Annotated in this window: 211 protein-coding genes, 1 tRNA gene and 1 other RNA gene (2 of these 213 cut by a window edge); 107 read left to right on the top strand and 106 right to left on the bottom strand. The window is 64.3% G+C overall.

What is annotated here, in order from left to right; translation table 11 throughout:
* Together XH85_RS41715 and XH85_RS41720 are read left to right on the top strand one after the other, a co-directional pair.
* On the top strand, positions 1-481 hold the 3' portion of the coding sequence (locus XH85_RS41715; protein ID WP_128936558.1) for a LysR substrate-binding domain-containing protein. 446 nt of this gene lie to the left of the window's left edge; only the last 481 of its 927 coding nucleotides appear in the window; its start codon lies off the left edge, out of view; its stop codon occupies positions 479-481.
* Positions 482-534: 53 nt separating this feature from the next.
* Positions 535-1,239 (top strand): type 1 glutamine amidotransferase, encoded by a 705-nt coding sequence (locus XH85_RS41720; RefSeq protein ID WP_128936559.1) that lies wholly within the window; start codon positions 535-537, stop codon positions 1,237-1,239.
* Positions 1,240-1,411: 172 nt separating this feature from the next.
* On the opposite strand, the gene XH85_RS41725 is transcribed toward XH85_RS41720, so the two are convergent.
* From XH85_RS41725 to XH85_RS41760, 8 genes are all read right to left on the bottom strand, one after another.
* The gene (locus XH85_RS41725; RefSeq protein ID WP_128936560.1) at positions 1,412-1,879 is read right to left on the bottom strand and encodes a nuclear transport factor 2 family protein; all 468 of its coding nucleotides are present in this window, start codon (positions 1,877-1,879) and stop codon (positions 1,412-1,414) included.
* A 78-nt stretch (positions 1,880-1,957) separates the two neighbouring features.
* On the bottom strand, positions 1,958-2,407 hold the full coding sequence (gene ybgC / locus XH85_RS41730; RefSeq protein WP_164934731.1) for a tol-pal system-associated acyl-CoA thioesterase: 450 nt from the start codon (positions 2,405-2,407) through the stop codon (positions 1,958-1,960).
* A 69-nt stretch (positions 2,408-2,476) separates the two neighbouring features.
* Positions 2,477-3,397, bottom strand: a complete 921-nt coding sequence (locus XH85_RS41735; RefSeq protein WP_128936561.1) for a metallophosphoesterase — start codon at positions 3,395-3,397, stop codon at positions 2,477-2,479.
* A 105-nt stretch (positions 3,398-3,502) separates the two neighbouring features.
* Positions 3,503-3,781: a DUF6869 domain-containing protein gene (locus XH85_RS41740; RefSeq protein ID WP_245473867.1), complete on the bottom strand. Its 279-nt coding sequence runs from the start codon at positions 3,779-3,781 to the stop codon at positions 3,503-3,505.
* 100 nt (positions 3,782-3,881) lie between these two features.
* Positions 3,882-4,916, bottom strand: a complete 1,035-nt coding sequence (gene ruvB, locus XH85_RS41745; RefSeq protein WP_206732769.1) for a Holliday junction branch migration DNA helicase RuvB — start codon at positions 4,914-4,916, stop codon at positions 3,882-3,884.
* Positions 4,917-4,936: 20 nt separating this feature from the next.
* On the bottom strand, positions 4,937-5,554 hold the full coding sequence (ruvA, locus tag XH85_RS41750; protein WP_128936563.1) for a Holliday junction branch migration protein RuvA: 618 nt from the start codon (positions 5,552-5,554) through the stop codon (positions 4,937-4,939).
* Positions 5,551-6,078, bottom strand: coding sequence for a crossover junction endodeoxyribonuclease RuvC (gene ruvC, locus XH85_RS41755; RefSeq protein WP_128936564.1), 528 nt, complete (start codon positions 6,076-6,078; stop codon positions 5,551-5,553). The genes ruvA and ruvC overlap by 4 nt, the downstream gene beginning before the upstream one ends.
* Positions 6,079-6,290: 212 nt before the next feature.
* Positions 6,291-7,037, bottom strand: a complete 747-nt coding sequence (locus XH85_RS41760; protein ID WP_126261898.1) for a YebC/PmpR family DNA-binding transcriptional regulator — start codon at positions 7,035-7,037, stop codon at positions 6,291-6,293.
* 223 nt (positions 7,038-7,260) lie between these two features.
* Between XH85_RS41760 and XH85_RS41765 the strand changes: the two genes are divergently transcribed.
* Together XH85_RS41765 and XH85_RS41770 are read left to right on the top strand one after the other, a co-directional pair.
* A complete protein-coding gene (locus XH85_RS41765) occupies positions 7,261-9,000 on the top strand; it encodes a methyl-accepting chemotaxis protein (protein ID WP_164939406.1) in 1,740 nt (579 codons plus the stop codon).
* 186 nt (positions 9,001-9,186) lie between these two features.
* A complete protein-coding gene (locus XH85_RS41770; RefSeq protein ID WP_128936566.1) occupies positions 9,187-10,611 on the top strand; it encodes a methyl-accepting chemotaxis protein in 1,425 nt (474 codons plus the stop codon).
* Between the two features lie 349 nt (positions 10,612-10,960).
* On the opposite strand, the gene XH85_RS41775 is transcribed toward XH85_RS41770, so the two are convergent.
* The 7 genes from XH85_RS41775 to XH85_RS41805 all read right to left on the bottom strand — a co-directional run bounded on the left by XH85_RS41775 (position 10,961) and on the right by XH85_RS41805 (position 16,225).
* Positions 10,961-11,524 (bottom strand): hypothetical protein, encoded by a 564-nt coding sequence (locus XH85_RS41775; protein ID WP_128936567.1) that lies wholly within the window; start codon positions 11,522-11,524, stop codon positions 10,961-10,963.
* Between the two features lie 41 nt (positions 11,525-11,565).
* Complete coding sequence (locus XH85_RS41780) at positions 11,566-13,167, bottom strand: tetratricopeptide repeat protein (protein ID WP_128936568.1); 1,602 nt, start codon at positions 13,165-13,167, stop codon at positions 11,566-11,568.
* A 356-nt stretch (positions 13,168-13,523) separates the two neighbouring features.
* Complete coding sequence (locus XH85_RS41785) at positions 13,524-14,348, bottom strand: TIGR00282 family metallophosphoesterase (protein ID WP_164939407.1); 825 nt, start codon at positions 14,346-14,348, stop codon at positions 13,524-13,526.
* Positions 14,326-14,922 carry a 5-formyltetrahydrofolate cyclo-ligase gene (locus XH85_RS41790; RefSeq protein WP_128936569.1) on the bottom strand — a complete coding sequence of 199 codons (597 nt, stop codon included), beginning with the start codon at positions 14,920-14,922 and terminating at the stop codon, positions 14,326-14,328. Before XH85_RS41790 ends, XH85_RS41785 begins: the two co-directional genes overlap by 23 nt.
* 171 nt (positions 14,923-15,093) lie before the next feature.
* A non-coding RNA gene (gene ssrS, locus XH85_RS41795) (6S RNA) lies at positions 15,094-15,254 on the bottom strand.
* Between the two features lie 270 nt (positions 15,255-15,524).
* Positions 15,525-15,908 carry a cell division protein ZapA gene (locus tag XH85_RS41800; RefSeq protein WP_091881461.1) on the bottom strand — a complete coding sequence of 128 codons (384 nt, stop codon included), beginning with the start codon at positions 15,906-15,908 and terminating at the stop codon, positions 15,525-15,527.
* Positions 15,905-16,225: a DUF4164 domain-containing protein gene (locus tag XH85_RS41805; protein ID WP_014439722.1), complete on the bottom strand. Its 321-nt coding sequence runs from the start codon at positions 16,223-16,225 to the stop codon at positions 15,905-15,907. The genes XH85_RS41800 and XH85_RS41805 overlap by 4 nt, the downstream gene beginning before the upstream one ends.
* Before the next feature lie 299 nt (positions 16,226-16,524).
* Between XH85_RS41805 and tkt the strand changes: the two genes are divergently transcribed.
* The 8 genes from tkt (at position 16,525) to XH85_RS41845 (ending at position 26,161) form a co-directional block, all read left to right on the top strand.
* The gene (gene tkt, locus XH85_RS41810; protein ID WP_128936570.1) at positions 16,525-18,540 is read left to right on the top strand and encodes a transketolase; all 2,016 of its coding nucleotides are present in this window, start codon (positions 16,525-16,527) and stop codon (positions 18,538-18,540) included.
* Positions 18,541-18,688: 148 nt separating this feature from the next.
* On the top strand, positions 18,689-19,696 hold the full coding sequence (gap, locus tag XH85_RS41815) for a type I glyceraldehyde-3-phosphate dehydrogenase (protein ID WP_128936571.1): 1,008 nt from the start codon (positions 18,689-18,691) through the stop codon (positions 19,694-19,696).
* Positions 19,697-19,863: 167 nt separating this feature from the next.
* Entirely contained in the window at positions 19,864-21,057 is a 1,194-nt protein-coding gene (locus tag XH85_RS41820) for a phosphoglycerate kinase (RefSeq protein WP_128936572.1), read from the top strand.
* A gap of 56 nt (positions 21,058-21,113) precedes the next feature.
* Complete coding sequence (fba, locus tag XH85_RS41825) at positions 21,114-22,181, top strand: class II fructose-bisphosphate aldolase (protein WP_128936573.1); 1,068 nt, start codon at positions 21,114-21,116, stop codon at positions 22,179-22,181.
* Between the two features lie 308 nt (positions 22,182-22,489).
* Entirely contained in the window at positions 22,490-23,515 is a 1,026-nt protein-coding gene (locus XH85_RS41830) for a class I fructose-bisphosphate aldolase (RefSeq protein WP_128936574.1), read from the top strand.
* 3 nt (positions 23,516-23,518) lie between these two features.
* Complete coding sequence (locus XH85_RS41835; protein WP_128936575.1) at positions 23,519-24,193, top strand: thiamine phosphate synthase; 675 nt, start codon at positions 23,519-23,521, stop codon at positions 24,191-24,193.
* Between the two features lie 8 nt (positions 24,194-24,201).
* Positions 24,202-25,284, top strand: coding sequence for a tetratricopeptide repeat protein (locus XH85_RS41840; RefSeq protein ID WP_128936576.1), 1,083 nt, complete (start codon positions 24,202-24,204; stop codon positions 25,282-25,284).
* 85 nt (positions 25,285-25,369) lie between these two features.
* The gene (locus tag XH85_RS41845) at positions 25,370-26,161 is read left to right on the top strand and encodes an inositol monophosphatase family protein (protein ID WP_128936577.1); all 792 of its coding nucleotides are present in this window, start codon (positions 25,370-25,372) and stop codon (positions 26,159-26,161) included.
* Positions 26,162-26,313: 152 nt separating this feature from the next.
* On the opposite strand, the gene XH85_RS41850 is transcribed toward XH85_RS41845, so the two are convergent.
* From XH85_RS41850 to XH85_RS41860, 3 genes are all read right to left on the bottom strand, one after another.
* The gene (locus XH85_RS41850; protein ID WP_128936578.1) at positions 26,314-29,466 is read right to left on the bottom strand and encodes a multidrug efflux RND transporter permease subunit; all 3,153 of its coding nucleotides are present in this window, start codon (positions 29,464-29,466) and stop codon (positions 26,314-26,316) included.
* Between the two features lie 6 nt (positions 29,467-29,472).
* Positions 29,473-30,666, bottom strand: coding sequence for an efflux RND transporter periplasmic adaptor subunit (locus XH85_RS41855; RefSeq protein ID WP_128936579.1), 1,194 nt, complete (start codon positions 30,664-30,666; stop codon positions 29,473-29,475).
* Between the two features lie 242 nt (positions 30,667-30,908).
* Positions 30,909-31,820 carry a LysR family transcriptional regulator gene (locus XH85_RS41860; RefSeq protein WP_128936580.1) on the bottom strand — a complete coding sequence of 304 codons (912 nt, stop codon included), beginning with the start codon at positions 31,818-31,820 and terminating at the stop codon, positions 30,909-30,911.
* A 240-nt stretch (positions 31,821-32,060) separates the two neighbouring features.
* On the opposite strand from XH85_RS41860, the gene XH85_RS41865 reads away from it, so the two are divergent.
* A complete protein-coding gene (locus XH85_RS41865; protein WP_164934727.1) occupies positions 32,061-32,564 on the top strand; it encodes an SRPBCC family protein in 504 nt (167 codons plus the stop codon).
* Between the two features lie 27 nt (positions 32,565-32,591).
* On the opposite strand, the gene XH85_RS41870 is transcribed toward XH85_RS41865, so the two are convergent.
* Entirely contained in the window at positions 32,592-33,620 is a 1,029-nt protein-coding gene (locus tag XH85_RS41870) for an SAM-dependent methyltransferase (RefSeq protein WP_128936582.1), read from the bottom strand.
* Positions 33,621-33,785: 165 nt separating this feature from the next.
* Between XH85_RS41870 and XH85_RS41875 the strand changes: the two genes are divergently transcribed.
* From XH85_RS41875 to XH85_RS41890, 4 genes are all read left to right on the top strand, one after another.
* On the top strand, positions 33,786-34,802 hold the full coding sequence (locus tag XH85_RS41875; RefSeq protein ID WP_128936583.1) for a flagellar motor protein MotA: 1,017 nt from the start codon (positions 33,786-33,788) through the stop codon (positions 34,800-34,802).
* A 157-nt stretch (positions 34,803-34,959) separates the two neighbouring features.
* A complete protein-coding gene (locus tag XH85_RS41880; RefSeq protein ID WP_128936584.1) occupies positions 34,960-35,988 on the top strand; it encodes a peptidoglycan -binding protein in 1,029 nt (342 codons plus the stop codon).
* Positions 35,988-36,434, top strand: a complete 447-nt coding sequence (locus XH85_RS41885; protein ID WP_128936585.1) for a GNAT family N-acetyltransferase — start codon at positions 35,988-35,990, stop codon at positions 36,432-36,434. Before XH85_RS41880 ends, XH85_RS41885 begins: the two co-directional genes overlap by 1 nt.
* 79 nt (positions 36,435-36,513) lie before the next feature.
* Positions 36,514-36,720: a hypothetical protein gene (locus XH85_RS41890; protein WP_128936586.1), complete on the top strand. Its 207-nt coding sequence runs from the start codon at positions 36,514-36,516 to the stop codon at positions 36,718-36,720.
* A gap of 186 nt (positions 36,721-36,906) precedes the next feature.
* Here the strand turns inward: XH85_RS41890 and XH85_RS41895 are convergent, their stop codons facing one another.
* Positions 36,907-38,760, bottom strand: a complete 1,854-nt coding sequence (locus XH85_RS41895) for an ABC transporter ATP-binding protein/permease (protein WP_128936587.1) — start codon at positions 38,758-38,760, stop codon at positions 36,907-36,909.
* 196 nt (positions 38,761-38,956) lie between these two features.
* Between XH85_RS41895 and rpmE the strand changes: the two genes are divergently transcribed.
* The gene (gene rpmE, locus XH85_RS41900; protein ID WP_027573780.1) at positions 38,957-39,184 is read left to right on the top strand and encodes a 50S ribosomal protein L31; all 228 of its coding nucleotides are present in this window, start codon (positions 38,957-38,959) and stop codon (positions 39,182-39,184) included.
* Between the two features lie 248 nt (positions 39,185-39,432).
* Here rpmE and rcdA read toward each other — a convergent pair whose 3' ends face one another.
* Positions 39,433-39,942 (bottom strand): protease adaptor protein RcdA, encoded by a 510-nt coding sequence (rcdA, locus tag XH85_RS41905; protein ID WP_128936588.1) that lies wholly within the window; start codon positions 39,940-39,942, stop codon positions 39,433-39,435.
* A gap of 515 nt (positions 39,943-40,457) precedes the next feature.
* Complete coding sequence (locus XH85_RS41920) at positions 40,458-40,649, bottom strand: DUF1192 domain-containing protein (protein ID WP_128936589.1); 192 nt, start codon at positions 40,647-40,649, stop codon at positions 40,458-40,460.
* A 110-nt stretch (positions 40,650-40,759) separates the two neighbouring features.
* Here XH85_RS41920 and XH85_RS41925 point away from each other — a divergent pair, with 110 nt between their 5' ends.
* Entirely contained in the window at positions 40,760-41,758 is a 999-nt protein-coding gene (locus XH85_RS41925; RefSeq protein WP_128936590.1) for an NAD(P)H-quinone oxidoreductase, read from the top strand.
* A gap of 139 nt (positions 41,759-41,897) precedes the next feature.
* The gene (locus XH85_RS41930) at positions 41,898-44,774 is read left to right on the top strand and encodes an EAL domain-containing protein (RefSeq protein WP_164934725.1); all 2,877 of its coding nucleotides are present in this window, start codon (positions 41,898-41,900) and stop codon (positions 44,772-44,774) included.
* A 200-nt stretch (positions 44,775-44,974) separates the two neighbouring features.
* Here XH85_RS41930 and XH85_RS41935 read toward each other — a convergent pair whose 3' ends face one another.
* On the bottom strand, positions 44,975-45,238 hold the full coding sequence (locus XH85_RS41935) for a DUF7662 domain-containing protein (protein WP_164934724.1): 264 nt from the start codon (positions 45,236-45,238) through the stop codon (positions 44,975-44,977).
* A 142-nt stretch (positions 45,239-45,380) separates the two neighbouring features.
* Here XH85_RS41935 and XH85_RS41940 point away from each other — a divergent pair, with 142 nt between their 5' ends.
* A complete protein-coding gene (locus tag XH85_RS41940) occupies positions 45,381-46,877 on the top strand; it encodes a sensor domain-containing diguanylate cyclase (RefSeq protein ID WP_128936591.1) in 1,497 nt (498 codons plus the stop codon).
* 182 nt (positions 46,878-47,059) lie between these two features.
* Here the strand turns inward: XH85_RS41940 and XH85_RS41945 are convergent, their stop codons facing one another.
* The gene (locus XH85_RS41945; protein WP_128936592.1) at positions 47,060-47,935 is read right to left on the bottom strand and encodes a UTP--glucose-1-phosphate uridylyltransferase; all 876 of its coding nucleotides are present in this window, start codon (positions 47,933-47,935) and stop codon (positions 47,060-47,062) included.
* Between the two features lie 200 nt (positions 47,936-48,135).
* Here XH85_RS41945 and XH85_RS41950 point away from each other — a divergent pair, with 200 nt between their 5' ends.
* Together XH85_RS41950 and XH85_RS41955 are read left to right on the top strand one after the other, a co-directional pair.
* Positions 48,136-49,521 carry a lytic murein transglycosylase gene (locus XH85_RS41950; protein WP_206734798.1) on the top strand — a complete coding sequence of 462 codons (1,386 nt, stop codon included), beginning with the start codon at positions 48,136-48,138 and terminating at the stop codon, positions 49,519-49,521.
* A gap of 169 nt (positions 49,522-49,690) precedes the next feature.
* A complete protein-coding gene (locus XH85_RS41955; RefSeq protein WP_128936594.1) occupies positions 49,691-51,388 on the top strand; it encodes an SGNH/GDSL hydrolase family protein in 1,698 nt (565 codons plus the stop codon).
* A gap of 156 nt (positions 51,389-51,544) precedes the next feature.
* On the opposite strand, the gene XH85_RS41960 is transcribed toward XH85_RS41955, so the two are convergent.
* Positions 51,545-51,919 (bottom strand): CsbD family protein, encoded by a 375-nt coding sequence (locus XH85_RS41960; protein ID WP_091881369.1) that lies wholly within the window; start codon positions 51,917-51,919, stop codon positions 51,545-51,547.
* 151 nt (positions 51,920-52,070) lie between these two features.
* The gene (locus tag XH85_RS41965; protein WP_128936595.1) at positions 52,071-52,805 is read right to left on the bottom strand and encodes an SDR family NAD(P)-dependent oxidoreductase; all 735 of its coding nucleotides are present in this window, start codon (positions 52,803-52,805) and stop codon (positions 52,071-52,073) included.
* Between the two features lie 95 nt (positions 52,806-52,900).
* On the opposite strand from XH85_RS41965, the gene XH85_RS41970 reads away from it, so the two are divergent.
* Both XH85_RS41970 and XH85_RS41975 read left to right on the top strand, forming a co-directional pair.
* Positions 52,901-53,680, top strand: coding sequence for an SDR family NAD(P)-dependent oxidoreductase (locus XH85_RS41970; RefSeq protein ID WP_128936596.1), 780 nt, complete (start codon positions 52,901-52,903; stop codon positions 53,678-53,680).
* Positions 53,681-53,777: 97 nt separating this feature from the next.
* Positions 53,778-54,665 carry a TauD/TfdA dioxygenase family protein gene (locus XH85_RS41975; RefSeq protein WP_128936597.1) on the top strand — a complete coding sequence of 296 codons (888 nt, stop codon included), beginning with the start codon at positions 53,778-53,780 and terminating at the stop codon, positions 54,663-54,665.
* 298 nt (positions 54,666-54,963) lie between these two features.
* On the opposite strand, the gene XH85_RS41980 is transcribed toward XH85_RS41975, so the two are convergent.
* Positions 54,964-55,608 carry a YqgE/AlgH family protein gene (locus XH85_RS41980; RefSeq protein ID WP_128936598.1) on the bottom strand — a complete coding sequence of 215 codons (645 nt, stop codon included), beginning with the start codon at positions 55,606-55,608 and terminating at the stop codon, positions 54,964-54,966.
* Positions 55,609-55,749: 141 nt separating this feature from the next.
* Here XH85_RS41980 and XH85_RS41985 point away from each other — a divergent pair, with 141 nt between their 5' ends.
* From XH85_RS41985 to XH85_RS41995, 3 genes are all read left to right on the top strand, one after another.
* Positions 55,750-56,589, top strand: coding sequence for a protein-disulfide reductase DsbD domain-containing protein (locus XH85_RS41985; RefSeq protein WP_128936599.1), 840 nt, complete (start codon positions 55,750-55,752; stop codon positions 56,587-56,589).
* Positions 56,590-56,875: 286 nt separating this feature from the next.
* Positions 56,876-58,243 carry a flippase gene (locus XH85_RS41990; protein WP_164939410.1) on the top strand — a complete coding sequence of 456 codons (1,368 nt, stop codon included), beginning with the start codon at positions 56,876-56,878 and terminating at the stop codon, positions 58,241-58,243.
* A 187-nt stretch (positions 58,244-58,430) separates the two neighbouring features.
* On the top strand, positions 58,431-59,255 hold the full coding sequence (locus tag XH85_RS41995; RefSeq protein WP_128936601.1) for a sulfite exporter TauE/SafE family protein: 825 nt from the start codon (positions 58,431-58,433) through the stop codon (positions 59,253-59,255).
* Between the two features lie 133 nt (positions 59,256-59,388).
* Here the strand turns inward: XH85_RS41995 and XH85_RS42000 are convergent, their stop codons facing one another.
* The 12 genes from XH85_RS42000 to cysG all read right to left on the bottom strand — a co-directional run bounded on the left by XH85_RS42000 (position 59,389) and on the right by cysG (position 70,628).
* The gene (locus tag XH85_RS42000) at positions 59,389-60,177 is read right to left on the bottom strand and encodes a 3-hydroxybutyrate dehydrogenase (RefSeq protein WP_091881341.1); all 789 of its coding nucleotides are present in this window, start codon (positions 60,175-60,177) and stop codon (positions 59,389-59,391) included.
* Between the two features lies 1 nt (position 60,178).
* Entirely contained in the window at positions 60,179-61,354 is a 1,176-nt protein-coding gene (locus XH85_RS42005) for a DUF3734 domain-containing protein (RefSeq protein ID WP_128936602.1), read from the bottom strand.
* Positions 61,355-61,432: 78 nt separating this feature from the next.
* Positions 61,433-61,936 (bottom strand): CAP domain-containing protein, encoded by a 504-nt coding sequence (locus XH85_RS42010; protein ID WP_128936603.1) that lies wholly within the window; start codon positions 61,934-61,936, stop codon positions 61,433-61,435.
* 126 nt (positions 61,937-62,062) lie between these two features.
* A complete protein-coding gene (locus XH85_RS42015; protein ID WP_128936604.1) occupies positions 62,063-63,097 on the bottom strand; it encodes a sulfate/molybdate ABC transporter ATP-binding protein in 1,035 nt (344 codons plus the stop codon).
* Positions 63,087-63,998, bottom strand: coding sequence for a sulfate ABC transporter permease subunit CysW (gene cysW / locus XH85_RS42020; RefSeq protein WP_128936605.1), 912 nt, complete (start codon positions 63,996-63,998; stop codon positions 63,087-63,089). Before cysW ends, XH85_RS42015 begins: the two co-directional genes overlap by 11 nt.
* A gap of 10 nt (positions 63,999-64,008) precedes the next feature.
* The gene (gene cysT / locus XH85_RS42025; RefSeq protein WP_164934721.1) at positions 64,009-64,845 is read right to left on the bottom strand and encodes a sulfate ABC transporter permease subunit CysT; all 837 of its coding nucleotides are present in this window, start codon (positions 64,843-64,845) and stop codon (positions 64,009-64,011) included.
* Positions 64,846-64,884: 39 nt separating this feature from the next.
* Positions 64,885-65,874, bottom strand: a complete 990-nt coding sequence (locus XH85_RS42030; protein ID WP_164939411.1) for a sulfate ABC transporter substrate-binding protein — start codon at positions 65,872-65,874, stop codon at positions 64,885-64,887.
* Between the two features lie 124 nt (positions 65,875-65,998).
* A complete protein-coding gene (locus XH85_RS42035; RefSeq protein ID WP_128936608.1) occupies positions 65,999-66,724 on the bottom strand; it encodes a phosphoadenylyl-sulfate reductase in 726 nt (241 codons plus the stop codon).
* Positions 66,721-67,236: a DUF934 domain-containing protein gene (locus tag XH85_RS42040; protein WP_128936609.1), complete on the bottom strand. Its 516-nt coding sequence runs from the start codon at positions 67,234-67,236 to the stop codon at positions 66,721-66,723. Before XH85_RS42040 ends, XH85_RS42035 begins: the two co-directional genes overlap by 4 nt.
* The gene (locus tag XH85_RS42045) at positions 67,223-68,878 is read right to left on the bottom strand and encodes a nitrite/sulfite reductase (protein ID WP_128936610.1); all 1,656 of its coding nucleotides are present in this window, start codon (positions 68,876-68,878) and stop codon (positions 67,223-67,225) included. Before XH85_RS42045 ends, XH85_RS42040 begins: the two co-directional genes overlap by 14 nt.
* Positions 68,879-68,889: 11 nt before the next feature.
* On the bottom strand, positions 68,890-69,207 hold the full coding sequence (locus XH85_RS42050; RefSeq protein WP_091881306.1) for a DUF2849 domain-containing protein: 318 nt from the start codon (positions 69,205-69,207) through the stop codon (positions 68,890-68,892).
* Positions 69,204-70,628, bottom strand: coding sequence for a siroheme synthase CysG (cysG, locus tag XH85_RS42055; protein ID WP_128936611.1), 1,425 nt, complete (start codon positions 70,626-70,628; stop codon positions 69,204-69,206). The genes XH85_RS42050 and cysG overlap by 4 nt, the downstream gene beginning before the upstream one ends.
* A 244-nt stretch (positions 70,629-70,872) precedes the next feature.
* On the opposite strand from cysG, the gene cysD reads away from it, so the two are divergent.
* From cysD to XH85_RS42080, 4 genes are all read left to right on the top strand, one after another.
* On the top strand, positions 70,873-71,667 hold the full coding sequence (gene cysD / locus XH85_RS42060; protein WP_091882044.1) for a sulfate adenylyltransferase subunit CysD: 795 nt from the start codon (positions 70,873-70,875) through the stop codon (positions 71,665-71,667).
* Between the two features lie 22 nt (positions 71,668-71,689).
* Positions 71,690-73,606: an adenylyl-sulfate kinase gene (cysC, locus tag XH85_RS42065; protein ID WP_128936612.1), complete on the top strand. Its 1,917-nt coding sequence runs from the start codon at positions 71,690-71,692 to the stop codon at positions 73,604-73,606.
* A gap of 403 nt (positions 73,607-74,009) precedes the next feature.
* Positions 74,010-76,175 (top strand): malate synthase G, encoded by a 2,166-nt coding sequence (locus XH85_RS42075; RefSeq protein WP_128936613.1) that lies wholly within the window; start codon positions 74,010-74,012, stop codon positions 76,173-76,175.
* Positions 76,176-76,268: 93 nt separating this feature from the next.
* Complete coding sequence (locus XH85_RS42080) at positions 76,269-76,469, top strand: CsbD family protein (protein WP_164934719.1); 201 nt, start codon at positions 76,269-76,271, stop codon at positions 76,467-76,469.
* A gap of 54 nt (positions 76,470-76,523) precedes the next feature.
* Here XH85_RS42080 and XH85_RS42085 read toward each other — a convergent pair whose 3' ends face one another.
* Positions 76,524-76,679, bottom strand: coding sequence for a Thivi_2564 family membrane protein (locus XH85_RS42085; RefSeq protein WP_008546817.1), 156 nt, complete (start codon positions 76,677-76,679; stop codon positions 76,524-76,526).
* A gap of 289 nt (positions 76,680-76,968) precedes the next feature.
* Between XH85_RS42085 and XH85_RS42090 the strand changes: the two genes are divergently transcribed.
* Positions 76,969-79,062 carry a methyl-accepting chemotaxis protein gene (locus XH85_RS42090; protein WP_128936614.1) on the top strand — a complete coding sequence of 698 codons (2,094 nt, stop codon included), beginning with the start codon at positions 76,969-76,971 and terminating at the stop codon, positions 79,060-79,062.
* A 151-nt stretch (positions 79,063-79,213) separates the two neighbouring features.
* Here the strand turns inward: XH85_RS42090 and XH85_RS42095 are convergent, their stop codons facing one another.
* Together XH85_RS42095 and XH85_RS42100 are read right to left on the bottom strand one after the other, a co-directional pair.
* A complete protein-coding gene (locus XH85_RS42095) occupies positions 79,214-79,855 on the bottom strand; it encodes a DUF2865 domain-containing protein (RefSeq protein ID WP_128936615.1) in 642 nt (213 codons plus the stop codon).
* A 17-nt stretch (positions 79,856-79,872) separates the two neighbouring features.
* The gene (locus XH85_RS42100; RefSeq protein WP_128936616.1) at positions 79,873-80,655 is read right to left on the bottom strand and encodes a L,D-transpeptidase; all 783 of its coding nucleotides are present in this window, start codon (positions 80,653-80,655) and stop codon (positions 79,873-79,875) included.
* A gap of 211 nt (positions 80,656-80,866) precedes the next feature.
* Here XH85_RS42100 and XH85_RS42105 point away from each other — a divergent pair, with 211 nt between their 5' ends.
* The 5 genes from XH85_RS42105 (at position 80,867) to XH85_RS42125 (ending at position 85,101) form a co-directional block, all read left to right on the top strand.
* Positions 80,867-81,979, top strand: a complete 1,113-nt coding sequence (locus tag XH85_RS42105; RefSeq protein WP_164939412.1) for an AI-2E family transporter — start codon at positions 80,867-80,869, stop codon at positions 81,977-81,979.
* A gap of 78 nt (positions 81,980-82,057) precedes the next feature.
* On the top strand, positions 82,058-82,429 hold the full coding sequence (locus tag XH85_RS42110) for an ElaB/YgaM/YqjD family protein (protein WP_091882036.1): 372 nt from the start codon (positions 82,058-82,060) through the stop codon (positions 82,427-82,429).
* Positions 82,430-82,520: 91 nt separating this feature from the next.
* Positions 82,521-82,976, top strand: coding sequence for a hypothetical protein (locus tag XH85_RS42115; RefSeq protein WP_128940045.1), 456 nt, complete (start codon positions 82,521-82,523; stop codon positions 82,974-82,976).
* Positions 82,977-83,163: 187 nt separating this feature from the next.
* Complete coding sequence (locus XH85_RS42120) at positions 83,164-84,306, top strand: OpgC domain-containing protein (RefSeq protein WP_128937619.1); 1,143 nt, start codon at positions 83,164-83,166, stop codon at positions 84,304-84,306.
* 180 nt (positions 84,307-84,486) lie between these two features.
* Positions 84,487-85,101, top strand: a complete 615-nt coding sequence (locus tag XH85_RS42125; RefSeq protein ID WP_128936619.1) for a TetR/AcrR family transcriptional regulator — start codon at positions 84,487-84,489, stop codon at positions 85,099-85,101.
* A 7-nt stretch (positions 85,102-85,108) separates the two neighbouring features.
* Here XH85_RS42125 and XH85_RS42130 read toward each other — a convergent pair whose 3' ends face one another.
* The 15 genes from XH85_RS42130 to urtA form a co-directional block, all read right to left on the bottom strand.
* Positions 85,109-86,767 (bottom strand): CHASE domain-containing protein, encoded by a 1,659-nt coding sequence (locus tag XH85_RS42130; RefSeq protein WP_128936620.1) that lies wholly within the window; start codon positions 86,765-86,767, stop codon positions 85,109-85,111.
* 316 nt (positions 86,768-87,083) lie between these two features.
* The gene (gene ureG / locus XH85_RS42135) at positions 87,084-87,707 is read right to left on the bottom strand and encodes an urease accessory protein UreG (protein ID WP_128936621.1); all 624 of its coding nucleotides are present in this window, start codon (positions 87,705-87,707) and stop codon (positions 87,084-87,086) included.
* A gap of 164 nt (positions 87,708-87,871) precedes the next feature.
* Positions 87,872-88,600 (bottom strand): urease accessory UreF family protein, encoded by a 729-nt coding sequence (locus XH85_RS42140; protein WP_128936622.1) that lies wholly within the window; start codon positions 88,598-88,600, stop codon positions 87,872-87,874.
* The gene (gene ureE / locus XH85_RS42145; protein WP_128936623.1) at positions 88,581-89,225 is read right to left on the bottom strand and encodes an urease accessory protein UreE; all 645 of its coding nucleotides are present in this window, start codon (positions 89,223-89,225) and stop codon (positions 88,581-88,583) included. Before ureE ends, XH85_RS42140 begins: the two co-directional genes overlap by 20 nt.
* Before the next feature lie 12 nt (positions 89,226-89,237).
* Positions 89,238-89,537: a putative quinol monooxygenase gene (locus tag XH85_RS42150; RefSeq protein WP_128936624.1), complete on the bottom strand. Its 300-nt coding sequence runs from the start codon at positions 89,535-89,537 to the stop codon at positions 89,238-89,240.
* 128 nt (positions 89,538-89,665) lie between these two features.
* Positions 89,666-91,381, bottom strand: coding sequence for an urease subunit alpha (ureC, locus tag XH85_RS42155; RefSeq protein ID WP_128936625.1), 1,716 nt, complete (start codon positions 91,379-91,381; stop codon positions 89,666-89,668).
* A 34-nt stretch (positions 91,382-91,415) separates the two neighbouring features.
* On the bottom strand, positions 91,416-91,955 hold the full coding sequence (locus XH85_RS42160) for an HD domain-containing protein (protein WP_128936626.1): 540 nt from the start codon (positions 91,953-91,955) through the stop codon (positions 91,416-91,418).
* Positions 91,956-92,010: 55 nt separating this feature from the next.
* Positions 92,011-92,316 carry an urease subunit beta gene (locus XH85_RS42165; protein ID WP_035708642.1) on the bottom strand — a complete coding sequence of 102 codons (306 nt, stop codon included), beginning with the start codon at positions 92,314-92,316 and terminating at the stop codon, positions 92,011-92,013.
* 11 nt (positions 92,317-92,327) lie between these two features.
* Entirely contained in the window at positions 92,328-92,630 is a 303-nt protein-coding gene (locus tag XH85_RS42170) for an urease subunit gamma (protein WP_027553946.1), read from the bottom strand.
* Positions 92,631-92,667: 37 nt separating this feature from the next.
* On the bottom strand, positions 92,668-93,498 hold the full coding sequence (locus XH85_RS42175) for an urease accessory protein UreD (RefSeq protein ID WP_128936627.1): 831 nt from the start codon (positions 93,496-93,498) through the stop codon (positions 92,668-92,670).
* A gap of 31 nt (positions 93,499-93,529) precedes the next feature.
* On the bottom strand, positions 93,530-94,225 hold the full coding sequence (urtE, locus tag XH85_RS42180) for an urea ABC transporter ATP-binding subunit UrtE (RefSeq protein WP_128936628.1): 696 nt from the start codon (positions 94,223-94,225) through the stop codon (positions 93,530-93,532).
* A gap of 3 nt (positions 94,226-94,228) precedes the next feature.
* A complete protein-coding gene (gene urtD, locus XH85_RS42185) occupies positions 94,229-94,990 on the bottom strand; it encodes an urea ABC transporter ATP-binding protein UrtD (RefSeq protein WP_128936629.1) in 762 nt (253 codons plus the stop codon).
* 4 nt (positions 94,991-94,994) lie between these two features.
* On the bottom strand, positions 94,995-96,164 hold the full coding sequence (gene urtC / locus XH85_RS42190) for an urea ABC transporter permease subunit UrtC (protein WP_128936630.1): 1,170 nt from the start codon (positions 96,162-96,164) through the stop codon (positions 94,995-94,997).
* Positions 96,161-97,768, bottom strand: coding sequence for an urea ABC transporter permease subunit UrtB (gene urtB, locus XH85_RS42195; protein ID WP_128936631.1), 1,608 nt, complete (start codon positions 97,766-97,768; stop codon positions 96,161-96,163). Before urtB ends, urtC begins: the two co-directional genes overlap by 4 nt.
* Before the next feature lie 84 nt (positions 97,769-97,852).
* Positions 97,853-99,181, bottom strand: coding sequence for an urea ABC transporter substrate-binding protein (urtA, locus tag XH85_RS42200; RefSeq protein WP_164934717.1), 1,329 nt, complete (start codon positions 99,179-99,181; stop codon positions 97,853-97,855).
* A gap of 479 nt (positions 99,182-99,660) precedes the next feature.
* Here urtA and XH85_RS42205 point away from each other — a divergent pair, with 479 nt between their 5' ends.
* The 3 genes from XH85_RS42205 (at position 99,661) to XH85_RS42215 (ending at position 101,981) form a co-directional block, all read left to right on the top strand.
* The gene (locus XH85_RS42205) at positions 99,661-101,184 is read left to right on the top strand and encodes a DEAD/DEAH box helicase (RefSeq protein ID WP_128936633.1); all 1,524 of its coding nucleotides are present in this window, start codon (positions 99,661-99,663) and stop codon (positions 101,182-101,184) included.
* A gap of 25 nt (positions 101,185-101,209) precedes the next feature.
* Positions 101,210-101,500, top strand: coding sequence for a translation initiation factor IF-1 (infA, locus tag XH85_RS42210; RefSeq protein WP_128936634.1), 291 nt, complete (start codon positions 101,210-101,212; stop codon positions 101,498-101,500).
* A gap of 268 nt (positions 101,501-101,768) precedes the next feature.
* The gene (locus tag XH85_RS42215) at positions 101,769-101,981 is read left to right on the top strand and encodes a cold-shock protein (protein WP_091881246.1); all 213 of its coding nucleotides are present in this window, start codon (positions 101,769-101,771) and stop codon (positions 101,979-101,981) included.
* Positions 101,982-102,132: 151 nt separating this feature from the next.
* Here XH85_RS42215 and XH85_RS42220 read toward each other — a convergent pair whose 3' ends face one another.
* On the bottom strand, positions 102,133-102,630 hold the full coding sequence (locus XH85_RS42220) for a pilus assembly protein N-terminal domain-containing protein (RefSeq protein WP_128936635.1): 498 nt from the start codon (positions 102,628-102,630) through the stop codon (positions 102,133-102,135).
* Positions 102,631-102,795: 165 nt separating this feature from the next.
* Positions 102,796-103,623 (bottom strand): sterol desaturase family protein, encoded by an 828-nt coding sequence (locus XH85_RS42225; protein WP_128936636.1) that lies wholly within the window; start codon positions 103,621-103,623, stop codon positions 102,796-102,798.
* Between the two features lie 267 nt (positions 103,624-103,890).
* On the opposite strand from XH85_RS42225, the gene XH85_RS42230 reads away from it, so the two are divergent.
* From XH85_RS42230 to XH85_RS42270, 10 genes are all read left to right on the top strand, one after another.
* A complete protein-coding gene (locus tag XH85_RS42230) occupies positions 103,891-104,055 on the top strand; it encodes a Flp family type IVb pilin (RefSeq protein WP_014498224.1) in 165 nt (54 codons plus the stop codon).
* A gap of 77 nt (positions 104,056-104,132) precedes the next feature.
* Positions 104,133-104,273, top strand: a complete 141-nt coding sequence (locus XH85_RS45700) for a hypothetical protein (protein ID WP_164939400.1) — start codon at positions 104,133-104,135, stop codon at positions 104,271-104,273.
* A gap of 119 nt (positions 104,274-104,392) precedes the next feature.
* Entirely contained in the window at positions 104,393-104,917 is a 525-nt protein-coding gene (locus XH85_RS42235) for an A24 family peptidase (RefSeq protein WP_128936637.1), read from the top strand.
* Positions 104,918-105,045: 128 nt separating this feature from the next.
* Positions 105,046-105,843: a Flp pilus assembly protein CpaB gene (gene cpaB / locus XH85_RS42240; RefSeq protein WP_164934716.1), complete on the top strand. Its 798-nt coding sequence runs from the start codon at positions 105,046-105,048 to the stop codon at positions 105,841-105,843.
* Between the two features lie 11 nt (positions 105,844-105,854).
* On the top strand, positions 105,855-107,330 hold the full coding sequence (locus XH85_RS42245; RefSeq protein WP_164939414.1) for a type II and III secretion system protein family protein: 1,476 nt from the start codon (positions 105,855-105,857) through the stop codon (positions 107,328-107,330).
* Positions 107,331-107,350: 20 nt separating this feature from the next.
* Entirely contained in the window at positions 107,351-108,085 is a 735-nt protein-coding gene (locus XH85_RS42250; RefSeq protein ID WP_128936640.1) for a CpaD family pilus assembly protein, read from the top strand.
* Positions 108,082-109,350, top strand: coding sequence for a CpaE/TadZ family protein (locus XH85_RS42255; protein WP_128936641.1), 1,269 nt, complete (start codon positions 108,082-108,084; stop codon positions 109,348-109,350). Before XH85_RS42250 ends, XH85_RS42255 begins: the two co-directional genes overlap by 4 nt.
* 21 nt (positions 109,351-109,371) lie before the next feature.
* Entirely contained in the window at positions 109,372-110,841 is a 1,470-nt protein-coding gene (locus XH85_RS42260) for a TadA family conjugal transfer-associated ATPase (RefSeq protein WP_091881232.1), read from the top strand.
* A 13-nt stretch (positions 110,842-110,854) separates the two neighbouring features.
* Positions 110,855-111,832 carry a type II secretion system F family protein gene (locus XH85_RS42265; protein WP_128936642.1) on the top strand — a complete coding sequence of 326 codons (978 nt, stop codon included), beginning with the start codon at positions 110,855-110,857 and terminating at the stop codon, positions 111,830-111,832.
* A 9-nt stretch (positions 111,833-111,841) separates the two neighbouring features.
* The gene (locus XH85_RS42270; protein WP_128936643.1) at positions 111,842-112,816 is read left to right on the top strand and encodes a type II secretion system F family protein; all 975 of its coding nucleotides are present in this window, start codon (positions 111,842-111,844) and stop codon (positions 112,814-112,816) included.
* A gap of 54 nt (positions 112,817-112,870) precedes the next feature.
* On the opposite strand, the gene XH85_RS42275 is transcribed toward XH85_RS42270, so the two are convergent.
* Positions 112,871-113,683 (bottom strand): tetratricopeptide repeat protein, encoded by an 813-nt coding sequence (locus tag XH85_RS42275; protein ID WP_128936644.1) that lies wholly within the window; start codon positions 113,681-113,683, stop codon positions 112,871-112,873.
* Positions 113,684-113,926: 243 nt separating this feature from the next.
* Complete coding sequence (locus tag XH85_RS42285) at positions 113,927-114,130, bottom strand: hypothetical protein (protein ID WP_128936646.1); 204 nt, start codon at positions 114,128-114,130, stop codon at positions 113,927-113,929.
* A gap of 195 nt (positions 114,131-114,325) precedes the next feature.
* On the opposite strand from XH85_RS42285, the gene XH85_RS42290 reads away from it, so the two are divergent.
* On the top strand, positions 114,326-115,699 hold the full coding sequence (locus XH85_RS42290; protein WP_128936647.1) for a leucyl aminopeptidase family protein: 1,374 nt from the start codon (positions 114,326-114,328) through the stop codon (positions 115,697-115,699).
* Entirely contained in the window at positions 115,692-116,534 is an 843-nt protein-coding gene (locus tag XH85_RS42295) for a C40 family peptidase (protein WP_128936648.1), read from the top strand. The genes XH85_RS42290 and XH85_RS42295 overlap by 8 nt, the downstream gene beginning before the upstream one ends.
* A gap of 6 nt (positions 116,535-116,540) precedes the next feature.
* Here the strand turns inward: XH85_RS42295 and XH85_RS42300 are convergent, their stop codons facing one another.
* The 6 genes from XH85_RS42300 to XH85_RS42325 form a co-directional block, all read right to left on the bottom strand.
* Positions 116,541-118,178 (bottom strand): ABC transporter ATP-binding protein, encoded by a 1,638-nt coding sequence (locus XH85_RS42300; protein WP_128936649.1) that lies wholly within the window; start codon positions 118,176-118,178, stop codon positions 116,541-116,543.
* 4 nt (positions 118,179-118,182) lie between these two features.
* On the bottom strand, positions 118,183-119,361 hold the full coding sequence (locus XH85_RS42305; RefSeq protein ID WP_128936650.1) for an ABC transporter permease: 1,179 nt from the start codon (positions 119,359-119,361) through the stop codon (positions 118,183-118,185).
* Complete coding sequence (locus tag XH85_RS42310) at positions 119,361-120,470, bottom strand: microcin C ABC transporter permease YejB (protein WP_128936651.1); 1,110 nt, start codon at positions 120,468-120,470, stop codon at positions 119,361-119,363. Before XH85_RS42310 ends, XH85_RS42305 begins: the two co-directional genes overlap by 1 nt.
* Before the next feature lie 2 nt (positions 120,471-120,472).
* Positions 120,473-122,347 carry an extracellular solute-binding protein gene (locus tag XH85_RS42315; protein WP_128936652.1) on the bottom strand — a complete coding sequence of 625 codons (1,875 nt, stop codon included), beginning with the start codon at positions 122,345-122,347 and terminating at the stop codon, positions 120,473-120,475.
* A 14-nt stretch (positions 122,348-122,361) separates the two neighbouring features.
* Complete coding sequence (locus XH85_RS42320; protein WP_128936653.1) at positions 122,362-124,269, bottom strand: extracellular solute-binding protein; 1,908 nt, start codon at positions 124,267-124,269, stop codon at positions 122,362-122,364.
* 211 nt (positions 124,270-124,480) lie between these two features.
* Positions 124,481-125,035, bottom strand: a complete 555-nt coding sequence (locus XH85_RS42325) for a c-type cytochrome (RefSeq protein ID WP_128936654.1) — start codon at positions 125,033-125,035, stop codon at positions 124,481-124,483.
* Positions 125,036-125,254: 219 nt separating this feature from the next.
* Here XH85_RS42325 and XH85_RS42330 point away from each other — a divergent pair, with 219 nt between their 5' ends.
* Positions 125,255-125,995 carry a 3-deoxy-manno-octulosonate cytidylyltransferase gene (locus tag XH85_RS42330; RefSeq protein ID WP_128936655.1) on the top strand — a complete coding sequence of 247 codons (741 nt, stop codon included), beginning with the start codon at positions 125,255-125,257 and terminating at the stop codon, positions 125,993-125,995.
* A 21-nt stretch (positions 125,996-126,016) separates the two neighbouring features.
* Positions 126,017-126,874, top strand: coding sequence for a prephenate dehydratase (locus tag XH85_RS42335; protein ID WP_128936656.1), 858 nt, complete (start codon positions 126,017-126,019; stop codon positions 126,872-126,874).
* Positions 126,875-126,992: 118 nt separating this feature from the next.
* Here the strand turns inward: XH85_RS42335 and XH85_RS42340 are convergent, their stop codons facing one another.
* Positions 126,993-128,009 carry an LLM class flavin-dependent oxidoreductase gene (locus tag XH85_RS42340; protein WP_128936657.1) on the bottom strand — a complete coding sequence of 339 codons (1,017 nt, stop codon included), beginning with the start codon at positions 128,007-128,009 and terminating at the stop codon, positions 126,993-126,995.
* 370 nt (positions 128,010-128,379) lie between these two features.
* On the opposite strand from XH85_RS42340, the gene metF reads away from it, so the two are divergent.
* Entirely contained in the window at positions 128,380-129,300 is a 921-nt protein-coding gene (gene metF / locus XH85_RS42345; RefSeq protein WP_164934715.1) for a methylenetetrahydrofolate reductase [NAD(P)H], read from the top strand.
* Between the two features lie 6 nt (positions 129,301-129,306).
* Positions 129,307-133,158 carry a methionine synthase gene (metH, locus tag XH85_RS42350; RefSeq protein ID WP_128936659.1) on the top strand — a complete coding sequence of 1,284 codons (3,852 nt, stop codon included), beginning with the start codon at positions 129,307-129,309 and terminating at the stop codon, positions 133,156-133,158.
* A 365-nt stretch (positions 133,159-133,523) separates the two neighbouring features.
* On the opposite strand, the gene XH85_RS42355 is transcribed toward metH, so the two are convergent.
* Both XH85_RS42355 and XH85_RS42360 read right to left on the bottom strand, forming a co-directional pair.
* Positions 133,524-134,153 (bottom strand): glutathione S-transferase family protein, encoded by a 630-nt coding sequence (locus XH85_RS42355; RefSeq protein WP_128936660.1) that lies wholly within the window; start codon positions 134,151-134,153, stop codon positions 133,524-133,526.
* A 153-nt stretch (positions 134,154-134,306) separates the two neighbouring features.
* Positions 134,307-134,609 carry an ArsR/SmtB family transcription factor gene (locus tag XH85_RS42360; protein WP_128936661.1) on the bottom strand — a complete coding sequence of 101 codons (303 nt, stop codon included), beginning with the start codon at positions 134,607-134,609 and terminating at the stop codon, positions 134,307-134,309.
* A gap of 27 nt (positions 134,610-134,636) precedes the next feature.
* On the opposite strand from XH85_RS42360, the gene XH85_RS42365 reads away from it, so the two are divergent.
* Positions 134,637-135,620 carry a threonine/serine dehydratase gene (locus XH85_RS42365; RefSeq protein ID WP_128936662.1) on the top strand — a complete coding sequence of 328 codons (984 nt, stop codon included), beginning with the start codon at positions 134,637-134,639 and terminating at the stop codon, positions 135,618-135,620.
* Positions 135,621-135,829: 209 nt separating this feature from the next.
* Here the strand turns inward: XH85_RS42365 and glpK are convergent, their stop codons facing one another.
* The 9 genes from glpK to XH85_RS42415 all read right to left on the bottom strand — a co-directional run bounded on the left by glpK (position 135,830) and on the right by XH85_RS42415 (position 148,060).
* Entirely contained in the window at positions 135,830-137,335 is a 1,506-nt protein-coding gene (gene glpK / locus XH85_RS42370) for a glycerol kinase GlpK (protein ID WP_128936663.1), read from the bottom strand.
* A 387-nt stretch (positions 137,336-137,722) separates the two neighbouring features.
* Positions 137,723-138,031, bottom strand: coding sequence for an endonuclease domain-containing protein (locus XH85_RS42375; RefSeq protein WP_245473868.1), 309 nt, complete (start codon positions 138,029-138,031; stop codon positions 137,723-137,725).
* A gap of 107 nt (positions 138,032-138,138) precedes the next feature.
* Complete coding sequence (locus XH85_RS42380; RefSeq protein WP_128936664.1) at positions 138,139-138,912, bottom strand: SDR family NAD(P)-dependent oxidoreductase; 774 nt, start codon at positions 138,910-138,912, stop codon at positions 138,139-138,141.
* A gap of 51 nt (positions 138,913-138,963) precedes the next feature.
* Positions 138,964-140,133 (bottom strand): IS481 family transposase, encoded by a 1,170-nt coding sequence (locus XH85_RS42385; protein WP_128936665.1) that lies wholly within the window; start codon positions 140,131-140,133, stop codon positions 138,964-138,966.
* A gap of 206 nt (positions 140,134-140,339) precedes the next feature.
* Complete coding sequence (pimD, locus tag XH85_RS42390) at positions 140,340-141,482, bottom strand: pimeloyl-CoA dehydrogenase small subunit (protein ID WP_128936666.1); 1,143 nt, start codon at positions 141,480-141,482, stop codon at positions 140,340-140,342.
* Positions 141,483-141,696: 214 nt separating this feature from the next.
* Positions 141,697-142,887, bottom strand: a complete 1,191-nt coding sequence (gene pimC / locus XH85_RS42400) for a pimeloyl-CoA dehydrogenase large subunit (RefSeq protein ID WP_128936667.1) — start codon at positions 142,885-142,887, stop codon at positions 141,697-141,699.
* Positions 142,888-142,928: 41 nt separating this feature from the next.
* Positions 142,929-144,116 carry an acetyl-CoA C-acyltransferase gene (locus tag XH85_RS42405; RefSeq protein WP_128936668.1) on the bottom strand — a complete coding sequence of 396 codons (1,188 nt, stop codon included), beginning with the start codon at positions 144,114-144,116 and terminating at the stop codon, positions 142,929-142,931.
* Entirely contained in the window at positions 144,113-145,795 is a 1,683-nt protein-coding gene (pimA, locus tag XH85_RS42410) for a dicarboxylate--CoA ligase PimA (RefSeq protein WP_128936669.1), read from the bottom strand. The genes XH85_RS42405 and pimA overlap by 4 nt, the downstream gene beginning before the upstream one ends.
* Positions 145,796-145,963: 168 nt before the next feature.
* The gene (locus tag XH85_RS42415) at positions 145,964-148,060 is read right to left on the bottom strand and encodes a 3-hydroxyacyl-CoA dehydrogenase NAD-binding domain-containing protein (protein ID WP_128936670.1); all 2,097 of its coding nucleotides are present in this window, start codon (positions 148,058-148,060) and stop codon (positions 145,964-145,966) included.
* A 130-nt stretch (positions 148,061-148,190) separates the two neighbouring features.
* On the opposite strand from XH85_RS42415, the gene XH85_RS42420 reads away from it, so the two are divergent.
* The 10 genes from XH85_RS42420 to XH85_RS42465 all read left to right on the top strand — a co-directional run bounded on the left by XH85_RS42420 (position 148,191) and on the right by XH85_RS42465 (position 159,739).
* Complete coding sequence (locus tag XH85_RS42420) at positions 148,191-149,057, top strand: IclR family transcriptional regulator (RefSeq protein WP_164934744.1); 867 nt, start codon at positions 148,191-148,193, stop codon at positions 149,055-149,057.
* A gap of 66 nt (positions 149,058-149,123) precedes the next feature.
* Positions 149,124-149,921: an ABC transporter ATP-binding protein gene (locus tag XH85_RS42425; protein ID WP_091890387.1), complete on the top strand. Its 798-nt coding sequence runs from the start codon at positions 149,124-149,126 to the stop codon at positions 149,919-149,921.
* The gene (locus XH85_RS42430) at positions 149,918-150,631 is read left to right on the top strand and encodes an ABC transporter ATP-binding protein (protein ID WP_091890390.1); all 714 of its coding nucleotides are present in this window, start codon (positions 149,918-149,920) and stop codon (positions 150,629-150,631) included. The genes XH85_RS42425 and XH85_RS42430 overlap by 4 nt, the downstream gene beginning before the upstream one ends.
* Positions 150,632-150,852: 221 nt before the next feature.
* Entirely contained in the window at positions 150,853-151,731 is an 879-nt protein-coding gene (locus tag XH85_RS42435; RefSeq protein WP_091890393.1) for a branched-chain amino acid ABC transporter permease, read from the top strand.
* A 2-nt stretch (positions 151,732-151,733) separates the two neighbouring features.
* On the top strand, positions 151,734-152,753 hold the full coding sequence (locus XH85_RS42440) for a branched-chain amino acid ABC transporter permease (RefSeq protein ID WP_128936671.1): 1,020 nt from the start codon (positions 151,734-151,736) through the stop codon (positions 152,751-152,753).
* A gap of 41 nt (positions 152,754-152,794) precedes the next feature.
* On the top strand, positions 152,795-154,030 hold the full coding sequence (locus tag XH85_RS42445) for an ABC transporter substrate-binding protein (RefSeq protein ID WP_128936672.1): 1,236 nt from the start codon (positions 152,795-152,797) through the stop codon (positions 154,028-154,030).
* Between the two features lie 119 nt (positions 154,031-154,149).
* Entirely contained in the window at positions 154,150-155,376 is a 1,227-nt protein-coding gene (locus XH85_RS42450; protein ID WP_128936673.1) for an ABC transporter substrate-binding protein, read from the top strand.
* Between the two features lie 256 nt (positions 155,377-155,632).
* The gene (locus XH85_RS42455) at positions 155,633-156,859 is read left to right on the top strand and encodes an ABC transporter substrate-binding protein (protein WP_128936674.1); all 1,227 of its coding nucleotides are present in this window, start codon (positions 155,633-155,635) and stop codon (positions 156,857-156,859) included.
* Between the two features lie 177 nt (positions 156,860-157,036).
* Positions 157,037-158,266, top strand: coding sequence for an ABC transporter substrate-binding protein (locus tag XH85_RS42460; RefSeq protein WP_128936675.1), 1,230 nt, complete (start codon positions 157,037-157,039; stop codon positions 158,264-158,266).
* Positions 158,267-158,455: 189 nt separating this feature from the next.
* Positions 158,456-159,739, top strand: a complete 1,284-nt coding sequence (locus tag XH85_RS42465) for a glycerate kinase type-2 family protein (protein WP_128936676.1) — start codon at positions 158,456-158,458, stop codon at positions 159,737-159,739.
* A 71-nt stretch (positions 159,740-159,810) separates the two neighbouring features.
* On the opposite strand, the gene XH85_RS42470 is transcribed toward XH85_RS42465, so the two are convergent.
* The 8 genes from XH85_RS42470 to XH85_RS42505 all read right to left on the bottom strand — a co-directional run bounded on the left by XH85_RS42470 (position 159,811) and on the right by XH85_RS42505 (position 168,008).
* Entirely contained in the window at positions 159,811-160,335 is a 525-nt protein-coding gene (locus XH85_RS42470) for an NADH-quinone oxidoreductase subunit B family protein (protein ID WP_128936677.1), read from the bottom strand.
* Between the two features lie 3 nt (positions 160,336-160,338).
* Positions 160,339-161,853 carry a hydrogenase large subunit gene (locus tag XH85_RS42475; RefSeq protein ID WP_128936678.1) on the bottom strand — a complete coding sequence of 505 codons (1,515 nt, stop codon included), beginning with the start codon at positions 161,851-161,853 and terminating at the stop codon, positions 160,339-160,341.
* A 3-nt stretch (positions 161,854-161,856) separates the two neighbouring features.
* Positions 161,857-163,296 (bottom strand): hydrogenase 4 subunit F, encoded by a 1,440-nt coding sequence (locus XH85_RS42480; RefSeq protein WP_128936679.1) that lies wholly within the window; start codon positions 163,294-163,296, stop codon positions 161,857-161,859.
* The gene (locus XH85_RS42485; RefSeq protein ID WP_091890424.1) at positions 163,293-163,955 is read right to left on the bottom strand and encodes a hydrogenase-4 component E; all 663 of its coding nucleotides are present in this window, start codon (positions 163,953-163,955) and stop codon (positions 163,293-163,295) included. The genes XH85_RS42480 and XH85_RS42485 overlap by 4 nt, the downstream gene beginning before the upstream one ends.
* A gap of 3 nt (positions 163,956-163,958) precedes the next feature.
* On the bottom strand, positions 163,959-164,915 hold the full coding sequence (locus XH85_RS42490; RefSeq protein ID WP_128936680.1) for a respiratory chain complex I subunit 1 family protein: 957 nt from the start codon (positions 164,913-164,915) through the stop codon (positions 163,959-163,961).
* Entirely contained in the window at positions 164,912-166,912 is a 2,001-nt protein-coding gene (gene hyfB / locus XH85_RS42495; RefSeq protein WP_128936681.1) for a hydrogenase 4 subunit B, read from the bottom strand. The genes XH85_RS42490 and hyfB overlap by 4 nt, the downstream gene beginning before the upstream one ends.
* Before the next feature lie 40 nt (positions 166,913-166,952).
* Positions 166,953-167,222 (bottom strand): helix-turn-helix domain-containing protein, encoded by a 270-nt coding sequence (locus tag XH85_RS42500; RefSeq protein ID WP_091890433.1) that lies wholly within the window; start codon positions 167,220-167,222, stop codon positions 166,953-166,955.
* Positions 167,223-167,486: 264 nt separating this feature from the next.
* Positions 167,487-168,008, bottom strand: a complete 522-nt coding sequence (locus tag XH85_RS42505) for a MarR family winged helix-turn-helix transcriptional regulator (RefSeq protein ID WP_091890436.1) — start codon at positions 168,006-168,008, stop codon at positions 167,487-167,489.
* Between the two features lie 176 nt (positions 168,009-168,184).
* Here XH85_RS42505 and XH85_RS42510 point away from each other — a divergent pair, with 176 nt between their 5' ends.
* The 3 genes from XH85_RS42510 to XH85_RS42520 are packed head-to-tail and all read left to right on the top strand — an operon-like array spanning position 168,185 to position 171,729.
* Positions 168,185-169,225: a branched-chain amino acid ABC transporter permease gene (locus tag XH85_RS42510; RefSeq protein WP_164934714.1), complete on the top strand. Its 1,041-nt coding sequence runs from the start codon at positions 168,185-168,187 to the stop codon at positions 169,223-169,225.
* Between the two features lie 6 nt (positions 169,226-169,231).
* Positions 169,232-171,001: a branched-chain amino acid ABC transporter ATP-binding protein/permease gene (locus XH85_RS42515; RefSeq protein WP_128936682.1), complete on the top strand. Its 1,770-nt coding sequence runs from the start codon at positions 169,232-169,234 to the stop codon at positions 170,999-171,001.
* A complete protein-coding gene (locus tag XH85_RS42520; RefSeq protein WP_128936683.1) occupies positions 170,998-171,729 on the top strand; it encodes an ABC transporter ATP-binding protein in 732 nt (243 codons plus the stop codon). The genes XH85_RS42515 and XH85_RS42520 overlap by 4 nt, the downstream gene beginning before the upstream one ends.
* 181 nt (positions 171,730-171,910) lie before the next feature.
* Here XH85_RS42520 and XH85_RS42525 read toward each other — a convergent pair whose 3' ends face one another.
* Complete coding sequence (locus tag XH85_RS42525) at positions 171,911-172,543, bottom strand: pyridoxamine 5'-phosphate oxidase family protein (protein ID WP_128936684.1); 633 nt, start codon at positions 172,541-172,543, stop codon at positions 171,911-171,913.
* Positions 172,544-172,663: 120 nt separating this feature from the next.
* Between XH85_RS42525 and XH85_RS42530 the strand changes: the two genes are divergently transcribed.
* Positions 172,664-173,548: a LysR family transcriptional regulator gene (locus XH85_RS42530; RefSeq protein WP_128936685.1), complete on the top strand. Its 885-nt coding sequence runs from the start codon at positions 172,664-172,666 to the stop codon at positions 173,546-173,548.
* A gap of 119 nt (positions 173,549-173,667) precedes the next feature.
* Here XH85_RS42530 and XH85_RS42535 read toward each other — a convergent pair whose 3' ends face one another.
* Positions 173,668-174,084: a PaaI family thioesterase gene (locus XH85_RS42535; RefSeq protein WP_128936686.1), complete on the bottom strand. Its 417-nt coding sequence runs from the start codon at positions 174,082-174,084 to the stop codon at positions 173,668-173,670.
* A gap of 337 nt (positions 174,085-174,421) precedes the next feature.
* Entirely contained in the window at positions 174,422-175,591 is a 1,170-nt protein-coding gene (gene pobA, locus XH85_RS42540; protein ID WP_128936687.1) for a 4-hydroxybenzoate 3-monooxygenase, read from the bottom strand.
* Positions 175,592-175,855: 264 nt separating this feature from the next.
* Here pobA and XH85_RS42545 point away from each other — a divergent pair, with 264 nt between their 5' ends.
* From XH85_RS42545 to XH85_RS42585, 9 genes are all read left to right on the top strand, one after another.
* A complete protein-coding gene (locus tag XH85_RS42545; RefSeq protein ID WP_128936688.1) occupies positions 175,856-176,872 on the top strand; it encodes a TRAP transporter substrate-binding protein in 1,017 nt (338 codons plus the stop codon).
* A gap of 248 nt (positions 176,873-177,120) precedes the next feature.
* Positions 177,121-177,630, top strand: a complete 510-nt coding sequence (locus tag XH85_RS42550) for a TRAP transporter small permease (protein WP_128936689.1) — start codon at positions 177,121-177,123, stop codon at positions 177,628-177,630.
* Between the two features lie 2 nt (positions 177,631-177,632).
* Positions 177,633-178,952: a TRAP transporter large permease gene (locus XH85_RS42555; RefSeq protein WP_128936690.1), complete on the top strand. Its 1,320-nt coding sequence runs from the start codon at positions 177,633-177,635 to the stop codon at positions 178,950-178,952.
* 212 nt (positions 178,953-179,164) lie between these two features.
* A complete protein-coding gene (locus XH85_RS42560; protein ID WP_128936691.1) occupies positions 179,165-179,626 on the top strand; it encodes a DUF3237 domain-containing protein in 462 nt (153 codons plus the stop codon).
* Positions 179,627-179,870: 244 nt separating this feature from the next.
* Positions 179,871-180,680 carry a crotonase/enoyl-CoA hydratase family protein gene (locus XH85_RS42565; protein WP_128936692.1) on the top strand — a complete coding sequence of 270 codons (810 nt, stop codon included), beginning with the start codon at positions 179,871-179,873 and terminating at the stop codon, positions 180,678-180,680.
* A complete protein-coding gene (locus XH85_RS42570) occupies positions 180,677-182,560 on the top strand; it encodes a feruloyl-CoA synthase (RefSeq protein WP_128936693.1) in 1,884 nt (627 codons plus the stop codon). Before XH85_RS42565 ends, XH85_RS42570 begins: the two co-directional genes overlap by 4 nt.
* A 221-nt stretch (positions 182,561-182,781) precedes the next feature.
* On the top strand, positions 182,782-183,543 hold the full coding sequence (locus XH85_RS42575; protein ID WP_128936694.1) for an SDR family NAD(P)-dependent oxidoreductase: 762 nt from the start codon (positions 182,782-182,784) through the stop codon (positions 183,541-183,543).
* 12 nt (positions 183,544-183,555) lie between these two features.
* Positions 183,556-183,975 carry an acyl-CoA thioesterase gene (locus XH85_RS42580; protein WP_128936695.1) on the top strand — a complete coding sequence of 140 codons (420 nt, stop codon included), beginning with the start codon at positions 183,556-183,558 and terminating at the stop codon, positions 183,973-183,975.
* A gap of 91 nt (positions 183,976-184,066) precedes the next feature.
* Complete coding sequence (locus tag XH85_RS42585; RefSeq protein WP_128936696.1) at positions 184,067-185,218, top strand: ABC transporter substrate-binding protein; 1,152 nt, start codon at positions 184,067-184,069, stop codon at positions 185,216-185,218.
* 267 nt (positions 185,219-185,485) lie between these two features.
* Here the strand turns inward: XH85_RS42585 and XH85_RS42590 are convergent, their stop codons facing one another.
* Together XH85_RS42590 and XH85_RS42595 are read right to left on the bottom strand one after the other, a co-directional pair.
* Positions 185,486-186,214, bottom strand: a complete 729-nt coding sequence (locus XH85_RS42590) for a glutathione S-transferase family protein (RefSeq protein ID WP_128936697.1) — start codon at positions 186,212-186,214, stop codon at positions 185,486-185,488.
* Positions 186,215-186,250: 36 nt separating this feature from the next.
* Positions 186,251-186,511, bottom strand: a complete 261-nt coding sequence (locus tag XH85_RS42595) for a hypothetical protein (RefSeq protein ID WP_128936698.1) — start codon at positions 186,509-186,511, stop codon at positions 186,251-186,253.
* A gap of 113 nt (positions 186,512-186,624) precedes the next feature.
* On the opposite strand from XH85_RS42595, the gene XH85_RS42600 reads away from it, so the two are divergent.
* Entirely contained in the window at positions 186,625-187,323 is a 699-nt protein-coding gene (locus XH85_RS42600) for a helix-turn-helix transcriptional regulator (RefSeq protein ID WP_128936699.1), read from the top strand.
* Between the two features lie 5 nt (positions 187,324-187,328).
* Positions 187,329-187,652, top strand: a complete 324-nt coding sequence (locus XH85_RS42605; RefSeq protein WP_164939757.1) for a YkgJ family cysteine cluster protein — start codon at positions 187,329-187,331, stop codon at positions 187,650-187,652.
* Here XH85_RS42605 and XH85_RS45705 read toward each other — a convergent pair.
* Both XH85_RS45705 and XH85_RS42615 read right to left on the bottom strand, forming a co-directional pair.
* Positions 187,649-188,047 carry a hypothetical protein gene (locus XH85_RS45705; RefSeq protein ID WP_164939756.1) on the bottom strand — a complete coding sequence of 133 codons (399 nt, stop codon included), beginning with the start codon at positions 188,045-188,047 and terminating at the stop codon, positions 187,649-187,651. The two genes, XH85_RS42605 and XH85_RS45705, sit on opposite strands and share 4 nt — an antisense overlap.
* A 281-nt stretch (positions 188,048-188,328) precedes the next feature.
* Positions 188,329-188,676 (bottom strand): DUF3307 domain-containing protein, encoded by a 348-nt coding sequence (locus XH85_RS42615; protein WP_176945729.1) that lies wholly within the window; start codon positions 188,674-188,676, stop codon positions 188,329-188,331.
* Between the two features lie 404 nt (positions 188,677-189,080).
* Here XH85_RS42615 and XH85_RS42620 point away from each other — a divergent pair, with 404 nt between their 5' ends.
* The 4 genes from XH85_RS42620 (at position 189,081) to XH85_RS42635 (ending at position 192,928) form a co-directional block, all read left to right on the top strand.
* Complete coding sequence (locus tag XH85_RS42620) at positions 189,081-190,526, top strand: TAXI family TRAP transporter solute-binding subunit (protein ID WP_128936702.1); 1,446 nt, start codon at positions 189,081-189,083, stop codon at positions 190,524-190,526.
* Positions 190,527-190,650: 124 nt separating this feature from the next.
* Positions 190,651-190,869 (top strand): hypothetical protein, encoded by a 219-nt coding sequence (locus XH85_RS42625; RefSeq protein ID WP_128936703.1) that lies wholly within the window; start codon positions 190,651-190,653, stop codon positions 190,867-190,869.
* A 157-nt stretch (positions 190,870-191,026) separates the two neighbouring features.
* A complete protein-coding gene (locus tag XH85_RS42630) occupies positions 191,027-192,133 on the top strand; it encodes a cyclic nucleotide-gated ion channel (protein ID WP_128936704.1) in 1,107 nt (368 codons plus the stop codon).
* A 12-nt stretch (positions 192,134-192,145) separates the two neighbouring features.
* Entirely contained in the window at positions 192,146-192,928 is a 783-nt protein-coding gene (locus tag XH85_RS42635) for an enoyl-CoA hydratase/isomerase family protein (RefSeq protein WP_128936705.1), read from the top strand.
* Between the two features lie 213 nt (positions 192,929-193,141).
* On the opposite strand, the gene XH85_RS42640 is transcribed toward XH85_RS42635, so the two are convergent.
* On the bottom strand, positions 193,142-193,786 hold the full coding sequence (locus XH85_RS42640; protein ID WP_128936706.1) for a glutathione S-transferase family protein: 645 nt from the start codon (positions 193,784-193,786) through the stop codon (positions 193,142-193,144).
* Positions 193,787-193,873: 87 nt separating this feature from the next.
* On the opposite strand from XH85_RS42640, the gene XH85_RS42645 reads away from it, so the two are divergent.
* On the top strand, positions 193,874-194,854 hold the full coding sequence (locus XH85_RS42645) for a helix-turn-helix transcriptional regulator (RefSeq protein WP_128936707.1): 981 nt from the start codon (positions 193,874-193,876) through the stop codon (positions 194,852-194,854).
* A gap of 136 nt (positions 194,855-194,990) precedes the next feature.
* The gene (locus tag XH85_RS42650) at positions 194,991-195,239 is read left to right on the top strand and encodes a hypothetical protein (RefSeq protein ID WP_128936708.1); all 249 of its coding nucleotides are present in this window, start codon (positions 194,991-194,993) and stop codon (positions 195,237-195,239) included.
* Positions 195,240-195,295: 56 nt separating this feature from the next.
* Here the strand turns inward: XH85_RS42650 and XH85_RS42655 are convergent, their stop codons facing one another.
* From XH85_RS42655 to XH85_RS42665, 3 genes are all read right to left on the bottom strand, one after another.
* Positions 195,296-196,243, bottom strand: a complete 948-nt coding sequence (locus XH85_RS42655) for a fatty acid desaturase (protein ID WP_128936709.1) — start codon at positions 196,241-196,243, stop codon at positions 195,296-195,298.
* 14 nt (positions 196,244-196,257) lie between these two features.
* Complete coding sequence (locus XH85_RS42660; RefSeq protein ID WP_128936710.1) at positions 196,258-197,274, bottom strand: alpha/beta fold hydrolase; 1,017 nt, start codon at positions 197,272-197,274, stop codon at positions 196,258-196,260.
* Between the two features lie 136 nt (positions 197,275-197,410).
* Positions 197,411-198,214, bottom strand: a complete 804-nt coding sequence (locus XH85_RS42665) for an MBL fold metallo-hydrolase (RefSeq protein ID WP_128936711.1) — start codon at positions 198,212-198,214, stop codon at positions 197,411-197,413.
* A 186-nt stretch (positions 198,215-198,400) separates the two neighbouring features.
* Here XH85_RS42665 and XH85_RS42670 point away from each other — a divergent pair, with 186 nt between their 5' ends.
* Positions 198,401-199,597: an MFS transporter gene (locus XH85_RS42670; protein WP_128936712.1), complete on the top strand. Its 1,197-nt coding sequence runs from the start codon at positions 198,401-198,403 to the stop codon at positions 199,595-199,597.
* Positions 199,598-199,888: 291 nt separating this feature from the next.
* On the opposite strand, the gene XH85_RS42680 is transcribed toward XH85_RS42670, so the two are convergent.
* Positions 199,889-201,502 (bottom strand): acyl-CoA synthetase, encoded by a 1,614-nt coding sequence (locus XH85_RS42680; RefSeq protein WP_128936714.1) that lies wholly within the window; start codon positions 201,500-201,502, stop codon positions 199,889-199,891.
* A 54-nt stretch (positions 201,503-201,556) separates the two neighbouring features.
* On the bottom strand, positions 201,557-202,324 hold the full coding sequence (locus tag XH85_RS42685; RefSeq protein ID WP_128936715.1) for a FadR/GntR family transcriptional regulator: 768 nt from the start codon (positions 202,322-202,324) through the stop codon (positions 201,557-201,559).
* A 167-nt stretch (positions 202,325-202,491) separates the two neighbouring features.
* Here XH85_RS42685 and XH85_RS42690 point away from each other — a divergent pair, with 167 nt between their 5' ends.
* The 4 genes from XH85_RS42690 to XH85_RS42705 all read left to right on the top strand — a co-directional run bounded on the left by XH85_RS42690 (position 202,492) and on the right by XH85_RS42705 (position 208,901).
* The gene (locus XH85_RS42690) at positions 202,492-203,697 is read left to right on the top strand and encodes an ABC transporter substrate-binding protein (RefSeq protein WP_128936716.1); all 1,206 of its coding nucleotides are present in this window, start codon (positions 202,492-202,494) and stop codon (positions 203,695-203,697) included.
* A gap of 250 nt (positions 203,698-203,947) precedes the next feature.
* Positions 203,948-205,015: an HlyD family secretion protein gene (locus XH85_RS42695; RefSeq protein ID WP_164939754.1), complete on the top strand. Its 1,068-nt coding sequence runs from the start codon at positions 203,948-203,950 to the stop codon at positions 205,013-205,015.
* Positions 205,012-207,786 (top strand): ribosome-associated ATPase/putative transporter RbbA, encoded by a 2,775-nt coding sequence (gene rbbA / locus XH85_RS42700; RefSeq protein ID WP_164940899.1) that lies wholly within the window; start codon positions 205,012-205,014, stop codon positions 207,784-207,786. Before XH85_RS42695 ends, rbbA begins: the two co-directional genes overlap by 4 nt.
* A gap of 2 nt (positions 207,787-207,788) precedes the next feature.
* Entirely contained in the window at positions 207,789-208,901 is a 1,113-nt protein-coding gene (locus tag XH85_RS42705; protein ID WP_128936719.1) for an ABC transporter permease, read from the top strand.
* Between the two features lie 16 nt (positions 208,902-208,917).
* Here XH85_RS42705 and XH85_RS42710 read toward each other — a convergent pair whose 3' ends face one another.
* The 3 genes from XH85_RS42710 to XH85_RS42720 form a co-directional block, all read right to left on the bottom strand.
* Positions 208,918-209,406 carry a DUF2059 domain-containing protein gene (locus tag XH85_RS42710; RefSeq protein ID WP_128936720.1) on the bottom strand — a complete coding sequence of 163 codons (489 nt, stop codon included), beginning with the start codon at positions 209,404-209,406 and terminating at the stop codon, positions 208,918-208,920.
* A 35-nt stretch (positions 209,407-209,441) separates the two neighbouring features.
* Complete coding sequence (locus XH85_RS42715; RefSeq protein WP_128936721.1) at positions 209,442-210,659, bottom strand: OpgC domain-containing protein; 1,218 nt, start codon at positions 210,657-210,659, stop codon at positions 209,442-209,444.
* Between the two features lie 334 nt (positions 210,660-210,993).
* Complete coding sequence (locus XH85_RS42720; RefSeq protein ID WP_128936722.1) at positions 210,994-214,050, bottom strand: ATP-binding protein; 3,057 nt, start codon at positions 214,048-214,050, stop codon at positions 210,994-210,996.
* 262 nt (positions 214,051-214,312) lie between these two features.
* On the opposite strand from XH85_RS42720, the gene XH85_RS42725 reads away from it, so the two are divergent.
* The 9 genes from XH85_RS42725 (at position 214,313) to copC (ending at position 221,138) form a co-directional block, all read left to right on the top strand.
* On the top strand, positions 214,313-214,807 hold the full coding sequence (locus XH85_RS42725) for a hypothetical protein (RefSeq protein ID WP_128936723.1): 495 nt from the start codon (positions 214,313-214,315) through the stop codon (positions 214,805-214,807).
* Positions 214,808-215,122: 315 nt separating this feature from the next.
* Positions 215,123-216,160, top strand: a complete 1,038-nt coding sequence (locus XH85_RS42730; RefSeq protein WP_128936724.1) for a thermonuclease family protein — start codon at positions 215,123-215,125, stop codon at positions 216,158-216,160.
* A 13-nt stretch (positions 216,161-216,173) separates the two neighbouring features.
* Complete coding sequence (locus tag XH85_RS42735) at positions 216,174-216,929, top strand: pentapeptide repeat-containing protein (protein WP_128936725.1); 756 nt, start codon at positions 216,174-216,176, stop codon at positions 216,927-216,929.
* A 553-nt stretch (positions 216,930-217,482) separates the two neighbouring features.
* Positions 217,483-218,346: a DUF6662 family protein gene (locus tag XH85_RS42740; RefSeq protein WP_128936726.1), complete on the top strand. Its 864-nt coding sequence runs from the start codon at positions 217,483-217,485 to the stop codon at positions 218,344-218,346.
* A 19-nt stretch (positions 218,347-218,365) separates the two neighbouring features.
* Complete coding sequence (locus tag XH85_RS42745) at positions 218,366-218,821, top strand: FMN-binding protein (RefSeq protein WP_128936727.1); 456 nt, start codon at positions 218,366-218,368, stop codon at positions 218,819-218,821.
* A gap of 2 nt (positions 218,822-218,823) precedes the next feature.
* The gene (locus XH85_RS42750) at positions 218,824-219,639 is read left to right on the top strand and encodes an FAD:protein FMN transferase (RefSeq protein WP_128936728.1); all 816 of its coding nucleotides are present in this window, start codon (positions 218,824-218,826) and stop codon (positions 219,637-219,639) included.
* Between the two features lie 51 nt (positions 219,640-219,690).
* Positions 219,691-220,146, top strand: a complete 456-nt coding sequence (locus XH85_RS42755) for a cytochrome b/b6 domain-containing protein (protein WP_164940900.1) — start codon at positions 219,691-219,693, stop codon at positions 220,144-220,146.
* Between the two features lie 299 nt (positions 220,147-220,445).
* Entirely contained in the window at positions 220,446-220,739 is a 294-nt protein-coding gene (locus XH85_RS42760; RefSeq protein ID WP_128936730.1) for a hypothetical protein, read from the top strand.
* Positions 220,740-220,763: 24 nt separating this feature from the next.
* Positions 220,764-221,138, top strand: a complete 375-nt coding sequence (copC, locus tag XH85_RS42765) for a copper homeostasis periplasmic binding protein CopC (protein WP_128936731.1) — start codon at positions 220,764-220,766, stop codon at positions 221,136-221,138.
* Between the two features lie 474 nt (positions 221,139-221,612).
* Here the strand turns inward: copC and XH85_RS42770 are convergent.
* A tRNA-Met gene (locus tag XH85_RS42770) sits at positions 221,613-221,689 on the bottom strand.
* Between the two features lie 310 nt (positions 221,690-221,999).
* Between XH85_RS42770 and XH85_RS42775 the strand changes: the two genes are divergently transcribed.
* Positions 222,000-223,457 (top strand): coniferyl aldehyde dehydrogenase, encoded by a 1,458-nt coding sequence (locus XH85_RS42775; RefSeq protein ID WP_128936732.1) that lies wholly within the window; start codon positions 222,000-222,002, stop codon positions 223,455-223,457.
* Between the two features lie 248 nt (positions 223,458-223,705).
* Here the strand turns inward: XH85_RS42775 and XH85_RS42780 are convergent, their stop codons facing one another.
* A complete protein-coding gene (locus tag XH85_RS42780) occupies positions 223,706-224,467 on the bottom strand; it encodes an SDR family oxidoreductase (RefSeq protein ID WP_128936733.1) in 762 nt (253 codons plus the stop codon).
* 136 nt (positions 224,468-224,603) lie between these two features.
* Between XH85_RS42780 and XH85_RS42785 the strand changes: the two genes are divergently transcribed.
* The gene (locus XH85_RS42785; protein ID WP_128936734.1) at positions 224,604-225,116 is read left to right on the top strand and encodes a CvpA family protein; all 513 of its coding nucleotides are present in this window, start codon (positions 224,604-224,606) and stop codon (positions 225,114-225,116) included.
* Between the two features lie 124 nt (positions 225,117-225,240).
* The gene (locus XH85_RS42790; protein WP_128936735.1) at positions 225,241-226,023 is read left to right on the top strand and encodes an SDR family oxidoreductase; all 783 of its coding nucleotides are present in this window, start codon (positions 225,241-225,243) and stop codon (positions 226,021-226,023) included.
* Between the two features lie 196 nt (positions 226,024-226,219).
* Here XH85_RS42790 and XH85_RS42800 read toward each other — a convergent pair whose 3' ends face one another.
* On the bottom strand, positions 226,220-226,696 hold the full coding sequence (locus XH85_RS42800; RefSeq protein WP_128936737.1) for a DUF3775 domain-containing protein: 477 nt from the start codon (positions 226,694-226,696) through the stop codon (positions 226,220-226,222).
* Positions 226,697-226,822: 126 nt separating this feature from the next.
* On the opposite strand from XH85_RS42800, the gene XH85_RS42805 reads away from it, so the two are divergent.
* On the top strand, positions 226,823-226,886 hold the start of the coding sequence (locus XH85_RS42805) for an MBL fold metallo-hydrolase (RefSeq protein WP_164939758.1). The gene runs 788 nt beyond the window's last position; only the first 64 of its 852 coding nucleotides appear in the window; the start codon lies at positions 226,823-226,825; its stop codon lies off the right edge, out of view.

Here is a 226,886-nt window from a genome sequence, read left to right on the forward strand (position 1 = left end):
CGAGGTGCCGATCGCGCATTCCGGCCTGCCAAGCCTGCGACTGCCCGCGCTGGCGCGTGTCGCGGTGCTGCCGACCGGGCACCATTTGGCGGAGAAAGAAGTGCTGCAGCCGCGCGATTTCGAGGGCGAGACGTTCATCTCGCTGTCGGCGGGATCGTCGAGCCGGCACCTCGTCGACCAGGCCTTCCACCGCCACGATGTCCGCCGCGTGCTCCGCGTCGAGACCACGCTGTCGGAGATCATGTGCGGCATGGTGTCATCGGGACTTGGGGTGTCGATCTGCGATCCCTTCACCGCGCAGGAATTTGCCACGCGCGGCGTCGTCGTACGCCGCTTCCTGCCGCGCATCGACTTTGAGTTCTCGGCCGTCTTCCCGGCGCAGCGCAGCCCCTCGCCGGTGGCATTGGATCTGGTCGAGACCATGCGCAAGGCGCTCACCGAGCTCGAAGACCAGTCCGCAAACGGTTTTGCGCCCGGCTGACTTGGACGTCGTGCAGGTCCTGCTGTATCTTCCCTGTCTCCGCAGGGCAGCACATGGCACGCATCACCATCATCGAGACCGGGCTCGTTCCTCAAAAGCATCGCGAGCGCCACGGCTCGTTTCCGGACATGTTCGAGCGCATGATCCGCGCCGAGGACCCGACGGCGACAGTCGACATCGTCAGCATTCCGAATGGTGATGCGCTGCCCGATCCGCGCGGCTTGGAGGCCGTGCTGATCACCGGCGCGGCGGTCGGGGTCTATGACGGGCTCGACTGGATCGCACCGCTGGAAGATTTCGTGCGCACGGCTTATGCCAACAAGACGCCGATGGTCGGCGTCTGCTTCGGCCATCAGCTGATCGCGCAGGCGCTCGGCGGCACCGTGCGCAAGTCGGAGAAGGGCTGGGGCATCGGCCGTCACGTCTATCAGGTGCTGCCGGAGAACGGCGTGGTCGACGGCGAGGCGGTCGCGATCGCCGCCTCGCACCAGGACCAGGTGATCGAACCGCCGAACGATGCGCTGACGATCCTCTCGTCGGAATTCACCCCGCATGCCGGCTTGCTCTACGCCAACGGCACCACGCTGACCGTACAACCGCATCCGGAATTCGACGTGGAATTCGCGCAAGTCTGCTGCGATCTACGCGACGGCAAGGCACCGGATGATGTCGTCGCCACGGCGAGGGAGTCGCTGGCGCAGCCGATGGACAACGCGACGCTCGGCGGCGCGATTACGAGGTTCTTGGCGCGGCGGTGATTCACCTCGCCCCGCTTGCGGGGAGAGGTGGATTTCTTTGGCGCGCAATTGCGCGCCTGAGCAATCCGGGTGAGGGGGATTCTCCGCGAGTCCGTCTGCCATCGAATTTGCTGAAGCAGCCCCTCACCCCAACCCTCTCCCCGTAAGAACGGGGAGAGGGAGAGAAAGCACCTCAGAACGGATCGCTTCCAAGCCCCGGCACATCGGCCGGCCGCGGCCCCGGCGCGGCCCAGTGAAAGCGGCGGTCCTTCTCCGCGATCGCGATGTCGTTGATCGACGCCTCGCGGCGTTTCATCAGGCCGTGCTCGTCGAACTCCCACTGCTCGTTGCCGTAGGAGCGATACCACTGGCCGTTTGCATCGTGCCATTCGTACTGGAAGCGCACCGCGATGCGATTGCCGTCGAAGGCCCAGAGGTCCTTGATCAGGCGGTAGTCCTGCTCCTTCTCCCATTTGCGGGTGAGGAAGGCGACGATGGCCTCGCGGCCCTGAAAAACCTCCGAGCGATTGCGCCAGTGGCTGTCCTCGGTGTAGGCGAGCGCGACGCGCGCCGGATCGCGCGAATTCCAGGCGTCCTCGGCCATGCGAGCTTTTTGCGCGGCAGTTTCTCTCGTGAAAGGCGGAAGCGGCGGGCGCGACATGATGGCCTCATCGGTTGGTTGGGGCCGCAATCTATCGCTGCGATTGGCAAAGTCGATAGGCCATTACAAATCAGGCGATCACGAAATCAGATCGGCCTTCATCAAGGTCCGGATCGATTTCGGAATCGGTTGCGCGCGGCCGCCGCTGATGAAGGCGACGCGCACCTCCGCTTTCACCAGCACGTCCTCACCACGCCTCACCTCCTGCCCCAGCATGATCGAGGCGCCCTTGACCGCGATCGGCCAGGTTACGACGTCGAGCACGTCGTCCATCCGCGCGGGCTTCAAAAAGTCCAGATGCATCGAGCGCACCACGAAGGCGAAGCCGGCGCCTTCCGTCTCCACCTGCTCGAACAGCGCCTGCTGCTCGGCGCCCATCAGCCGCAGGTGATTGGTGCGGCCGCGCTCCATGTAGCGCAGATAATTGGCGTGATAGACGATGCCCGAGAAATCCGTGTCCTCGTAATAGACACGGACCTGCATGTGGTGGCGGCCGTCGCGGATCTCGCCGTCGAGATGAGCTGTCACGTCGCGAGCCTCTTCGCTTCTCTGTAACCCGCCCGTTTTGCGCAAAAACAGGCGGTCGCGCAAGCGTGGCTAGGACACAACCGGTGCGGTTCGCCCCAGCGTCACCTCGACGATCTCAGGCGGCACGCCGACGCGGAGCGGCATGATGCTGCAACCGAGGCCGCCGGAGATGATGACGTCACATTTCAGCCGGACATGGCCATAGGCGAGCCGGATGCCATGCTGCGGCGGAACCGCCGGCGACCAACCGAGCAGGCGGACCTGGCCGCCATGGGTGTGGCCGGACAGTTGCAGCGCGACGCGCGCGGGCACACGCGGCGCGATGTTGGGTTCATGCGCGAGCAGGATGATGGGCGCATCGTCCGTGACCTTGGCGAGCGTCGCGTTGAGATCGTCGGCACCGAAGTGCACCATGCTGCGGAAGCGTCGCGCCGGCAGGAAGGCGAGCTGATCGCCGAGACCGGCGAGCCAGAACGGTCGGCCGTCCTTGGTGAGGCGCACGACATCGTTCTCGTAGACGGGGATGCCGGCGGCTTCCAGTGCGCGATGCGCGATGGTCGGGCCAAGTCCGGCCCGCTGCACGGTCTTGTCGTCCCAATAATCGTGGTTGCCCATGACGGCGTGGACGCCGAGCGGCGCCTTGAGGCCGGCCAGCACTCTGGCCCATTCGCTCGACGGGATGATACGCGTGACCTGGTGCAGGCCGGCGACATAGTCGCCGAGCAGCACGATGATATCAGCCTTCAGCGCATTGGTGCGGTCGACGACGGCCTCGATCCGGTCCAGCGGCATCCAGGGATCGCAGGCATGGATGTCGGCGATGACAGCGATCTTCAGCGGAAGATCCGCCGGCCACTGCCGCGGCATCGGATGATAGCGGGTAACGCGAAGCCGCAGCATCGGCTCGACGCCGACACCATAGGCCGCAGTCGAGGCGCCGAAGGCGGACAGGGCGCCAATGGAACGGATCAGATGACGGCGAGTGATCATGGACGCTCGATGGTGATGCTGCTTCTCGATGCAACCCGATTGAAGCGGAATTGGGGTGCGTTCGTGCAGACCGTCTGCATCCTGGTGCAGACGCCTGCACAGAAATTACCAGCGGCTCTCGCCAATCAGCGCATCCAGCCGCGTCCTCACATCGTCGGGCGCGCGGTAGTACCAGACGCCGCCGAGCAGATCGCGAAAACGTTCATTGACACGCGCCTCACGCTCGATGCGGTCGATCGTCCCGGCGCTGATCACGTCTTCGAGGGGACCCGCGGCCAGCAGGGATAGCAGCACCGGATTGGCTTCGATCTTCAGGATCTCCAGGATGCGGTCGACCCGATCGCGGCGCGGCTCGAGCAATCCGGTGTCGTTCGTCGGCCCCATTGCTTCCCACTCCAATCCGTGTGCGTGAGCGGCGATGCCGTTCGCCGCGCGTTCGGATTAGTGATGGGATTGAACCGGTGGGGTTCACCGTCTCAGGCAGTCAGTCGTCCTCGGCCTGGTCGGTGCCGAACAAGCCGAACTGGGCCGCATCGCGCGAGGGCTCGGCGAGACCGAGATGGCGGAAGGCGTGCGAGGTGAGCAGTCGGCCGCGCGGGGTGCGCTGGAGATAGCCGCATTGGATCAGATAGGGCTCGATGATGTCCTCGATCGCATCGCGCGGCTCGGACAGTGCGGCGGCCATGGTCTCGACGCCGACCGGTCCGCCGCCATAGTTGAGCGCGATGGTCGTAAGATAGCGGCGGTCCATGGCATCGAGGCCCGCGGCGTCGACTTCGAGCGCGCTGAGTGCGTGGTCGGCGATCTTGCGGTCGATCTTGTCGGCATCGGCGGCCGAAGCGAAATCGCGCACCCGGCGGAGCAGACGGCCCGCGATGCGCGGTGTGCCGCGGGCGCGGCGCGCGATCTCGTTGGCGCCGTCTGCGCTCATGCCGACATTGAGCACACGCGCGCCGCGGCTGACGATGCTCTCGAGTTCTTCAATGGTGTAGAAATTGAGCCGGACCGGAATGCCGAAGCGGTCGCGCAGCGGATTCGTGAGCAGGCCCGCGCGCGTGGTAGCGCCAACCAGGGTGAATTTCGACAGCTCGATCTTCACCGAGCGCGCGGCCGGCCCTTCGCCGATGATGAGGTCGAGCTGAAAGTCCTCCATCGCGGGATAGAGCACTTCCTCCACCGCAGGGCTCAGACGATGAATCTCGTCGATGAAGAGCACGTCGCGCTCTTCGAGATTGGTCAGCAGCGCGGCGAGATCGCCGGCCTTGGCGATGACAGGGCCCGATGTGGCGCGAAAGCCGACGCCGAGCTCCTTGGCCACGATCTGCGCCAGCGTGGTCTTGCCGAGGCCGGGCGGCCCGACGAACAGCACGTGATCCAGCGCCTCGCCGCGCTTGCGCGCCGCTTCGATGAAGATCGAGAGATTCTTGCGCGCCTGCTGCTGGCCGACGAAGTCGGACAGCGACTGCGGCCGCAGCGCGGTGTCGCCGACATCGTCGCTGCGGCGCTCGGGCGAGACCATGCGGTTGGCCTTGGGGTCGCTCACTTCGCGAGTTCCTTCAGGCCGAGGCGAATGAGCTGCGCCGTCTCAGCGCCTTCACCGGCACTGCGCGACGCGGACGCAATGGCCGCAGCCGCCTGCGGCTGACCGTAGCCGAGATTGACCAGCGCCGAGATCGCATCCGCCACGGGCCGCGGCGCGCGCTGGTCGTCGACGGCGCCGGCGAGATGCACCACGGCAGGATCGACATTGGCGAAAGCCGGCGCCTTGTCCTTCAACTCGGTGACGATGCGCTCGGCGACCTTGGGGCCAACGCCCGGCGTGCGGGATACGGCGGCCTTGTCGCGCAGCGCAATGGCATTGGCGAGGTCGGCTGGCACCAGCGTGCCGAGCACGGCCAGCGCGACCTTGGCGCCGACGCCCTGCACGGTCTGAAGCAGGCGAAACCATTCGCGCTCCTGGTCGGTGCGGAAGCCGAACAGTTTGATCTGGTCCTCGCGGACATAGGTCTCGATCGACAGCACGGCCGCTTCGCCCGGCGACGGCAGATGCTGCAGCGTGCGCGACGAGCAGTGCACCTGATAGCCCACGCCGCCGACGTCGAGGATGACGAAATCCTCGCCGTAGGAATCGATCAGGCCCTTGAGCTTGCCGATCATATCCCCACCACCTTCAGCCTGAGCGCCGTGCTCTGGCGGTGATGGGCGTGGGTGATGGCGATGGCGAGCGCGTCGGCGGCGTCCGCGGACGGCGGTTCGGCTTTCGGCAGCAATATCTTCAGCATCATCGCGATCTGTTGCTTGTCGGCGTGACCGGCGCCGACCACCGTCTTCTTGACCTGGTTCGGCGCATATTCGGCGACACTGATGCCGAACATCGCCGGCGCCAACATGGCAACGCCGCGGGCCTGGCCGAGCTTTAGCGTCGCGACGCCGTCCTTATTCACAAAAGTCTGCTCGACCGCGGCCTCCATCGGCTTGTGATCGGACAGAACGGAAGCGAGCCCCTCATGAATCGCGAGCAGCCGGCTCGACAGCGGCAAATCGTCCGGCGGTTCCACCGAACCGCAGGCGACGTAGATCAGACGATTGCCTTCAGCCTCGATCACGCCCCAGCCGGTGCGGCGCAGGCCGGGGTCGATGCCGATGATGCGAACGGGGCTACGAATCGGGAGCGCAGTCATGCGCCAGTGATAGCGGCTGGCCGCTGGAAGCGAAACAGAAACAGAACGGAAGTAACAGGGGAAAGCCGGTCTGGTGCCCCGGGCGCGACGCAGCGCAAAGCGATGCGGCGCTGAACCGGGGCCCATTTAGCCATCGATGCCTAGAGAATGATGGGTCCCGGCTCTGCGCAGCAGCGTTTCACGCTGCAGCGCGTCCGGGACACGAGAGTGCCCTACCCACCCATCTTCGCCATCAGCGCGTCCGACACCTCGAAATTGGCGTAGACGTTCTGGACGTCGTCGTGCTCGTTCAGCAGGTCCATCAACTTGAGCAGCTTCTCGCCGGTCTCGTCGTCGACCGCAACCGTGTTCTGCGGCTTCCAGATCAGCGCGGCCTTGCGCGGCTCGCCGAACTTGGCTTCCAGCGCCTTGGCGACGTCGCGATAGCCTTCGGTCGAGGCATAGATCTCGTGGCCGCCCTCGCCGGAAACGACGTCGTCGGCGCCGGCCTCGATCGCGGCGTCCAGCACGGCGTCGTCGGAGGCGACGCTGCGGTCGTACTCGATGATTCCGGTGCGGTCGAACATGAACGAGACCGAGCCGGTTTCGCCGAGATTGCCGCCGGACTTGGTGAAGAAGGAGCGGATGTCGGAAGCGGCGCGGTTGCGGTTGTCGGTCAGCGCCTCGACGATGACGGCGACGCCACCGGGGCCGTAGCCCTCGTAGCGGATTTCGTCATAGTTCTCGCCGTCGCTGCCGAGCGCCTTCTTGATGGCGCGCTCGATATTGTCCTTCGGCATGTTCTCCTGGCGCGCGGCGATCACGGCGGCGCGCAGGCGCGGGTTCATGGCGGGGTCAGGGGTGCCGAGCTTGGCCGCGACGGTGATTTCCCGCGCCAGCTTGCCGAACAGCTTCGACTTCTGGGCATCCTGCCGCCCCTTGCGGTGCATGATGTTCTTGAATTGGGAATGTCCGGCCATGCGTGGTCTCTTGAATGGTCTTTGGAATCGTTCGCCGATGGGGTGGGAAGCGCGGCCTTATAGGCCGCCAACCCACCGGAATCAAAGGGCTCTGGTACTTTAAGGTAGCACTGTAGAGGTAGCCACCGTAATGGTCCGTGCCTAGAGGTCGGGCATTGTTAACCCTGATTTCATTTCGGCCTGCGAAAATAGCGTCCGCCCGTTCCCCGACAAGAGAGACGTGATGGCGTTCGGACTATTTCGGAAGCGTCTGCCGGAGATGGCTGCGCCCGCGGCAGCTCCGCAGCCGGTGGCCAATTTCGAGCCCGTCCCCGCCACGGACGGCGATTCCGCCAGGGAGATCCTGGAATTGCTGGAACTCGAGCTGGGCGCCATGATCCGCCAGCTCGAGCGCGCCGCCAATTCGGTGGCCGGGGGCGCCGAGGCGACCGCCGCAACCCTTGCCGCCATTCGCGACCGCACCGACGCCCTGACCGGCCGCACCAACGCGGCGCAATCGACCGCCTCCACCTTCGCCCATGCCGCCGACAAGTTCACGCAGTCCGCGCTGGGAATCGGGGCGCAGGTCCGCGAGGCCGGCAAGCTCGCCGACGAGGCCAGCGCCGCGGCGCAGGAAGCCCGCGCCAACGTCGACCGCTTGCGCGAATCCTCCGCCGCCATCGGCAATGTCGTCAATCTGATCGCGCAGATCGCGCGGCAGACGACGCTGCTCGCGCTCAACTCGACCATCGAGGCCGCTCGTGCCGGCGCTGCGGGAAAAGGCTTCGCGGTCGTCGCCACCGAGGTCAAGGCCCTCGCGGTGCAGACCCAGAGCGCGACCGAAGAGATCACCCGGAAGATCGACGCGCTCCAGCGCGACGCCGCCGGCTCCGCGGATGCGGTGCATCGCATCTCGCAGGCGATCGAGGCGATCCGCCCGGTGTTCGCGACCGTCAATGGCGCGGTCGCCGAGCAGAACGCCACCACCAGCGAAGTCTCCGGCAATGCGACAAGCGCGTCGGAATTCATCGTCTCGGTCGGCGAGAGCGCGGCCGAGATCGATGCCGCGACCAAGGCGGCCGAGACCCATGGCGAGAATGTCGCCAGCGCCGGCCGCGCCGTCACCACCTTCGCGCAGAAACTGAAATCGCGATGCGCCGTGCTGCTCCGCCAGAGCGAGCACGACGACCGCCGCAAGACCGAGCGCTTGCCCTGCCATCTCAAGTTCGAGACCGCGCGCGGCGTGATGCCGGTCTATGAAATCGCGATGGACGGCGTGCTGATCGGCGGCGCAGACGCAGGCCGGCTTGCGCCGCAAGCGCTGATCGAAGGCATCCTCGAACACGTCGGAGCCTGCCGCCTGCGCGTGGTCGAGCAATCCAAGGCCGGCGCCCGCGCGCAATTCGTCAATCCCAATGCCGAGCTCCGCGAGGAGATCGAAGACAGGCTGTGGTCGATCCATGAGGAGAACACGGAGTTCGTCACCCGCGCCATGGAAGCCGGCAACACGCTGACCAGGATATTCGAGCAGGCGGTCGCGCGCGGCGAGGTCAGGATCGACGACCTCTTCGACACCGATTATGTGGAAATTGCCGGCACCAATCCGCAGCAATATCGCACGAAGTATCTCGACTGGGCCGACCGGGCGCTGCCTCCGTTCCAGGAAGCCTTTCTGGCGAAGGAGCCGCGCATGGCGTTCTGCGCCATGGTCGACCGCAACGGCTTCCTGCCGGTACACAACAAGATCTATTCGCATCCGCAGCGGCCGGGCGATGTCGCCTGGAACATGGCCAACAGCCGCAACCGGCGGATATTCAACGATCCGGCCGGATTGGCCGCGGCACGCAACCTGCGCTCGTACCTGGTCCAAAGCTATGCGCGCGACATGGGCAACGGGAACACGGTCATGATGCGGGAGATCGACGTCCCGATCCGCGTGCAGGGCCGGCACTGGGGCGGATTCCGCACCGCTTACAAGCTCTAGAGCATAATCGGAAAAGTTGTGCAGCGGTCTTTCTACAAGACCATGCTCCAACCAAAGAATTAAGGCGAATTGCCCCTCGTGCACGCTCAGGCAAGACGGCGGCGGCGAATCATCCCTTAAGTCATCATTGGAATGGGAATGCCGCCGCGAGCCGGCGAACGGCTCTGACTGGAGGATTCATCGAACATGTCCGTCGCACAAGTTGCAGTCATGGACACCGGCTCCAACCGGACGCTGGCCGAACGGCTGATCGACCAGCTCGCCGATCGCATCGGCGGCCTCGGCGTGGAGCTCGCCGACATCGCCGGCAACGTCCAGGAAGTCGCAAACCGCGTCGCGAACCAGTCGGAACGGTTCCACCACCTCCAGAAGACGGCCGAGACGATGGTCTCGGCCAATCACGACATCGCCAATGCATCGCAGGCGGTGCAGACGACGACGTCCGCGGCGGTCGGCGAGATCGCGCAGTCGCGCAGCGCAGTCGACACCGCGGTCAGCCACATTTCCGAGCTCGTCGCCGCGGTGGAGCGCATCGAAGCGCGCTTGAGCGCCGTCGGCTCGGCGCTGGCGCAGGTGGCAAAGGTATCAGGCTCGATCGAGGCGATCGCGAAACAGACCAATCTGCTCGCGCTGAATGCCACGATCGAAGCGGCGCGCGCCGGCAATGCCGGCCGCGGCTTCGCCGTGGTCGCGAGCGAAGTGAAGAACCTCGCGGAAGCCACCCGCCAGGCCACGCATCAGATCTCCGACACTGTGCGCGATCTCGACGGCCAGATCGAAGGCCTGATCGGCGAGAGCAGCGACGCCTCGCAGCGCGCCAAGACCGCAGGCGAAGGTGCCCAACAGATCTCCGGCATCATCTCACGCGTCCAGCAGGGCTTTGCCTCCGTGGAAGCGGAGATCGACAGCGTCACACGCGCGGCGACCTCCAACCTCGGACATTGCGACACCGTCATCAGCGAGCTCAACGAACTCGCCAAGGGCGTCGATCTGTCCTCGCGCGATCTCAAGAACGCCGACGAGCGGGTCGCAAAGCTGCTCGACACCTCCGAGGGCCTGATCGCGCTGATCGCCGACAGCGGCGTGGAGACGTCGGACGCGCCGCTGATCCGCGTCGTCGTCGAGACTGCCAAGCGAATCTCCGCCGAGTTCGAAGCGGCGATCGATCGCGGCGATATCACGCTCGACCAGCTCATGGATGAGACGTACCGCGAAATTCCCGGCACCGATCCGAAACAATACCTCACCAAATACGTCGAGTTCACCGATCGCGTGCTGCCCGCGATCCAGGACCCGATTCAGAAATCCGATCCCCGCATCGTGTTCTGCGTCGCCTGGGCCAAGGGCGGCTATCTGCCGACCCATAATCCGAACTACCGTCTGCCGCAGGGCAAGGACCCGGTCTGGAATAACGCCAATTGCCGCAATCGCCGCCTGTTCACGGATCGCGCGGTGAAGAAGGTCGCGGCCAACACCAAGCCGTTCCTGCTCCAGACCTACCGCCGCGACATGGGCGGCGGGCAGTTCGTGCTGATGAAGGATCTGTCCTCGCCGATCATGGTCCGCGGCAAGCACTGGGGCGCCTTCCGGATGGGATTTCGCCAGAGCTGACGGCCCGCGAGGCGCCTTGCGCGACGGCGCTCCGGCGCCCTCAAATCAAAAACTGAAAAACAACCCTATGCACAGTAGCCGGGGCGTGCGAAATCAAAGGCTTACGCGAGCAGGCCGGAAGAAGCGGCGACGCGGTTGACGCGTCGGGCAAAACAGGGGCATAATGCGATTATTCCGAAATCGCGCATCTGCGCCTTTTGCTGCCTCGTGGGAGTAGGCCGCGTAGCCGGCTGCGACCCCATTCATCTCGCGGAGAGCCCTCACACGCTCGCACATGACCTTAATGCTAACGTTGTGCAGGCCAAGCGGAGAAGATCCTGCAGTCAGACGGAAGCCGAATTGCTCTGAGTTACAAGCCAAGCGCGATCTCGGCCCATTTCAACATGCGGTCGCTATTGAGGAACGCCAGCACCGCCGGTTCCAGTGACGCGGGCGCGCGCGGTCCAACCAAAGCCGTGGCGGCCACCATGTCGCAGCGTTGATTGAAGGCGAGCGAGAGCGCGTTGCGATTTCCCTCGACGCGATAGGGCCGGCTGCGGCCGCGCATCGGACCGACGATGATCTCTCGACCGGCACCGATCGGCGTTGCCTTGCCAATCAGCGCCAGGTCGCCCATTTTATCGAGGTCGTCATCGTCGGCGACGCCGGTCGCGCAATTGCAAAACCCGAGCTTGGCGCGAACGTAGAGCTGGACCTCGCCGCCGCAATCCTCGGCTTTGCAGCGGAATGCCTTTCCTTTCCCCCAGGGATCTGAGCCGAAAGGCCAGTCGGTTTCCGACCACACCGGGCGGACCTCGCCGAGTGCCGCTGTAGCGCGTGCCGGTTCGCCGGATCGCAATGTCCAGACCGCAGCGACTGCGCAGAGCAGTGCGGCGGCTGCGCCGATCGCAACGATTTTGCCTGTCAGGCCCATGGAAGCTGCCACAGCACTTTTGTTAATTCTCAGCCATTTCGCTAATTCTGAGCCATGAACTTTCGTGCGGCCGCGAGGTCCTCCCGCGAGGAGTCGCCATTGCGCGCCATGTCGACGATTTTCGCGTAGTACTGACGTGCCTTCACGGCATCACCCGCTTTCTCGGCGGCGTGAGCGGCGCCGATCGTCGCGCCAAAGCGGTTCGGCTCCTTGCGCATGGTGCTTTCAAAGGCGGCCAATGCCTCCGTCGCCATGCCGCGCTCGAGCAGCATGGTCCCGTAAAGCTCGCGTGCCGGAGCAAGCGGTCCCGGCGTCACGATGGATTTTTCGGTCTTGTCTTCGGCATCGGCGGCAAGGCGCATCGCTTCCAACGCGTCCGCCTGTTTTCCCTGGGCATTGAGCTGCCAGGCTGTGGCGACCTGCCGCTGAATGTCGACGATCTCGGCCCAATACGCGTCCTTGTCCTGCTGCAGCTTGTCCCGCAGCTCCGCCAGCTTGGCGATGTCCGCCGTTGCTGCGTCTGCATTGCCGGAGCGCGCAGCGCCAAGGGCGCGGGCGAAATAGGTGATCGCATCGACATAGGCAAACCGGCTCGGCTCAACCTTCAGCGCGGCGGCGCCCTGCCAATCGCCGCGCTCGACCATATAGCGCGCCTGGCTGGCCGCTATCGCGTAGGGACCGGCGCGGACGGCCGGCGCATAACCCGTGGTCGCAACCATGTCCGCGATGACGTCGCGAGCTCGGCTGTCCTGCGCAAGCTGGAGCAGGGCGTAGACCATATAGTCGTCGGCATGCAGCTGCTCGCTGGGGTCCTTGCCCTCCTTGGCAGCCTTGGCGGAACGGCTATTGGCCTCGATGGATTCGTTCCAGTAGCCGACGCGCGTGAAGATGTGCGACGGCATATGCAAAGCATGCGGCGCCGCCGGCGCGATCTCGGAATAGCGCTTGGCAGCGTCGAGACCTTGCTCGGCGATCGCCGGATAATCGTAGAGGTGGATCAGGTAATGCGCGACGCCGGGGTGGCGCGGCTGCCGCTTGAAGATCGGCTCCAGGATTGCAGCGCCCTTGAGCTGGTTAGCATAGGTCTTGTCGTTTGGTGAGGCCGTGACATTCAGCGTAATGGCGTAGGCGATCTGCGCCTCGTCATCATCGGGATAGCGCGCGGCGACGGCTTCGGTTGCCTTGAGATAGGCCTGCGCGCGCTGGCCAAACGTCGTCTTTTCGTCGCCCGAATAGAAGGCCAGCAGCGCACCGATATAGTCGCGTTCACGTTCGCTCTTGGCGCCGAGTGCCTTGGCCTTCTGCAGCGCGGCAAGGCCCTCGGTGAGGTTTTCCTTCGGCGCGGGAAAATGCGGATTATACAGCAGGCTCAGGGCAATGCCCCAATAGGCGATCGCGCATTCCGGATCGGCCTGCAACGTCTCCTCGAAAATCTCTTTCGCGGGCCGGTACCAGAACGAGTGCTGATAGCGCATCCCGCGGTCAAAGCGGCGCTGCGCCAATTCGTTGCAGGAGGTCTGGAAGTGAACCTTGCCAAACTGCTCGTCGGTCCCGTCCTCCGCGCGTGCGGCAGGCGTGGCAGAGATCGAGCCCAGGATAGCGAGGGTAAGAAGAGAGACGGTTCTCAAGGCGAGCGCGCGCATCGGCCCCTCCGTTTCTATTCAGAAAATTGAGTCGGATGGCGCCGATAAAGTCCGGGGCGCCGAAGTTCGTAATGCTGAAATTGGCGATGGCAATTGCGTTGTTGGAAGGATTTGCCCATTCGCGATGCGAGTCAACAGGAGCGGACAAATTGCATTAGGGAAGCACGCCTGTCAGGCTCCATCCGCGCGTGAGCGAAATCGTAAGGCGGATAGCGAAGCGCAGCCGCCATTTCACCGACGCCGATCTGCCGCCGGAATATTGGCAGACGCTCCTCGACGATCCACGCGCTGAGCCTGGTCACTGCGGAGGCACGCAGACCTCATACGAAGTGTAGCGCAAGTTTATGAGTACGCGCCTAACTCAACCAGAACTTCGGTGTGGTCGGCTCGAGCCGGCCGCCGACGCGCACCGGCGCGATCCGCAATGCGAGGCCCGTCGTGTCATCCGTCTCCACGGCGACGGCGCTCAGCGTCGCCGTCCCCGCGGCCGGCTCGAAGCGCCCTGAAGGAATCCCCGAGGTGAATCTGCGCAGCGGCTCTTCCTTCTGCATGCCGATGATGGAATCGTAATCGCCGGTCATGCCGGCATCGGTCATGTAGGCGGTGCCGCCTGACAGGATCTGGTGGTCGGCGGTGGGCACGTGGGTGTGTGTGCCGACGACGAGGCTGGCGCGGCCGTCGCAGAAGAAGCCGATGCCCTGCTTCTCGCTGGACGCCTCGCAATGGAAGTCGACGACGATGGCATCGGCCGCAACACCGAGCGGACAGGCGCCGAGTTCGCGCTCGAGCGCCGCGAAGGGATCGTCGAACGGGGTCATGAAGACGCGCCCCAAAGCGTTGACGACGAGCGCATGCTTGCCGTTCTTGGTCTCGATCAGCGCGGCGCCGCGGCCCGGTGTGCCGCGCGGATAGTTCGCCGGCCGCACCAGGCGCTCGGCGCGCTCGATGAAAACCAAGGCTTCACGTTGGTCCCAGGAGTGATTGCCGAGCGTCACCGCATCGGCGCCGGCGTCAAGAAACTCCTGATAGATCGCTTCCGTGATGCCGAAGCCGCCGGCGGCATTCTCGCCGTTGACGACGACCAAATCGAGCGACCAGTCCTTGACCATGCCAGGCAGATGGTCCGCAATCGCCGTGCGTCCGGCGCGGCCGACGACGTCACCCACGAAGAGAATGCGCAACTTCAGAACTCCGGAATTCGAACACGTCCGATTCCGTTAGCACATAATCCAGCGCGACGTCGTGCGATAGTGCCGGAACCGCCTCGATCTCCTGCGCTGCGAAGGCAAGCCCGATCCCGACGATATGCTTGGTTTTGCGCAAATGCGCGAAGGTGAAATCGTAATGCCCAGCACCATAGCCGATGCGGTGGCCGAGACGGTCGAAGGCGGCGAGCGGCGTCAGCATGATGTCGGGGATGACTTCGCTTGCTGCCGGCGACGGCTCGGGAATACCGAGCGGGCCGAGCATCAGGCGATCGTTCGGATGAAACAGACGGAAGATCAGCGACTGGCCGCGCGCGGTGACGCAAGGCAGCGCCAGCTTTGCGCCTTCCTCGGCGAGCTTTCTCATCAGCGGTAGCGGATCGATCTCGCTGCGGATCGGCGAATAGCCGGAGACGACGCTGCCGGGCAGGAGCTTGAACGGCAGCCCGCGCTTGGCGAGCTTTGCAGCGGCGGTGGTGCGCTTCTTCTCGCTCAGCGCGTCGCGCGCCGCCAGCGCTTTGGCACGGAGTTCGGCTTTGGAGTTGGACATGCGCTTTGGTCCCCCACGTCATCACCCGCGAATGCGGGTGATCCAGTATTCCAGAGGCGGTGATGCTCACACTCGAACGCCGCGGCGTACTGGATGCCCCGCCTTCGCGGGGCATGACACCTACTGAACTGGCCGCAGTAGTTTCGACAGACACGAACCAGAAGCAAATAGTGCGAAGCCGCGTACGCCGTTGAAGCACTCGATCCCGGAGTTCCCTACGAAAGTAGGTGGGCACCATATGTCCGGGCCCACGGGCCCGGCCAGGGACAGTTCCCTAAAGGATCGATAAGGCCCCGGGGATATATGGCTCCTGACGCACGTCGCAGCCTCGCTCGCGCAATCTAACAGCGATACTGACGAATCGCCAGCCCGGCGAGAATGCCGAGCTTCGGCGTAATGAGGCGCCCCGCGAGTCACGGCGGAGGTGCGCTCCCTCCCCCGCCTGCGGGGGAGGGCTGGGGAGAGGGTGTTTCCGCAACGGGACAATCCCCTAGAGGAGAGAGCCCTCACCCGGCGCTTTCGCACCGACCTCTCCCGCAAGCGGGAGAGGTCGAGTCCGCGGCACCATCGTGCACATCAATCGATCAAGTCTTTGGCAGCCCCTACCCGATCGCGATGCCGTTGCCGACGGTCCGGTTCAGGATCTGGGTCGACTTCTCGATGCGTTCGGCGGCGGCGTTCAGCGCGTTTACCACGGCGGTCTGCGTCATCCGGGCGCGCTCGACGGCGGCGTTGCGGAAATCCCTGAGCTCGGTCAACTCCTGCTCCAGGGTACGGACGCGGTTGCCGATGTCGACCAGCTCGTCGCACACGGTCAGCGCCGCCATCACGGTGAGGCGTGCATCGCCGATCTCGCCGAATTTTCCGCGCAGCGACTGGATGCGCGTCTCCAGGCTTTCAGCGAGCTTGAGCAGCCGCACCTCCTGGCCCTCTTCGCAGGCCATGCGGTATTGCCGGCCGTTGATGGTGACGTTGATGTGGCTCATCCGTCCTCTCCGGTATCGAGCACCGAACGTATCGTGACGATTGCGGAATCCAGCCGGTCGGAGATCTCGCGATTGGTGCGCTCGAGCTTACGCGCCTTCACCAGTGCACCGTCGAGTTCGTCGGCAAGGCGCGAGCGGTCGGCGCCGAGCGCCTGAATCCGCGCCGCGAGCTCGTTCTCGTCGCGATCGGCATCGCGCCGCCGCTCCACCGCGCTTTCGAGCGCGTCGAGCGCAGCCGTGAGCCTGCGGGTCGCGATCTCGATCTCGACGGCGGATGACTCCGTCATGGCAGAGCTGTTGGACACGCGATCGTTCATGCAGTCAGCGGCGGAACCTATGGCCTTTCCCCAGTGGCCTTATTCCTGGGGCTCGCCGTCCGGCAAAAGACTCGGTTCGGCAAGCGGTTAGAAGCAGAAATTTACGTGGCAAGCTAGCCCAGCGCAACGTCGCCGCGAAACTATGCACCGATAAGCAGTTTTTGCGGCCAAACCGGCGTTTGATTACCTTGGACTCCCGAAACCGAGATGCTATCCAGCCCCAGCTCCCGTGGCCGCTAGGCTCGACCCCGCGCGGCGTGCACGGCCATCAAGCACCTCATTTCAGACGGATTTTCATCATGATGCAGTTCGATGCCACCCGTATGGCGAATACGCAGGTCGATCACACCCGTATGGCCAACGCGATCCGCGGGCTCTCGATGGACGCCGTCGAGAAGGCTAAATCGGGCCATCCGGGCCTGCCGATGGGTGCGGCCGACATCGCCACGGTGCTGTTCACGCAGTTCCTGAAATTCGACGCTGCCGCGCCCGCCTGGCCCGATCGCGACCGCTTCGTGCTCTCGGCCGGCCACGGCTCGATGCTGCTCTATTCGCTGCTGTACCTGACCGGCAATTCCGAGATGACGCTGGACCAGATCAAGCAGTTCCGCCAGGTCGACTCACTCACGCCTGGCCACCCCGAGAATTTCCGCACCAAGGGCATCGAGACCACCACCGGGCCGCTCGGCCAGGGCATCTCGACCGCAGTCGGCATGGCACTGGCCGAGAAGATGCTCGCCGCCGAGTTCGGCAAGAAGATCGTCGACCACCACACCTATGTGCTCGCCTCCGACGGCGACCTGATGGAAGGCGTGTCGCAGGAAGCGATCGCGATGGCCGGGCACTGGAAGCTCAACAAGCTGATCGTGCTCTACGACGACAACGGCATCTCGATCGACGGCCCGACCTCGATCGCGGATTCCGTCGACCAGGTGAAGCGCTTCAAAGCGGCGGGCTGGGCCGCCGAGAAGATCGACGGCCAGAACCAGGCCGCGATCGCCGACGCCATCACGCGCGCCAAGAAATCGAACAAGCCGACGCTGATCGCCTGCCGCACCACCATCGGTTTCGGCGCGCCGCACAAGGCCGGCACGTCGAAGGTGCATGGCGAGGCGCTAGGGGCCGACGAGCTCAAGGCCGCCAAGGAAAATCTCGGCATCTCGCTCGAGCCGTTCTCCGTGCCTGATGACGTGCTGAAGGCGTGGCGCGCGGCCGGCAGCCGCGGCGCTGTGGCGCGGCTGGAATGGGAAGGACGGCTTGGTGAGCTCGGCAGCCGCAAGCGTGCCGAGTTCGAGCGCCGCCTGCGCCATGAGCGTCCGGCTTCGCTGGCGAAGGCGCTGCGCGCGCACAAGAAGGAACTGCTGGAGAAGCCGCTGACGGCGGCGACGCGCAAATCGTCGGAAGCGGCGATCGAGGCGATTGCAGCCGCGATGCCGATGGAATTCCTGGCCGGCTCCGCCGACCTCACCGGCTCCAACAACAACAAGGCGAAATCGGCGACCGCCTTCTCGGCCAAGACGCCGAAGGGCCGCTTCATCCATTACGGCATCCGCGAGCACGGCATGGCCGCTGCGATGAACGGCATCTTCCTGCACGGCGGCTTCGCGCCGAACGGCGCGACCTTCCTGGTGTTCACCGACTACGCCCGGCCCGCGATGCGCCTTGCCGCGCTGATGGGCTCCGGCGTCGTCTATGTGATGACGCACGATTCCATCGGTCTCGGCGAAGACGGGCCGACCCATCAGCCGGTCGAGCATCTCGCCGCACTTCGCGCCATTCCCAACATGCGCGTGTTCCGTCCCTGCGATGCCATCGAGGTCGCCGAGTGCTGGGAGCTCGCGCTCAACCGCATCGACGGCCCGACCGTGCTGGCGCTGACGCGCCAGAACCTGCCGCAGCTCCGTACCACCGCACCGAACGACAATCCCTGCGCAGCTGGTGCCTATGAGCTGGTCGCAGCCCAAGGCGAAGCCAAGGTGACGCTGTTCGCCTCGGGCTCCGAGGTCGAGATCGCGGTCGCCGCCCAGAAGCAGCTCGCCGAGCGCGGCATCGCGTCACGGGTGGTTTCTGTTCCTTCGCTCGAGCTGTTGTTAGCGCAACCAGAGGCGAAACGCGCCGCAATCATCGGTAACGCACCGGTGAAGATTGCGATCGAGGCCGCCGTGCGTTGGGGCTGGGATGCCGTGATCGGCCAGGATGGCGAATTCATCGGCATGCATTCCTTCGGCGAAAGCGGTCCTGCCAAGGAGCTTTACAAGCATTTCGGCATTACTACCGAGGCCACGGTTAACGCTGTGCTGAAGCGCGTTTCCTGAGAGTTGAGCTTGCCGCAAAAAAGGACTACGTAATCTCTCATATGATCACGCACCGCCCGGCCGAACCGGGCGCCCGCCCCTAAAAAACCCTCGCAGGCGCGCAAAGCGCGTTGTGCGGGATGACAACGGTCATTGAAGGAGACGAAACATGGCAGTCCGCGTCGCAATTAACGGTTTTGGTCGCATCGGCCGCAATGTGCTGCGGGCTATCGCCGAGTCAGGCCGCAAGGACATCGTGGTCGTCGGCATCAACGATCTCGGCCCGGTCGAGACCAACGCCCATCTGCTCCGTTTCGATAGCGTCCATGGCCGTTTCCCCGGCACCGTCACCGTCGATGGTGACTCGATCAGCCTCGGCAACGGCAAGATCAAGGTGACCGCCGAGCGCGATCCCTCGAAGCTGCCGTGGAAGGATCTCGGCGTCGATGTCGCGCTGGAATGCACCGGCATCTTCACATCGAAGGACAAGGCCTCCGCGCATCTGACCGCCGGCGCCAAGCGCGTGCTGGTTTCCGCGCCCGCCGACGGCGCCGATGCAACCATCGTCTACGGCGTCAACCACGACACGCTGACCAAGGATCATCTGGTCGTCTCCAACGGCTCCTGCACCACCAACTGCCTCGCGCCGGTCGCCAAGGTGCTGAACGATCTCGTCGGCATCGAGACCGGCTTCATGACCACGATCCATGCCTATACCGGCGACCAGCCGACGCTGGACACGCTGCACAAGGATCTCTACCGCGGCCGTGCGGCTGCGATGTCGATGATCCCGACCTCGACCGGCGCCGCCAAGGCGATCGGCCTCGTGCTGCCCGAGCTGAAGGGCAAGCTCGACGGCGTCGCGATCCGCGTGCCGACGCCGAACGTCTCGGTCGTCGACCTCAAGATCGTCGCCAAGCGCGCCACCGACGCCAAGGAGGTCAACGCGGCGATGAAGCGCGCCTCCGAGCAGCAGCTCAAGGGCATCCTCGGCTACACCAGCGCGCCGAACGTCTCGATCGACTTCAACCACGATCCGCACTCCTCGACCTTCCACGAGGACCAGACCAAGGTGCAGAACGGCACGCTGGTGCGCGTGATGTCCTGGTACGACAACGAGTGGGGCTTCTCGAACCGCATGGCGGACACCGCCGTCGCGATCGCGAAGGTGATCTAAGGGGAGCGCAATTCTTCCTGCCTGGATTGGCATCCCTGGCGCCATATTGCTGATCACGTTGATCGCGTACGGTGTGCGTCAGGGAAGCAAGATAACGACCAGGCAGGAAGGCGATCCACCCGAGCGCGATGCGCCGTAGCGTCGCCAGCTAACGAGTGATTCAGGACATGGCCAAATTCCGCACCCTCGACGACGTCGATGTGAAGGGCAAACGCGTATTGCTGCGCGTCGACCTCAACGTACCCATGGAGAATGGGCGCGTCAGCGACGCAACGCGGCTCGAGCGCGTCGCACCGACCATCAGCGAGATCTCCGACAAGGGCGGCAAGGTCATCCTGCTCGCACATTTCGGCCGGCCGAAGGGCCGCGATGCCAAGGACTCGCTCAAGCCCGTCGCGGAAGCGCTGTCCAAGGTCGTGAAAAAGCCCGTCGCGTTCGCGGACGATTGCATCGGCGAGCCTGCGGCCACAGCCGTCGCCGGCTTGAAGGACGGCGACATCCTCTGCCTGGAAAACACCCGCTTCCACAAGGAAGAGGAAAAGAACGATCCCGCCTTCGTCGCGGAGCTGGCAAAGCTCGGCGACATCTGGGTCAATGACGCCTTCTCGGCCGCGCATCGTGCCCACGCTTCGACCGAGGGCCTCGGCCACAAGCTGCCGGCCTATGCCGGCCGCACCATGCAGGCCGAGCTCGACGCGCTGGAGAAGGCGCTGGGCTCGCCGACCAAACCGGTCATCGCGATCATCGGCGGCGCAAAAGTCTCGACCAAGATCGATCTGCTCGAAAACCTCGTGAACAAGGTCGACGCGCTCGTGATCGGCGGCGGCATGGCCAACACCTTCCTGCACGCCCAGGGCGTCGCGGTCGGCAAGTCGCTGGCCGAGAAGGATCTCGCCGCCACCGCGCTGCGCATCATGGAGAAGGCAAGCGCCGCCAACTGCGCGATCATCCTCCCCGTGGACGCCACCGTCGCCTATCATTTCGCCGCCAACGCGCCCTCGCACGCCTATGGGCTCGACGCGATCCCCGCCGACGGCATGATCCTCGACGTCGGCCCGCAATCGGTGGCGCGCGTCCACGCCGCGATCGACGATGCCGCAACGCTGGTCTGGAACGGACCGCTCGGGGCCTTCGAGATGCAGCCATTCGACCGCGGCACGGTCGCGGCCGCCAGGCACGCCGCCGAGCGCACCAAGGACAAGAAGCTGATCTCGATCGCCGGCGGCGGCGACACCGTCGCCGCGCTCAACCAGGCCGGCGTCGCCGGCAGTTTCACCTATGTCTCGACCGCCGGTGGCGCGTTCCTTGAATGGATGGAAGGCAAGCCCTTGCCCGGCGTCGAGGTGCTGCGCGTCAGTTAAGCTTAAGTCGGCAAACATTGAGCGGCCTTGCAGGCCCAAACGGGAGAAAAAGACAGATGGCTCGGATCACGTTACGTCAATTGCTCGACCACGCGGCGGAGAACGATTACGGCGTACCGGCCTTCAATATCAACAACATGGAGCAGGCGCTGGCGATCATGGACGCGGCCAACCAGGTCGACGCGCCCGTCATCATCCAGGCCTCGCGCGGTGCGCGCTCCTACGCCAACGACGTCATGCTCAAGCATATGATGGATGCGGTGACCGAGATCTATCCGCATATTCCGGTCTGCGTGCATCTCGACCACGGCAACGAGCCGGCGACCTGCATGACCGCGATCCAGTCCGGCTTCACCTCGGTGATGATGGACGGCTCGCTCAAGGCCGACGGCAAGACCCCCGGCGACTGGGGCTACAATGTCGGCGTCACCAAGACCGTGACCGACATGGCCCATCTCGGCGGCATCTCGGTGGAAGGCGAACTCGGCGTGCTCGGCTCGCTCGAGACCGGCATGGGCGACAAGGAAGACGGCCACGGTGCCGAAGGCAAGCTCAGCCACGACCAGCTGCTGACCAATCCGGACGAGGCCGTGAAGTTCGTGCAGGAGACCAAGGTCGACGCGCTCGCGATCGCGATGGGGACTTCTCACGGTGCTTACAAATTTACCCGCAAGCCCGACGGCGACATCCTCGCCATGAACGTGATCGAGGAGATCCACCGCAAGCTGCCGAACACGCATCTCGTGATGCATGGTTCGTCCTCGGTGCCGCAGGACCTCCAGGACATCATCAACGCCTATGGCGGCAAGATGAAGCCGACCTGGGGCGTCCCGGTCGCCGAGATCCAGCGCGGCATCAAGAACGGCGTGCGCAAGATCAACATCGACACCGACAACCGCATGGCGATGACCGGCCAGATCCGGAAAGTGCTCAAGGACAATCCGGAAGAGTTCGATCCGCGCAAGTATCTGAAGCCCGCAATGGAAGCGATGACCAAGCTGTGCAAGCAGCGGCTCCAGGAGTTCAATACCGCCGGCCAGGCCTCGAAGATCAAGAAGGTCCTGACCACCGCCGAAATGGCCAAGCGCTACGCCAAGGGCGAGCTCGACCCCCGCGTCGCATAGCGATCGCGGTGGCGTGATCTATCCCTCCCCCTCCCCGTTCTTACGGGGAGAGGGTCGGGGTGAGGGGCTCTCTCCGCGAGTCGTACCCTATCGACAGACCTGTACCCCCTCACCCGGATTTTACGCGTAGCGTAAAATCCGACCTCTCCCCGCAAGCGGGGCGAGGTTAAGGGTCGCCCGACCCCGGCCACCATTTTACCCGACGACCTCCCGCCCCCTTTACCCTGCGACGAACGTTAACTCGGCAATTGCCCGAGAACGGTCTATTTTCACGGGCAAGGGCAGAATCGTTTTGGGAGGACCTCTCGATGAATCTGACTGAGCTCAACAGGATCGCGACCGCCATGGTCGCGCCCGGCAAGGGCATCCTTGCCGCCGACGAATCCTCCGGCACCATCAAGAAGCGTTTTGACGCGATCGGCGTCGAATCGACCGAAGCGAACCGCCGCGACTATCGCGAGATGCTGTTCCGCTCCAAGGAGGCCATGAGCCAGTACATCTCCGGGGTGATCCTCTATGACGAGACGATCTGGCAGGATGCCAAGGACGGCACGCCGCTGATCAGGCTGATCGAGGAGAGCGGCGCCCTCCCCGGCATCAAGGTCGACGAAGGCACGCAAGCCCTGCCGATGTGCCCGGGCGAGCTTGTGACCATCGGCCTCGACAAGCTCGCCGAGCGGCTGAAGAAATATTACGAGCGCGGCGCCCGCTTCGCCAAATGGCGTGCGGTGATCGACATCGGCAGCGGCATTCCCTCGATGACGGCGATCAACGTCAACGCCCACGCGCTGGCGCGCTACGCCGCGCTGTGCCAAGCCGCGCAGATCGTGCCGATCGTCGAGCCCGAGGTGCTGATGGATGGTGATCACGACATCGAGCGCTGCTATGAGGTGACGCAACGCGTCCTCAACAAGACGTTCCAGGAATTGCGCGAGCAGCGCGTCGCGCTCGAAGGCATGGTGCTGAAGCCGAACATGGCAATCTCAGGCAAGAAGTGTGCGAAGCAGGCTTCCGTCGAGGAAGTCGCGGAGAAGACAATCCGGCTGCTGAAGGCCTGCGTGCCGGCGGCGGTGCCGGGCATCGCCTTCCTTTCCGGCGGCCAGTCCGACGAGGAGGCGACCGCGCATCTCAACGCCATGCACAAGCTCGGCCCGCTGCCCTGGGGCCTGACCTTCTCCTATGGCCGCGCGCTGCAAGCCGCGCCGCAAAAGGCCTGGTCCGGCAAGGCCGAGAACGTCGCGGCCGGACAGCGTGCCTTCAGCCACCGCGCGCGGATGAACGGCCTCGCGTCCAAGGGCGAATGGCAAGCCAGCCTGGAAAAGAAAGCAGCCTAGATCTTGTCGAACAAACCGCCACCGCCGCGCCCGGCGCCGCGTCTCTATCTCGCGACGCCTGTTGTCGATGACCCCGCTTCTCTTGTGGCCGAGCTGCCTGCGCTGCTCGCCTCTGCCGATGTCGCGGCCGTGCTGCTGCGGCTGAAGGAGACCGACCAGCGCACGATGATCTCGCGCATCAAGGCCTTCGCGCCGCCGGTGCAGAAGGCGGGCGCCGCGCTGCTGATCGACGGCCATGCCGAACTGGTGGCGCGCGGCGGCGCCGATGGTGCGCATCTCACGGGCCTTGCCGCGCTGGAAGAGGCGGCGCCCTCGCTCAAGCCGGATCGCATTGCCGGCGTCGGCGGGCTCGCCACGCGCCACGATTCCATGAGCGCGGGCGAGATGGGCGCCGACTACGTGCTGTTCGGCGAGCCCGACGCCAACGGCCAGCGGCCGTCGTCCCAGGCGATCGCCGAGCGGCTGGACTGGTGGGCCGAGCTGTTCGAGCCGCCCTGCGTCGGCTTTGCCACCTCGCTCGAGGAGGCCTACGATTTCGCCGCCAGCGGTGCCGATTTCGTGCTGGCCGGCGAGTTCATCTGGGCCGATCCGCGCGGGCCCAAGGCCGCGCTGGCCGAGGCCGATGCTGCAATCAAGAAGGCCCATGCGACGGCGCCGGCTGGCCAGGAGCACGGCTAGCGCCCGACATGAAGCTCCCGCGCATCACCATTTTGGCCACGCTGCTGCTCACAGTGCCTGCGGCCGCGCAGCTCCAGATCACCCCGCCGGCCACAACGCCGAGCCCCCCCGCCGAAAAACAGAAGCCCAAGCCGCACGCGCTCACCAACAAGAAGGAGGCCGCACCGGCGCCGAAGCCTTCGGCTTCGCCCAAGCCGGCCCCCTCCTCCAAGCCGGCCCCGGCCGCGACCGTGATCCCCGCGCCGCCGACCGACAATTCCAACGTCGATCTGGTGTTCGGCGCCTATCAGCGCGGCCAGTACAAGACGGCGTTCGAGCTCGCCACCGCCCGCGCGCAAGGAGGCGATCCCAAGGCGATGACCATGCTCGGCGAGCTCTATTCCAACGCCATGGGCATCCGCCGCGACTACGCCAAGGCGCAGGAATGGTACAAGCGCGCTGCGGATGCCGGCGACCGCGAGGCGATGTTCGCGCTCGCCATGCTGCGCATGTCCGGCCGCGGCGGCCCGGTCGACAAGGGCGAAGCGGTGAAGCTGATGGCCTCTGCCGCCAAGCTGGGCGAGCCCAAGGCGGCCTATAACCTCGCCCTGCTTTACCTGGACGGCCAGACCCTGCCGCAGGACGTCAAGCGATCCGCCGAGCTGCTGCGCCAGGCCGCCGATGGCGGCCTGCCCGAGGCGCAATACGCGCTCGCGACCTTCTACAAGGAAGGCACCGGTGTGCCGAAGGACCCGGAACGCGCGGTGCGGCTGCTCCAGACCGCGACGCTGGCCGACAATGTCGATGCCGAGGTCGAATACGCCATCGCGCTGTTCAACGGCACCGGCACGCCGAAGAACCAGCCGGCCGCTGTGGCGTTGCTCCGCAAGGCATCGCGCCAGGGCAGCGCGATCGCGCAGAACCGGCTGGCCTGGGTGCTGATCAACGGCATGGGCACGGCCGTGGACAAGGTCGAGGGCTTCAAATGGCACCTGGTGGCCAAGACCGCCGGCAAGGGCGACCCGGAGCTCGACAAGCAATTGTCCGATCTGCCGGCCGAGGACCGGGCCAAGGCGGAAGCCGCCGCAAAAAAATGGCTCGGGACCAAATGACTTGACCTTGGCGCCCTCGCAGGGCACCCCATCCCTCAAACGGGCGCGATTTCGCGCCAATTTCCCCCGATCAAGACCAGAGCTCATGCTGTACTCCGCAACTATCAATGTCATGGTCAAGGCCGCGCGCCGCGCCGGCCGGAGCCTCAAGCGCGATCTCGGCGAGATCGAGCATCTCCAGGTCTCGCTGAAGGGCCCGGCGAATTTCGTCTCGCTCGCCGACAAGCGCGCCGAAGAGATCCTCTACCAGGACCTCGCCAAGGCCCGGCCTGGCTACGGCTTCATCGGCGAAGAGGGCGGCACCCGCGAAGGTAGCGACAAGAGCCACACCTGGATCGTCGATCCCCTGGACGGCACCACCAACTTCCTGCACGGCATCCCACAATTCGCGATCTCGATCGGCCTCGCACGCGAGGGCACCGTGATCGCGGGCGTGATCTACAATCCCGCCAATGACGAGCTCTACATCGCCGAGCGCGGCAAGGGCGCCTTCCTCAACGACCAGCGGCTGCGCGTGGCCGGCCGTCGCCAGCTCAACGAATGCGTGGTGGGCTGCGGCCTGCCCCATATCGGCCGCGGCGACCACGAGGAATTCCGCCGCGAGATGACCGCGATCCAGGACCGCGTCGCGGGCCTGCGCCGCTTCGGCGCCGCCTCGCTCGACCTCGCCTTCGTCGCCGCCGGCCGTCTCGACGGCTATTGGGAACGGAATCTCTCGCCCTGGGACATCGCGGCCGGCCAGATCATGGTGAAGGAAGCCGGCGGCACCGTGAGCGACATCGACACGCCCGGCGATGCGCTGACGAAGGGGCACGTGGTGTGCGGCAACGAGTTCGTGCACGGAGAGCTGGTGAAGATTTTGCGGAAGGCGGCGTAAGGCGGAAGCTCGCGCTCCGCATTCCGCTGTCATCACCCGCCTTGTGCGCAATTGCGCACTAGCGGGTGATCCAGTATTCCAGAGACATCAGTTGGATACGGAGATGCCGCGGCGTACTGGATGCCCCGCCTGCGCGGGGCATGACAGTGCGCCTACGGCTTCACCGGCGCCGGCGGCCCGTAGGCCTCGTCTTCCTTCGCCATCTTCGGCTCCCGATCCCCGCCCAGCACGCGCTGCACTGAGACGAAGAACACCGGCACCATCAAGAGCGCCAGGATCACCACCGCGATCATGCCGCCCATCACGACGGAGCCGAGCGCTTGCTGGCTGGCGCCGCCGGCGCCGTGGGCGATCGCCATCGGCAGCACGCCGCAGATGAAGGCAAGGCCGGTCATCAGGATCGGGCGGAAGCGCAGGCGGCAGGCCTCGATGGTGGCTTCCACCAGCGGCTTGCCCTCCTTGCGCAGATCTTTCGCGAACTCGATGATCAGGATCGCGTCTTTTGCCGCGAGGCCGATGATGGTGATCAGGCCGACGGTGAAATAGACGTCGTTAGGCAGGCCCCGCAGCATCGCCGCGCTCACTGCTCCGACGATGCCGAGCGGCACGGTCAGCAGCACCGCGAGCGGAATGGTCCAGCTTTCATAGAGTGCGGCAAGGCACAGGAACACCACGAACACCGACAGCGCCAGCAGGAACGGCGCCTGCGAGCCCGAGAGCTTCTCCTGGAGCGACTGTCCCGTCCATTCATAGCCGAAGCCGCGCGGCAACCGGCCGGCGAGCCGCTCCATCTCGGCGATCGCGTCGCCCGAGGTGAAGCCTGGTTTCGCTTCGCCGGAGATGCGCACCGCCGGATAGTAGTTGAAGCCGGCGATCTGGGTCGGCCCGCGCGCCCATTCCACAGTTGCAAAGGACGAGAACGGCACCAGCTGGCCGCGGCTGTTCTTGACGTTGTAGTTGAGGATGTCCTCGGTCCGCATGCGGTCGCGGCTATCTGCCTGCACCACGACGCGCTGCATGCGGCCGCGGTTCGGGAAGTCGTTGATGTAGTTCGAGCCGAGATTGGTCGAGATCGTGTTGTTGATGTCCTCGAAGGTGACGCCGAAGGCGCCGGCCTTCTCGCGGTCGATCACGAGATTGACCACGCCGGCCTCGGGCAGGCCTTCGACATAGACTTTCTGCAGCACCGGGCTCGCATTGGCCTCCGCGATCAGCTGGTCAGCGGCGCGCATGAGCGCCGTATAGCCTTTCTGGCCACGGTCCTGGAGGCGGAATGAGAAGCCCGAGGAATTGCCGAGATTGTCGATCGGCGGCGGCTGGAGGGCTGAGATCTTGGCATCGCGGATCGAGGACAGATCGCGGTTGATGTCGTTGACGATCGCCGCGGCGGAATCCTTCGGGCCACGCTCCGACCAGTCCTTCAAGGTGATGAAGGCCTGCGCGGTGTTCATGCCCTGGCCGGAGAAGCTGAAGCCGGTGAGGAAAGTGACGTTGTCGACACCGGGCCGCTGCGCCAGATATTTTTCCACCTTCTCGATCACGGCCTCGGTGCGGGCATAGGACGAATCCGACGGCGTCTGCACGTCGGTGGTGACGAAGCCCTGGTCGTCGACGGGCAGGAAGCCGCCAGGCAGGTTGACGAAGGCCCAGGACAGACCGGCCAGCAGCGCGACATAGACCAGCATCAGGCGGCCGGTGCGCTTCAGCGAGAAGCCGACGGTGCGGGAATAGCCCTCCTTGCCGCCTTCGAGCACGCGGTTGAACCAGCCGAACACGCCCTTCCTGGCATGGCCGTGACCGGCGGCGACGGGCTTGAGCAGGGTCGCGCACAGCGCCGGCGTCAGCGACAGCGCCAGGAAGGCGGAGAAGCCGATCGCTGCGACCATGGTCACGGAGAACTGGCGATAGATGATGCCAACCGAGCCCGGGAAGAATGCCATCGGCACGAACACCGCCATCAGCACCAAGGTGATGCCGATGATGGCGCCGGTGATCTGCGACATCGCCTTGCGCGTCGCTTCCTTCGGCGGCAGGCCTTCCTCGGCCATGATGCGCTCGACGTTCTCGACCACGACGATGGCGTCGTCGACGAGGATACCGACCGCAAGCACCATGCCGAACATCGAGAGCATGTTGATGGAGTAGCCGGCGAGCAGCAGCGTGGAACAGGCCCCTAACAGCGCCACCGGCACCACGATGGTCGGAATGATGGTGTAGCGGATGTTCTGGAGGAACAAGAACATCACCACGAACACCAGCACCACGGCCTCGACCAGCGTCGACAGCACCTTCTTGATCGAAGCCTCGACCACGGGCGTGATGTTGTAGGGGATCTCGTAAGTGATATTGGCCGGGAAGAAGCGCGACAGCTCCTTCATCTTCTCTTCGACGGCACTCGCGGTCGCCAGCGCATTGCCGGTCGGCGACATCAGCACGGAAAGACCGGCGGTCGGCTTGCCGTCGAGGCGCGTGTTGAACTGGTAGCTGAGGCCGCCGACCTCGATGCGCGCGACGTCGCGCAGGCGCACGGTCGAACCGTCGGCGTTGGCGCGCAAGATGATGGCGCCGAATTCGTCCGGGGACGAGAGCTGGCCCTTGACCAGCACCAGCGAGGAGGTGCGCTGGCTCGGCGTCGACGGCTCGGCGCCGATGCTGCCCGAGGCGACCTGCGCGTTCTGCGCGGCGATGGCCTTGTTGACGTCGTCGGCGGTCAGCCCATAGCCGACCAGTTTGGCCGGATCGACCCAGACGCGCAAGCTGCGCTCGGTCGAGTAGAGCGTGGCGCGGCCGACGCCGGGAATGCGGCGGATCTCGCCGAGCACGTTGCGGATCATGAAATCGCCGAGGCCGACCTCATCGAGGCTGCCGTCGGTCGAGTTCAGCGTGATGATCTGAAGCACCGCGCTGGAGGCTTCCTCGATCAGGATGCCCTGCTGCATCACCGCGCGCGGCAAGCGCGCCTCGACGCGCTTGATGCGGTTCTGCACCTCGACCGAGGCGGCGCTGGTATCGGTGCCCGGCTGGAAGTTGGCGATGATCTCGACCTGGCCGAGCGAATCGCTGGTCGATTCGAAATTGAGGATGCCGGAGGCGCCGTTGAGCTCCTCCTCGATCAGCCGGGTGACGCTGTTGTAGAGGTTCTCCGGCGAGGCGCCGGGATAGCTGGTCGAGACCGAGATCGAGGGTGGCGCGATGATCGGATATTGCGCGATCGGCAGCAGCGGAACCGCAATCGCACCGATCAAGCAGATGAATAGCGCGACCACCCAGGCAAAGATCGGCCTGTCGATGAAGAAACTCGGCATGGCGCGTTACCGCGTGAGCTTCTGGGCATGCCGGTTGTCCGCGGTCGCGTCCGCCTCCGACCATGATTGCGGTTTGACCTTGTCGCCGGCCGCAAATTTCTGGAAGCCTTCGACCACGACCTTGTCACCGGCCTTCAGGCCTTCGGTGATGAACCAGAATCCGTCCTGCACCGAACCGGTGCGCACCGCCTGCACCGCGATGTGGTTGTCGTCCTTGACGACGAAGACCTCGCTGCCGCCGCCGCCATTGCGCTGAATCGCCTGCTGCGGCACCGCGATCGCGTCGGCGTCCAGACCCTGGTCGATGCGGACGCGGACATACATGCCCGGCAGGAGCTCGCGCTTGGGATTGCGGAATTCGCCGCGCAGTGTCACCTGGCCGGTGTGGGCATCGACCTTGGCGTCGGAGAACAGCAGCTTGCCGTCGAGCGAATAGGTGGTGTTGTCATCGAGTACGAGTCGCACCTTGGCGGCGTCGGGCGCGATACGCTCGAGATCGCCGGTTTCGAAGGCGCGGCGGAGCTGGTTGAGCTCGGTCACCGATTGGGTGAAGTCCGCATAGATCGGATCGAGCTGCTGGATGCTGGCGAGATTCGTCTCGTTCTGCACGACGAGCGCGCCTTCGCTGACCAGCGCCGCACCGACGACTCCGTCGATCGGCGCGCGCACGGTAGCGTAATCGAGATTGAGTTTTGCGCGCGCGAGGTCCGCCTTGCGTCCCTCGACCTCGGCCTGGGCCTGCCGCTCGGCGGCGATTGCCTTTTCGTTCTCGGCCTCTGGCGCGGCGCGATCCTTGGTGAGCGTAGCGATGCGGCGTGCCTGCTGGTGCGCCTGCATCGCAGCAGCTTCGGCCTTGGCGACCGCGGCCTCGTTGGCCAACACCTCGACCTCGAACGGACGTGGATCGATGCGGTAGAGCGGATCGCCCGCCTTCACCTCGCTGCCCTGGCGGAACAGGCGCTCGACCACGATGCCGGAGACGCGCGGCCGCACGTCGGAGACACGCGTCGGCGCGATGCGGCCCGGCAGCTCCCGCACCACGGCGCGCGGCTGCGGCTTGATGACGACGATGCTGACGTCAGGGTCGGACGGCGGAGCGGCGGATACGGCCGAGCTGGACTCGTCACAGCCCACCAGCAGCGGCGCTAAGGCCGCGAGCATCATTGCAACGCATGCCGATCGCGCACGAAGTCCTGACATGAAGTGAGTCGCCCCGATTTCGTTGAAACTGATCACGCTCCGCGCGGGCCCGTTCTGGGCTCTTTGCACGCGGCCGATGCCGCCAAAATAGAATGCGCCTGCTGCGATGCAACGCATGGCGCGGGCGGCTCATTGTCACACGATCTATCGTGCTGACTTTTTGAAGCTTTTCGGGACTCACCGAATTGTGAGTCGGGTTCCATCAGCGCGTGCTGCGACAGAAGATCGCAATCCGGCAACCTTCAGGCATTCTCCCTTGCGATCACACTGAGGCAGAAGTCGATGAAGCTTCGCACTTTCGCGGGCTGGTGCTGGCGCGACGGAAACAGGGCATAGAGCGGGAACATCTCACCTGACCATTCCGGAAACAGATTGACCAATGCTCCGCTTTGCACGAGGTGACTGCTGCCCAGTTGGAGAATCTGCGCAATGCCTGCGCCGGCTACGCAAGCCGAGAGCATGGCGCCGACATCCGAAACCAGAACGCGGGCGGACACCTTCACGGGGAGCACCTCTTTCCCCTTACGAAACTCCCAATCGAAAGGCCGCTGGTTCGCCGCGTCATAGAAGCCGATGCAATCGTGGTCCGGGACTTCGGACGGATGTCGTGGCCGGCCGTGCTCGGCGATATAGGCGGGCGAGGCAACAGTGAGAACGCGGGTCTCGACGAGCTTGCGCGCCACCAACGAACCCTGCGGCGGCTCACCGAACCGCAACGCGAGATCGAAGCCGCCGGCGCCGAGATCTCCGATCGCGTCACGCATGAGAAGCTCCAGCGAGACTTGCGGATGCTGCACCAGGAACGTCCTGATGTGAGATGACAGGACGATGCGAGAGAAGAACGGATCGACGTTCACCCTGAGCCGTCCGCGTACGATGCCGGCGGAGCCCGAAGCCTCGGTTGCAGCTTCTTCGATGCCGGCAAGGTGCGGTCCGACGCGCTCGTAGAAGCGTCGCCCCTCATCGGTCAAGGAGAGCGAGCGCGTCGTGCGTTCAAGCAATCTGACCCCGACGCGCGCTTCCAGACGCGATATGGCGCGGCTGACGGCCGAGGCCGTCAGGCCCAGCGCATCGGCCGCGCGTGCGATGGTGCCGGCCTCGATGACGGCCGAGAGGACAGTCACACCCGATAGCAACCGTCCATCGAAGGGCATCGCAATTCCTGATTTATATGAATGTCTATTTTGACATAACGGAAATTGGATCCGCAATCACCATCTGACATCTGTGTCGCCACCGAAGACGCGGAGGCGAACATGACAAAACGGTCTTATTTTCAGAGCATCAGGTATTGCACGCGCTGGACGCTGCTAGGCGCGTCGCTGCTTTCGATCGCAGCCTCTGCCGGCGCGCAAACTAACGCACCTTCCCCAGGCACCAGAAAGGAAGCGATCATGACGATGAAGCAAGACCTCGCGATGCGCTCGAACGAGATTCACTGGCCAGAGCGCTTCAATCCTGCGACTGCGGATCTGTTTGCGCACAACGAGCTTCTCATCAACGCGTCATGCGAGAAGGTCTGGAGCCACATCGTGGACGCCAGCAAGTGGCCGCAATGGTATCCGAACGCCAGGGACGTCGAACTTCCCGAGGGCACCAAGGTCCTGGGCAACGACACGACGTGGCGATGGACCACGTTCGGCCTGTCGATCGAGAGCAAGGTGAACGAATACGTGCCACATGCACGCCTCGGCTGGTACGGTTACGCGCCGGGGACGCAACCGAGCTTCTATCATACCTGGTATTTGGTCCCTCGCGGCGCGAGCTGCCTGGTCGTCACCGATGAAGTCGGTGTCGGCAAGGATGCCGCGCACCTGCGAGAGGCCGATGAGAGCCTGCTGCACCGGGGCCACGATCTGTGGCTGGCGACATTGAAGTGGGTGTCCGAGGGCAATTGACAGGGGAAATGGGGCGCGGCATGCACGCTAATCGGCGGCCTTCATGCGGTAGTGGCTGACGCCCCATTCGGTTCCGTCGGCATAACCGAACAGGCCTGCGGTCGCGAGCAGGAACCAGCGCCAGCGACGCATCCAGAGAGCGGCCTCCTCGCCATAGACCCCGCGCAAGGAGGCCTCGATGGCGTCGCGATGCGCATCGAAATTGGCGAGCCAGTCGTTGGCGGTGCGCTGGTAATGCGTCCCGCTCCAGCACCATTCCTTCTCGATCGCAAAGATATCGTCGAATTGCCTGACGAGGTGATGGCTCGGCATCAGACCGCTCGTGTAGACGTGCTGCGCGATCCAGTCGTCGGGATCGGCGGGGTCAAGCAGATGCGAACCGGAACGGTGGGTGACGACGTGCATGAAGAACCGCCCCTCCGGCGTGAGCCATGACCGCGCACGCGTCATCAGCTTGCGCCAGTTGCTCATCTGCTCGAACATCTCGACCGAGACGATGCGGTCGAACTGGCCCTCGGGCGCGAACACGTTCATGTCGGCCGTGACCACGCGCAGATTGAGCAATCCGCGCAGCCGCGCCTCCTCCTCGACATAGGCGCGCTGCGCCTGCGAGGTCGCGATCGCCGTCACCCGGGCGTGCGGAAACTGCCGCGCCATCCACAGGGACAGCGAGCCCCAGCCGCAGCCGAGCTCCAGGATGGCCTGGCCGTCGGCCAGACCGGCATGCTCGACGGTCTGGCGCAGCGCCTCCTCCTCCGCCTCCTGCAAGGAGGTCGCATCGGTCTTGTAGAAACAGCACGAATATTTCCGGTTGGGGCCGAGCACCTGCGCGAAGAAGGAAGCGGGCACCTCGTCATGCCGGCCGCGGGCAGCATCCGCGTCCTCGGCGATCGGCCGCAGCATCATCCGCCCGGCGAAGGCAGCATCGTCGGCCGCCCCCAGCTTGGACAGGCGTGTCGCCGTGCGCGAGCACAGGCGCTGGATCGCGGCACGCATCACCACGTCCGGCAACGGCACACGTTCGGCAGTCCCGATGATCGCGGAAACGACGCTCATGCGGCCCCCGAATGGCGAGCTCTTGCAGACACCGGCCTATCAAAGCGCGGCTTTCGGTCCGAGTTCCCCAAGCTGTCCCCGAAATCGGCGCATCCGGCGCTTTTTTTGGGCCGGCGCTGTGCCATAGTGCGCCCGCAAGCAAGCTTCGTAATGGATGATACCGGCATGCGGTCTGGCACTTCCCGCTCCACCATGGATATTGAGTACACCAAACTGTCCTCGCCCAGCGTCTTCCTGGTGCGGATGCTGGTCTTCCTGGTGCTGTGTGCGCTGGTGGGCGTGGTGCTCTACAAGCAGATCATCCAGGCCTTCTTCGCCAATCCCGGCCTCAACGCCCTGATCGGGGCGGTGCTGTTCATCGGCATCGTGCTGACCTTCCGCCAGGTCATCCGGCTCTACCCTGAGGTGTCCTGGGTCAACAATTTCCGCATCGCCGATCCCGGCCTGGCGCCGGCCCGGCACCCGAAGCTGCTGGCGCCGATGGCGGCGATCCTCGGCGGCGAGCGCTCGGGACGGATGTCGATCACCCAGACCACCATGCGGCATCTGCTCGATTCGATTGCGACGCGCCTGGACGAGGCCCGCGACATCTCCCGCTACATGACCGGCCTGCTCGTCTTCCTCGGCCTGCTCGGCACCTTCTGGGGCCTGATCGAGACGGTCGGCTCGGTCGGCAAGGTGATCGACGGGCTCAAGGTCGGCAGTGATTCCGGCGCCCTGTTCGACACGCTGAAAGAGGGGCTGGCCGCCCCGCTCGGCGGCATGGGCATCTCGTTCTCGAGCTCGCTGTTCGGCCTCGCCGGCTCGCTGATCCTCGGCTTCCTCGATTTGCAATCGAGCCAGGCGCAGAACCGCTTCTACACCGACCTCGAAGACTGGCTCGCCACCACCGTGCGCGAATATGGCAGCGGCGAAGTGGCGGTCGCTTCCAGCGGCGGTGGCGTGGCCAGCGGCGAGCTCCAGGCCGCGGTCGAACGGCTGCGCTCCGTGCTCGAGGAAGGCAGCGCCAACCGCGGCACCACCGCGGCGATGGCGAGCCTCGCCGAAGCCATCCAGGCGCTGGTTTCGCACATGCGCACCGAGCAGCAGATGATCCGCGAATGGGCCGACGGCCAGGGCGAACAGAACCGCGAGATCCGGCGCCTGTTGGAGCGCATTGCGCGCCAGCCCGAGAAGAGTTGAGAACAGGACGAAAGATCTCGTGCCCCGGACGCGATGCAGCACGAAGTGATGCGTCGCTGATCCGGCGCCCATTCGACGAGTGATTCTGGGTCCCGGCTCTGCGCAGCAGTGTTACACGCTGCAGCGCGTCCGGCACACGAATGAAACGGAGACGATCATGGCTCTTGCCCGCGGCCGCCGCAGTGAAGGCGCCTTCAACTACTGGCCCGGCTTCGTCGACGCGCTGTCGACGCTGGTGCTGTCGATCGTGTTCCTGCTGTCGGTGTTTTTGGTCGTGCAGTTCTTCCTGTCGCAGGAGGTCACCGGCAAGGACAAGGCGCTGGAGCAGCTCAACGCCAAGATCGCGCAGCTCAATGAGCTCTTATCGCTGGAGAAGCTCGGCAAGCTCTCGCTCGACGACCAGGTGTCGCAACTGAGGGCCGGCCTTGCCTCGGCCGAATCCGAACGCGACCGCATGAAGGGCCTCTATGAAGGTCTCGCCAATGCCGGCAGCGACGCGCAAGGCAAGACCGCCGAGCTCGGCAAGGCACTGGACTCCGAGAAAGCGGTCTCGGCGCGGGCGCTGGCGCAGATCGAGGTGCTGAACCAGCAGATCAGCGCGCTGCGCCGGCAATTGGCGGCGCTGGAAGAGGCGCTGGATGCCTCCGAGAAGCGCGACAAGGAATCGCAGAACCGGATCGCCGATCTCGGCGCCCGCCTGAACGTGGCGCTGGCGCAGCGCGTGCAGGAATTGTCGCGCTACCGCTCGGAGTTCTTCGGCCGCCTGCGCGCCATCCTCGGCAACCGCCCCGACATCCGCATCGTCGGCGACCGTTTCGTGTTCCAGTCCGAAGTGTTCTTCGACACCGGACAGGCGACCTTGCTGCCCGAGGGCCGCGCCGAGCTCGACACCTTGGCGACCGCGCTGATCGACCTCGACAAGAAGATCCCGAGCGAGATTCCCTGGGTGCTGCGCGTCGATGGTCACACCGACGTGCGTCCGGTCAACGGCCCGAACTTCAAGTCGAACTGGGACTTGTCCGCCGCCCGCTCCATCTCGGTGGTGCAATACCTGATCTCGCTCGGCGTGCCCGCCCAGCGCCTCGTCGCCGCCGGTTTTGGTGAATTCCAGCCGCTCGATACCGGCAACACGGAAGAGGCCTACAAGCGCAACCGCCGCATCGAGCTGAAGCTGACGGAGCGGTAGTGAGCGCCCTCCATCTCCGCCCCTACCGGCCCGAGGACGAAGCGGCCGCGATCGACCTCTGGCATCGCACCTGGCAGCAGGCCTATCCGCAGATCGACTTCGCCGCCCGCCTCGATTGGTGGCGCGAGCGATGGCGCAAGGACCTGGTGCCGAAGGCCTCGATCGTCGTCGCCGAACAGGATGGCGCCCTCACCGGCTTCGTTACCATCGATGGCGACGGCTATCTCGACCAGCTCGTGGTCGATCCCGCCCATTGGGGCTCGGATGCAGCAAGGCTGCTGGTGGATGAGGCCAAGCGCCTGTCCCCGACTGGCGTCACGCTGCTCGTCAACAAGGACAACGCGCGCGCCATCCGCTTCTATGAGCGCAACGGCTTTGCCCATGCCGGCGACGATGTGAACCCGACCTCGGGCCGTCCGGTGCTGAAGATGGCATGGCGGGCGTGAGGCGTGTCACGCCTGGATCCTGCGACGTCTGTTAATCGTTGTAGCCGGAGCAGCGATGACAAGCGGGTGGAGACGATCGATGAAGCTGCGCGACCTGGCCAAGGGTTCCTCGGTCTTTCTGGGCGTCATCGTCGCCGGATATCTGTCGACGACCTATGTCGACCAGCGCTTTGCGATGCAACTCGATACGAGCGGCCCTGCAGCATCGGCCTGCGTCGGCGAGGACGGCAGCTGGAAGAACTGGCCGTGGCCGAATGTGCCGACGCTCTCGCCGAAGTGCCGGTAATGTCCGCTGGGACCCTGTGGTGCGCAGCTCCCTCCCCACGTCATTGCGAGGAGCTCTTGCAATGAAGCAATCCAGAGTCTCTCCGCGGAGACATTCTGGATTGCTTCGCTTCGCTCGCAATGACGAGATTGTAGAGCGTTATCGCAACACTCTCACTGTCGCGATTTTGGCAACGTTCCGAACGCCTCACGCCCCCTCGAACTGCAACCGCGCCAGCCGCGCATAGAGGCCGTTCGCGGCGACCAGCTCGGCATGCGTGCCCTGCTCGACGATCCTGCCCTGGTCCATCACCAGGATGCGGTCGCAGGAGAGCACGGTGGCGAGGCGATGCGCGATCACCAGCGTGGTGCGGTGGCGCATCAGCTCTTCCAGCGCGGTCTGTACCAGCGTCTCGCTTTCGGCATCGAGCGCGGAGGTGGCTTCATCGAGCAGCAGCAGCGGCGCATTGCGCAGTATGGCGCGGGCGATGGCGATGCGCTGGCGCTGGCCACCGGAGAGCGTCACGCCGCGCTCGCCGAGCGCCGTCTCGAAGCCTTCGGGCAGGCGGCGGATGAACTCGGCGGCATGCGCGAGCTCGGCGGCGCGCTCGACCTCGGTATCGGTGGCATCGGGACGACCGAAGCGGATGTTCTCGCGGGCGCTTGCCGCGAACACTACGGATTCCTGCGGCACCAGCGCGATGCGAGCGCGGACATCGTGCGGATCGGCGGACCTGACCGGCACGCCGTCGAGCGCGATCGCGCCGCTGCGCGGATCGTAGAAGCGCAGCAGCAGATGAAAGATCGTGCTCTTGCCGGCGCCGGAGGGGCCGACGATCGCAACCTTCTCGCCGGGGCGCACGGTGAACGACACGGTGTCGAGCACCTTGACATCGGGCCGCGCCGGATAGGCGAAGCTGACCCGATCGAAGCCGACCTCGCCGCGTGCCGGCACCGGCAGCGCGCGCGGCGACGCAGGCGCGGTGATCTCAGGACTTACATGCAAGATCTCGAACAGGCGCTCGGCCGCGCCCGAGGCCGCCGACACCTCACCCCAGACCTCGCTGAGCTGGCCGAGGCCCGCCGCGGCGAACACCGCATAGAGCACGAACTGACCGAGCCGGCCCGGCGTGATCGCACCGGTGAGCACGTCATGCGAGCCGATCCAGAGGATCGCGACCACGCTTGCGAATACGATGAAGATGATGATGGCAGTGAGCACGGCGCGGGCCTGGGTCGAGGTCCGCGCCGCCTCATAGGCCTGCTCGACATTGCCGCCGAAGCGCTTTTCGGCGAACTGCTCGCTGGTATAGGCCTGCACGGTGCGGATCGCGCCGACCAGTTCGCCCGCATAGGCGGAGGCGTCGGCGAGCGTGTCCTGCGCATTGCGCGACAGCCGCCGCACCCAGCGTCCGAACGCCACCAGCGGCAGCACGATCAAGGGTATCGCCAGCAGCACGAAGCCCGACAATTTCGGGCTGGTGATCACCATCATCGCGGCGGCGCCGAGGAACATCATGAGATTGCGCAGCGCGATCGACACCGAGGCGCCGACGGCGGATTTGATCTGGGTGGTGTCGGCGGTGAGGCGCGAGATCAGCTCGCCGCTGCGCGCGGAGTCGAAGAAGGTCGGCGAGAGCGACAACAGGTGGCCGAAGACGTCGCGCCTGAGGTCGGCGACGATGCGCTCGCCGATCGTCATCACGAGGTAGTAGCGCGCGGCGCTCGCCATCGCGAGCACGGCGACCACCGCGAGCATTACCGAGAAATAGCTGTTGATCAGCTCGATGCCCTCGGGCGTCAGGCCGAAATCGATCATCCGGCGCACCGCGACCGGTACCAGCAGCGTGGTCAGTGCCGCGACCGTCAGCGCGACGAAGGCCAATGCGGCGCGGCCGCGATAGCGGCTCACATAAGGCGCGAGCGCGAGCAGCGGCCGGAGCTTGGCGCGGCCCTTGGCGGGCTGCTCGATCAGATCGGCCTCGATCGACGGAGTGTCGGCGGATTGGGAATTCATTTCGGGCTGAACATACTGTTCATCAAGCCGTTCCACTGCGCTCATGAGATCCGACCCATTGCATTCGTTTGCTCCCAATAGGCTGGTGCAAGGGGAGTGGCAAATCCGGGATGTCCCTTAGGGGCAAGCCCGGTCACCAGCCGGCATATGGCTTGTTTTGGGGGGGGTCGTGAGGTATAGAGCCGGCCAAATCCGTCATTCGCTAGCCACCCAAGAGGCGCCCGGGCGCCGAGGAATTGCCATGAAAGCCGAAATTCACCCGAACTATCATACGATTAAGGTCGTCATGACCGACGGAACCGAGTACCTGACCCGCTCGACCTGGGGCAAGGAAGGCGACACGCTGAACCTCGACATCGACCCGAAGTCGCACCCGGCCTGGACCGGCGGCAGCGCCCAGATCATGGACCGCGGCGGCCGCGTTTCGCGCTTCCAGAAGAAGTTTTCGGGCTTTCTCAAAAAGGATTGATCCGGCCGCAAGGCTGCGACGAAAAACGCCCCTGGGAGCCCAGGGGCGTTTTTGTTTTGGGGCCCGCACGTTGCTATCAGACCCGTCATCCTGAGGGGCGAGTGGCGCGATGCGAAGCATCACACCGGGAGCCTCGAAGGATGAACGGCCGAGGTGCAGCAGCCGGGCCGTCGCCCTTCGAGGCTCGCCGAAGAGGCGAGCACCTCAGGGTGACGGTTCAACATAGAGTGCGGGGATTAGATTAGACCCTACCGCTCGAACGCGGCCTTGAGCGCGTTGAGGTGCGGCACCAGCGGGTTGCCGATCGGGACGTGCTCGGCCGGCGGGGTGTGGATGGTGGTGTCGAGACGGCGGACGCGGGTCTGGAGGCTCATCGAGCGGTGGATCAGATCCTGGAGCTGCGAGGGCAGCTTCTCGATGGTGTCGGCGGGGCCGGGATCGGCGGCGGTGAGCTTGACCTTGGTCTTCTCGCGGTTGGCCTGGCTCAGCGTCATTTCGCCTTCCTTCACCGCGCGGTGCAGCAGCAGCCACGAGGCGAGCTGCATCAGGCGGGTGGTGAGACGCATGCTCTCGGTCGCATAAGTCAGGCTGACGGCACGGTCGAGCGCCTTGGCCTCCGTGCGGCCGGCGCCGTCGAGATAGGCGGCGGTCTCTTCGACGAGGTCCATGCCCTCGCGGAACAGGACGCTGAACGCCGCAGAATTGGTGAACCGCTCGCTGAGTTGAACGAGAGCGCCGTCGGCCTGCAAACGTTCCATGGTTAACGCCCCTTACGCAACTGTCTGACTCTCCGGCTTGGCGCCGGCTTATGATGAACAAATCATTGCGCGCCGGGAGCGCGGAGTCCAGCGACAAGCGCTGATATGGTTTCCGCGGGTCATTCGCAGAAATTCAACCGGAAGGAGACGCAAAAAGCGGGAGTGGACGCAAAAAAAGAGCCGCCGGAGACCGGCGGCTTTGAAAGTTGATAACAGGGAGGCGTCAAACAGAGTGGACAGGAGCCACTCGGTGTCCAAACGAGGACGGTTCCAGTCATAAACCCGAAAGCTTAATCGACCGTAAACGAGCTAAATTTTTGAGAGTTCGTTAGCCATCTCGGCCAGTGGCCGAGTGGGGTACGGAACAAATTCTCCACGTCATCCCGGCGAAGGCCGGGACCCATAACCACAGGGAGTGGTTTGACGAAGACCGGTCGTTCGGTGCTTCGGTCGATCCCTACAGATAGATCACGCGGTATCGGTCCCGGCCTTCGCCGGGACGACGGCTGTAGCGGCTACGACTTGAAAAAACTATTCGCCGCATCGCGCGAGGCGCGCTTCTTGGTGGCGGCTTCTTCCAGTCTTGCGATCTCGGTTTTCAGAAGCGCTATGCGCTCGGTCAGCTCCTCCACCGACAACAGTGAGAGATCCTGTCCGATTTCATGGCTGATCTTCTTGCGCGGGCGGTCGTCGTCTTCCGTCGGCATCGTCGTTCCTCCTGCGTTCGCGCGATCTACCAGGCCGAGGTTGCCAGCGTGGAGCGCGCTGGCTAAGCAATGGCCTCATTCCATTCCACACCTTTGCTCAAGGACACATCATGGACAAGCTGCCCGCGCAAATGACCGTGGTCGCCATCTCCCGGCACGGCGGACCGGAGGTGCTGGTGCCGGAACAACGGGTCGTGCCGCAGCCCGGGCCCGACGAGATCCTGGTCAAGGTCGAGGCCGCCGGCGTCAACCGGCCCGACGTCGCGCAGCGCTCCGGCGCCTATCCGCCGCCGCCCGGCGCCAGCGACCTGCCGGGCCTGGAGATTGCCGGCGAAGTGGTGGCGGTCGGCAGCAATGCCAAGCGGCACAAGATCGGCGACAAGGTGATGTCGCTCGTCGCCGGCGGCGGCTATGCGCAGTACTGCATCGCCCAGGACGCCCAGGCCATGAGCGTGCCGCCGGCGCTGTCGATCAGGGAAGCCGGCGCGCTGCCGGAAACGCTGATGACGGTCTGGCACAACGTGTTCGAGCGCGGCGGCCTCAAGGCCGGCGAGACGCTGCTGATCCATGGCGGCTCCTCCGGCATCGGCACCATGGCGATCCAGCTTGCCAAAGCGTTCGGCGCCAAGGTGTTCGTCACGGTGGGATCGCAGGACAAGATCGATGCCTGCCTCAAGCTGGGTGCAGACCGGGCCATCAATTACAAGACGGAAGACTTCGTCGCGGTGGTCAAGGAAGAGACCAACATGGTCGGCGTCAACCTGATCCTCGATATGGTCGCCGGCGACTATGTCGATCGCAACTATGATGCCGCCGCAGTCGATGGCCGCGTCGTCCAGATCGCGACGCTCAACGGCCCCAAGGTCAACGTCAACATTGCCAAGGTGATGGTGAAGCGCCTGACCCATACCGGCTCGACGCTGCGCCCCCGTAGTAATGCGGACAAGGCGGCGATGGTGGCCGCGATTGAGGCGAAAGTGATGCCGCTTTTGCGCGAAGGCCGCATCAAGCCGCTGATGGACAGCGCTTTCCCGCTGGAAAAGGCGGCCGACGCGCACCGGCGCATGGAGACGAGCGCACATATTGGCAAAATTGTGTTGGAGGTGTAGGCCGCCGGCCCACAGGGCAAGGCGGAAACCCTTTGATTTTCCTCGCTTTCGTGGCATCTATCGCGACGCACCGAACCAATTCTGTCCGGTCTGAAATCGCCTTGCACTCGAAGTTTGCGTCGAACGCGGAGAACTGACCTTGCGTCTGCTCAGGTGCCTCGCGCCCATCGCGCTGGGCCTCATGATGCTCGTTGCCGCGTCCCCTGCACGCGCGCTCGATGCTGTCAGCGTTCGCAGTGACGCGCCCGCGATCGACCTCACCGGTGTACTGGAGCATCAGCGCAGCGATGCCGACCGCATCCAGGTCTCGACCGCGCCCGGCACCGACGGCATCGTCCGCCGCATCGAGGTGCGCGCCCGCGAAGGTGGCCAGAACTGGGTGGTGTTCGCGCTCGCCAACAACACCGACGACCAGCTCGACCGCCTGATCGTCGCCCCGCATTACCGCATCGTCTCCTCAGGGCTGCTGTGGCCCGACCTCGGCCTGTCGCGTATCGCCACCATCACGCCTTCGATCGGCGACCGGCCCGAACGTCAGGAAAGCGCAACCGCGGACGTGTTCCGCATCACGCTCGATCCGGGAGCCGTTGTCACCTTCGTCGCCGAGCTGCGCACCGACAAGCTGCCGCAGCTCTATCTGTGGGAGCCGGAAGCCTACAAGGACAAGGTCAACTCCTTCACGCTCTATCAGGGTATCGTGATCGGCATCTCCGGCTTGCTTGCACTGGTGCTGACCATCCTGTTCGTGGTGAAGGGCAGCATCATGTTCCCGGCCGCCGCGGCGCTGGCCTGGGCGGTGCTGGTCTATATCGGCGTCGATTTCGGCTTCTGGGGCAAGGTGCTCGACATGTCGAACAACGCCGAGCGCATCTGGCGTGCGGCGGGCGAAGCGATCCTGGCGGCGACACTATTGGTGTTCCTGTTCGCCTATCTCAATTTGAGCCGCTGGCATGTGCGCTATTCGCACATCACGGTCGGCTGGCTGGCCTTCCTTGGCTCGCTCGTCGCGCTGGCGCTGTTCGATCCCGCGGTGGCCTCCGGCATCGCGCGCGTCTCGCTGGTGCTGATCGCCTTCGCCGGCTTTGCGCTGATCGTCTATCTCTCCACCCACGGCTTCGACCGCGCGGTGCTGCTCATCCCGACCTGGTTCCTGCTGGTGGTCTGGGTGGTGGCGGCCGGCATGACGGTCGCCGGCTCCGTCACCAACGACATCGTCGGCCCGGCCCTGCTCGGCGGCCTCGTGCTGATCGTGATGCTGATCGGCTTCACGGTGATGCAGCACGCCTTCGCCGGCGGCGGCGCCTCGACCGGCGTCGTCTCCGACATCGAGCGCCGCGCACTGGCGCTGGCCGGCTCCGGCGATCTGATCTGGGACTGGGACGTGTCCGCCGACAAGGTCTTCACCAGCCCCGAGACCGAAGCCCTGCTCGGCCTCAAGCGCGGCACGCTGGAGGGGCCGGCCGCGTCCTGGCTCGAGGTGCTGCATCCGCTCGACCAGGACCGTTTCCGCGCCGCGCTCGACAGCGTGCTCGATCAGCGCCGCGGCCGCCTGGTGCAGGATTTCCGCCTGCGCACCCCGGACGGCCACTTCATGTGGTTCGCGCTGAAGGCGCGCCCGGTGGTCGGCTCCGACGGCGAGGTCTCGCGCGTGGTCGGCACCCTCACCGACGTCACCGAGCTGCGCAACGCGGAAGAACGTCTGCTGCACGATTCCGTGCATGACAACCTCACCGGCCTGCCCAACCGAAAACTGTTCATGGACCGGCTGGGTGCGGTGGCGCACTTCGCCAAGAGCATGCCGACGCTGCGGCCGACGCTGATGGTGATCGACCTCGACCGCTTCAAGCAGGTCAACGATTCCGTCGGCATCGCGGTCGGCGATTCCATCCTGCTAACGCTGGCGCGCCGCCTTACCCGCATCCTGAAGCCGCAGGACACGTTGGCGCGGATGGCCGGCGACCAGTTCGGCCTGATCCTGCTCTCGGAGCAGGATCCCGCCCGGATCACCGCCTTCGCCGAGACCATCCGCAAGACCATCCGCGCGCCGATCGCGTTCAACGACCGCGAGATATTCCTCACGGCTTCCATCGGCCTCGCTTTGTCTGATCCGCAGACCCAATTGACGGATGAGATCATCAAGGACGCCGAGCTTGCGATGTATCACTCCAAGCGCATCGGCGGCGACCGCATCGACGTCTACAAGCCGGCGATGCGTGCGCGGAAGACCGACCGGCTGACGCTGGAGAGCGAATTGCGCCGCGCCATCGAGCGGAAGGAGATCACGATCCTGTACCAGCCGATCGTGCGGCTGGAGGATCGTTCGATCGCGGGCTTCGAGGCCTTGGCGCGCTGGGACCATCCGAAGCTCGGGCGCATGGCGCCGTCGGAATTTATCACGATCGCGGAAGAGACCGGGCTGATTGTCGATCTCGGCATGTTCGTGCTCGACCAGACCGCAAAACAGCTTGCGGTGTGGCAGCGCGCGATGCGCTCGCGCGAGCCGATCTTCGCCTCCGTCAACGTGTCGTCGCGACAATTGCTGCGCCACGATCTGATCCACGACATCCGCACCGTGCTGTCACGCTCCTCGGTGGCGCGCGGCACGCTCAAGCTGGAACTGACGGAATCGCTGGTGATGGAGAATCCGGAGCACGCAGCGCAGATGCTGACGCGGATCCGCGAGCTCGGCACCGGGCTCTCGCTCGACGATTTCGGCACCGGCCATTCCTCGCTGGCCTATCTGCAGCGCTTCCCGTTCGACACCATCAAGATCGACCAGTCCTTCGTGCGCACCACCAGCCGCGGCACCCGCCCGGTGATTCTGAAGTCGATCATCGCGCTCGCGCACGATCTCGGCATGGACGTGGTGGCCGAGGGCGCCGAGACCGATTCCGATGCGGTCGAGCTCTACCAGATGGGTTGCGAATACGCCCAAGGCTTCGCCTTCGGCGAGCCGATGGACGCCGACGCGGCGATGCGGCTGCTGACGGAAGTGCGGCTGGAAGCGGCGAGCTGATCGCTCTCTTCTTCCTTCTCCCCTTGTGGGAGAAGGTGGCGGTGGGAGAAGGTGGCGCGAAGCGCCGGATGAGGGGTTGTCTCCGCGGGTTCAACTGCAAGAGATTGGCGCGCGGAGAGAGACCCCTCACCTGTCTCGCCGCTACGCGGCGAGCCACCCTCTCCCACAAGGGGAGAGGGGAAGAGTGCTCGTCAGCGATACTATCGCCGCCGGTCGCTCTTCTGCTTCCTGAACCGCACGCTCTGGCCATCCGGCATGCGCGTCGCCACGAAGCCGGCGGCGAGGCAGGCTTCGCGTTGCGGCATCTGGATGTCGGGGCTGCGCAGGCTGTCCCACCAGGAGGCACGATGCGCCGCGCGCGGCAGGGCCGCGCCGATGATCTCCTCGATCTGCTCGAAGCTCAACACCAACTCGTCCTGCTTCTGCCGCATCAGATAGTCGCGCAACGCGTGGTAGTCGTTCACAATCGTCCTCTCGTCCCGGTCACATGAGGCTGCCAAAAACCGTGCGCCGCATAAACCGATTCTTAACTCATTGCGGCAGCGCCGTCCCGCCTTAAACACTACTCAAGCTTTCGGGCGCATCCACTAGGATCGGGAGCGAGCGATGCTGTCTGGATGGCGCGAAGTCACGGCCCGCCGGCCGTGGCGGATTTCGGCGAAGCTGCTGATCATCTCGTCCGTGGTGACAGTGATCGGCTTCTCCGCCATTTGCGTCAACGTGATGCTGGACATGCGCCGCGGCGAGGAGGCGCTCGCCCGCCAGACGCTGGAGAATTTGGCGACGACCATCGAGTCCGACGTCAACCGCAACATCGAGATCTACGACCTGTCACTGAAGGCGGTCGCCAGCAGCATGTTGCTGCCGGAGCTCGCAACGGTCTCGAAGCCGATCCGTCAACTGATCCTGTTCGACCATGCGATAACCGCCAAGCATTTCGGCGCCATCCAGGTGTTCGATACCGAGGGCCGGCTGACCATCGACGCCTCCACGCTCGATCCGCTGCCGGAGGTCAGGAGCGAGGAGGACTATTTCAGGGTTCATCGCGACAATCCCGACATCGGGCTCTTCATCAGCCGTCCGATGCTGTTTCGCGGCGCCTATTCCATCGTGCTGAGCCGGCGCATCAGCGATACGGACGGCGGCTTCATGGGCGTCGTCGCCGGCTCGATCCGGTTCAGCTATTTCCACGAATTGTTCGAGCGGCTGAACCTCGACCGCGACGACACCATCACCGTGCTGAAGCGCGACCGCACCATCATGATGCGGCGGCCGTTCGATCTCGAAATCATCGGCAGGAATTTGAACGAGCGCCAGAACTGGAGGGCCGACAATCTCAAGGCCGGCGGATCCTACGCCGGCCAGGGTCCGGTGGACCCGACCCCGCGTCTCTACGTGCGCAGCACCAGCACAGGTCCGATGTTCGTGGTGGCAGGCAAGCCGCTGACCGCCGTGTTCGAGCTCTGGCAGAGGGAAGCCTATCGCATCGGCGCCGTGGTGCTGGCGCTGATCCTGTTCATGCTGGCCTCGACGCTGGTGCTCGCGCGCGAGATCGGCCGGCGCGCCGAGGCCGAGGGCAAGCTCGAGGAGATGGCGACGACGGACGCGCTCACCGGCCTGAAGAACCGCCGCAAGTTCGATTCCGTCATCGAGGTCGAATGGCGCCGCGCCATGCGCCAGAAGACGCCGGTCGCGCTGTTGATGATCGATGCCGATCACTTCAAGGCCTACAACGACACGTTCGGCCATCAGGCCGGCGACCAGGTGCTGGTCGGCATCGCTATCTGCATCTCCGACGCGGTGAGCCGCGCCGGCGACTGCGCCGCGCGCTATGGCGGCGAGGAATTCGCCGTGCTGCTGCCGAACATTTCGGTCACCGACGCCTTCAAGGTCGCCGAGACGATCCGCCTCAAGGTGCAGGGCTGGTCCGACGATCAGGCGAGCACGACGGTCTCCTGCGGCATTGCCAGCCTGGTCCCCACCGCCGGCATGGACCCGTCCATCCTGGTCGCCGCCGCCGACAAGGCGCTCTATGCCGCGAAAGCCGGCGGGCGCAACCAGTCGGTGGTCGCGAGCCTGCCGCAGCTGTCGCTGGTGGCGTGAGGCGACTGTCGTCGGCGGCGAGTAGCGTGCCTAATTCTCGTGTCGTCCTGGCGAAGGCCAGGACCCATTACCCCAAGAAGGAGTCGTGGCGCGAGCTGATCACCACGCGTCTTCGCCAAACGCCGTCTTGGGGTAATGGGTCCTGGATCGGCGCTGCGCTTGTCCAGGACGACGCGGAGCAGCTACTGCCCCAGATACTTCTTCATCTCCGCGATCAGCCCGTCGCGCAGCTCCGGGCGCTTCATGCCGTAGGCGATGTTGGCGCGGAGGAAGCCGGGCTTGGAGCCGCAATCGTGGCGTTCGCCCTCGAACTCGACGCCGTAGAATTTTTGCGACCTGGCGAGGCCGATCATGGCGTCGGTGAGCTGGATCTCGCCGCCGGCGCCGCGCTCCTGGGTTTCCAGGATCTTGAAGATCTCCGGCTGGAGGATGTAGCGGCCGGTGATCGAGAGGTTGGAGGGCGCGGTGCCCTTGGCCGGCTTCTCGACCATGCCGTCGACCTCGAACATCTTGCCGGTGCGTTTACCGACGCCGCAGATGCCGTATTGATGGGTGAGATGGTCGGGCACCGCCTCGACCGCGACCAAATTGGATTTCTCGCCGAGCGAAGCCGCCATCTCGATCATCTGCTTCAGGCAGCCGGGCGTGTTGAGCACGAGCTCGTCGGGCAGCACGACCGCGAACGGCTCGTTGCCGACGATGTCGCGCGCGCACCAGACCGCATGGCCGAGGCCGAGCGGCGCTTGCTGGCGGGTGAAGCTGACGGCGCCGGCATCGGGCTGGTTCTGCGCCAGGATCTCCTGCTCGCCCTTCTTGCCGCGCGCAGCCAGCGTCGCGTCGAGCTCGAACATCCGGTCGAAATGATCCTCGATGACATTCTTGTTGCGGCCGGTGACGAAGATGAAGTGCTCGATGCCGGCCTCCCTCGCCTCGTCATAGACGTACTGGATCAGCGGCTTGTCGACGATGGTCAGCATTTCCTTCGGCATCGCCTTGGTGGCGGGCAGGACGCGGGTGCCGAGGCCGGCGACGGGGAATACGGCTTTGCGAATTTTCATGGGATCGATCGAATACCTGAGGACGTGAACGGAGCAATGGCATCTTGCTAGCCTGTTTGCAGCCGCCAACAAAGGCGGATGTGGGGCCTCGCCCCGTCAGAGTTAAGAAAAACGCCGTCACCAAAATTTCACCTTTGTTAAGCTATTGGCAACGCCTACCAGGCCTCCTGATGGCGGAATTTCAGGCCGACGGGTGGGAGATGATGCAATCAGTGGCACGACTGGCGGAACGGGTTAGCTCCGTGACTGCCGCGACGATGATTGCGGCGGCCTTGCTGCTGCCGGCTTGCGCGCACGCGCAAGCCCAGAATGGCCTTTCCAATCTGTTCGGCGGCATCTTCTCCGGCCCCAATCCCGCCCCCTCGCAAGCCCCGCCCGGCAATGGCGGTGCGCAACCTTGGAGCGGCGAAGACGGCGCCTCCGGCCATCCGCTGATGACGGCGGCCGCGATCCGCGAGGCCGCCGGCAATTTCAACAATTGCGTCGCCGCGATGTGGCCCGATGCCGCACGGCGCGGCATCACGCAGGAGAATTTCCAGCGCCTCACCGCAGGCCTCAGCCCCGATTTGCGCATCATGGACCTCATGGATTCGCAGCCGGAGTTCACCAAGTCGATCTGGGACTATCTCGACATCCTCGTGAACGACAACCGCCTCGCCAGGGGCCGCGAGATCCTCGCCACATACAAGGCGCAGTTCGACGCCACCGAAAAGGCCACCGGCGTCGACCGCTACATCATCGCCTCGATCTGGGGCATCGAGTCCAACTACTCGACGCAGATGGGCGACCGCAGCGTGCTGCAATCGACCGCGACGCTCGCCTGCATCGGACGTCGCCAGGCCTATTTCAAGGACGAGTTCCTCTCCGCGCTGGAGATCCTCAACCGCGGCGATCTCAGGCCTGAGCAGATGCGCGGCTCCTGGGCCGGCGCCTTCGGCCCGACCCAGTTCATGCCGACCGCATTCAAACGATTTGCCGTCGATGGCGATGGCGACGGACGGCGCGACGTCGTCGACAATCCCACCGACCTGATCGCCTCGACCGCCAACAATCTGAAGAAGGACGGCTGGCAGGCCGGCCAGACCTGGGGCTTTGAAGTCGTTGTGCCGGAGGGATTCAACTACATGCTGGCCGATCGCGCCAAGGCGATGACGATCGCGCAGTGGGAGAAGCTCGGGCTCAAGCGTCCGAACAACCAGCCCTTCCCGCATCTGGCGGAGAAGGCGTATCTGCTCGCGCCGGCCGGCGCGCAGGGGCCGGGCTTCCTGATGCTGCAGAATTACCGCGTCATCATGAAGTACAACCCGGCCGAGGCCTATGCACTCGCGATCGGCCATTTCGCCGACCGCCTGCGCGGGGGCCAGCCCTTCGTGCAGCCCTGGCCGCGGCAGGAGCGGGAGCTGTCGCGTACCGAGCGGCTGGAACTGCAGCAGCTGCTGGCCCAGCGCGGCTTCTACAAGGGCACCCCGGACGGCCAGTTCGGCGGCCAGACCCGGGAAGCCCTGCGCAACTTCCAGGCCTCGATCGGGGTGCCCGCCGACGGATTTGCGTCGTCCGACGTGCTGGACCGGCTGCGCGGGCGGTAAATCGCGCCGAAAGTAACCCTGAACAGGGATTTTGGCAGGCAGCCTTGACCTGGGTGACTGTTCCCCGGTGTATGGCGGAAGAATCTGCGAGAGAATCTGCCCGTTTGGCGCCTGATTCCGTTATTATATCCAAGCCACTTCCAATCCTGTTGCGCGTGTCCGAGATCGCATGTCGAAGAAGTCCCTGTTCAAGGCGCTGACCGAGACCGGCCCGCTGATCGCGCTGGGGACGGCGCTTGCGATCCTGGTGTCGGTCGCGGGCCCGGCCTCGGCGCAGTTCTTCAACTTCCCCGGCTTCGGCGGCCCACCGCAGCGCGCGGCCCCGCCGCCACCACGGGGCGGCGGTGGAGGTGGCTGGTTCGGCGGCGACTTCTTCGCACCGTTCCAGCAGCAACAGCCGCAAGCGCCGCGCCAGGATTTCTCGCGCGCGCCGGCACCGGCGAAGCGCGACACCATCCCCGACAAGAACGTGCTGGTGATCGGCGATGCCATGGCCGACTGGCTCGCCTATGGCCTCGAGGACGCCTACACCGAGCAGCCCGACATGGGCGTGATCCGCAAGCACAAGACCACCTCGGGCTTGATCAAGTACCAGCCGAAGGGCGAGCCGTCGGACTGGGCGGCTGCGGCGAAAGGCATCCTCGAAACCGAAAAGCCCGAAATCATCGTCGTCATGCTCGGCCTCAACGACCGCATCGCGATCCGCGAGCCTGCGGCCGACAAGTCGGACAAGGCCTCTGACAAGGACAAGAAGAACGACAAGGGCGCGCGCGGCAAGCCACCTGGCAAGCCCGGCGAGGCCAAGCCCGACGCCGCCGCCAAGCCTGAGGACAAACCCGCAGCGGATCCTGACCTGCCGCAGGATGATGCCGACAACGCCGATACGCCGGCGGCCGCCGCGCCGGAGAAGACGGCGCGCAATCCGAATGGTCTCTACGAATTCCGCGACGAGCGCTGGATCGAGCTCTACGGCAAGAAGATCGAGGAGCTGGCCAACGTCCTCAAGGCCAAGAGCGTTCCGGTGCTCTGGGTCGGCCTACCTGCCATCCGCGGGCAGAAGGGCACGGCGGACATGCTGTTCCTGGATTCCCTCTACCGTGAAGGCGCAGCCAAGGCCGGCATCACCTATGTCGATGTCTGGGACGGTTTTGTCGACGAGGCCGGCCGCTTCCTTCAGAAGGGTCCTGACTTCGAAGGCCAGATCCGTCAGCTCCGCAGCTCTGACGGCGTCTATTTCACCAAAGCCGGCGCGCGCAAGCTCGCGCACTATGTCGAACGCGAGATCACGCGCCTGCTCGCGGGCCGCTCCGGCCCGATCGCGCTGCCGAGCGAGCCGGCGACGCCCGACACCAGCGCCGAGCCAGGCAAGCCCGCGCCGCGGCCGCTGGCCGGCCCGATCGTTCCGCTGGTTGCGGCCTCGATCTCGACCGATCAATTGCTGGGCGGGCCGGGCTCGCGTCCCGCCGCCGTCGACGCACTCGCTGCGAAGACGATGGTGAAAGGCGAGCCGCTGACGGCTCCGGCCGGCCGTGCCGATGATTACGCCTGGCCGCGCCGCGAAGTCGGCCGCGAGCAGGCCAAGGGCGATACGCCGATGGCGGCGACGACGCCGGACAGCAGCGTTCCTCACGGCTCACCGGGAGCAGCCGCCGCGGTCGCCCCGCCAAAACTCGCGCCGAAGAAGCCGCAGCTCCCGCCGCAGCAGCCGGCACAGGCAGCGCCGTCATTCCGGGATTTCTTCGGCTTCGGCTCGCCGCAGCCACCGCGTCAACTGGCGCCGCCCCCTGGCCCCCGCAATCCGAATATGAACCCCGCGATCCCGCGGCCGCCGGCTAATGTCGGGCGATCGGCCGAAATGTTCCGGTAATTTTTCTCTTTTGATTTGAGATGTCATTCCGGGGCGCGTAGCGCGCTCTGATGCGCAGTTGCGCACCTGAGAATCCATCACACCCCATCATCGATGCCGATGAATGGAGTCCGGACTCGCGCCAAAAGGCGCGTCCCGGAATGATGGGTCTGGCTGTTAGCCGTAATAGCGCCAGCGCGGCGGCGGGCGGCGCGCGGGGCGCGACATCAGAAGCGCGAGTGCGAAGCCGATGCCGCCGGCAATCAGCAGCGCGCCGAGCGGGTTGTCATGCACCTTCCGCGCAATCGCCTGCGAGCCGTCGCGGAACGTATCGCCGCTCGCCTCATAGGCATCCTTGGCGTAGCTGGTGGCCGTGTCCGCGGCTTCGCGCGCTGCGTCCTTCGCCTGGCCGTATAGATTCTGCACTGTCCCCGCGGCTTCCCGTGCCTTGCCTGAGGCCTGCGTTTTTGCGTCTCCCGCCATCTCGCCCACGGTGCCTTCCACGCCGCCCGCCATTTCCTTGGCTGATCCAATGATCCGATCCGCGTCCATGATAATCCTCCTCGGTGATCAGCCGAAGTAACCGATCAGAAGCAGCGCAGTTCCTTGCGCTTAAGAAAGTGTAGAACGCGTAGCCCGGGTGAGCGCAGCGATACCCGGGAACGCGCAAGCAAAGTCCCGGATGTCGCTTCGCTCATCCAGGCTACAAGATTAGGCCGCCATCGACGACCAACGTCTGGCCGACGATGTAGGACGACAATGGCGAAGCCAGGAACAGCGCCGCGCCCGCCATGTCGGCCGGCGTGCCCAATCGCCGCAGCGGAATGCGCGCCAGCGCGCCTTCGAGCCGCTTGGGATTGTCGGTGGTCACCTTCGTCATCTTGGTATCGACGAGCCCGGGCGCGATGCCGTTGACGCGGATGCCGTCCTCGGCCCAGGCCTCGCCCAGCGTGCGCGTCAATCCGACCGCGCCGGTCTTCGAGGCGTTGTAGGCGGGATTGCCCATGGTGGAATGATACGCAGCAGTCGAGGACACCATGATCAGAGAGCCCTTCGCATCCCGCAGCATGGAATGAAACCGCGTTGCGCACGCCATCAGGCTCATCAGGTTGACCTCGACGACCTTGCGGAAACCCGCCATCTCGAATTCGCCGCGGCGATAGATCACTGCGCCCTGCGCGAGCACCAGGATGTCGAGCCGTTCGAAGGGCGGCTTGAACGCTTCGATCGCACCGGCATCGCTGACGTCGAGCTGCGCGTAGGCGAGACCCGTGAGATCGGAGCCTTCCTCGATGGAATATTCCGCAGGCCGCGCACGCGTGCCACAAACCGCGACATGCGCGCCCCTGGCGCGAAAGGCCTGCGCGATGCCGTTGCCGATGCCGCTGGAACCGCCGACCACCAGCACCTGCTTGCCTGAGAAATCGAGCTCGTTCATCGCGGCCTCCCCTTGTTTTGCTTGTTTGACCTGTCTGCGGATCGATGCCAGCCTTGTCAATCATAACAAGAACAAGCAGCGCGCGAGGAAACAGCATGTCCGAATTCAAACAGCTCAGCCGGTCCGTAAAGGGCCTGACCGTCCTCGTCACCGGCGCGGCCAGCGGCATGGGACGCGCGACCGCGCGCGTGTTCGCCACTGAAGGTGCGAACGTCGCCGTCACCGATTATGACGAGCGAGGCGCCGATGCGGTCGCGAGGGAGATCTCGACAAACAGCGGGACAGCGAAGGCGTGGAAGCTCGATGTTGCCGATGCCGGCGAGATCAAGCGCGTAGTCAATGATGTTGCGGCGCATTTCGGCGGGCTCGACATCGTCGTCAACAATGCCGGCATCTCCGTGCGGGTCGCGATCGACGACGAGACCTATGAGGACGCATGGGCCAAGGGCCTCGCCGTGATGCTGACGGCGCATCCACGCGTCATCCGCGCCGCGCTGCCGCATTTGCGCAAGTCGAAGAGCCCGCGCATCATCAACATCGCCTCGACCGAGGCGCTCGGCGCCACCGCATTGCACAGCCCCTATTCGGCGGCGAAGGGCGGCGTTGCGAGCCTCACCCGTTCGCTGGCGGTGGAGCTTGGCCGCGAGGGCATCACCGTCAACTGCATCTGTCCCGGTCCGATCCGCACGGCAATCACCGATCGCATCTCCGAGGAGCACAAGACGATCTACGCCAAGCGCCGCACTGCGCTCGGCCGTTACGGCGATCCTGAAGAGGTTGCGCACATGACGCTCAGCCTGTGCCTGCCGGCCGCCTCTTTCCTCACCGGCGCGGTGATCCCGGTCGACGGCGGGCTGATGGCGCGCAACGCGTGAGAGCCATGCGCGCGGCGCGTTGACATCGCCGAACGCGGGAGTCATTTTTTCCGCAAACAGAGCGGGGAAACCGCTCGCAGATGCGGGAGAAAACGCCATGACGATCGCCATCCGGCAGCTTCAGAAGCATTTCGTCGGTGAGGTGTCGGGCCTCGACCTGCGAAAGCCGCTCACGCCGGAGGAGGCGCGCGAGGTCGAATCCGCCATGGACAAATACGCGGTGCTGGTCTTCCACGACCAGGACATCACCGACGAGCAGCAGATGGCGTTCGCGCTGAATTTCGGCCAGCGCGAGGATGCGCGCGGCGGCACCGTTACCAAGGAGAAGGACTATCGGCTGCAATCCGGCCTGAACGATGTCTCGAATCTCGGCAAGGACGGCAAGCCGCTGGCGAAGGACAGCCGGACGCATCTGTTCAACCTCGGCAATTGCCTGTGGCATTCCGACAGCTCGTTCCGTCCCATTCCGGCAAAGTTCTCGCTGCTGTCCGCGCGCGTGGTGAACCCGAAGGGCGGCAATACCGAATTCGCCGACATGCGCGCCGCCTATGACGCGCTCGACGACGAGACCAAGGCGGAGATCGAGAATCTCGTCTGCGAGCACTCGCTGATGTATTCGCGGGGATCGCTCGGCTTCACCGAATATAGCGACGAAGAGAAGGAGATGTTCAAGCCGGTGCTGCAACGCCTGGTGCGCACGCACCCCGTGCATCGCCGCAAGTCGCTGTATCTCTCATCGCATGCCGGCAAGGTGGTCGGCATGAGCGTGCCGGAGGGCCGGCTGCTGCTGCGCGATCTGAACGAGCACGCGACGCAAGCAGAGTTCGTCTACGTCCACAGATGGAAGCTGCATGATCTCGTGATGTGGGACAACCGCCAGACCATGCACCGCGTCCGCCGCTACGACCAGTCGCAACCGCGCGACATGCGCCGCGCGACGGTGGCCGGCACGGAGCCGACGGTGCAGCAGCAGGCGGCGGAGTAGTTTTTCGTCGTCCCGGCGTAGGCCGGGACCCATAGCCACAGGATGCGATTTGGCGAAGACTGGTCATTGCCAGCCTGCTTCGACAATTCCTGTCTCGGAGTACGGGTCCCGGCCTTCGCCGGGACGACGCTGGAGGGTGAAGCGACGGCGTCAATCACCATCGTCATGCTGGACCAGCGAGCGCGGATCCAGGACCTATTGCCACCGAGCGCAGTTTGACGAAGGCTGGTGGTTGCCAGCCTTCTTGAGCAACCACACCCCGTGGTAATGGGTCCTGGCTTTCGCCAGGACGACAGGACTACGCGTGCCCGGCCTCGTTGGAGAGCATGCCGGGATCGATGCCGATCTTCTGCAAGGCGCGGTTGTATTTGTCGTCGACGTCGTCGCCGAAGATCAAGTCAGTGTCGGCGTCGCAATGCAGCCAGCCATTGCTCTGGATCTCGGTCTCGAGCTGACCCGGCGCCCAGCCGGCATAGCCGAGCGCGAGGATGGCGTGCTTGGGGCCGGAGCCGTTGGCGATCGCGCGCAGGATGTCGACGGTCGCGGTGAGGCACACGCCCTCGTCGATCCGCAACGTCGCGTTCTCGATGTAGAAGTCGCTGGAATGCAGCACGAAGCCACGCCCGGTGTCGACCGGGCCGCCGCGCAAAACCTTCATGCTTTCGGCATTTTCCGGCAGCTTGATGTGCTCGCCCTTCTTGATGATGCCGAGCTGCATCAGGAGCTCGGGGAAGTCGATGGAGCCGGCGGGTTGATTGACGATGATGCCCATCGCGCCTTCGGCAGAATGGGCACAGAGATAGATCACGGAGCGCTCGAAACGGGGATCGCCCATCACGGGCATCGCAATCAGGAGCCGGCCGTCGAGATAACCGGCCGAATTGGGGAGCGCGGGGCCTGCGCTGCGGGTGCTCTCGCCCGTCCTTTTACCTGTAGGAGCCATGGTGAAGCACTCCGGTTTCAATTCCTATCCTGATGTCGGGCCCGGCGGCTGTCAAATCAAGGCTTGCAGAGACTTGATTCAGATGCATCCATCACAAGCAATTCAATGGTTTGCCCCGGGGCCCCCCTGTAAAGACGTGCCATGTCCAGCATAGTTCCCTTGCGTGCGGCGATTGGCGTCGCGACAACCCTGCTCGCGTCGTCGCTGGCCTTCGCAGCCCGTGCCGACGACGCTTCGCCGTGGCAGCGCGACGGACATTCCGCAGTGCGGCTGGTCGCGGGGTCACGCAGCGGCGCCGTGCTGCTTGGCGGTATCGCCTTCCAGCTCCAGCCGGGCTGGAAGACCTACTGGCGTACGCCCGGCGACTCCGGCGTTCCGCCGCGGTTCGACTTCTCCAAGTCGGACAATGTCGAGGCGGTGACGATCATGTGGCCGGCTCCGCTGAAGTTCGACGACGGCGCGGGCGGTCACTCGATCGGCTATCGCGACCAGATCGTACTGCCCCTGCGCATCGTCGCCAAGGCCGCCGACAAGCCGGTGACCTTGCGCGCCGAGATCAACTATGCCGTGTGCGAGAAGCTCTGCATTCCCGTCGAGGCCCGCGCCGAGCTTGGCTTCAACAGCGTCGCCTCGACCGAGGACGCCAATCTGCGCGCCGCGCTCGACACCGTGCCCAAGCCCGCCAATATCGGCGACCCCAACCCGCTCACCATCCGCGACGTCAAGCGCGACGGCAACAAGGTGGTCGTCGACGTGGTCGCGCCGGCGGAGGCACGCCATGTCAATCTGTTCGTGGAAGGGCCGACGCCCGATTGGGCGCTGCCGATTCCGGCCCCGGTCCAGTCCAGCGCGGCAGATGTGAAGCGATTTTCCTTCGAGCTCGAGGGGCTGCCGCCGGGCGCTAAGCCCGACGGTGCGGCGCTGAAGTTCACGCTGGTCGGGCCGGACAAGTCGTACGAGTTCAATACGAATTTGGAGTGAGCCGTCGTCGCAACCCCAGCGGTCGTCCTGGACAAGCGCAGCTCTTGGCAACGCATAGCGTTGTCCAGGGCGGAGCGCAGATCCAGGACCCATTACCCCAGGGAGTAGTGGTGGCGCGAACTCGTAGCCCCGAGCCTTCGTCCAACTTCTCCCTGGGGTAATTGGTCCTGGCTTTCGCCAGGACGACGTTGGGGTTGCGACAGCACTCCCACCCAACCGAATCTTAACGAATGGTTGCTAATTCCCGGGCATGCCGCAGCATGCGGAACCCCCTGGGGATCTCGAATTGGCCGTGATGGATGCACAACCCGCAACGACCGGACCGGCGGGGTTGATCGCGCGGCTGCGCGGCAGGCTGACGGGCGGCTCGCGCGAGGCCTCGCTGACGCGGCGGCTGGCCGGCACCATCTTCGTCATCCGCGTCATCAGCGCAGGCCTCGCCTATGTCTCGCAGGTGCTGCTCGCGCGCTGGATGGGCACGTCCGACTACGGCGTCTACGTCTATGTCTGGACCTGGGTGCTGCTGCTCGGCAGCATGATGGATTTCGGCATCTCCGCTTCCGCGCAAAAGATCATTCCGGAGTACCGCGCCCGCGGCGAGCATGCGTTGCTACGCGGCTTTCTCTCCGGCAGCCGCTGGCTGACCTTTGCCGTCTCCGCGCTGGTGTCGCTCGGCCTCGCCGGCATCGTCAGGCTGCTCTCGCCCTGGATCGATCCGGCCGAGGTGCAGCCGCTCTATATCGGCTGCATGACGCTGCCGGCCTTCGTCGTCGCCAACACCCAGGATGGCATCGCGCGCTCGCACGACTGGATGCAGCTCGGGTTGATGCCGCAATTCATCATTCGCCAGGCGCTGATTATCGGCATCACGGCCTCTGCCTTCCTGCTCGGCTATCATCTCGGCGCGGTCGCCGCGATGGTCGCGAGCCTAGGTGCGGTGTGGATCGCGATGGCCGGGCAGATGGTGGTGCTGAACCGCAAGCTCGCCGATCACATCGAGCCGGGCCCAAGGGCCTACGACATCGGCGGCTGGCTCGCCATCTCGCTGCCGATCCTGCTGGTCGAGAGCTTCTACCTGCTGCTGTCCTACACCGACGTACTGGTGCTGCAGCAGTTCCGCCCCTCCGACGAGGTCGGCGTCTATTTTGCCGTGGTCAAGACGCTCGCGCTGGTTTCCTTCGTCCACTACGCGATGTCGGCAACGACCGCGCATCGCTTCGCCGAATACAACGCAAGCGGCGACAAGGCGCGGCTGTCGGCCTATGTGGCGCACGCCATCAGCTGGACGTTCTGGCCGTCGCTGGCGGCGACCATCGTGCTGCTTGCGCTCGGCAAGCCGCTGCTCTGGCTGTTCGGGCCGCAATTTGTGGTCGGCTACGACATCATGTTCGTGGCCGCGATCGGGCTGGTGGTGCGCTCCGCGATAGGGCCGGTCGAGCGGCTGCTCAACATGCTCGGCCAGCAAAGAGTCTGCGCGCTCGCTTATGCGCTGGCCTTCGTGATGAACGTCGTGCTCTGCATCGCGCTGGTACCGCGCTACGGTGGCCACGGCGCCGCCGCCGCGACCTCGATCTCGCTCACTTTCGAGACGGTGCTCTTGTTCTGGATCGTGCGGCAGCGCCTCGGCCTGCACGTGCTGGCGTTTGGAAAATAGGCCATGCGGCTGCCTGCCCGTTGGGGAACGGCGGTGTCGCAAGACGCAGCTGAACAGGGCAAAATGGCTATGCATCTCCCACCTGCAGCATGATTTTTCTTATTTGATCCAAACAGTTGCATGCCGGAGAAAGTTCATTCTACGTCGTATTGCCCAACCGACGAGACCAACCTAAGATTCCCCGGACATGTTTGATCCACTCTACGTCGCCTCTGGCTTCGGCGTCGGCCTGCTTGTCGGGATGACCGGCGTTGGCGGCGGCTCGTTGATGACGCCGCTCCTGATCCTGCTGTTCGGCGTTCATCCCTCCACGGCGGTCGGGACCGACCTGCTCTATGCCGCCGCCACCAAGACCGGCGGCAGCGTGGTCCATGGCTGGTCGCGCAGCGTCCACTGGCCGGCGGTGCTGCGGCTCGCTTCCGGCAGCATTCCGGCGAGCGCGGTGACGCTGCTGGTGCTGTGGAAGCTCGACCTCAAGAGCGATACCGAGCGCAGCCTGGTCAATCTGGTGCTGTGCTTCGCGCTGATCCTGACTGCGACGTCGCTGATTTTCCGCAAGTCGCTCATGGATCGCTACCGGAAGCGCCTCGAGCAGGTCGACGCGCGCACCACCGCAATTGCGACAGTGATCACCGGAATCGTACTCGGCGCGCTGGTCTCGATTTCGTCGGTCGGCGCCGGTGCGGTCGGCGTCACCGTGTTGCTGCTGCTCTACCCGCGCTTGCCGATGGCGACCATCGTCGGCTCCGACATTGCCCATGCCGTGCCGCTAACGCTGGTTGCCGGCATCGGACACTGGGCGCTCGGTGACGTCGACTGGGCGCTGATGGGCGTGCTGCTGCTGGGCTCGCTGCCCGGCATCATCGTCGGCAGTTTCAGCGCGACGCGCGTCCCTGAGACGGTGCTGCGCCTGACGCTTGCCAGCGTGCTGTTCGTAGTCGCCGGCAAGATCATGTTTGCGGAGCTGAATTTGTCGACGGCCTTCGTGACGGCGCTGGCCTGGACGCATTGAGCGAGAGGCTGCCGCCTCGTTCTCACTTTCGTAGGGTGGGCAAAACGAAAGCGTGCCCACCATTTCTTTCAAGCGCGGAAAAATGGTGGGCACGGCGCTGACGCGCCTTTGCCCACCCTGCGGCATCGAGCGCTTACTCCGCGGTCCAGCCGCCATCGATCGAGAGATTGGTGCCGGTGATCTGCGCGGCATCGTCGCTGCACAGGAACAGAGCGAGCGCGGCGACCTGCTCGGAGGTGACGAACTCCTTGGTCGGCTGCGCATCGAGCAGCACGTCGTTGATGACCTGCTCGCGCGTCAGATTGCGCGCCTTCATCGTGTCGGGGATCTGCTTCTCGACCAACGGCGTCCAGACATAGCCGGGGCTGATGCAGTTGCAGGTGATCTTGTGGGTCGCAACTTCCAGCGCCACGGTCTTGGTGAGACCGGCGATGCCGTGCTTGGCCGACACATAGGCCGATTTGAAGGGCGAGGCGACGAGCGAGTGCGCCGACGCCGTGTTGATGATGCGGCCCCAGCCCTTCTTCTTCATGCCGGGCACGGCGGCACGGATGGCATGGAAGGCCGACGACAGGTTGATGGCGATGATCTGGTCCCACTTCTCGAGCGGAAACTCCTCGATCGGCGAGACGAACTGGATGCCGGCATTGTTGACGAGGATGTCGACCGAACCGAACGTCTTCTCGCCGAGCGCGATCATCCCGGCGATCTCGGCGGGCTTGGTCATATCGGCGGGCGAGTAGATCGCCTTGACCTTGAAATCGGACTCGATCTTGGCGCGCTCCTTCTCGATGTCCTCGGGCGAGCCGAAGCCGTTGATGACCACATTGGCGCCGGCGGCGGCGAAGGCGCGTGCGTAAGCGAGCCCGATGCCGCTGGTCGATCCGGTCACGACGGCGTTCTTGCCTGACAGACTACCCATTTCATTCGCTCCTTTTTGCCGAGGGTGCGGTGACGTCCCCCGTGAGATCGTAGGTGACCATGGTCTCGCCGGACTGCGGCCTCTCGAGCCAGTCCTTGTGGCGCATCGACAGATGCACGTCGCGCACCCCGGCTTCCCAATGCTCGACCATGGCGACATGCGAGAAGTCGTAGTCCTTGGACGAGGATTCGTAGTTCTTGCTGCGATAGATCAGGTGCACCACCGTGACCGTGCTTTCGCGCGCCGCTTTCGCGAGGAATTCGACGGAGGGATCGTTCTTCAGATAATCCGGCAACTTGCTGATGAGATCGCGCACCGCCCGGCGGGCGTTGTGCAGCTGCTTGTTCTTGTCGGTGTTCATCCGCGTGCGGCTGGAATAGCGGATGTCCTTCTCGCGCTCGGCGGCCTCGAGCAGCGAGGTCGGCAGGTCGCCGCGCGCGGAAAACAGGTCGACCTGGAAGATCAGCATGTCGCGGGCAAGCTCGGCGTCGAGCACGTAGTCGAGCGGCGTGTTGGAGGCGATACCGCCGTCCCAATAGTGCTCGCCATCGATGACGACGGACGGAAACCCCGGCGGCAGCGCGCCGGAGGCCATGATGTGCTCGGGGCCGATTCTCTTGCCGAGCTTCTTGAACTCGTAATTGTCGAAATATTTGAAGTTGCCGGAGGTGACGCCGACCGCACCGATCGACAGGCGCGTCTTCACATCGTTGATGCGGTCGAAATCGACCAGACGCTCCAGCGTCTTCTTCAGCGGCGCGGTGTCGTAATAGCTCTCCGCCTCAGGGTGACCCGGCGGCCACAGCGGTGCCGGCGGAACGCGCGGGACGAAGAAACCGGGCACGCCGAAGGTCGCGATCAGCGCTGCGCTCGTCGAGTTGAAGAGCTCGCGGCTGTGATCGCTCTTGCCGACCGGCTTCCACGGCACCGGCGCCGACACCATCTCCCAGAATTCCTTCAGCCGCTCGACGCGGGTGCGGCCCTCATTTCCGGCGATGATGGCGGCGTTGATGGCGCCGATGGAGATGCCGGCGACCCATTCCGGCTCGAAGCCGTAGCCGCACAACGCCTGGAAGGCGCCGGCCTGGTACGAGCCGAGTGCACCACCGCCCTGGAGGACCAGGACGCGTTGCGCATTCGCGGGGATGCTGGCGGAGTCCGGACTATGATCTGTCATGAGGGAACAATAGCAAAAGGCGAGCCACCGTGGCGACAGTCCGCCGCGGCGTCAATGCATCCCGGGATCAAGTCTGGCTTATCGCGGGTCCGTCGAAGCCAGGATCATGGTCCAGAACACCTTGTATTTGGTGCCGGGAGCATAGCCCGCCGCGATGCCCAATTTTGTGACACCGCCCTTGAGCATGTTGGCGCGGTGAGGCGGCGAGTCGCGCCAGCCGGAAAACGCTTCCGCCAGCGTATGATAGCCGGCCGAGACGTTCTCGACCGCGACGGTCGCGGGATAGCCGCCGCCGGCGAGCCGCTTGGCGAGCGGCGCGCGAACGTCATGGTCCATCTTGTTGGCGGCCGCCATGGCCTGGGACTGGGATTCGGCGAGCAGCATCAAATCGGGATCGATCATGACGGTACCGAGCCCGTTGTTCTGGCGGTATTGCGAGATCATCACGGCGGCCGCCTGCGCATCGAGCTTGGCGCCCGGGACCGCCATGTCGGTATACATGGACGGCTGCTGGACCGGCGCTTCGTTGCCGGCGCAGCCGGCCAAAAGCAAAGTGATTGATATTGCGGCCGCAGCGCGCATGAATCAGGCCCCCAAATGAGGGGCCGTTGTTGCATACCAACCGTGGCTGAAAGGTGAATTTTGAGGAAAATCTGCTCGGTGTCATTCCGGGTCTGGTCCTTCGGACCATCCCGGAATGACGGGGATCTAGCCCGCAAATATCCGGTAGCGGCGCGGTTCGAGCCCGATCGTGTCGCCGGCGCGCAGTTCCCTATCGCGGGGCGCGTCGATCTCGATGGTCTCGCCGCCTGATAGCGCGACCTCGGCGCGCTGCACGGGGCCGAAATTGCGAACATGCTGAACCGCGCCCTCGAAGGCGCCGGAGCCGGGCGGGCCGACTAGCATGTCATGTCGCCGCACGAACAGTTTTGACGCGCCAGGCACAAGCCCATCCGCAGCAAGCCGCAGCGGTCGGTCGCCGAGCCGGATCACGCCGCCGTTCACTTCAATCGGCAGCTCGATGGATTCGCCGATGAAGCCGTGGACGAAAGCGGTCGCCGGGCTTTCATAGACATCGTCGGGCGAGCCGATCTGCTCGATCCGGCCCTTGTCCATCACCACGACGCGGTTGGCGACTTCCAGCGCCTCCTCCTGATCGTGGGTGACGAAGATCGAGGTGACGTTGATCTCGTGGTGCAGCGAGCGCAGCCATCGGCGCAGCTCTTTGCGCACCTTGGCATCGAGCGCACCGAAGGGCTCATCGAGCAGCAGGATGCGCGGCTCGATCGCGAGGGCGCGGGCGAGCGCGATGCGCTGGCGCTGACCGCCGGAAAGCTGGCTCGGATAGCGATCGGCGAGCCAGTCGAGCTGCACGAGATCGAGTAGCTCCTTCACCCGCGCACGGATCGTGGCTTCGTCTTTCCGGACCGCGCGTGGCTGCACGCGCAGGCCGAAGGCGACGTTCTCGAACACGGTCATGTGGCGGAACAGCGCGTAGTGCTGGAACACGAAGCCGACATGCCGTTCGCGCGCGCCCTGCGCCAGCGCGTCCTCGCCGTTGAAGGAGACGTCGCCAGCGTCGGGCCAGTCGAGGCCGGCGATGATCCGCAGCAGCGTGGTCTTGCCGGAGCCTGATGGCCCGAGCAGCGCGACCAGCTCGCCATTGTCGACCTTGAGATCGACGCCGTCGAGCGCTTTGAAGCTGCCGAACTTCTTGACGAGATTCCTGACTTCAATGGTCACGGGCGTCTTGTCCTTCGTCCAGATGACGTTCGAGAACGGTTTTTGCGATCAGCGTGATCAGCGCCAGCATCGCCAGCAGCGAGGCGATCGCGAAGGCGGCGACGAACTGGTACTCGTTGTAGAGGATCTCGACCAGGAGCGGCATGGTGTTGGTCTCGCCGCGGATATGGCCGGAGACGACCGAGACCGCGCCGAACTCACCCATCGCGCGCGCGTTACAGAGCAGCACGCCATAGAGCACGCCCCATTTGATGTTCGGCAGCGTGACACGGAAGAAGGTTTGCAGGCCCGAGGCGCCGAGCGAGATCGCCGCTTCCTCCTCCTGCGTGCCCTGCTCTTGCATCAGCGGGATCAGCGCGCGCGCCACGAAGGGGAAGGTCACGAAGGTGGTGGCGAGCGCAATGCCGGGCACCGCGAACAGGATCTGGATGTCGTGCTCGCGCAGCCAAGTACCGAAATAGCCCTGCGCGCCGAACAGCAGCACGAAGACGAGGCCCGAGATCACCGGGCTGACCGAGAACGGCAGGTCGATAAGCGTGATCAGGAAGGTCTTGCCCCTGAAGTCGAACTTGGCGATGGCCCAGGCCGCGATGAGACCAAAGACAAGATTGAGGCCGACAGAGATCGCAGCGACCAGCAGCGTCAGCTTGATCGCAGCCAGCGCCTCCGGCTCGGCCAGCGCGGCGAGATAGGCGAGGATTCCTTTCGAGAACGCCTCGGCGAACACCACGACGAGCGGCAGCACGACGAAGACGGTGAGGAAGATCATCGCCAGCGCGATGATGGTGATGCGCACCGCCCTTGGTTCGGTCCGCAGGCTGTCGCGCGCGGCGGCCGCATGCGCACGTGCGCGCGCATCGGGCGAGACCAGCGAAGCGGATTCTGCGATCTGCAACGTCATCGCATCCCCCTCAGCGCTCCGGGATCCGGCTCTGCGCCCAGCGCTGGAGCCGGTTGACGGCGAAGATGATGACGAAGGAGACGACGAGCATGACCACCGCGATCGCGGTCGCATCGGCGTAGCGGAATTCGGACAACCGGATCACGATCAGCAGCGGCGCGATCTCGGAGACATTGGGCAGATTGCCGGCGATGAAGATCACCGAGCCATATTCACCGACCGCACGCGCGAAGGCGAGCGCAAGGCCGGTGAGCAGCGCCGGTGCGAGCGACGGCAGGATCACGCGGATGATGGTCTGCCAACGGCTGGCGCCCAGGCTGCCCGCGGCCTCCTCGATCTCGGGGTCGAGATCCTGGAGCACCGGCTGCACCGTGCGCACCACGAAGGGAATGCCGATGAAGATCATGGCAACAAAGATGCCAACCGGCGTGAACGCCACCTTGATGCCGAGCGCCGCGAGTGGCGCGCCCAGCCAGCCCTTCTCGGCGAACAGCGCGGTCAACGCGACGCCGGCGACCGCGGTCGGCAGCGCGAAGGGCACGTCGACGATGGCATCGAACAGCCGCCGGGCGGGAAAGCGATAGCGCACCAGCGCCCAGACGATGATGCTGCCCATCACCAGATTGACGCAGGCGGCGGCGAAGGCGAGGCCGAAGGAGACGCGAAGCGCGTTCAGCGTGCGGCGGCTGGAAAGGATGTTCCAGAACTGTTCCGGGCTCAGCTCGAGCGATCTCAGGAACAGGCCGGCGAGCGGAATCAGGATGATGACGGACAGCCAGGAAAGCGTCAGTCCCATGGTGAGACCGAAGCCCGGCAATGTCCGGCGTCGTGCTGCGAGTGCGCTCACCAGGCCCCCTGCTAAAAACCGCCCAAAGACAGCGCTCGATCAGTTCTTGTAGATCTGATCAAAGACGCCGCCGTCGGCGAAATGTTCCCGCTGCGCCTTGGTCCAGCCGCCGAAGACGTCGTCGATCGTGAACAGCTCGACCTTGGCGAAGGCGCTTTCGTGCTTCTTGGCGACCTCGGGATCGCGCGGGCGGTAGAAATTGCGCGCGGCGATCTCCTGCCCCTCTTTGGTGTACCAATATTGGAGATAGGCATCGGCGGCGTTGCGGGTGCCTTTTTTATCGGCAACCTTGTCGACGATGGCGACCGGCGGCTCGGCGAGGATCGACTGCGGCGGCGCCACGATCTCGAACTTGTTCGCGCCGAACTCCTTCAGCGCCAGGAACGCCTCGTTCTCCCAGGCGAGCAGCACGTCGCCGACGCCGCGCTCGACGAAGGTCACGGTGGCGCCGCGCGCGCCGGTATCGAGCACCGGCACCTGCTGATAAAGCTTTCCGATGAACTCCTTGGCCTTGTCGGCCGAGCCGAACTTCTTCTGCGCAAAGCCCCAAGCCGCGAGGTAATTCCAGCGCGCGCCGCCTGATGTCTTCGGGTTCGGCGTGACCACCGCGACGCCCGGCTTGATCAAATCGTCCCAGTCCTTGATGGCCTTGGGATTGCCCTTGCGCACCAGGAAGACGATGGTCGAGGTGTAGGGTGATGAATTCTGCGGCAGCCGCTTCTGCCAATCGGCTGTGGTGAGGCCCTTGGCGGCGATGGCGTCGATGTCATAGGCGAGCGCGAGCGTCACCACGTCGGCCTGCAATCCGTCGATCACCGCGCGCGCCTGCGAACCGCTGCCGCCATGCGACTGCTTGATCTCGACGCTCTTGCCGGTTTCCTTCTGATAGGCGTTCGCGAACGCCTTGTTGAACTCGGCATAGAGCTCGCGCGTCGGATCGTATGACACGTTCAGCAGATTGATGTCAGCGGCGAGAGCCGAGCTTGCCCAGAGGAGTCCTGCAGCGAGCGGAACGATACGGCGCATCATGTCCATCTCCATTCACTTCGTTGACGTCGGTGTCAGCGAAGGCGTGCAGGCATAACTCGGGTCGAAACGCGCTTAAGTCAACGGAACCGGATTTTCTTGTTCGCGATGTCGCAGCCTGACTGTGCTACGAAGTCTTCATCGTGTGAATGCCGCATTCTGTCTTGGCCCGGCCGCGCCAGCGACCGGCGCGAGAATCCTCGCCTTCGGCCGTTCTGCTCGTGCAAGGCATACACCCAACCGACAGGAAACCGGAGGCGACGAGAGGGTGACGCGGCAATTTGGCGCGGACGAAGATGGCCTCGAGTTCCTCGCGCGAGACATTGGCGAACGGGTTGAACTTCAACCGCGCGCCGTCGTCCTCGACGACCGGAATGTCGGCGCGTGCGTTGCCCTGGAAACGCTTGCGGCCGTTGAGCCACGCCGAGAACGGCTTGAGCGCACGCGCCAGCGGCTCCACCTTGCGGATGCGGCAGCAGGCGTCGGGATTGGAGAACCAGAGGTCGCGGCCGGGATCGTCGCGCGATAGCGTTTCCTCGGCGGGCTTGATCGAACGGACATCCTTCAGGCCCAGCGTCGCGATCAAAGTGTCGCGATAGGCGAGCGTCTCTTCGAACAACCAGCCAGTGTCGAGAAAGATCACCGGGATCGCCGGGTCGACGTCCGCCATCACCTTGAGCAGCGTCGCCGATTCCGTACCGAAGGACGACACCAGCGCGAGCTTGTCGCGCCCGACTGTCTTCAGCGCTGCGGCGATGACCTCCGCGGGCGAGGCATCGCGTAAGCTCCGATCGAGCTCGTCCGCCGGGGGCAGCGCAGAGATGGACGAAACCTGAGGCGCGGTCGCGTTCACGTGCCGACACCTTCGGAATGGCGCAACTGCATGCGCCGGTGCAGGGCCGTGATGCGGCCGTCGCCGGTCGGCTGGTAGAACACCGAATAGCGCTTCGCGGTCTGCATGAACGCTTCCGCGTCGGCCTGCTTCTTGACCTCGAAGGCATCGAAGCCGGCACGCAGCATGAACACGAACTGGTCGCGCAGCACCTGGCCGGTGGCACGCAACTCACCGCGGTAATTGTAGCGCTCCCGCAGTAGCCGGGCCTGGCTGTAGGCACGGCCGTCGCGGAAGGTCGGGAACACCAGCGCAACGGCCGCGACCTTGCCGAGATAGGGCACGAGCTCGGCGATGTCGCGATTGTTGGGCCAGATCACGCCGACCTTGCCGGCGCGCTTGAGCAGGCCTTCCGCCTCACCGAGGAAGCGCTCGGCCGGCACCAGGATGTCGCCGCTCTCGGGCAGCGGCGTATCGACGGCGAGCTTGACGAAGCTGTCGTCGACGATCTTTCCGCCGTTAACGAGTGGCATAGACGCGCTCCTTGAAGGGTTCGACGCCGAGGCGTTTCACCGTGTCCATGAACAGCTCTTCGGGCCGCTCGCGCAGCGCCAGATAAGCTTCCACGATGTCCTCGACGACGTCGGCGACCTCGTCGAACTTCACGCCCGGGCCGATCAGGGTGCCGAGCGCTGCGTTCTCGTCGGCGCGGCCGCCGATGGTGATCTGATAGACCTCCTCGCCATTCTTCTCGACGCCGAGAATGCCGATGTGGCCGACATGGTGATGGCCACAGGCATTGATGCAGCCGGAGATGTTGATGTGGAGACGCCCGATCAGGTTGGCGAGTTCGTGATTGGCGAACCGCCGCGTCAGCTCCTGCGCGATCGGGATCGAGCGCGCATTCGCCAGCGAGCAATAGTCGAGACCCGGGCAGGCGATGATGTCGGTGATCAGGTTGACATTGGGCGTCGCCAGCCCGAGCTTGTCGAGCGCCTTCCACAGCGCCGGCAGATCGCGCTTGGCGACGTGCGGCAGCGCCAGGTTCTGCTCGTGGCCGACACGGATCTCACCGAAGGAATATCTGTCGGCGAGATCGGCCAGCGCATCCATCTGCTCGGCGGTGGCATCGCCCGGAGGCCCACCGGTCGGTTTCAGCGAGATCGTGACGATCGAATAGCCCTGCACCTTGTGCGGGGCGACCGAGTTCTTGCGCCACGCCTCGAAATCCGGATCGGCCGCGGCCTGCCGCAGCTCGTCCGGCATGTGCGGCAGCTTCTCGTAGGCCGGATAGGTGAAGCGCGAGCGAATATCCTCGATCACCTCGTCGTCGATCTGGAGCGAGGAGTTGCGGATGTGCTGCCACTCGTCCTCGACCTCGCGGGAGAATTTTTCGATGCCGAGCTCGTGCACCAGGATCTTGATGCGCGCCTTGTAGATGTTATCGCGGCGGCCGTACTGATTGTAGACGCGTAAGATCGCCTCGATATAGCTGAGGATGTCGCGGCCATGCACGAAGTGCTTGATGGTCTTGGCGATGAACGGCGTGCGGCCGAGGCCACCGCCGACCAGCACTTCGAAGCCGGTCTCGCTCTTCTCGTTCTTGATCAGCCGGAGGCCGATGTCGTGGATCTTGATCGCGGCGCGGTCATGATCCGACGCGGTGATCGCGATCTTGAACTTGCGCGGCAGGAACGAGAATTCCGGATGCAGGGTGGTGTGCTGGCGGATCAGCTCCGACCAGATGCGGGGATCCTCGATCTCACCGGGCGCGACGCCGGCCCACTGGTCCGAGGTGACGTTGCGCATGTTGTTGCCGGAGGTTTGCATCGCATGGATGCCGACCTTGGCGAGATCAGCCAGCGCGTCCGGCAGCTCGGCAAGCTTGATCCAGTTGAACTGGATGTTCTGCCGCGTGGTGAAATGGCCATAGCCGCGATCATATTTGCGCGCGACATGGGCGAGTGCCCGCAGCTGGTTGGTCGCCAGCGTTCCGTAGGGGATCGCAACGCGGAACATGTAGGCGTGCAGTTGCAGATAGACGCCGTTCTGGAGCCGCAGAATCTTGAACTCGTCCTCGGTGAGCTCGCCGGAGAGGCGCCGCTTCACCTGGTCGCGGAACTCCGAGACGCGCTCGTTGACGAGCGTGCGGTCGATTTCGTCGTAAGCATACATAAGAAAGCGCCTTAAACCTGGGCCGGCTGTCCGATGGTGACGCCGGTGCGGCGGATCTGTTCGCGCAGATTGCCGGGCTGGACCTTGCCGTCCGCACCGATCTGCACCGGCGCGATATAGGGACCGATCGCGCCGACGTCATCGGCGACGGACTCAGCAAGCAACGCCTTCGCCTCGTCGGAGTTGCGCACGATCGCGGCTTCCGACAGGTCCGCGGACCAGCCCTTGGCGGCGGTGCGATAGACCACAATGCCGTCCCAGGTGCGGTTGGCGGTCACGACCGAGGGGCCGGCGATTTTGATCTTCTTCTGTTCAAGCGGGGAGGTCATTCGGCTGCATCCAGGAGGTCAGAGATGATTTGGTTGGGAGTTTGGCGGCGAAGCGAGCCGGCATGCCGGACCACCTCGCCGATGATGAGAATGGCAGGACCGCCATTGGTCCGCCGCACGAGCTCGGGCAGGTCGCGGAGCGTGCCGATCGCACCTTGCGCATCGGGGCGCGTGACGCGGGCGAACACGCCGACCGGGGTTTCCGGCGAACGGCCGGCGGCGAAGAGGCCGGCGCGTATGGCGGGCGCGGCGGTCGTGCCCATGTAGACGACCACGGTCATCTTGGTGTCGGTCAGCGTCGACCAGTCCACGACTTCCGCATCGCGCGCCTTGTGCGCGGTGAGGAAGGTGATGCGGGTTGCTTCATGACGGTAAGTGAGCGGCACTTCGAAATCGGCCGCACCGCCGATACCTGCGGTGATGCCGGGAATGATCGAATAGGCGATGCCGGCGGCGCGCAAGGCTTCCATCTCTTCGCCGCCACGGCCGAACACGAAGGGATCGCCGCCTTTCAGCCGCACCACGCGCTGGCCGGATTGCGCGGCCTCGATCATGCGCTTGTTGATGGCATCCTGGCCGATGCCGGGCTTGCCGACACGGCGGCCGACGGCAACGCGCGTGGTATCGCGGCGGATGCGGTCGAGAATTTCAGGCGAGACCAGCTCGTCGTGAAAGACGATATCGGCATCCTGCAGCGCGCGCAGCGCCTTGATGGTGAGGAGATCGGGATCGCCGGGCCCGGCGCCGACCAGCGCGACCGAGCCTTCCGGCTTGTCGGCGCGCGCGAAGGCGGAGGGATCAGCAATAGCCTTGAGCGCCGCAGCCGCTTCGCTCTTGCGATCGGCGAGCACGGCAGCGCCGATCGGCCCGTCGATGACGCGCTCCCAGAAGCGGCGGCGCAGCGGAAATTCGGCGATGCGCTCGTTGATGGATTTGCGGAAGCCGCCGATGAATTCGGCGAGCTCGCCGATGCGGGCCGGCAGCAGCGCCTCGATTTTTTCGCGCACGCGCCGCGCCACCACCGGCGAGGTGCCGCCGGTGCCGACCGCGACCACGACGTCGCCGCGATCGACGATCGCCGGGAAGATGAAGCTGGAATGTTCGAGATCGTCCATCACGTTGACGGGCAGACCCAGTGCCTTGGCGCGAACCGACATCGCGACACCGACATCACCTGCGCCGGCGCAGACGACAGCGATGACGCCCGAGAGATCGGCTGCCAGCGGATCATCAGATGCGAATTCAACGCGTGCGGCGTCCTCGGAGCTGAGGCTCAGATCACGATCGCCATCGATCGCATGCACGCGGATGCGCGCGCCGGCAGCCGTGAGCACGCGCAGCTTGGCGCGCAAAAGCTCACCCGCGCCGATGAGAACCACCGGACCGGTCTTGAGATCGAGAAACACCGGCAAGAACCGCATGCGATACCCGCTTCCCCACAAACGGGGTTGACTGGAATTATTTTCTATATATGTCTCGTTTCGAGCGCGCAAAGAGAAAATTTTTTCTTCTCTTCCGCACTGCAACTATAGAATTTTCGCCTCCAAACGCAAAGTGGCAGAGATGCATCTTCTCAAGGACGATTCCGCTGCTGATCGACTGAGCAATCCGGCACTGGCTGAGCGCGTGCGCGCGCAAGAATTTTCTGCCGAGCTTGCCCCAAGCATGGATCATCTCGACCAGCTCGAGGCGCAGAGCATCTACATCTTCCGCGAGGCCTTCGCACGGCTGAAGAAGATTGCCCTGCTGTGGTCGCTCGGCAAGGACTCCAACGTGATGATCTGGCTGGCGCGGAAAGCCTTCTTCGGCAAGATGCCGTTCCCGGCCCTTCATGTCGACACCGGCAAGAAGTTTTCGGAGATGTATCGCTTCCGCGATCATTACGGCAAAGAGTGGGACCTCGACTTGCGCGTCGAGCCCTGCCCGCCGATCGATGCCGTCGATCCGACATTGCCGCCGGCCGCGCGTTCCGCCGCGCGCAAGACCGAAGGTCTCAAGATGGCGCTCGCCAAGTACGGCTTTGACGGCCTGATCGCCGGCATTCGCCGCGATGAGGAGGCGACGCGCGCCAAGGAGCGCGTGTTCTCGCCGCGCGGGCTGGAAGGCAATTGGGACGTGCGTGATCAGCCACCGGAGTTCTGGGATCATTTCAATGCCTCGCCGCCGCAAGGCGCGCATTTGCGCATCCACCCGATCCTGCATTGGACCGAGGCCGACATCTGGGCCTACACCAAGCGCGAGAACATCCCGATCATTCCGCTGTATCTCGCCAAGGACGGCAAGCGCTATCGCTCGCTGGGCGATCAGGACATCACCAATCCGGTCGCTTCGACCGCAGTCAGCATCGACGAGATCCTGATCGAGCTCGAACAGACCAAGGTGCCGGAGCGCGCCGGGCGCGCGCTCGACCACGAGACCGAGGACGCTTTCGAGCGCCTGCGCGTCGCCGGCTATCTCTGATTCCCAAGGACGCGAGCGTCGCATGAATATGATCGTCACCACGGCTTCGCCGGCAACTCCGAACGGCACCACGCGTCCGCAAGTGCGCATCGTCATCGTCGGCCATGTCGACCACGGCAAGTCGACGCTGGTCGGCCGCCTCCTGCACGAGACCGGCAGCCTGCCCGACGGCAAGCTCGAAATGCTCAAGGCCGTCAGCGCACGGCGCGGCATGCCGTTCGAATGGTCGTTCCTGCTCGATGCCCTCCAGACCGAGCGCGACCAGGGCATCACCATCGACACCACGCAGATCCGCTTCCGCACCAATTCGCGCGACATCGTGCTGATCGATGCACCCGGCCACGCCGAATTCCTGCGCAACATGATCACCGGCGCCTCGCAGGCCGACGGCGCGGTGCTGATCATCGACGCGCTCGAAGGCGTGCGCGACCAGACAAGGCGTCATGGCTATCTCCTACATTTGCTCGGCGTGAAGCAGGTCGCGATCGTCGTCAACAAGATGGACCGGGTCGACTTCTCCGCCGATCGCTTCAAGGAGATCAGCGACGAGATTTCCGCGCATCTCAACGGCCTCGGCGTGAAGCCGACCGCAGTGATCCCGATCTCGGCGCGCGATGGCGACGGCGTCGCCGAGCGCACCGACCGGATCGGCTGGTACAAGGGCCCGACGGTTGTCGAGGCGCTCGACGCCCTCGAGCCGGCACGGCCGCTGGAGACGCTGGCCCTGCGGCTGCCGGTGCAGGCGATCTACAAGTTCGACGACCGCCGCATCGTGGCGGGCCGGATCGAATCCGGCAGCCTCATCGCCGGCGACGAGATCGTGATCATGCCGGCCGGCAAGATCGCCAAGATCAAGACGGTCGAGAGCTGGCCGGTGACACCGGTCGCGGGCCGGCAGGGCGCCGGCCGCTCGGTCGGCATCACGCTCGATCGCGAATTGTTCATCGAGCGCGGCGACATCATCGCGCATGCCGGCACCGCACCGCGCGAGACGCGCCGTCTGCGCGCGCGCATCTTCTGGCTGCACGACAAGCCGCTCGCCAAGGGCGATCAGCTCCTGGTCCGCTGCGGGCCGAAGGAAAGCCGCGCCACCGTGGTGGCGATCGAGAAGGCGGTCGATCCCGGCGAGCTCGAAAGCAGCGAGAACAAGGCGATCGGCCGCAACCATGTCGGCGAGATCGACATTTCGCTTTCGAATCCGATCGCAACGGATCCCTACACCGAGAATCCGCGCACCGGACGTCTCGTGATCGAGGTGTCCGGGCGCATCGCCGGCGGGGGCCTGGTGCTGTCGGTCGATGCCGGCCAGCGCGCCGTGCCTGTCGATATCGTGCCGGTGGAATCGGCGCTGCGCCCTGACGAGCGCTCCGCGCGCTACCGCCATAACGGTGCCGTGGTCTGGCTCACGGGTCTGCCCGCCTCCGGCAAGTCGACCCTGGCCAAGGCGCTGGAGCGGCGGCTGTTCACCAATGGCGGCTCGCCGATCCTGCTCGACGGTGACACGCTGCGCGCCGGGCTCAACAGCGATCTCGGCTTCACCGCCACTGATCGCAGCGAGAACATCCGCCGCCTCGCGGAAGTCGCGACGCACCTCGCGCGCAACGGCCACATCGCGATCGTCGCCGCGGTCTCACCAGCGCGCGAGGACCGCGCCACCGCGCGCCGGATCGCCGACACCGCGTTCCGCGAAATCCATGTAGCGACGCCTGCGGGCGTGTGCGAGGAACGCGATCCCAAGGGCCACTACAAGAAGGCCCGCGCCGGCGCACTCACCTCGTTCACCGGCATCGGCAACGACTATGAGGCGCCGCAGGCCGCCGAGCTCGTGATCGATACGTCGGCACGGACCGTCGCCGATGCCGCCGACGAGATCGAGCGCATGCTGAAGACCACCGGCGTGCTGTTCGACGAAGTCGTGGACCTCGCCGCGAATATTTGAGGCACAGCTCCGCTTAAGGAACACACTCCACGCCACACCAACGGTGTCGTCCCGGCGAAGGCCGGGACCCATACCGCGTGATCTATCGATCGGGCTCTACAGCAGTCCCGGATCACGAATCTTCGCCAAACTCCTCCCTGGGGTAATGGGTCCCGGCCCCCGGTGCGCAATTGCACACTAGGCCGGGACGACATCGGAGAGAGATAGCACCCGACGGCTATCGCAAGTCGCGGCCCGACCGGTCCCCCACCCTTCCTTGACATTTTGACAACCCCCTAGGGGTCTTCTCACGGCCTTGATTTTGGGGCTAATAGGCCTCCGAAAGCCGCCCTCTATGGGCGCATTTTGCTGCTGTCGGGTCAAAAGCAGCCAAAAGCAGCCATTTCCAACAAGAAAGCCCATCATGAAACGCGTCGATGCCCACGGATTGAAGATCGCTCCCGTCCTGTTCGATTTCATCGCCAAGGAAGCGGCCCCGAAAACGGGGATCGCGCCGGATGCGTTCTGGGCCGGGCTTGCCGCCATCATCAAGGAGCTGGGGCCAAAGAACCGGTCGTTGCTCGCTTTCCGCGACACGCTGCAGGCCAAGATCGACGATTGGCACCGCGCCAACAAGGGCAAGGCGTTCGACCTCAACGCCTATACCGCCTTCCTGAAGGAGATCGGCTATCTCGTCCCGGAGCCGGCGACGCAGAAGGTCGAGACGGCCAATGTCGACGAGGAGATCGGCAAGATCTGCGGCCCGCAGCTCGTCGTGCCGCTCACCAATGCGCGCTATGCGCTGAATGCGGCGAATGCGCGCTGGGGCTCGCTCTACGACGCCTTCTACGGCACCGACGCCATTCCGCATGATCCTTCCGAGAGCGGCAAGGGCTACAACAAGGCGCGCGGCGACAAGGTGATCGCCAAGGCCAAGGCATTCCTCGATACCGCCGTTCCGCTGGCGACCGGCAGCCACACCGACGTCACCGCGTACAGCGTCGTCGCGGGCCAGCTCGCGGTGAAGCTGAAGAGCGGCAACGCCACCGCGCTGAAGAACGCGGCGCAGTTCGCAGGCTTCCAGGGCGATGCGGCCGCGCCGTCCGCCGTGCTGCTCGTCAACAACGGCCTGCACATCGACGTCAAGATCGACCGCAGCAGCGCGATCGGCAAGGATGATCCGGCCGGCGTCGCCGACATGATCATGGAGGCCGCGGTCTCGACCATTCTGGACATGGAAGACTCCGTCGCCGCAGTCGATGCCGAGGACAAGGTGCTGGTCTACCGCAACACGCTCGGCCTGATGAACGGCACGCTGTCGGCCGATTTCGAGAAGGGCGGCAAGACGCTGACGCGCTCGCTGAACGCCGACCGCAGCTACAAGACGCCGGATGGCAAGAGCGAGCTCAAGCTGCACGGCCGCAGCCTGCTCCTGATGCGCAATTGCGGTCACCACATGTTCACCGACGCGGTGCTGGGCGAGACCGGCGAGGAAATTCCGGAAGGCCTGCTCGATGCGGCCGTGTCGGGCCTGCTCGCCATTCACGACCTCAAGGGCAATTCCAAGGTCAAGAATAGCCGCACGGGATCTGCCTATATCGTCAAGCCGAAGATGCATGGCCCCGACGAGGTGTCGCTGACCTGCGAGATCTTCGACCGCGTCGAGAAGATGCTGGGCTTGCCAGAGAACACGCTCAAGGTCGGCATCATGGACGAGGAGCGGCGCACCACCGTCAACCTCAAGGCCTGCATCCAGCGCGCCTCCAAGCGCATCATGTTCATCAACACCGGCTTCCTCGACCGCACCGGCGACGAGATCCACACCTCGATGGAAGCAGGTCCGATGATCCGCAAGAACGAGATGAAGGCGCAGGCCTGGATCAAGGCCTATGAGGACTGGAACGTCGACATGGGCCTGATCGACGGCCTGCCCGGCCATGCCCAGATCGGCAAGGGCATGTGGGCCGCGCCCGACAAGATGGCGGACATGCTGGCGCAGAAGCTTAGCCATCCGCAGGCCGGCGCCACCACCGCGTGGGTGCCCTCGCCGACCGCCGCGACGCTGCACGCGCTGCACTACCACCAGGTCAACGTCATCGCGCGCCAAGAGGAGCTGGCCAAGGGCGGTCCGCGCGCAAAGCTCGCAGACATTCTCACCATCCCGGTGTCGAAGTCGAACTGGGCGCCTGACGACGTCAGGCAGGAGATCGACAACAATTGCCAGGGCATCCTCGGCTATGTCGTGCGCTGGATCGACCAGGGCGTCGGCTGCTCGAAGGTGCCCGACATCCACGATGTCGGTCTGATGGAAGACCGCGCTACTTTACGCATCTCCAGCCAGCATCTCGCCAACTGGCTGCACCAGGGCGTCATCACCGAAGCGCAGGTGATGGAATCGCTCAAGCGCATGGCCGTGGTCGTCGACAAACAGAACGCGGGCGATCCGATCTACAAGCCGATGGCGCCCGCCTTCGACGGCGTCGCCTTCAAGGCGGCCTGCGACCTCATCTTCAAGGGCCGCGAGCAGCCGAACGGTTACACCGAATACATCCTCACCGCCCGCCGCCGCGAGGCGAAGGCAGCGGGTTAAATAGCCTCAGTTCGAAGGGCGAAACGTCGCGGCGCGCAGCGGAACGGCTGCGCGCCGCTTGCGTTGTAGGCCATCAACGCGATGGAGATGGTCATGGACTGGAATCGCATCGAAGGAAACTGGAAGCAGTTCAAGGGTTCGGCCAAGGAGAAATGGGGCAAGCTCACTGACGACGACCTCCGATTGATCGAGGGGCGTCGCGAGCAGCTCGAGGGCCGGCTCCAGGAACGTTACGGCAAGGCCAAGGACCAGGTTCGTCAGGACGTCGACGACTGGCTCAAGTCGCTGCATTGAGGCAGCACGAAAAAGCCCCGGCCCAGGCCGGGGCTTTTTGTTTGGATGGGTCCGCTAGAACACTGCAAGATATTTCAGGAGCGACACGATGCCGATGATGATGACGATCACGCGCGCGATCTGCTTGGCGCGGCCGTCCATCGGCAGCATGTTGATGAGATAAAGTACGAGAATAACGACGAGAAAGGTGACGAGTACGCCGACCAGCATCGCTAGGACCCCCCTTCAGGCAAATGGCTGCCTCGTCCTAACGCCTGTAAGGCGCGCGGGTTCCGCCTCTGCAACCCCTTGCAATTTCAGGTATTTGCCCGACGCAGCAAAGGCCCCGTAAGTTTACGGCAGCATCACTGTCTAAGTTTTTACCCTTTTGAGGCCAAATGCGCTTCAGGCGCCTGCCACCGGCCGGCGCCTTTGCTGCGCGCATCCCTTTGGTCGTTCGAAGTTCGTAGGGGGCTGCCGTTGGGGGCCACGAACTTCGAAACGCGTACCGGGGGATCCGATGCTCAACCGCCTGACCGTATCCACGTTGCTGAAAGCGGTGATCCTGTCCACCGCACTCGTCGTCGTAATCGGCTTCTCGATCAGCGCATGGAATTCGTGGATCCGGCTTCAGCAGGCCAACCGGATCGTCGCGGTAGCAGCGGCCTCCGCCGATGTGTTCAAGGCGATGGCGAACATCCGCTCCGACCGCTCGACCAGCAGCCGTCAGCTGATCTCCGATATCCAGATGGACAAGGAAATCGAGACATACATCCGCGGCATCCGCGACGAGCTGATGCCCGCCCTGGCACGTGCGATCGAGATTTTACCCTCGATCGACTTGCCTCTGGGTAGGACGGTGGTTGCCGATCTCGACCGGCTGAACAAGGCGCTGCTGGCGCAGCAGGCTGAGTTCTGGACTGAGGTCGCCAAGCCCAGAGCATCGCGTCGCGCGGCGCTTGTCAAAGAGTATCTCGAGAGCGAGGACGGGCTGATGGCCATCCTCGAAAAGCTGTCGCCCGTGCTGGCCGCGAGCGTCAATCATCAGGACGCAATGATCGATCAACTGCTGATGATCAAGCAGATGGCCTGGCTGTTGCGCGTCAACGCGGGTGAATCCTCGCTGATCGTCGGCAACGCGCTCAACAGCGGCAAGATCTCGCCCGAGGTCCAGCTCGCTTTCACCAAATGGATCGGCGGCACCGAGACGGCCTGGAGCGCGACCGAGCTCGCCGCATCGGGCATGCAATTGCCGCAGGCGCTGGCTGCGGCCATGGCGGAAACCAAATCGTTCTATTTCGACCCGCAATATCTCGCCACGCGCGACGGCATCATCGCCGCAATCGCCAAGGGCGAGAAGGCGTCGATGACTGCCAATCAGTGGAGCCCCTACTCGGTCGGCCGGATGGCGAGCGCGATCAAGCTCGCCGATACCGCGCTTGGCATCGCCAGGGACCATTCCACCAGCCAGCGCGCGCAGGCGCTGCAATCGCTGCTGACCCAGCTTGTGCTGCTGATTGCCGCGATTCTGTTCACGGGCGCGGCCATGCTGGCGGTCAGCCGCCGCGTGATCACGCCGCTGCACCGGATCCGCGACGCGATGCTCAGGGTCGCCGGCGGCGACCTCACCGTCGATCCCGGCTATCTCGACCGCCAGGACGAGATCGGCTCGCTTGCCGGCGCGCTCGAAACCTTCAAGCAGCAGGCGATCGACAAGCTCAAGATCGAGGCGCAGGAGCGCGAACGTAACGCCGGCGCCGCCGCACGTCAGCGTGCGATGGAGGCCTATGTCGGCGAGTTCGAGGGCGTGGTGCGCAAATCGCTGGGCGAGTTGAGCGAGGCGTCCGGCGAGATGCGCAAGACCTCGGGCGATCTGTCGGCGGTATCGCGCCAGACCAATGAACGCGTCGAGGTCGCCGGCAAGGCCTCGAACGATGCCTCTACGAGTGTGGAGAGCGTCGCGGCAGCGGCCGAGGAGCTCTCCGCTTCAATCAATGACATCAGCCAGCAGGCCGCACATGCCGCAGGCATCGCCAGTCGCGCCGTCAACCAAGCGCGCGAAACCGACAGCACGGTGCAAGGGCTGGCGCAGTCGGCGGGGCGCATCGGCGAGGTGGTCGGGCTGATCAACACCATCGCGGCGCAGACCAATTTGCTCGCGCTCAATGCCACGATCGAGGCCGCCCGTGCCGGCGAAGCGGGGCGCGGATTTGCCGTGGTGGCGTCCGAGGTGAAGTCACTGGCGAGCCAGACCGCGAAGGCAACGGAGGAAATCTCCGAGCAGGTCGCCGACATCCAGAAGGTCGCGGGCGATGCCATCAATGCGATCCAGGCCATCGGCGGCATCATCGGCGAAGTGAACGAGGTCGCCACCGCCATCGCCGCCGCCGTGCAGGAACAGGGTGCGGCGACCCAGGAGATCACCCGCAGCACGCAATATGCGGCGCAGGGCACCAAGAACGTCTCGGACAACATCACTGGCGTGAAGGCCGATGCCGACACCGCGGCCGGTGCCGCCGAGAACGTCAAGCAGGCCTCCGAGACGCTCGAGACGCAGAGCCGCCAACTCGGTCAGCAGGTCAGCGATTTCCTGGGCAAGATCCGGGCGGCGTAGGGCTGATTGGAGTCGAGACTGGCGCCACATCTTCCGTGTCGTCCTGGCCGAGTGCGCAGTTGCGCACGGGGGGGGCCGGGAGGGAGTGGTTTGGCGCGCTTGTCCGGGACGACGGCGGAGATTGAAGCACCAGCCGTCGCTCACTCGCCCCCTACTCCTTCGCCACCACCGGCACCTGACGGAATCTGGCGCGGACGGATTCCGGCAGCGGCGAGAAATTCATCGCGACGCCGCGGCGGTCGTTTGCGTTGCGAGTTGCGACCACGAGGCCGCCAGCGCCCGCGACGATGTCGCCCTTGCGCAAGGTGGGATCGTCCTCGACCTTGACCTGGGCGAGCCCGACCGGATCCTTGCCGTTGCAGGTGCAGCCCGCGACGATCTCGTTGCGATAGCGGAAGGCGTTCGGCAGATCGGAATAGGACTTTCCGTTCTCCGTCGTGGCATCGTCGATGTTGCTGCCATAGACCAGCGAGGTTTCGGACGCCGGGCAGAAGCTCTTGCAGGACTGCGCCTTGCTTTCGGCATCCGTTCCTTGCGCCGGAAAATAGCGGCCATCGCATCCGCGCACGCAATAGGCGGCGCCGCCACCATAGGCGGCTCGCTGGCGCGGCATGTCGTAGCGCGGCATGTCATCGTTTGGGAACGGCGTCCGGATCTGGGGAGGCCGTGCGCCGAACGCGCCGAACAGCGCCGAGAAGAAATCCTCCGCATGCGCCGACGGCGTCAACGCGAGGCCGAGGGCGGTGACGGTGAACACGGCCGCCGCACAGCGAGCTATCGAACGTCTTTTCATGTAGCCTCACTCAACTCTCAGTTCACCGACGACGCCGAGATGTTCAGCGCCTGGTGGCCCGAGGGCAGCGTCGTCATGGCCGGGTGCTTGCGCACGGAATCGCCTCCCTTGTCGCTTCCCTTGGCCATCAGCGGCGCGTTCTTTGGCAGCACCACGACCTTCGTCCCGACATTGACGCGGCCGAACAGGTCGATGACGTCCTCATTGGTCAAGCGGATGCAGCCGGACGAGACGAACTTGCCGATGGTGCTGGGATCGTTGGTGCCGTGGATGCGGTATTCGCTCGAGCCGAGATACATCGCACGGGCACCGAGCGGGTTACCCGGACCGCCCGCCACGAAGCGCGGCAGATAGGGTTGGCGCGCGATCATTTTGGCCGGCGGATGCCAGTCCGGCCACTCGGCCTTGCGGCTGATGCTCTGAACGCCCGCCCAGGTAAAGCCCTCGCGGCCGACACCAACGCCATAGCGGATCGCGCGTCCCTGGCCGAGCACGTAGTAGAGATAGGTGTTGTTGGTATCGATGACGATGGTGCCGGCCGGCTCGCTCCTGTCGAAGCTGACGATCTGCCTGCGCAGCCGATCGGGCAGCCGGGCGTCCTCGTCTGCGGCTTGCGGTGCCTCGCTTCCATAAGCCTGTGAATAGCCCTGGTCCTGTGGATACGACTGCGACTGCATCGGCACGAAGCCGAGGGTTTGCGCACGCGCGCCGCCAAAGGGCGTGATGAGCAGTGCGCTTGCGAAGGCAAACGTAGTGACGGCGCGCGGTGAGAAGCGGCGGACGAGAGAGAACCTTGTCATGAGCTGCCCCGTTGGATGTGTGCATCTGGGTGATGCTGTCGCCAACAAACGCGACCGGGCCGACTCAGGTTCCGCCGAACTCTGCGGCAGCGACGTCACAGTCAAGCGAGCCCGTCTTCACGAAGCCGCGACGGAACCCTTGCTCAGCCAGCACGTTGTCGGATCGTCGATGGGCGCGCGGATCGCGAGTTGCGCGTGCGGGAGAGATATTGTGCGCGTCCTTCCCAGCGAACGTCTGATTCCCGGCAACAGCGACGGTGAACCGCTTCCCGACAGCCATAGTGAGCTGCCACCGGTCATCCGCCGCACCGAGTTCGTCGCTTTCGCACTCGCAGGCCTCCTGCTGATTGCGGTCGTCACCGTGCTCTATGTCGGAAAAGCGTTCTTCCTGCCCGTGGTGATGGCCTTCGTCATCGGCACCATGCTGTCGCCGGCGGCGAGCTTCCTCGAGCGATGCAAGGTGCCGCGCGCGCTCGGTGCCGTCCTGATCGTGATCGCGGGGACGGCAGTGGTCGCGTTCGCGGTCGCGCTGATCGCCTCGCCTGTGATGGAATGGAGCACGCACCTGCCGGAGCTCGGCGCGCAACTGAAGGACAAGCTGCACGTGTTCGACCGGCCATTGGCGCTGTGGCGCGAGCTGCAAGCCATGGTCGGCGGCTCGGAGGAATTCCCCAACTTCCAGTTGCCGAAGATCGAGTGGGTGCAGCCGACGCTGGAATTTCTGTCGCCGACCTTTACTGAATTTCTGCTGTTCTTCGTCACCCTCATTCTGTTCATCGCAAGCTGGCGCGACTTGCGGCGGGCGATGATCATGAACTTCAGCAATCACGACGCGCGGCTGCGTACACTGCGTATTCTCAACGAGATCGAGGTCCATCTTGGCAACTACCTCCTGACCGTCACCGTCATCAATGTCGGTGTCGGCGTCGCCACCGGCCTCATCTGCGCGCTCACTGGCATGCCCAATCCGGCCGGCCTGGGCGCACTTGCGGCAACGCTCAACTTCATTCCGATCATCGGGCCGATCGCGATGTTCGCCGTACTGGTCATGGTGGGGCTGGTCGCCTTCCCGACCATCAGCGGCGCGCTGATGGCGGCGCTCGCCTTCGGTGGCCTTACCTTCCTGGAAGGGCACTTCATCACCCCGACCATTATCGGCCGGCGCTTGGCGCTGAATGCGCTTGCGGTCCTGCTTGCGCTCGCGTTCTGGACCTGGATGTGGGGCCCGATGGGCGCGTTCCTGGCGTCGCCGTTCCTGATCGTTGGCCTGATCCTCAAGGAGCATCTGTTGCCGGCGGATTCGCCGCAGCTGCCGCAGGCCTGAGCGGTTTCCGTGAACGGAACTTCCCCGACCACGAAACGTTCTCCGGCTATCTCAGCCGTCAACAGTTTGGAGCTCCCGATGTCCACGACCAATGCCGAAGCCGGGATGAAGGACTGGACCGACAAAGCCACCAGGGAACGCCTCGAGAAGGATGTAGCAGCCGTGAAAAGCGATATCGCCGCCCTCACCGAACAGATCACCGACGCGCTCAATACCTTCGCAAATTCCACCAGCAGGCAGGCTCGCCGCGGCTATCGCCAGGCGCGCGAGAACATGGATTCCGCGATGGACGACATGTCCGACCGCGGCAGCGCGATGATGGAGGCTGCGCAAGACGCCTACGGTTCGATCGAGGAGACGCTGGAAGAGGCCATCACGCAGCGGCCGCTCGCGACCGTCGGGCTCGCCCTCGGCATCGGCTTCCTGATCGGCGCCGCCTGGCGGCGGTAGGTTTGCGGAACGGATCTCGAGACGGCGGCGCTGCCGCGCCCGTTGCCGGCGTGTGGCGGTTCGGCTTGTGGGGGATTTGAGGAGCAAGGCCATGTTTCAGCGCATCATCGACGGGATCAGTGCATCCACCGGCACCACTGTGCGACTGACCTCGCTGGCCGCAGGCACGGCATTCGCGCTCTTCATCACCACGTGCTTCCTCTGCGCCGCGGCCTTCATTTCGGTCCTGGAGAAATATGGCCCGGTTCAGGCCTGCCTCGCGGGGGCCGGCATCTTCTTCCTGCTGACGCTCACCGCTGCCGGCAGCTATTGGGGCTACAAGCGCGAGGTGCAGAAGCGCGCCCAGATCGCGGCCGAGCGCGCCGCGAAGTCGATGGCACAGAGCATGCTTGCGGACCCCATGCTGCTCGCTACGGGACTTCAGATCGTGCGTGCCATCGGTGTGAAGCGGCTGTTGCCGATCCTCGCGATCGGTGGGGTCGCACTCGGAATCATGGCGAGCCGTGCTGGCGTAGCAGACGAGGCGTCGGCCGAACCTGCCGAATAATGGTCAGAGCGGGTTAGAAAATTTCGTCGTAAGTCCTCCGACCCCATCGATCGCAAATCGGTCCGGGCGGTCCCACGCAATTTTGCGCCATCCCGCACGAATGCCCCCGCCATCACGCAAACGCTACTCGGATGGGCAGGCGGTTGCCGCTAAAAGCGTCGCCCCTGATTCCAAAAGTTTTTTCGTGATGAAACCGTCCGTCAAGGCGAACCTCGCCGCATTTCAACCCGACGCCAGACTGTATTTGACACTCGGCATCGCCAACTGGTCGGTGTTCGTCGACCACATTCCGAACAACGTCGTCAACCTGCTGACGCTGCGAAACTTCGGCTTCAGCGGCGCCGCGGATTTGTTCGTGTTCGTGGCCGGTTATGGCGTCGCCATCATCCACGGCCGGATGGCGCTGGAGCGCGGCTACGTCGTCGCGGCGACGCGCATCTTTCGACGCGTCTGGCGGCTCTACGCCGCCTACGTCGTCCTGTTCGTCATCTATATCGACGCCATCGCCTATGTCGCCTCGCAATCGATGGCACCGGAAATCATCCACGAATACAACATCTCGGGGATTCTCGAGCATCCGCTGCGCATCCTGATCCGCGGTCTCGTGCTCCAGGAGGAGCCGCTGAACCTCGACCTCCTGCAATTGATGGTCCCGCTGATGGCCTTCTTTCCGCTTGTGCTGTGGGGCCTGTTGCGGCGGCCGAACGTGACGCTGGCGGCATCGGTCGCGCTGTACCTTGCCGCACGCTGGTTCGACTGGAATTTCCGGGTCTATCCGGACCAGGAGTGGACCTTCAATCCGCTCTGCTGGCAGATGCTGATGGTGCTGGGCGGCTGGTTCGCGGTGACGGGCGCGCCCGGGCGGGCGCTGCGCGGCATGCCCTGGCTGCGGATCCTCGCCGGGACCTATCTCGTCTTCGCGATGGCCGTCACCCTGATGCGCCATTCACCGGCGCTTGCCGCTTATCTGCCGGACGTCCTCCTCAACGGCATCGCGCCGACCGACAAGGAAAACCTCGCGCCTTATCGCGTGCTTCACTTCCTTGCGCTCGCCTTCCTCGCGACCCATCTCATTCCGGCCGATCATCCCGGCCTGCAATTAAAGCCGCTACAGGCGGTCATCAGGTGCGGCGAGGAATGGCTCGCCGTGTTCTGCGTCGGCGTATTCCTGTCCTTTGCAGGTCATCTCATCCTGATCACCGGGCCCAATATGGTGGTGATGCAGGTCGTCGTGAGCCTCGCCGGCTTCGCCGCGATGACCGCGGTCGCCTATTATATCGCCTGGTCGAAGTGGCAGGACCTGCCCGCCGCCTTGCGGCAGCAGGCCTAGCGGGTGCGCATCCGATTCCCCTAAAGCGCGTGAGATCAGGATGAATCGTCATCGCACTTTAGGTTATTGTTTGAGCATGATCTTTTCGGAAAACCGCTACACACTTTTCCGGATCATGCTCTAGGCCGGCGGCCGCGGCTGCGCTATGCGGAGCAGAAGCGGGTTGCGAGGAGACCGGACGTGGTGACGGCGAACAGCGAGGGTGATGAGGCCGACGGCGCGCCCCGGCGCGGCCGGCCGCGATCGATCGAGACCACCAACGCCATTCTCGAAAGCGCCTATGCGCTGATGGCCACCACCGGCCTTGCTGCCACCACTATCGACGCGGTCGCGCGGCACTCCAGCGTCTCCAAGATGACGATCTACAAATGGTGGCCGTCCCGCGAGGCGCTTCTGATCGACGCCTTTCTCCACCACGCCGCGCAGATGCTGCCGCTGCCGCCGGTGAGCTCCGGAACGCCCGCGGCGCGTGCACGCCGCCATGCCGCGGCCTATGCCGAGGCGCTCCAGGGCGAGTTCGGCAAGGTGCAGCTCGCCGTGATCTCCGAATGTATTTCGAGGACCGGCTCCGCCGAGCTGTTCTACGCCCGCTATCTGCAGTTCCGCCGCGACGCGCTGGTCGAGATGATCGCGGCGGGCCAGAAGGACGGCAGCATCCTGGCCGAGGGACTGCCCGAGGATCTCTACGACGCAATCTATGGCGGCCTGTTCTACCGCTATGTCTTCGGCATCGCACCGATCACGCCGGCTTACGCGCGCAATCTGGTCGATTTGGTGCTGCGGCCGAAGGGCTGACCTCGCATCACCGCACGGGCCTGACCGGGGCCGAAATCTTGTCGGTACGATCGCGCTCGGTCATGTCGACCACCGTCTCCATCGGCGCGATGAGCTCGTAGACGTAGGAGACGTCGGTGAAGTAGCGCTTGGCGGTGCCGCCGAGCGCCTCGGGCGCGACGCGGTCGAGCAGGATCAGGCCGAAATCGGAATCGGGGCGGCGCGTCGCCTCGCTGGTGTTGAACTCCTCCCAGCGGAAATTGAAAATCTCGTCGGGCTCCTCGCCCGTCACCGTCCAATTGGCCGTGATGTGCGGATGCTTGCCGACCAGCGACAGGCCTTCGTCGGAATGCGAGGCGAGCTCGAAGAACAGCAGCGACAGGCTCTGCGCCGCGCGGGCGCTGACCGCGATGTCGGGACCGGTGACGGCGATGCGATCGGCATGCGGGATGGCGCGCGCTTCGAACAGGCCCTTCAGCTTGACACCCTGCCACTGGCTCTCGCTGAGCAGCGAGACCACGTTCGACATGGCGTGGATGCGGCCGATCAGCAACTCGCGCGCGACGTCGATATCCGAGCCGTGGCGCAGCGTGCGTGTCACGATCGACTGGATCACCGCCAGGATGTTCTTGACCCGGTGGTTGAGCTCGTCGATGACAGCGGTGAGCCGACGCTCGAAGCCGATCCGCACCTGGATTTCCCGGCTGAGCCGCAGATTGTTGTAGGCGACATAGCCGAACAGGCCGCACACCATCGCGGTGATGGCGAGGCCGATCGCCGCGACGATGATGGCGGTCTGCTCGGCGCGACGCGCCGAATTGGTCTTCGCGTAATAGGCGAGCTGCCAGTCACGGCCACCGAAGCTTACCGTGCGCATGGCCGACGGCGCCAGTCCGTCCGCCGCTGTCATACGCGTGGAGACCACGCCCTGGTCGTTGGCAACGAGCTCGCCGCCGTCCCTGCGCGGATCCCTGAGCGCGACCGAGAACAACGACATGTCGTCATTGGTCAGCATCAGCGAAGCAAGCTCGTAGGAAAATGTGACGAACCCGGCCGGCTCCGTTGCACCTTCGGGAATGACGGGCGCGGCCACGATGACGCCGATTGGGCCGTTGCCGCGGAGCAGCGGAATCGGGTCTGAGGCGATCGACCGCTTCTCGACCCGGGCACGCGTCAGCATGGCGCTGCGAACCGGATCCTGATCGTAGCTGCGGCCAGGCAGTGCCTTGGTCTCGTTGCTGCGCGGCTCGAGGTCCATCAGCACGTCGATCGGCTGGGTGACATCGGCGGAATTGATCGGCTTGTCGTCAAACATGCGGATCCGCGGATTGGGGAAGCCGGCGCCGGCAATGGCAGCCTGCGCCGCCGTAAGCTCGTTCGGCTTCAGCCGGGCAATCCAGCCGGCCACCACGAAGTCGGTCTTGAAGGCGTAGATGGCCGAGCGCAGCGGCTCCAGCATGCTCGGCTTGATCACGGACGGCGCACGGAACAAGCCGGAGGCGACACGCGCGAGCAGCTCCCGCTCGGTGAGGCGATCCTGGACCAGGCTTGCGTGAACGTCGATCGCACGCGCGAGCGCGATCCGGTCCAGCGCCAGCTCCTGATCGTGAACGCGATAGGCCGCAAGCCCGGAGAGCAAGGCTCCGAGCAGAGCGATGAAGCCAATGATGAAACCCAGCCGGACCACTTCGACTACTCAGGCGAATGCAGGAGGTCGGCAATAAACACGGAGCATATGAATGCCGCTCGAACGGCCATGTGCCGAAACAGGGTGAACCCCCAGTGGCGGAGATAATGGAGGAGGAGGCATCAGTACGCAACGTAGGTCGGCTGAAAAGCTTAATCCGTCCGGCCGATGGTCCGGCCGGCATGGATTTGCCCCTTGGGGGCCAAGAGGTAGTTAATCGCCGTGTCCGAAATTTGTTCCGCGGTTGCGGCCCTGCCCCGGGTATTGGGGCAAAAACGCCTGCGCTAAGTCGTCGCGTCCGTCGGGCCCCGCGGTTTTAAGCGTCCCGTTTTAAGCCACCCTTGGTCTCGATGAAGCCGACGATGCGATCGAGACCCTGGCTCTTCTTCAGGTTGGTCATGACGAAGGGACGCTGGCCGCGCATGCGCTTGGCATCCGTCTCCATCTTTTCCAGGGAGGCCCCGACATGCGGTGCCAGGTCGATCTTGTTGATGACCAGAAGGTCTGACCGGGTGATCCCCGGCCCGCCCTTGGATGGGATCTTGTCGCCGGCGGCAACGTCGATCACGTAGATGGTGAGGTCGGCCAGCTCCGGGGAAAAAGTGGCAGCCAGATTGTCGCCACCGGACTCGATCAGCACGAGATCGAGGTCCGGGAATTTCGCGCGCATGTCCGCCACCGCCGCGAGATTCATCGAGGCGTCCTCGCGAATCGCGGTGTGCGGGCAGCCGCCGGTCTCGACCCCCGCGATGCGGTCCGGCGTCAGCGAGCCCGAACGCACGAGGTATTCCGCATCCCATTTGGTGTAGATGTCGTTGGTGATCGCGGCGATGTCATAGCGCTCGCGCATGGTCTTGCAGAGCAGGTCCATCAGCGCGGTCTTGCCCGATCCGACCGGGCCGCCGACACCGACGCGCAAGGGTCCGTGAGATTTCGACATGTCGCTCGCTCTTTCCTAACGTCGTCCCGGCGCAGGCCGGGACCCATAGCCACCGAACCCGGTTGATAGAGCGGGCTGTGGCCGCATCCCTCCATCTCCACGAAGATTCGTGGTTATGGGTCCCGGCCTGCGCCGGGACGACGGCTGAATGTGGCGCAGCAAGCTCAAGACCGGAACAGCCGCGTATATTGTGTCTCATGCCGCAGGCTGGCGAGATCGGCGCGGAAGGTCGCGCTGCCGAGATCGTCCAACGTCGCATTCAGCGCACGATTGGCGGTCGCGGCGACGGCGGCTTCCAGCCTCACCAGAACGCGCTGGCTATCGGTCTGGCCGAGCGGAATGAGCCGGCTGGCCGCGGAAATCCAGTTCGAGACGAGGGCATGCAAGAAGGCGTGGAGTGTCGGCGCCAGCGACACCCCATGCATCGCGGCGACCACGCCGACCGCGACGGGATAGACCAGCGGCGTGCGGCATGCCGCGACCATGGCATCCAATCCGTCGGCATCCCACGCGGCGCGGGCGATGTCGATGAAGGCACGGCCCTGCGAGGTCGTTTCCAGCTGTCGTTCGCGCGACGGCACGAAGGCGGCGGCCAGCTCGGCGATATCGTTCAAAGCGGTGGTCTCGCCCGCCTCCGCGGCGCGATAGGCATGGACCAGGAACGTCGCATCGCAAAAGCCCGAGCCGTCGCCAAGCATCGCATCGAGCCAGTCCGCCAGCGTCGCGGTGTCCGTGATATCGCCCGCCTCGACCGCCCATTCGATGCCGCTGGAATAGGAGAACCCGCCGACAGGGAATGCCGGCGACAGCCAGGTCATCAACCGGTACAGCGCCGCCGCCTCGCGCCTGGCGAGGTCAGCGGGGCTGACCGGCTCATTTGTGCTCATGAGCATGCTTGTGGCCGTGGTGATGGTCGGGGTGGTCGCAATGCTCGTCGTGATGATGGTGATGATCGTGATCATGGTCATGCGCGGCATGGCCATGATGGTGGTGATCATGACCGTGATGATCATGGTGATCGTGATGGCCGTGATCGTGATGGCCGTGATCGTGATGCGCATGATCGTCGTGCCCATGCGCGTGGCCGGCATCGGCGTAGGCGCCGCCCTCGGGATCGAACGGCGCCTCGATCTCGATCACGCGGGCGCCAAGACCCTTCACCATGGCTTCGATGACGTGGTCGCGGCGGATGCGCAAGGCTTTGGCCATGATCTGCGTCGGCAGATGGCGATTGCCGAGATGCCAGGCGACGCGGATGAGATGGTGCGGATCGCGACCGCGGATCTCCAGCAGCGGCTCGGGCGCCGCCACCACCTCCACCAGCCGGCCGTCCTCCAGCACCAGCGCGTCACCGCCGCGCAGCGCGACGGCGTGCTCCAGGTCGAGCAGGAATTCGAGCCCGCGCGTCCCCGTCATCGCCATGCGGCGGCGGTGTCGATCGTCGAAATCGAGCACGACCGTATCCACGGGGGGTTCCGTGAAGCGGTGCTGCCCCTTGACCTGCGTCGCCCGGATCATGCGTTTACCTCGTTACCGTGTCTCGACCTTCTCGGGCGTGATCACCTCGATCTTCGGCGGCGCCGTAAAGCACTTCACCGCGACGCGGCCGAACGTCTTCATGTGCTCCATGGCGCGGTGCGGCACCAGCGCCTCGGCATTCTCCCATTGCTCGACGAATACCATCTTGCTGGGATCGGTGACGCTCTCGTGCAAATCGTAGGCGATATTGCCGGGCTCCTTCCGCGTCTCCTTGATGCAGGCGGTAGCGGCTGCAATGAATTCGGCGCGCGTTTCGGGCTTGATGATCAAGGTGGCAACGACATAGATCACGAGAAATCCTCCCGGCTTTTCTTCTAAGGGTACGATACCGGGCGGGACATTAGACCAGGCCGGATCGAACGCAACAGCGGAAAAGCCGTCTCCGGACTTGATCCGGGGACATGCGTTGAGGCGCTATTTCAGTACATGAAATATCGCTGCGCCATCGGCAGCACCTCGGCGGGGGCGCAGGTCAGCAGCTCGCCGTCGGCGCGGACCTCATAGGTCTCCGCATCGACCTCGATATTGGGCGTCGCGTCGTTGTGAATCATGCTCTTCTTGGAGATCTTGCCGCGGGTGTTCTGGACGGCATAGAGCTTCTTGTCGATGCCGAGTTTTCGCGCAAGACCGCCGGTGACCGCGGCCTTCGAGGTGAACACCACCGAGGACGCCGTCCGCGCCTTGCCGAAGGCGCCGAACATCGGCTGGTAGTGCACCGGCTGCGGCGTCGGGATCGAGGCGTTGGGATCGCCCATGGGCGCCGCGACGATGCTGCCGCCCTTGACGATACAGTCCGGCTTGACGCCGAAGAAGGCCGGCGACCACAGCACGAGATCGGCGAGCTTGCCCTTCTCGACCGAGCCGATCAGCTTCGACACGCCGTGGGCGATGGCGGGATTGATGGTGTATTTGGCGATGTAGCGCTTGACGCGGAAATTGTCGTTGTCCTTGCCTCTGTCCTGCGGCAGCGACCCGCGCTGCTTCTTCATCTTGTCGGCGGTCTGCCAGGTCCGGATGATGACCTCGCCGAGGCGGCCCATGGCCTGCGAGTCCGAGGACATCATCGAGAGCGCGCCGAGATCGTGCAGAATGTCCTCGGCGGCGATGGTTTCTTTCCGGATGCGACTTTCCGCGAAAGCCAGGTCTTCCGCGATCGAGGGATCGAGGTGGTGGCACACCATCAGCATGTCGAGATGCTCGTCGATGGTGTTGCGCGTGAACGGCCGCGTCGGATTGGTCGAGGACGGCAGCACGTTCTTCAGGCCAGCGACCTTGATGATGTCAGGCGCGTGACCCCCGCCGGCGCCTTCGGTGTGGAAGGCATGGATGGTGCGGCCCTTGAATGCCTTGATCGTATCCTCGACGAAGCCGGATTCGTTCAGCGTGTCGGTGTGGATCATCACCTGAATATCGTGATCGTCGGCGACCGACAGGCAATTGTCGATCGCGGCCGGCGTCGTGCCCCAATCCTCGTGCAGCTTCAGTGCGCAGGCGCCGGCTCTGATCATCTCGACCAGCGCGGCGGGCCGCGAGGCGTTGCCCTTGCCGGAGATGCCGAGATTGACCGGGAAGGCGTCGAACGACTGGATCATCCGCGCGATGTGCCACGGGCCCGGCGTGCAGGTGGTGGCGAAAGTGCCGTGCGATGGCCCGGTGCCGCCGCCGAGCATCGAGGTGACGCCGCTCATCAGCGCGTGCTCGATCTGCTGCGGGCAGATGAAATGGATGTGGCTGTCGAAGCCGCCGGCGGTGAGGATCTTGCCTTCGCCTGCGATAATATCTGTGCCGGGGCCGATGACGATGGTGACGCCCGGCTGGATATCGGGATTGCCGGCCTTGCCAATCGCGGAGATCATGCCGTCCTTGATCGCGACGTCGGCTTTCACGATGCCCCAATGGTCGACGATCAGCGCATTGGTGATGACGGTGTCGGCCGCGCCCTGCCGGTTGGTGACCTGCGACTGCCCCATGCCGTCGCGGATCACCTTGCCGCCACCGAACTTCACCTCCTCGCCGTAGGTGGTGAAATCCTTCTCCACCTCAATGATCAGGTCGGTGTCGGCCAGCCGCACCCTGTCGCCGGTGGTCGGGCCGAACATGTCGGCATAGACGGAACGCTTCATCTTGACGGACATCACAAGCCCCGTTTGCATTTGAATGTTTGGTGGGTCACAGCAAGGCCCTCGCTGCTTTCACGGCATCATCGAATTTCTCGTCGAGCCAGGCATTGCCGCCGCGGCAGCCTGCAACGACCTGCGTGGCCCATCCGATGTAATCGGCGAGATCGTCCCGCTCCTCGGCGCTCGGGGCGGTTTGAATGCGCGCCTCTGTATTGCTGATCTTGTCGGCGATCTTGATCAGTTTTGCGTCGGGGGATTTCTTCGGCGCTTCGAGCACCTGAAGCCGCCGCCGCTCGGCCTTTGGCAGGCTCATGTCGTCGGTGCATTCCGCGATGAGGGAAGCGACACGTGCGGAAAATCTCTGCGCCAGCTCCTCGCGCGTGGTGTCGGTGTCCTCGATCACGTCATGCAGCCAGCCGGCCGCGACCAGCTCGGCATCGGCACCCTCGGTCGCGGTCGCCAGCAGGTTCGCGACCTCGGCGAGATGATTAATATAAGGCTCGTTGCCGCGCCCCTTGCGCGCCATGCCGTTGTGGCGGTGCGCAGCGAGCTCGGCAGCTTCGGAGACAAGGCGGATCGGTGTCAGCATGGCAAGACTCCGTTTTCGCCTCAACCCTGCCGCACCAGGCTCGTTCCTTCGGAGATCACAGCTTCCCCATCACGTCGCCGCGGAAGCCATAAATGGTCTTCTTCCCGGCCATGGCGACGAGCTGGACGTCACGGGTCTGGCCGGGCTCGAAGCGGACGGCGGTCCCGGCGGCGATGTCGAGGCGCATGCCGCGGGACTTCTTGCGGTCAAACTTCAGCGCCGGGTTGGTCTCGAAGAAATGGTAATGCGAGCCGACCTGGATCGGGCGGTCGCCGGTGTTGGCAACCGTTAGTGTCACGGTCTTGCGGCCGGCATTGAGCTCGATCTCGCCGTCCTGGATGAAGAGTTCGCCCGGGATCATGGTTCTCGCTCCTACCTGATCGGCTCGTGCACGGTGACGAGCTTGGTGCCGTCCGGAAAGGTCGCCTCGACCTGGATGTCGTGGATCATCTCGGGGATGCCGGGCATCACTTGGTCGCGGGTCAGCACCTGCGCGCCGGATTGCATCAGCTCGGCGACGGTGCGGCCGTCGCGCGCGCCTTCGAGGATGAAGTCGGAGATGATCGCGACCGCCTCGGGATGGTTGAGCTTGACGCCGCGGTCTAGCCGACGGCGCGCCACGATGGCCGCCATCGAGATCAGAAGCTTGTCCTTTTCGCGGGGAGACAGATTCATGCGACATCTCTTCCGTTCAACACGTCAATTCAACCAGTCAGTTCAGCCAGAGCCGCGGCAGGGCCGCGCCGGTGCGCGCCAGCACCGCCATCATGTCGGCGCGCAAACGCGCCGCATCTTGGGCACAGAACCGCGCCATTGCAAAGCCATTCCAGGCGGATATCCCGACCTCGCCGGCGAACGATTCCGAGGCCTCGCGAATGCGTTCGACCAACGCCTCGTCGCCGGGCACGATCAGGGCCGTGCCGATCGCGGCGCCACTCTTGGCCACGGCGGATCGCGCCAATTTTTCACCGATATGACCATCCAGCCTGACAGTCTCTGCGAACACCAGCCTGCCGCCGCGAGAGAGCCGCCAGCGATCGACGAACTCGCCCTGCTCCATCCGCTCGCCCATGGCGGTGCGACCGAACACCACGATCTCGCAGAGCAGGAGCGAAGCCGCCTCATCGAGTGCGATGTCGAAACGGCGATGGACACGGGCGCGGTCAAACAGGATCGTTTCCTGGGGCAGCCAGGACAGATGCGCACCTGCGCCGACCCTCAGCGCGATATTGAGCTCGGCCGCCGTGTCCTGCGCACGATAGACCTTTTCTGCGGCCGCCGTCGTCAGCGTCAGCCGCGCAGCGTCAGCGGCCGTGATCTCAATGTCGAAGCGATCGCCGCCGGCGACCCCGCCAGCCGTGTTGACGAACACGCCGGAGAGCCCCTCGCCTTCCGGCGAGGGAAAGCGCACGCGCAGGGAGCCGGATTCATGCAAGGTCCCGCGCCGCGTCACGCCATCGCGTGCATGGACGTCGAAGCGCACCGCGCCGCGGGCGCGGTTGGCCTCGAAAACCGTTGCTGTGACCGAAACGTCGCTGCGCATCCGCCTCCCCAGCCGGTCGCGGCAGAATGGCTTACAGCGCCATCTGGCGGCTGATTTCGCTCGCGTCGAGATTGGAGCGGTCGCAGGTGAACTTCACCGCGCCGCGATCCATCACCGCGAAACTGTCGCCGAGTTCGCAGGCAAAGTCGAGATATTGTTCGACCAGGACGATCGCGATGTTGCCTAGGTTGCGCAAGTAGGAGATGGCGCGGCCGATGTCCTTGATGATCGAGGGCTGGATGCCCTCGGTCGGCTCGTCGAGCAGCAGCAGCTTTGGTCGCATCACCAGCGCGCGCCCAATCGCGAGCTGCTGCTGCTGGCCGCCGGAGAGGTCGCCACCGCGCCGGCCGAGCATGGATTGCAGCACGGGGAAGAGCGAGAATACGTCGTCCGGAATGTGCTTGTCCTCGCGCCTGAGCGGGCCGAAGCCGGTCTTGAGGTTCTCCTCGACCGTGAGCAGCGGAAAGATCTCGCGGCCCTGCGGCACGAAGCCGATGCCTTTGCGCGCCCGCTCATAGGGCTTCAGGCCCGTGATATCGCTGCCGTCGAGCACGATCGCGCCCGAGGAGATCGGATATTGCCCGACCATGGCGCGCAAGAGCGAGGTCTTGCCGACGCCGTTGCGCCCGAGCACGCAAGTCACCTTGCCCGGCTCGGCCGAGATCGAGACGCCGCGCAGCGCTTGGGCAGCGCCGTAGAATAGGTTGATGTCCTTGACCTCAAGCATCGCTCAGCGTCCCAGATAGACTTCGATGACCCGCTCGTTCGACGAGACCTGGTCGATGGTGCCTTCCGCCAGCACGGTGCCTTCATGCAGGCAGGTGACCTTGACGCCGAGCTCGCGCACAAAGGTCATGTCGTGCTCAACGACCATCACGGTGTGGGTCTTGTTGATCTCTTTGAGCAGCTCGGCGGTGAGATGCGTCTCGACGTCGGTCATCCCTGCGACCGGCTCGTCGACGAGGAGCAGCTTCGGATCCTGCGCCAGCAGCATGCCGATCTCGAGCCACTGCTTCTGACCGTGGCTGAGGCTGCCGGCGAGGCGGTTGCGGGCCTCGGTGAGGCGGATCGTCTCCAGCACCTTGTCGATGCGCTCGGATTCCGCCTTGCTGCCGCGCCAGAACAGCGTGCCGCGAACCGAATGATCGACGTTGAGCGCGAGCAGGAGATTGTCCTGCACGCTCTGGCTCTCGAACACGGTCGGCTTCTGGAACTTGCGGCCGATGCCGAGCTCGGCGATGCGGGTCTCGTCGAGCCGCGTCAGATCGGTGACGCCGTCGAACAGCACGGTGCCCTCGTCCGGCTTGGTCTTGCCGGTGATGATGTCCATCATCGTGGTCTTGCCGGCGCCGTTCGGACCGATGATGGCGCGCATCTCGCCGGGCTCGAGCGTCAGCGACAAATTGTTGATGGCGTGGAAGCCATCGAACGAGACGTGCACGCCGTCCAGGTAAAGCATTGCGGAGGTTGCGCGGGTGTCCATGACGTTCATCGCCCTACTCCGCCATCTTGGGTTCGGTGACGCCGTCTTCGGCCGCAGCGCTCGCAATGGCTGCAGCGGTGCGCTTTTCCCTCGAGGAGTCCCACCAGGCATTGAAGGTGCCGACGATGCCCTTGGGCAGCAGTAGCGTCACCAGGATGAACAGCGCGCCCAGCATGAACAGCCAGTACGGCGCCAGCACGCCGGAGGTGAAGAAGGTCTTGGCGTAATTGACGACGATGGCGCCGAGCGCAGCACCGACCAGCGTGCCGCGGCCGCCGACCGCGACCCAGATCACCGCCTCGATCGAATTGCCGGGCGCGAATTCGGATGGATTGATGATGCCGACCTGAGGCACGTAGAGCGCGCCGGCGACGCCGGCCATGCAGGCCGACACCGTGAACACGAACAGCTTGTAGGATTCGACGCGGTAGCCGAGGAAGCGCGTGCGCGATTCCGCATCGCGCACCGCGATCAGCACCTTGCCGAGCTTGGAGGAGACAATGGCGCGGCAGATCAGGAAACCTGCAATCAGCGCAAGACAGCTCAGCGCGAACAATGCGGCACGCGTGCCCTCCGCCTGCACGTTGAAGCCGAGGATGTCCTTGAAGTCGGTCAGGCCATTGTTGCCGCCAAAGCCGAAATCATTACGGAAGAAGGCGAGCAACAGTGCATAGGTCATCGCCTGCGTGATGATCGACAGATACACGCCGGTGACGCGGGAGCGGAAGGCGAGCCAGCCGAAGCAAAACGCGAGCAGGCCCGGCACGACCAGCACCATCAGGGCCGCAAACCAGAACATGTCGAAGCCGTACCAGTACCAGGGCAGCTTCTGCCAATTCAGGAATACCATGAAGTCCGGCAGGATCGGGTTGCCGTAGACGCCACGGGTGCCGATCTGCCGCATCAGGTACATGCCCATGGCGTAGCCGCCGAGCGCGAAGAACGCACCGTGGCCGAGCGAGAGGATGCCGCAATAGCCCCAGATCAGGTCGATCGCGAGCGCGAGGATGGCGTAGCAGACATATTTACCCCAGAGCGCGACGAGATAGGTCGGCACCTGCAGGAACGAGCCCGCGGGCAGCAGCAGGTTGGAGAGCGGGATGAGGATGCCGCAGGCTGCGACGACAGCAAGGAAGATCGTCGCACTGCGGTCCAGCGAGCGCGTCAGCATGTGAGGAGTCATGCTTCCACCGCACGGCCCTTGAGCGCGAACAGGCCGCGCGGCCGCTTTTGAATGAACAGGATGATGAGAACCAGGATGGCAATCTTGCCGAGCACGGCGCCGGCGACCGGCTCCAGGAACTTGTTGGCGATGCCGAGCGTGAAGGCGCCGACCAGGGTGCCCCAGAGATTGCCGACGCCGCCGAACACCACGACCATAAAGCTGTCGATGATGTAGCTCTGGCCGAGATTGGGGCTGACATTGTCGATCTGCGACAGCGCCACGCCCGCAATGCCGGCAATGCCCGAGCCGAGCCCGAAAGTGAGCGCGTCGACGCGCGAGGTCGCAATACCCATCGAAGCCGCCATGCGGCGGTTTTGCGTCACCGCGCGCATCTCGAGGCCGAGCGCGGTATAGCGCAGCATCGCGAGCAGGATCGCGAACACGGCGAGCGTGAAGCAGAGGATCCAGAGCCGGTTATAGGTGATGGTGATCTGGCCGAGCTCGAACGCGCCGCTCATCCAGGAGGGGTTGCCGACCTCGCGGTTGGTCGGGCCGAACATGGTGCGCACCGCCTGTTGCAGCACCAGCGACAGGCCCCAGGTCGCCAGCAGCGTCTCCAGCGGACGGCCGTAGAGGAAGCGGATGATGCTGCGCTCGATCAGGACGCCGATGGCACCGGCGACGAGGAAGGCGAGCGGCACCGCGATCAAGAGCGAATAGTCGAACAGGCCGGGATAGCGGGTGCGGATCACCTCCTGCACCACGAAGGTGGTGTAGGCCCCGATCATCACCATCTCGCCATGGGCCATGTTGATCACGCCCATCACGCCGAAGGTGATGGCGAGGCCGATCGCCGCGAGCAGCAGCACCGAGCCGAGCGAGAGGCCATACCAGGCATTCTGCACCATGGACCAGACCGCAAGCGAGTTCTGGATCGAGCCGATCGCGCTCGCGGCAGCCTTGCTCACCGAGGCCGGCTGGTCGCCCATGCCGGTGAGCAGCGCCAGCGCCTCCTGGTCGCCGCGCGCCTTGAGGGTGGCAACGGCCTCCAGCTTCTCGACCTCGGTGGCGTCCGACTTGAACAGCAGGATGGCCGCGCGGGCTTCGCCGAGCGCGGTCTTGACGGATCTGTTGCCTTCCTTGGCCAGCGCGGCCTCGACCGCCTCGAGCGCGGCCTCCTCATGCGACTTGAACACCGACTGTGCGGCCTGGAGGCGCGTCGACAGATCGGGCGACTGAAGCGTCAGGCTGCCGAGCGCGGCGTCCACGCTGCGGCGCAGGCGGTTGTTGAGGCGAACCGCGCTCGCGCTGTCGGGAACGCTGGCCACGGACTGGCCTGTTGCGGCGTCGATCGACTTGCCGTCGGTGCCGGTGACGTAAACCTTCTTGCTATCCGGATCGGCCATGAGGCGGCCGTCCTGCAGCGCGCTGATGATCGGGAATGCCAGCGCATTGCCGCTGCTCGCGACCGCACCAATCGCCTCCTCCGTGTCGGAAAAATCGTCATTGGCGAATTTGGCGACCGCATCCTCGAACGGACCGGCGAAGGCCGGCAGCGCGAACGCGATCAGAAACAGCGAAAGCACAAGCGAGCAGAGACGGGCAGACAAATGGGCTGGCACTGTGAATGACCCCGGCAGAAATGGTTGGAGAAGGCGGCGGGATCGCCGCCCTCTCCGATCGTGTCATGGAGCGTCAGGTCGGGATTAGGAGCCCGAACCGAGGCACTTGTTGGTCTTGGTGTTGAAGTTGCCGCACTTCTTGCCGACCCAGTCGCCGATCAGGTCTTTGGAGCCGTCCAGCTCCTTCGACCAGGCATCGCCAGCAACGAGGCCCGGGGTCTTCCAGACCACGTCGAACTGGCCATTGCCCTTGATCTCGCCGATGAACACCGGCTTGGTGATGTGGTGGTTCGGCAGCATCTTCGACACGCCGCCGGTCAGGTTCGGCGCCTCGATGCCGGGAAGCGCGTCGATCACCTTGTCCGGATCGGTCGACTTCACCTTCTCGACTGCCTTCACCCACATGTTGAAGCCGATCACGTGCGCCTCCATCGGGTCGTTGGTCACGCGCTTCGGGTTCTTGGTATAGGCCTGCCAGTCCTTGATGAACTTCTCGTTCGATCCGTCCTTGGTCTTGATCGACTCGAAGTAGTTCCAGGCGGCGAGATGGCCGACCAGCGGCTTGGTGTCGATACCGGCGAGCTCTTCCTCACCCACCGAGAAAGCGACCACCGGGATGTCCTTGGCCTTGATGCCCTGGTTGCCGAGCTCCTTGTAGAAGGGAACGTTGGCATCGCCGTTGATGGTGGAGACCACTGCGGTCTTCTTGCCGGCCGAGCCGAACTTCTTGATGTCGGCCACGATCGTCTGCCAGTCGGAATGACCGAACGGCGTGTAGTTGATCATGATGTCTTCCTGGGCGACACCCTTGGACTTCAGATAGGCTTCCAGGATCTTATTGGTGGTGCGCGGATAGACGTAGTCGGTGCCCGCGAGCACCCAGCGCTTCACCTTCTCTTCCTTCATCAGATAGTCGACGGCGGGAATCGCCTGCTGGTTCGGCGCAGCACCCGTGTAGAACACGTTGCGCTCGCTCTCCTCGCCCTCGTACTGCACGGGGTAGAACAGGATGTTGTTCAGCTCCTTGAAGACCGGGAGCACCGACTTGCGCGACACCGAGGTCCAGCAGCCGAACACGACCGAGACCTTGTCCTTGGTGATCAGCTCGCGCGCCTTCTCGGCGAACAGCGGCCAGTTGGAAGCGGGGTCGACGACGACGGCTTCGAGCTTCTTGCCGAGCACGCCGCCCTTCTTGTTCTGCTCGTCGATCAGGAAGAGGATGGTGTCCTTCAGCGTGGTTTCGCTGATGGCCATGGTGCCGGAAAGGGAGTGAAGCACGCCGACCTTGATGGTGTCGTCCGCGGCCTTGGCGCCAGTCAATGAAGCCAGACCGAGCATCAGTCCGGCGGTCGCGGCGAGGACGCCGCGGCGGCTAAATGACGCCGCTATATCGTGAGTGGATTTGCTAAGCATGAGTGTATCATCTCCCTGACGCAGACGTGAAAACGCTGCGAAACGGCCCCACGGCCGCCTGCGATTAACGGATTCGCAAGAACCATGCCATGGACTAAGCACCTCTCAAGCTATTGAATTTACTTATAAAACGACCTGAATTCCAAGTTCAGCCGCAGTCTTTCCGCCTAAACCCTGGGCAACTGAAATGTATGCGAAAGCGGCAGGCAGTCTATTTTTTATGCAAATTTCCAATTCTGGCTAAATTTCCGGCATAAATATTTATGCACCGCAACCGCCGTTTGAGGCGAGCTTGCCTTGAAAGCGCCCCTACGATGTTCCATATGAACGCCCGAGACTGCTTGCAAATCAAGCCGTCGTTGCGAGCTGCGTGTTCTTAAGCCCCTACGGGGCTCTGGCTTGCCCCATATCTCCCAAGCCCATCCGACACCCCAAACACGCAGGTGTCTTCTCGACACCCTATGCGCGCGCCGCGCCGAATGCGCCGGGCGCCCGCTTTTGACATGGAAAGCACCCCTCTTTTGACTTCGTTTCAGGATTTCGGCCTCGCCGAACCCATCGCGCGCGCTCTTCGTGAAGAGAACTACGTCACCCCCACCCCGATCCAGGCCCAGACCATCCCGCTGGCGCTGACCGGCCGCGACGTCGTCGGCATCGCCCAGACCGGCACCGGCAAGACCGCGTCCTTCGCGCTGCCGATCCTGCATCGCCTGCTCGAGAACCGCATCAAGCCGCAGCCCAAGACGGCCCGTGTGCTGGTGCTGTCGCCCACCCGCGAACTGTCCGGCCAGATCCTCGACAGCTTCAACGCCTATGGCCGCCACATCCGCCTGTCCTCGACACTCGCCATCGGCGGCGTGCCGATGGGCCGCCAGGTCCGGTCGCTGATGCCCGGCGTCGAGGTTCTGGTCGCCACCCCCGGCCGCCTGCTCGATCTCGTGCAGAGCAACGGTCTGAAGCTCTCGAGCGTTGAGTTCCTCGTGCTCGACGAGGCCGACCGCATGCTCGACATGGGCTTCATCAACGATATCCGCAAAATCGTCGCCAAGCTGCCGATCAAGCGCCAGACGCTGTTCTTCTCGGCCACCATGCCGAAGGACATCGCCGAGCTCGCCGATGCCATGCTGCGTGATCCCGCCCGCGTCGCGGTGACCCCGGTCTCCTCCACCGCCGAGCGGATCAACCAGCGCATCCTCCAGGTCGATTTCTCGGCCAAGCCCGCCTTCCTCACCAAGCTGCTGAAGGACGAGCCGATCAACCGCGCGCTGGTCTTCACCCGCACCAAGCACGGCGCCGACAAGGTGGTGAAGACGCTGGCCAAGGCGGGCATCGCGGCCAACGCCATCCACGGCAACAAGTCGCAGAACCATCGCGAGCGCACGCTCGCCCAGTTCCGCTCGGGCGAGATCCGCACTCTGGTCGCCACCGACATCGCCGCCCGCGGCATCGACGTCGACGGCATCAGCCACGTCATCAATTTCGATCTGCCCAACGTGCCCGAGACCTATGTCCACCGCATCGGCCGCACCGCGCGCGCCGGCGCCGACGGCACCGCGATCTCGCTCGTGGCCGGCGGCGAGGAGCTCAGCTATCTCCGCGATATCGAGCGCCTGATCCGCGTGGCGCTGCCGCGCGAGGATCACCGCACCGACGCCGGCCGCGAGGCCGCCCAGGCGCCTGCTGCTGCGCAGCATCGCTCGGGCCGGCCAGGCCGTCCCAGCCAGCGCCCGCACGGCGCAAGACATGCTGATGGACGGCATGGCGAAGGACGGCATGTCGAGGGCCGGCCTGTTGATGGCAGGTCCGGTGAGAGCCACAACACGTCGAAGGGGTCTCGCCGCCGCCGCCATTCCGGTGGTAAGATGAATTCCTCACCAGCCGATCGGTCGGAACAGCGTCCCGCGCATAGCGCCGGCAAGCCTGATGGAATACAAGGCGTTGCCTTTTTGCGTCGCGAGAGTCGTCCCAACGGCCGACCGAATCGCAATCCTCATTCGCACTAGTCGTCCACGACCTGGAGACAACCACATGGCCAAGGAAGAGCTGATCCAGTTCGAAGGACTGGTCACCGAAATCCTCCCCGACGCCCGCTACCGCGTGCAGCTCGACGCCGGACACGAGATCGTTGCCTACACCGCCGGCAAGATGAAGAAGAACCGCATCAAGACACTCGCGGGCGACCGCGTGACGGTGGAGATGTCGCCCTACGACCTCGAGAAGGGCCGACTGATTTTCCGTCACAAGGACGAACGTCCCTCGACGCCCGGCGGCCCGCCGCGGGGTGGGGCGCAGCGCGGCGGCCAGTTCCGCCGCCGTTAGTCGCCTCCCGGCGCGCGAGCGCGGAAGTAAAGTTCTGACCTGTATGCTGATCCGCCGTGGGCATCACGGCGGATCAAAAAATCGTGCGCGTCAGGATTGTTTTGAGGCCTTAATTCCGATAAAATGAATTAATCGATTTTCGGCCGGACGACATTAGCATCCACCGGTACAGCCGGTTCAGACACGCTGACGACCCTTCCAAAAATTCGATCTAACCTGCCTGCGCGAGCAGGCTCTTACATTGTGCTATCTAGAAGGGACTACCCCAGTGAGCATGGGAACCGTGAAGTGGTTTAACGCGACCAAGGGTTATGGCTTCATCCAGCCCGACGACGGCGGCAAGGACGTGTTCGTTCACATCAGCGCCGTCGAGCGCGCGGGCCTCGGCTCGCTGCAGGAAGGTCAGAAGGTCTCCTATGAGATCGTGGCCGACCGCCGCTCCGGCAAGTCGGCAGCGGACAACCTCCGCGCCGCGGGCTGAGCCTGCCGGGCCCCCGGATATTGACCCGGGCCGGCTCAGGCGAGCCAAGGAATTAAAAAAGGCCGTGCGCAACGCACGGCCTTTTCATGTTCGAAGACTTCTCCGTACGCGGCACGGATATCCTGCCCGGGCAGAGCGCCAATCGGTCCTGCTAGTTGGTCTTGGCGGCCCCGCCGGCAGCCCCGCTGGCATTGTTGCTCAGCGAGCCTGCCTGGGTCATCGTGTGGTTGAAGTAGGCGTCGCTGTCGCCGAGCGTCAAGCGACGCTGGCAAAGCGGCATGCAGCTGTAGGACTCGCGCTCGATCCCGCGATAGACGGTGACGAGCCGGTCGCTCGGACCTTCGACCTGGATCTGGCGGTCGACCAGGATCTCGCCGCCCCGGTCGAGCGCGATGAAATTGGTGGCACCATAACCCTTCCCGGTCACGACGATCATGCCGCCGGGCTGCAGCGTGACGTCCGCGATCAGGGGATTGCCGACCACGATGGTCGCGACCTTGCCGGGGAGCCGGACCAGCTTGGCCTGGTCGACATTGACGGCAATGGTGTCGGCGGTCGGCTCGGCAAGGCCGGCACCGGGCGATGCCAGCATCGCAGCCGCAACCAGAAGGCAGACGCGCGCCTGACGGCGCAGCAATTCTTTACGCATACACTTACCCCCGGGACGTCACAAACCGGCAGAAACGATCAGATACAGCGGAGCCGGTGCCCGACCCGGCTAACCTGCCCTTAATTCGTGAACGTTCCGCAAACTCGCCGACTATTGTTTGAAGGGACCGGCGCTTTGTAGCCCTCTGGAGACGTTGACGCCGCCCTAGTGGCGGAACGGATAGGCGAGCTGGCCGCCGATTTCCTTGGGCATGGTCGCTTCGTCCTTGCCGTAATCCTGCGGCAGCCTGCCTTCTGGCATACGGAAGGTGCCAAACAGCACGTCCCAGATCGGGAACGTCCCGGCAAAATTGGTGTCGCCTCCCTCTTCCAGCGAGGTGTGGTGCCAGCGGTGGAACACCGGCGTCGCCAGCACGTATCTGAACGGTCCGAAGGTCCAGTTCAAGTTGGCGTGCACGAAGGCCGAATGGAAGGTGGTGAACGGGCCGACCCAGATCATGACGTTCGGGGAAATACCGGCCATCAGCAGCACGACGTCGACGCTGATCGTCCCGAGCACGAGATTGACGGGATGGAAGCGCGCCGCGGAAATCCAGCCGATCTCCTCCGACGAATGATGGATTGCGTGGTACTTCCAGAACCCGCCGTCATGGAAAAGCCGGTGCAGCCAGTACAGCATGAAATCGGACAGCACCAGGAACAGCACGGCCTGCACCCACAGCGGCAGCTGTGACAGCGGGCCATGGCCATTGTCGTAGAAGGCGATGAGTTCGTCGGCCTCGTGGATGTTGAAGACGACGCCGGCGCCGACGATCAGCAGTCCGATCCGCATCGTGCGGGCGAACACCGGAACGAAGAACCAGTAGCAGATGTCTGTGATGATCTCCCGCTTGCGCCACCACGGCGCACCGGGATTGCAGGCCCAGAAATGCTCGAGCACGGTGAAGACTGCCGCGAGCACCAGGGTGACGGGGGCCACCTTCGCGATGGTCTCGCCGAGCATCAGGGCGACTTGCATGGGCAGGCTCGACATCGTCGCCTCACTTCCGAATTGCTGGTCCCGCCTAGGCCTACTCCGCTAGATTTAAGGGAGGGTGAAGCCGGCCGGCGCGTGCGCTGCATTCGGAACCGGGCCGAATTCAACGGCCGCCTTAAGACGAAATTCACTCTGGCCAAAAGCATCGCGCGACAAGCGGATTTGCGCGATTGAATTAACGCTACCGAAAGAGCTCGGCTCTCATCTTCGTCGCGTCAAAGACAGCGCCGAACGAGGCGATCCCACCCAGAAGGAGTTTTGTTCATGAAGAACTTGATTGCGCGTTTCGCGAAGGACGAATCCGGCGCCACCGCCATCGAATACGGTCTGATCGCCGCCGGCATCGCGTTGGCCATCATCACGGTCGTCAACAATCTCGGCAGCTCGCTGAACACCAAGTTCGGCTCGATCAGCTCGTCGCTGAAGTAAGTACCCGAAGAGCGATTCGCAAAAGCCCCGGACCTCCGGGGCCTTTGTTTTTCTGAAGACGGCGAGTTCCAGTGGCGTTGCGCGAGTACAGAACCGATGCCGCGGTCGCGGCGAACGAGGCGAAGGCGGCGCAGACCGGCTCGCCGGCCTATTGGGTCTGCCTTGCGCTGCTGCTTGCGACGGTCACGCTCGCCGTGCGCATTGCCAGCCTCTGGTGAGCACGCTCGCGGCGGAGCCAGCCTCGCCACTCGGCTGCCGTTGTCGGTTTGTTTAGCACTGCCGGCTAGCATCCGCGCCGCCAGCTTCGGCGACACAACCAGGCCTCAAGACGCAGCCCATGATCCTCGACCTTGCGCGCCTTCTGCTCTTCCCGGCTCTCATGGCATTCGCCGCTGCGAGCGACCTCTTCACGATGACGATCTCGAACCGCGTGTCGCTGGCATTGGTCGCCGGCTTCTTCGCCCTCGCTCTCGCCGGTGGCATGGCACCTTATGAGATGCTGAGCCATGTCGGTGCCAGCGCACTCCTGCTGGTCGTGGCCTTCACCTGCTTTGCGATGGGCTGGGTCGGCGGCGGCGATGCCAAGGTCGCGGCCTCCGTCGCACTCTGGTTCGGCTTTGCGCATCTGATGAACTTTCTGCTCTACGCCTCGCTGTTCGGCGGGGCGCTGACGCTGCTCCTGCTCCAGTTCCGGCAGTGGCCGCTGCCCTACGGACTGGCGGGCCAGGCCTGGCTCGCACGGCTGCACGCCAAGGAGAGCGGTATTCCCTACGGCATCGCGCTCGCACTGAGCGCGCTGATGGTTTACCCGGAGACCGAATGGGTGAAGGCGATCGATCTCGCTCATCTCGCGCTGCGCTGAACGCACCGGGTAAACCCGGCGTTAAGGCGATTTAGATACGCCTCATTAACCATGCTTTGACGAATAGCTGGTCAACTGCCGATCACGGCGGCGGCAGCGTCGCGGCGTTTTGTTGGAAAGTGAAGCGTATGAATAGGGCACGCATTGTCGTCCTGACCGTCGCCATCTGCGCCGGCGGCGTCGCCGCGTACCTGGCGAGCGGCACGGACAATTCTGCGCCGCCTCCGGCTCCGGTCGCACAGCTTCCGACCGTCGACGTCCTGGTCGCCAAGAACGACATCGGTCTCGGCCAGACCGTGAAGCCGGAAGACGTGCAATGGCAGACCTGGCCGGCCGCGACCGCCAGCGCCACTTTCATCCGCCGCAACGAGCGTCCCGAGGGCGTGACCCAGGTGACCGGCTCGATCGCGCGCGCTCCCTTCATTCAGGGTGAGCCAATCCGCGACCAGAAGCTGGTCAAGGCCGAGGGCTCCGGCTTCATGGCGGCCATCCTGCCGAGCGGCATGCGGGCGATCTCGACCGAGATCTCGCCGGAGACCGGCGCAGGCGGCTTCATCCTGCCCAACGACCGCGTCGATGTGATCCTCACGCGCCGCCTCAAGAATCCGGACCAGAGCAACGGTGCTCCGGACATCGTCACCTCCGAGATCATCCTGACCAACATCCGCGTCCTGGCCATCGACCAGGCGCCGAAGGAGAAGGACGGCCAGAACACGGTGGTCGGCAAGACCGTGACCTTGGAGCTCAATCCCGCGCAGACCCAGGCGCTTTCGTCGGCCCGCCAGGCCGGAACGCTGTCGCTGGCGTTGCGCAGCATAGCCGACGTCAAGATGAGCGAGATCACGCTCGACGAATCCGCACAGAAGCGCGACGGCGTTTCGATCATTCGCTACGGCATTCCAAGTCAGACGGCGAAAGCAAGATGAAGGCAGTCGATATGAAATGCAGGGCAAATCTGGCGACGATGCGAACCTCACTGGTTCGCGCCCTGTCGTTTTCGGCCGCCCTCGCGCTGACGCTCAACCCGGCCCTCAGCCCGGTGGTCGCCGCCGACTACCGTCCCATGGCGCCGGTCGCGGCCGACGGCCAGATGAACGCGCGTTTCCTCTCGCTCGGCATCGGCAAGTCTGTCGTGATCGACCTGCCGCGCGACATCAAGGACGTGCTGGTCGCCGACCCCAAGATCGCCAATGCCGTGGTCCGCTCGGCGCAGCGCGCCTACATCATCGGCGCCACCGTCGGCCAGACCAACATCGTGTTCTTCGATTCCGCCGGCCAGCAGATTGCGGCCTATGACATCGCGGTCAAGCGCGACCTCAACGGCGTGCGGGCCGCGCTGAAGCAGATCCTGCCCAATTCCGACATCCAGATCGACGGCCTCGGCGACGGCATCGTCCTGACCGGCACGGCGGCGAACCCGTTGGAAGCGCAGCAGGCCAACGATCTCGCCGCACGGCTCGCCGGCAGCGCCGACAAGGTGGTGAACTCGATCGTGGTCCGCGGCCGCGACCAGGTCATGCTGAAGGTGACGGTGGCCGAAGTCCAGCGCAACATCGTCAAGCAGCTCGGCATCGACCTCTCCGCGAACCTGAACTACGGCACCTCTGTGGTGAGCTTCTCCAACTCGAATCCGTTCACGGCTCTCGGCAAGAACCTCGTGGACGGCAACAACCTGACCACGAAGTTCGGCGCGACGCCGACCGTGCAGGCCACCCTGCGCGCGATGGAGACCGCGGGCGTGATCCGTACGTTGGCCGAGCCGAACCTGACCGCGATCTCCGGCGAGTCGGCGACCTTCATTGCCGGCGGTGAATTCCCGGTGCCGGCAGGCTATGCCTGCGATCCCGTCACGCATGTCTGTACCACCCAGATCAGCTTCAAGAAGTTCGGCATCTCGCTCAACTTCACCCCCGTGGTTCTGAGCGAGGGCAAGATCAGCCTGCGCGTGATGACCGAGGTCTCGGAACTGTCGAACGAAAATGCGATCACGCTGTCCCAGGCCGTGAGCGCGACGTCGGTGAACTCGCTGACGGTGCCCTCGATCCGGACCCGCCGCGCCGAGACCTCGCTGGAAATTCCCTCGGGCGGCGCGATGGCAATGGCTGGCCTGATCCAGCAGCAGACCAAGCAGGCGGTCAGCGGGCTGCCGGGGCTGATGCAGCTCCCGGTCCTCGGCACGCTGTTCCGCAGCCGCGACTTCGTCAACAACGCAACCGAACTGGTCGTGATCGTGACGCCCTATGTCGTTCGCGCGGTCGCGCAAAAGGACCTGTCGCGGCCGGATGACGGCTTCGCCGCCCCGGCCGATCCGCAGGCCGAGTTGCTCGGCAACATCAACCGCATCTACGGCGTGCCTGGCCGGACCGAACCGGCCAGGAATTACCGCGGCACCTACGGCTTCATCACCGACTGAAGCGGAACGGGGACTTCACGATGATCACAAGACCACCCCAGCTTCGCAGACGCGCCATCCGCCTCGGTGGCGCGCTCGTCGGCATGGCGCTCGCGCTCGGCGGCTGCCAGCACGACGAAGCCGTCACCGCCTCCATTCCAGACGATTACAAGCAGCGCCATCCGATCGCGATCGAAGAGCAGGACCGCTCGATCGTCGTCTTCGTCGGCCACGCGCGCGGCGGCTTGACCGCTGCCCAGCGCGCCGACGTCATGGGCGTCGCCTCGGCCTGGCTGCACGAGGGCACCGGCGCCATCCGGATCGACATGCCATCCGGCACGCCCAACGCGCGACCGGTCGCGGACACCATGCGAGAGATCCAGGCGATGCTGGCGGCGGCAGGCGTTCCGCCGCGCGGCATCAACGTTCACCCCTACCAGCCGGAAGACAGGCGCTTCCTGCCGCCAATCCGACTCACTTACTCCAAGATCGCCGCGGTCGCGGGCCCCTGCGGCCTGTGGCCGGACGACATCGGCCCCTCGATCAAGAACAAGAGCTGGTTCGAGAACAAGGACTATTACAATTACGGCTGCGCCTATCAGCGCAACCTCGCGGCGATGGTCGACAATCCGTCGGACCTCGAGCAGCCGAGGGCGGAAACGCCGCCCTATATAGCGCGTCGCACCACGGCCTTCGAGAAGTATCGCAAGGGGACGACGACGGCGACCCTCCATCCCGAAGCCGACAAGGCCAAACTCAGCGACACCGGCAAATGATCAGCTACGCTCGCCAGCCTCAAGAAGAGCAGCCGGAAACACCGCCCCCGCCGGTCGAGGAGCATATTGCGCCCTCGCCGCGTGTCTCGGTGCAGGCTTTCTGCGAGACCGTGGAGACCGCTGCCGCGGTGCAGTCGGCCGGCGAGGATCGCCGTCTCGGCAAGGCCCATCTGAAGATCCAGATGGGCGGCATGGCGGCGGCGATCGAAGCCTATCGCTCCGCCCCGACACCGAACGTAATCGTGCTCGAAAGCGACGGTCGCAGCGACCTCCTGGGCGGGCTCGATCAGCTCGCTACCGTCTGCGATGCCGGCACCCGCGTGGTGGTGATCGGCCGCATCAACGACGTCATGCTCTACCGCGAGCTCGTGCGCCGTGGCGTCAGCGACTACGTGCTCGCGCCGGTCGGCGCGATCGACGTCGTGCGCTCGATCTGCAACCTGTTCTCGGCGCCGGAAGCCAAGGCGGTCGGCCGCATCATCGCCGTGGTCGGCGCCAAGGGCGGCGTCGGCGCTTCCACCATCTCCCACAATGTCGCCTGGGCGATCGCTCGCGATCTTGCGATGGATGCGGTCGTCGCCGATCTCGACCTCGCCTTCGGCACCGCCGGGCTGGACTACAACCAGGACCCGCCACAGGGCATTGCCGACGCCGTGTTCTCACCCGATCGCGTCGATACGGCCTTCATCGACCGCCTGCTATCGAAATGCACCGACCATCTCAGCCTGCTGGCGGCGCCCGCGACGCTCGACCGGGTCTATGACTTCGGCTCCGACGCCTTCGATTCCGTGTTCGACACGCTGCGTTCCACCATGCCCTGCATCGTGCTCGACATCCCGCACCAATGGTCGGGCTGGACCAAGCGCGCCTTGATCGGAGCCGACGACATCCTGATCGTGGCCGCGCCCGATCTCGCCAATTTGCGCAATACCAAGAACCTGTTCGATCTGTTGAAGGCCTCGCGCCCCAACGACCGGCCGCCGCTCTACTGCCTGAACCAGGTCGGTGTCCCGAAACGGCCCGAAATCGCCGCCACGGAATTCGCCAAGGCGATCGAGAGCCAGCCGGTCGCGTCGATCCCGTTCGAGCCGCAGATCTTCGGCTCGGCGGCCAACAATGGCCAGATGATCGCGGAGATCTCGGCCAATCACAAGTCGATCGAGATGTTCCTTCAGATCGCCCAGCGCCTGACCGGCCGCAGCGAGACGAAGAAACAAAAGTCGTCCTTGTTTTCACCCCTGATTGAGAAGTTGCGGGGAAAATAAGCCGCCGCATGGAGTTGTTAAGTGTTCGGTAAGCGTAGCGGAACAGACACCGATTTTCGGGCTCCCAAGCCCGGCGCCGTGTTGCCCGAGCCTTCCCAGGCTCCGGCGGCGACGGTGTCGCGCGCCCCGCTCCCGCCGGCCGTCGCCTCACCATCGCTTGCCCCTGCCAAGGCGCCGCCGCCTCCCGCCATGGAGAGCCGGCGCTCGGACAATTATTACGAGGTCAAGGCGACCATCTTCGGTGCACTGATCGAGGCCATCGACCTCGCCCAGCTCGCCAAGCTCGATTCCGAGTCCGCCCGCGAGGAAATTCGCGACATCGTCAACGAGATCATCGCGATCAAGAACATCGTGATGTCGATCGCCGAGCAGGAGGAACTGCTCGACGATATCTGCAACGACGTGCTCGGCTATGGCCCGCTGGAGCCTCTGCTCGCGCGCGACGACATCGCCGACATCATGGTGAACGGCGCCGGCACCGTCTTCATCGAGGTCGGGGGCAAGATCCAGCGCACCGGAATCCGCTTTCGAGACAATCAGCAGCTCCTCAACATCTGTCAGCGCATCGTCAGCCAGGTCGGCCGGCGCGTCGACGAATCCTCGCCGATCTGCGACGCGCGCCTCGCCGACGGCTCCCGCGTCAATGCCATCGTGCCGCCGCTCGCGATCGACGGCCCCGCCCTCACCATCCGCAAATTCAAGAAGGACAAGCTGACGCTCGATCAGCTCGTCAAGTTCGGCGCGATCTCGCCGGAAGGCGCTGAGATCCTCCAGATCATCGGCCGGGTCCGCTGCAACGTGCTGATCTCCGGCGGCACCGGCTCGGGCAAGACGACGCTGCTCAACTGTCTGACCAACTACATCGAGCACGACGAACGCGTCATCACCTGCGAGGACGCGGCCGAGCTCCAGCTCCAGCAGCCTCATGTGGTCCGGCTCGAAACCCGCCCGCCCAACATCGAAGGCGAAGGCCAGGTCACCATGCGCGAGCTGGTGCGCAACTGCCTCCGTATGCGCCCCGAACGCATCATCGTCGGCGAAGTCCGCGGACCCGAGGCGTTCGACCTGCTTCAGGCCATGAACACCGGCCATGACGGCTCGATGGGGACGCTGCATGCCAACAATCCGCGCGAGGCGCTGTCGCGTTGCGAATCCATGATCACCATGGGCGGTTTCTCTCTGCCCTCGCGCACCATTCGCGAGATGATCTGCGCATCCATCGACGTCATCGTCCAGGCCGCGCGCCTGCGCGACGGCTCGCGCCGCATCACCCACATCACCGAAGTGATGGGCATGGAAGGCGACACCATCATCACCCAGGACATCTTCCTCTACGACCTGATCGGCGAAGACGCCAACGGCAAGATCATTGGCCGGCACCGCTCGACCGGCATCGGCCGCCCGAAATTCTGGGAACGCGCCCGCTATTACGGCGAAGAGAAGCGCCTTGCCGCCGCGCTCGACGCCGCCGAATTGGCGCCGACAACGTGAGCAGGTCAGCGTCATGAACATGCAGGTCCTCGCCCTCGCCTTTCTCGCCACGGCCGCCGTTGGCGGCATCGCCTGGGTCTTCCTCTATCCACTCCTGTCAGGGGAGCAAAAGGCCGAAAACCGCCGCGCTTCGATCGCGCGTGCCGACACGCCCGCAGCCAAGCAGACCGAGAAGAGCCAACGATCGCGCCGTGAGCAGGTCGAGACTTCGCTCAAGGATCTCGAGGCGCGGCGCCAGCAGGAGAAGAGAATCCCGCTCAGCGTCCGCCTCTCGCAGGCGGGGCTCGACTGGACCCCGCAGAAATTCTGGGTCGTGTCCGCCGTCGTGGCGGGCGTGCTGTTCGCGGCTGCTCTGTTCGTCGGAGGCGGCCTGCTCGGCGCCGCCGGCCTCGGCTTTGCCGGCGGCTTCGGCCTGCCGCGCTGGGCGCTGGGCTTCCTCAAGAAGCGTCGCGAGACCAAGTTCCTGGCGGCACTGCCCGATGCGGTCGACGTGATCGTCCGCGGAATCAAGGCCGGTCTGCCGCTGTTCGAGTCGATCAAGGTCGTCGCCGCCGATTCACCGGAGCCGCTGCGCAGCGAATTCCTCCAGATCATCGAGACGCAGGCGATCGGCATGCCGCTCGGCGAGGCCTGCTCGCGGCTGTATGACCGCATGCCGCTCCCAGAGGCGAATTTCTTCGGCATCGTGATCTCGATCCAGCAGAAGTCGGGCGGTAACCTCTCCGAAGCGCTCGGCAACCTCTCCAAGGTGCTGCGCGACCGCAAGAAGATGAAGGAGAAGATTCAGGCGATGTCGATGGAGGCCAAGGCCTCGGCCGGCATCATCGGCTCGCTGCCGCCGATCGTGATGTTCCTCGTCTATCTCACGACGCCGCACTATATCTCGCTGCTTTGGACCCACCCGACCGGCCAGCTGATGCTGGTCGGCTGCGTCGTCTGGATGTCGATCGGCGTCATGGTGATGAAGAAGATGATCAACTTCGATTTCTGACGGTGCCGTATGGTCGAGTTTCTCGTTTCGAAGCTACATGACGTCCGCTTCATGACCATGCTGCTGGCGGCCATTGCCGCCAGCGCCACCGTCTATACGCTGGTGATGCCGCTGTTTGCCGGCGAGGGACTCTCCAAGCGCATGAAGGCGGTGGCGAGCGAGCGTGAGCGCCTCCGGCAGCGCGAGCGCGAGCGCCTCAACAAGAGCGAGAAGGTGTCGCTGCGCCAGACGCCTAAGCAGCTCGTCTCCAAGGTGGTCGAGGACTTCAACCTCACCAAATGGCTCGCGCAGGAAGCCGCCCGCGACAAGCTCATCATGGCGGGCTACCGCGGCCAGGCACCCTACATCACCTTCCTTTTTGCCCGCATGGTCGCTCCGATCGGGCTCTTCATCGGTGCCGCCGTCTACGTCTTCTTGATCGCGCACATGAAGCAGGCGATGCCGATCAAGATCGGCATCTGCGTCGGCGCGGCCTATCTCGGCCTGCAGGCCCCGATGCTGTTCCTCAAGAACGCGATCTCCAAGCGCCAGCTCTCGATCAAGCGCGCCTTTCCCGACGCGCTCGACCTGCTGTTGATCTGCATCGAATCCGGCATGTCGGTCGAAATGGCGTTCCGGAAGGTCTCCACCGAGATCGTCGGCCAGTCGATTGCGCTGTCGGAGGAGTTCGCGCTGACCACGGCCGAGCTGTCCTACTTGCAGGACCGGAAGATGGCCTATGAAAACCTGGCGCGGCGCACCGGGCTCGAAGGCGTCAAGTCGGTCTGTCTCGCGCTTCAGCAGGCGGAGCGTTACGGTACGCCGCTCGGGCATTCGCTGCGCGTCATGGCGCAGGAAAACCGCGACATGCGCATGAATGAGGCCGAGAAGAAGGCCGCTGCGCTACCGCCGAAATTGACTGTGCCGATGATCCTGTTTTTCCTGCCAGTGCTGTTCGTCGTCATTCTCGGACCGACGGGCATCAAGATCACCGAGCTGCACTGATGCGAGAGACCGGCGCGCGGTCCGCCGGCGACGTCAAGTTCAAGATCAGGCCGTTCAATCGGGCTGGCTGAGCGAAGCGACCGGGGTCCGCTTCGGTGCGCCGCGCGGGGCGTCGTTGCGATTCAGCATTTCCTTGAGATAGGCGACGTTGGCCGCGGCTTGGTCCGGCGGCAGGTCCGCCTTGACGATGGTCTCGGCCTCGGCGAAGCGTCCTTGGAGGCCGACGACCAGAGCGAGATTCTGCCGCACCCGGGTGCTCGCGCGCGGCGAAGCGTAAGCCTGTCGCAGCGCCTCTTCGGCCTTGGGCAGGTTCCTCGTCAACATGTAGGACAGGCCGAGATTGGAGAGGACGCCGGGATCACCCGGCGCGATTTTCAGGGCGCTCGCATAATAGGAGCGCGCCTCCTCGTGCCGGCCCATCTGATCGAGCGCAGTACCCTGCACCGAGAGCAGATGCCAGTCCGGATTGTCGGGCGAATGCGCCTTCGACAACACGTCGAAGGCCTGCTGGAAATTGCCGTTGTCGGCGAGCGCGCGGCCGTACTGGGCGAGCAGCGGCTTGTTGCCGGGATTGGCGATGGTCGCCTGCTCGAGCACGGCGACGGCTTGGGCGCGCTGCCCGTTGGCGCGCAAGGCCTGGCCATAGGCGAGCGCGGCGCCGGCATCCTTGGGATTGGCACGATAGCGCTCGCCATAGACTTCGACAGCGCGCGCGGGATCGGCGGGAGCGGCTTCCGCCCGCGGCCCGACCGAGCCCGTGACCTCGGAGAGCTTCCACATGCCCGTGCAGCCGCCGAGGCCCATAGCCACTGCCGCGATCAGCGAGGTGGACGCAAGAAGCCGGGCAAGACTGAACCGTTGACGCATGACGCTTTGACTCTCGAGCCGATTGATCGAGCCGAACGCGCCAGCAATAGACTGTTAACCCTAACGGCCAGTTAACATCGGCCAAGTCACGCCGCTCACGGCAGCGTCTGCGGCGGCACCTTCCCGCCGGCCCCGAGATCGAGGCCGAGCACCTTCACCTGTTCGTTCAGGTCCCGCAGCAATTGCACTCTCCGTCGCGCAGTGAGTACGAGATCTGCCCGACGGCGGCTTCGTCCCGCCCGGTCAATATTCGATGGCGAGCCGCTTGCGGATTTCATCGATGCGCTTGTCCAGCGCATCGAACCGCGCGTGGACGGAGCGGTCGTGGAGATAGAAGACGTAGCCGCCGGCGAGGAACGCGAAGATCCAATGATGGTGCTCGACATAGCCGAAGATCGCCTCGATGGCCTGGCCGATGAACGTGACCACGCTCCACACGAATTCCATTGCAATTCCTCCCGGCAGGCTCGCCGGCCGCCGGCGAACTCCAACAGCTGGCGGCCGTCCTCGGAACCTAGCATGGCCCCCGCACTGCGAGTAGCGGCTCGCTGACCGGTGACAGCTAAGCCGATTGCGGCGGCGGCGAAACTCTGCGAAGTCTCGTTCCTACGACCTGCTTGATCTGATGATCCGGACCCGCCAATGCCTTCTGTCTTCGAGACGTCGCCCACCGCCATCCCGATCACCTTCGTTACCAAATCGAGCTGGGATCAGGTCGCTGAGGCGCTGCCGCCGGCGCAACGCCAGTTCGCCACCGCGAGCGCCTTTGCCTCCAAGCCCGGCGGCTATCTCGCGCTGCCCGCGCCGGATGGCGCAATTGCACAGGTGCTGTTCGGCCTCGAGGACGAGGGCGCCAGATCGCGCGACCTGTTCCGGCCGGGCGCCCTGCCCGGCCTGCTGCCGCCGGGCACCTATCGCTTTGCCAATGTGCCGCACGACGCACGGCTGGCGGCGCTCGCCTTCGCACTCGGCAGCTACCGCTTTTCCCGTTACCGCAAGGCTGACAGGCCCGACGTCCGGCTGGTGCCGCCGGATGGCGTCGAGGCGACCGAAATCGATCGCATGGCAGATGCGGCGATGCTGGCGCGCGATCTCATCAACACACCGGCCAACGACATGGGACCGGAGCAGCTCGCCGCAGCCGCACAAGCGCTCGCCGCCGAATTCGGCGCAAGCTTCGCCTGCACCATCGGTGAGGATCTGAAGACGAATTTTCCGCTGATCCACGCCGTCGGCATGGCCTCCAGCCGCGCGCCGCGGCTGATCGACATCGGCTGGGGCGATCCGGCTCATCCCAAGGTGACGCTGGTCGGCAAGGGCGTCTGCTTCGACACCGGCGGGCTCGACCTGAAGCCGTCGAGCGGCATGCTGATCATGAAGAAGGACATGGGCGGCGCCGCCAACGTGCTCGCGCTCGCACGCATGGTGATGGATGCGAAGCTGAAGGTGCGGCTGCGCGTGCTGATACCGGCCGTGGAAAACGCGGTCGCCGGCAATGCCTTCCGCCCGCTCGACATCTTCACCTCGCGCAAGGGCATCACGGTCGAGATCGGCAATACCGACGCCGAAGGCCGCCTCGTCCTCGCCGACGCGCTGGCGCTGGCCGATGAAGAGAAACCGGAGCTGCTGATCGACCTGGGCACGCTGACCGGCGCGGCGCGCGTTGCGCTGGGGCCGGATCTACCGCCCTTTTACACCAATGATGAGACGCTGGCTGCCGACGTTGCGCGCTGCGCGGTGAAGGAGAACGATCCGTTGTGGCGCATGCCGCTGTGGCCGCCTTACGATGCCTGGCTGGACTCCAAGACGGCGACCATCACCAACGCGCCCTCCGGCGGCTTCGCCGGCTCGATCACCTGCGCGCTGTTCCTGCAACGCTTCGTCGAGCATGCCAAGAGCTGGCTGCATGTCGACATCTATGGCTGGACGCCGTCGGCGAAGCCGGCGCGGCCCGAAGGCGGCGAGTGCCAGGCCGCGCGCGCCATCTACGCACTCTTGAGCGAACGCTATGCATGACCTGCGGCTGACGCCGGCGCGGGGCGACATCGCCGCGAAATATCTCGAAGGCAAGGTTGAGGCGGATCGCTTCGTCACCGGCGAGGAATTCGAGCTGGTCGAGGCGATCGCGCCGGTGCGCGAGCAGCCATCGTCGAACGCGATGCTGATGACGGAGGCGCTGCGCGGCGAGCGCGTCACCATTTACGACCGCAACGGCGAAGGCTGGGCCTGGGGCCAGCTCAACGGCGACGGCTATGTGGGCTGGCTGCCGGATGCAGCGCTCATGAAGCCCGCGGCCGCCCCGACCCACGTGGTCAGCGCGCTGCGAACATTTGCCTTCCCCGGCCCCTCGATCAAATTGCCGCCGGCGGACACGCTGGTGCTGGGATCAAATCTCACGATCGTGCGCGAGGACGGGCCCTTCGCTGTGACGCGCGAAGGAACGTTCTTACCGAAAACGCATCTTGCCCCGCTCGATCATCGCGAGCCGGATTTCGTCGCCGTCGCCGAGCGCTTCGCCGGCACGCCCTATCTCTGGGGCGGCAAGAGCAGTTTTGGCATCGATTGCTCGGGCCTCGTCCAGGTCTCGCTCACTGCTGCCGGCATCGGCTGCCCGCGCGACAGCGACATGCAGCAGGCCGGCCTCGGCCGCGCGCTGGAGCCGCATGAGTGGGGTAGCTTGGTGCGCGGCGATCTGATCTTCTGGAAGGGCCATGTCGCCATCGTCCGCGACGCCAGCTCCATGGTTCACGCCAATGCGCACCACATGGCGACCGTGATCGAGCCGATCGAGCCGGCGCTCGCGCGGATCACGCAAGCCGGCAGCGAGGTCGCCGCGATCAAGCGGCTCTGACGAACGCTACGTCGCAACCGCCCCATTCCCGGCCGTCTCCAGCCGGAACGCCGCGGCGAACAGCGCGCGGGTGTAATCCGTCTTCGGGTTCTTGAAGAGCTCGGCCGCCTGTCCCTCCTCGACCACCTTGCCGCCGCGCATCACGATGAGATGGCTGGCGAGCGAGGCGACGACGCGCAAATCGTGCGAGATGAACATGTAGGTGAGGTCGCGCTTGCGCTGGAGCTCGCGCAACAGATCGACCATCTGCGCCTGGAACAGCATGTCGAGCGCGCTAGTCGGCTCGTCCAGCACGACGAAATCCGGCTCCAGCACGACCGCGCGCGCGATGCTGATGCGCTGGCGCTGGCCGCCGGAGAATTCATGCGGATAGCGGTAGCGGGTGTCCGGCTTCAGCCCGACATCCTCGAGTGCCTTGACCACGCGCGCCTCGCGCTCCTCGCGCGAGAGATTCGGCTGATGCACGGAGAGGCCTTCGGCGATGATGTCGGCGACCGACATGCGCGGTGAGAGCGAGCCGAACGGATCCTGGAACACGATCTGCATGTCGCGCCGGAAGGGCCGCATCTCCTTGAAGCGCAGGCCCTGGATGTCCTTGCCCAGAAACACGATGCGTCCGTTCGAGGAGATCAGCCGCAGCAGCGCGAGTCCCAGCGTGGTCTTGCCCGAGCCGGATTCGCCGACGACGCCGAGGGTCTCGCCCTTACGCACGGCGACGCTGACGCCGTCGACCGCCTTGATGTGGCCCACCGTCTTGCGCATCAAGCCGCGCTTGATCGGAAACCACACCTTCAGCTCATTGGCCGACATCACCACCGGCGCACCCGGCTGCGGCGGCGCTGGATCGGGCTTCGGCTCGGCCGCGAGCAGGTCGCGCGTATAGGGATGCTTCGGGCTCCTGAAGACCTGCTCGACCGGCCCCTGCTCGACGATCACACCGCCCTTCATGACGCAGACGGTGTCGGCGATGCGGCGCACGATGCCGAGATCGTGGGTGATGAAGAGCAGGCTCATGCCGAGCCGCGAACGGATCTCGGCGAGCAGCGCCAGGATCTGCGCCTGCACGGTGACATCGAGCGCCGTGGTCGGCTCGTCCGCGATCAAGAGGTCGGGCTCGTTGGCGAGCGCCATTGCGATCATCACGCGCTGGCGCTGACCGCCGGAGAGCTGGTGCGGATAGCTCTTCAGCCGCGTCTCGGGCTCGGGAATGCCGACCTGGGTCAATAGCTCCAGCGTCCGCCTGCGCGCCTCGGCATTGCTGGTCGGGTTGTGCAGCTGGATGATCTCACCGATCTGCGCCTCGATCGTGTGCAGCGGATTGAGCGAGGTCATCGGCTCCTGGAAGATGATGGAAATGTCGCTGCCGCGGACCTCCCTCATCTGCTGCTCGGACTGATCGATCAGCTCCTGGCCCTTGAAGCGGATGCTGCCCGAGGGATGCGAGGCGTTCGGATAGGGTAGGAGCTTGAGGATCGAGAGTGCGCTGACCGATTTTCCGGAGCCGGATTCGCCGACCAGCGCGACGCATTCGCCGCGCTTGATCTGGAACGAGATCTTGTCGACCGCGAGCGTGGTGGAGCCGCCCTGGTGGAAGGTCACCGAGAGATCGCGCACGGCAAGCAGGGGCTGGTTGATCGCGTCCATTGGTTTACCTGAACGTCTTGCGCGGATCGAAGGCGTCGCGCACGGCTTCGCCGATGAAGATCAAGAGCGACAGCATGATTGCGACCGAGAAGAAACCGGAGAAGCCGAGCCAAGGTGCTTGCACATTGGCCTTCGCCTGGGACAGCAATTCGCCCAGCGAAGGCGACCCCGGCGGCAGACCGAAGCCCAGGAAATCGAGCGCCGTCAGCGTCATCACCGAACTCGACACGATGAAGGGCAGGAACGTCATGGTCGCGACCATGGCGTTCGGCAGCAGATGGCGGAACATGATGACCGGATTGGAGACACCGAGCGCCCGCGCCGCCTGAATGTATTCGAAATTGCGCCCGCGCAGGAACTCGGCCCGCACGAGACCAACCAGCGAGACCCAGGAGAACAGCAACAGGATACCCAGCAGCACGAAGAAGCCGGGCACGAGGACCGAGGACAGGATCAGGAGAAGGTAGAGCGAGGGAATAGCTGTCCAGATCTCGATGAAGCGCTGGAAGATGAGATCGACCCGACCGCCGAAATAGCCCTGCACCGCCCCCGCCGCGATGCCGATGACGGATGAGATGATGGTAAGGCACAGGCCGAACAGCACCGAGATGCGGAATCCGTAGATCAGCCGCGCGACCACGTCGCGCCCCTGATCGTCGGTGCCAAGCCAGTTGTATTCGAGGTCGCGGCAGCTCTTCAGCCCCTTCTTCTCCACCACCGGCTTGCATTGCTTCTCGGTCAGCATCCAGGTCGGCGGCGACGGCGCCGGCGTCGGCAGATCGAGATTGTGGGTGTCGTAGGAATAGCGGATCAGCGGCCAGACGATGCTGCCGCCCTTGTCCTTGATCAGCTTCTGCAAATAGGGGTCGCGGTAGTCGGCCGCCGTCTCGAAATCGCCGCCAAAGGTGGTTTCCGAGTAAGTCACGAAGGCGGGCCAATAGAGCCGGCCGTCGAACTTGATCAGGAAAGGCCGGTCGTTGGCGATCAGCTCGGCGAACAGCGAGACCACGAACAAAATTATGAAGATCCAGAACGACCAGTAGCCGCGGCGGTTCGCCCTGAAGTTCTGCCAGCGCCGCTTGTTGAGCGGCGAAGGGGCGAACGACTTGCGCGTGATCGGAACGACCTCCCCCATTGGGGATTGAGTCGTGGTCTCGATGGGCGTCGGCGCGGTAATCGTCATCAGACCTCCCGCGCCTCGAAATCGATCCGGGGGTCGATCCACATATAGGTCAGGTCGGAGATCAGGTTGATCACGAGGCCGACCAACGAAAAGATGTAGAGCGTGCCGAACACAACGGGATAGTCGCGGTTAAGCACGCTCTCGAAACTGAGCAGCCCGAGCCCGTCCAGCGAGAAGATGGTTTCGATCAGCAGCGAGCCCGAGAAGAAGGCGTGGATGAAGGTCCCGGGAAAACCGGCGATCACGATCAGCATCGCATTGCGGAAGACATGGCCGTAAAGCACCCGGCCCTCGCCGCAGCCCTTGGCACGCGCGGTCATGACATATTGCTTGCGAATCTCGTCCAGGAACGAGTTCTTGGTCAGGAACGTCATGGTGGTGAACGCGCCGAGCCCCATGGCGATCAGCGGCAGCGTCAGATGCCAGAAATAATCGATGATCTTCCAGTACCAGGGGAACTGCGACCAGCCGTCGGAGGTCAGTCCGCGCAGGGGGAACCAGTTGAAGAAGGAGCCGCCGGCAAACAGGATGATGAGAAGGACAGCGAACAGGAAGCCGGGAATGGCATAGCCAAGCACGAGAACGGTCGACGTCCAGGTGTCGAAGCGCGTGCCGTCCTTGACCGCCTTGCGGATGCCGAGCGGGATCGAGATCAGATAGGTGATCAACGTAAGCCAGATCCCGAGCGAGATCGAGACCGGCAGCTTCTCCCTGATCAGCTGGATCACGCTGACGTCGCGGAAATAGCTCTTGCCGAAATCGAAGCGCGCGAAGTTCCACACCATCAGGAGGAAGCGTTCCGGCGCCGGCTTGTCGAAGCCGAACTGCGCTTCCAGCTTCTTGATGAAATCAGGATCGAGGCCCTGCGCTCCGCGATATTTCGAGTTGATGGCATCGCCGCCGCCCCCCAACTGCCCCGGGGCGCGTTGCGCGAAATCGCCGCCGCCCGAAATGCGCGAGCTGCCGCCGGTGTCCGCGCCCGAGAGCTGCGCGATCACGCGCTCGACCGGGCCGCCCGGCGCGAACTGCACGACGATGAAGGACACGAAGAGGATCCCCAGCAGCGTCGGGATCATCAAGAGGATGCGGCGGGCAATATAGGCGCTCATGATTATTTCGCCTGCTCGAGCTTGGCCGCCTTGGCGCCATCATGCCACCAGATGTCGGGAGCACCGACGCCGTTGGCGTAACGCGGCAGCTTCTGGGGATGGCTGAACTGATCCCAATACGCCAGCCGGTGCGTCTTGTTATACCATTGCGGCACCCAATAGCGGCCGGCGCGGAACAGGCGATCGAAGGCCCGACAGGCGATCGTCAATTCCTCGCGGCTGTCGGCCGCCATGATTTTCTCGATCATGGCATCGATCGCCGGGCTGGCGACGCCCGCGAGATTGTACGAGCCCTTGGTGTTGGCAACCTGCGACGAGAAGAACGCGCGCATGGCATCGCCCGGCGTCGCCGACATGCTGAAACGCTGGATCGTCATGTCGAAGTCGAAATCTTCCTGGCGCGCCTTGTGCTGCACGGCATCGACGACGCGCACGCTCGCCTCAATGCCGAGCGTCCCCAGGTTCTTGATGTAGGGCGCATGGTGCGGCTGGAAGGAGGGCTCGTCCAGCAGGAACTCGATCCTGAAGATCTCGCCATTCGGCAGCACCCGCTTGCCGTCCTTGATCGGTACGCCGGCCTCGTTCAGCAATTGCTGCGCCTTGCGCAACAGGCTGCGGTCCTGCCCGGAGCCGTCGGAGACTGGCGGCGTGAAGGGCGCCGCGAACACGTCGTCGGGAACCTGGCCGCGGAACGGCTCCAGCAGCTTCAGCTCTTCCGGCGACGGAGGCCCGTTGCCGGCCATGAGGTCCGAGTTCTGGAATGGCGACACCGTACGGGCATAGGCGCCGTACATGATGGTCTTGTTGGTCCACTCGAAATCGAAGGCGTTGATCAGGGCCTCGCGCACGCGAGGGTCCTTGAATTTCTCGCGTCGCGTGTTGATGAACCAGCCCTGCGCACCGGAGGGCGTGTCGTCAGGCACGACCTCGAGCTTGACGCGACCATCTTTGGCGGCCGGAAAGTCGTAGCGCGTCGCCCAGATGCGCGAGGTGAATTCTTCACGGTAGAGATAGTTCTTGCCGGTGAAACCTTCGAAGGCGACGTCGCGGTCGCGATAGAATTCATAGCGCACGACGTCGAAATTATAGCTGCCGCGGCAAACCGGCAGGTCGGCGGCCCACCAGTCCTTCACCCGCTCGAACTCGATGTAGCGATTGACCTCGAACCTGCCGACCTTGTACGGACCGGAGCCGAGCGGAATATCCAGCGTCGATTCATCGAACGGGCGGGACGAGTAGTACGCCTTCGAAAAGATCGGCAGTCCGGCGACATAGAGCGGCACGTCGCGGGCACGTCCCTTGGCAAAGGTCACGACGAGCGTCGCATCGTCGATCGCTTCAGCGCTCACCACGTCGCGCATCTGCACGATGATCAATGGATGCCCTTTGGTCTTCAGCGCGTTCAACGAGAACGCCGCATCGTGGGCGGTGAGCTTGCTGCCGTCATGGAATTTCGCCTCGGGCCGCATCGTGAAGCGATAGACCAGCCGGTCCGGCGATATCTGCACGGATTGAGCGGCGAGCCCGTACATCGCGTCCGGCTCGTCATTTGCCCGCACCATCAGCGGCGCAAACGTCATGTCCATGCCTTGCGCGCCGTCACCCTTGAGGATGAAGGCGTTGAGCGAGTTGAAGGTCTGGTAGGACTGATTATACGATTTCACCGACGGGATGAGCGAGAACGTGCCGCCCTTCGGCGCGCCCGGATTGACATAATCGAAATGGTGGAAATCGGCGGGATATTTGAGATCGCCGAATGCCGAGATGCCGTGGGCCTCGGTCGGCCTTTCCGACGCCGTTGTGCCGCGCTGCCAGGCGGCACCGAGTGCGCCGGCGACACCCAGGGCAAGCACCTGCCGGCGTGAAAGCTGCGCCATGCGCAAAGGCTCCCTCAAGCGCGTTTTCCGTTCCGCGCCGCTTTTTCGGCGTCATACCACCACAGCGTCGGCAGGCCGGACCGTCCATATTTCGGCATTGGCTCGGCGTGGCTGAAGCGATCCCAACGGGCATAGCGTGCGAACGGATAGGTGAACTGAGGCACCACGTAGAAATTCCAGAGCAGCACGCGATCGAGCGCATGGGTGGCGGCGACGAGACCAGCGCGATCCTTGGCGAAGATCACCTTCTCGATCAAGGCATCCACAGCAGGGTTCTTGATGCCGATGGTGTTGCGCGCACCAGGCATGTCGGCGGCCTGCGAGCCCCAGAACTCGCGCTGCTCGTTGCCCGGCGAGAGCGACTCGCCCCACTGATCGATGATCATGTCGAAGTCGAAGCTGCGCAACCGGTTCTGGTACTGCGCATCATCGACCGTACGAACCGACGCATTGACGCCGATCCGCTCCAGCGACGGCTTGTAGAACAGTGCGATTCGCTCGGATGAGGGATCCTGCACCAGGATTTCGACCGTCAGGACCTTGCCCGAGGCGTCCACCAGCTTGTGGTCGCGCACTTCGAAACCGGCCTCTTTCAGCAGCTTTGCCGCTTCGCGCAGATTGGCGCGCACGGCCTCCGAAGTGCCGCCGACTGGATTCTGGTAAGGCGTGGTGAAAACTTCCGGCGGCACCTTGTCCTTTACGGTTTCGAGGATCTGCAATTCCTCTCCCTGGGGCAGACCCGTCGCGGCAAGTTCCGTACCTTCGAAATAGCTGTTGATGCGCTTGTACTGACCGAAGAAGAGCTGCTTGTTCATCTCCTCGAAGTCGAAGGCATAGTTGAAGGCGCGCCGCACCCGCGCGTCCTTGAACTGGGGGCGCCTGATGTTGACGACGAAGGCCTGCATGCGGCCGGAATCGTTGATCGGAAATTCTTCCTTGATCACCCGCTTCTCCGCGACCGCGGGGAAGTCATAGGCCGTCGCCCACTGCTTGGCGGAGTTTTCCGCGATCCAGTCGGCCTGGTCGGCCTTGAAGGCTTCCAGCGCCACGATGTTGTCGCGGAAGAACTCGAAGCGCAGCTCGTCGAAATTGTTGATGCCGATCTGGCTGGGGAGATTGGCACCCCAATGATCTTTCACCCGCTCCAGCTTGATCGAGCGTCCCGCCACGAATTCCTTGATCCGGTACGGGCCGGAGCCCAGCGGGATCTCCAGCGTGGTCGCGCTGACATCGCGCTTGCGGCCCTGCGCGTCGGTGCCTTCCCACCAATGCTTCGGCAGCACGATCAATTCGCCGACGATGGTCGGCAATTCGCGGTTGCCCGGCCCGTCGAAGCTGAACTTGACGTCACGCTCGCCGACCTTCTCCGCCTTGGTCACATGGCGATAGTAGGACGCGTACATCGGGCTCTGCTGCTTGAATGTCTCCAGCGAGAAGATAACGTCGTCCGGCGTCACCGGCTTGCCGTCATGCCAGCGGGCTTCCTTGCGTAAACGATAGATCACCCAGGAAAAATCGTCCGGATGTTGTGCGGCCTCGGCAAGTTCGCCGTACTCGGTCGCCACCTCGTCCTGCGCCCGGGTCATCAGCGTTTCGTAGATCATCGCCGCGGCTGGAGCGAGGGAGCCCTTGATGCCGGCGACCGCGAGGTTGAAATTGTCGAAGGTGCCGATCGAGATCAGGCGGGCGACACCGCCCTTGGGCGCATCCGGATTGACGTAATCGAAGCGCTTGAAGTCGGCGGGATACTTGATGTCACCGAACAGCGACAGCGCATGGCGCCAGGGAAGCCCAGTCGAAGGCAGCTCACCCGATTGCGCCTGTGCCATGCCGATGACGGAAACGCTGCCCACGGAACCGAGGGCGGGGAGCGCTGCGGCCGCAGTGCCGGTGAGCAGGAGATCGCGTCGGGTGATGGCCAAATCAACATTCCTGTCTTGAAGGAGGCTACTCCTTTAAGTTCCCAATATAGGCGAGGTTTCGACCGAATATGTTGCTTTTTCCTCATCTTGGAAGCCCGGACTGCCTCTCAGATGCGGCCAAAAGCCCCGATAACGTCGCCGCGAGGCCCGGATACGGAAACGGCCAGGCTTTTCAGCCTGGCCGCGTATTCCAAGATAGGTTTTTGACGTCTTACTTCGACGCCGTCGGCAGCGGCTGCGGATGCTCCGACAGCGAATTCAGATAGGCAATGACGTCGGCGCGTTCGGAATCCTTCGGGATACCGGCGAAGCCCATCGCGGTGCCAGGGACGAAGCCCTTCGGATTGGCGATGAACTTGTTGAGGTCGTCGAACGTCCAAGTCCCGCCCTTGGCTTTCATGGCAGCCGAGAAGTTGAAGCCGCGGCCTTCGCCCTTCGGCTCGCCAACGACGCCATAGAGGTTCGGACCGACGCGATTCGGGCCGCCCTTCTCGAAGGTGTGGCAGGCGCCGCACTTCTTGGCGGCCGCCGCGCCCTTTTCGACGGAGGCGGCCTGGAGAAGCTTTTCGATCGGCTCGGACGGTGCGGCAGCGGCGCCGCCGCCTTCCTTGCCGTGGCTGGCATCTTCCTTTACTGCGATCTCGAAGCCCGGCTTTTCCGGCATCTTGGGGGAGAATAGCGCCTGGGCGGTGAAGCTCGTCACCAGCAGAACGAGACAGGTGCCGAGCACGGCACCGAGAATCTTATTGAGTTCGAAAGAGTCCATTTCCGGCCAGGCCCCACCGCAACAAGGAAACAGCGGCCCAAGCGGCCGCCAGGACGAGCCTCGGGAGAATCAAAACGTTCCTTATTGTTTCCCCGAGTTTTGCCATTGAGATATCGGTTTGCCCGGGGTCTGGCAACCCGTATAAGCGACCCGGCTTTCAGCCCGTCCCCACTCCATTTCTCGGCGCGGAAAACGCACCGTTTCCAGGCCCTTGACCCAATGATCGATCCCCGCATCCTGGTGCTGATCCCGGCCCGCATGGCCGCCACCCGCCTGCCCGGCAAGCCGCTCGCCGATATCGCGGGATTGCCGATGATCGTACATGTGCTGCGCCGCGCAGAAGCCGCTGCAATCGGCCGGGTCGCGGTCGCAACCGACACGCCGGAGATCGCGTCCGTGGTGACCGCCCATGGCGGTGAGGCGGTGATGACCCGCCCGGACCACCCCTCGGGCTCGGACCGCATCCACGAAGCCATGCAAAAGCTCGATCCGGACGGCAAGGCCGAGATCGTGATCAATCTCCAGGGCGACTTCCCGACCATCACGCCTCAGGCTATCCGCGAGGTGCTGCCACCCTTTGCCGAGCCTGCGGTCGATATCGTGACTTTGGCCTCGCAGATCCACACCGAGGAGGAGGATCTCGCCCCGAGCGTCGTGAAGGCTGTGGGCTCGCCGATCGGGCCGCGGCGGCTACGGGCACTCTATTTCACCCGCGCAACAGCCCCATACGGCAACGGACCGCGTTACCACCACATCGGCCTTTACGCCTACCGTCGCGCCGCGCTGGAACGGTTCGTGTCGCTGCCGCCATCGCCTCTGGAGCGCCAGGAGAGCCTGGAACAGCTCCGGGCGGTGGAAGCCGGCATGCGCATCGACATCATGATCGTCGACAGCGTGCCGCGTGGCGTGGACACGCCGCCCGATCTCGAAACCGCGCGTAGCATCCTTTCCAAATCCTGAGCCGCTGTTACAAGGCCGACCATGAGCAAGCTGAAAATCGCATTCCAGGGCGAGCCTGGGGCCAATTCCCACATCGCCATCGTCGAAGCCTATCCCGACGCCGAGCCGATGCCCTGCGCCACCTTCGAGGACGCGCTGTCGGCGATCTCGTCGGGCGATGCCGATCTCGGCATGATCCCGATCGAGAATTCGGTCGCCGGCCGCGTCGCCGACATCCATCACCTTCTGCCGGCCTCCGGCCTCTTCATCATCGGCGAATGGTTCCTGCCGGTCCGGCATCAGCTGATGGCGGTGAAGGGCACCAAGATAGAAGACATCAAGAGCGTGGAGAGCCATGTCCATGCGCTCGGACAGTGCCGGCGCATCATCCGCAAGCTCGGCATCAAGCCGATCGTGCACGCCGACACCGCCGGCAGCGCCCGCGACATTTCCGAGCGCAAGGACAAGACCGTCGCGGCGATCGCCTCGCGCCTCGCCGCGAAGGTCTATGGGCTCGACATCCTCGCCGAGGACGTCGAGGACGAGGCCCACAACACCACGCGCTTTGTGGTACTGGCGCGCGAGCCGAAATGGGCCGCGCAAGGCTCGGGCCCGCTGGTCACGACGTTCGTCTTCCGGGTGCGCAATTTGCCGGCCGCGCTCTACAAGGCGCTCGGCGGCTTTGCCACCAACGGCGTCAACATGACCAAGCTCGAAAGCTACATGGTCGACGGCAATTTCTTCGCCACGCAGTTCTACGCCGACGTCGACGGCCATCCCGATGACAAGGGCCTCGCCTTCGCGATCGAGGAGCTGAAATTCTTCTCGCGCGAATTCCGCATCGTCGGGGTGTATCCGGGGCACCCGTTCCGTGCGACGTTCAGCGAGGCGCAGGATTAGCTTCGTGTCCCGGACGCGCGAAGCGCGAGCCGGGACCCAGCCCCACGATACTCAGACGTGCGATGGGCCCCGGCTCAGCAGCGCATCATTTCATGCTGCGCTGCGTCCGAGGCACGATCTAAGCCGCACTTTTCGCCAGCCCGAACGCCTCCGCCAGCAGTGAATACGACTTCTTGCGTGCCTCGTGATCATACACGGCGGTGATCACCATCAGCTCGTCCGGCTTGCTCGCATAGATCAGCGGTTGAAGCTTCCTCTGCACGTTTGTCGGGCTGCCGACGAACAGGCGCGAGCGGTTGCGGAGGATCGAGATGCGCTCAGCATCCGTATAGGGATAGGCCAGCGCCTCCTCGACGCTCGGCAGCGGAAGATATTGGCCGCGGTCGCGGCGAAGGCGGTTGAGGTCGAAGGAGCTGGCGAGCCTTTCGGCCTCCTCATCGGTGTCGGCCGTGATGGCCGCGACCGCGAGGATTGCGTGCGGGCGGGCGCGCCAGGCCGAGGGCTGGAAGCGGTTGCGGTAATGCACCATCGCATCGATCGCATCGTGTGAGGCGAAGTGATGGGCGAAGGCGAAGCCCATGCCGACCTCTGCGGCGAGCTCGGAGGAATAATCGCTCGAGCCGAGCAGCCAGATCGGCGGCAGCCTGGTGTCGTCGGGCATGGCGACGACATTGTTGTAGGGGTGGCCCGAGGGGAATTCGCGGGTCTCCCACAAAATCAGCTCGTGCAGCCGCTCCAGGAAATCGTCGCCCTCGCGGCGATCGAGGCGGCTGCGCAGCGCGTAGGCGGTGGCGCCGTCGGTACCGGGGGCGCGGCCGAGACCGAGGTCGATACGACCAGGAAACAGCGCCTCCAGCATCTTGAAGCGCTCGGCCACCACCAGCGGCGCGTGGTTGGGCAGCATTACGCCGCCGGAGCCGACGCGGATGTGTTTCGTCACCGCCGCGATCTGCCCGATCATCACGTCGGGCGCGGGGCTCGCGACGGACGCGAGGTTGTGATGCTCGGCGAGCCAGTAGCGGACATAGCCAAGCCCATCGACGTGGCGCGCCAGATCGATGCTGTTGCGCAGCGCCGCGGCGGGCTTGGTGCCGGTGGTGACGACCGAGAGGTCGAGGACTGAGAGCGGGATCATGGCGCGTTAACGTAATGGAGTGCCGGGCAGCGGCAACGGCAGGCTGCGCAGGCCTGACGTGTACGGACCGGCGGACACGCTGAGACGTCGAGTTGGGATAATTATTGCTTCTGCATAACTAAATTCGATCTGCCCACCGACGAAATCGGGATCGCCGAAGAGTCAACTATTTAAAATAGTCATTTTATATCAAAATACTATGTTCTCTCGACCTATTTCCCACCAAGATCGCAAATAGCAACGAAATTCCTTATGTTCACCCCGTAGTGGGCAATTTCCCATCATCGATGGGCTGTCGATCAAACGGGCTTTGCCGTATTTTTAGGTCTCTCAAGACGGATCGCCGCCTGAAATTGGAGTGAGTGGTGCCATGACTGACGTGACGACGCCTGGCCAAGACAACAGGCAAGACGGGCACCTCAAGCGGCCTGCGATCTCGTTCGAGTTCTTTCCGCCCAAGACCGAGGAGATGGAGCGGAATCTTTGGGACGCCATCAACCGGCTGGCCCCGCTTGACCCGAAATTCGTCTCGGTGACCTACGGCGCCGGCGGCTCGACCCGCGAGCGCACCCATTCCACCATCGCCCGCATCCTGAAAGAGACCGCGCTGCTGCCGGCGGCGCATCTGACCTGCGTCGGCGCCTCGCGCGGCGAGATCGACGAGATCGTCGACCGCTATCACGAGGTCGGCGTGCGCCACATCGTGGCCTTGCGCGGTGATCCCGTTGGCGGCATCGGCACGCCCTACTTCAGCCATCCCGACGGCTACCAGAGCTCGGCCGAGCTCGTCGCGGGGATCAAGAAGCGGCACGGCGATATCGAAGTGAGCGTGTCGGCCTATCCCGAGAAGCACCCCGAGGCGCGCGACTTCGACGCCGATATCGACACGCTGAAGGCCAAGGTCGATGCGGGTGCGACGCGCGCGATCACCCAGGTGTTCTTCGATAACGACCTCTACTTCCGCTACCTCGACCGCGTCCGCGCCCGCGGCATCGACATCCCGATCGTGCCGGGCATCATGCCCATGCACAATTTCAAGCAGGCCCGTAATTTCGTCACCCGCGCTGGCACCACCGTGCCGGACTGGTTCGCCGCGAAATTCGAAGGCCTCGACGACGACGCCGAGACCCGCAAGCTGGTGGCCGCAACCGTTGCGGCCGGCCAGGTGCAGAAGCTGGCGAAGCACGGCGTCGACACCTTCCACTTCTACACCATGAACCGCGCCGATCTCGTGTTCGCGATCAGCCATTTGCTCGGCATTCGCGCCAAGAGCGCACAGAAAGCTGCGTAAGATCAGATGACCGTAGCCACCTCTCCCAAGCGAACTGCCCTGCTGAACGCCGCGCGCGAACGCATCCTCGTGCTCGACGGCGCCATGGGCACGATGATCCAGAATCTCCAGCTCGACGAGGCGGCCTTCCGCGGCGAGCGATTCAAGACTTTTCATCGCGACCTGCGCGGCAACAACGATTTGTTGATCCTGACCCAGCCGCAGGCGATCGAGGACATCCACGCCGCCTATTTGCGTGCCGGCGCCGACATCGTCGCGACCAACACTTTCTCCACGACCTCGATCGCGCAGGCCGATTACGACCTCACCGACATCGTCTACGAGATGGCGCGTGAAGGCGCCCGCCTCGCAGGCAACGCGGCACGCCGTGTCGAGGCCGAGGACGGCAAGCCGCGTTTCGTTGCGGGTGCCATCGGCCCGACCAACCGCACCGCCTCGATCTCACCCGACGTTTCCAATCCCGGCTACCGCGCCGTCACCTTCGATGATTTGCGCAAATCCTATGGCGAGCAGATCCGCGGCCTGATCGACGGCGGCGTCGATCTGCTGCTGGTCGAGACCATCTTCGATACGCTCAACGCCAAGGCGGCGCTCTATGCGATCGCCGAGATCACCGAAGAGCGCGGCATCGACATGCCGGTGATGGTGTCGGGCACCATCACCGACAAATCCGGCCGCCTGCTCTCGGGCCAGATGCCGGAAGCGTTCTGGAATTCGGTGCGGCACGCCAAGCCTGTTACCATCGGCTTCAACTGCGCGCTCGGCGCCGAGGACCTGCGCGCGCATATCGCCGATATCGGCCGTGTCGCCGACACGCTCGTGTGCGCCTATCCCAATGCCGGCCTGCCGAACGAGTTCGGCCAGTATGACGAGAGCCCGGAATACATGGCGCGCCTGATCGGCGAGTTCGCGCGGGACGGCCTCGTCAACATCGTCGGCGGCTGCTGCGGCACCACGCCGGATCACATCGCGGCGATTGCCGCCGCGGTGGCCCCGCACAAGCCGCGCATCGTGCCGGAGATCGCGCCGCGCTTGCGGCTCTCCGGCCTCGAGCCGTTCGTGCTGACGGATGCCATTCCCTTCGTCAATGTCGGCGAGCGCACCAACGTCACCGGCTCGGCCCGCTTCCGCAAGCTGATCACCGCCGGCGACTACACCGCCGCGCTGCAGGTCGCGCGCGACCAGGTCGAGAACGGCGCACAAATCATCGACGTCAACATGGACGAGGGCCTGCTCGATTCCGAAGCGGCGATGGTGACCTTCCTCAACCTCGTCGCCGCCGAGCCCGACATCGCCCGCGTCCCCGTGATGGTCGATTCCTCGAAATTCTCGGTGATCGAGGCCGGCCTGAAATGCGTGCAGGGCAAGCCGGTCGTCAATTCGATCTCGATGAAGGAAGGCAAGGACAAGTTCATTCACGAGGCGAAGATCGCCCGCCGCCATGGCGCAGCCGTCGTGGTGATGGCATTCGACGAGGTCGGCCAGGCCGACACGTTCGCGCGCAAGACCGAGATCTGCAAGCGCGCCTACGACATCCTGGTGAACCGCGTCGGCTTCCCGCCCGAGGACATCATCTTCGATCCCAACATTTTTGCGATCGCGACCGGCATCGAGGAGCACAACAATTACGGCGTCGACTTCATCGAGGCGACGCGCTGGATCCGCCAGAACCTGCCGGGCGCGCATGTCTCGGGCGGCGTCTCCAACCTGTCGTTCTCGTTCCGCGGCAACGAGCCGGTGCGCGAGGCCATGCACTCGGTGTTCCTGTATCATGCCATCAAGGCGGGCATGGACATGGGCATCGTCAATGCCGGGCAGATGATCGTCTATGACGACATCGACCCCGAGCTGCGCCAGACCTGCGAGGACGTCGTCCTCAATCGCGATGCCGGCGCATCCGAGCGCCTGCTGGCGCTTGCGGAAAAATTCCGCGGCAAGAAGACGGAAGCCAAGGAAGCCGATCTCGCCTGGCGCGAATGGCCGGTGGAGAAGCGGCTGAGCCACGCGCTGGTCCATGGCATCACCGAATTCATCGAACAGGACACCGAAGAGGCCCGCAAACTGTCCTCGCGTCCGCTCGACGTGATCGAGGGGCCGCTGATGGCGGGCATGAACGTGGTCGGCGATCTCTTCGGCGACGGCAAGATGTTCCTGCCGCAGGTGGTGAAGTCCGCGCGCGTGATGAAGCAGGCCGTCGCTTACCTCATGCCGTTCATGGAGGAGGAGAAGGCGCGCAACCTCGCCAGCGGCATCGGCACCGAAGGCTCCTCGTCCGCCGGCAAGATCGTGCTCGCGACCGTCAAGGGCGACGTCCACGACATCGGCAAGAACATCGTCGGCATCGTGCTCCAGTGCAACAATTTCGAGGTGATCGACCTCGGCGTGATGGTGCCGGCGGCCAAGATCGTCGAGACCGTGAAGGCGGAGAAGGCCGACATCGTCGGGCTATCAGGCCTGATCACGCCTTCGCTCGACGAGATGGCGTTCTTCGCCGGCGAATTGCAGCGCGAAGGCCTCAAGCTGCCGCTCTTGATCGGCGGCGCCACCACGAGCCGCGTGCATACGGCGGTGAAGATCGACCCGAGCTATCGCGCCGGCCCGGTCGTGCATGTCAACGACGCCAGCCGCGCCGTCGGCGTGGCCTCGGCGCTGCTCTCGCCGGAGAAGCGCGAGGCCTATGCCGCCGAGGTGCGCGCCGAATACGCGAAGATTTCAGAGGCGCATCTGCGCGCGCAGGCCGACAAGAAGCGGCTGAAGCTGGCCGATGCCCGCGCCAACCGCGTGCCGGTCGATTTTGCCGCGAACAAGCCGGTGAAGCCGACTTTCCTCGGCATCAGGAGCTTCGACGACTACGACATCGCCGAGCTCGTGCCTTACATCGACTGGACGCCGTTCTTCCAGACCTGGGAGCTCGCCGGACGCTTCCCCGCCATCCTCGACGACGCCAAGGTCGGCGAGGTCGCGCGCTCGCTCTATGACGACGCGCGCAAGATGCTCGACACCATCGTGAAGGAGAAGTGGTTCCGAGCGCGTGCGACCATCGGATTCTGGCCGGCGAATACTGAAGGTGACGACATCGTGCTCTATGCCGATGAAAGCCGGACCAAGAGCATTGCGACGCTGCACACGCTGCGCCAGCAGCTCGAGAAGCGCGAGGGCCGCTTCAACGCGGCGCTCGCCGACTTCGTCGCGCCCGTCGGCACCGGAGTGCCCGACTATGTCGGCGGCTTCGTCGTCACCGCCGGCATCGGCGAGGATGTGGTCGCCGACCGCTTCAGAAAAGCCAATGACGACTACTCCTCGATCCTGTGCAAGGCGCTGGCCGATCGCCTCGCCGAAGCTTTCGCCGAGCGCATGCATGCCCGCGTGCGCCGCGAGTTCTGGGCCTATGCACCTAGCGAGGCGCTCACCAACGAGGAGCTGATCCTGGAGAAGTATCAGGGCATCCGCCCCGCGCCCGGTTATCCCGCGCAGCCCGATCACACCGAGAAGGCGACGCTGTTCGCGCTGCTCGATGCAGAAGCGACCGCCGGCGTGAAGCTGACCGAGAGCTTTGCGATGTGGCCGGGCTCATCCGTGTCCGGGCTCTATTTCGCCAGTCCCCAGAGCTATTATTTCGGCGTCGGCAAGATCGAGCGCGACCAGGTCGAGGACTACGCCGCGCGCAAGGGGATGAGCGTGGCGGAGACCGAGCGCTGGCTGGCGCCGGTGCTGAACTACATTCCGTCGCAGCAAGACAAGGCCTTCGCGGCAACGCCGGCCAACGACGAGATGCCGAAAGACCTCGCCTCGCATCCGCCGGGCTGCACCTGCGCGGTGCACCTCGTCTGGCAGAAGAAACGCGCGGGGGCGGGATAGGTCCGCTCAAGAACAAAAAGTGAGAAAACAACCCCATGCACAGTAGCGATGGGGTTGAAAAGGCTGGACAATTTCGGTATTGCCGAAAACGAGTTGCGGCGTCGGGCAAAACAGGGGTAATATTCCATCATCGGCTGCTGTGCCCGGTGACGCAACGCCAGCGGATATGTCCTTTCACTCTTCCTGCACCCCCGGTCCCCATCCTCCCCTGGAGGGGGAGGATCGGTTCGCATGCAGCGAAGCGGAATGCGGACCGAGGTGGGGTGACGGTCTGTCCGCGCACGCACTGCCAGTGGTGAGAGACCACCCCACCCCGCTCGCGCTGCGCGCGATCGACCCTCCTCCTCCAGGGGAGGGTAAGAAACTCACCCCTTCGGCGGGGCCAGCGGCTGCACGATCTCCTTGAACGGCGCCAAGGCCTCGCAACGCTCGCTATGCGCCGCGAGCGCCGGATAGCGCGAAGCATCGAACAGCTGCGGGTGCGCCTCGCGGGTGAAGCGGACGACGCAGGCCACTGCGATATCGGCGTGGCCGATGCGCGTCCCGAGCCAGTACGGCGTCGTCACCTTGGCGCGCTCGGCCTCCAGCAAGGCGAGCACATCCGCGATCTGCGCCTGGCAGCGCTCGACCCACAGCGCGAGCTGCTCCTTCCGCAGCACGCGCTCATAGAGCAGGCTCACCGCCTTGTCGCCGAGGCCGGAGGCGAGCGCGCAGATGCGCAAATGCTTGCGCCGCTCGGCGCCGCTGCGCGGCAGCATCGCCTTGTCGGGACCAACGAGCTCGTCGAGATAATCGAGGATGATCGTGCTCTCGATCAGCGCCTCGCCGTCATCGAGCACCAGGGTGGGCACGCGGCGCAGCGGATTGTACGGCGCGATTCTGTCGGCATCGCCGAAGGTCGACCACGGCTTGTGCTCGAAGGCGAGGCCATAGAGCTTCAGCGCGATGGCGGCGCGGCGGACGAAGGGGGAATCATATTGGCCGATCAGGAACATGGGGCTTGCTCTTCCCAGTGGTTGGACACGGCAGGGCCGATCAGTGTCGACGACAAGACCGCTGCCGCGCAAGGAAGATCTTGGAAATGGAGCATTGCGCCGGCTGCAATAGCACCCGCGGCAGCACCATTCGCAAAGGCACGCGCCGCGCGCTCAAAGGCCGTCCTGGATCGAGCGCTTGATGGCGGCGATCGCGGCCTCGTTGCGCTTGTACATCGTCCACTGCTTGACGCGCTTGGCGCGCACCAGCTTTGCGGCCGTCAGCACCCGCATGTGCTCGCTCACCGTCGGCGCGCTGACGCCGAGCTTCTCGGCGATCAGCAATCCGCAGACGCCGTCCTCGACCAGGTCGCCATCGGCCTGCTCGCGAAAATGCTTCCTGGGATCGCGCAGCCAGTCCAGGATTTGCAGGCGGCGCTCGTTGGCGAGCGCGCGCAAGGCGACGGCAAATTTCATTTAGCCATTTTGCTAATTACCTAATTGATGTCAACCCTCCGATGCGCTATCAAGGACAGCATCATGACAGCGACAACGAACATCACACGGGAGCGAATTGCGGCGACCGAGGCCGTGATCCGCCCGCATATCAGGCGCACGCCACTCGTTCAGGCGGATCTTGCGGATTTCGGCCTGGCGGCCTTACCAGTCACGTTCAAGCTGGAGATGCTGCAGCATTCCGGATCGTTCAAGGCGCGGGGCGCCTTCGCCAACCTGCTGCTGCGGCAGGTGCCCGAGACGGGCGTCGTCGCCGCATCCGGCGGCAATCACGGTGCGGCGGTGGCCTATGCGGCGCAGCGGCTCGGCATTCCCGCCACGATCTTCGTGCCCGACATCACCTCGCCGGCCAAGGCCGAGCGGATCAGGGGCTATGGCGCCAAGCTCGTGATCGCAGGCAGCCGCTATGCCGATGCGCTCGCCGCAAGCGAAGCCCATGTCGCGCAGACCGGCGCGCTGGCCGTCCACGCCTACGACCAGGCCGAGACCCTGCTCGGCCAGGGCAGCGTCGGCCTGGAGCTGGAGCAGGATGCTCCCGGCATCGACACGCCGCTGGTAGCGGTCGGTGGCGGCGGGCTGATCGGCGGCATTGCGGCGTGGTATGCCGGCAGGACGCGCATCGTCGCGGTCGAGCCGGAGCAATCGCCGACCCTGCACGCCGCCTTCGAAGCGGGAGCCCCGGTCGATGCACCGGCGGGCGGTCTCGCTGCTGATAGCCTTGCGCCGCGACGCGTCGGCGAATTGATGTTTCCGATCGCGCGCGCTCATGTCGAGCGCGTCATCCTGGTCAGCGATGATGCGATCCGGCAAGCACAGGCCGCCCTGTGGTCGCACCTGCGCCTGGTGGCCGAACCCGGCGGCGCAGCCGCCTTTGCCGCGCTGCTCTCCGGTCGCTACCGTCCCTCGCCCGGTGAGCGCGTCGCGGTCCTGGTCTGCGGCGCCAACACCACGGCGGTGAGTTTCGACGGCTAGCTTCAGGGTGACATCATCGGGCCGCGCGCATTGATCTGCCAATTGCAAAAGCGGACGGCGGCGCTCACACTCCGTCATTGCGAGCGCAGCGAAGCAATCCAGTATCTTTCCGCGGAGACAGTCTGGATTGCTTCGTCGCAAGGGCTCCTCGCAATGACTGTGTGGAGGCAATCGATTGCGCTCCGCTCCATGCGAGTAGGGGGACGTGCCTACCCTTCCCCCTCGTCGCTCGCCAGCACGCCCTTGACCGCCCTTGCCCATCCCGCGAGCTTCCGCTCCCGCGTCGCCTCGCTCATGTTCGGCTTGAAGCGGTGCTCGAGGCGCCAATTGTCGGCGAACTTTGTCGGCTCGGGATAGACGCTCGCCTGGAGGCCGGCGAGATAGGCAGCACCCAGCGCCGTGGTCTCCTGGATCACAGGGCGATCGACCGGCGCGTCGAGCAGATCGGCGAGGCGCTGCATGGTCCAATCCGACGCTGTCATGCCGCCGTCGACGCGGAGCACGACGCTGGCGGTTTCCGAGCTCGGCCAGTCCGCGCGCATCGCCGCCCAGAGGTCGAAAGTCTGGTAGCAGACGCTTTCCAGCGCGGCGTGGGCGAGCTCGGCGGGGCCGGTGTTGCGGGTGAGGCCGAACAGCGCGCCGCGCACGCGCGGATTCCAATAGGGCGCGCCCATGCCGACGAAGGCGGGGACGAGATAGACGCTCTGCATCGAGTCCGACTGATCGGCAAGAGGTCCGGTCTCGGCGGCATGCTTGATGATGCCGAGGCCATCGCGCAGCCACTGCACCGCTGAGCCTGCGACGAAGATCGAGCCTTCCAGCGCGTAGGTGCGTTTTCCTCCGAGCTGATAGGCGACGGTGGTGAGCAGCTTGTTCTTCGACACCACAGGCGTGGTGCCGGTGTTGAGCAGCGCGAAGCAGCCGGTGCCGTAGGTCGACTTCATCATGCCCGGGCGGAAGCAGGCCTGGCCGATGGTCGCGGCCTGCTGGTCGCCGGCGATGCCGGAGATTGCGATGGCACCGCCGAACAGGTCCGGCGTGCTCTCGCCGAAGCGCGCGGAAGAATCCTTCACCTCCGGCAGCATCGAGCGCGGCACGCCGATGATCTCCAGCAGCTCGTCGTCCCACTGGCCGGTGTGGATGTTGAACAGCAGCGTGCGCGAGGCGTTGGTGGCGTCGGTGACGTGCACCTTGCCGCCGGTGAGGCGCCAGAGCAGATAGCAATCGACGGTACCGAACATCAATTCGCCGCGGGCAGCGCGCGCCCGCGCGCCGGGGACGTGGTCGAGGATCCAGGCCACCTTGGTGCCGGAAAAATAGGGATCGATGATCAGGCCGGTCTTCTGCGAGATCACGGGCTCGCGGCCATCGGCTTTCAATTTGGCACAGATGTCGGCGGTGCGGCGATCCTGCCAGACGATGGCGCGGTGCACGGCCTGCCCGGTGGCGCGGTCCCACACCACGGTGGTCTCGCGCTGATTGGTGATGCCGATCGCAGCGATGTCCTTTGCGGTGATGCCGGCCTGCTCGATCGCCTCGCGGCACACCATCACGGTCGAGGTCCAGATGTCCTCGGGCTCGTGCTCGACCCAGCCCGAGGCCGGAAAATGCTGCGGAAACTCTTGCTGCGCTTTCGCCGCGATGGAAATGTCGCCGCGAAACACGATCGCGCGCGAAGAGGTGGTGCCCTGGTCGATGGCGAGGACGAAAGACATGGCGGCTTACCCTGGCGTTATCCCGGAGGGGATCATTGTGTCGCGCCAAAGGGAGCGGATTAGGGCGGCAAGGTCAAGGCGGCTCTCCTTACCCTCCCCTGGAGGGGGAGGGTCGACCGCGCGCAGCGCGGGCGGGGTGGGGTGAAGCCACAAAGGCGGTCTCACATTCGTTTCAGAAGGATCTTTGACACGCGTTCAGAAGCACCGCATTCGCGGATGGTCTGTCACCCCACCCCGCTGCGCATTACATGCGCAGCGACCCTCCCCCTCCAGGGGAGGGTAAGAGAAGCGCCCCCTTGAAGCTTCAGGTTCGACGGTGCTTGAAGGGTGTCGTTTCCGCCTCGCGCGATCGATACAGCTCTACATAGATCCGTTCGAGCACGGCGGTCAGGTCGGCAGTAATCTTGAATTCCAGAATCGGATGACGCGGTAACCTTCGTTCTCGAGCCAGCGTTGGCGATCGAGGTCACGTGCTGCCGTATCATCTTCGTTGTGGTGTCCGCCGTCGAGCTCGATGATGAGGCGCTTGGCCGGACAGAAGAAGTCGACGACGTAGGGACCGATCGGCGCCTGCCGGCGGAAGTGCGAGCCGTCCATCGGAAGTTCTTTGAGGGCACGCCACAAGATCCGTTCATGCGGTGTCGTGTTAGCCCGGAGCTTCTTCGCGGCGGCGCGTCGGATCGATGTTGAGACCATTTGCGTGGCTTCACCCCACCCCGCTCGCGCTTCGCGCGAACGACCCTCCCCCTCCAGGGGAGGGTAAGGGAAGCGCAGCGTCGATGCAATTGTAAGTCGTGAGAACCCTACACCGCCGCCGTGGTCACGCCGCCGTCGATGACGATGGTCTGGCCGGTCATGAAGCTCGATGCGTCCGAGGCGAGGTAGGCGACGGCACCGGCGATTTCGTCGGGTTCGCCGATGCGGCGGAGCGGCGTGGTGGCGGTGCGGCGCTTGAGCATGGCTTCGTCTTCCCACAGCGCGCGGGCGAAATCGGTCTTGACGAGGCCTGGGGCGATGCAGTTGACACGGACGCCTTTCGGGCCCCATTCGCCGGCAAGCGAGCGGCACAGCGCGAAGTCGGCAGCTTTCGAGATGCCGTAGGCGCCGATCACGGTGGAGCCGCGCAAGCCGCCGATCGAGGAGATGATGATGACGGAGCCGCCTCCACGCTCGGCCATTTGCGGGATCGCAAGCGCGGAGAGCCAGATGTTGCTCTTGACGTTGCTGCCCATGATCTTGTCGAAGGCTTCGTCCGTGATGTCAAGCAACGGGCCGTAATACGGGTTCACCGCGGCGTTGCAGACGAGGATGTCGATCTTGCCGTAATGCTTGGTCGCACCCGCGATCAACGCCTCGACCTCGGTCTTGCGTGCGATGTTGCAGGGAATGACGATGGCATCGCCGCCGGCCGCAATGATGCCGTCGGCGACCTCCTTGCAGGCGTCGGCCTTGCGCGAGGACACCACGACTTTTGCCCCGAGCTTTGCCAGGAGTTCAGCTGAGGAGCGGCCGATGCCGCGGCTGGAGCCGGTGACCACGGCGACCTTGCCGGTGAGATCGAACGGGGTGTTTTTCATTGTTGGGCTCCGCTATGGCCGCACACTCGGTGTCATCGCCCGACTTGATGTTCAGCCCGGGGACATGACCGACGGGTGTTCGGGGACATAGCCGACACTTTCTCCGCTCGCCAAGTCGATGATAGCGATTTGGTGGGCGGCAAAGAAGATCCCGTATTGCGCATCGTTTGCCGAGGGGCGGATGGCGAGGCGCTCGCCACGGAAGGCCTGTGGCACTTTCCACAGACGTCCCTTGAAGCTGACATAGGCCTTGGTCGTGGAGACGCGGCGCACGATCTCATGGCTGTCGTATTCGACCTGTGGCAAGCGATCGGGCATTGGTCGCTGGCTGGGCCGATATCGACTGGCCGGGACCTGTTGTCCGAGCGCCTCGTGTGGCCGTTCGAAGTTGTAGACTTCCCGCCAGGCGTCGAAGGCACGCTGCGTCTCTGCGAGATCGCGGAACTGTCGCAGTGCGAACACCTCAGCCGCGAGGGTGCGGTGGAATCGTTCATTCTTGCCGCGGCTTTGCGGGTGATATGGGCGGCTGCGGATGACGGCGACGCCAAGCTTGAGCAGCCACACCGAGAACCGTGTCCATCGCTCGCCGGAAGGATCACCCCAGGGCGAACCATTGTCGACGAAGAAGGCCTCCGGGAGCCCGTAGTGGCGAAAGGTCTTCTCCAGGCGGCTGCGCACGGTATCTGTGCGTTGATCGGCACAGGCCTGCAGACACAGATCATAGCGGGAGTGGTCATCCACCACCGTCAGAGGATGGCACTGGGTATCATTGCCGAGCCGAACCCAGCCTTTGAAGTCCATCTGCCACAACAGATTGGGGGCCGGCATCTCGAAACGCTGGCTTGCCATCGGGCCGCCGATCGGAGGCTTGATGCGGCCAGACCGACGCAAGATCTGATGAACTGTTGAGACTGCTGGCGAACGCAAACCATTGCGCTCCAGGCAGTGAGCTATCTTGCGAGCTCCCCATGCCGGATGGGCATCGCGCACCGCGAGAATACGTGCCTCGAGCTCGCAATCGGTCTGTCCCGGGCTCGCATGCGGTCGGCGCGAGCGGTCGTTGACATTCTGATCCGCTTGCCATCGTGCAAGCCACTTGTAGCCCGTGTCGGGATGGATATTGAACCGCCGGCAGAGCTCCCGCCGGTTCGCTCCCTCCTGCATCGCCAGCCGCACGAACTCCCGCCGCTGATCCATCACCGACACCTCTCGCCAGGGCATGGACTTGGCCTCCTTTACCGCCAAATCCCTGCACTATGATGTGTCGGCTATGTCCCCGAACACCCGTCGGTCATGTCCCCGGGCTGAACACTTGATCGGGCGATCCAGTACTCTGCGGCTGAAGTTGCGTAAACGAATTGCCGCCGCGGAGTACTGGATGCCCCGGTCGAGCCGGGGCATGACAGTCTTCGTGTGGTCTAAATCAGTCAGATCAACCCGCCCGCGTCGGCGACGCGGCGCTGGTGGTAGTCGGTGTCGCCAAAGCTGTTCTCGATCATGGTGAGGCGCTTGAAGTAGTGGCCGATCTTCGCCTCCATGGTCATGCCGATGCCGCCATGGAGCTGGATCGACTGCTGGCCGACGAATTTCAGCGACTTGCCGATCTGCACCTTGGCGGCGGCGATCGCATTGCTGCGCTCCCTAGCGTTCTCGAAATCGTTCGCCATGGTCGCGAACATCGACATCGAGCGCGCCTGTTCGGCGGCGACGAACATGTCGGAGGCGCGGTGCTGCAGCGATTGGAACGAGCCGATCGCGACGCCGAACTGTTTTCGCGTCTTGATGTACTCGACGGTGGTCTTGAGCGATTCGTCCATCAGCCCGACCGCCTCGGCGCAGAGCGCGACACGGGCCTCATCGACGACGCGCTCGATCAGTGCGAGCGAATCCTCGGGATTGCCGAGCACGGCCTCGGGGCCGACCTCGACGCCGGTGAACGTGATGTCGGCAGCATGCAGGCCGTCCTGGGTCGGGTAGCCCTTCTTAGCTACGCCCTTTGCATTGGCGGGGACCAGGAACACGCCGATGCCGCCATGATCGCGGCGCTCGCCCTTGGTGCGCGCGGTGACGATCAGGGTATCGGCATTCTCGCCGTTGAGCACGACGAACTTCTCGCCGTCGATCACGTAAGCGTCGCCCTTCTTCTTCGCGGTCGTCGAGACGTCGAACAGATCGTAGCGCGAGTTCTTCTCAAGCTGGGCAAACGCCAGCGTCTTGCTGCCGTCGATAAGCGAAGGTACGTGCGCTGCCTTCTGCGCGTCGGTGGCGGCGTGGCGCAGGAAGCCGCCGCCGATCACCACCGTTGCCAGATAAGGCTCGAGCACCAGCGCCTTGCCGAGCGCCTCCATCACGATCATGGTCTCGACGCCGCCGCCGCCGAAGCCGCCATCGGCCTCGCTGAAGGGCAGGCCGAGCAGACCCTGCTCGGCGAGCTTGAGCCAGACGGCTTTGCTCCAGCCGCCCTTCTCCTTCATGTACTTCTTGCGGCTCTCGAAATCGTAGGAATCGGTCAAGAGGCCGTCGATGCTTTCCTTGAGAAGCCGCTGCTCCTCGGACAGATCAAAATCCATTTCTGTTTCCTCAAGTAACGAGTGTGTGCGTTGCGTGGGGCCCTTCTTCACCTCTCCCCGCCTGCGGGGGAGAGGTCGGATCGCCTCGGCGATGCGAAGCATCGTCCGGTGCGATCCGGGTGAGGGGGTACCGCTCTCTCGACGATCTCAAGCTCGGAGAGAGGCACTCACCCCGACCCTCTCCCCGCAAGAGCGGGGCGAGGGAGAAGGGAGATCACAGCCCCAGCACCGCCTTGGCGATGATGTTGCGCTGGATCTCGTTGGAGCCGCCGTAGATCGAGACCTTGCGGTTGTTGAAGTAGCTCGGCGCGATCTGGGCGGTCCAGTCCATGGCTTCGTTCGAGCCGTCGTCGCCGTGCACGTCGTAGGGCGCGGCGAACGGGCCGATCACTTCCATCAAGAGCTCGGTGGTGGTCTGCTGGATCTCGGAGCCCTTGATCTTCAGCACGGACGAAGCCGGATTGGGCTTGCCCTTGCCATGCTTGCCCTCGTCGGCGACGACACGGAGCTGGGTCAGCTCGAGCGCCTTCAGCTCGATCTCGCAGGCGGCGAGCTTCTCGCGGAAGGCGGGGTCCTGGATGATCGGCTTCCCAGCGGATTCCACCTTGGAGGCGAGATCCCTGATGCGGCGGATGCGTTCCTTGGAGACGCCGACGCGGGCGATGCCGGTGCGCTCATTGCCGAGCAGGAATTTTGCGTAATCCCAGCCCTTGTTCTCCTCGCCGATCAAATTCTCGATGGGCACCTCGACGTCGTCGAAGAACACCTCGTTGACCTCATGGCCGCCGTCGATGGTCTGGATCGGGCGCACGGTGACGCCTTTCGACTTCATCGAGAACACGATGAAGGAGATGCCCATCTGCTTCTTGGCGTTGTTGTCGGTGCGGCAGAGGCAGAAGATCATGTCGGCGTGCTGGGCCAGCGTGGTCCAGGTCTTCTGGCCGTTGATGATCCATTTGTCGCCCTTGCGCTCGGCCTTGGTCTTGAGCGAGGCGAGGTCGGAGCCGGAGCCGGGCTCGGAGAAGCCCTGGCACCACCAATCGTCGACATTGGCGATGCGTGGCAGGTACTTCTTCTTCTGCTCCTCGTTGCCGAAGGTGTAGATGACCGGGCCGACCATGCTGACGCCGAAGGCGAGCGGCTGCGGCGCCGGATAGGACTGCAGCTCCTCGTTGAAGATGTAGTGCTGCACGCTGGTCCAGCCGGTGCCGCCATATTGCTTGGGCCAGTGGCTGACGCCCCAACCCTTCTTGTTGAGGATGCGCCACCACGTCACCATCTCGTCCTTGCTGAGGTGACGGCCCTCGACCAGCTTGCGCCGCGTATCCGGCGGCACGTTGTCGCGGAAGAACTGCCGCACTTCCTCGCGAAACGCCTGCTCTTCTTTCGTGAATGCGAGATCCATCGGATCCTCCTGTGAGCGATTTTATGTTGTCGTGACGGCAGCTACTGCAGCACCTCGAACAGCCCGGCAGCGCCCATGCCGCCACCGACGCACATGGTGACGACCACATATTTGGCCTTGCGGCGGCGGCCTTCGATCAGGGCATGGCCGGTGAGGCGCGCGCCCGACATGCCGTAGGGATGGCCAACCGCGATCGCGCCGCCATCGACGTTGATCTTGTCGGGGTCGATGCCGAGCTTGTCGCGGCAATACAGCACCTGCACGGCGAAGGCCTCATTGAGTTCCCAGAGGCCGATGTCGTCAACGGTGAGGCCGTGACGCTTGAGTAGGCGCGGCACGGCGAAGACCGGGCCGATGCCCATCTCGTCCGGCTCGCAGCCGGCGGAGACGAAGCCGCGGAAGATGCCGAGCGGCGCAAGGCCGCGCTTGGCGGCTTCCTTGTCGCTCATGATGACGGAGGCGCTGGCGCCGTCGGAGAGCTGGCTGGCATTGCCGGCGGTGATGGTGAAACCTTCGCCGCGCACGGCCTTGAGGCCGGCAAGGCCTTCGGCCGTGGTCTCGGGGCGCGGACCCTCGTCTTGCGACAGCGTGACCTCTTTCATCGACACGGCACCGGTGGCCTTGTCGATCACCGCCATCTGCGTGGTGATCGGCGCGAGCTCGTCCTTGAATTTGCCACCCTGTTGGGCTGCGGCAGTGCGGCGCTGGCTCTCCAGCGAATACTCGTCCTGCTTCTCGCGCGAGATGCCGTAGCGCTTGGCGACGACCTCGGCGGTGTCGATCATGGGCATGTAGACCTCGCCCTTGATCTTGAGCAGCGCCGGATCTTGCGCGTGGAAGCCGTTCATCTTGTCGTTCTGCACGAGGCTGATCGACTCGCCGCCGCCGCCGACCGCGATCTCGACGCCATCGAAGATCACCGAGCGTGCGGCGAGCGCGATCGCCTGCAGGCCCGAGGCACATTGCCGGTCGATGGTGGTGCCGGCGACGGTGACGGGCAGGCCGGCGCGCAGCAGCGCCTTGCGCGCGATGTTGCCGCCGGTCGCGCCCTGCTGAAGGGCTGCGCCCATCACAACGTCCTCGATCTCCTTGGGGTCGACCTTGGCGCGGGCGACGGCCTCTCGAATCGCGTGGCCGAGCAGGGTTGCGCCCTCGGTGGCGTTGAGCGCGCCGCGATAGGCCTTGCCGATCGGAGTGCGGGCGGTGGAAACGATGACGGCGTCGGTCAAGAGCGACCTCCTGATGCGGTTTTGGTGGATTGTGACGATTTCTGCTGCTGGCGCAATTCGTGGCGCGACAGCTTTCCGACCGGCGTGCGCGGCAGATCGTCGACGAATGCGACCGCGGCCGGCAGTTCATGCTTGCCGAGCTTCCCGGTGAGCTGGGTGCGGAGCTCGTCGAGCGAGAACGGTTTTGCGTCGGGCCTCAGCTTGATGAAGGCTTTTGCGGCCTCACCGCGATACTGGTCGGGGATGCCGAGCACGATCACCTCGTGCACGCCCGGAATGGTGTAGATCGCCTGCTCGATCATCTGCGGATAGACGTTGAAGCCGCCGGAGATGATCATGTCCTTCTTGCGATCGACCAGGAAGAAATAGCCGTCGGCATCCATGTAGCCGATGTCGCCGGTGAGGAAGCGGCCGTCGACGAAGGCATCAGTCGATCCCTCCGGCTTGTTCCAGTAGCCCTTGGTGACGTTCGGGCCCTTGATGCGGATCTCGCCGACGTCGCCCGGCGGCAGCACGCGTCTCGGATCGTCCAGCGCGACGACGTCGAGCTCGATACCGGGCAGCATCAGGCCAATCGAGCCGGGCTTGTCCGGGCCCGTGGGCGGATGGCCGGTGCCGGGCGAGCAGGTCTCGGTCATGCCCCAGCCGCTGCGCAGCTTCTTGCCGACCTTGCGCTCGAAGAAATTCGCGATCTCCACCGGCAACGGCGCACCGCCGGAGCCGATGGTGACGAGCGAGGAGAAGTCGCGCTTGTCGAGATCGGGCAGCGCGGCGATCGCAATCCACATCGTCGGCACACCCGGAAAATATGTCGCGCGCTTGACCTCGATGTCGCGCATCACGGCTTCGACGTCGAAGCGCTGATGCAGCGAGATCAGATTGCCGCGGCGGAGCGAGGACAAGAGCACGACGGTGAGCGCATAGATGTGGAACAGCGGCAGCACGCAGATCACGCGCTCGACGACATCGCCGCGCGCGGCGCGCGCCGGCTTGCCCCAGACGTCGTAGATCGACACCGCGGAGGTGAGATTGCCGTGGGTCAGCATCGCGCCCTTGGGCAGCCCGGTGGTGCCGCCGGTATATTGCAGCAGCGCGACGTCGTCGGCCGTGACGGATGGCCACTCTGCCGGTGCGGCCGCGCCCTCGACGAAGGCTTTGAACGTGACGATGCGGGGATCCCTGGAGATCGCGGCCTGCGGCGTACCGACCTTGCCCCAATCATCGTCCTCGCAGACGACCAGGCGATCGATCAACCCCTTCTCCAAAAATTTCAGCGCCGTCGGCAGCAGCGCTGCGAGGTTGGAGGTGACCAGCAGGCGCGAGCCTGAGTCTGACACCTTGTGCGTCAGCGCGATCTCGCCGTCGAGCGGGGACAGATGCGCGACGCGGGCGCCGGCCTTGAGCGCGCCGAAGAAATTGATGGGATGATCGGGCGTGTTGCCGAGGAACAGCGCGACGGAAGAGTTCTTGCCACAGCCGGCGCGCAGGAACGCCGCGGCAGCGCGCTCGGCCATCGCGGCGAGCTCGGTGTAACTGATCGGACGGTCTCGGAACTCCAACGCGGTGCGCGGACCGTAGTCAGCGGCGGCCTTTGCGAGCAAGTCCGGAAGCGTGCCCTGGACGATGGTGTCGTCCCACCGCACGCCATCGGGATAAAACTGTTCGCCGGGATGGGTCATTGCTTCCTTGAAACCACATGAACCGTCATTCCGGGACGCCTGAAGGGCGAGCCCGGAATCCATTTGGCAGCGCACTCAGCGGCGAGATGGATTCCGGGCCTGGCCCTGCGGGCCATCTAGGTTGCGCAATTGCGCAACGGAGAATGACGCCGAGAGTGCAAGCCTCCATCACGCCGCTTTCGACGCCGCCGCCAGTGACGCGAACGTCTTGCCCTCCGCGGCGAGCTTCTTCAGCAGCGGTGCGGGCTCGAGGCTGGGGTCGTTGGTCTCCTTGGCGTAGAAGGCCAGACGATCGGCGATGTGCTTGAGGCCGACGCTGTCGGCCCAGAACATCGGGCCGCCGCGGTAGATCGGCCAGCCATAGCCGTAGAGCCAAACCACGTCGATGTCGGAGGGACGCGCCGCGATGCCCTCCTCGAGGATCTTCGCGCCCTCGTTGATCATCGGATACATCATGCGCTCAAGGATCTCCTCGTCGCTGACGGCGCGCTTCTTGCGACCGAGCCGGGCAAGCGTCTCGTCGATCAGCTTCTCGACCTCGGGATCCGGCAGCGGCGCGCGCGAGCCTGCCTCGTATTTGTAGTAGCCCTTGCCGGTCTTCTGGCCGAAGCGGCCGGCTTCGCACAGCGCGTCCGCGATCTCCGACTTGATGCCGCGATCTTTCCGCGAGCGCCAGCCGATGTCGAGGCCGGCGAGGTCGCCCATCGCGAACGGCCCCATCGGCATGCCGAACTTGGTCACGACGGCGTCGACCTGCTGCGGCAGCGCGCCTTCAAACAGCAGCTTCTCGGACTGCTTGCCGCGCTGGGCGAGCATGCGGTTACCCACAAAACCGTCGCAGACGCCGACCACGGCCGGCACCTTGGCGATCTTGCGCGCGATGGTGACGGCCGTCACCAGCGCGTCCGGCGCGGTCTTGTCGGCACGCACGATCTCGCAGAGCTTCATGACGTTGGCCGGCGAGAAGAAGTGCATGCCCAAAACATCCTGCGGACGCTTGGTCGACTTGGCGATCTCGTCGATGTTGAGATACGAGGTGTTGGAGGCGAGCACCGCGCCCGGCTTGGCGTACTGGTCAAGCTTGCCGAACACTTCCTTCTTCACCGCCATGGTCTCGAACACGGCCTCGATGATGAGGTCGGCATCGCCGACATTCTCGATGCCGACGACGCCGTTGATCAAAGCCATGCGCTTGGCGGGTGCATCGGCCGGGATGCCGCCGCGCGCCGCGGTCGCTTCCCAGTTCTTCTGCATGACGCCCATGCCACGCTTGAGCTGCTCCTCGCCAGTCTCGATCAGGGTGACGGGGATGCCGGCATTGGCAAACGACATAGCAATGCCGCCGCCCATGGTGCCGGCGCCGAGAATGGCAACACGGTTGACCGAGCGCGACTTGGTCCCGTCGGGGACACCCGCGATCTTGGCAGCCTCGCGCTCGGCGAAGAAGGCATAGCGCTGCGCCTTGGACTGGTCGCTGGCGACGAGCTTGAGGAAGCCCTCGCGCTCCTTCTTCAGACCTTCGTCGAACGGTAGGTCAATGGCGTAGCCGACGGCGTCGGCCGCCGCGAACGGAGCCTCCAGGCCGCGCGACTTCTTGGTCATGGCCGCAACGGCATTGGTGAAGATCGAACGGTCGGCCTTGGCCGCCGCGAGCTTGGAATCGTCGTCGCGCAGGCGGCGCAGCGGGCGCTTCTCGGCCAGCAGCTTGCGCACGAAGGCCTCGCCGCCCGAGGCCGGCCCTTCGATGATCTCCTCGATCAGTCCGTTCTTGAGCGCTTCCGCAGCACCAATGGGATCACCGCCGACGATCATCTTGACCGCGAGTTCCGGTCCTACCGCGCGCGGCAGGCGCTGGGTGCCGCCGGCGCCCGGCAACAGGCCAAGCTTCACCTCGGGCAGGCCGAGCTTGGCCTCTTTCACCGCAACGCGGTAATGACAGGCGAGCGCGACCTCGAGGCCGCCGCCGAGCGCGGTGCCGTGGATCGCGGCGACCACCGGCTTCGGCGAATTCTCGATCTCGGACAGCACGTCGTTCAGCGCGGGCGGCTTCGGCGGCTTGCCGAATTCGGTGATGTCGGCGCCCGCAATGAAGGTGCGGCCGGCGCAGGTCAGAACGATGCCCTTGATCGCGGGATCGGCGACCGCGGCCTTGACGCACTCCAAGATGCCGCCGCGGACCGCGGCACTCAGCGCATTGACCGGAGGGCTGTCGACCGTAACGATCCCGACTTCATCATGACGCTCAAGCTTGACCACTTCGCTCACGGTGTCCCTCCTTGGTGAGGATTTAATTTTGTTCGATTTCGCGGTGCGGAATTTAATTCCGCATCTTGACGGCAGGGTTATTTTGAAGCACGGACGTTGTCAACGACTCCGCGCAAGAAGCAGATCAGGGATGAAGCGTACAGGAAAGAAGACCGCGACTGATCGGAATTTCGTCGTCGCGCTTTCCCGCGGACTGGACGTATTGCGCGCATTCCAACCCAATGACGGCCTTCTCGGCAATCAGGAGATCGCGGCGCGGACAAATCTGCCCAAGCCGACCGTGTCGCGGCTGACTTATACGCTGACGAAGCTCGGTTATCTGACGCCGGTTCCCCGTTTCGAGAAGTACCAGCTCGCACCCGCGGCGATGTCGCTTGGTTACGCCGCGCTCGCCAATCTCGGCGTTCGGCATTTGTCCGAGCCGTTCCGCGAGGAAGTGATGCGCGCGACCGGCGGGGCGGTTGCCGTCGGCGGCCGCGACCGTCACAGCATGATCTATTTCGGGCAGAGCCGCGGCAGCGAGACGGTCGGCGTTCAACTTGACGTCGGCTCGCGCGTGCCGATTGCAACCAGTGCGATGGGTCGCGCCTATTTCTGGGCGCTCGACGCCGACGATCGCGCAGAGCTCTCGCGTCTCTTACGCGAGCATTACGGCAGCCGCTGGCCAAAGATGCGCGATGGATTGGAACGCTCCGGCGAGACCGTGGCGAAATACGGCTTTGCGATTTCCGTCGGCGACTGGCACGACGACATCGGCGCCGCCGGTGTCGCGCTCAAGCTCAACGACGGAACCGGACCCTACGCATTCAATTGCGGCGCGCCCGCATTCCGCTTCACGGAAGAGCGTTTGATCAACGACATTGGACCGCGTCTGCTTGCGATGGTAAGGAACATCGAAGCGGCACTCGGGGGTCTGATGCCGCATTCAAAAAAAGACGTCAGCAAAAAGCTGAAATCAGGAGGAAAAGTTGCGCGTGTGGCCGAGGGATTCAGATAGCCTTTGTCATCATCGGGAGCGGTCCGCATCGCCCCTGCGCCCACTGCTCAGTGTGGGCGAGACGAGATGACGCAGGCACAGCTCGCGCGGGGGACATCGCCCCTGCTCGCGGTTCGCGACGTCAGCGTCGTGTTCGGCGGCATCATCGCGCTCAACGGCGTGTCCTTCGACATGCACAAGGGACAGATCCTCGGATTGATCGGCCCCAACGGCGCCGGCAAGACCACGCTCTTCAACTGCCTGTCGCGGCTCTACCAGCCGTCGTCCGGCGACATCCTGATGGAGGGCGTGAGCATCCTGTCGCGGCCGCCGCACCGGATCGCCGAGATCGGCATCGGCCGCACCTTCCAGAACGTGGCGCTGTTTCCGAATTTGTCGGTGATGGACAATGTCCGTGTCGGCGCCCATTCGAAGACCTCCAGCGACATCGTCAGCGACTCCCTGAAATTGGCCTGGGTCCGGCGCAGCGAAACCAGCGTCAACAAGAAGGTGCACGAGATCCTTGCCTATCTCGACCTCGAGAATGTCGCCCACACTGTCGTCTCCGGCCTGCCTTTCGGCACACAGAAGCGCGTCGAGCTGGCCCGTGCGCTGGCGGCCGATCCGAAGATCCTGCTGCTCGACGAGCCGGCTGGCGGCCTCAATCACGAAGAGGTCTATGTGCTCGGCGATCTCATTCGCCGCATTCGCGACGATCGCCACATGACCGTGCTGCTGGTCGAGCACCACATGGGCCTCGTGATGTCGATCGCCGACCACGTTGTCGCGCTCAATTTCGGCAAGAAGCTCGCGGAAGGCACGCCTGCCCAGGTGCAGGCGGACCCGGACGTCATCAAGGCCTATCTCGGGAGCAAGGACCAATGACGACGCTGCTCAACGTCAAGGACCTGCGCGCCTATTACGGCCAGGTCCAGGCGCTCCATGGCCTGTCCTTCTCGCTCAACGAGGGCTCGCTGACGACGCTGCTGGGTGCCAACGGCGCCGGTAAGACCACGACGCTGCGCGCGATCTGCAACATGGTGCGCTCGACCGGCGGCATCGAGTTCGACGGCAAGCCGCTGAACAACCGCTCGACCGAGAACATCGTGCGGTTCGGCATCGCCCATGTGCCGCAGGGCCGCGGCACCTTCACCAACATGACGGTGGAGGAGAACCTCCAGCTCGGGGCCATTACCCGCAAGGACAGTGCCGGCATCGTCTCCGACATCGAGCGCATGTATGCGCATTTCCCTGTGCTGAAGCAGCGGCACACCCAGCAGGCCGGCACGCTGTCCGGCGGCGAGCAGCAGATGCTCGCGGTGGCCCGCGCGCTGATGCTGAGGCCACGGCTGATGCTGCTCGACGAGCCCTCCTTCGGCCTTGCGCCGCTGGTGGTCCGCGACCTCTTCGGCATCCTCGGCAAGATCAACCGCGAGGACAAGGTCACGATCCTGGTGGTCGAGCAGAACGCCCAGCTCGCGCTCGAACTCGCCGACCATGCCTATGTGATCGAGACCGGCCGCATCGTGATGTCGGGCAAAGCCAAGGACATCGCGAACAACGAAGAAATCCGCAAATCCTATCTGGGTTACTGAGGGAGCGGATGATGGCAATGAATTATCCGCGCTCTCCGCATATCTCTCCCCGCAGGGGAGAGGTCGATTTGCGCAGCAAATCGGGTGAGGGGCCGCAGCTTCACCGTGAGACCAAGACCCCTCACCCGCGCCTTCGGCGCGACCTCTCCCTAAGGGAGAGGTGGACCTACGACGCCGTCGCAGTTCACATCACATCGGGCAAGTTTTAGGGAGCCAGGACAATGGAGCTGTTCACCAACCAGGTCCTGGCCGGGATTGCCACCGGCGCGATCTATGCCTGCATGGCGCTCGCCGTGGTCATGATCTACCAGGCGATCGACCATCTCAACTTCGCGCAAGGCGAGATGGCGATGTTCTCGACCTTCATCTCCTGGCAGTTGATGCAATGGGGCGTGCCCTATTGGGTCGCTTTCGTCCTTACGTTGGCTTTCGCGTTCGCAGGCGGCATCGCCATCGAGCGCATCCTGTTCAAGCCGCTCGCCAAGGCGCCGATCCTGACCAATGTCGCCGGCTTCATCGCGCTGTTCGCCATCATCAACTCCTCGGCCGGCCTGATCTGGGATTTTACCATCAAGCAGTACCCGACCCCGTTCGGCTCCTCGCCGTTCCTGGGTAGTCAGCTGATCTCGACCCACCAGGCCGGCATGATCGGTGTCACCCTGCTGCTCCTGGTCGCGCTCTACTTCTTCTTTCAGTACACGCGGATCGGGCTCGCAATGCGGGCGGCCGCCTCGCTACCTGAATCGGCGCGGCTCGTCGGCATCAACACGAGCTGGATGATCGCGCTCGGCTGGGGCATGGCTTCTGCCATCGGCGCGATTGCCGGCATGCTGATCGCGCCGGTCGTGTTCCTGGAGCCCAACATGATGGTCGGCGTCCTGCTTTACGGCTTTGCTGCGGCGGTACTGGGCGGTCTGTCGAGCCCGTTCGGCGCTGTGGTCGGCGGCTTCCTGATGGGGATCTTCGAAAACCTCGTCGGCACCTACATTCCCGGCGTCGGCAATGAACTAAAACTTCCGATCGCGCTTGCGCTGATCATTTCCGTCCTGGTCGTCAAACCCGCTGGCCTGTTCGGCCGGCACATCGTCAAGCGAGTTTGATCATGAGCGCAGCAGAAGAAGTCGTCGCGGAAGGCCACGAGACGGTCGAAGCCGTTCCGAAGCGGGCCATGACGCTGGGCACGACCACCTCGCTGGTGGTGGTCGCGGCGCTGCTAATCGCACCCGTCTTCGTCAAGAACTTCATCATCTTCCAGATGACGATGCTGCTGATCTACGGGCTTGCGGTGCTGGCGCTGAACATCCTGACCGGCGGCTCCGGCCAGTTCTCGCTCGGCCAGAGCGCCTTCTATGCCGTCGGCGCCTATACGACCGCGGTGTTGATGGAGTACTTCAACGTCAACTACGCGCTCACGCTGCCGATCGCCGGAGTAGTCTGCTTCGGCTTCGGCTTCCTGTTCGGGCAGCCGGCGCTGCGGCTTTCCGGCGTTTACCTCGCGCTCGCGACCTTCGCGCTCGCCACAGCTATGCCGCAACTGCTCAAGCTTAACTTCCTCGAGCATTGGACCGGCGGCGTGCAGGGCCTCGTCGTCACCAAGCCGGACGCGCCGTTCGGGCTGCCAATGTCGCAGGACATGTGGCTCTATTACTTCACGCTTGCGGTCACGCTCGCGATCTACGTCTTCTCGGTGAACCTGCTGCGCTCCCGCTCGGGACGCGCCTTCATGGCGATCCGCGACAACGAGATCGCGGCGTCCTCGATGGGCGTCAACGTCGCGCTCTACAAGACGCTGGCGTTTGGCGTGTCCGCCGGCATCACCGGCATCGCCGGCGCCTTGGGGGCGATCGCGGTGCAGTTTGTGGCGCCGGACAGCTTCACGATCAACCTCGCGATCTCGCTGTTCCTCGGCATGGTCGTCGGCGGCGTGGGCTGGCTGCCCGGCTCCTTCGTCGGCGCGGCCTTCATCATCTTCGTGCCGAACATCGCGGAGGGCATCTCCAAAGGCCTCTCCGGCGCTGTGTTCGGCGTGCTCCTGTTCCTCGTCATCTACCTCGTGCCGCATGGCGCAAGGCAGCTCGCGATCCTGGGCCAGCAACTTTCCGGCAAGCTCAGAAAGACCTGAATACCTCTCATCACGACAGTCGTTTAACGAAGGAGACCGAATTGCTTTTTGGAAGAACACTGCGAGCCGCCGCGCTGGTCACGGCAACGGCGGCCATTGCCCTCACCTCCGGCGCTGCACTCGCCCAAAAGAAATACGACGCCGGCGCGTCCGATACCGAGATCAAGATCGGCAACATCATGCCGTACAGCGGTCCGGCGTCGGCCTATGGCATCATCGGCAAGACCGAAGAAGCCTATTTCAAGATGATCAACGACAAGGGCGGCATCAACGGCCGCAAGATCAACTTCGTCACCTATGACGATGCCTATTCGCCGCCGAAGGCGGTCGAGCAGGTCCGCAAGCTCGTCGAGAGCGACGAGGTGCTGGCCGTGTTCAACCCGCTCGGTACGCCGTCGAACAGCGCGATCCAGAAATACCTGAACGCCAAAAAGATCCCGCAGCTCTTCGTCGCCACCGGCGCCACCAAGTGGAACGACCCGAAGAACTTCCCCTGGACCATGGGCTGGCAGCCCTCCTACCAGAGCGAAGCGCAGATCTATGCGAAATGGCTAATGAAGGAAAAGCCGGACGCCAAGATCGCGATCCTCTACCAGAATGACGATTTCGGCAAAGACTACCTCAAGGGCACCAAGGACGGCCTCGGTGCCAAGGCCTCGTCCATGATCATCATGGAAGAGAGCTATGAGGTGTCCGAGCCGTCGATCGACGGCCATATCGTCAAGATCAAGGCCGCCAATCCCGACGTGCTGCTGATCTATGCGACGCCGAAGTTCGCGGCCCAGACCATCAAGAAGACCGCCGAGCTCAGCTGGAAACCGCTCCAGATCCTCACCAACGTGTCGATCTCGGTCGGCAGCGTGATGAAGCCGGCTGGCTTCGAGAACGCTCAGGGCGTGCTGTCGGCTGCCTATGCCAAGGACTCGACGGATCCGCAGTGGAACAACGACCCCGGCATGAAGAAGTGGAACGAGTTCGTCGACAAGTACATGCCGGGTGCCGACAAGACCGACACCGCCATGGTCTACGGCTATGGCGCAGCGTCGACTCTGGCCAAGGTCCTGGAACTGTGCGGTGACGATCTGACCCGCGCCAACCTTATGAAGCAGGCGGCGTCGTTGAAGGACTTTGCTCCGGACACGTTGCTGCCGGGCGTCAAGATCAACACCAGCACCACCGACTTTGCTCCGATTGCGCAGCTCCAGATGCAGCGCTTCAAGGGCGAGAAGTGGGAACTTTTCGGCGAGATCATCAGCGGCGACGTCGCCTCCGAATGACACGCTGACGCAATAATTCAAGTCGATAAGCCCCCGCGGGCGACCGCGGGGGCTTTTTGTTGACGCCGAGCGCCAATCTTGTTCAATGCGGCGCCGATCCAGCTCGGGGTAGGAGAACAATGACTGCCGTTCGTTTTCAGGTTGCGGCCTTTTTTGCCGCACTCGCGTTGTGCACTGCAATGAGCAGCGAGGCGCTGGCGCAAAAGAAATACGACATCGGCGCGTCCGATACCGAGATCAAGATCGGCAACATCATGCCCTATAGCGGCCCCGCCTCCGCCTATGCCGCGATCGGCAAGACCGAGGAGGCCTATTTCAACAAGATCAATGCCGAGGGCGGCATCAACGGCCGCAAGATCAAGTTCATCTCCTATGACGACGCCTATTCGCCGCCGAAGACGGTGGAGCAGGCACGCAAGCTGGTCGAGAACGACGGGGTGCTGCTGATCTTCGGCTCGCTCGGCACCTCCACCAACAGCGCAATCCGCAAGTACATGAACGAGAAGAAGGTGCCGCAATTGTTCGTGGCGAGCGGCGCCTCCAAGTGGAACGATCCCAAGCAATATCCCTGGACCATGGGCTGGCAGCCGAGCTACGTCAGCGAGGCGCGGATCTACGCCAAATACATCATGAAGGAGAAGCCGGACGGAAAGATCGGCGTGCTCTATCAGAACGACGATTTCGGCAAGGACTATCTGAACGGATTGAGGGACGGCTTGGGGTCCAGGGCCTCGATGATCGTGCTGGAAGAAGCCTACGATACCTCCGAGCCGGCGATCGACGAGCACGTCGTAAAGCTGAAGGCGGCTGGCGCCGACATCTTCATCAGCATCACCAGCCCGAAATTTGCCGCGCAAGGCATTAAGAAGGCGGCGGAGATCAATTGGCATCCGATGCACATCATCTCCAACGTCTCGGCTTCGGTCGGCGGCGTGATCGAGCCGGCGGGCCTCGAGATCTCGCAAGGCATCCTGTCGGCGAGCTATACCAAGGACGGCTCCGACCCGCAGTGGAACGTCGATGACGGCATGAAGAAGTTTTATAACTTCCTCGCCCAGTACGCGCCCAAGGCGAACAAGCTCGATGCCGGTGTGGTGTTCGGCTATGCCGCCGCGCAGACCATGGTGAAGGTGCTGCAAATGTGCGGCGACGACCTCACCCGCGAGAACGTCATGAAGCAGGCCGCGAGCCTGAAGGATTTCGAACCCGATACGCTGCTGCCCGGGATCAAGATCAACACCGCGCCGGACAATTTCGCTCCGATCGAGCAGCTCCAGATGATGCGCTTCAAGGGCAAGAAGTGGGAGCTGTTCGGCGACATCATCTCCAGCGAGATCGGACACTGAGCGTCGCAAACGCGCAATTCAAAATAGCCTACATTTAACAAGACAACTTCCGCGCAGCTGGTTAACAGCGCATCCCATCTCAAGCGCCGGAATATTCCACGTCCTCTCAAAAAAGATCGCCTCGCGGCGGCAGCTCCGGCGGGGCGTTCTCCTTGCTGGCCGCCCGGGAAGGGTATTGAATGCTTACCAGAGCGACGCGCAACGATCGCTTCCGATCAAGAACACGGCACATTCAAACCTACCTAGGGAGATCAAGATGCCTGCAATGCATGTGCGATTGGGGGCCTTCTCGGCTGCCCTCGTGCTGGCTGCCACCCTGTCCACGACAGCCCTGGCGCAGAAGAAATACGACACCGGCGCATCCGACACCGAAATCAAGATCGGCAACATCATGCCCTATAGCGGGCCAGCCTCCGCTTACGGCGTGATCGGCAAGACCGAGGAGGCCTATTTCCGCAAGATCAACGCCGAGGGCGGCATCAACGGCCGCAAGATCAATTTCGTCACCTATGACGACGCCTACTCGCCGCCGAAGACGGTGGAGCAGGCGCGCAAGCTCGTCGAGAGCGACGAGGTGCTGCTGATCTTCAACTCGCTCGGCACACCGCCGAACACCGCGATCCAGAAATACATGAACCAGAAGAAGGTGCCGCAGCTGTTCGTCGCCACTGGCGCCACCAAATGGAACGATCCGAAGGACTTCCCCTGGACCATGGGCTGGCAGCCCAACTACCAGAGCGAGTCGATCATCTACGCCAAGTACATCCTGAAGAACCATCCGAACGCCAAGATCGCCGTGCTCTACCAGAACGACGATTACGGCAAGGACTATCTGAAGGGCTTCAAGGACGGGCTCGGCGCCAAGGCCTCGATGATCGTGGTGGAGGAAAGCTACGAGGTATCGGAGCCGACCATCGACTCCCACATCGTCAAGATGAAGGCGACTGGCGCCGACGTGTTTTTCAACATCACGACGCCGAAATTCGCGGCACAGGCAATCAAGAAGAATGCCGAGATCGGCTGGAAGCCGCTGCACTTCCTCAACAACGTATCGGGTTCGATCGGCAGCGTGATCAAGCCGGCCGGCTTCGAGAACGCCCAGGACATCATCTCCTCGCAATATTTCAAGGACCCGACCGACGCACAATGGAAGAGCGATCCGGCGATGATCGCCTGGAACGAATTCCTGGATAAGTACTATCCGGAAGCCAACCGCGCCGACGCCTCGGTGATGTACGGCTACATCGTCGCGCAAGGCCTGGTGCACGTGTTGAAATCCTGCGGCGACAATCTGACCCGCGAAAACATCATGAAGCAGGCCGCCAATATCAAGGACTACGAGCCGGCCGGCCTGTTGCCGGGCATCAAGGTCAACACCTCGGCCACCGATTTCGCGCCCCTCTCGCAGCTGCAACTGATCCGCTTCAAGGGCGAGCATTGGGAGCGATTTGGTGACATCTTGAGCGGCGACGTCGGCGGCTGACCTTAACCAATCGCTAAAGGCGTACCCCGATCGACTAAAGACGAAGCCCCTGCGGCCTTGCCGCAGGGGCTTTTCCTTGAAGCTCTTGGGCAAATCGTATTGAATTGCGGGCTGCGTCACCAAAAACGATCAAGCCAAGAAGAAGGACGCACACATCAAGAAAATAGGGAGATTGGAATGCCTGCTGTCACCGGCAAACTTGCGGCCGCGTCACTGGCGCTCGCGCTCATTGCGGCCTCGGCCTCCACTGCATCGGCCCAGAAAAAGTACGATACCGGCGCGACCGACACCGAGATCAAGATCGGCAACATCATGCCCTATAGCGGACCGGCCTCCGCCTACGGCATCATCGGGCGGACCGAAGCCGCCTATTTCAAGAAGATCAACGACGAGGGCGGCATCAACGGCCGCAAGATCAATTTCGTTTCCTACGATGACGCATATTCGCCGCCGAAGACGGTTGAGCAGGCGCGTAAGCTGGTCGAGAGCGACGAGGTGCTGTTCATCTTCAACTCGCTCGGCACGCCGCCGAACACGGCGATCCAGAAATACATGAACTCGAAGAAGGTACCGCAGCTGTTCGTCGCCACCGGCGCCACCAAATGGAACGATCCGCAGAACTTCCCCTGGACCATGGGCTGGCAGCCCAATTACCAGAGCGAGACGCAGATCTACGCGAAGTGGCTGCTCAAGAACAAGCCGGATGCCAAGATCGCCGTGCTCTACCAGAACGACGACTACGGCAAGGACTATCTGAAGGGCCTCAAGGACGGCCTAGGGGCGAAAGCCGCCTCGATGATCGTCATCGAGGAGAGCTACGAGACCTCCGAGCCGACCATCGACAGCCACATCGTCAAGATGAAGTCGACCGGTGCCGACGTCTTCATGAACATCACCACGCCGAAATTCGCCGCGCAAGCGATCAAGAAGAACGCCGAGATCGGCTGGAAGCCGCTGCACTTCCTCAACAACGTCTCGGCCTCCGTCGGCAGCGTAATGAAGCCCGCTGGCTTCGAGAACGGCCAGGACATCATCTCGGCCGATTATCTGAAGGACGTGTCGGATCCGGAATGGAGCAACGATGCCGGCATGAAGGAGTTTCTGGCCTTCATGACCAAGTACTTCCCCGACGGCGACAAGCTCGACAAGGGCACCATCGTCGGCTACGCGGTGGCGCAGACGCTGGTTCAGGTGCTGAAGCAGTGCGGCGATAATCTCACGCGCGAGAACCTCATGAAGCAGGCCGCCAGCCTGAAGAACTTCCGCACGGAGGCACTGCTGCCGGGCATCCAGATCAACACCGGATCGAACGACTTTGCGCCAATCAGCCAGCTCCGCCTCGAGAAGTTCAAGGGCGAGCGCTGGGAACTGTTCGGCGAGGTGATCAGCGCCGACGCCGGCGGCTAGCAGCCTGACGCAACGACAACAGCCCCCCGCGAACCATCGCAGGGGGTTTTTGCTTGCGCGCCGATTGTGATTACGCGATTGCATAATCGAATGATCGCAAAGCCTGCTTACGCTTTTGCACCTGATGCGGTAGGCATGTAACTGGCGGCGCATGCCGCCGATCTCCCCTGTCTGCCCAAGGCCTTCGTCATGATCGACCGACGTCCCCTGCTCCGCGCGCTCTACGACGCCGCCGTTGCCGCCGCCCATCCGAGCACAATTCTGGCGCCGCACTTAAGGCCCGCGCCCAAAGGACGCGTGATCTGCCTCGCCGCCGGCAAGGGCGCGGGCGCCATGGCCGCGGCCGCCGAACGGCATTATCTCGACACCTTGAAGCTGGCGCCGGAGCGGCTGCTCGGCGTCGCCACCACGCGCCACGGCTACGGCGTGCCGACGCGCCGCATTCGCGTGGTCGAGGCCGGCCATCCCGTGCCTGACGAGGCCGGCCTGAAGGGCGCGGCCGACACGCTCGCGCTCGCAGGCGAGGCCGGCCCTGACGATCTCCTCCTGGTGCTGCTCACCGGCGGCGGTTCGGCGAACTGGATCGCGCCGGTCGACGGCATCAGCTTCGCGCAGAAGCAGGCGGTCAACAAGGCGCTGCTCCGCTCCGGCGCGCCGATCGGCGAGATGAACACGGTCAGAAAGCATCTGTCGCGGATCAAGGGCGGCCGGCTGGCGCGCGCCGGCAAAAACGCCGCCGAGATCGTGACGCTGGCGATCTCCGACGTGCCGCATGACGACCCTTCCGCGATTGCCTCCGGCCCCACCGTGCCGGATCCGACCACACTGGCCGATGCGCGTGCGATCGTGGCGAAATACAAGCTCGCCATCGACGAAGCCGTGCGCCGCGCGCTCGACGATCCCGCCAATGAAAGCTGCAAGCCTGCCGACGCCGCTTTCGCGCGCGCGCATTTCGAGCTGATCGCGCGGCCCAAGCAGTCGCTCGAGGCGGCGGTGAAGCTCGCGCGCGAGTCCGGTTACGAGACCATCGACCTCGGCGCCGATCTCGAAGGCGAGGCCCGCGAGGTCGCCGCCGATCATGCCAAGCTCGCGCTGCAAGCGCGCGCGCAAGGCAAGCGCGTCGCGATCCTGTCCGGCGGCGAGCTCACGGTCACGGTGCGCGGCAATGGGCGCGGCGGACCGAACCAGGAATACGCACTGGCGCTCGCCAGCCTCTTGAAGGACACGGCTGGCATCTCGGCGCTGGCCGGCGACACCGACGGCGCCGATGGCGGCGCCGGCCATCCCACCGACCCCGCCGGCGCGCTGATCGACGCGGCCACCTTCGCCAAGGTGAAGGCGCAGGGGCTTAAGCCGCAGGCCTATCTCGACAACAACGACGCGACCACCTTCTTCGAGGCGACCGGCGATCTGCTCATGCCGGGACCGACGCTGACCAACGTGAACGATATCAGAGTGATCTTGGTGGATTAGCGCTCGCCCTGCTCGACACCATCGCAGCTTGGCCTGACCATGACCGCCTCGGGGGAGTGTGTGGGTGCGGCTTAGCGCTTGCCGCTGACGTGCTCCAGCAGCGCGAGCAGGCCCTTCAACAAGTCCGTCGGCGACGGCGGGCAGCCCTTGATGTGCAAATCCACCGGAATTGTCTCGGACACGCCGCCAACGCAGGCGTAGCTGCCCCTGAAAATACCGCCATCGATCGCGCAGCCGCCGACCGCGACGACCCATTTCGGATCGGGCGTCGCGTTGTAGGTCCGCTCCAGCGCCTGTCGCATGTTCTTCGTCACCGGACCCGTGACCAGCAGCACGTCGGCGTGGCGCGGCGAGGCGACGAAGCGCAGGCCGAAACGTTCGATGTCGTAGAAGGCGTTGGACAGCGCGTGGATCTCCAGCTCGCAGCCGTTGCAGGACCCGGCATCGACCTCGCGAATGGCGAGAGAACGCCCAAGCCTGGCCTGGGCAGCGCGGTTGACTTTCGTTGCAAGCTCCGCCAGCGCCGACTCGTCCGGCGCCGGCGCGGGCTCCGTCAGCGAACCATGAGTGAGACTTTCGAGCAGGGTCTTGCGCATGGTTTAGAGGTCCGCACCCGAATAGGAACAGTTGAACGACTTATTGCAGAGCGGAAAGTCGGCAATGATGTTGCCCTCGATCGCGGTTTCCAGCAGCGGCCACTGGAACCACGACGCGTCGCGCAGGTGGCAGCGTTCGACGCGCAACTCGTCATCGAGCCGCAGCCACACCAGAACGTCGCCGCGGAAGGCCTCGGTGAGCGCCATGCCTTCACAGGCACCGTGGCCGATCCTGGGAGGCAGCGCGGTTGCGAGCTCTCCCGGCCCAAGTCGGTCGAGGATCTGCTCGATCAACCCGACGCTCTGCTCGACCTCGCGGATTCGGATCCAGACCCGCGCGTTCACGTCACCGGCCTGTAGTACCGGCACCTCGAACGATAACGCGTCGTAAGGCGGGTAGGCCATCGCCCGCCGCGCATCGAAATCGCGGCCCGAGGCGCGGCCGACATAACCGCCGGCGCCAAACTGGCGCGCATATTCCGCCTTCACGATGCCCGTGGTGACGGTGCGATCCTGCAAGGACGCCGTGTTGTCATAGAGCTCGATCAAGCGCGGAAAGACCTTTCGTAGCTCCGCGAGCAGCGCGCGCAGCGCGGCAACGCCGTCCGGCGCGATGTCACGCGTCACACCACCGGGCACGATGACGTCCATCATCAGGCGATGGCCGAACGCGACATTCGCAGCGCGCAAGCAGCGCTCACGCAAAATGCCGGTCTGGGCATGCATCAGCGCGAACGAAGCGTCGTTGCAGATGGCCCCGATGTCGCCCAAATGATTGGCGAGGCGCTCCAGTTCCGCCATCAGCGCCCGCAAGAGCGTCGCTCGCCGAGGCGCCTCGATCTGCAGCGCCGCTTCCACGGCACACGCAAAGGCGAAGGCATAGGCGACGGCGCTGTCGCCGGAGGTGCGGTTGGCGAGCTTTGCCGCGGCCTCGAGGCTCGCGCCCTGCATCAGCGACTCGATACCCTTGTGGGTGTAGCCGAGCCACTGCTCCAGCCGCACCACATGCTCGCCATTGGCGGTGAAGCGGAAATGGCCGGGCTCGATGGTCCCGGCATGGACGGGGCCGACCGCCACCTGGTGCAACGCCTCGCCCTCGGCCGGTAGGAACTGGTATGGCCGCACGTCGCGCGATGCGTTGCGGCCCGAGAGTGGATAGGATTTTCCCCAGACATAGTGATCGAGCCATGGCCGCAGATCGTCAGCGACGGTTGGAACAAGCCCGAACAGATCATGAATAGTCCGCTCCAGCCGAAGCGCCGGCCGATGACGGCTGGCGACGCTTGGAAACGTGCCGGCCGTACACTCGTAGGTCACGACCGCGATCTCGGCCGAGCCGCCATCGAGCATCGCCATATGCACCGCGGTCGGCTCGCCCCAGAAGCCAAGCAGTGTGAGGCTTCCCTCGACCAGTCGATCGATCGCCGCCTGCCAGCCTGCCTCCGTCACGACCGCGCGCGGCCAGGGCCGATGCGACGACACCGTATGGATATGGGAGATGCTGTCGAGGATGCCCATGGCTTACCCCAGGAGCTTCGCGACGTTCTGGAAGCCGGTGACCAGCACCGGCGGCAGATAGATGCCGGCCATCAGCACCAATCCGAGGTGCGTGAACATCGGCACGTAGGAGGCTTCCGCGGGCGCGGTCTTGCCTTTGGGCTCGCCGAACATCACCGCGCCGATCCGCAACCAAAGCCCGCCGAGCGCGATGATGATGCCGAGCACCAGGATTACCGTCAGCCAGGGCGCGCGGGCGAAAGTCGAGCTCACCACTAGAAACTCGCTCATGAAGATGCCGAGCGGCGGCAGCCCGACGATGGCGATGACGCCGAGCATCAGGCCCCAGCCGAGCGCGGGGTTGGTCACCGTGAGCCCGCCGATATCGGCGATTTTCTGTGTGCCCTTGACCTGTGCGATATGGCCGACCGCGAAGAAGATCGCCGACTTGGTCAGCGAATGCATGGTCATATGCAACAGCCCTGCGAAATTCGCGAGCGGCCCGCCCATGCCGAAGGCGAAGACGATGATGCCCATATGCTCGATCGAGGAATAGGCGAACATCCGCTTGATGTCACGGCGCCGGTACAGCATCAGCGCGGCGAAGATCACCGAGATCAGACCCATGGTCACCATCAACGGACCCGGCGCGATCGCCGCGGAGTTGACCGCGAGCATCATCTTGAAGCGCAGCAGCGCATAGAGCGCGACATTGAGCAACAGGCCGGACAGCACCGCCGAGATCGGCGTCGGGCCCTCGGCATGCGCATCGGGCAGCCAAGCATGCAGCGGTGCGAGACCGACCTTGGTGCCGTAGCCGAGCAGGAGGAAGGCGAAGGCGACGTTGAGCAACTCCGGGTCGAACTGTGCGGCGTGCTTCACCAGCACCGTCCACACCATGCCGTCAAGTCCCTCGCCCACCACGGGGCGCGCCGCCATATAGACCAGGATCGTGCCGAACAGCGCGAGCGCGATGCCGACGCTACCGAGGATGAAATATTTCCAAGCCGCTTCCAGCGCCTCATGGGTGCGGTAGATGCCGACCATCAGGACGGTCGTCAGCGTCGCCACCTCAACCGCGACCCACATCAGGCCGATATTGTTGGCGACGAGCGCGAGGTTCATCGCGAACATCAGCGTCTGATACATCGCGTGATAGAAGCGCAGGAACGCCGGCGCCAGGCGCCCGATCTCGATCTCGTGCTGGATGTAGCTTGCGCTGAACACCGATGTGGTGAGGCTGACGAAGGTGGTCAACACGATGAAGACCTTGTTGAGATCGTCCATCAGCAGATACTGCCCCGATACCGGTTCGACCACGAACAGCGAGAGCGAGGTAAGGAAGGTCGCGAGCGCTGCCACTACGTTCAGCTTCGCCGTGAGTCGGTAGCCGGGCAAAATTGCCAGCACCGCCGCCGAAAGGGCCGGGATCAAGAGGATGGCGCTGAGGGCGTCGACGCTCATCGCCGCTCTCCGCGAAAACGATCAAGCTCCTGCACGTCCACGCTGTCAAAACGCTCGCGGATGCGGAACAGGAAGACGCCGATCACGATGAAGGCGATCAGCACCGAGAAGGCGACACTGATCTCGACCACCAGCGGCATGCCCTTGGCGCCGGTTGCCGCCAGCACCAGCCCGTTCTCCAGCGACATGAATCCGACGACCTGGCTCACGGCGTTGCGTCGCGTAACCATGATCAGGAGCCCCAACAGCACCACCGACAGCGCGAAGGCCAGGTCCTCGCGCGCGAGCGCATCGGCGCTCGGCGTCACCCGCAGCATCACCACCATCGACAGCGCGACGAGGCCGATGCCAGCCATCATGGTCAGCCCGATACCGATCACATTCTCGATCTCGCGGTGGATACCGAGCCGCTTGATGATCCGGTGCAGCGCCACCGGGATGATGATGGCCTTAAAGACCAGCGCGATCAGCGCCGTGACATAGAGATGCGGCGCTTGCTGCACATAGGCCTGCCAGGCTACCGATAGCGCCAGCACGCTGGCATGCAGCGCATAGACATTGAGCAGCGCATAGAGCCGGTCCTGATAGAGCATCATGAAGCTCGCCAGCACGAGGCAGCCGGCGAGCAGATGGGCGATGTCGAATTGCAGGCTGCTCATCTCTTAGAGGCTCCCCGACACGAAGCGCAACAGGGTGGCAAGCAATGCCAGCATCAGCGCCGCGCCCAAGAACTCCGGAATCCGGAACACGCGCATCTTGGCGATCGACGTCTCGAACACGGCGAGCAAGAAGCCAAGTACCGCCAGCTTGCCGAAATAGAGCAGCGCGCCAAAGACGAGCCTCCCAACGCCCGCGTCTGCAGTCGCCGTGCCCCATGGCAGGAACACGCAGGCGATCAGCGAGACATAGAGCAGGAGCTTGAGGTGCGACGACAGATCGATCAGCGCGAGATGCCGCCCCGAATATTCCAACACCATGGCCTCGTGTACCATGGTGAGCTCGAGATGGGTGGCGGGGTTATCGACCGGGATACGGGCATTCTCCGCCAGCGCTACGATGGTCAGTGCCACAAACGCCATGCCCAGGGACACACGCAGACCGACCGCGTCCGAGCCCATGAACTCGGCCACGTTGGGGAGCTGCGTCGAGCCAGCGATCATCGCGACCGAGAACACTGTGATCAGCATCGCGGGCTCGGCGAGAGAGGCGATCATGACCTCGCGGCTGGAGCCGATGCCGCCGAAGGCGGTGCCGACGTCCATGCCGGCGAGCGCCTGGAAGAAACGGGCGCTGCCGAGCAGCGCAATGATGGCGATGAGATCGGCGGTCCAGGAGAACAACAGGCCATTGCCGAAAGTCGGCACCAGCGAGGCGGCGACCCAGGTGCCCGCGAAGATCAGATAGGGAATGACACGGAACAGCCAGGATGCGTTGTCCGCGAGCACGACGTCCTTGCGCATCAGGCGAATGAGGTCGCGATAAGGTTGGAGCAGCGGCGGCCCGCGCCGACGTAGCAGCCGAGCCTTCACCTTCCGCACGAAACCCGTCAGTAGCGGCGCGACCCCCAGCACCACCGACATCTGGGCGCCCTGGGAGAGGACGTCGCTCAGCGCGTTCATAGTGCCACCACCAGCAGCAGCACGATTAGCGCCACGAAGACCAGCGTCAGGTAGCGGCGGATGGTGAGGAACTGCAAGATATTGATGCGGTCCGTCGCAAAGCCGATGAGCTTCGCAATCGGCGCGTACAGCACATCCCAGATCAGATCGTGCAGTTCGACCCGGAGCCGCGCAGGAACCGGCGAGGACGGCGGCGGCATCTCGCCGATTTCGCGTGCGGCAAAGATGACGCTGCCGAATACGCGGCGGATCGGCTGCGAGAAGCTGGAGGCTGAGTACTGGATCGCTGGGTTCGGATCGGGATAGCCGCAATCCCAGGCCGGCGCGCGGCGTAAGCGGTCGGAGGCGAAGCGGTGAATGGCTGTCGCCGCCGTCGTGCCGCAGAGTGCCGCGAACAGGAACACCAGAAGGCCGTTATAGGAGCTGCGGCTTTCCGCGATCGGCACGATGGTGAGCCACTGCAATCCGACCTGATGCGGCATAATGTTGCCGACCATATTCTTGCTCACCGGCGCCAGCGCATCGATGAACAACCCGGGCAGGATGCCGGCAACGAGGCAGAAGGCGGCAAGCACGAGCATCGCGGTCAGCGAGAAGCGGTCGGTCTCATGTGCCGACGCCGCGACATCCGAACGTGGCCGGCCGAGGAAGCTGATGCCATAGAGCTTGACGAAGCAGGCCGCGGCAAAGGCGGCCGCGAGCGCCAGCAAACCGCCGACCGCCGGAATGATCAGCTTGAGGCCCCATGAGGGCAGCTGGGGTGAGAGCAGGATCGCCTGGAAGGTCAGCCATTCCGAAACGAAGCCGTTGAATGGCGGCAATGCCGAGATCGCGACGCAGCCGACCAACACCGCGAACGCCGTCTTCGGCATGCGATGGATCAGCCCGCCGAGTTTCTCCATGTCGCGCTCGCCGGTTGCTCCCAGCACCGCGCCGGCGCCGAAGAACAACAGGCTCTTGAACAGCGCATGATTGAATACATGCAGCATCGCCGCGGTGAAAGCGAGCGCCGCCACCCAGTCGAGCCCTTCCGCCTTGAAAGCCAGCGCCAGCCCGAGGCCGGTGAAGATGATGCCGATATTCTCAATCGTTGAATAGGCGAGCACGCGCTTGATATCGCGCTGCATCAGCGCATAGAGCACGCCCAGCGTCGCCGAGGGACCGCCGACCAGCAGCACCACCATGCTCCACCACCACACCGGTTCGGGCAGAAGATCAAACACGATGCGCACGAAGCCGTAGACGGCGACCTTGGTCATGACGCCGCTCATGAGGCCAGAGACGTGGCTGGGTGCGGCGGGATGGGCGAGCGGCAGCCAAGCGTGTAGTGGCATCAGGCCAGCCTTGGAGCCGGCGCCCAGCAGCATGAGGATCACCACCACGCCGCTCAGCGCAGCGGAAGGATGCGAGGCTCGGATCGCATCGAAATCGTAACCAGCACCGCTCGCGAGCAGGCCGAAAGCGAGCAGCAGCGCCAGCGTGCCGAAACTTGCCATCAAAAGATAGACATAGCCAGCGCGGACATTCTCGGCCTCCCGGTGATGCGACACCACCATCGCCCAGGAGGTCAGCGACATGAATTCCCAGGCGACCAGGAAGCTGAAGGCATCGTTTGCCAGCACGACGACGTTCATCCCTGCGAGATAGGCAGGATAGAACGGCAGCACGCGGCCGGGGGAGTCCTCGTGCCGGCCGTAGCCCAGCGCGAACAGGCTCGCGGCGGCGCCGCCGAGATTGACGACGACGAGGAAGAAGGCAGACAGCGCATCGAGCCGGAAATGGGCACCGAGCCAGGGTAGGCCGATCGGCAGTGTCGCGCTCGGCGTCAGATGAGGGAAATAGAGCAGATCCGACAGCGCCGTGACACATAGCGTCGATGTGGCGATCAGACATCCGCCGTAGAGGATGATCGAGCCGCGCGGGCGCGTCGACAGCACGACTCCCGCAGGCGCCAGCGCCAGCAGAGCCGCCACTGACCATAGCGCCACGGCGATCATAGCCGCTCCTGGATCATGATTTGCGCGCGCGTCATCATCGCTATTGGCCACCTGCGCTCGGGGGTGGAGACTTCAGCCGCACACCGCGCCCCCCGGCGCTCGAGGTTGCCCCCTCGGCGATCAGCTCGATGCCGGCAACCGACAGCGCGTCGACCAGCTTCACCAGGGAATCGACATTGCCGCGGATCACCCCTTCGGAGGCTTCCATGCGCTGGATCGTCGGCAGCGACAGCGAACAGCGCTGCGCGAGTTCGCGCTGGTCGATCCTGAGCAAGGCACGGGCGGCTCGAAGCTGCGCGGCGGTGATCACGGGGCAGAATGTCCGTGGCGGTTACAGCGCTTGATTTACCAAGCTTAGGACGCGCAAAATGACGTTTCAAGCATCATTTTCTAGATGCGACGCATCATTCCCGTTCGATGTCCCCCGAGCTCATGCCCGCACCCCGCCATCATGGCCGGGCTCGTCCCGCCCAGCATCATTCTGGGGCGCGTGTGGGCCCAGGCATGACGAGCGCATAAATGCGGCGTGAGATTCCGGGGCGCGCTCGCGCGCATCCGGGAATGACTGTCCGCCTCAAAACTCGTTGGCAATCTTCGCGAGCATCCCGATCAAGGCCTCGCGGTTGCTCTGCCCGAGCAGGTCGTTCAGCCGGGCCTCGTGCTTGGTGGCGACGAGCTTCTTGGCGCGGGTCAGCACCGCCTTGCCCTTGTCGGTCAGCACCAGGATGTGCGAGCGGCGGTCGTTGGTGGAGCGGATTCGCGCGCATAGGTCGCGGCTTTCGAGATTGTCGAGCATCGCCACGAAGTTCGGCCGCAGGATGCCGAGTGTGGAGGCGATCTCGGTCTGGTTCCGGCCCGGATTCTTCTCGACCAGCAGCAGCACCGAGAATTGCGCCGGCGTGAGCTGCAGCGAGGCCATGCAGCGCAAAAAGTTCTCGAATACCTTGAGCTGGGCCCGCTTCAGCACATAGCCAAGCTGCTCGGAGAGCTCGCCGAGCTGGAGCGCTTCGGCCTGCGGCTCGGACGCATCCTTGCGACCCTTGGCCGTATCGGCAGGCTTTTCGGAGGACTTTTCAGCGGTTTTGGAAACGGTCATCGCCTCGTGCTCGTAATCCCGCTAAGTTTGGAACGGGTCGTTCCCCACCCTTGATGTTATATTTGATAATTGTTATGGACCATACCAAATATCGCCAGCGTTTTTCAATGGCTGTGAGCGGACCGTTCACCACAATCGGGAGGACCGGTCCTTATCTTTAGGGGGAGCGTCCGGTCTTGAATACCACCATCATGCTGTTCCTGGTGCAGGACGGCATCACCAATGGCGCGATCTATGCGCTGCTCGGCCTGGCGCTGGTGCTGGTGTTCGCCGTCACCCGCGTCATCCTCATTCCCCAGGGCGAATTCGTCACCTATGGCGCGCTGACCTATGCCTCGCTGGCGGCGGGCCAGATGCCGGGCACGGCAAAGCTCGCGCTGGCGCTGGGCATCGGCGCTTTCGCCTTCGATCTCTTCGTCGCGCGCAAGGCGCTGCATGGGCGCCTGGTCCTGCGCAGCATCGTCACCAACATCGTGCTGCCGGCCATCGTGCTGGCGCTGACCCTGTACTTCGCCGCCCAGAAGCCGCCGGTCGCGATCTGCATCGCGCTGTCGCTGGTGATCGTCGCGATGATCGGCCTGTACCTCTATCGGATCGCATTCCAGCCGCTGGCGCACACCTCCGTGCTGGTGCTGCTGATCGCATCAGTCGGCGTGCATCTCGCGCTGCAAGGGCTGGGCTTGCTGTTCTTCGGCGCCGAAGGCCAGCGCGGGCCGGCCGTGCTGTCCGGCGCCTTCACCGCCGGCGCGCTGCGCTTCACCGGCCAGAGCATCACCGTCTACGCCATCACCATCGCCTTCATCATCGGTCTCTGGCTGTTCTTCGGGCTGACGCTCTACGGCAAGGCGCTGCGCGCGACCGCGGTGAACCGGCTAGGGGCGCGGCTCGCCGGCATCCGCACCACGCTGTCGGGACAGATCGCCTTCCTGCTGGCCTCCGTGATCGGCGCGCTATCGGGCATCCTGATCGTGCCGATCACGACGCTCTACTACGACTCCGGCTTCCTGATCGGCCTGAAGGGCTTTGTCGCCGCGATCATCGGCGGCCTGGTCAGTTATCCCCTCACCGCGGTCGCGGCACTGGTCGTCGGCATCGTCGAGGCGTTCTCGTCCTTCTATGCCTCCAACTACAAGGAGGTGATCGTTTTCATGCTGCTGATCCCCGTGCTGCTGCTGCGCTCGCTCGCCGCGCCCGCGGTCGAGGAAGAGAAGGACTGACGCGCGATGCAGAGCCGGCTTCCCATCCTCGTCTTCGCGCTTGTCATGGCGGCGATCCCGTTTGTCCCGGGGATGCCGCCGTTCTGGATCGTGCTGCTCGACAATATCGGCCTTGCCGCGCTCGTGGCGATGGGCCTCGTGCTGCTCACCGGCGTCGGCGGCCTGACTTCTTTCGGTCAGGCAGCTTTCGTCGGCTTCGGCGCCTACACCACCGCGGTGCTGTCGACGGCCTACGGCCTGTCGCCGTGGCTGACCCTGCCGCTGTCGCTCGTCGTCAGCGGATCGCTCGCGGTGCTGCTCGGGCTGATCACCGTCCGCCTGTCCGGCCATTATCTGCCGCTCGGCACGCTCGCCTGGGGACTGGGCCTGTTCTATCTGTTCAGCAAGCTGGAGTTTTTGGGCCGCAACGACGGCATCTCGGCGATCCCGCCGCTGTCGATCGGCGCGTTCAAGATGCTCTCGCCCGGCTCGATCTATTACGCGATCTGGGTCGCCGTCATCGTCTCGGCCCTGCTGACGATGAACCTGCTGGACTCCCGCACCGGCCGCGCCATCCGCGCGCTCAGGCGCGGCCATGTCGCGGCGGAAGCCTTCGGCGTGCACACGCCGCGCGCCAAGCTGCTGGTGTTCATCCATGCCGCGGTGCTCGCCGGCCTCTCCGGCTGGCTCTACGCGCATCTCCAGCGCGCGGTGAACCCGACGCCGTTCGGCGCCCAGGCCGGCATCGAATATCTCTTCATCGCGGTGGTCGGCGGCGCCGGTTATGTCTGGGGCGGCGTGCTGGGCGCCGCGATCGTCGTGGTGCTGAAAGAGGTGCTGCAAAGCTATCTGCCGCTGATCCTGCCCGGCTCCGGCCAGGTCGAGACCATCGTGTTCGGCATCATGCTGGTGGCGCTGCTGCAGCTGGCGCCCGGCGGCCTCTGGCCCTGGCTGATGTCGTTCCTGCCCGAGCGCACCAGTGGCAGAAAGCCCGATACCTCGCTGAAGCTGGAGCATCGCCCCCGCGCGCCCGGCGAGTCCAGCATCCTGCTCCAGGTCGACAAGGCGCGAAAGCAGTTCGGCGGCGTGGTCGCGGTCAACAACGTCTCCTTCGACGTCCAGGCCCGCGAGATCGTCGCGCTGATCGGACCGAATGGCGCCGGCAAGAGCACGACGTTCAACCTGATCACCGGCGTGCTGTCGGCGACCTCAGGCTCGATCTCGGTGCTCGGCAAGAAGGTTGACAAGGCACCGCCGCAGGAGATCGTCAAGCTCGGCATCTCCCGCACCTTCCAGCACGTCAAGCTGGTGCCTGACATGACCGTGCTGGAGAACGTCGCGATCGGCGCCCATCTCCGCGGCCATTCGGGACCGATCGCTTCGATGCTGCGGCTCGACCGCGCCGATGAGGCGAAGCTGCTCGCGGAAGCCGCGCGCCAGATCGAGCGCGTCGGCCTCGCCGAGCAGATGCACCAGCTCGCAGGCTCGTTGTCGCTCGGCCAGCAGCGCATCGTCGAGATCGCCCGCGCGCTCTGCGTGGACCCGATGCTGCTGCTGCTCGACGAGCCGGCCGCCGGCCTGCGCCACATGGAGAAGCAGCGGCTCGCGACGCTGCTGCGCGATCTGCGCGACGGCGGCATGAGCGTGCTCCTGGTCGAGCACGACATGGGCTTCGTGATGAACCTCGCCGACCGCATCGTGGTGCTCGATTTCGGCACCAAGATCGCGGAAGGCACCCCCGCCACGATCAAGACCAATCCCGAAGTGATCAAGGCCTATCTCGGAGTGGCGGCATGAGCACGCTGTTGTCCGTCACCGACGCGCACGTTGCTTACGGCAAGGTCGAGGCCGTGCGTTCGGTCTCGCTCGAGGTCGGCACCAATGAGATCGTCACCATCGTCGGCGCCAACGGTGCCGGCAAGACCACGCTGCTCTCGGCCATCATGGGCATTTTGCCGCTGAAGGGTCGCGTCGCCTTTGCCGGGCAGGATCTCGCCCGCCTCGACATCGAGGATCGCGTCGCGATGGGGCTCGGGCTCGTCCCAGAGCACCGCGAATTGTTCGTGACCATGAATGTCGAGGACAATCTCGAACTGGGCGCCTTCCGCATCGAGCGAGGCAAGGCGAAAGCCTCGATGGAGCGGGTCTACGCGCTGTTTCCGCGGCTGAAGGAACGGCGTAAGCAGCTCGCCGGCACGCTCTCCGGCGGCGAGCAGCAGATGCTCGCGATGGGCCGTGCGCTGATGGGCGAACCGAAGCTGCTGATGCTGGACGAGCCGAGCCTCGGCCTCGCCCCGATCATCGTCGCCGATATCTTCCGCATCGTCACCGAGCTGCGCGCCAGCGGCGTCTCCGTCCTGCTGGTCGAGCAGAACGCGCAGGCCGCGCTGAAGATCGCGGACCACGCCTATGTCATGGAGCTCGGCGAGTTCATGCTCAGCGGCAAGGCCAGCGACATCGCCGCGAACGAGCGCGTGGCGGCGAGTTATCTCGGCTTCCAGCATGAAGGTGAGAGTGCGATCTGATTTCTCTTACCCTCCCCTGGAGGGGGAGGGTCGCTTCGCATGCAGCGAAGCGAAATGCGAAGCGGGGTGGGGTGACGGTCTCTCCACAACGAACACTGCTCGTGCTGAGAGATCACCCCACCCCGCTCGCGCTGCGCGCGATCGACCCTCCCCCTCCAGGGGAGGGTAAGCGAGCGCCGCGTTACGAAGCGCCTGCCTTCTTCTCCCCCCTCAACCCCGCCACCTCCGCTTCCAGCTCCGCGATCCTCGCATCCCTTGCCGCGAGCGCCGCGGCAACATCGCCCGCATCGAACTTCTGCGGGATGTGCTGCGGGCAGTTGGTGTCCCACGCCGCGATCTTGAACAGGATCACCTGCTCGGGCCGCGCGCGATAGCCCTTCGGCATCAGCGACGTGGTCAGCGCCTCGTCGTCCTCGACGACGCGCGCCTCGCCCCAGATCTTCACCCGGCGGCGATGGGCGTAGTCCATCACGAAAATATAGGCCTTGGGATTCTCCGAGAGATTGCCCTGGGTGATGAACTGCTGGTTGCCGGCATAGTCGGTGAAGGCGAGCGTCTGCTTGTCCAGCACCTTGAGAAATCCCTTCGGGCCGCCGCGGTGCTGAATGTAGGGCTGGCCGTCCATTGATGCGGTGGCGAAATAGAAGCTGTTGGCTTCAGCCAGGAAGGCGGCGAGGTTGTCGTCGACCTCGGTGCGCCAGCCGCGCTGATCGCTGCGCGCATAGGCCTCGCGCGAACCCTTGCGCGCCTGGATCGCCTTCACTGCCGGCGAGAAGGCGACGTCGCTGGCATAGGGCTGGGCTGCTGTCGTCATCGAACGTCTCCTGGAATTCCGGCGCATGCTTGCGTCTTTCGTCAGTTAACATGGACTTGCCTGCCGTCAGAACAATCTGGCCGCTTGACACTTCATCATTGCAATATATGCAATAATGCCATGGACCGGCTCGAAGCCATGCACGTCTTTGTCACCGTCGCCGATTCGCGCGGCTTTGCGCCGGCGGCGCGCAAGCTGCGCCTGTCGCCCTCGGCGGTGACGCGGTTGATCGCGGCCCTGGAAGAGCATCTCGGCGCGCGGCTGTTGCAGCGGACCACGCGACAGGTAACGCTGACCGATGTCGGCACGCGCTATCTCGAGCGCGCGCGGCGCATCCTCGCCGATGTCGAGGAGGCCGACGGCTCGGCGCGGCAGGAGCGCAACCGGCCGAGCGGTCGCCTCGTGGTGTCGGCACCGGTCGGTTTCGGCCGGCTCCATGTCGGGCCGGTCATGACCGCTTACCTCAAACGCTATCCCGAAGTCGCCGCCGAATTGCGGCTGTCCGACCATCTCGTCAATCTCGTAGAAGACGCGGTCGACGCCGCCGTCCGCATCGGCCATCTCGCCGATTCCTCCCTGGTCGCGCGCCAGGTCGGTGAGATGCGGCGGATCGTGGTGGCCGCGCCCGGCTATCTCAAGCGCCATGGCGAGCCGAAGACGCCGGAGGCTCTCGTCTCGCACCAGACCATCCAGTTCGGTCCTTGGTCCGCATGGCGCTTCCTGCGCGACGGCCGCGACATCGAGATGACGCCAGCGCCGCGCTTCATCAGCAACAGCGCCGACGCGGCGCTGCAATATGCCGAAGCCGGCGGCGGCGTGACGCGGGTGCTGGCCTATCAGGCCGCCGACGGGCTGAAGCGCGGGCGCTTGAAGATCGTGCTCGCGCCATACGAGCAGCCGGCGCTGCCGATCCACATCGTCTACCCGACCTCGCGCCTGCTGTCGGCCAAAGTGCGCGCGTTCGTCGATCTCGTGGTGGAGACGGCGGAATGGAGGTTTGGCTAGATGCGTGTCCCAGACGCGCCGCGGGGCGGCGCAGAGCTGGGACCCAGCAGATGGATGGGCTTCGGCTCAGCAGCGCATCGCCGAAGAGGGCGCTGCGCTGCGTCCGGGGCATGAGAGAACTACTTCTTCGGCACGACGCGGAACGTGCCGCTGGCGCGCGCGATCACGGCATCATCGGCCTTCACCAGGCATTGCGCGAAACAGATCGTAGAGCCGGTCTTGATCGCCTCGCCCTCGACCGCGAGCCATTGGCCGATCTCGGCGGCGCCGACATAGTCGACCGACAGCGAGATCGTGACGAACGACGTGGTCCAGCCCGTCGCCTGGGCGCAGCTATAGCCCATGGCGGCATCGGCCAGCGCCGCGATCAGCCCACCGTGGATCAGCCCGCGTGCATTGGTGTGCGGCTGCGCCAGGCGCAGTCCCACGGTGACGCCCTTCTCGGTCTTCTTCGAATAGAGCGGCTCCCAGGGATCGGTGAGCGGGGCCCTGCGGAAATGCGGCTCGAAGCCGGCGGGGATGTCGGTGGCGGTCATGGCTGTCTCGCGTTGCTGATCGTTGCCATTGAACGCGACTGACGCGACGAACGCATCACCTACAAAGTTTTAAACGGGATTTGCGGGGGCGTTTGAAATGGGCACTCCCGTCATTGCGAGGAGCGAAGCGACGAAGCAATCCAGAATCTTTCCGCAGAGGCAGCCTGGATTGCTTCGCTTCGCTCGCAATGACGGTGTGGCCGCAGCGCGCGATGCCGGTAGGGTGGGCGAAGGTGCGAAGCGCCGTGCCCACCATCTCTCCACGATTCAGGCCGGAGCGGTGGGCACGCTGCGCTTTGCCCACCCCACGGCACTGCGCGGGACATGACACCTGTGGTCAGAACGGCAGCCCCACGTAATTCTCCGACAGCGAGGTCATCGCGGCCTGCGAGTGCGTGACGTAATCGAGCTCGGCGAGCTGGATGCGGGCGCCGATAGTGCCGGTGTCCGGGAATTTGTGCAGCATCGAGGTCATCCACCACGAGAAGCGCACGGCTTTCCAGACCCGTGCCAATGCCTTGGCGGAATAGGCGTCGATCCCGGCGCTGGATTTCTCGTCGTAGAACTCGCGCAGCGCGCTGGACAGATAATGCGCGTCGGAGGCGGCGAGGTTCAGCCCCTTGGCGCCGGTCGGCGGCACGATGTGCGCGGCATCGCCGCACAAGAACATCCGGCCGAAGCGCATCGGCTCGGCGACGAAGCTGCGTAAGGGTGCGATGCTCTTCTCGATCGACGGGCCGGTGACGAGGCTGGCGGCCGCCTCCTGGTCGAGCCGGCGCTTCAATTCGTCCCAGAAGCGGTCGTCGGGCCATTGGTCGACATGGTCGTCGAGCGCGCACTGCACATAGTAGCGGCTGCGCTTGGTCGAGCGCATGGTGCAGAGCGCAAAGCCGCGAGCGTGGTTGGAATAGATCAGCTCGTGGCTGACCGGCGGCGTGTCCGAGAGGATCCCGAGCCAGCCGAACGGATAGACCCGCTCGAATTCCTCGATCGCCGAGGCCGGGACGCTAGCGCGGCTGACGCCGTGGAAACCGTCGCAGCCGGCGATGAAGTCGCAATCGATCGTGTGGGTGACGCCGTCCTTGACGTAAGTTACGCGCGGGTGACTGCCGTCGAAATCATGCGGCTGCACGTCCTTGGCCTCGTAGACCGAAACGAGACCTGCGGCCTTGCGCGCATTCATCAGGTCGAGCGTGACCTCGGTCTGGCCGTAGATCATCACCGTCTTGCCGGTCGCGCCCTTCATGTCGATGCGGTGACGCTGGCCGGAGAAGGCGAGCTCGATGCCTTCATGCACCAGGCCTTCGGCATGGGCCCGCGCGCCAGCGCCGACCTGGTCGAGCAGCGCGACGGTCCCCTCCTCCAGCAGGCCGGCGCGGATGCGGCCGAGCACATAGTCCGGGCTCTGCCGCTCCAGAATGACATTGTCGATGCCATATGTGTGGAGCAGTTGCCCAAGCAACAATCCCGCCGGCCCGGCCCCGATGATTGCGACTTTTGTCCGCAATACTTGCTCCTTCCGATGCTATAGGCTTTCGTCGCGGCCTGCTTGTCGCGCCGGCCCGCAGGCGATAATTATATCATATAATTGTTGGGCAAAAGGGAGCGCTAGTCGCCCGAGCAGCGACAAATCCATGCAACACGGCTGACGTAGATGACGCGACAAGGTGCGCGCCAGTTCCGGCTTGAACACGCCGGCCAATTAGATAACATGTTAATTAACGAGACCGGGCCATCGAAGCCCGCCGTCGAAAACAGGGAGAGACGCGTGATGAGGAAAGTCTGTCTGGCGTTGCTGCTGGCAGCAAGCGTGACGCCTGCGTTCGCGCAGGACAAGACCTTCGATTTGAAGATCTCGCACTGGGTGCCGGCCTCGCATCCCCTGCAGAAATCGCTGGAAGACTGGGCGGCCGCGGTCGAGAAGGATTCCGGCGGCACCATCAAGGGCAAGGTGTTTCCGGCCCAGCAGCTCGGCAAGGCCTTCGATCATTACGACATGGCCCGCGACGGCATCGCCGACGTCACCTATGTCAATCCCGGTTACCAGCCCGGCCGCTTCCCGATCATCGGCGCCGGCGAATTGCCGTTCCTGATCTCGGACGCCAAGGGCGGCTCGATGGGGCTGGATGCCTGGTATCGCAAATATGCCGAGAAGGAGATGAAGGACGTCAAGTATTGCCTCGCCTTCGTCCACTCGCCCTCCTCCTTCCACTCCCGTACCAAGAAGATCGTGGTGCCCGAGGACGTGAAGGGCCTGAAGATCCGTCCCGCCCACGCCACCATGGCGAATTTCGTCACCTCACTCGGCGGCACCAACGTGCAGTCCTCCGCACCCGAAGTGCGCGACATCATCGAGCGCGGCGTCGCCGACGGCGTCACCTTCCCCTGGGGCTCTCTGGTGCTGTTCGGCATCGACAAGGTGACCAAATACGACATGGAGGCGCCGCTCTACACCACGACCTTCGTGTTCGTGATCAATAAGGACAAGTACAATGCGATGTCCGACAAGCAGAAGGCCGCGATCGACAAGAACTGCACGATCGAGATGGCCGGCGCGGTCGGCGAGCACTGGGGCAAGTTCGAGGACGCCGGCATCGACAAGGTGAAGGCGGAATCGAGCCACGAGGTCTACAAGCTGACGGCCGAGCAGACCGCGGCCTGGAAGAAGGCCGCCGAGCCGCTGGTCAAGACATGGAGTGACGGCGCCAAGAAGGCCGGCGCCGATCCGGATGCGGCGCTCGCGGATTTGAAGGCATCGCTGAAGAAGTACAACGCGCTGGCGGAGTAGTGCTGCGCGGCGCGCTCTATCCCGCCCCCTCTCCCCGTTCTTACGGGGGCGCGACGAGCTTCGCTCGCGCTGAGAGGGTCGGGGTGAGAGGCTGCTTCCGCAAAGATGGTGACAGATGAACTCGCGGAGAGCCCCTCACCCGGAATCCGCGCCCACGCGCGAATTCCGGCCTCTCCCCGCACGCGGGGAGAGGCGGAGTGCGCGGCGAGACCGGATCTAAAAATGACATCTCGCGATAGGACCACCCCATGAAGCGCGCCTGGATGGACCGCTTTATCGACACGATCGAATGGATCGCGGCCGGCTTCGTCGGCCTCGTCGCGCTCGACATCTTCCTGTCGGTGCTGCTGCGTAACACGCTGAACTATTCGATCCCGGACAGTTTTGACATCGGCCGCATGCTGCTCGGCATCCTCATCTTCTGGGGCATCGCGGCGACGTCTTATCGCGGCACCCACATCACGGTTGATCTCGTCTGGGGCAATGTCGGGCCGCGCTACCAGCGCTGGATCGACGTGTTCGCAACGCTGGTGCTGCTGTTCGTCGTGACCGTGCAGACCTGGACGCTGTTCGACAAGGTGCGCGGCACCTACAACGACAACGTCCAGACTTTCGATATGCACATGCCGACCTGGCCGTTCTTCGCGATCGCCTGGATCGGCGACGTCTCCGCCGTGCTGCTGATCGCGATCCGCACCTACCGGCTGATCTTCCATCCCGAAGAGATGCACGACCCCAAGCTGAAGGCGACGGAGTAATCATGAGCACCGATGCCGTCGCCGTAATCGGCTTCGTTTCCCTGTTTGTGTTGATGCTGCTGCGCGTGCCCGTCGGCATGGCCATGGGCCTCGTCGGTGTGTCCGGTTTCTCCTATCTGGTCGGCGCGACGCCGGCGCTGAAGCTGGTCGGCCAGACCTCGATGCGCACGGTCACCGACTACACCTTCGGCGTCATCCCGATGTTCCTGCTGATGGGCTCGTTCGTCAGCAATTCCGGCATGAGCCGCGAGCTGTTCCGCGCCGCCAACGGCTTTGTCGGCCACCTGCGCGGCGGGCTCGGCATCGCCACCGTCGGTGCCTGCGGCGGCTTTGCCGCGATCTGCGGCTCCTCGGTCGCGACCGCCGCGACCTTCTCCGCCGTCGCCTATCCCGAGATGCGCCGCTTCGGCTATCCGCAGTCCTTTGCCACCGGCGTGATCGCGGCAGGCGGCACGTTAGGTGCGATGCTGCCGCCCTCCACCGTGCTCGCGGTCTACGGCATCATCACCGAGCAGGACATCGGCAAGCTGTTCATTGCCGGCATCATCCCGGGCCTCTTGGCGATGACCATGTACATGATCACGATCGGCCTGATCGGCTATTTCCGGCCCGACTTCCTGCCCAAGGGCAAGGTGCTGTCGTGGCGCGAGCGCTTTGCCGGATTGAAGGACATCTGGGCGCCGGTGCTGCTGTTCGTGTTCGTCATCGGCGGCCTCTACGGCCTGCCGTTCCTGCCGCGCTTCACGCCGACTGAGGCCGGCGGCGTCGGCGCCACCGGCGCCTTCATCATCGGCGTGCTGACGGGCCGGCTCGACCGCGAGAAGGTGCTGGCGTCGCTGCTGCAGGCGACGCGCACCGCGGCCGCGGTGTTCACCGTGCTGATCGGCGCGCTGATCTTCGGTTACTTCCTGACGGTGACGCAGACGCCGCAGAAGCTGACGGAATTCCTCACCGGCCTCGGCCTCGGTCCCTACGGCGTGCTGGCGCTGATCATGGTGATGTATCTCGTGCTCGGCTGCCTGATGGATGCCATGGCGATGATCATCCTGACCGTGCCGATCATCTTCCCCGTGATCATGCATCTCGGCTTCGACCCGATCTGGTTCGGCGTCATCATCGTCATGACCGTCGAGCTCGGCCTGATCCATCCGCCGGTCGGCATGAATGTCTTCGTCATCAAAAGCGTGGTGAAGGACGTCTCGTTCTCCACCATCTTCAAGGGCGTGATCCCGTTCGTCGCAACGGATTTGGTGCGCCTCGTGATCCTGATCGCCTTCCCGCTGCTGGCGACCTGGCTGCCGACGCGTATGATGGCGCATTAGGCCTGCGTGATAGAGCGGCGAGCCCGTCCTCCCCTCTCCCCTTGTGGGAGAGGGTGGCTCGCCGCGATAGCGGCGAGACGGGTGACGGGTCTCTCTCCACACGCACATTTGCATTTGCGGAGGCAACCCCTCATCCGGCGCTTCGCGCCACCTTCTCCCGCAAGGGGAGAAGGAAGAGCAGCGGCAGCTAAAGGGTACATGAGAGGTGATCAATGACCACACCGACACTCGAAACCAAATACGTCTTCACCATCACCGCTCGTATCGGCGACGTCATCAGCGCCGGCGAGACTGGTATCGGCGTGCGCCGCATCATTCCGATCATCGGCGGCGAGGTGACGGGCGCAATCACAGGCCAGGTGCTCCCCTACGGCGCCGACTTCCAGACCATCCGCCCCAGCGAGCTGATCGATCTCGAAGCCAGATACGCCTTCGAGACCGACGACGGCGCAACCATCTATGTCGAGAACAAGGGCATGCGCTTCGGCCCGGTGGAGCTACTGCAAAAGCTCAAGCGCGGCGAGCCGGTCGATCCGAAGCTGATCTATTTCCGCACCGTGCCGAGGTTTGAGACCGGGCACGAGCAGTATCGCTGGCTGATGGAACATATTTTCATCGGCTCAGCGGCGCGTCATGCAGACCGCGTCGTGATCGACGTGCATCAGGTGCTGTGATCCTCGCTACCTCGTCATTGCGAGCGCAGCGAAGCAATCCAGAATCTTTCCGCGGCGGCAGTCTGGATTGCTTCGTCGCAAGAGCTCCTCGCAATGACGAGGATAGGGCTGCGGCAACCTATCACAACGGACTCCCTCGCCGGAGCAGGCTCAAACCGGCCCAATGAGCGCCAGAGTTCATATCGCCCCTCCTTGACTCCCCCAAAATTCGTTATACAACATAACTATTCTGACAAGGACGCAAATGACACAGGGAAACGCCGAAACCGCTAACGCGGGCGCCTCCGGGCTTTTGAGGATCGAGCGGGCAGAGCGGGTTCTGACCGTGGGTCTGAACCGGCCGGCCAAGCGCAATGCGCTCAATGACGGCATTATTCTGGAAATCGGCGAGTGTTTTGCGAACCTGCCCGAGGATATCGGCGCGGTCGTCATCCATGGAATCGGCGACCATTTCTCCAGCGGCCTCGACCTCTCCGAGCTGACCGAGCATGACGCGACCGGCGGCCTGCTCCATTCCCAGATGTGGCACCGGGTGTTCGACCGCATCCAGTATAGCCGTGTACCTGTGATCGCCGCGCTGAGAGGCGCCGTGATCGGCGGCGGACTGGAGCTCGCCTGCGCCGCGCATATCCGCGTCGCCGAGCCCTCGACCTATTTCGCCCTGCCGGAGGGACAGCGCGGCATTTTCGTCGGCGGCGGCGGCTCGGTGCGGCTGCCGCGGCTGATCGGTGTCGCCCGGATGATGGACATGATGCTGACCGGCCGAGTCTATAGCGCGACTGAAGGCGCCTCCTACGGCTTCGCGCAATATGTGACGGAGGCCGGCAACGGGCTCGGCAAGGCGCTGGAGCTCGCGACCAAGGTCGCCGCCAACGCACCGCTGACGAACTTTGCCGTTCTCCAGGCGTTGCCGATGATCGCGGAGGCCAATCCGCAGACCGGCCTGCTCATGGAATCACTGATGGCAACCGTCGCGCAGAGCGATAAAGAGGCAAAGCGCAGGATCCGCGAATTCCTCGAACACAAGACCGCAAAGGTGAAGCCGAAGTCATGAGCGCGCAGCCGTCCTCTTCCAGCATGGAGCGCGGCGCGAGCACTTTTCCGCTGCGGCCCATCTCGTTCGGCGATCCCGCCGTCAATATCGAGCGCCGCGACGACGGCACGATTTACCTTAGGCCCAAGCAGCCTCTCGGCGACTATCCTGTCCGCATCACCGACCGCCTGCATCATTGGGCGACAACGACACCGGATCGCGTCTTCATGGCCGAGCGCGACGGCGGCCGCGGCTGGCGCAAGATCACCTATGCCGAGCTGCTCACCGCGAGCCGGCACATCGCATCAAGCCTGATCGCGCGCGGCCTGTCGGCGGAGCGGCCGGTCGTCATCCTCTCCGGCAATTCGATCGACCACGCCTTGCTCGCGTTCGGCGCGTTCTATGCCGGCATTCCGTTCTGCCCGGTGTCTCCGGCCTATTCGCTGGTGTCGAAGGATTACGGCAAGCTCTCCTATCTGATGAAGCTGCTGACGCCCGGTCTCGTCTTCGCGGAGGACGCCGACAAGTTCGCGGACGCGCTCGCCGCCAATGTCTCGCTCGGCACCGAGATCGCCGCATCCTACGGCCGCGTGCCGGGCCGCGACGTCACCCTGCTCGCCGATCTCATGGCCACGCCGATCCGCGGCGATCTCGACGAGGTCCACGGCAGGATCGGCCCCGACACCATCGCAAAGTTCCTGCTGACATCGGGCTCGACCGGCAATCCCAAGGCCGTCATCAACACCCAGCGCATGATCTGCGCCAACCAGGTGATGCTGCGCGAGACGCTCGCCTTCCTCAAGGACGAGCCGCCGGTCATCATCGATTGGCTGCCGTGGAACCACACCTTTGGCGGCAACCACAATATCGGGCTGACGCTGTACAATGGCGGCTCGATGTATCTGGACGCCGGCAAGCCGGTGCCTGGCGGCATCGAGGAGACGGTGCGCAATCTCCAGGAGATTTCGCCGACGGTCTATTTCAACGTGCCGAAGGGCTATGAGTCGCTGCTGCCGTATTTGCGCGACGACCAGGGCCTGCGCGCAAAGTTCTTCGACCGGCTGCATGCGATGTTCTTCTCGGGCGCGGCGCTGTCGCCGTTCGTCTGGGACAGTCTCGACGAGCTCGCAGTAAAGGAGAAGGGTTATCGCGTGCCGATGCTGACGGGCCTCGGCGCCACCGAGACCGCGCCGTTCTTCATGTCGGTCAATCCGCGCACCAGCCGCTCGGGCCATGTCGGTCTGCCGGTATCGGGCAATGACGCCAAGCTGGTGCCGAACAACGGCAAGCTCGAGGTCCGCGCCAAGGGGCCGAACGTGATGCCCGGCTACTGGCGCCAGCCCGACATCAGCGCAAAGTCCTTCGACGAGGAAGGCTTTTACAAGATGGGCGACGCGCTCAAGCCCGCCGATCCCGACGATCTCAATGCCGGCTTCGATTTCGACGGGCGCGTCAGTGAGGATTTCAAGCTCGCGAGCGGCACCTGGGTCAGCGTCGGCCCCTTGCGCGCGCGCTTCGTTGCGGCCTGCGCGCCGCTGGTGCGCGACGTCGTCATCGCCGGCATCAACCGCGACGAGATCTCCGCGCTCGTGGTGCTCGATCTCGACGGTTGCCGCCTGATCAACCCGACGCTGCCGGCCGACGATCTCGTCGTCGCGACGCGCGACCGGCTGGTGCGCGAGGCGTTCCGCGAACGCCTGACCCATTTCCTCGGCTCGGCCACCGGCTCCTCGACACGGATCACGCGCGCGATCCTGATGGACACGCCGCTGTCGATCGACAAGGGCGAGGTCACCGACAAGGGCTCGATCAACCAGCGCGCGGTACTGGAACATCGCAACCTCCTGATCGAGGAGCTCTACGCTGCCAATCCGTCGGACCGTGTGATATCGGTCGGGTAACATGTCAATTGGAATGAACCAGCCGGCTCTTCCTTCACCTCTCCCCGCTTGCGGGGAGAGGTCGAATTTGCGCACTGCGCAAATTCGGGTGAGGGCGGCTTCTCGTCGCGGCCCCGCATCCGCCTTCGCCAAAGGCTTCGGCGGACAAGAGCGGGGCGAGGGAGCGCATCGAGCGCTTGGATACGATCGCTTCTGAATTAGAATCGCCAAAGGAGAACGCCATGTTGTTGAAGGATCAGGCAGCCATCGTTACCGGGGGCGCATCGGGGCTGGGCGCGGCGACCGCACGAAAACTGGCGGCGCAGGGCGCCAAGGTCACGGTCTGCGATCTCAATGCCAAGCTTGCTGAAACCGTTGCCGCCGAGATCAAGGGCGTCGCCGTGACCTGCGACGTCTCCGATGCCGCCTCCGCTGAAGCCGCGATCGCGCAGGCGGCCAAGGCTCACGGCCCGGCGCGCGTGCTGGTCAATTGCGCCGGCATCGGCGTTGCAAAACGCGTCGTCGGCCGCGACGGGCCGATGGCCCTCGCGGATTTCGACAAGGTGATCAAGGTCAATCTGATCGGCACCTTCAACATGCTGCGCCTTGCCGCAGCCGAGATGTCCAAGCTCGAGCCGCAGGCGACCGGCGAGCGCGGCGTCATCATCAACACCGCCTCCGTTGCCGCCTATGACGGCCAGATCGGCCAGTCGGCTTATTCGGCCTCCAAGGGCGGCATCGTCGGCATGACACTGCCGATCGCGCGCGAGCTCGCGCAATTCGGCGTCCGCGTGCTGACGATCGCGCCGGGCCTGTTCCTGACGCCGCTGCTCGCCAACCTGCCGCAGGAAGCCCAGGACTCGCTCGCCGCCGCGATCCCCTTCCCGCGCCGGCTCGGCAATGCCGACGAGTTCGCCGCGCTCGCGCTGCACATGGTCGAGAATGCGTATCTGAACGGCGAAGTGGTGCGCCTCGACGGCTCGCTGCGCATGGCGCCGAAGTAAGGCGCGCGACGCATGTTCGTGAACCGGCGCGACGTCCAGATCCAGTGGGGTGATTGCGACCCCGCCAACATCGTCTACTATCCGCGCTATTTCGCGATGTTCGACGATTCGACGTCGACCCTGTTCGAGGTCGCCGGATTCTCCAAGCAGGATCTGGTCCGCAAATACGGCCTGGTGGGCATTCCCATGGTCGACACGCGGGCCAAGTTCTACATCCCCTCGACCTATGGCGACTGGATCACCATCGAGACCAAAATCGAGAGCATCAAGCGCTCGAGCTTCGAGGTGAAGCACAACGTCTACAAGGGCGAATCGCTGGCGATCGAGGGATTCGAGACCCGCGTCCTGGTCGGCCGCGATCCCGTTAACCCCGACAAGCTGAAATCGGCACCGTTCCCGGCGGAAATGGTAGCCAAGTTTACGGGGAGTTAGAGCCCGGAGCTAAATCGCCGCATCACCAAAAGAGGGGGCTGAATTACCCCCCGATTTCTGCTTTCAAAGAAAGACGTACAGGGAGGAATAGATGAAACGCTTTTACCTAACCGCCGCCATCACCGCGGCCGCGCTGGCGCTGCCGGCCCTGCCCGCGCTGGCCCAGACCAACGAAATCACCATCGGCATCACCACCACCACGACCGGCCCGGGCGCGGCGCTCGGCATTCCCGAGCGCAACGCGCTGGAATTCGTGCCGAAGGAGATCGGCGGCGTACCGCTGAAGGTGATCGTGCTCGACGACGGCGGCGATCCCACCACCGCAACCACCAACGCCCGCCGCTTCGTGACCGAATCCAAGGCCGACATCATCATGGGCTCGGCGCTGACGCCTCCGACCATCGCGGTCTCCAACGTCGCCAACGAAGCCGGCATTCCGCATTTCGGCCTCGCGCCGTTTCCGATCACGCCGGAGCGCATGAAGTGGTCGGTGGCGATGCCGCAGCCGATTCCGATCGTGGGCAAGGTTCTGTACGACCACATGAAGGCCAAGGGTGTGAAGACGCTCGGCTATATCGGCTATTCGGACTCCTACGGCGACCTCTGGTTCAACGACCTCAAGGCGCAGGCGGTACCGATGGGCATGACCATTGTCGACGAGGAGCGCTTCGCCCGTCCTGACACCTCGGTGACGGGACAGGTGCTAAAGCTCGTCGCCGCCAATCCCGACGCCATCCTGGTCGGCGCCTCCGGCACCGCGGCCGCGCTGCCGCAGACCGAGCTGCGCGAGCGCGGCTATCAGGGCCTGATCTACCAGACCCATGGCGCCGCCAGCATGGACTTCATCCGCATCGCCGGCAAAGCGGCCGAGGGCGTGCTGATGGCCTCGGGCCCTGTGATGGACCCCGAAGACCAGCCGGACGAAGCTGCCACCAAGAAGCCGGGCCTCGCGCTCAACTCGGCCTATGAAGCCAAGTACGGTCCGAACAGCCGCAGCCAGTTCGCCGGCCATTCCTACGATGCATTCGAGATCCTCAAGCGCATCATTCCGGCGGCATTGAAGACGGCCAAGCCCGGCACGCCGGAATTCCGCGAAGCGATCCGCCAGGCGCTGCTGTCTGAGAAGGAATTGGCGGCAAGCCAGGGGGTCTACAACTTCACCGAAAAGGACCGCTATGGCCTCGACGACCGCTCGCGCATCCTGCTCACGGTGAAGAACGGCAAGTATTCGCTGGTGAAGTAGGCGCAGCGATAGTTCGCAACGAGAAGAGCCGGCCCGATGGGCCGGCTCTTTTGTTTTGCGGGTTAGACACGAGCTGCCAGCCACCGTGTTGCTGCGCCCCCTCTCCCGCTTGCGGGAGAGGGCTGGGGAGAGGGTGCCTCCGCGTTGGGATTGTCTCGGTCTTATGGAAAAAGTCCCCCAGCGGAGAGAACCCTCACCCGGCGCTGCGCGCCGACCTCTCCCGCAAGCGGGAGAGGTTACAGCGAGCGGGCGGATACACCGCGAGCCTCAAGCCGCCTGTCGCAACGGGGTCCAGGCGAACTCCGGATAATACGTGTCCATCATGCGATCGACATAGGCGGTGAGGTTCGGAAATCCCTCGGCGCGCTGGCGCAAGGCCGATTCGAAGAAGGGCGTCAGGATCCCCGCGAGTGCGCCGAAGGCGGTGGCATCGACGCCGCAGGGCCTGTTGCCCATCAGATACGACTTGTCGCCGAGCTGCACCGAGAGCGCGAACAGCGAGCGCACGGCGAGATCGACATCGTCGTCGGGCGCGTGGCGGCCGAGACCCGAGAGCAGATAGTTCTCGGCGACGCGGAATTGTGCGTCCTCACGCAGCTTCTCACGATTGTGCTCGGGTGCGCCGTCGAAGAAATGCGACGGCCCCTTGGCGAAATTGACCGGATCGACCCAGCGCGCCCCGACCAGCGCCCAATAGACGTGATGCTCGATCATGCGCTCGAACGCCCAGGCCTGCGCACGTTCCTGCAACGAGAGCCCGGCGTCGAAATCGAAGCCGTAGCGCCGCTCGATATGGGCGCGGATGAAGGTGGAATCGGCCACCGCCTCGCCGCCGTCGTCGATGAAGGGCAGCTGCCCCTTGGGCGAAGCTGGCGGCATCGCGCGCTCCTTCCGGTAGGGCAGCCCCGCCATCTTGAGCTGCACCTCCGTCTTGGTGACGAAGGGGCTGATTTCCGGCAGGCCGAAGCCGGTGCCAAAGCCGTAAAGCGTGATCATGAAACCTCTCCTGAACCTGCCGAACGTGAACGGAACCTACCTGCCGGCTGCTGCCACCATGGTGGCAGCAGCCGTGATATCTTCTGCGAAACGGGCCCCCTGCCAGGCGCGGCTCATGATGTGGCGGGCGAGCGCGTCCGCAGCCTGGATCAGCGAGCGTGCCACCATGCTTGCGAACGCAAATCGGAGATCGACGGCCATGAGATCGAGCGAAACGAGGCGGCTAAGCGCCCGGGCCTGCCACATCTGGGCGCGCCACAGCGGGCCAGCGGGGCCGAAATGGGTTGGAACGATCATGGACAAATCCTCTTCAGTCGACGTGTTGTCCCGGTATAGAACTCCCCTGCTGCCAACATCCTGTCAGCAGCCGCGCGCCGCCTTTTGAAAAGACCACGAACAAGAGACCCGTCATGAGACGCGCCGACAGGCTGTTTCAGATCATCCAGGTGCTGAGGCGCACGCGTAAACCGCTGACGGCGGACGCGATCGCGGCCGAGCTCGAGACGTCGAAGCGCACCATCTATCGCGACATCGCAACGCTGATCGGCCAGCGCGTGCCGATCCGCGGCGAAGCCGGCATGGGTTACATCCTGGAGAAGGGTTTCGACTTGCCGCCGCTGATGCTGACGCCCGACGAGATCGAGGCGGCGGTGCTGGGCGCGCAATGGGTCGCGGGCCACGCCGATTCCGCGCTGGCGCGCGCCGCCGAGGATTTGATGGCCAAGATCGCTGACACCGTCCCCGAGCGCCTGCGTCCCTTTGTGCTGGAGCCGGCGAGCCGGGCGCGGCCGAGCTGGAACAGGGAGCCGGACCGCCTGGACATGGCGCGCACGCGCAGCCAGATCCACGAAGGCAAGAAGATCATGCTGCGCTATCGTGATGAGCAGGGCCGCGCCAGCGAGCGCATGATCTGGCCGATCTCGGTCGGCTATCTCGAAGCCGTGCGCCTGCTCGCGGCCTGGTGCGAGCTGCGCAGCGACTTCCGCAGCTTCCGCACCGACCGCGTGGTCGAGGCAACCTATCTCGACGAGAAATACCCGGAGCGGCGCGACGTGCTGCGCGCAAGATGGCGGCAGAGCCTGGTCTGGGGTCCACCAAAGGACACGTGACAACGATGGAACGGACCTCGCCCCTCGACCTGTCGAGCTGTTGCCAGAGTTGCGGCGCCTGCTGCGGCTATTCGGCGAACTGGCCGCGCTTCTCGATCGAGAGCGACGAAGAGCTTGCAGCGATCCCGGAGGCGCTGGTCAACGCGCGTCAATCCGGCATGCGCTGCGAGGGCGATCGCTGCTCGGCGTTAACGGGAGAGATCGGTAAGGCGACGGCTTGCGGCATCTATGCCGTGCGGCCGGAGGTGTGCCGCACCTGCATGCCCGGTGACGCCGAATGCGCGATGGCGCGGCGGAAGTTCGGGCTTGCGGTGATAGAGGCCGCTTAGGCCGGAACGGCTTCGCTGATCTCGTCGTCGAGTTCGTCCTCCAGCGGTGCCAGCACCGACAGCGGCTTGGTCGACAGCGTGATCGGCTTGCGCCCGCCCGACAGCGACGGCGCGGATTTCGCAGCGCCCTCGCGCGACAGCGCGTAGAGCGTCGAACCGACGCGGCCGCCGTTCTCGATCAGGTCGCGCTCGCTGCAGCTGGCGGCGATCGCGACCGCCAGCGAATGCAGATGGCTGCGGCGATAGCAGAACAGCGCCAGCCTGGCGCGCGCGTCAGGGGAAACACTCTCAACCAGCCTCGGCAGGCCACTCGCGTTGGCGCGATACATCTCGCCAAGGAGCTCGTCGCGAACCGGACAGAAATCGCTTTCAAAGGAATCGCGGCTTGAAAACATTGCAGTTCTCCCTCGTGTGGGGAAGATGCAGCGCAATTCTCTAACGAAAGGTTAACCACGCTGCCCGGTAGTGACCCGGGGTGCTTGCGCTCTGGCCGAGAATCGAAAGGCAGAGGAAAGAAGGTTTCCGGTGGCCCTCCTTCGAGACGCCCGCCTTTGGCGGGCCCTCAGGATGAGGTCTTGTCCCGCGGCGAGATCCCAGACCCTCATGGTGAGGGGCGCCGCCGCACGGCGCGCCTCGAACCATGCAAGGCCGAGCAGCCGGTCAAACGTGGCTAGGCTCAGTTCGCCGCCATGAAGATGGACAGGCCGAAGCCGGTAAGGTGATGCAGCGCCTGGTCGACGCCGATCAGGGTCCAGAACCAGGGATGCGCCAGGTCGACACCGAAATTGGCCGAGATGAATCCCTTGGCGCGGTCGATCGTGATGTGGATCGCGAAGTCGATGAACGCCACGAACCAGAATTTCGGCGCCACGATCAGGATCAGCGGCAGCGCAACCGCAAGGTGAACGAGGCAGTGCACCAGAAGCGGCAAGGCCCAGCCGTGCTTCTGGTCCTTGCCATGCGCCATCCAGGCGGTCTGGAGGACGAAATCGGCGATGATGTGCTTGAAGGTGAGCAGCAGCATCCAGCCAATGAGCGCTTCAACCGGAACCGCCGAAGACATGGGTGGAAACGACAAGCTGACGCCCTCATTGAGGTGACAAGAAAAATTGGAGCGTTCAGCGCAACTTCTTCTTGGACCGGTCAAATCGCCGGGACCCCTGATTTATGACATTTCCCGCGGCGGAATGCAGCCGGGGGAACCGGAAAATCGCCAACTGTGGCTAACTGGTGATAGGATGACCAATCGCCGCGGCGGCGTCGAGTAAGGTTACCTTCGGCTCGAAATTTGCATTCCGTGACCTTCGCGCTATCATCGGCGGCAGAGAATATCGTTCTTTTTTCAGGCGTTTACGAATTGCAGGGCGACCGCTGCGCCTCCCATACTGCCACGCGCCGCCAGCCAAAGATTAAGGCCAGAGTGCTGCCATGAGTACTGAAGGCCCCACCGCATCACAACCCGAGCCGCCGCCGCGGCGCCCCAAGGTGATCAAGACCAACCAGCAGCAGGTCTTCCTCTACGTCGTGCTGACCTTGCTGCTGTCGCTCGCCACCGTCTGGGCCGGCCGCACGCTGGTGCACAATTCGGAAACGCTGACCTTTGCCGTCGGCGGCCCCAACAGCGACGAGGCGCTGTTCGCGGCCAAGCTCGCCACTCTCCTCAAGAACAACGCCTCGCGTTTCCGGATCAAGATCGTCAACAATGCGGACAACGCCAAGGCGATCGCACAGTTCGACCGCAAGCAGGCCGACCTCGCCGTGCTGCGCACGGACGCCAAAGTGCCGCTGCGGGCGCGCACGCTTGCGATCCTCGAGCACGATCTCGTGCTCCTGCTCGGTCCCGGCAACAAGAAGATCAAGTCGCTTGCCGAGCTGAAGAAGAAGAAGGTCGCGGTTGTCGCCGAGAACGAATCCTCGCTCGCCTTCGTCCGCAGTATTCTCGACGTCCCCGACGGTCCCGATGCCGCCAAGATCCAGATGGCACCGCAGGGCGCAACCCTCGACAAGCTGTTTGCGCCGGCGAGCGGCTTCGGTGCGGTGATCGCCATCGTCCACGCCTCCAGGGCGGTGCGGGACAAGTCCTATGAGCAGGTCGCCAAGCGCGGCGGCTTCACGCTCAACGCGATCGACGACGCCAAGACGCTGGCGCGCAAACTCCCGGGTATTTCCGACGAGACGCTGACAGCAGGCACGTTGTCGACGTACCCGCAAATTCCCGACGACGATCTCGACACGATCGGGCTCGAATGGCTCCTGGTCGCACAATCCAGGATGTCCCCGACCACCGCTGGTGAGCTCGCGCGCATCGTCTACGAGAACAAACCTGCGCTCGGGCTCGACAACGGCTTTGCCAGCAGGATAGAGCCGGCCTCCGTCGAGAAGGACGCCTTCGTGATGGCGCATCGGGGTGCCGCCGATTACATCAACGACGACACCAAGTCGTTCATGGATAAGTACAGCGACATGATGTATCTGGGCGCCGCCGCGCTCAGCGTCATCGGCTCGATCTTCGCTGCGATCTACGCCAAGATCACGAGGATCGCGCCGGAAAAGGCCAGCGAGCTCTCCACCGCCATCCTCGGCATCGGCGAGCGGATCGAGCACGCCCACTCGCTGGATCAGCTCGAATGTCTCCAGGACGAGCTCGAAGGCATCTTGCGCGGGGCCGTCATTGGACTCAGAGACGGTACGATCAGCACCGACGGGCTCGACACCTTCAAGCTCGGCTACGAGTTCGTTCGCGATGAGATCAGCATGCGCCGCGACTACCTGAAACGTCATGCCATCGAGGGTGAAAAAGCCGCCCGCGATGCCGGCCCGCCGCAGCAGGACGACAGCAACGTCGTGGTGGTCAAGACCGCCCAGAGCGCCTGATCCGACGGTTTGATGTTCTCAGGTCGGGGCTGCCGGACGTCTCGGCGGTGGATGGACAGTCGGAACCCAGGAACCGTCCCCATCTACAGCCGTTGGCTCACGGATAGCAGCTGGAGAACGCGCCATGCGTACACTCCTCGTCATCTTCCTGCTGGGAATGCTGGCGGCGGTTGGCTATTTCGCCTATTCCGCCATGGCGATCGAAGGCGATCCGATCCCGGCGGAAGGCTATTGGGCCCTCGCGCTGGGGGCTGGATTTTCCCTCGTCGTCGGCATTGGCCTGATGGTGCTGCTGTTTTTCAGCAGCCGCCGCGGCTACGACGAGCCACCGCATTTCAGGTAGCCTCAGCCGGGCCGCTTCGCCATGGACCTCACCCGCCGTCCCCTGTTCGACGACGCTGCCGCCCGCGCCCGTCGTTGACGGCCTCGGTCTGGGCGGGCACTTTGGCCCTGAAGTCCCAACCGGGACCACACGAGCCAGAACCGAGCCGCCTTCCCGCATGTCCAAGCCGCTGATTTCCGCTCTGGCCCAGTTCGCGGCCGCCACGGCCGGCCGCAACATGACCAAGACGGCCTATGTGGCCGTCGGCGTCGGCGTGCTCAGCATGGTGCTGCTGACAGACAACCGGGCCAATGAGGCGCGCGGCTGGGTTAACGGCCTGCTATGGGTCTGCCTCGTCTATTTCGTCTTCGAATGGCTAATTCGGCTGCGCCACATGGCGCGCCAGGGGCGGCTTTCGCTCTATATGTCCTCCTCCGCCGGCATCGTTGACGCGATCGGGGCTCTGGCCGTGCCGCTCGCGCTGGTTCTCGGCGTCGAGCCGAAGACGGCGTGGCTGCTCAGCGTGCTCTGGGTGCTCAAAGTGGTGCCGGGCATCCCGGGCTTGCGGCAGCTCCGCCGCGTGCTGGTGCTGGAATCCGGGCCGCTGGTCAGCGTGCTCGTGATCTTCCTGATGGTGATCTTCCTCGCTTCCGTCGCCGAATATTTCCTGGAGCGGGACGTGCAGCCGCAGACGTTCGGCAGCGTGCCGGCCGCGTTGTGGTGGGCGGTGGTGACCTTGACGACGACGGGCTATGGCGACGTCGTGCCGGTCACGCCGCTTGGACGCTTGGTGGCGGCGCTGGTGATGATCTCCGGCCTCGGCGTGTTCGGGCTGTGGACCGGTATCCTGGCGACCGGCTTTGCCGCGGAGACCCGTCGCGACAATTTCCTCAAGACCTGGGAATCCGTCAGCAAGGTGCCGTTCTTTGCGGCGCTGGGGCCTGCGGCAATCGCCGACGTCACCCATATGCTGCGGACCATGGAGCTGCCGGCGCGCACCTTGGTCATCCGCAAGGGGACGCAGGGCGACTGCATGTATTTCATCGCCGCCGGCGAGGTCGAGGTCGACCTGCCCGGCAAGAAGGTGCAGCTCGGTGAAGGCGCCTTTTTCGGCGAGATGGCGCTGCTCGGCAACAACAAGCGCGGTGCCAACGTCTCGACCACGAAAGTATCGCGGCTTCTGGTGCTCGACCTCGTCGATTTCCGCGTGCTGATGGCGCGGCATCCCGATCTCGCCGAGACCATCGACGCGGAAGCAAAACGGCGCGCGCTCGAGAACAAGTAAATGGAGACAAGAATGTCGGACACAGCCGACGCGACCAGCCCCGTACTCGAAATCACCGGCGCACGCGCCACCATCCGCCTCAATAGGCCAAAACATCTCAACCGGCTCCAGGCGGAGGATCTCAGCGAGCTCGTTAAGTTGTTCGACCGGGTCGAGAGCGATCCGGCCATTCGCGTGCTGGTGCTGACCGGCACCGGGCGCGCCTTCTCCGCGGGCTACGATCTCAATTCGGTGGCGGAGCGCGCGGTGAGCGCGAGCGAGCAGCAGAGCGCGGGCTCGGCGTTCGAGGTCGTCGTCAACCGTCTTGAGGATTTGGGCGTGCCGACGATCTGCCGGCTCAACGGCGGCGTCTATGGCGGCTCGACCGACCTCGCGCTGGCCTGCGATTTCCGCATCGGCGTCGACACCGCCGAGATGTTCATGCCGGCGGCACGGCTCGGGCTGCATTATTACCCGAGCGGCATCAAGCGCTACGTGACCCGGCTCGGCCTCGACAATGCGAAAAAACTGTTCCTCACCGCCGCAAGGATCAGCGCGCCGGAGATGCTGCGCATCGGCTATCTCACTGGCATGGTGCCGGTGGAATTCCTGGACGAGGAGGTCGACAAGCTCGCTGGCGTCCTCGCCGGCAACGCGCCGCAGGCGATGCGCGGCATGAAGCGCGCCATCAACGAGTTCGCCCGCGGCGAGCTCGACGAAACCGCCGCCGACCAGCGCCACCGCGACAGCATGCGCGGCGACGAGATCAAGGAAGGCATCAAGGCGTTTGCGGAGAAACGGGCACCGCGGTTTTGAGAGACCGGTGAGGGAGCACGAGGGCTCCACATTCAGCCGTCGTCCCGGACAAGCGCGCCTCAAGCGCGCGCAGATCCGGGACCCATAACCACATTGAGTGGTAAAGGTGGCAAGCTGATAACTCCGAGTCTTCGCCACACCAACTCCTGTGGTTATGGGTCCCGGGTCTGCGCGCGCTTGCCCGGGACGACAGCGGAGATTGAGGCGCGCTGCCTACCCACCAGCAACCGCGGCATGCTGCGCGGCCATCTCGGCGTCGGCCGCAGTAATGCGCTGGTACGCAGGCCGTGAGGTGATGCGCTCGGCATAGCGGACGAACACGTCCCTCTTCGGCACGATGCCGAACATCATAGTCCAGCTGAACGCGACGCCCCACAAGACATCCGCCGCCGTCATGCGCTCGCCGAGCAGATACGGCCCCTTCGACAGCTGCGCCTCGAGCGCGCCCAGCATGGTGTCGTAATCGGCGTACGGCGATTGCGTGATCGGCGCCGGCTCGCGCTGCATGAACTTGTCGATCATGGCCGGCTCGAACGAGGCACCATAATAGGCGATCCAGCGCAGATAAGGACCGCGCAAGGAATCGTTCAGCGCGGGCGTCAGCCCCGCCTGCGGAAACAGGTCGGCGAGATAGATCGTGATCGCGACCTGCTCGGTCACCAGCGCCTCGCCGTGGCGGACCGCCGGCACTTTGCCGAGCGGATTGATGGCGAGATAGGCGGGCTTGCGCTGCTCGCCCGCCTTCATGTTGAGGACATGGAGATCGTAGGGCGCGCCCAACTCCTCCAGCAGCACCCGCGTGCCGGTGGCGCGGCTCTGCGGCGAATAATACAGCGTGATGCGGTTCGGATCGGTCATGGCGGGTCTCCCATCTGCCGTTTGGCGATGGCGCAGCTTGTAACGGACCATACCTGACATCCTGTGTCAGGTATGGTTTAAGGAATCATGCGCGCGAGCCGGATGCTGTCGATCCTCACCACTCTCCAGGCCAGGGGGCAGGTCACCGCGCCCGAACTCGCTGAAGCCTGCGAGGTCTCGGTGCGCACGATCTATCGCGACATCGATGCGCTCGCCGCGTCCGGCGTGCCTGTCTATGCCGACCGCGGCGCCGAGGGCGGCTATCGCCTGCTCGACGGGTATCGCGTGCGGCTGAACGGGCTGTCGCAGAGCGAGGCAGGCGCACTGTTCCTGGCGGGTTTGCCGGGTCCGGCCGCGGCGCTCGGGCTGGACGCTGCGATGATCGCCGCGCAGAACAAGCTGATGGCGGCACTGCCCGCGAATCTGCGCGAGGACGCCGGGCGGATGCAGGAACGATTTCACCTGGATGCGCCGGGCTGGTTTGGCGAGGCCGAAGACCCAAAGCATTTGCGCACCATCGCCGGCGCGGCGTTGCGCGGGACGCTGATCAAGATCCGCTACCAGAGCTGGCGCGCAGAGAAACAGCGCCGCGTCGCCCCGCTCGGCCTCGTGCTGAAGGGCGGCAGCTGGTATCTCGCAGGGCAAGTCGACGGCAACGTGCGCACCTATCGCGTCGCGCGGGTGCTCGACTGCACGGCGCTCGACGATCGCTTCGATCGTCCCGCCGATTTCGATCTCGCAGCTTACTGGCAGGCCGCGACACTTCGTCTCGAGGCCGAGATGCATCCCAATGTCGCGGTCGTCCGGCTGTCGCCATTCGGCGTCAAGCTGCTCGATGCGTTGAGCCAACCTTACGTCAAGGCACGCACGCAGCTTGAAGAGACCGTCGACGCAGATGGCTGGCGCATCGCCAGGATCCCGGTCGGCAAGACGTCATGGCATGCCGCGGCCGAACTGTTGCGGCTGGGCCCCGAGGCCGAAGTGCTGGAGCCCGCCGATCTCCGCGACAAGATGATCGAGCTGACGCAGGCGATGGCCGCGCGCTATCGCGTGGCGCGAAAAGCCTGAAGGCGGCACATTTTGTCGTGGCCCACGAAACAATCCTGAAACACGATTCTCAGCCAACGCGGTGAACGCATTCGCGTCTCGGTCCGACCGAGATGCAGGGACACAACAATGGCCCTGCGCCACATGGAGAATGAAGATGTTTCGTAAGCTTGCACTTGGTCTGATTGCTGCCGGCTCGCTCGGCGTTGCCGCGCTCGCCCCCACCGCCGCCTCGGCCGGCGGCTTCCATCATCACCACTGGGGTCATGGCTGGGGCCCGGGTTGGGGCTTCGGCGGCGTCTATGTCAACACCGGCGTCAGCAACTGCTACCAGGAGCGCCTCGTCCAGACCCGCCACGGCCTGCGCGTCCGCGTCGTGAATGTCTGCGCCTACGGGATCTACTGATATCGCGCCTTCGCGACAAAGCTCCGGTCGCACCGCGACCGGAGCTTTGCGTTTAGTTAGCCGCCTTGCTGCTGCCGGCGAAACCAGGCCCAGGTCTCGCGCGTCGTTCTGATGTAGCCGCGGCCGCGATGGACGATCTCACCATCGACGAGCTCGTTCAGCTTCGGCAGCGCATGAAAAGGGATCGAGGGATAGGCGTGATGCTCGACATGATAGGGCATGTTCCACGCGAACCATTTGACGATCGCGCCCGTATAGGTCGTGCGGGTATTCTGGAAGGCGCTGCGGGTGCGGTCGCAGCCGGTATGCTCGGCGTAGAGATACGGCCGCAGGAAGAACTGCCCGATCGCAAGCGGGACGATCCAGACCCAGAGCAGCAGCGCCGAGGAGAGCCACAGCGACAGCGCAAGCAACAGCGCGTAGAGCGCGACATAGGCGCGCGCCTCGGCGACGATGATGGCGCGCTTGCTCTCGGGGATCCAGGGCACGACGACCTTGCCGCTGACGGCGTGGCCGAGCATCAGCCGCAGACGCCCGGCGACCTGGAGCAGGCCGCTATAGGCGATCGCGAGCTGCGTGTCGGAGGTCGGCTTCACGCCGACGATCAGCTCAGGATCCTTGTTCGGATCCTGGGTATAGCGGTGATGATCCCAGTGAAACAGGCAGTAATATTCGTAAGGCAATCCGATGATGAAGGCCGAGAGATAGCCCACAGTGAGATTGAGGCCGCGGCTTTTGAACGCGGTCTTGTGCGCGGTCTCGTGCACGGCCATGAACCGGAAGGCCACGAAATAGCCCTGCACCGCCATCAACGGCAGCGCCCAGAGCACGCCATGGCGCGAGACGGTCATCCAGATCAGCGTGCCCATCAGCACGATCGCGCCGTAATGGCCGAGGCTCTGCGCCGCGCCCCGGAGATTGGAGCGGACCGACAATTGGCGCAGCATCGCCGGTGTCAGTGGCTTCAGGCGATGGCCGGGCTCTGAAACGGTTGTGTCAGTCATGACCGAATGCCTGCCTATCTGCTGAGAAGCGCTGCGATCTCGGCCTTGAAGAAAGCCTGATCACGCGGATTGTTCACGGGGTTGCCGGCGCGATGGCCGTGCTGCGACGGGATCGGATGCAACACCGCGGATTTTGCGCTGGCCAACCGGCCGAGCTCGTCCTCGTTGTCGCGGACGTCGAAATAGCGATCGGTCGCACCCGGCATCAGCAGCATGTGGGCCTTGATCGCGGCGAGCGCGCGGTCGAAATCGCCATCGAATGCGGCGCAGCGGCTGACGTCGCCACTCTGCCAGATCTCGATCTGCGCCAGGAGGTCATTGGCATCGCGCCGCGCAAAGGCCGCATCCCAACCACGGACGAGATAATCCTCCAGCGAGGTGAAACCGGCTTCGCGCCAAATCTCGTCGCGATAGAAGCCGTGCGACATCGCCCAGCCGGCATAGACGCGTCCCATCGCGCGGTAGCCGGCAACGGGCTTTTCGACGAAGCCGCCGTCGCGGAAGGCGGGATCGGCGGTCAGGGCGGCCTTCACGCCTTCGAGAAAGACATGATTGTAAGGCGCGCAGCGCGCGCTGCCGCAGACGATCGCTGCGCGCTCGACCATATCAGGATGCAGAGCCGCCCAATGATAGGCCTGCATGCCGCCCATCGACCAGCCATAGACCAGCGCGAGCGTCGAGATGCCGAAACGTTCGGCGAGCAGCCGGTGCTGGACCGCGATCGCGTCGTGATAGGTCACCTTCGGGAACGGCCCGGCCGTATTCGACGGCGATGACGACAGGCCGTTGCCGAACAGGTTCGGGATGATGATGAAGTAGCGGGTGGGATCGAGCACGCCATCGGGCCCGATCAGCCATTCGGTGTCGACGTGCTGCGCGCTGAACGAGGTCGGATAGAGGATGACGTTGTCCCTGGCCGGGCTCAGCGTTCCATAGGTCTTGTAGGCGAGCTTCAGCGCGGGAAAGACGGTGCCGGACTGGAGCGTGACGTCGCCGGCCTCGAATATCTCGTAGTCGCGTTGCGCCGTCATGGACCCAACTCCCGCTCACTGACCGCAATGCGCGCGGCGTTTGGCGATGCATCGATCATGCCGAAACCCGCGCTCAATAATGTACTTATAGTACAGTTATTCAGGCGTAGCAAGCGCTCCCGAACCGACATGTGGCTCAGGAGATGGCCGCCAGATAACGCGCGACCGACGCCTCAAACGCGGCCTTGGCACCTGCGGCGATGTTGCGGTCCCACCAGGCACCATAGATGCGATCGAAAGCGAGCGGCTCGACCGCCGCCGCGATCCGCCGCACTGCGGCGGCGTTGAGCGGCGTGTAGTTGGGGTAGGAATACATGAAGCTGACGAAGCGGCGATCCATCGTCACCTGCGCGATATCGCCGGTGAGCAGCGCGCCCGTGCCGTCCGCACCGAGCCGCCAGTGCAGCACGGTGGCGCCGGCGAAATGACCGCCAGTGCGCAGCAACATCACGTCGTCGGAAATGCGATGGTGATCGCCAGCCCAGTGCACGATCGATGCATGTGGCCGGGTCACCCATTGGCGATCATCTGCGTGCAGATAGACCGGCACGCCGCCGAACGCCTCGCTCCAGTCGGCGAGCGCACCATAATAATGCGGATGCGAGATTGCGATCGCCTTCAGTCCGCCGAGCGAACGCACATGCGCAATCGCCTCTGGTGTTGCCATCGGTACGCAGTCCCACATCAAGCAGCCCTCGCTGAGCGGCACCAGCAGCGCGCGCTGGCCGATGGCGAAGCTCGGCTCGAGCGAGAGGCCGGTCAGGCCGAGATCGTCGCGCCAGACGACGCGGTGGCGCTCTGCCAGCGTCTCGCGGGTCAGGAAAATCTGCCCTTTCCAACCCACATACTGCCGTTCGTCCTCGCAGATCGGACAGGATGCGGGCGGATGTCCGCTGTCCGGAAATTGCGCGCCGCAGGTTTCGCAGGTCCAGAGTGGCATGGCCGTTATCCTGATTGAGACCGTCGCAAGTATGACATGACGTCGCGGGCCCTGCGATCACAAGGACGATCGGAACCAACGCGATGCGTGCAGGTTGGGTTCTGGTCCGCCCGGGCACCTATGGGCCCGCAGTCTCCGCCTCATGCGAGATCTCAGTCGATCGGCAGCATTGCGTTCAGCGTCTCGATGACATCGCGCCCTTCACCTCGTATCTGGCCCCTGTTCGCGCTCAACTTCTTCATGGCCGACATGCAGTCGGGCATCGGGCCGTTCGTCGGCGTCTTCCTGCAGGAGCGCGGCTGGGCGAGCGGATTGATCGGCACCGCGATGACGGTCGGCAATGTCGCGGGCATGCTGGTCACGACGCCGATCGGCGGCTTCATCGATTCCAGCCGCAATAAGCGCATGTGGGTCGTCATTCCCGGCATCTGCGTGGTACTGGCATCTGCAATCATCCTGATCTCGCAAAACTTCTGGGCCGTCACCTTTTCCCAGGTCGCACAATCGCTGGCGAGTGCCGCGATCGTGCCAGCGGTGACCGGCATCACGCTCGGCATCGCCAAGCAGAAGGGCTTCAACGCACTCAATGGCCGCAACCAGGCGTACAATCACGCCGGCAACATGGTCGGCGCCGCACTGTCGGGCTATCTTGGCTACAGGCTTGGCTATTTTGCCGTTTTCGTGCTGGCGGCCATATTCGGCGCCATCGCGATCGCCTGCGTGCTGATGATCCCCGCCAAGGCGATCGACGATCGCGCCTCGCGCGGCAGCAAGGAGGATGACTCCAAAGCTCCGCCGGATGCGATGACGATGTTGCTCAAGCACAAGCCGCTGCTCGTGCTGGCACTCGCGCTCGCCCTTTTCCATCTCGGCAATGCCGCGATCGTGCCACTCTATGGACTTGCAGCGGTGGCCGACGCCCAGGCCAATGGCCCGAGCTTCGTCGCGACCACTATCGTGATCGCGCAGGGCGTGATGATCGTGACCTCGCTGATCGCGATGAAGGTCGCGAGCAAGCGCAATTACTGGCCAGTGATCCTGATCTCCTTCATGTTCTTGCCCATCCGCGGCGTGCTTGCCTTCTTCGTCACGGGATGGTGGGGCGTCGTACCGATGCAGGTGCTCGACGGCATCGGCACCGGGCTCCAGACGGTTGCCGTCCCCGGCATGGTCGCGCGCTCGCTCAACGGCACCGGCCGCATCAATCTCGGCCAGGGCGCCGTGATCACGGTGCAGGGCGTCGGCGCGAGCCTCAGTCCCGCGCTCGGCGGCTGGATCGCGCAATGGGTCGGCTACGGCCCGACCTTCCTGCTGCTCGGCGGTTTCGGGCTGGTCTCGATGGCGCTGTGGCTGGCCTTCGGGGCGGCAGTGAAGAAATATTGAGTTCTTCCCCCTCTCCTTGCCCTGCACGGGGAGAGGGCCGGGGTGACGGGCCGCGTCCGTGGAAATGGTGCTAGAGGGACTCGCGCAGTTTCCTCCTCCCGTCATTGCGAGCGCAGCGAAGCAATCCAGACTGCCACCGCGGGAAGACTCTGGATTGCTTCGCTGCGCTCGCAATGACGATGTGGATGCCGACTTATTTCAAACCTACGGGAGGGACTCGCGGAGACCTCGCCCGCATCCGCCTTCGCTAAAGCTTCGGCGGGACAGGCGCGGGAGAGGCGAAAAGCGCGTTCACGTTCCAAAATTCTTCTGGATCGCCTTGTCGAGCGTCTCGCCGCCGACGAAGCGCTGACGCAATTCGCGCTTGAGCAGCTTGCCGCTCGGATTCTTCGGCAGGCTATCAACAAAGATGACGCGCTTGGGCACCTTGAAATGCGCCATCTGGCCGGCGCAATGCTGGATGACGGACTCTTCGTCCAGCGTCTCGCCGCTCTTGACCACGATGATCGCGGTCACCGCCTCGATCCATCGCGGATCGGGCAGGCCGACCACGGCGACCTCGGAGACGGCGGGGATGCGGTAGACCATCTCCTCGACCTCGCGGCTTGCGACGTTTTCGCCGCCGGTCTTGATCATGTCCTTGACGCGATCGACCACGGTGATGTGGCCCTCGTCGTCGACAGTGGCGAGGTCGCCCGAGTGAAACCAGCCGCCGGAAAATGCCGCCGCGGTCTTCACGGGATCGTTGTAATAGCCGGACAACAGATGCGGCGAGCGGTGCACGATCTCGCCGACCTCACCAACCTTGACGTCCTCCATCGCGGTGTTGACCACCCGCGTCTCGACGTTGAGCACCGGCTTGCCGGCCGAGCCGGCCTTGCGCAGCTGGTCCTCGGGGCGCAGCACGGTCGCGAGCGGAGCGATCTCGGTCTGGCCGTAGAAATTCCAGAATTTGACGTTGGGCAAACGGCGTTGCAACTCGAGCAGCACCTCCACAGGCATGATCGAAGCGCCATAATAGCCTTTCTGCAAGGTCGACAGATCGGTCTTGTCAAAATTCGGCGAGCGCAGCATCGCGATCCAGATCGTCGGCGGCGCGAAGAACGAGGTGATCCTGTGCGCCTGGATCAGCGCCAGGATGTTGTCGGCGGTCGGCTTGCCCGTGATCACGCCGGAAGCGCCGAGATAGATTTGCGGCCCCAGAAAGACGTCGAGCTGGGCGCAGTGATACAGCGGCAATGCGTGCAGGAACTTGTCGCCCACGCTCATGCCACCGTCGATGATGCAGCTGACATACTGCCACATCACGGCTTCATGGGTCAGCATCGCGCCCTTGGGCAGCGACTCCGTGCCGCTGGTGTAGACGATCTGTGCGAGATCACGGCTATCGACGGACACGTCCAGGAACGAGCCGTCGGCATGCAAGAGATCATCGAAGGTGGTGAGGCCCGAAGGTGCCGTGGCGGGATCCTCGCCCGGCAACCAGATCATCTTCTCGATGGCGCAATCCCTGGCGCTGGCCGCGCGCGCCGGCTCGACGAAATCAGGACCGGTCGCAAGCAGCTTTGCGCCAGAGCTCTTCAGGATGAAATTGATCTCGTCCGGATTGAGCATGAAGTTGATCGGCACCAGCACCGCGCCGATCCGTGCCGCTGCAAAGCGCAGCGCCGCGAAGGCATGTGAATTGCGCGAGAGCACCGCGAGACGGTCGCCTTTCTCGACGCCGAGGCCGAGCAGGCCGCGGCCGAGCCGGTTGCAGATCGCGTCGATCTCGGCAAAGCTCCAGCTGACATTGCCGCAGCTCGCCGCGAGCTTGTTCGGCTCCCGGCTCGCCGAGCGGCGCAGGAGATCGCCGATGGAATGCTCGCGCGCTTTCGAGATGGTGGCTGCGGTGTCGCCGGTCATGTGTTCCTCCAAGGATCATCTTTGTTTGTTGAAGCCGTTTGAATTCCACGGGCGCTACCTGCGCCGGGCCGCCTGCGCGTGCTCCATGTACATGTGCTCGACCGAGCGATCGAGCGAAGCGATTTTTTCGAAGCCGCGGCGCCAGTCCTGCAAGTGCCGACGCGTCCACAGCACGCCGGCCTCGCGGTCGCGGCGGCGAATCGCGTCGATCAGATGGCGATGCGCGGCGACGAGACGCGGCCCGCCTTCGGCCACGCCAGTCACGATCATCTCGGTGGTCGGATAGAACAATTGCGCGGCCGGCTCGCGGGCGAGCTGAAGCACCCGGTTCTGCGAGGCCTTGGCAACCAGCACGTGGAATTCGGCATCGCATTCGGCGAGCATCGCGGGATCACCGACCACGGCCTCGCTGCGCGCGAGATTGTCGGTGAGCTCGGCGATGTTGTCTTCCGTCGCTCGCTCCACTGCGCCTTCGATACTGGCGACTTCCAGCGTCATCGACGCCTCGTAGAGCTCGCGGAAGGTGACCTCATGCAGGACCAGGGCGCGGCTGAGCCGGCTTGCCAGCTTGCTGTAGCGCGGCAGACAGGCGTGCAGGCGGCGCGAGGAGTCGCGCCGGATCAGCCCGCCCTCCTCCAGCACACGGATGCCCTCGCGAATGGTCGAGCGGTTGACGCCGAACTGGCGGACGAGATCGTGCTCGGTGCCGATGGGATCGCCCGGCCTGATGCGGCCATTGACGATCTCGCGTTCGATGGCGTCGGCGACCTTCTGATAGGCCGGCGCGACATCGATCGGATGAAAGAGCGGCGCGACAGGCAAGACGGCCTCCAATGTCGATTGTCGGACAAACTATATGGCCTCGCCCTGGGTGCGTCAAACTACGTCACTGACGCCGCGCACGGAGCAAATTGACTCCGCAGGAACCCACCTTTAGCTTTGTCGGACAAAGGGACAGGATAGTCCCCATACAAGAGGAAACGTTATCCATGAGACCTATCGCAGCCCTCATGTCTGCGGCCGGCCTGCTGTCGGCTGTGCTGATCTCTCCCACCTCCGCCCAGCAGGCACCGCTCAAGATCGGCGTGCTCTCCGACTTCTCCTCCGTCTATTCCGACATCGGCGGCATGGGGAATGTCGAGGCGACCAAGATGGCGATCGAGGATTTTGGTGGCCAGATGTTCGGCAAGCCGATCGACATGGTCTCGGCGGACGTGCTCAACAAGCCCGACATTGCCTCCACCATCGCCCGCAAATGGTGGGAGACCGAGGGCGTCGACATGATCATCGACCTGCCGACCTCGGCGACCGCGCTCGCGGTGATGGAGCTGTCGAAGCAGTACGAGAAGATCATGATCGTGACGGACGCGGCCAGCTCCGACATCACCGGAAAATCCTGCTCGCCCTACACCGCGCACTGGACCTACGACACCTACGCCAACGCGCATACCGTCGGCAGCGCCATCGTCAAGAACGGCGGAGATACCTGGTTCTTCCTCACCGCCGACTACCTGTTCGGCCATTCGGTCGAGCGCGACACCGGCGACGTGGTCAAGTCGGCCGGCGGCAAGGTGCTCGGCAGCGTCAAGCATCCGCTCAACACGGCGGACTTCTCGTCATTCCTGCTCCAGGCCCAGGCCTCCAAGGCCAAGATCATCGGGCTCGCCAACGGCGGCGGCGACACCATCAACGCGATCAAGCAGGCCGGCGAGTTCGGCATCGTCGCCGGCGGCCAGAACCTCGCTGCGATCGTGATGTTCATCTCCGACGTGCACAGCCTTGGCCTCAAGCTCGCGCAGGGCTTGATCGTCACCGAAGCCTATTACTGGGACCTCAACGACAAGACCCGCGCCTTCGGCAAGCGCTTCCTGGAGCGCGTCAAGCGCATGCCGACGATGAACCAGGCCGCGACCTACAGCGCCACGCTGCATTACCTCAAGGCCGTGCAGGCCGCGGGCACGAAGGACACCAAGACGGTGATGGCCAAGATGCGCGAGCTGCCGGTGCGTGACGCCTTCACCGACAACGGCGTGCTGCGTGAGGACGGCCGCATGGTGCACAGCATGTACCTGTTCCAGGTGAAGAAGCCTGAGGAATCGAAGGGGCCGTGGGATTACTACAAGTTGCTCGCCGAGGTATCCGCCGACCAGGCGTTCCGGCCGTTGAAGGATGGTGGCTGTCCGCTGGTGAAGTGAGGCGGCACGGCTCACTTGTGGGCCGACGACATCTGTTCAGCTAGGCTTGCCTGTCCGCCTGATCAGCCAAGGCGGGCGGGCCGCGGCGACGAGCTGCCCAAAATAGGGACAGGCACACCTCGTTGCCGTCTGATCTGCATCAAGTTGCGATGCAAAAATTGCGACATGTTGAGCCGCCCCTTTCTGCGTGATCAGCGGCGGGGCGTTCGTGTCTCAACATGTGGGCGCCGCTGCGCGGCGTGGTGGACTGATGAACTTAACTTCCGGCCGCGTCATTGCCGCGATCACCATCCTCCTTGCGGGCGGCGGCTATTTCTACTGGCAGCACCGCGATACCAATGCACTTCCCGCGGGTTTCGCCCGAGGCAATGGCCGTATCGAGGCGGTGGAGATCGACATCGCCACCAAGACGCCAGGACGAATCCGCGAGATCCTGGTCAACGAAGGCGACTTCGTGACCGCGGGCCAGGTTCTGGCGCGGATGGACACCGAGCAATTGCAGGCCCAGCGTCGCCAGGCCGAAGCGCAGCTCCAGCGCGCGTCAATCAATGTCGAGACCGCGAAGAGCCTCGTCAACCAGCGCGAGGCCGAACGCGAGGCTGCTGAGGCCGTTGTCGACCAGCGCGTCGCGCAGCTCGACACCACGAGCCGCAAGCTCGATCGCTCCGAGCAGCTGATCAGGACAAGTGCAGTGTCGCAGCAGGTGCTGGATGACGACCGCTCTGCCAACGCCACGGCGAAGGCGGCGCTTGCCGCTTCGAAGGCCCAGGTCGCAGCATCCGAGGCCGCGATCAGCTCCGCCCGCGCCATGGTGATCGATGCAGCAGCCGCGGTCGACGCGGCAAAGGCCGCGATCGAGAGCATCAACGCCGATATCAATGATAGCGTGCTGAAGGCACCGCGCGACGGCCGCGTGCAGTATCGCGTGTCGCAGCCCGGCGAGGTGCTCGCGGCCGGCGGCCGCGTCCTCAACATGGTCGATCTCGGCGACGTCTACATGACGTTCTTCCTACCTACGGCGCAGGCCGGCCGCGTCGCGATCGGCGCCGACGTTCGGCTCGTGCTCGATGCCATCCCGCAATATGTGATCCCCGCAAGAGCCACCTTCGTCGCTGACGTCGCGCAATTCACGCCCAAGACGGTCGAGACCGAGGAGGAGCGGCAGAAGCTGATGTTCCGGATCAAGGCGCATATCGCGCCCGAGCTGCTGCGCCAGCACATCGAGCATGTGAAGACCGGCCTGCCCGGGATGGCCTATGTGCAGTTCGATCCGGCCGCGCAATGGCCCGACAATCTCAAGATCAAGCTGACCCGATGAGCGCGATTGCCACAGCCGATGCATTGGCTGCCGTCGGCAGCGTGGTGCATCTGGACGGCGTGGGCCTGAACTACGGCAAGACCCGGGCGCTCGATGCCATTACGCTCGACCTGCCGCCCGGCTGCATGGTCGGACTGATCGGTCCCGACGGCGTCGGCAAATCGAGCCTGCTCGCCCTGATCGCGGGCGCGCGTGCGATCCAGGAAGGGCGCATCGATGTGCTCGGCGGCGACATGGCGAGCTCACGGCATCGCCGCACGGTCTGCCCCGATATCGCTTATATGCCGCAGGGTCTCGGCAAGAATCTTTATCCAACGCTGTCGGTGTTCGAGAACATCGACTTCTTCGGCCGCCTGTTCGGACACGACAAGGCGGAACGAGGCAGACGGATCGCGGGCCTGCTGCGCGATACCGGGCTCACCGCCTTCGCCGACCGCCCCGCCGCAAAACTCTCCGGCGGCATGAAGCAGAAGGTGGGCCTGTGCTGCGCTCTGATTCACGATCCCGAGCTTCTGATCCTGGACGAGCCGACCACGGGCGTCGACCCCTTGTCTCGACGTCAATTCTGGGAACTGATCGCCTCGATCCGCGACAGCCGGCCTGGCATGAGCGTGATCGTCTCGACCGCCTATATGGAAGAAGCCGCGCAATTCGACGTCCTGGTCGCGATGAACGCCGGCCGCGTGCTGGCGACGGGAACCCCGGTCGCGCTGAAGCGGCGGACCGGCGCCGTCACGCTCGACGACGCGTTCATCCGTCTGTTGCCGGAGGCAGATCGCGACCATCACACCAGTGTCGTCATCCCTCCACGCAACGAGTGCCATGACGAGATCGCGATCGAGGCCGATCACCTGACCCGGCGGTTCAACGACTTCGTCGCCGTAGACGACGTCAGCTTCCGCATCAGGAAGGGCGAGATCTTCGGCTTTCTCGGCTCGAACGGCTGCGGCAAGACCACGACAATGAAGATGCTCACCGGCCTCTTGCCCGTCAGCGAAGGCACCGCGCGGCTGTTCGGCAAGGCGATCGATGCCCGCGACATGTCGGTGCGGCGGCGCATCGGCTACATGTCGCAGGGCTTTTCGCTCTATTCGGAGCTGACGGTCACCCAAAACCTCGACCTGCATGCGCGGCTGTTCGAGCTGCCGGCGGACACTATTGCCGCGCGCATCGACGAGATGATCGTCCGGTTCGATCTCGCCGATGTCGCCGATACTCTGCCCGATGCGCTGCCGCTCGGCTTGCGGCAGCGGCTGTCACTGGCGGTCGCCATGATCCATGCGCCCGATATCCTCATCCTCGACGAGCCGACCTCTGGCGTCGATCCGGTTGCCCGGGACCGCTTCTGGAAGATCCTCGCCGAGCTCTCCCGCAAGGATAACGTCACGATTTTCGTCTCGACCCACTTCATGAACGAGGCCGAGCGCTGCGATCGAATCTCTCTGATGCATGCGGGCAAGGTGCTGACGTCGGACACGCCCGCTGCGATCGTGGCCGCGCGCGGCACCGATACGCTGGAGCAGGCTTTCATCGCCTGTCTGGAGGACGCGATCGCCGAATCCCGGGACTCAGCCGGCCGGCCGGCACTTACATCGCCCGTGCCGGCGGCGACGACCACGGCGCTCCCGCGCAAGCGCAGTGCGACATTCAATCCGACCCGCATGCTCGCCTATTCCCGGCGCGAAGCGCTCGAGCTGCGGCGCGATCCGATCCGCGCCACGCTCGCGATCCTCGGCAGCGTGCTGTTGCTGTTCGTGCTCGGCTACGGCATCAGCTTGGACGTCGAAAACCTGACCTTCGCCGTGCTCGACCGCGACGACAGCGCCATCAGCCGCGACTACAGCCTTCAGATCGCGGGATCGCGCTACTTCACCCAAAAGCCACCGATCAGCGACTATGCCGACCTCGACCGCCGCATGCGCGCCGGCGAGATTGGCCTCGCCATCGAATTGCCGCCCGGCTTCGGCCGCGACGTCAGCCGCGGCCACCGTGTCGAGATCGGCGCCGGGGTCGACGGCGCCAACCCGACTCGCGCCGAGACGCTGCGCTCCTACGCCCAAGCGATTCACGCCACCTGGCTGGCACAGAAGGGCCGCGAACTCTATGGCGAGGCGACGATCGCCGGCTCCTACCAGCTCCAGCTGCGCTATCGCTACAATCCAGACGTCAGAAGCGTCGTCGCCATGGCACCCGGGATCATCCCGCTGCTGCTGGTCATGATTCCGGCGGTGCTGGCGGCGCTCGCGGTCGTGCGCGAGAAGGAGCTCGGCTCGATCGTCAATTTCTATGTGACGCCGGTGACGCGGCTGGAATTCCTGCTCGGCACGCAGCTGCCTTACGTGCTGCTGGCATTCGGCAACTTCCTCCTGCTCGTCGGCTTTGCGCTCGCCGTTTTCGGCGTGCCCTTCACCGGCAGCTTTGCGACCTATGCGCTCGCCGCCCTGCTCTACGTCACGGCCACAACAGGCCTGGGGCTCGTGATCTCGGCCTTCATGAAAAGCCAGATCGCGGCCCTGTTCGGCACGGTCCTGATCACGCTGATCCCGGCCATCCAATATTCCGGGCTGATCGATCCCGTTTCATCGCTCCAGGGCTTGGGCGCCCTGGTCGGGCGACTCTATCCTACCGCCTATTTCGTCACGATCTCGCGGGGCACCTTCTCCAAGGGCCTGGGGTTCGACACCCTTCACAACGATCTCCTGGCGCTCGCCGTCACGGTTCCGGTGCTGGTGGCGGCCGGGGCCATGCTGCTGAAGAAACAGGCCCGCTGACCATGCGCTTTGACAACGTGCTCCAGCTCGGCATCAAGGAATTGCGCGGCCTGGTGCGTGACCCCATGCTGCTCGTACTCATCGTCTATTCCTTCACGCTGGCGGTCTATGCCGGAGCAAGAGCGCTGCCGGAGACCCTGAACCGCGCCGCAATCGCTATCGTCGACGAGGATCATTCGCCAGTCTCGACCCGCATCGAGATGGCGTTCACCGCGCCCTATTTCTCCAAGCCGCGCCTGATCTCGCAATACGAGATGGACCGGAGGATGGATGCCGGCCTCGACACCTTCGCGCTGGACATCCCGCCGGACTTTCAGCGCGATCTACTGGCGCGGAAGTCGCCAGCCATCCAGCTCAACGTCGACGCCACGCGAATCTCGCAAGCCTTCAACGGCGGCGGCTATGTCGAGCAGATCGTCAGCGCGGAGGTCGCGGAGTTTCTGGCACACACCCGCGATGCGCAGACGCCGCCGATCGAGCTGGCGCTGCGGGCGCGCTTCAACCCCGAGCTGAAGAAGTCATGGTTCGGCGCCATCGACCAGGTGATCACCTCGATCACCATGCTCTCGATCATCCTGACCGGCGCAGCGTTGATCCGCGAGCGAGAGCACGGCACGATCGAGCACCTCCTGGTGATGCCGGTTACCCCCTTGGAGATCATGGTGAGCAAGGTCTGGTCGATGGGAGCGGTGGTGCTGGTTGCCTCCGCCCTGTCGATCGGCTTCGTGGTGAAGGGATGGCTGGCGGTCACGATCGACGGCTCGCTGGCGCTGTTCCTGCTCGGCGCGGCGCTGCAGCTGTTCGCCACCACCAGCATGGGCATCTTCCTGGCCACGGTCGCCGGATCGATGCCGCAGTTCGGGCTGCTGCTGATCATGATCCTGCTGCCGCTACAGACGCTTTCAGGCAGCATGACGCCGCGGGAAAGCATGCCGCAATTCGTCCAGGACATCATGCTGGCGGCGCCCAACACGCATTTCGTGATGCTCGCGCAGGCGATCCTGTTCCGCGGCGCCGGCCTCGAGGCGGTGTGGCCGCAACTCGTCGCGCTCACGCTGATCGGCGGCATCTTGTTCGTGATCGCGCTGCGGCGCTTCCGCGTGTTTCTGGCCTAGCCCGCAGTCGCGCGGTTCAGAGCTTGTGTCCCTTCTGGCGCAGCGCTTCGATCAGGCGCTGCTTCAATTCGTCGGCGGCCTTCAGGCTGACGTCCTGGCCGATCTGGGCGCCAGCCTGCGCCAGCGCGTCCGACTTCGCCAGGAATTTCTGCCCTGCCGGCTGGGCATAGAACGCCTCGATCTGGCGCAGCTCGTCCACCGTGAAGCTCGCGGCATAGAGCGCGGCGACCTGGTCGATGATCGATGCCAGGAACGGGGCGTAGATCTCGGAGCCAGGGGCCGTCATCGCGTCATAGTCGCGCTCGATCTCCGGCCTGTCCTGGGCGACCACGGGCCTCAGCTTGAGCAGGAGCTGCGGCAGCAGCGTGCGATACTGATCCGCGATCTTCAAGGTGACCACGAGCTTGCGCGCTGCGGTCATCGCCTCGAGTGACGGCGCCTGGGCCGACGCCCCGCAGACGAGGAGCAGGAAGATGCCGGCGATCGTCGACAAACGTCTGGACATGGACCCTCCGTGAGAATGCAGGCGGCGCAATGCGTTCAGCGGCTCGCAGGCGCGGCGGCAGCGCTCACGGCCGGCGCGTTGTCCAATGCGGTGTCGGCCTCCTCGACCTCCGTCACCTTCACGAACAGGTTCGGCACGCGATCGGCCCGGCCGAGCAGCCAGGCCGCGCCGACCATGATGACGATGCCGACGATGGAGACGGCGAGCTGCTCCCAGACACCCTTGGTGTATTGCGTCAGGATCCAGTGCGCCGAGAACGAGAGGAACACACCGAGGCAGAAGATCGGCAGCGAATGCTGGCCGCAGAGGATGACGGGCCGCAGCCATGTTGAATGCAGCGCCCGCCATTTGCGCGAGAGGAAATGAGTCACCCAGATCGCCAGTGCTAGGAAATGCGTGAAGCGCAGCATGTCGAGATCGGTCTTGTCGATCGGATAGATCGCCTTGATCATCGATTTCGGGATCAGCGCCTCGAGCGCAGGGACGTGCCAGGTCATCACGATCAGCAGCGCGAAGATCAGCCAGACTGCGGCCAGCCCCATCGCCGCCTTCGACCACACCCATGTCGCGATCTTGTCGATCTGGCCGATGCCGCACCAGGCCGCGAACACGAACATCAGCTGCCAGCAGAACGGATTGAAGTACCAGGTCGTGCCGGGCGGATAGGAGGCGATATTCCAATCGAACCAGCGCGACAGCACGTAGAGCACGACGGAGCCTGCGAGCGTCAGGTTCGGTCGGCGCACCAGGCACCACACGATGAAGGGCGAGGCGAGCACCAGCGTGATGTAGAGCGGCAGCACGTCGAGATTGACCGGCTTGTATTTCAGGAGGATCGCCTGCCCGATCAGCTCGTCCGGATGCGCCAGGAAGTTGAACACGTTGAACTCGTGCTCATACATCGGATTATCGAAGCGACGTACGGTGCGCGCGATCTGCGCCGTGAACAGCAGGAACAGCATGATGTGCGCGACATACAGCTCGGCCGCGCGCCGCCACAGCCGCTTGGCCGCGGCGAGAAACCAGCCGCCCGCGACGATCGGTCCATAGATCCAGCCGACCAGATAGCCGGAGATGAAGACGAAGAACTCGGCGGCGTCGCTGAAGCCGTAGTTGCGCAGCGTCAGCCAGGCCACGACGTCGTGCGGGATGTGGTCGAGGAAGATCATCCACAGGCCGATGCCGCGGAAGAGATCGAGCCGCAGGTCGCGCTCGACCGGCGCCAAAAGTGCTGACTGGTCTCGTGTAATCATGGCCCGCCTCGTTCGGTGGGCGTCGCGCCATCGCGGCGCCGGAGAATCGGATGCTAGAAATTGAAAACCAAAAGTCACCTGGCCCTGCGGCTAGTGGCAACGGTAGCCGACCTTGCTGTGCGCGCAAGGGACTTTGTCATCGGGGGGAGACACGGGCTTGCCGTCCTCTGCGCTGGACGATGACGGAGCCTGCAAAAAAGTGAAAAAACAACCCCATGCACAGTAGAAGCGTCGTGCTAAGCCTTTGTATCAGTTGCAATATTTAATTGACCCGTCGGGCAGAAAAACCGGCACGACGGTACCATCGCACGCCCACCCCATGAAGGCACAAGGTTCAGGTGAGCTCGTCGCCTTGGGCCAGCATCTCGCCTAGCATCGCCTCGGCCTTGTGCTGGAGCGGCAGCGCGCCGCTCTCGGAGGCGATCGCGATAGCGGCGCGCAGGGCTGCGAGGGTGGCCGCCCTGCTTTCGGCGCTGGACGCCGGCATCACCACGGCTTCGCCAAACAGGGCCTCGGCCTCGAGGCCCGAGAACCCCTGCTGGCGCGCCGTGTTGCGCGCCTCGCGCAGCATGTTCTGCGCAGCCCTGGCGTCGCCGAGGCGGTAGGTAGCCAGCGCCAGGTAGATCGAGCTGCGCAGCACCGCCGAGGTATAGCCGACCGCCTTCGCCTCCTCGCGCGCCTCGGTCAGCACGCCCCGCGCCCGATCGAACAGGCCCTGCTCCAGATAGGCCATGCCGAGATGGCAGGCGAGTACCGGCACGAACAGCCGGATGCCGTGCTTCTGCGCGAGGACGAAGCCGTCCTCGAGGATGGAAGCGGCCGCCGCCGGATCGTTCTGCCCCAGCTTCAGCCATCCGCCGCTATAGGCGGCCGCGACGCGGTCGTAGGGGCGGTTGGTCTCGTCCGCGATCGCGGAAGCTTGTTGTTGGAGCTGCTCGGCGACGTCGAGCTCGCCCATGACGGTGTGGGTGATGCTGTTCATCATGCAGCACAGGAGGAGCAAAGATCGTGGGGTCGTGCCGATAGGAGCACTCGCTGTTGGACCCGCAAGATGGACGCGGGCCGTGGCCAGCATCTTCTCGGCGCCATGGTAGCGGCCGGAAAGAAAATAGGCCTGCCCGAGACCATATTGAGCGAGATTGCGCCAGCCGGGGTTGCCCGAGCTTTCCGCCAATTGAACAACATCTTCGCCGATCGCGACAGCTTCGACCGGCGTCCCGTAGAAGTTCTGCGCGCCCGCTCTCATGGTCATGGCCGCCACTTTGCGTCCAATGTCGCTGATCGCATCTGCTCGCCGTTCGGCTTCCCGCCCCAGGTCCAACGCCTCCGCCACCCGCCCTGATCCGGCAAACGCCAAACGCGCCTCCATCCGGAGGTCAATGGCGTCCATCTCTCGCGCGTGCGTCAACGGCGTCTTGTCGAGAGACCCCATTGCGATCTCGAAATAGTCGACCGCGTCGACATAGGCCGAGCGCGCCAGACATTTCCGGGCCGCGCTCCTGCCATGGCGAAACGCCTTCTGCCAATCCTTCGCCCTCGTCGCGTGATAACAGAGGGCATCCGGATCGTCGGCCCATGCCTCGTCACCTTCAAGGGCGGCAAGTATGCTGGCATGGATGCTTTCGCGCACCTTTTCGACCATCGAATCGTAGGTCACCTGCCTGACCATCTCGTGGCGAAATTCGAGCGAATCCTCCAACTCACTGTCGATCTTGACCAGCAGTTCGGCCCGGTCGAGTGCGGCGAGGCAATCCTGCAGGACGTCTTCCGGCAAGGCCGCCACTTTCCGCAACATGGCCTGGTTGGCCCGGCGTCCAAGCGCCGCGGCGATCTGAAGAAGTGACCTTTCCTGTCGAGACACGCGATCGAGCCGTGCCGCGATCACACCTTGAATGCTGCTGGGGATGCCGAGCTCGTCCACAGGACGCGCAAGGGAAAGGTCACCCCACTGGCCAAGAAGCAGGCCGCTGTCCTTCAGACTGCGGCAGACCTCCTCGATGAACAGCGGAACGTTGGCGGTATGAGAGATGATCCGATTCTTCAGGTCCGCATTCGAGGTGGCGGGGCCAAGCATCTCCGCGAGCATGGCCAGACCCGAATCGTCGTCGAGAGGCCGCATCGCCACGATCTCCGCGTGGCAATTTGCGATCCACACCGGCATTCCGTTGGGCCGCGTCGTCAGCAGCACAAGCAAATCGGGGCTTTGCAGTCCGGAAAGGGTGGCCACAACCGTGTCGCTGGCCCGATCGATCCAGTGCAGGTCTTCGATCAGAAGGACGGTGCGCTGGCGACGGGCGATGCTCTCGACGATCGCGCAGCTGGCGTCTGAAATCGCTCGGCCGCGGGCGTGAGGCTCCAATTCGTCCCATTGCGGATCGGAAATCGGTAAGTCCAGGACCGCGTCGATGGCTCGTTGCTGCACCACCGGCAACGTGTCTCTGGGATCGTCCGTCCTGGTCTGACCCCTCGCAGCTGTATCAAAGACCGACAGCAACAGGCGCTTGAGGGCGCTGTACGGAGCACCCTGGAGATTCGGGCTGCACTCGGCATCGATCAGCCGCCAGCCGCTGGCCCGGAGATCTTGCGCAAACTCGTGCGCAAGCCGCGACTTTCCGATGCCGGCGTCACCTGTCAGCAGGACCGTCTGCCGGCCGGCGGCGACCCTTTCCGTGGCACGCCATAGCAATGCCCTCTCTGTCGTGCGGTCGACGAAACGGGAAACGCTGCGCGCACGTCGGACCCGCCAGCTCGATAGATCGCTCGCGCCCATGATCCGGTACACCGGCATGGGCTCGCCAAAACCACGGAGCGCTTTTCGGCCGAGGAATTCAAAGCGCACATGTCCGTCCGCGAGCTCCTGGCAGGCTTGCGAGACATAGATCTGGTTCGCCTCGGCCGCTGCTTCCAGCCGAGCTGCTAGATGCTGAGCGGCCCCGCCGATCTCGTAGACTTTGGAAAATTCGCTGGCGACCATGTAGGTCACCACATGACCCGAGTGGAGGCCGACCCGGACCTGAAGACCGGGATCGCCCAGGCTGCCGACACGCCGGACAAGCTCGATGGCCGCGTGACAGGCCAGGGGCGCATGGTTGTCGTCGGCGATCGGAGCGCCGAATACCGCTGCCAACCCGTCGCCCAACTCTTTACTGACGATGCCACCAAACTGCCGCACCGCGCCTCTCATCGCCGCAAGCGCCGGCTCAAGACGCAACACCGCCTGCTCCGGCTCCAGTTCGGCAACGAGTCCGGTGGAATCGACGACGTCGGCGCGCAGAATCGTTACAAATCGTCGTTCGCTATCGGGATCGACGCGCTGACGGACCGCCGCTCCGCATTTGGAGCACCAGCTGTCGCCCGGACCAATTGCCGACTGACACGCGAAACAATGCATTCCAGTGCCTTCAACGACTGCCCCGGCAGTCCCCGCTCCAACGCCTACGCGGCGTTCGACCCAACATTACCCATAGGAGGATGCATGGCAATCGGACCTGCGGCATACGCGATGTTACTGAATGGTGCGTCTCTGGACGAAGCGCACTCCTGGGTGGTAGCGTGACTGCGCACCAAAATTGCGTGATCGGCCGCAGCGTGACGCGTATTTTCGGCCTGCCCGCTACAGATTTTGACAAACAGACATATCGAGGAAAGAGGCGATGGCCGGACTGGTATATAGCGGCAAGGCATTTCGAGACTTGATGAACAGGAACTACTATCCTTTAGCGAACATGAAGAAGAGTGTCGCGAAGCTCAAGGCATCGGACGATATCGATCTGCCAACTTTGGAATATGGCCAATACCACCTGATCTTGAACCCGCCATCGAAGTGGCCGCAGGGCAGCGCCAAGTACTGGCACAAGGAGAAGGGCCGAGCCCGCGTCGATCTCAGCACCCAGCCGAACACGGTCCCGCTGTCCAAGGATGAGCCCGGCGTCATTCCTCTGACGCGATGCGATCTGCTCGATGCCTGCGTCCGGAAATGCTTCAACTCCGAGCCGCCGATCCCAATGAAGACGAAGATCATCACCCATGCGGCAAGCGATGCCTACGCGCACCGGCACGAGATCCGGCTGGAGTGGGAGTACAAGAACGGCGAGGACAAGGCGCCGACGCTGCTCTATCTGACAATGGTCTGTCCGCACAGATCGTGATCTTCAGAAGCGTTCTTCTTGGTTCAAGAACCCATTGCCGCCCCCCGCGCGACAGGCGCGCGGGCGTCTTGCTGCGACTGATCGATCCCACTCGTCCAAGATCTGACGTCCGCCGCTCTGGCCCTTCGAGCGTATTCACTGCGAGAAACCCCGTTGTCAGCCTCGTGTAAGTCGAGAGCTGTCGCCGCGACCGCGTCGCAGCTGTCGCAGCTGCCGTCATGGGACTGTCGCACGAAGATGATCGGTTGCCTCTCATTGTGCGCGCGAATCGCTTTGTCAGAAGTCGATGGTCGCGCGCGGTGACAGGAGCGGCCGATGCCCGTGGGACTGCTGGAGGTCGAAGGCACCATCGAGGTCAAGCAGTTCTGGCCGGAGGGGCGGTCGGACGCCGACACCACCAAGGTGGTGGTGACCATCGCGCCGGACGCGATCCGCTTCCGCAAGAACGACACCTCGCCATTCCAGCCGACCCATGTCTTCGAGGGCGCCAAGGTCAAGGGCCGCACGTCGACCGCGCCGATCAAGAACGGCAAGCTCACTGTTCGCCTCCAGGGCATCGACGCGCCTGAGCTGCACTATCAGCCCTCGCCCCTGTCGACCGCCGAGAAGAAGGGACTGACGGAGGCCAAGAAGCAGGCCTATCACGAGGTCACCCATTCCTACCGGCAATTCCTCGGCGCCACCGCGAGCAAGGCTCTGCACGATTTCCTCAGCCGTGCCGGCGAAGCCGCGCTTCCCTGCCGGGTGTTCACCCATGTCGATGCGCCGAACGAGGTGTTCGACACCTATGGAAGGCTGGTCGGCGACATCGAGGTGACGGTCGGAGGCGAGACAATCGACATCAACCACTGGCTGGTCGAACAGGGCTTTGCCTATCCGACGTTCTACTCCTCGATGAACGACGACGAGATCAGGGCTATCCTCGCCCTCGCCAAGAGCGCGCGCAGCAAGAAGCTGCCGGTCTGGAAGCATCTCGCCAAAACGATTGGCGCCTTCGACTTCGACCTGCGCGAGCCCAGGGCTGGCGACACCGCCGTGCTCGCGACCGACAAGGGCCCGGTGATCCCGCCAAAACTCTACCGCCGCTACACCAACTGGTCGGCGCGCAAGAAGGCCAAGGTGACGAGCCAGACCTTCCAGAAGTTTTTGGGCGAAGGCTCCGGCGGCAAGCCCGACACCTGCTACGAGACCAGCGACTTCCTGGCCAACGGCGTGCACGCGGCAACGCCAAGGAATTTTGCGGAGTTCGTCGAGGGCGGGACAACGATCAAGTTTCAGCCGGAGGGGCTGGTGTTTGGGGAGGCACCGTCGAGCCTGGTGGGGGCGGATGGGAAGATGATTAGGGAGTTTTGAGGGGAGGCGCGCCATGCCGAACCGCTTGCGGCGCTCAGCCTCACGGGCCAGCGCTTCAAGGTTACGATCTGATCTCGGCGTCTCCTGCGCCGCGGACGCAGTGAACATCTTCCAAGCTATTGATCTTTCGCAATCGACCCGGATCGAACGAAAACGTCAGATCGCGCGACAGAGTTGCATGGCTAGATCTGATGATCCCGATGCTTTGCCTAAACCGGATGAACCTCTGGATCGTACGGTGCGCCTGCCGCCCAACGACTGCTCGCTGGCCGGGACAGTGCAGCAGGGCCGCGACATGATGTTCGCTCAACTCGCCGGCGTCGACATGGCGGAAGCGGACTTTTACTGGGCAATGTTTCACGATGCGGTGCTCGAAGGCGCCATTTTGGCGCGTTGCGACCTGCGCGGCGCGACCTTCAATAGCGCCAATCTGCGCCGAGCCGACCTTCGCGGTGCCAATTGTGGGCTCGACAATCTGGGCGGTTCGACCGATTTCATTGGAGCTGACCTGTCAGGTGCCGACTTGCGTCGGGCCAATATCGGTGGTGCGGATTTCACTGGCGCGAAGTTGATCGGCGCCGATCTTTCCGACGCCAATGCCGTCAGTGAGTTGCCTAACTGGCGTCTCACGTGGTTCAGGGGCGCCGATTTGACCAATGCTCGTCTTGCGGGAGCAAGGCTGAGCGGCGCGACATACGATGATCGCACTGTCTTTCCCCGCGGGTTCAATCCGAACGAGGCCGGGATGATCCGGTTCATCGGGCGATAGATGTAGGTGGTGGACGTGAACATCTTCGAATTGCGGTGGCAGGGCATTCGATTGAGCGGCGAGTAAGTCCCGTGATTGCTGCAACGTCTCGCCAAGCTGAGCCTGGGGACGACGGAGCGACGAGCACCGGCACCGAACAGTCCTAGGCAAGCCGATCACGAGTCTCGGCTCCTTCGAACACCGCTTGGGCTGCTGCGGCGGTTCCGTCGCGGCCAGCTTCAGCGTCTTGCGAAGACGTCGGCACGTCGTGCTCCCTGACGACAAGTGCAACAGATCCGAACCTCGATTGGAATTTGTCAAAATTAGAATCGCTCCAGCCAGAAGGCGAATAGAGGGTAAGCTGCTCTTGCTGCTCACTTACTTATTTTTCCGAAACCTTGCGAAATGACGCCGAGCATCCCGCGAGTGAAGGTGCTGGACGAGTTTAGATTAATTCCAACCTGAGGTGTATTGTCACACCTTCGTGTGTCGCTGTAGGCCGCGTCCCACAGGCTTTTCTTTGATGGGGACGACAGTGAAGCGTTTGGTGGGACCGATATGCGCGGCAGCTGTGATGCTGACCGCTTGTCAGGCGCGTGCAGGGGAATCGCCGTTCGGCTGGATCTACACCGCCGATGTGCATCCGCAGGGCACGTTTGAATACGAACACAAATCGTTCATGCAGTCAGGGCAGTCGCAGGGACAGTATTTTTTCATGCAGAACAAGGAGGAGATCGAATATGGTCTCACCAACCAGCTGCAGATTTCCGGTTATTTCAACTGGAGTTATGCCAACGCCTTCCGCAACGGCTTCGACGGGACGACGGGCGGACCGGGCGTGACTCAGTTTCTCGATGCTTCCTTCGACCCGTACTCGCGTTACGAGAAGACTCGCTTCGATTCGGTTTCCTTCGAGGCGATCTATCAGGTTCTCAATCCCGTGACCGATCCGATCGGGCTCGCGCTCTACATCGAACCGGAGATCGGGCCGAGGGAGAAGGAGCTGGAATGGCGGGTGATCTTGCAGAAGAACTTCCTGGAGGATCGCCTCATTGCCGCTATTAATATCATGGGCAAGCATGAGCGCGAGGTGTACGCCGACGGCTCGATCGAAAGAGCTTCGCCGATCGACGTGACCTTCGGCATGTCCTATCTCGTGATGCCGAACTGGATGATCGGCTTCGAGACCCGCGTCCACAACGAATTCACCGGCTACTGGTTCAACAATCCCGAACATTCCGCATTCTTTGCCGGACCCGTCATCCACTACGCGCAGAAGGAATTCTGGTGGACGCTGGCCTGGCGTCACCAACTGCCGATGGTCATCACCTACAACGAGGATCAGGCGTCAGTGGTGAAGCACGGACGCATCTACGGCGACGAGCACGCGCGCGACGAGGTGATGTTCCGCCTCGGCGTGCCGTTCGCTGTGAAATGAAGTTTCGAGGCGGGGCAGCATGAAGTGGACACCACTCCTCGCCGCGCCGGCAGCGATCGTTCTGATCGCGCCGGCTGGCGCCACCGTGTATATGAGTGAACAGCAGGCGATGCAGGCGATCTTTCCCGGCGCATCGTTCGTCCCCGGCGGCAGGGCGGGAGTCTTCCGCGCCTCCTCGGGAGGGATCGTCGTGATCGACCGCGTGCTCGGCAAGCACGAATACATCAAATACGCCGTCGGCATCACCGCCGGCGGCACGGTCAAGCATATCGAAATCCTCGAATACAACGAATCCTATGGCTACGAGGTTCGCGAGGCCTCGTGGCGCTCGCAATTCATAGGCAAGAGCGCGAGCTCGCCGCTGCAGCTCAATGTCGATATCAAGAACATCAGCGGCGCGACCTTGTCGTGCAAGCACATTACCGATGGCGTGAGACGTGTTGTCGGGCAGTACCAGAGTCTGAGGGGGCAGTAGCCATGAGGCGCGCACGACCGCTGCTGGGCACGATCGTGGAGATCGAGGTCGAGGGCGTCGCGCAAGCCGACGCTGAACGAGCGGTTGCCCGCGCCTTCGAGGCGGTATTGCTGGTTCAGCGTCTGATGAGCTTCCACGATGCAGGTAGCGACATCGGACGCATCAACCGCGCGGCGTTCCGAAAGCCCGTGACAGTCCATCCCTGGACGGCGCGGGTTCTGCGTCACGCGGCAGCGTTTCATGCAGCAAGCAACGGCCTGTTCGACTGCGCGGTCGGCTTCGAGCTGATGCGCCGCGAGTTGCTGCCGTCCAACGACCTCGACCATGTCTGTGAAGGCGACTTCAGCGCAGTCCGCCTGTCGGAGGATCGGTCCGTGCGTTTGACGGCACCGGTGGCAATCGACCTTGGCGGAATCGCCAAGGGCTACGCGGTGGATCGCGCCGTCGCCTCGCTTCGCGCTGCGGGCGTCCGATGCGCGACTGTCAACGCCGGCGGCGATCTGCGCGTCATGGGCGAGATCGACCAGCCGATCCATGTGCACGTTCCAGGCCGGGGCTTGCTGCAGGCCGGACTGTTGCGCAACGGCGCCATCGCGACCTCCTCCTCCTTCGCCACTGTCGGCCGGAACGGAGCGCTGGAATCGCCGGACTCCACAACCGATAGACGAGCCTATTCGGTCGTCGCACCAAGCTGCATCGTCGCGGACGCTTTGACAAAGATTCTGGTCCAGAGCGCCGAGCCGCAGCATCCCTGCTTCGGTCGCTTCGGCGCGACGGCTTTCATCAGCGGCGGTGATCTCCAGCCAATGGCGGCCTGATCCATGCGCCTCGGCTTTGTTCAAAAGAGCGCTGTCTGGACCGCAACCGCGGTGGTCGCGCTGACCGGCGCCGCCTGGTTCGTTCTGCACGACCTCGTCGACGCCGAGCCCAGTGAATCCGAACGATTGCTATTGATGCTCCACGGCATCTCGGCCTATGCAGTTTTGATCGCAATCGGCTCGCTGCTGCCGTTGCACGTGCGGTCGGGCTGGCACCGGCGCCGCAAGCGATGGACCGGCGGCACCACGCTGGCCATGCTTGCCTTGCTCGCCATGACAGGTCTCGTGCTCTATTACGGGGGCGAACAAACGCGGGAGCCGGCCCGGTGGATCCACATCGCCATCGGGATTGCATGCATGGGGTTGTTTCCTATCCACGCGCTACTTGCGGCAACGGTCAGGCGCAGCGCTGACAGCGCGATATCATCTCGGGATGGCGCGGCGGAGAGCGAGAGTCGCGGCGCATCCGCAATCACCGGTCGACGCACCGAAGCGCTTTCGCAGTGAAATTCCATTCGATTTGGAACCCAGCCAGCGCTGCACGGCTGTGGAGCCTCGCTGTTAGGCTAGGCGCCGTCCCATGAAAACGCCACGCGGATAACCACGCTTTCTCTATCCTGTGTGGCGAGTTGCAACGATTCGTCGAGAGGCGGACTCCCTGATGAGATCGACAGGAAGCGCAACGAAAGGGAATCCGAACCCTGTCTCTTTCCCGTCAAACTTGGTTCAGCATTCATTCAAGCGCGAATGCCTATTTTTCCCGGAATAGGTTCCTCGTATCGCCTCTTAGAGTCGGGAGAGTTGTCATGAAACTGAAGAGTGCACTTCTGGCCACCGCGTTTGCCTTTACGGCACTGTCCACGCTACCGGCGCTCGCCCATGACGAGTGGGACAATGGGCACCGCGCATTTCATGACGAGCTCGGCGAAGCTCATGAACGGGCGCACGAGGAAGGGTTTGAGAGCCGTGCCGAGCATCGCGCCTATCACCGCGCCCTCCGCGACTTGCACGGGGGCTATCATGAGGATCGCGGCGACTACAGCTATTATCGGCCGCGCTACAATTATTACTATCCCAATTACCGCAGTTGGGGATGGTAGGCTTCGAGGCGAGGAGAATGAAATATGCGCGCTAGACTTTTAGCCATCAGCGCGGGCATCGGCCTCGCCCTTGCTGCGACCGAAGCAATGGCTCATCCTAAGCTCACATCCTCTGCTCCACCGTCGGATGGCATAGAGCGCGCCGCGCCCACGACCAAGGAAATCCGCCTGAACTTCTCGGAAGGAGTTATTGCCAAATTTTCAGGCCTGGAGTTGCGGGACGAGAGTGGCAAGTCGATTGCTACAGGTACCCCGGCAGTCGACCTGAAGGACAAGAAGCAGCTTGTCGTGCCTCTCGATGCGCCGTTGCCGGCCGGCAAGTACCGGGTGATATGGCACGCGGTCTCTGAGGACACCCACCGCGTCAAAGGCGAATACACCTTCACTATCGGCAACTAGTCGTGGAGCTATGGCTCGTCCTCGTCCGCTTCGTGCATTACGCGACGTCCCTCGTCCTAGTGCTGTTTCCTTTGTACGCCTATCCGCGAGCGGCAAGTCGCGGCGGTGGCAGCCGTGGGCTGGCAATCTCGCTGTCGGTTTCACTTCTCATCCTTGCCAGCGGCGCGAAAGACAATGCACATTTGCTGCAGCACAGGAGTTGAGAGAGCGCCGCCTTCTGCGATGCGTCGGGATGCTTCATCAGGTCCATAAGCTACGCGGAGGGTGGCAGTGCACTCAATTGACGGTTGGAAGGTCGCAACTGCTGCAACACCCCGCCGAGCCGGCCGAGTCGGTGGTTTGCAGGCGCGCTGCTAACCGACATGAGCGCGACGGCACTGGCCGCGGCCTGAGCCGGCCCGCGATCTTTCCACCAAACACAAATGGCCCGCGTCGCGCGGGCCATTTTCGTATCGGATCCGGTCAATCCGAATTTGGTTGCGGGGATAGGATTTGAACCTATGACCTTCAGGTTATGAGCCTGACGAGCTACCGGGCTGCTCCACCCCGCGTTAAACACTTGCTTTGCCTTCGCCAAAAGCCGGCGACGGTCGGTTGAGGCCCGCGCTGTTCGCGTGGCTTGCCTCACTCGTCCCAAAGGCTTCCTTGGAAGGCAACCCAGGGCAACGCCCATCGGGTGCGGGGCGTATGTATCAAGGCGGGCCGGCTTTGGAAAGGGCTGCGGGAACGTTTTTTTCGACTTTATGACAACGGATGGACCGATTTTGGGTCCGTTTGGCATGCACTTGCCAGGAGTTCCGCAAAGGGCCAGCTTGGCCGCAACAAAATCAGGGCCAGACGCCCATTTTAGGGAGGAACGCCATGGACCGTGCCTTGGATCACGCCTTGGACCAGTCCCTGACAAGCACCCCGCTGCGGGCGCTGGAGGATGCCTTCCATGCCATGATTGCGCGGTCGCGGACCGAGCCGGCGCCTGACCTCGCCGAGCGGCTCGACCGGCTGGCGCGGCTGCGCGCGGTGGTCGCGGACAACGAGGAGCGCTTCCGGCAGGCGATCTCGGCCGATTTCGGCCACCGCTCGGCGGTCGAGACCACGATTGCCGAGACCATGCTGGTCTTCTCCGAGATCCGGCATGCGACAAAACACCTGAAGAGCTGGATGACACCGCAGCGCGTTGCCACCGCGCTGCAATTCCTGCCCGCGCGCAACCGGCTGATGCCGCAGCCGCTCGGCGTGGTCGGCATCATCGCGCCCTGGAATTATCCGCTGCAGCTCACGCTCGCGCCCGCGATCGGCGCCATCGCCGCCGGCAACCGTGTCATCATCAAGCCGAGCGAGCTCGTGCCGCACTTCTCGGCGCTGCTGAAGGAGACGGTCGGGCAGAGGTTCGATGCCACCGAAGTGCTCGTCACCGGCATCGAGGACGAGATCGCAAAGGGCTTTGCGCGCCTGCCGTTCGATCATCTCGTCTTCACCGGCTCGACGCGGGTCGGGCGGCTGGTCGCGGAGGCTGCGGGACGCAATCTGACGCCTGTCACGCTCGAGCTCGGCGGCAAGTCGCCGGCGATCATCGACGCCTCGGCGGATCTCGATGAGGCGGCCGAGCGCATCGCTTATGGAAAGCTGCTCAATGCCGGCCAGACCTGCATCGCGCCGGATTATGTGCTGGTGCCGGAGAATTCGGTGCAATCCTTTGCCGAAAAGGTGCGCACACAGATGCGGCGCATGTTCGGCACCGATCCCGCCGACAAGGACTACACCTCCGTCATCTCCGACCGGCATTATGCGCGGCTCGAAGGCCTCGTCGCGGATGCCGCGCAGCGCGGCGCCAAGATCCTGCAACCGGCAAAGCCCGACGATCCCAACTGGAAGGCGCACCGCAAATTCCCGCCGACGCTGATCCTCAGTGCGACCGAAGCGATGGCAGTGATGCAGGAGGAGATCTTTGGGCCCGTGCTGCCGGTGCTGGGCTATCGCGATCCGGCCGACGCCATCGCCTTCGTCAACGCCCGCGACCGGCCGCTGGCGCTGTACTGGTTCGGCAAGGACAGCAACGCGCGCGACGAGGTGCTGGCGCGCACCATCTCCGGCGGCGTCACAATCAACGACTGCCTGTTCCACTTCACGCAAGTCAACCAACCGATGGGCGGCGTCGGCGCATCCGGCACCGGCGCCTATCACGGCGAATGGGGCTTTCGCACCTTCAGCAAGCTGAAGCCGGTGTTCTATCGCTCCAAGTTCAACCGCCTCGCCGACCTCTATCCGCCCTATGGCGGCAAGATCGCGCGGCTGGAGAAGTTGATGCGGTTCATGTCGTAGGCTGTCTCAACGCCTCAATCACGCCGACGCTGATCGGTGGCAACACCAATGCACCGACCATCATGATCGCGGAGAAGGCGGCGGATATGCGGTAGCTCTTCTCCCTCTCCCCGTTCTTACGGGGAGAGGGTTGGGGGCCTCTATCCGCGAACTCGGTGGGAGACGGACTCGCGGAGGCTCCCCCTCACCCGGAATTTGCTGCGCAAATTCCGGCCTCTCCCCGCACGCGGGGAGAGGCGAAGACACGCTCAATTCAACAAGAACCCGCCGTCCACGGTGACCACACTGCCCGTCATGTAGCGCGAGGCGTTCGACGCCAGCAGCAGGATCGCGCCGTCGAGATCGGATTCGGCGCCGACGCGGCGCTGCGGGATGCGTTTAGCCAGGCGCTCACCTGCGGGCGTCGACCAGAAGGCGTGGTTCATCTCAGTGTCGATGTAGCCGGGCGCGAGCGCGTTGATGCGGATGTTCTGCCCCGCGAGCTCCAGCGCCATCGCCCTGGTCGCCTGGATGATGCCGGCCTTGGAGATCGCGTAGGGCGACACTGCCTTGAGCACGCCGGTGCCGAGCACGGAGGCGATGTTGACGATGTTCCCCGACTGCTTGCGCGCGATCATGCGCCGCGCCACTTCCGTCGCGAGGAAATAGGCGCCCTTGAGGTTGGCGCCGATCACGGCATCCCAATCGGCCTCGGTCTGCTCGGTCGCGAGCTTCTCGATGGCGATGCCGGCATTGTTGATCAGCACGGTGACGGGCCCGAGCGCGGCTTCCGCCGCATCGACCGCCCTGGCGATCGACGCGGTGTCGGTGACGTCGAGCGCGACGGCGGCAGCGCGGCCGCCCTTGCCGCGGATTTCTTCTTCCAGGCTTTTCAGCTTGTCGGTCTGCCGCGCCGCGAGCGCGACGGATGCACCATGGGCCGCCAGCACCCGGGCAAATTGCCGCCCCAGCCCCTGGCTCGCGCCTGTTACGAGGATGGTTTCTTTACTGACGTCGAATAGGTCTGACATGGCGATTTCCTTGGACGACTAGCTCGAGCTTTTGCAGCCATCAATACAGACGATTTTAGCGATCTGAAACCGGAATGATCGGTTCGGCGTTCATTCGTTCCAGCGCGGCAGCGTTCCCCGAGGTGAGCTCGCACGCATGAACGGTTTCGATCTCGCGGTCTATGCGGCACTCGCCATCGCGGTCGGCCTCGGATTCAGGACCGGGCTGCTGCGCAGCGCCATGACCATCCTCGCCTATCTCCTCGCCGCGCCGATGGCGGTGGCGTTGATGCCGCTGATCGCGCCGCAGATCGCCGCCAATCCGAATTCGCCGCTGCTGCAGAACTGGATCTGGTTCTTCGCCATCTTCCTGGTGGTCGGCATGCTGCTCGGGCATATCGGCCGTGTCGCGCTGAACGACACCATCGGCGAGGCCGGCATCGGCGACCGGCTCGGCGGCGCCGCGCTCGGCGCCATCAGGGTCGGCCTCGTCGCCATCACGCTGGTAGCGGTGTTCGACCAGATCGTGCCGGCCAATCGCCAGCCGCCGTTCCTCGCCGGCTCGCATCTGCGACCGTTGTTCTCGACGGTGGGGCGGATGGGATTCAAATCGCTGCCGCCGGAGGCGGCTGCCGCGATCGACCGCCTCAAGCAGGAGCGGCGCATCTAGGGCGCATTTGCATCGCCGTAGCGCGCGCCATGCATTTTGAAGCGAGCCCATCCCTTATCAGCGGCATCGATGTTGGCTAGAGTGGCCGCATCCAAAACCTGCCTGACATTACGGGAGTGAAACAGTGGATCTTGGGATCAAAGGTCGCCGCGCCATCGTCTGCGCATCCAGCAAGGGCCTCGGGCGCGCCTGCGCCATCGCGCTGGCGGAGGCTGGCGTTCACGTCACGCTGACCGCGCGCGGTGCCGAAGCCTTGAAGAAGACCGCCGATGATATCCGCAAAGCCTATCCTGACGTGACCGTCACCGAGATCGTCGGCGACATTACGACGCCGGCGGGCCGCGAGGCCGTGCTGAAGGCCTGCCCCGAGCCTGATATCCTGATCAACAATGCCGGCGGCCCGCCGCCCGGCGATTTCCGCAACTGGACCCGCGACGATTGGATCAAGGCGATCGACGCCAACATGCTGACGCCGATCGAGCTGATCAAGGCGACGGTGGACGGCATGATGGCGCGCAAGTTCGGCCGCATCGTCAACATCACCTCGGCCGCGGTGAAGGCGCCGATCGACATCCTCGGCCTCTCCAACGGTGCACGCGCCGGCCTCACCGGCTTCATCGCCGGCCTGTCGCGCAAGACCGTGATCAACAACGTCACCATCAACGGCCTGTTGCCTGGTCCGTTCGAGACCGATCGTCTCACCGGCACCGCCAAGGCCGAAGCCGACAAACGTGGCGTCACGCCGGAGCAGATCCTGACTGAACGTGCCAAGCTCAACCCTGCGGGGCGCTTCGGCCAGCCCGACGAGTTCGGCTATGCCTGCGCCTTCCTCTGCGGCGCCAAGGCCGGCTTCATCACCGGGCAGAACATCTTGCTCGATGGCGGCGCGTTCCCGGGAACGCTGTAGTCGCGATTGCAGGTGTACTCCCTCGCCCCGTTCTTACGGGGAGAGGGTTGGGGTGAGGGGCTCTCTCCGCCAAGCACGGTGACAGTTGGATTCGTGGAGACTCCCCCTCACCCGGATTGCATCTTCGATGCAATCCGGCCTCTCCCCGCAAGCGGGGAGAGGCGAAGAGACCCGCAAGCTGGCTAGTTAAGCAAACTCACCGCTGCTTCGTCGCTTCGTCCTCGTCGCGCTCGCTGGGATCGGAGGAATCGGCGGTGAGACGCTCACGGGCCCAGTCGATACCGAATTCGTCGAGTCCGGCAGCGAGCAGATCGCCCAGCATGGGCTCGCCGAGCAGATAGTGCACCGTCTCACGGCGCGGGCTGCTATACTCACCCCGCGCCTCCACGGCACGGGCGCGCAAATCGTCCCAATCATCGATGGTGCCGTCGCCGCGACCGAGCCAGGTCAGCGCGACGAGATCGATCTGCTCGTCCTCGTTCAAGACGATCATGAAGCTGCCGAGCTCGTGGCCGACCGGATCGGAGCCGTTGTCCTCGAGGACGTCGATCGCGTCGTCATCGCTCGGGTTCGAGCCGGAATCCGGATCGGAAGCCGCCTCCTTGACGTCGAATTCGCGCGCCTTCTCGATGATGAAGGCGACCTTGTCCGCGGAAATCGCAAGCTCTGGCATGGCTCCCTCTCCGGCTTCTTTCCGGTTCCTCGCGATAACGCCACATCACCCCAGATGATCCATTGCGCTTGATGGCGGAAAGTGTGCATGTTCCAACGCAAGAGCAAGAACACGGGGATGCGCCGGATGCAGTGGAAGGTCGGCAAGGTCAGGATCACGAAATTCGTCGAAATGGAGACGGTGGGCTCGA

It is taken from the genome of Bradyrhizobium zhanjiangense, from assembly GCF_004114935.1.
GTDB lineage: Bacteria > Pseudomonadota > Alphaproteobacteria > Rhizobiales > Xanthobacteraceae > Bradyrhizobium > Bradyrhizobium zhanjiangense.

What these genes read in the sequence shown, in the direction of transcription:
- XH85_RS42335 (WP_128936656.1), top strand. Translation starts at nt 126,017, where the DNA reads ATGAGCAAGCTGAAAATCGCATTCCAGGGCGAGCCTGGGGCCAATTCC.
- XH85_RS42295 (WP_128936648.1), top strand. Translation starts at nt 115,692, where the DNA reads ATGCATGACCTGCGGCTGACGCCGGCGCGGGGCGACATCGCCGCGAAA.
- XH85_RS41875 (WP_128936583.1), top strand. Translation starts at nt 33,786, where the DNA reads ATGCGGTCTGGCACTTCCCGCTCCACCATGGATATTGAGTACACCAAA.
- XH85_RS41830 (WP_128936574.1), top strand. Translation starts at nt 22,490, where the DNA reads ATGAATCTGACTGAGCTCAACAGGATCGCGACCGCCATGGTCGCGCCC.
- cysW (WP_128936605.1), bottom strand. Translation starts at nt 63,998, where the DNA reads ATGACGTTGCAGATCGCAGAATCCGCTTCGCTGGTCTCGCCCGATGCG.
- XH85_RS42235 (WP_128936637.1), top strand. Translation starts at nt 104,393, where the DNA reads ATGATCCTCGACCTTGCGCGCCTTCTGCTCTTCCCGGCTCTCATGGCA.
- XH85_RS41955 (WP_128936594.1), top strand. Translation starts at nt 49,691, where the DNA reads ATGTCGAAGAAGTCCCTGTTCAAGGCGCTGACCGAGACCGGCCCGCTG.
- XH85_RS42040 (WP_128936609.1), bottom strand. Translation starts at nt 67,236, where the DNA reads ATGCCACTCGTTAACGGCGGAAAGATCGTCGACGACAGCTTCGTCAAG.
- XH85_RS42380 (WP_128936664.1), bottom strand. Translation starts at nt 138,912, where the DNA reads ATGAAAAACACCCCGTTCGATCTCACCGGCAAGGTCGCCGTGGTCACC.
- XH85_RS42420 (WP_164934744.1), top strand. Translation starts at nt 148,191, where the DNA reads ATGAAGCGTACAGGAAAGAAGACCGCGACTGATCGGAATTTCGTCGTC.
- XH85_RS42505 (WP_091890436.1), bottom strand. Translation starts at nt 168,008, where the DNA reads ATGACCGTTTCCAAAACCGCTGAAAAGTCCTCCGAAAAGCCTGCCGAT.
- XH85_RS42535 (WP_128936686.1), bottom strand. Translation starts at nt 174,084, where the DNA reads ATGACCGCCACCGACATCCCCGCCGGCTTCGAGCCGCATTTCCGCAGG.
- copC (WP_128936731.1), top strand. Translation starts at nt 220,764, where the DNA reads ATGCGCGCTAGACTTTTAGCCATCAGCGCGGGCATCGGCCTCGCCCTT.
- XH85_RS41870 (WP_128936582.1), bottom strand. Translation starts at nt 33,620, where the DNA reads ATGAGCGTCGTTTCCGCGATCATCGGGACTGCCGAACGTGTGCCGTTG.
- XH85_RS45705 (WP_164939756.1), bottom strand. Translation starts at nt 188,047, where the DNA reads ATGTTTTCAAGCCGCGATTCCTTTGAAAGCGATTTCTGTCCGGTTCGC.
- XH85_RS42085 (WP_008546817.1), bottom strand. Translation starts at nt 76,679, where the DNA reads ATGCTGGTCGGCGTACTCGTCACCTTTCTCGTCGTTATTCTCGTACTT.
- gap (WP_128936571.1), top strand. Translation starts at nt 18,689, where the DNA reads ATGGCAGTCCGCGTCGCAATTAACGGTTTTGGTCGCATCGGCCGCAAT.
- ruvC (WP_128936564.1), bottom strand. Translation starts at nt 6,078, where the DNA reads ATGACTGCGCTCCCGATTCGTAGCCCCGTTCGCATCATCGGCATCGAC.
- XH85_RS42310 (WP_128936651.1), bottom strand. Translation starts at nt 120,470, where the DNA reads ATGAGCGCCTATATTGCCCGCCGCATCCTCTTGATGATCCCGACGCTG.
- XH85_RS42555 (WP_128936690.1), top strand. Translation starts at nt 177,633, where the DNA reads ATGAGCACCGATGCCGTCGCCGTAATCGGCTTCGTTTCCCTGTTTGTG.
- XH85_RS42315 (WP_128936652.1), bottom strand. Translation starts at nt 122,347, where the DNA reads ATGGCGCAGCTTTCACGCCGGCAGGTGCTTGCCCTGGGTGTCGCCGGC.
- XH85_RS41895 (WP_128936587.1), bottom strand. Translation starts at nt 38,760, where the DNA reads ATGAGCGCAGTGGAACGGCTTGATGAACAGTATGTTCAGCCCGAAATG.
- XH85_RS42455 (WP_128936674.1), top strand. Translation starts at nt 155,633, where the DNA reads ATGCCTGCAATGCATGTGCGATTGGGGGCCTTCTCGGCTGCCCTCGTG.
- XH85_RS41770 (WP_128936566.1), top strand. Translation starts at nt 9,187, where the DNA reads ATGTCCGTCGCACAAGTTGCAGTCATGGACACCGGCTCCAACCGGACG.
- ruvA (WP_128936563.1), bottom strand. Translation starts at nt 5,554, where the DNA reads ATGATCGGCAAGCTCAAGGGCCTGATCGATTCCTACGGCGAGGATTTC.
- XH85_RS42515 (WP_128936682.1), top strand. Translation starts at nt 169,232, where the DNA reads ATGCAGAGCCGGCTTCCCATCCTCGTCTTCGCGCTTGTCATGGCGGCG.
- XH85_RS42430 (WP_091890390.1), top strand. Translation starts at nt 149,918, where the DNA reads ATGACGACGCTGCTCAACGTCAAGGACCTGCGCGCCTATTACGGCCAG.
- XH85_RS41880 (WP_128936584.1), top strand. Translation starts at nt 34,960, where the DNA reads ATGGCTCTTGCCCGCGGCCGCCGCAGTGAAGGCGCCTTCAACTACTGG.
- metF (WP_164934715.1), top strand. Translation starts at nt 128,380, where the DNA reads ATGACTGACGTGACGACGCCTGGCCAAGACAACAGGCAAGACGGGCAC.
- XH85_RS42275 (WP_128936644.1), bottom strand. Translation starts at nt 113,683, where the DNA reads ATGCGTCAACGGTTCAGTCTTGCCCGGCTTCTTGCGTCCACCTCGCTG.
- cysG (WP_128936611.1), bottom strand. Translation starts at nt 70,628, where the DNA reads ATGCGGTTCTTGCCGGTGTTTCTCGATCTCAAGACCGGTCCGGTGGTT.
- XH85_RS41840 (WP_128936576.1), top strand. Translation starts at nt 24,202, where the DNA reads ATGAAGCTCCCGCGCATCACCATTTTGGCCACGCTGCTGCTCACAGTG.
- ruvB (WP_206732769.1), bottom strand. Translation starts at nt 4,916, where the DNA reads ATGGTCTCGCCCGAGCGCCGCAGCGACGATGTCGGCGACACCGCGCTG.
- XH85_RS41965 (WP_128936595.1), bottom strand. Translation starts at nt 52,805, where the DNA reads ATGAACGAGCTCGATTTCTCAGGCAAGCAGGTGCTGGTGGTCGGCGGT.
- XH85_RS42620 (WP_128936702.1), top strand. Translation starts at nt 189,081, where the DNA reads ATGAGTACTGAAGGCCCCACCGCATCACAACCCGAGCCGCCGCCGCGG.
- cpaB (WP_164934716.1), top strand. Translation starts at nt 105,046, where the DNA reads ATGAATAGGGCACGCATTGTCGTCCTGACCGTCGCCATCTGCGCCGGC.
- metH (WP_128936659.1), top strand. Translation starts at nt 129,307, where the DNA reads ATGACCGTAGCCACCTCTCCCAAGCGAACTGCCCTGCTGAACGCCGCG.
- XH85_RS42245 (WP_164939414.1), top strand. Translation starts at nt 105,855, where the DNA reads ATGAAATGCAGGGCAAATCTGGCGACGATGCGAACCTCACTGGTTCGC.
- XH85_RS42625 (WP_128936703.1), top strand. Translation starts at nt 190,651, where the DNA reads ATGCGTACACTCCTCGTCATCTTCCTGCTGGGAATGCTGGCGGCGGTT.
- glpK (WP_128936663.1), bottom strand. Translation starts at nt 137,335, where the DNA reads ATGTCTTTCGTCCTCGCCATCGACCAGGGCACCACCTCTTCGCGCGCG.
- pimA (WP_128936669.1), bottom strand. Translation starts at nt 145,795, where the DNA reads ATGACCCATCCCGGCGAACAGTTTTATCCCGATGGCGTGCGGTGGGAC.
- XH85_RS42000 (WP_091881341.1), bottom strand. Translation starts at nt 60,177, where the DNA reads ATGGGTAGTCTGTCAGGCAAGAACGCCGTCGTGACCGGATCGACCAGC.
- XH85_RS41790 (WP_128936569.1), bottom strand. Translation starts at nt 14,922, where the DNA reads ATGTCCAACTCCAAAGCCGAACTCCGTGCCAAAGCGCTGGCGGCGCGC.
- XH85_RS41960 (WP_091881369.1), bottom strand. Translation starts at nt 51,919, where the DNA reads ATGGACGCGGATCGGATCATTGGATCAGCCAAGGAAATGGCGGGCGGC.
- rbbA (WP_164940899.1), top strand. Translation starts at nt 205,012, where the DNA reads ATGAGCGCGATTGCCACAGCCGATGCATTGGCTGCCGTCGGCAGCGTG.
- XH85_RS41950 (WP_206734798.1), top strand. Translation starts at nt 48,136, where the DNA reads ATGATGCAATCAGTGGCACGACTGGCGGAACGGGTTAGCTCCGTGACT.
- XH85_RS42710 (WP_128936720.1), bottom strand. Translation starts at nt 209,406, where the DNA reads ATGTCCAGACGTTTGTCGACGATCGCCGGCATCTTCCTGCTCCTCGTC.
- XH85_RS42470 (WP_128936677.1), bottom strand. Translation starts at nt 160,335, where the DNA reads ATGCGCAAGACCCTGCTCGAAAGTCTCACTCATGGTTCGCTGACGGAG.
- XH85_RS42750 (WP_128936728.1), top strand. Translation starts at nt 218,824, where the DNA reads ATGAGGCGCGCACGACCGCTGCTGGGCACGATCGTGGAGATCGAGGTC.
- XH85_RS42570 (WP_128936693.1), top strand. Translation starts at nt 180,677, where the DNA reads ATGAGCGCGCAGCCGTCCTCTTCCAGCATGGAGCGCGGCGCGAGCACT.
- XH85_RS41940 (WP_128936591.1), top strand. Translation starts at nt 45,381, where the DNA reads ATGCTGTCTGGATGGCGCGAAGTCACGGCCCGCCGGCCGTGGCGGATT.
- XH85_RS42635 (WP_128936705.1), top strand. Translation starts at nt 192,146, where the DNA reads ATGTCGGACACAGCCGACGCGACCAGCCCCGTACTCGAAATCACCGGC.
- XH85_RS42355 (WP_128936660.1), bottom strand. Translation starts at nt 134,153, where the DNA reads ATGTTCCTGATCGGCCAATATGATTCCCCCTTCGTCCGCCGCGCCGCC.
- urtA (WP_164934717.1), bottom strand. Translation starts at nt 99,181, where the DNA reads ATGCTTAGCAAATCCACTCACGATATAGCGGCGTCATTTAGCCGCCGC.
- XH85_RS41860 (WP_128936580.1), bottom strand. Translation starts at nt 31,820, where the DNA reads ATGCCCTTCGATGGACGGTTGCTATCGGGTGTGACTGTCCTCTCGGCC.
- XH85_RS42735 (WP_128936725.1), top strand. Translation starts at nt 216,174, where the DNA reads ATGCCGAACCGCTTGCGGCGCTCAGCCTCACGGGCCAGCGCTTCAAGG.
- XH85_RS41725 (WP_128936560.1), bottom strand. Translation starts at nt 1,879, where the DNA reads ATGTCGCGCCCGCCGCTTCCGCCTTTCACGAGAGAAACTGCCGCGCAA.
- pimD (WP_128936666.1), bottom strand. Translation starts at nt 141,482, where the DNA reads ATGGATTTTGATCTGTCCGAGGAGCAGCGGCTTCTCAAGGAAAGCATC.
- XH85_RS42615 (WP_176945729.1), bottom strand. Translation starts at nt 188,676, where the DNA reads ATGCTGCTGCTCACCTTCAAGCACATCATCGCCGATTTCGTCCTCCAG.
- XH85_RS42140 (WP_128936622.1), bottom strand. Translation starts at nt 88,600, where the DNA reads ATGCTCATGAGCACAAATGAGCCGGTCAGCCCCGCTGACCTCGCCAGG.
- XH85_RS42655 (WP_128936709.1), bottom strand. Translation starts at nt 196,243, where the DNA reads ATGACTGACACAACCGTTTCAGAGCCCGGCCATCGCCTGAAGCCACTG.
- rpmE (WP_027573780.1), top strand. Translation starts at nt 38,957, where the DNA reads ATGAAAGCCGAAATTCACCCGAACTATCATACGATTAAGGTCGTCATG.
- XH85_RS42325 (WP_128936654.1), bottom strand. Translation starts at nt 125,035, where the DNA reads ATGGACTCTTTCGAACTCAATAAGATTCTCGGTGCCGTGCTCGGCACC.
- fba (WP_128936573.1), top strand. Translation starts at nt 21,114, where the DNA reads ATGGCTCGGATCACGTTACGTCAATTGCTCGACCACGCGGCGGAGAAC.
- XH85_RS42595 (WP_128936698.1), bottom strand. Translation starts at nt 186,511, where the DNA reads ATGATCGTTCCAACCCATTTCGGCCCCGCTGGCCCGCTGTGGCGCGCC.
- XH85_RS42465 (WP_128936676.1), top strand. Translation starts at nt 158,456, where the DNA reads ATGATCGACCGACGTCCCCTGCTCCGCGCGCTCTACGACGCCGCCGTT.
- XH85_RS42670 (WP_128936712.1), top strand. Translation starts at nt 198,401, where the DNA reads ATGACATCGCGCCCTTCACCTCGTATCTGGCCCCTGTTCGCGCTCAAC.
- XH85_RS41775 (WP_128936567.1), bottom strand. Translation starts at nt 11,524, where the DNA reads ATGGGCCTGACAGGCAAAATCGTTGCGATCGGCGCAGCCGCCGCACTG.
- XH85_RS42545 (WP_128936688.1), top strand. Translation starts at nt 175,856, where the DNA reads ATGAGGAAAGTCTGTCTGGCGTTGCTGCTGGCAGCAAGCGTGACGCCT.
- XH85_RS42590 (WP_128936697.1), bottom strand. Translation starts at nt 186,214, where the DNA reads ATGATCACGCTTTACGGCTTTGGCACCGGCTTCGGCCTGCCGGAAATC.
- XH85_RS42165 (WP_035708642.1), bottom strand. Translation starts at nt 92,316, where the DNA reads ATGATCCCGGGCGAACTCTTCATCCAGGACGGCGAGATCGAGCTCAAT.
- XH85_RS42340 (WP_128936657.1), bottom strand. Translation starts at nt 128,009, where the DNA reads ATGATCCCGCTCTCAGTCCTCGACCTCTCGGTCGTCACCACCGGCACC.
- XH85_RS41850 (WP_128936578.1), bottom strand. Translation starts at nt 29,466, where the DNA reads ATGCCGAGTTTCTTCATCGACAGGCCGATCTTTGCCTGGGTGGTCGCG.
- XH85_RS42440 (WP_128936671.1), top strand. Translation starts at nt 151,734, where the DNA reads ATGAGCGCAGCAGAAGAAGTCGTCGCGGAAGGCCACGAGACGGTCGAA.
- XH85_RS42680 (WP_128936714.1), bottom strand. Translation starts at nt 201,502, where the DNA reads ATGACCGGCGACACCGCAGCCACCATCTCGAAAGCGCGCGAGCATTCC.
- XH85_RS42785 (WP_128936734.1), top strand. Translation starts at nt 224,604, where the DNA reads ATGAACGGTTTCGATCTCGCGGTCTATGCGGCACTCGCCATCGCGGTC.
- XH85_RS42780 (WP_128936733.1), bottom strand. Translation starts at nt 224,467, where the DNA reads ATGTCAGACCTATTCGACGTCAGTAAAGAAACCATCCTCGTAACAGGC.
- XH85_RS42115 (WP_128940045.1), top strand. Translation starts at nt 82,521, where the DNA reads ATGTTTCAGCGCATCATCGACGGGATCAGTGCATCCACCGGCACCACT.
- ureE (WP_128936623.1), bottom strand. Translation starts at nt 89,225, where the DNA reads ATGATCCGGGCGACGCAGGTCAAGGGGCAGCACCGCTTCACGGAACCC.
- XH85_RS42050 (WP_091881306.1), bottom strand. Translation starts at nt 69,207, where the DNA reads ATGACCTCCCCGCTTGAACAGAAGAAGATCAAAATCGCCGGCCCCTCG.
- XH85_RS42480 (WP_128936679.1), bottom strand. Translation starts at nt 163,296, where the DNA reads ATGAGCGTCGACGCCCTCAGCGCCATCCTCTTGATCCCGGCCCTTTCG.
- XH85_RS42760 (WP_128936730.1), top strand. Translation starts at nt 220,446, where the DNA reads ATGAAACTGAAGAGTGCACTTCTGGCCACCGCGTTTGCCTTTACGGCA.
- XH85_RS42285 (WP_128936646.1), bottom strand. Translation starts at nt 114,130, where the DNA reads ATGGAATTCGTGTGGAGCGTGGTCACGTTCATCGGCCAGGCCATCGAG.
- XH85_RS42175 (WP_128936627.1), bottom strand. Translation starts at nt 93,498, where the DNA reads ATGCGCAGCGACGTTTCGGTCACAGCAACGGTTTTCGAGGCCAACCGC.
- XH85_RS41820 (WP_128936572.1), top strand. Translation starts at nt 19,864, where the DNA reads ATGGCCAAATTCCGCACCCTCGACGACGTCGATGTGAAGGGCAAACGC.
- pimC (WP_128936667.1), bottom strand. Translation starts at nt 142,887, where the DNA reads ATGGATCTCGCATTCACGAAAGAAGAGCAGGCGTTTCGCGAGGAAGTG.
- XH85_RS42160 (WP_128936626.1), bottom strand. Translation starts at nt 91,955, where the DNA reads ATGCTGACACCGATCCGCCTTGTCTCCGAAGCTGCCGAGCTCGCTGCG.
- XH85_RS42725 (WP_128936723.1), top strand. Translation starts at nt 214,313, where the DNA reads ATGGCCGGACTGGTATATAGCGGCAAGGCATTTCGAGACTTGATGAAC.
- rcdA (WP_128936588.1), bottom strand. Translation starts at nt 39,942, where the DNA reads ATGGAACGTTTGCAGGCCGACGGCGCTCTCGTTCAACTCAGCGAGCGG.
- XH85_RS42645 (WP_128936707.1), top strand. Translation starts at nt 193,874, where the DNA reads ATGCGCGCGAGCCGGATGCTGTCGATCCTCACCACTCTCCAGGCCAGG.
- XH85_RS42095 (WP_128936615.1), bottom strand. Translation starts at nt 79,855, where the DNA reads ATGAAAAGACGTTCGATAGCTCGCTGTGCGGCGGCCGTGTTCACCGTC.
- XH85_RS41970 (WP_128936596.1), top strand. Translation starts at nt 52,901, where the DNA reads ATGTCCGAATTCAAACAGCTCAGCCGGTCCGTAAAGGGCCTGACCGTC.
- XH85_RS42300 (WP_128936649.1), bottom strand. Translation starts at nt 118,178, where the DNA reads ATGGACGCGATCAACCAGCCCCTGCTTGCCGTGCGCGATCTCTCGGTG.
- XH85_RS42695 (WP_164939754.1), top strand. Translation starts at nt 203,948, where the DNA reads ATGAACTTAACTTCCGGCCGCGTCATTGCCGCGATCACCATCCTCCTT.
- XH85_RS42490 (WP_128936680.1), bottom strand. Translation starts at nt 164,915, where the DNA reads ATGAACGCGCTGAGCGACGTCCTCTCCCAGGGCGCCCAGATGTCGGTG.
- XH85_RS42225 (WP_128936636.1), bottom strand. Translation starts at nt 103,623, where the DNA reads ATGTCGAGCCTGCCCATGCAAGTCGCCCTGATGCTCGGCGAGACCATC.
- XH85_RS42730 (WP_128936724.1), top strand. Translation starts at nt 215,123, where the DNA reads ATGCCCGTGGGACTGCTGGAGGTCGAAGGCACCATCGAGGTCAAGCAG.
- urtE (WP_128936628.1), bottom strand. Translation starts at nt 94,225, where the DNA reads ATGCTTGAGGTCAAGGACATCAACCTATTCTACGGCGCTGCCCAAGCG.
- XH85_RS42800 (WP_128936737.1), bottom strand. Translation starts at nt 226,696, where the DNA reads ATGCCAGAGCTTGCGATTTCCGCGGACAAGGTCGCCTTCATCATCGAG.
- infA (WP_128936634.1), top strand. Translation starts at nt 101,210, where the DNA reads ATGGCCAAGGAAGAGCTGATCCAGTTCGAAGGACTGGTCACCGAAATC.
- XH85_RS42550 (WP_128936689.1), top strand. Translation starts at nt 177,121, where the DNA reads ATGAAGCGCGCCTGGATGGACCGCTTTATCGACACGATCGAATGGATC.
- XH85_RS42435 (WP_091890393.1), top strand. Translation starts at nt 150,853, where the DNA reads ATGGAGCTGTTCACCAACCAGGTCCTGGCCGGGATTGCCACCGGCGCG.
- XH85_RS42375 (WP_245473868.1), bottom strand. Translation starts at nt 138,031, where the DNA reads ATGGTCTCAACATCGATCCGACGCGCCGCCGCGAAGAAGCTCCGGGCT.
- cysD (WP_091882044.1), top strand. Translation starts at nt 70,873, where the DNA reads ATGGATCATCTCGACCAGCTCGAGGCGCAGAGCATCTACATCTTCCGC.
- XH85_RS42290 (WP_128936647.1), top strand. Translation starts at nt 114,326, where the DNA reads ATGCCTTCTGTCTTCGAGACGTCGCCCACCGCCATCCCGATCACCTTC.
- cysC (WP_128936612.1), top strand. Translation starts at nt 71,690, where the DNA reads ATGAATATGATCGTCACCACGGCTTCGCCGGCAACTCCGAACGGCACC.
- XH85_RS41845 (WP_128936577.1), top strand. Translation starts at nt 25,370, where the DNA reads ATGCTGTACTCCGCAACTATCAATGTCATGGTCAAGGCCGCGCGCCGC.
- XH85_RS41855 (WP_128936579.1), bottom strand. Translation starts at nt 30,666, where the DNA reads ATGTCAGGACTTCGTGCGCGATCGGCATGCGTTGCAATGATGCTCGCG.
- XH85_RS41985 (WP_128936599.1), top strand. Translation starts at nt 55,750, where the DNA reads ATGTCCAGCATAGTTCCCTTGCGTGCGGCGATTGGCGTCGCGACAACC.
- XH85_RS42640 (WP_128936706.1), bottom strand. Translation starts at nt 193,786, where the DNA reads ATGACCGATCCGAACCGCATCACGCTGTATTATTCGCCGCAGAGCCGC.
- XH85_RS41865 (WP_164934727.1), top strand. Translation starts at nt 32,061, where the DNA reads ATGACGATGAAGCAAGACCTCGCGATGCGCTCGAACGAGATTCACTGG.
- XH85_RS42525 (WP_128936684.1), bottom strand. Translation starts at nt 172,543, where the DNA reads ATGACGACAGCAGCCCAGCCCTATGCCAGCGACGTCGCCTTCTCGCCG.
- hyfB (WP_128936681.1), bottom strand. Translation starts at nt 166,912, where the DNA reads ATGATCGCCGTGGCGCTATGGTCAGTGGCGGCTCTGCTGGCGCTGGCG.
- XH85_RS41920 (WP_128936589.1), bottom strand. Translation starts at nt 40,649, where the DNA reads ATGCCGACGGAAGACGACGACCGCCCGCGCAAGAAGATCAGCCATGAA.
- XH85_RS41805 (WP_014439722.1), bottom strand. Translation starts at nt 16,225, where the DNA reads ATGAACGATCGCGTGTCCAACAGCTCTGCCATGACGGAGTCATCCGCC.
- XH85_RS42745 (WP_128936727.1), top strand. Translation starts at nt 218,366, where the DNA reads ATGAAGTGGACACCACTCCTCGCCGCGCCGGCAGCGATCGTTCTGATC.
- XH85_RS42720 (WP_128936722.1), bottom strand. Translation starts at nt 214,050, where the DNA reads ATGCATTGTTTCGCGTGTCAGTCGGCAATTGGTCCGGGCGACAGCTGG.
- XH85_RS42255 (WP_128936641.1), top strand. Translation starts at nt 108,082, where the DNA reads ATGATCAGCTACGCTCGCCAGCCTCAAGAAGAGCAGCCGGAAACACCG.
- XH85_RS42250 (WP_128936640.1), top strand. Translation starts at nt 107,351, where the DNA reads ATGATCACAAGACCACCCCAGCTTCGCAGACGCGCCATCCGCCTCGGT.
- XH85_RS42775 (WP_128936732.1), top strand. Translation starts at nt 222,000, where the DNA reads ATGGACCGTGCCTTGGATCACGCCTTGGACCAGTCCCTGACAAGCACC.
- XH85_RS42715 (WP_128936721.1), bottom strand. Translation starts at nt 210,659, where the DNA reads ATGATTACACGAGACCAGTCAGCACTTTTGGCGCCGGTCGAGCGCGAC.
- XH85_RS42305 (WP_128936650.1), bottom strand. Translation starts at nt 119,361, where the DNA reads ATGACGATTACCGCGCCGACGCCCATCGAGACCACGACTCAATCCCCA.
- XH85_RS42110 (WP_091882036.1), top strand. Translation starts at nt 82,058, where the DNA reads ATGTCCACGACCAATGCCGAAGCCGGGATGAAGGACTGGACCGACAAA.
- XH85_RS42120 (WP_128937619.1), top strand. Translation starts at nt 83,164, where the DNA reads ATGAAACCGTCCGTCAAGGCGAACCTCGCCGCATTTCAACCCGACGCC.
- XH85_RS42580 (WP_128936695.1), top strand. Translation starts at nt 183,556, where the DNA reads ATGTTCGTGAACCGGCGCGACGTCCAGATCCAGTGGGGTGATTGCGAC.
- XH85_RS42600 (WP_128936699.1), top strand. Translation starts at nt 186,625, where the DNA reads ATGAGACGCGCCGACAGGCTGTTTCAGATCATCCAGGTGCTGAGGCGC.
- XH85_RS42270 (WP_128936643.1), top strand. Translation starts at nt 111,842, where the DNA reads ATGGTCGAGTTTCTCGTTTCGAAGCTACATGACGTCCGCTTCATGACC.
- XH85_RS42705 (WP_128936719.1), top strand. Translation starts at nt 207,789, where the DNA reads ATGCGCTTTGACAACGTGCTCCAGCTCGGCATCAAGGAATTGCGCGGC.
- XH85_RS42010 (WP_128936603.1), bottom strand. Translation starts at nt 61,936, where the DNA reads ATGCGCGCTGCGGCCGCAATATCAATCACTTTGCTTTTGGCCGGCTGC.
- XH85_RS42090 (WP_128936614.1), top strand. Translation starts at nt 76,969, where the DNA reads ATGCTCAACCGCCTGACCGTATCCACGTTGCTGAAAGCGGTGATCCTG.
- XH85_RS42360 (WP_128936661.1), bottom strand. Translation starts at nt 134,609, where the DNA reads ATGAAATTTGCCGTCGCCTTGCGCGCGCTCGCCAACGAGCGCCGCCTG.
- XH85_RS42660 (WP_128936710.1), bottom strand. Translation starts at nt 197,274, where the DNA reads ATGACGGCGCAACGCGACTACGAGATATTCGAGGCCGGCGACGTCACG.
- XH85_RS41735 (WP_128936561.1), bottom strand. Translation starts at nt 3,397, where the DNA reads ATGATCACTCGCCGTCATCTGATCCGTTCCATTGGCGCCCTGTCCGCC.
- XH85_RS42075 (WP_128936613.1), top strand. Translation starts at nt 74,010, where the DNA reads ATGAAACGCGTCGATGCCCACGGATTGAAGATCGCTCCCGTCCTGTTC.
- XH85_RS42530 (WP_128936685.1), top strand. Translation starts at nt 172,664, where the DNA reads ATGGACCGGCTCGAAGCCATGCACGTCTTTGTCACCGTCGCCGATTCG.
- XH85_RS41740 (WP_245473867.1), bottom strand. Translation starts at nt 3,781, where the DNA reads ATGGGGCCGACGAACGACACCGGATTGCTCGAGCCGCGCCGCGATCGG.
- XH85_RS42665 (WP_128936711.1), bottom strand. Translation starts at nt 198,214, where the DNA reads ATGCCACTCTGGACCTGCGAAACCTGCGGCGCGCAATTTCCGGACAGC.
- XH85_RS42460 (WP_128936675.1), top strand. Translation starts at nt 157,037, where the DNA reads ATGCCTGCTGTCACCGGCAAACTTGCGGCCGCGTCACTGGCGCTCGCG.
- XH85_RS41765 (WP_164939406.1), top strand. Translation starts at nt 7,261, where the DNA reads ATGGCGTTCGGACTATTTCGGAAGCGTCTGCCGGAGATGGCTGCGCCC.
- tkt (WP_128936570.1), top strand. Translation starts at nt 16,525, where the DNA reads ATGATGCAGTTCGATGCCACCCGTATGGCGAATACGCAGGTCGATCAC.
- XH85_RS42565 (WP_128936692.1), top strand. Translation starts at nt 179,871, where the DNA reads ATGACACAGGGAAACGCCGAAACCGCTAACGCGGGCGCCTCCGGGCTT.
- XH85_RS41760 (WP_126261898.1), bottom strand. Translation starts at nt 7,037, where the DNA reads ATGGCCGGACATTCCCAATTCAAGAACATCATGCACCGCAAGGGGCGG.
- XH85_RS42005 (WP_128936602.1), bottom strand. Translation starts at nt 61,354, where the DNA reads ATGACAGATCATAGTCCGGACTCCGCCAGCATCCCCGCGAATGCGCAA.
- urtC (WP_128936630.1), bottom strand. Translation starts at nt 96,164, where the DNA reads ATGACTCCTCACATGCTGACGCGCTCGCTGGACCGCAGTGCGACGATC.
- XH85_RS42690 (WP_128936716.1), top strand. Translation starts at nt 202,492, where the DNA reads ATGAGACCTATCGCAGCCCTCATGTCTGCGGCCGGCCTGCTGTCGGCT.
- XH85_RS42265 (WP_128936642.1), top strand. Translation starts at nt 110,855, where the DNA reads ATGAACATGCAGGTCCTCGCCCTCGCCTTTCTCGCCACGGCCGCCGTT.
- XH85_RS42630 (WP_128936704.1), top strand. Translation starts at nt 191,027, where the DNA reads ATGTCCAAGCCGCTGATTTCCGCTCTGGCCCAGTTCGCGGCCGCCACG.
- XH85_RS42080 (WP_164934719.1), top strand. Translation starts at nt 76,269, where the DNA reads ATGGACTGGAATCGCATCGAAGGAAACTGGAAGCAGTTCAAGGGTTCG.
- XH85_RS42030 (WP_164939411.1), bottom strand. Translation starts at nt 65,874, where the DNA reads ATGATGCGCCGTATCGTTCCGCTCGCTGCAGGACTCCTCTGGGCAAGC.
- XH85_RS42585 (WP_128936696.1), top strand. Translation starts at nt 184,067, where the DNA reads ATGAAACGCTTTTACCTAACCGCCGCCATCACCGCGGCCGCGCTGGCG.
- XH85_RS41890 (WP_128936586.1), top strand. Translation starts at nt 36,514, where the DNA reads ATGAAGCTGCGCGACCTGGCCAAGGGTTCCTCGGTCTTTCTGGGCGTC.
- XH85_RS42330 (WP_128936655.1), top strand. Translation starts at nt 125,255, where the DNA reads ATGATCGATCCCCGCATCCTGGTGCTGATCCCGGCCCGCATGGCCGCC.
- ureG (WP_128936621.1), bottom strand. Translation starts at nt 87,707, where the DNA reads ATGTCGAAATCTCACGGACCCTTGCGCGTCGGTGTCGGCGGCCCGGTC.
- XH85_RS42170 (WP_027553946.1), bottom strand. Translation starts at nt 92,630, where the DNA reads ATGAATCTGTCTCCCCGCGAAAAGGACAAGCTTCTGATCTCGATGGCG.
- XH85_RS42740 (WP_128936726.1), top strand. Translation starts at nt 217,483, where the DNA reads ATGCTGACCGCTTGTCAGGCGCGTGCAGGGGAATCGCCGTTCGGCTGG.
- ureC (WP_128936625.1), bottom strand. Translation starts at nt 91,381, where the DNA reads ATGTCCGTCAAGATGAAGCGTTCCGTCTATGCCGACATGTTCGGCCCG.
- XH85_RS42205 (WP_128936633.1), top strand. Translation starts at nt 99,661, where the DNA reads ATGCGCCGGGCGCCCGCTTTTGACATGGAAAGCACCCCTCTTTTGACT.
- XH85_RS42450 (WP_128936673.1), top strand. Translation starts at nt 154,150, where the DNA reads ATGACTGCCGTTCGTTTTCAGGTTGCGGCCTTTTTTGCCGCACTCGCG.
- XH85_RS41980 (WP_128936598.1), bottom strand. Translation starts at nt 55,608, where the DNA reads ATGGCTCCTACAGGTAAAAGGACGGGCGAGAGCACCCGCAGCGCAGGC.
- XH85_RS42475 (WP_128936678.1), bottom strand. Translation starts at nt 161,853, where the DNA reads ATGGGCATCCTCGACAGCATCTCCCATATCCATACGGTGTCGTCGCAT.
- XH85_RS42100 (WP_128936616.1), bottom strand. Translation starts at nt 80,655, where the DNA reads ATGACAAGGTTCTCTCTCGTCCGCCGCTTCTCACCGCGCGCCGTCACT.
- XH85_RS42650 (WP_128936708.1), top strand. Translation starts at nt 194,991, where the DNA reads ATGTTTCGTAAGCTTGCACTTGGTCTGATTGCTGCCGGCTCGCTCGGC.
- XH85_RS41995 (WP_128936601.1), top strand. Translation starts at nt 58,431, where the DNA reads ATGTTTGATCCACTCTACGTCGCCTCTGGCTTCGGCGTCGGCCTGCTT.
- XH85_RS42605 (WP_164939757.1), top strand. Translation starts at nt 187,329, where the DNA reads ATGGAACGGACCTCGCCCCTCGACCTGTCGAGCTGTTGCCAGAGTTGC.
- XH85_RS42520 (WP_128936683.1), top strand. Translation starts at nt 170,998, where the DNA reads ATGAGCACGCTGTTGTCCGTCACCGACGCGCACGTTGCTTACGGCAAG.
- XH85_RS41945 (WP_128936592.1), bottom strand. Translation starts at nt 47,935, where the DNA reads ATGAAAATTCGCAAAGCCGTATTCCCCGTCGCCGGCCTCGGCACCCGC.
- XH85_RS42230 (WP_014498224.1), top strand. Translation starts at nt 103,891, where the DNA reads ATGAAGAACTTGATTGCGCGTTTCGCGAAGGACGAATCCGGCGCCACC.
- XH85_RS42425 (WP_091890387.1), top strand. Translation starts at nt 149,124, where the DNA reads ATGACGCAGGCACAGCTCGCGCGGGGGACATCGCCCCTGCTCGCGGTT.
- XH85_RS42045 (WP_128936610.1), bottom strand. Translation starts at nt 68,878, where the DNA reads ATGTATGCTTACGACGAAATCGACCGCACGCTCGTCAACGAGCGCGTC.
- XH85_RS41925 (WP_128936590.1), top strand. Translation starts at nt 40,760, where the DNA reads ATGGACAAGCTGCCCGCGCAAATGACCGTGGTCGCCATCTCCCGGCAC.
- urtD (WP_128936629.1), bottom strand. Translation starts at nt 94,990, where the DNA reads ATGAACGTCATGGACACCCGCGCAACCTCCGCAATGCTTTACCTGGAC.
- XH85_RS41720 (WP_128936559.1), top strand. Translation starts at nt 535, where the DNA reads ATGGCACGCATCACCATCATCGAGACCGGGCTCGTTCCTCAAAAGCAT.
- XH85_RS42365 (WP_128936662.1), top strand. Translation starts at nt 134,637, where the DNA reads ATGTCAACCCTCCGATGCGCTATCAAGGACAGCATCATGACAGCGACA.
- XH85_RS42560 (WP_128936691.1), top strand. Translation starts at nt 179,165, where the DNA reads ATGACCACACCGACACTCGAAACCAAATACGTCTTCACCATCACCGCT.
- XH85_RS41975 (WP_128936597.1), top strand. Translation starts at nt 53,778, where the DNA reads ATGACGATCGCCATCCGGCAGCTTCAGAAGCATTTCGTCGGTGAGGTG.
- XH85_RS42485 (WP_091890424.1), bottom strand. Translation starts at nt 163,955, where the DNA reads ATGAGCAGCCTGCAATTCGACATCGCCCATCTGCTCGCCGGCTGCCTC.
- XH85_RS42220 (WP_128936635.1), bottom strand. Translation starts at nt 102,630, where the DNA reads ATGCGTAAAGAATTGCTGCGCCGTCAGGCGCGCGTCTGCCTTCTGGTT.
- XH85_RS42575 (WP_128936694.1), top strand. Translation starts at nt 182,782, where the DNA reads ATGTTGTTGAAGGATCAGGCAGCCATCGTTACCGGGGGCGCATCGGGG.
- XH85_RS41800 (WP_091881461.1), bottom strand. Translation starts at nt 15,908, where the DNA reads ATGAGCCACATCAACGTCACCATCAACGGCCGGCAATACCGCATGGCC.
- XH85_RS42385 (WP_128936665.1), bottom strand. Translation starts at nt 140,133, where the DNA reads ATGCCCTGGCGAGAGGTGTCGGTGATGGATCAGCGGCGGGAGTTCGTG.
- XH85_RS41780 (WP_128936568.1), bottom strand. Translation starts at nt 13,167, where the DNA reads ATGCGCGCGCTCGCCTTGAGAACCGTCTCTCTTCTTACCCTCGCTATC.